This is a genomic window from Streptomyces sp. NPDC031100 (assembly GCF_055570785.1).
In genome coordinates this window covers 291775-520870 of record NZ_JBVIGN010000001.1, presented here as the reverse complement: position 1 = coordinate 520870, position 229096 = coordinate 291775, and the positions used below count along the sequence as shown (strand labels likewise).

206 protein-coding genes, 1 tRNA gene and 2 riboswitches (2 of these 209 running past the window's edge) are annotated in these 229096 nt (G+C 71.3%); of the genes, 122 read left to right on the top strand and 85 right to left on the bottom strand.

Annotated features, from left to right (window positions below):
• Together htpX and ACZ5DS_RS02380 are read right to left on the bottom strand one after the other, a co-directional pair.
• Nucleotides 1-371, bottom strand: the start of a protein-coding gene (gene htpX, locus ACZ5DS_RS02385; RefSeq protein WP_468233124.1) for a zinc metalloprotease HtpX. The gene continues 550 nt to the left of window position 1, outside the view; the window shows 371 of its 921 coding nt (coding positions 1-371); it begins with the start codon at nt 369-371; its stop codon lies off the left edge, out of view.
• Between the two features lie 256 nt (nt 372-627).
• The gene (locus ACZ5DS_RS02380) at nt 628-885 is read right to left on the bottom strand and encodes an SCO2583/SCO2584 N-terminal domain-containing protein (protein ID WP_468233123.1); all 258 of its coding nucleotides are present in this window, start codon (nt 883-885) and stop codon (nt 628-630) included.
• Nucleotides 886-1222: 337 nt separating this feature from the next.
• On the opposite strand from ACZ5DS_RS02380, the gene ACZ5DS_RS02375 reads away from it, so the two are divergent.
• On the top strand, nt 1223-1465 hold the full coding sequence (locus tag ACZ5DS_RS02375; protein WP_468233121.1) for a hypothetical protein: 243 nt from the start codon (nt 1223-1225) through the stop codon (nt 1463-1465).
• Nucleotides 1466-1574: 109 nt separating this feature from the next.
• Here ACZ5DS_RS02375 and glnA read toward each other — a convergent pair whose 3' ends face one another.
• A complete protein-coding gene (gene glnA / locus ACZ5DS_RS02370) occupies nt 1575-2984 on the bottom strand; it encodes a type I glutamate--ammonia ligase (protein WP_468233120.1) in 1410 nt (469 codons plus the stop codon).
• Between the two features lie 207 nt (nt 2985-3191).
• Here glnA and ACZ5DS_RS02365 point away from each other — a divergent pair, with 207 nt between their 5' ends.
• Entirely contained in the window at nt 3192-3659 is a 468-nt protein-coding gene (locus tag ACZ5DS_RS02365; RefSeq protein WP_468233119.1) for an RDD family protein, read from the top strand.
• A 113-nt stretch (nt 3660-3772) separates the two neighbouring features.
• Here ACZ5DS_RS02365 and ACZ5DS_RS02360 read toward each other — a convergent pair whose 3' ends face one another.
• The 4 genes from ACZ5DS_RS02360 to lipB all read right to left on the bottom strand — a co-directional run bounded on the left by ACZ5DS_RS02360 (nt 3773) and on the right by lipB (nt 6861).
• Nucleotides 3773-4474 carry a DUF4191 domain-containing protein gene (locus tag ACZ5DS_RS02360; RefSeq protein WP_468233117.1) on the bottom strand — a complete coding sequence of 234 codons (702 nt, stop codon included), beginning with the start codon at nt 4472-4474 and terminating at the stop codon, nt 3773-3775.
• Nucleotides 4475-4535: 61 nt separating this feature from the next.
• Nucleotides 4536-4733, bottom strand: coding sequence for an SCO2195 family GlnR-regulated protein (locus ACZ5DS_RS02355; protein ID WP_386574392.1), 198 nt, complete (start codon nt 4731-4733; stop codon nt 4536-4538).
• A 217-nt stretch (nt 4734-4950) separates the two neighbouring features.
• Nucleotides 4951-5940: a lipoyl synthase gene (gene lipA / locus ACZ5DS_RS02350; protein ID WP_468233116.1), complete on the bottom strand. Its 990-nt coding sequence runs from the start codon at nt 5938-5940 to the stop codon at nt 4951-4953.
• A gap of 123 nt (nt 5941-6063) precedes the next feature.
• The gene (gene lipB / locus ACZ5DS_RS02345; protein WP_468233115.1) at nt 6064-6861 is read right to left on the bottom strand and encodes a lipoyl(octanoyl) transferase LipB; all 798 of its coding nucleotides are present in this window, start codon (nt 6859-6861) and stop codon (nt 6064-6066) included.
• A 250-nt stretch (nt 6862-7111) separates the two neighbouring features.
• On the opposite strand from lipB, the gene ACZ5DS_RS02340 reads away from it, so the two are divergent.
• A complete protein-coding gene (locus ACZ5DS_RS02340; protein WP_468233113.1) occupies nt 7112-8578 on the top strand; it encodes a regulator in 1467 nt (488 codons plus the stop codon).
• Nucleotides 8579-8821: 243 nt separating this feature from the next.
• On the opposite strand, the gene ACZ5DS_RS02335 is transcribed toward ACZ5DS_RS02340, so the two are convergent.
• From ACZ5DS_RS02335 to ACZ5DS_RS02325, 3 genes are all read right to left on the bottom strand, one after another.
• Nucleotides 8822-10186, bottom strand: coding sequence for an NAD(P)/FAD-dependent oxidoreductase (locus ACZ5DS_RS02335; protein WP_468233111.1), 1365 nt, complete (start codon nt 10184-10186; stop codon nt 8822-8824).
• A gap of 214 nt (nt 10187-10400) precedes the next feature.
• On the bottom strand, nt 10401-11294 hold the full coding sequence (locus ACZ5DS_RS02330) for a TIGR01777 family oxidoreductase (RefSeq protein WP_468233110.1): 894 nt from the start codon (nt 11292-11294) through the stop codon (nt 10401-10403).
• A gap of 105 nt (nt 11295-11399) precedes the next feature.
• Nucleotides 11400-12593 (bottom strand): MarP family serine protease, encoded by a 1194-nt coding sequence (locus ACZ5DS_RS02325; protein ID WP_468233109.1) that lies wholly within the window; start codon nt 12591-12593, stop codon nt 11400-11402.
• Between the two features lie 199 nt (nt 12594-12792).
• Between ACZ5DS_RS02325 and ACZ5DS_RS02320 the strand changes: the two genes are divergently transcribed.
• Both ACZ5DS_RS02320 and ACZ5DS_RS02315 read left to right on the top strand, forming a co-directional pair.
• On the top strand, nt 12793-13671 hold the full coding sequence (locus tag ACZ5DS_RS02320; RefSeq protein ID WP_468233107.1) for a peptidoglycan recognition protein family protein: 879 nt from the start codon (nt 12793-12795) through the stop codon (nt 13669-13671).
• A 107-nt stretch (nt 13672-13778) separates the two neighbouring features.
• Nucleotides 13779-14174, top strand: coding sequence for a DUF397 domain-containing protein (locus ACZ5DS_RS02315; RefSeq protein ID WP_468233105.1), 396 nt, complete (start codon nt 13779-13781; stop codon nt 14172-14174).
• 365 nt (nt 14175-14539) lie between these two features.
• Here ACZ5DS_RS02315 and ACZ5DS_RS02310 read toward each other — a convergent pair whose 3' ends face one another.
• The 9 genes from ACZ5DS_RS02310 to ACZ5DS_RS02270 all read right to left on the bottom strand — a co-directional run bounded on the left by ACZ5DS_RS02310 (nt 14540) and on the right by ACZ5DS_RS02270 (nt 26821).
• On the bottom strand, nt 14540-15103 hold the full coding sequence (locus ACZ5DS_RS02310; protein WP_468233104.1) for a hypothetical protein: 564 nt from the start codon (nt 15101-15103) through the stop codon (nt 14540-14542).
• Between the two features lie 48 nt (nt 15104-15151).
• On the bottom strand, nt 15152-16003 hold the full coding sequence (locus ACZ5DS_RS02305) for a helix-turn-helix domain-containing protein (RefSeq protein WP_468233102.1): 852 nt from the start codon (nt 16001-16003) through the stop codon (nt 15152-15154).
• A 297-nt stretch (nt 16004-16300) separates the two neighbouring features.
• Nucleotides 16301-16819, bottom strand: a complete 519-nt coding sequence (locus tag ACZ5DS_RS02300; protein WP_468233863.1) for a DUF4240 domain-containing protein — start codon at nt 16817-16819, stop codon at nt 16301-16303.
• A gap of 59 nt (nt 16820-16878) precedes the next feature.
• On the bottom strand, nt 16879-17895 hold the full coding sequence (locus ACZ5DS_RS02295; protein WP_468233100.1) for a helix-turn-helix transcriptional regulator: 1017 nt from the start codon (nt 17893-17895) through the stop codon (nt 16879-16881).
• Between the two features lie 56 nt (nt 17896-17951).
• The gene (gene aceE, locus ACZ5DS_RS02290; RefSeq protein ID WP_468233098.1) at nt 17952-20663 is read right to left on the bottom strand and encodes a pyruvate dehydrogenase (acetyl-transferring), homodimeric type; all 2712 of its coding nucleotides are present in this window, start codon (nt 20661-20663) and stop codon (nt 17952-17954) included.
• A gap of 297 nt (nt 20664-20960) precedes the next feature.
• A complete protein-coding gene (locus tag ACZ5DS_RS02285; RefSeq protein ID WP_468233097.1) occupies nt 20961-21584 on the bottom strand; it encodes a GntR family transcriptional regulator in 624 nt (207 codons plus the stop codon).
• 182 nt (nt 21585-21766) lie between these two features.
• The gene (sucB, locus tag ACZ5DS_RS02280; RefSeq protein ID WP_468233096.1) at nt 21767-23542 is read right to left on the bottom strand and encodes a 2-oxoglutarate dehydrogenase, E2 component, dihydrolipoamide succinyltransferase; all 1776 of its coding nucleotides are present in this window, start codon (nt 23540-23542) and stop codon (nt 21767-21769) included.
• A gap of 60 nt (nt 23543-23602) precedes the next feature.
• Entirely contained in the window at nt 23603-24991 is a 1389-nt protein-coding gene (gene lpdA / locus ACZ5DS_RS02275) for a dihydrolipoyl dehydrogenase (RefSeq protein ID WP_468233094.1), read from the bottom strand.
• A gap of 303 nt (nt 24992-25294) precedes the next feature.
• Nucleotides 25295-26821 (bottom strand): leucyl aminopeptidase, encoded by a 1527-nt coding sequence (locus tag ACZ5DS_RS02270; RefSeq protein ID WP_468233093.1) that lies wholly within the window; start codon nt 26819-26821, stop codon nt 25295-25297.
• Nucleotides 26822-27165: 344 nt separating this feature from the next.
• Here ACZ5DS_RS02270 and ACZ5DS_RS02265 point away from each other — a divergent pair, with 344 nt between their 5' ends.
• The 3 genes from ACZ5DS_RS02265 (at nt 27166) to ACZ5DS_RS02255 (ending at nt 32188) form a co-directional block, all read left to right on the top strand.
• On the top strand, nt 27166-29202 hold the full coding sequence (locus ACZ5DS_RS02265; protein WP_468233091.1) for a hypothetical protein: 2037 nt from the start codon (nt 27166-27168) through the stop codon (nt 29200-29202).
• 62 nt (nt 29203-29264) lie between these two features.
• Nucleotides 29265-30761: a GT4 family glycosyltransferase PelF gene (gene pelF, locus ACZ5DS_RS02260; RefSeq protein ID WP_468233090.1), complete on the top strand. Its 1497-nt coding sequence runs from the start codon at nt 29265-29267 to the stop codon at nt 30759-30761.
• The gene (locus tag ACZ5DS_RS02255) at nt 30758-32188 is read left to right on the top strand and encodes a hypothetical protein (RefSeq protein ID WP_468233088.1); all 1431 of its coding nucleotides are present in this window, start codon (nt 30758-30760) and stop codon (nt 32186-32188) included. The genes pelF and ACZ5DS_RS02255 overlap by 4 nt, the downstream gene beginning before the upstream one ends.
• Before the next feature lie 59 nt (nt 32189-32247).
• On the opposite strand, the gene ACZ5DS_RS02250 is transcribed toward ACZ5DS_RS02255, so the two are convergent.
• On the bottom strand, nt 32248-33033 hold the full coding sequence (locus ACZ5DS_RS02250; RefSeq protein WP_468233087.1) for an adenosylcobinamide-GDP ribazoletransferase: 786 nt from the start codon (nt 33031-33033) through the stop codon (nt 32248-32250).
• 60 nt (nt 33034-33093) lie between these two features.
• Between ACZ5DS_RS02250 and ACZ5DS_RS02245 the strand changes: the two genes are divergently transcribed.
• The gene (locus tag ACZ5DS_RS02245) at nt 33094-33858 is read left to right on the top strand and encodes a hypothetical protein (RefSeq protein ID WP_468233086.1); all 765 of its coding nucleotides are present in this window, start codon (nt 33094-33096) and stop codon (nt 33856-33858) included.
• Here ACZ5DS_RS02245 and ACZ5DS_RS02240 read toward each other — a convergent pair.
• Genes ACZ5DS_RS02240 through cobT form a run of 3 tightly spaced genes read right to left on the bottom strand, consistent with a single transcriptional unit; the run spans nt 33798 to nt 37434 of the window.
• Nucleotides 33798-34526 carry a hypothetical protein gene (locus tag ACZ5DS_RS02240; protein ID WP_468233084.1) on the bottom strand — a complete coding sequence of 243 codons (729 nt, stop codon included), beginning with the start codon at nt 34524-34526 and terminating at the stop codon, nt 33798-33800. The genes ACZ5DS_RS02245 and ACZ5DS_RS02240 overlap by 61 nt on opposite strands.
• A 10-nt stretch (nt 34527-34536) precedes the next feature.
• On the bottom strand, nt 34537-36315 hold the full coding sequence (locus ACZ5DS_RS02235) for a phosphatidylglycerol lysyltransferase domain-containing protein (RefSeq protein ID WP_468233082.1): 1779 nt from the start codon (nt 36313-36315) through the stop codon (nt 34537-34539).
• A gap of 54 nt (nt 36316-36369) precedes the next feature.
• Nucleotides 36370-37434, bottom strand: a complete 1065-nt coding sequence (gene cobT, locus ACZ5DS_RS02230; RefSeq protein ID WP_468233080.1) for a nicotinate-nucleotide--dimethylbenzimidazole phosphoribosyltransferase — start codon at nt 37432-37434, stop codon at nt 36370-36372.
• Nucleotides 37435-37567: 133 nt separating this feature from the next.
• On the opposite strand from cobT, the gene ACZ5DS_RS02225 reads away from it, so the two are divergent.
• Nucleotides 37568-38572 (top strand): class I SAM-dependent methyltransferase, encoded by a 1005-nt coding sequence (locus ACZ5DS_RS02225; protein ID WP_468233079.1) that lies wholly within the window; start codon nt 37568-37570, stop codon nt 38570-38572.
• On the opposite strand, the gene ACZ5DS_RS02220 is transcribed toward ACZ5DS_RS02225, so the two are convergent.
• A complete protein-coding gene (locus tag ACZ5DS_RS02220) occupies nt 38569-39771 on the bottom strand; it encodes a bifunctional adenosylcobinamide kinase/adenosylcobinamide-phosphate guanylyltransferase (RefSeq protein WP_468233078.1) in 1203 nt (400 codons plus the stop codon). The genes ACZ5DS_RS02225 and ACZ5DS_RS02220 overlap by 4 nt on opposite strands.
• An 81-nt stretch (nt 39772-39852) precedes the next feature.
• Here ACZ5DS_RS02220 and ACZ5DS_RS02215 point away from each other — a divergent pair, with 81 nt between their 5' ends.
• The gene (locus ACZ5DS_RS02215) at nt 39853-40065 is read left to right on the top strand and encodes a hypothetical protein (RefSeq protein WP_468233077.1); all 213 of its coding nucleotides are present in this window, start codon (nt 39853-39855) and stop codon (nt 40063-40065) included.
• Between the two features lie 42 nt (nt 40066-40107).
• Here ACZ5DS_RS02215 and ACZ5DS_RS02210 read toward each other — a convergent pair whose 3' ends face one another.
• The 3 genes from ACZ5DS_RS02210 to ACZ5DS_RS02200 form a co-directional block, all read right to left on the bottom strand.
• Nucleotides 40108-41178 carry a S1C family serine protease gene (locus tag ACZ5DS_RS02210; RefSeq protein WP_468233075.1) on the bottom strand — a complete coding sequence of 357 codons (1071 nt, stop codon included), beginning with the start codon at nt 41176-41178 and terminating at the stop codon, nt 40108-40110.
• Nucleotides 41179-41235: 57 nt separating this feature from the next.
• Nucleotides 41236-41937, bottom strand: a complete 702-nt coding sequence (locus tag ACZ5DS_RS02205) for a class I SAM-dependent methyltransferase (protein WP_468233073.1) — start codon at nt 41935-41937, stop codon at nt 41236-41238.
• 83 nt (nt 41938-42020) lie between these two features.
• The gene (locus tag ACZ5DS_RS02200; protein ID WP_468233071.1) at nt 42021-42617 is read right to left on the bottom strand and encodes a DUF3043 domain-containing protein; all 597 of its coding nucleotides are present in this window, start codon (nt 42615-42617) and stop codon (nt 42021-42023) included.
• Nucleotides 42618-42926: 309 nt separating this feature from the next.
• Here ACZ5DS_RS02200 and ACZ5DS_RS02195 point away from each other — a divergent pair, with 309 nt between their 5' ends.
• The 6 genes from ACZ5DS_RS02195 to ACZ5DS_RS02170 all read left to right on the top strand — a co-directional run bounded on the left by ACZ5DS_RS02195 (nt 42927) and on the right by ACZ5DS_RS02170 (nt 52409).
• The gene (locus ACZ5DS_RS02195) at nt 42927-43718 is read left to right on the top strand and encodes a PspA/IM30 family protein (RefSeq protein WP_468233070.1); all 792 of its coding nucleotides are present in this window, start codon (nt 42927-42929) and stop codon (nt 43716-43718) included.
• Nucleotides 43719-43751: 33 nt separating this feature from the next.
• Entirely contained in the window at nt 43752-44030 is a 279-nt protein-coding gene (gene pspAA / locus ACZ5DS_RS02190; RefSeq protein WP_468233068.1) for a PspA-associated protein PspAA, read from the top strand.
• Between the two features lie 87 nt (nt 44031-44117).
• Complete coding sequence (locus tag ACZ5DS_RS02185) at nt 44118-45338, top strand: sensor histidine kinase (RefSeq protein ID WP_468233066.1); 1221 nt, start codon at nt 44118-44120, stop codon at nt 45336-45338.
• Nucleotides 45335-46015: a response regulator gene (locus ACZ5DS_RS02180; RefSeq protein WP_468233065.1), complete on the top strand. Its 681-nt coding sequence runs from the start codon at nt 45335-45337 to the stop codon at nt 46013-46015. Before ACZ5DS_RS02185 ends, ACZ5DS_RS02180 begins: the two co-directional genes overlap by 4 nt.
• Before the next feature lie 160 nt (nt 46016-46175).
• Nucleotides 46176-49283 carry an efflux RND transporter permease subunit gene (locus tag ACZ5DS_RS02175; protein WP_468233063.1) on the top strand — a complete coding sequence of 1036 codons (3108 nt, stop codon included), beginning with the start codon at nt 46176-46178 and terminating at the stop codon, nt 49281-49283.
• A 225-nt stretch (nt 49284-49508) separates the two neighbouring features.
• Nucleotides 49509-52409, top strand: coding sequence for a hypothetical protein (locus ACZ5DS_RS02170; protein ID WP_468233062.1), 2901 nt, complete (start codon nt 49509-49511; stop codon nt 52407-52409).
• Between the two features lie 60 nt (nt 52410-52469).
• Here the strand turns inward: ACZ5DS_RS02170 and nadA are convergent, their stop codons facing one another.
• The gene (gene nadA / locus ACZ5DS_RS02165; protein ID WP_468233060.1) at nt 52470-53666 is read right to left on the bottom strand and encodes a quinolinate synthase NadA; all 1197 of its coding nucleotides are present in this window, start codon (nt 53664-53666) and stop codon (nt 52470-52472) included.
• A gap of 264 nt (nt 53667-53930) precedes the next feature.
• On the opposite strand from nadA, the gene ACZ5DS_RS02160 reads away from it, so the two are divergent.
• The gene (locus ACZ5DS_RS02160; protein ID WP_023551351.1) at nt 53931-54287 is read left to right on the top strand and encodes an iron-sulfur cluster assembly accessory protein; all 357 of its coding nucleotides are present in this window, start codon (nt 53931-53933) and stop codon (nt 54285-54287) included.
• A gap of 81 nt (nt 54288-54368) precedes the next feature.
• Here ACZ5DS_RS02160 and ACZ5DS_RS02155 read toward each other — a convergent pair whose 3' ends face one another.
• Both ACZ5DS_RS02155 and ACZ5DS_RS02150 read right to left on the bottom strand, forming a co-directional pair.
• The gene (locus tag ACZ5DS_RS02155; RefSeq protein ID WP_468233058.1) at nt 54369-56024 is read right to left on the bottom strand and encodes a hypothetical protein; all 1656 of its coding nucleotides are present in this window, start codon (nt 56022-56024) and stop codon (nt 54369-54371) included.
• Nucleotides 56025-56125: 101 nt separating this feature from the next.
• Nucleotides 56126-56335: a hypothetical protein gene (locus ACZ5DS_RS02150; protein ID WP_468233056.1), complete on the bottom strand. Its 210-nt coding sequence runs from the start codon at nt 56333-56335 to the stop codon at nt 56126-56128.
• A gap of 130 nt (nt 56336-56465) precedes the next feature.
• Between ACZ5DS_RS02150 and ACZ5DS_RS02145 the strand changes: the two genes are divergently transcribed.
• Nucleotides 56466-57440, top strand: coding sequence for a carbohydrate kinase family protein (locus ACZ5DS_RS02145; RefSeq protein WP_468233055.1), 975 nt, complete (start codon nt 56466-56468; stop codon nt 57438-57440).
• Between the two features lie 44 nt (nt 57441-57484).
• On the opposite strand, the gene ACZ5DS_RS02140 is transcribed toward ACZ5DS_RS02145, so the two are convergent.
• Nucleotides 57485-58861: an aminotransferase class V-fold PLP-dependent enzyme gene (locus tag ACZ5DS_RS02140; protein WP_468233053.1), complete on the bottom strand. Its 1377-nt coding sequence runs from the start codon at nt 58859-58861 to the stop codon at nt 57485-57487.
• Between the two features lie 296 nt (nt 58862-59157).
• Here ACZ5DS_RS02140 and ctaC point away from each other — a divergent pair, with 296 nt between their 5' ends.
• The 4 genes from ctaC (at nt 59158) to ACZ5DS_RS02120 (ending at nt 63639) form a co-directional block, all read left to right on the top strand.
• On the top strand, nt 59158-60117 hold the full coding sequence (ctaC, locus tag ACZ5DS_RS02135; protein ID WP_468233051.1) for an aa3-type cytochrome oxidase subunit II: 960 nt from the start codon (nt 59158-59160) through the stop codon (nt 60115-60117).
• Nucleotides 60114-61850 (top strand): aa3-type cytochrome oxidase subunit I, encoded by a 1737-nt coding sequence (gene ctaD / locus ACZ5DS_RS02130; RefSeq protein WP_468233049.1) that lies wholly within the window; start codon nt 60114-60116, stop codon nt 61848-61850. The genes ctaC and ctaD overlap by 4 nt, the downstream gene beginning before the upstream one ends.
• Nucleotides 61847-62245 carry a cytochrome c oxidase subunit 4 gene (locus tag ACZ5DS_RS02125; RefSeq protein ID WP_468233047.1) on the top strand — a complete coding sequence of 133 codons (399 nt, stop codon included), beginning with the start codon at nt 61847-61849 and terminating at the stop codon, nt 62243-62245. The genes ctaD and ACZ5DS_RS02125 overlap by 4 nt, the downstream gene beginning before the upstream one ends.
• A 131-nt stretch (nt 62246-62376) precedes the next feature.
• Nucleotides 62377-63639 (top strand): L,D-transpeptidase, encoded by a 1263-nt coding sequence (locus tag ACZ5DS_RS02120; protein ID WP_468233045.1) that lies wholly within the window; start codon nt 62377-62379, stop codon nt 63637-63639.
• A gap of 25 nt (nt 63640-63664) precedes the next feature.
• Here ACZ5DS_RS02120 and ACZ5DS_RS02115 read toward each other — a convergent pair whose 3' ends face one another.
• Complete coding sequence (locus tag ACZ5DS_RS02115) at nt 63665-64066, bottom strand: response regulator (protein ID WP_468233044.1); 402 nt, start codon at nt 64064-64066, stop codon at nt 63665-63667.
• 146 nt (nt 64067-64212) lie between these two features.
• Between ACZ5DS_RS02115 and ctaE the strand changes: the two genes are divergently transcribed.
• The 6 genes from ctaE to ACZ5DS_RS02085 all read left to right on the top strand — a co-directional run bounded on the left by ctaE (nt 64213) and on the right by ACZ5DS_RS02085 (nt 71297).
• Nucleotides 64213-64833 (top strand): aa3-type cytochrome oxidase subunit III, encoded by a 621-nt coding sequence (gene ctaE, locus ACZ5DS_RS02110; protein ID WP_468233042.1) that lies wholly within the window; start codon nt 64213-64215, stop codon nt 64831-64833.
• 62 nt (nt 64834-64895) lie between these two features.
• Nucleotides 64896-65708, top strand: coding sequence for a cytochrome bc1 complex diheme cytochrome c subunit (gene qcrC, locus ACZ5DS_RS02105; protein WP_468233040.1), 813 nt, complete (start codon nt 64896-64898; stop codon nt 65706-65708).
• Nucleotides 65705-66763, top strand: a complete 1059-nt coding sequence (gene qcrA, locus ACZ5DS_RS02100; protein ID WP_468233038.1) for a cytochrome bc1 complex Rieske iron-sulfur subunit — start codon at nt 65705-65707, stop codon at nt 66761-66763. The genes qcrC and qcrA overlap by 4 nt, the downstream gene beginning before the upstream one ends.
• On the top strand, nt 66760-68394 hold the full coding sequence (gene qcrB, locus ACZ5DS_RS02095) for a cytochrome bc1 complex cytochrome b subunit (protein WP_468233037.1): 1635 nt from the start codon (nt 66760-66762) through the stop codon (nt 68392-68394). Before qcrA ends, qcrB begins: the two co-directional genes overlap by 4 nt.
• A 121-nt stretch (nt 68395-68515) precedes the next feature.
• Entirely contained in the window at nt 68516-69580 is a 1065-nt protein-coding gene (trpD, locus tag ACZ5DS_RS02090; protein WP_468233035.1) for an anthranilate phosphoribosyltransferase, read from the top strand.
• Between the two features lie 74 nt (nt 69581-69654).
• Nucleotides 69655-69771: riboswitch (SAM riboswitch) on the top strand.
• Nucleotides 69772-69935: 164 nt separating this feature from the next.
• Nucleotides 69936-71297 carry an aminotransferase class V-fold PLP-dependent enzyme gene (locus tag ACZ5DS_RS02085; RefSeq protein ID WP_468233033.1) on the top strand — a complete coding sequence of 454 codons (1362 nt, stop codon included), beginning with the start codon at nt 69936-69938 and terminating at the stop codon, nt 71295-71297.
• A 35-nt stretch (nt 71298-71332) separates the two neighbouring features.
• On the opposite strand, the gene ACZ5DS_RS02080 is transcribed toward ACZ5DS_RS02085, so the two are convergent.
• Nucleotides 71333-71614, bottom strand: coding sequence for an Lrp/AsnC family transcriptional regulator (locus ACZ5DS_RS02080; protein WP_468233031.1), 282 nt, complete (start codon nt 71612-71614; stop codon nt 71333-71335).
• Nucleotides 71611-72405, bottom strand: a complete 795-nt coding sequence (locus ACZ5DS_RS02075) for a rhomboid family intramembrane serine protease (RefSeq protein WP_468233029.1) — start codon at nt 72403-72405, stop codon at nt 71611-71613. The genes ACZ5DS_RS02080 and ACZ5DS_RS02075 overlap by 4 nt, the downstream gene beginning before the upstream one ends.
• A 152-nt stretch (nt 72406-72557) precedes the next feature.
• On the opposite strand from ACZ5DS_RS02075, the gene ACZ5DS_RS02070 reads away from it, so the two are divergent.
• From ACZ5DS_RS02070 to ACZ5DS_RS02050, 5 genes are all read left to right on the top strand, one after another.
• Nucleotides 72558-72797 carry a hypothetical protein gene (locus tag ACZ5DS_RS02070; protein ID WP_014672226.1) on the top strand — a complete coding sequence of 80 codons (240 nt, stop codon included), beginning with the start codon at nt 72558-72560 and terminating at the stop codon, nt 72795-72797.
• 37 nt (nt 72798-72834) lie between these two features.
• Nucleotides 72835-74178: an NYN domain-containing protein gene (locus ACZ5DS_RS02065; protein ID WP_468233027.1), complete on the top strand. Its 1344-nt coding sequence runs from the start codon at nt 72835-72837 to the stop codon at nt 74176-74178.
• Nucleotides 74179-74389: 211 nt separating this feature from the next.
• Complete coding sequence (locus ACZ5DS_RS02060; protein ID WP_468233026.1) at nt 74390-75421, top strand: C40 family peptidase; 1032 nt, start codon at nt 74390-74392, stop codon at nt 75419-75421.
• A 236-nt stretch (nt 75422-75657) separates the two neighbouring features.
• Nucleotides 75658-76677, top strand: a complete 1020-nt coding sequence (locus tag ACZ5DS_RS02055; protein WP_468233024.1) for a C40 family peptidase — start codon at nt 75658-75660, stop codon at nt 76675-76677.
• Between the two features lie 28 nt (nt 76678-76705).
• Entirely contained in the window at nt 76706-77899 is a 1194-nt protein-coding gene (locus tag ACZ5DS_RS02050) for a hypothetical protein (protein ID WP_468233023.1), read from the top strand.
• On the opposite strand, the gene ACZ5DS_RS02045 is transcribed toward ACZ5DS_RS02050, so the two are convergent.
• Nucleotides 77887-78417, bottom strand: coding sequence for a PadR family transcriptional regulator (locus ACZ5DS_RS02045; RefSeq protein WP_468233021.1), 531 nt, complete (start codon nt 78415-78417; stop codon nt 77887-77889). The two genes, ACZ5DS_RS02050 and ACZ5DS_RS02045, sit on opposite strands and share 13 nt — an antisense overlap.
• Nucleotides 78418-78506: 89 nt before the next feature.
• On the opposite strand from ACZ5DS_RS02045, the gene ACZ5DS_RS02040 reads away from it, so the two are divergent.
• Nucleotides 78507-79826, top strand: coding sequence for an MATE family efflux transporter (locus tag ACZ5DS_RS02040; protein WP_468233019.1), 1320 nt, complete (start codon nt 78507-78509; stop codon nt 79824-79826).
• On the opposite strand, the gene ACZ5DS_RS02035 is transcribed toward ACZ5DS_RS02040, so the two are convergent.
• Nucleotides 79790-81022: a glycosyltransferase 87 family protein gene (locus ACZ5DS_RS02035; RefSeq protein WP_468233017.1), complete on the bottom strand. Its 1233-nt coding sequence runs from the start codon at nt 81020-81022 to the stop codon at nt 79790-79792. The genes ACZ5DS_RS02040 and ACZ5DS_RS02035 overlap by 37 nt on opposite strands.
• A 119-nt stretch (nt 81023-81141) precedes the next feature.
• Between ACZ5DS_RS02035 and ACZ5DS_RS02030 the strand changes: the two genes are divergently transcribed.
• Both ACZ5DS_RS02030 and ACZ5DS_RS02025 read left to right on the top strand, forming a co-directional pair.
• Nucleotides 81142-82284 (top strand): glycosyltransferase family 4 protein, encoded by a 1143-nt coding sequence (locus ACZ5DS_RS02030; protein WP_468233015.1) that lies wholly within the window; start codon nt 81142-81144, stop codon nt 82282-82284.
• Between the two features lie 50 nt (nt 82285-82334).
• The gene (locus ACZ5DS_RS02025; RefSeq protein WP_468233014.1) at nt 82335-83972 is read left to right on the top strand and encodes a GMC oxidoreductase; all 1638 of its coding nucleotides are present in this window, start codon (nt 82335-82337) and stop codon (nt 83970-83972) included.
• 28 nt (nt 83973-84000) lie between these two features.
• Here the strand turns inward: ACZ5DS_RS02025 and ACZ5DS_RS02020 are convergent, their stop codons facing one another.
• The gene (locus ACZ5DS_RS02020; RefSeq protein WP_468233012.1) at nt 84001-85797 is read right to left on the bottom strand and encodes an AMP-dependent synthetase/ligase; all 1797 of its coding nucleotides are present in this window, start codon (nt 85795-85797) and stop codon (nt 84001-84003) included.
• A gap of 302 nt (nt 85798-86099) precedes the next feature.
• On the opposite strand from ACZ5DS_RS02020, the gene ACZ5DS_RS02015 reads away from it, so the two are divergent.
• The 6 genes from ACZ5DS_RS02015 to ACZ5DS_RS01990 all read left to right on the top strand — a co-directional run bounded on the left by ACZ5DS_RS02015 (nt 86100) and on the right by ACZ5DS_RS01990 (nt 92022).
• On the top strand, nt 86100-86897 hold the full coding sequence (locus tag ACZ5DS_RS02015) for a metallophosphoesterase family protein (protein WP_468233010.1): 798 nt from the start codon (nt 86100-86102) through the stop codon (nt 86895-86897).
• 113 nt (nt 86898-87010) lie between these two features.
• A complete protein-coding gene (locus tag ACZ5DS_RS02010) occupies nt 87011-87451 on the top strand; it encodes an SRPBCC family protein (protein ID WP_468233009.1) in 441 nt (146 codons plus the stop codon).
• A 903-nt stretch (nt 87452-88354) separates the two neighbouring features.
• On the top strand, nt 88355-89527 hold the full coding sequence (locus tag ACZ5DS_RS02005) for an ArsA family ATPase (RefSeq protein ID WP_468233007.1): 1173 nt from the start codon (nt 88355-88357) through the stop codon (nt 89525-89527).
• 57 nt (nt 89528-89584) lie between these two features.
• Nucleotides 89585-90121 carry a DUF5304 domain-containing protein gene (locus ACZ5DS_RS02000; RefSeq protein WP_468233005.1) on the top strand — a complete coding sequence of 179 codons (537 nt, stop codon included), beginning with the start codon at nt 89585-89587 and terminating at the stop codon, nt 90119-90121.
• Between the two features lie 67 nt (nt 90122-90188).
• Complete coding sequence (locus tag ACZ5DS_RS01995; RefSeq protein WP_468233004.1) at nt 90189-91142, top strand: ROK family glucokinase; 954 nt, start codon at nt 90189-90191, stop codon at nt 91140-91142.
• Between the two features lie 133 nt (nt 91143-91275).
• Nucleotides 91276-92022, top strand: coding sequence for an endonuclease/exonuclease/phosphatase family protein (locus ACZ5DS_RS01990; protein ID WP_468233002.1), 747 nt, complete (start codon nt 91276-91278; stop codon nt 92020-92022).
• A 2-nt stretch (nt 92023-92024) separates the two neighbouring features.
• On the opposite strand, the gene ACZ5DS_RS01985 is transcribed toward ACZ5DS_RS01990, so the two are convergent.
• The gene (locus tag ACZ5DS_RS01985) at nt 92025-92585 is read right to left on the bottom strand and encodes a hypothetical protein (protein WP_468233000.1); all 561 of its coding nucleotides are present in this window, start codon (nt 92583-92585) and stop codon (nt 92025-92027) included.
• Nucleotides 92578-93357 (bottom strand): alpha/beta hydrolase, encoded by a 780-nt coding sequence (locus tag ACZ5DS_RS01980; protein ID WP_468232998.1) that lies wholly within the window; start codon nt 93355-93357, stop codon nt 92578-92580. The genes ACZ5DS_RS01985 and ACZ5DS_RS01980 overlap by 8 nt, the downstream gene beginning before the upstream one ends.
• Before the next feature lie 162 nt (nt 93358-93519).
• Between ACZ5DS_RS01980 and ACZ5DS_RS01975 the strand changes: the two genes are divergently transcribed.
• The 4 genes from ACZ5DS_RS01975 to ACZ5DS_RS01960 all read left to right on the top strand — a co-directional run bounded on the left by ACZ5DS_RS01975 (nt 93520) and on the right by ACZ5DS_RS01960 (nt 97325).
• Nucleotides 93520-94251, top strand: a complete 732-nt coding sequence (locus tag ACZ5DS_RS01975; RefSeq protein WP_468233861.1) for a lysophospholipid acyltransferase family protein — start codon at nt 93520-93522, stop codon at nt 94249-94251.
• A 28-nt stretch (nt 94252-94279) separates the two neighbouring features.
• The gene (gene macS, locus ACZ5DS_RS01970) at nt 94280-95494 is read left to right on the top strand and encodes a MacS family sensor histidine kinase (protein WP_468232996.1); all 1215 of its coding nucleotides are present in this window, start codon (nt 94280-94282) and stop codon (nt 95492-95494) included.
• Nucleotides 95491-96186 carry a response regulator gene (locus tag ACZ5DS_RS01965; RefSeq protein WP_468232994.1) on the top strand — a complete coding sequence of 232 codons (696 nt, stop codon included), beginning with the start codon at nt 95491-95493 and terminating at the stop codon, nt 96184-96186. Before macS ends, ACZ5DS_RS01965 begins: the two co-directional genes overlap by 4 nt.
• 110 nt (nt 96187-96296) lie before the next feature.
• Nucleotides 96297-97325, top strand: coding sequence for a 6-phosphofructokinase (locus ACZ5DS_RS01960; RefSeq protein WP_468232992.1), 1029 nt, complete (start codon nt 96297-96299; stop codon nt 97323-97325).
• Nucleotides 97326-97342: 17 nt separating this feature from the next.
• On the opposite strand, the gene ACZ5DS_RS01955 is transcribed toward ACZ5DS_RS01960, so the two are convergent.
• Both ACZ5DS_RS01955 and ACZ5DS_RS01950 read right to left on the bottom strand, forming a co-directional pair.
• Nucleotides 97343-99235 (bottom strand): anthranilate synthase family protein, encoded by a 1893-nt coding sequence (locus ACZ5DS_RS01955; protein WP_468232990.1) that lies wholly within the window; start codon nt 99233-99235, stop codon nt 97343-97345.
• A gap of 119 nt (nt 99236-99354) precedes the next feature.
• Complete coding sequence (locus tag ACZ5DS_RS01950) at nt 99355-99411, bottom strand: trp operon leader peptide (RefSeq protein ID WP_468233860.1); 57 nt, start codon at nt 99409-99411, stop codon at nt 99355-99357.
• A gap of 77 nt (nt 99412-99488) precedes the next feature.
• Here ACZ5DS_RS01950 and ACZ5DS_RS01945 point away from each other — a divergent pair, with 77 nt between their 5' ends.
• The 3 genes from ACZ5DS_RS01945 (at nt 99489) to ACZ5DS_RS01935 (ending at nt 102868) form a co-directional block, all read left to right on the top strand.
• Entirely contained in the window at nt 99489-100985 is a 1497-nt protein-coding gene (locus ACZ5DS_RS01945) for a hypothetical protein (protein ID WP_468232988.1), read from the top strand.
• Between the two features lie 128 nt (nt 100986-101113).
• The gene (locus ACZ5DS_RS01940; RefSeq protein ID WP_468232986.1) at nt 101114-102466 is read left to right on the top strand and encodes a class II 3-deoxy-7-phosphoheptulonate synthase; all 1353 of its coding nucleotides are present in this window, start codon (nt 101114-101116) and stop codon (nt 102464-102466) included.
• Between the two features lie 150 nt (nt 102467-102616).
• Entirely contained in the window at nt 102617-102868 is a 252-nt protein-coding gene (locus tag ACZ5DS_RS01935; protein WP_468232984.1) for a (2Fe-2S)-binding protein, read from the top strand.
• Nucleotides 102869-102879: 11 nt separating this feature from the next.
• On the opposite strand, the gene bfr is transcribed toward ACZ5DS_RS01935, so the two are convergent.
• Nucleotides 102880-103359, bottom strand: coding sequence for a bacterioferritin (gene bfr / locus ACZ5DS_RS01930; protein WP_468232982.1), 480 nt, complete (start codon nt 103357-103359; stop codon nt 102880-102882).
• Nucleotides 103360-103535: 176 nt separating this feature from the next.
• Between bfr and ACZ5DS_RS01925 the strand changes: the two genes are divergently transcribed.
• A complete protein-coding gene (locus ACZ5DS_RS01925) occupies nt 103536-104168 on the top strand; it encodes a sulfite oxidase-like oxidoreductase (protein ID WP_468232980.1) in 633 nt (210 codons plus the stop codon).
• A gap of 18 nt (nt 104169-104186) precedes the next feature.
• Here the strand turns inward: ACZ5DS_RS01925 and ACZ5DS_RS01920 are convergent, their stop codons facing one another.
• From ACZ5DS_RS01920 to thiO, 6 genes are all read right to left on the bottom strand, one after another.
• Nucleotides 104187-104732 carry a DUF4396 domain-containing protein gene (locus ACZ5DS_RS01920; RefSeq protein ID WP_468232978.1) on the bottom strand — a complete coding sequence of 182 codons (546 nt, stop codon included), beginning with the start codon at nt 104730-104732 and terminating at the stop codon, nt 104187-104189.
• A gap of 75 nt (nt 104733-104807) precedes the next feature.
• Nucleotides 104808-105713: a deoxyribonuclease IV gene (locus ACZ5DS_RS01915; RefSeq protein ID WP_468232976.1), complete on the bottom strand. Its 906-nt coding sequence runs from the start codon at nt 105711-105713 to the stop codon at nt 104808-104810.
• A 34-nt stretch (nt 105714-105747) separates the two neighbouring features.
• Nucleotides 105748-107709: a Stk1 family PASTA domain-containing Ser/Thr kinase gene (gene pknB, locus ACZ5DS_RS01910; protein ID WP_468232975.1), complete on the bottom strand. Its 1962-nt coding sequence runs from the start codon at nt 107707-107709 to the stop codon at nt 105748-105750.
• Nucleotides 107710-107802: 93 nt separating this feature from the next.
• Nucleotides 107803-108597 carry a thiazole synthase gene (locus ACZ5DS_RS01905; RefSeq protein WP_468232973.1) on the bottom strand — a complete coding sequence of 265 codons (795 nt, stop codon included), beginning with the start codon at nt 108595-108597 and terminating at the stop codon, nt 107803-107805.
• A gap of 3 nt (nt 108598-108600) precedes the next feature.
• Nucleotides 108601-108801 carry a sulfur carrier protein ThiS gene (thiS, locus tag ACZ5DS_RS01900; protein WP_468232971.1) on the bottom strand — a complete coding sequence of 67 codons (201 nt, stop codon included), beginning with the start codon at nt 108799-108801 and terminating at the stop codon, nt 108601-108603.
• Entirely contained in the window at nt 108798-109958 is a 1161-nt protein-coding gene (thiO, locus tag ACZ5DS_RS01895) for a glycine oxidase ThiO (RefSeq protein ID WP_468232969.1), read from the bottom strand. Before thiO ends, thiS begins: the two co-directional genes overlap by 4 nt.
• A riboswitch (TPP riboswitch) is annotated at nt 109956-110067 on the bottom strand. It overlaps the preceding gene by 3 nt.
• A gap of 53 nt (nt 110068-110120) precedes the next feature.
• Here thiO and ACZ5DS_RS01890 point away from each other — a divergent pair.
• The 6 genes from ACZ5DS_RS01890 to ACZ5DS_RS01865 all read left to right on the top strand — a co-directional run bounded on the left by ACZ5DS_RS01890 (nt 110121) and on the right by ACZ5DS_RS01865 (nt 114924).
• Entirely contained in the window at nt 110121-110471 is a 351-nt protein-coding gene (locus ACZ5DS_RS01890; RefSeq protein ID WP_468232967.1) for an avidin-fold protein, read from the top strand.
• A 32-nt stretch (nt 110472-110503) separates the two neighbouring features.
• The gene (locus ACZ5DS_RS01885) at nt 110504-111736 is read left to right on the top strand and encodes an NAD(P)/FAD-dependent oxidoreductase (protein ID WP_468232966.1); all 1233 of its coding nucleotides are present in this window, start codon (nt 110504-110506) and stop codon (nt 111734-111736) included.
• A 65-nt stretch (nt 111737-111801) separates the two neighbouring features.
• Nucleotides 111802-112167: an Rv2175c family DNA-binding protein gene (locus ACZ5DS_RS01880; protein WP_468232964.1), complete on the top strand. Its 366-nt coding sequence runs from the start codon at nt 111802-111804 to the stop codon at nt 112165-112167.
• 87 nt (nt 112168-112254) lie between these two features.
• A complete protein-coding gene (thiE, locus tag ACZ5DS_RS01875; protein ID WP_468232962.1) occupies nt 112255-112902 on the top strand; it encodes a thiamine phosphate synthase in 648 nt (215 codons plus the stop codon).
• A 109-nt stretch (nt 112903-113011) separates the two neighbouring features.
• Complete coding sequence (metF, locus tag ACZ5DS_RS01870) at nt 113012-113935, top strand: methylenetetrahydrofolate reductase [NAD(P)H] (RefSeq protein WP_468232960.1); 924 nt, start codon at nt 113012-113014, stop codon at nt 113933-113935.
• Nucleotides 113936-113991: 56 nt separating this feature from the next.
• Nucleotides 113992-114924, top strand: coding sequence for an SCO2102 family sporulation regulator (locus ACZ5DS_RS01865; protein WP_468232958.1), 933 nt, complete (start codon nt 113992-113994; stop codon nt 114922-114924).
• Nucleotides 114925-114937: 13 nt separating this feature from the next.
• Here the strand turns inward: ACZ5DS_RS01865 and ACZ5DS_RS01860 are convergent, their stop codons facing one another.
• The 5 genes from ACZ5DS_RS01860 to ACZ5DS_RS01840 form a co-directional block, all read right to left on the bottom strand.
• A complete protein-coding gene (locus ACZ5DS_RS01860) occupies nt 114938-116446 on the bottom strand; it encodes a phytoene desaturase family protein (RefSeq protein ID WP_468232957.1) in 1509 nt (502 codons plus the stop codon).
• Nucleotides 116447-116506: 60 nt separating this feature from the next.
• A complete protein-coding gene (locus ACZ5DS_RS01855) occupies nt 116507-117121 on the bottom strand; it encodes a DUF4126 domain-containing protein (RefSeq protein ID WP_468232955.1) in 615 nt (204 codons plus the stop codon).
• Nucleotides 117122-117483: 362 nt separating this feature from the next.
• A complete protein-coding gene (locus ACZ5DS_RS01850; RefSeq protein ID WP_468232953.1) occupies nt 117484-118113 on the bottom strand; it encodes a TetR/AcrR family transcriptional regulator in 630 nt (209 codons plus the stop codon).
• Between the two features lie 47 nt (nt 118114-118160).
• Nucleotides 118161-120245 carry a YhgE/Pip family protein gene (locus ACZ5DS_RS01845; protein WP_468232951.1) on the bottom strand — a complete coding sequence of 695 codons (2085 nt, stop codon included), beginning with the start codon at nt 120243-120245 and terminating at the stop codon, nt 118161-118163.
• Entirely contained in the window at nt 120217-121038 is an 822-nt protein-coding gene (locus ACZ5DS_RS01840) for an ATP-binding cassette domain-containing protein (RefSeq protein WP_468232949.1), read from the bottom strand. The genes ACZ5DS_RS01845 and ACZ5DS_RS01840 overlap by 29 nt, the downstream gene beginning before the upstream one ends.
• Before the next feature lie 165 nt (nt 121039-121203).
• On the opposite strand from ACZ5DS_RS01840, the gene ACZ5DS_RS01835 reads away from it, so the two are divergent.
• From ACZ5DS_RS01835 to ACZ5DS_RS01825, 3 genes are all read left to right on the top strand, one after another.
• A complete protein-coding gene (locus ACZ5DS_RS01835) occupies nt 121204-121767 on the top strand; it encodes an SAV_6107 family HEPN domain-containing protein (protein WP_468232948.1) in 564 nt (187 codons plus the stop codon).
• A gap of 124 nt (nt 121768-121891) precedes the next feature.
• Entirely contained in the window at nt 121892-122662 is a 771-nt protein-coding gene (locus ACZ5DS_RS01830; protein ID WP_468232946.1) for a methyltransferase, read from the top strand.
• 277 nt (nt 122663-122939) lie between these two features.
• Entirely contained in the window at nt 122940-123329 is a 390-nt protein-coding gene (locus tag ACZ5DS_RS01825; protein ID WP_468232945.1) for a DUF3040 domain-containing protein, read from the top strand.
• 134 nt (nt 123330-123463) lie between these two features.
• On the opposite strand, the gene ACZ5DS_RS01820 is transcribed toward ACZ5DS_RS01825, so the two are convergent.
• From ACZ5DS_RS01820 to ACZ5DS_RS01805, 4 genes are all read right to left on the bottom strand, one after another.
• Entirely contained in the window at nt 123464-125854 is a 2391-nt protein-coding gene (locus ACZ5DS_RS01820) for a transglutaminase TgpA family protein (RefSeq protein ID WP_468232943.1), read from the bottom strand.
• The gene (locus ACZ5DS_RS01815; RefSeq protein ID WP_468232941.1) at nt 125851-127212 is read right to left on the bottom strand and encodes a DUF58 domain-containing protein; all 1362 of its coding nucleotides are present in this window, start codon (nt 127210-127212) and stop codon (nt 125851-125853) included. The genes ACZ5DS_RS01820 and ACZ5DS_RS01815 overlap by 4 nt, the downstream gene beginning before the upstream one ends.
• Nucleotides 127212-128252 carry an AAA family ATPase gene (locus tag ACZ5DS_RS01810; RefSeq protein WP_468232939.1) on the bottom strand — a complete coding sequence of 347 codons (1041 nt, stop codon included), beginning with the start codon at nt 128250-128252 and terminating at the stop codon, nt 127212-127214. Before ACZ5DS_RS01810 ends, ACZ5DS_RS01815 begins: the two co-directional genes overlap by 1 nt.
• A gap of 276 nt (nt 128253-128528) precedes the next feature.
• Nucleotides 128529-129077 (bottom strand): beta-class carbonic anhydrase, encoded by a 549-nt coding sequence (locus ACZ5DS_RS01805; protein ID WP_468232937.1) that lies wholly within the window; start codon nt 129075-129077, stop codon nt 128529-128531.
• A 419-nt stretch (nt 129078-129496) separates the two neighbouring features.
• Between ACZ5DS_RS01805 and rsmH the strand changes: the two genes are divergently transcribed.
• From rsmH to ACZ5DS_RS01725, 16 genes are all read left to right on the top strand, one after another.
• Nucleotides 129497-130453 (top strand): 16S rRNA (cytosine(1402)-N(4))-methyltransferase RsmH, encoded by a 957-nt coding sequence (gene rsmH / locus ACZ5DS_RS01800; protein WP_468232935.1) that lies wholly within the window; start codon nt 129497-129499, stop codon nt 130451-130453.
• A gap of 63 nt (nt 130454-130516) precedes the next feature.
• A complete protein-coding gene (ftsL, locus tag ACZ5DS_RS01795) occupies nt 130517-131110 on the top strand; it encodes a cell division protein FtsL (RefSeq protein WP_468232933.1) in 594 nt (197 codons plus the stop codon).
• 5 nt (nt 131111-131115) lie between these two features.
• Nucleotides 131116-133080: a peptidoglycan D,D-transpeptidase FtsI family protein gene (locus tag ACZ5DS_RS01790; RefSeq protein ID WP_468232931.1), complete on the top strand. Its 1965-nt coding sequence runs from the start codon at nt 131116-131118 to the stop codon at nt 133078-133080.
• A gap of 32 nt (nt 133081-133112) precedes the next feature.
• Nucleotides 133113-134768 carry a UDP-N-acetylmuramoyl-L-alanyl-D-glutamate--2,6-diaminopimelate ligase gene (locus ACZ5DS_RS01785; protein WP_468232929.1) on the top strand — a complete coding sequence of 552 codons (1656 nt, stop codon included), beginning with the start codon at nt 133113-133115 and terminating at the stop codon, nt 134766-134768.
• Between the two features lie 4 nt (nt 134769-134772).
• The gene (locus ACZ5DS_RS01780) at nt 134773-136188 is read left to right on the top strand and encodes a UDP-N-acetylmuramoyl-tripeptide--D-alanyl-D-alanine ligase (protein WP_468232927.1); all 1416 of its coding nucleotides are present in this window, start codon (nt 134773-134775) and stop codon (nt 136186-136188) included.
• Nucleotides 136188-137258 carry a phospho-N-acetylmuramoyl-pentapeptide-transferase gene (gene mraY, locus ACZ5DS_RS01775; protein WP_468233858.1) on the top strand — a complete coding sequence of 357 codons (1071 nt, stop codon included), beginning with the start codon at nt 136188-136190 and terminating at the stop codon, nt 137256-137258. The genes ACZ5DS_RS01780 and mraY overlap by 1 nt, the downstream gene beginning before the upstream one ends.
• Nucleotides 137240-138688 carry a UDP-N-acetylmuramoyl-L-alanine--D-glutamate ligase gene (gene murD, locus ACZ5DS_RS01770; protein ID WP_468232925.1) on the top strand — a complete coding sequence of 483 codons (1449 nt, stop codon included), beginning with the start codon at nt 137240-137242 and terminating at the stop codon, nt 138686-138688. The genes mraY and murD overlap by 19 nt, the downstream gene beginning before the upstream one ends.
• A gap of 104 nt (nt 138689-138792) precedes the next feature.
• Nucleotides 138793-140151 carry a putative lipid II flippase FtsW gene (gene ftsW / locus ACZ5DS_RS01765; RefSeq protein ID WP_468232923.1) on the top strand — a complete coding sequence of 453 codons (1359 nt, stop codon included), beginning with the start codon at nt 138793-138795 and terminating at the stop codon, nt 140149-140151.
• 6 nt (nt 140152-140157) lie between these two features.
• On the top strand, nt 140158-141246 hold the full coding sequence (gene murG, locus ACZ5DS_RS01760) for an undecaprenyldiphospho-muramoylpentapeptide beta-N-acetylglucosaminyltransferase (protein ID WP_468232921.1): 1089 nt from the start codon (nt 140158-140160) through the stop codon (nt 141244-141246).
• A gap of 26 nt (nt 141247-141272) precedes the next feature.
• Nucleotides 141273-142070, top strand: a complete 798-nt coding sequence (locus tag ACZ5DS_RS01755; protein WP_468232919.1) for a cell division protein FtsQ/DivIB — start codon at nt 141273-141275, stop codon at nt 142068-142070.
• A gap of 278 nt (nt 142071-142348) precedes the next feature.
• Nucleotides 142349-143551, top strand: coding sequence for a cell division protein FtsZ (gene ftsZ, locus ACZ5DS_RS01750; RefSeq protein ID WP_468232917.1), 1203 nt, complete (start codon nt 142349-142351; stop codon nt 143549-143551).
• Nucleotides 143548-144276: a peptidoglycan editing factor PgeF gene (gene pgeF / locus ACZ5DS_RS01745; protein WP_468232915.1), complete on the top strand. Its 729-nt coding sequence runs from the start codon at nt 143548-143550 to the stop codon at nt 144274-144276. The genes ftsZ and pgeF overlap by 4 nt, the downstream gene beginning before the upstream one ends.
• A 6-nt stretch (nt 144277-144282) precedes the next feature.
• A complete protein-coding gene (locus tag ACZ5DS_RS01740; RefSeq protein ID WP_468232913.1) occupies nt 144283-145002 on the top strand; it encodes a YggS family pyridoxal phosphate-dependent enzyme in 720 nt (239 codons plus the stop codon).
• Nucleotides 145003-145130: 128 nt separating this feature from the next.
• Nucleotides 145131-145772, top strand: a complete 642-nt coding sequence (locus ACZ5DS_RS01735) for a cell division protein SepF (RefSeq protein WP_468232911.1) — start codon at nt 145131-145133, stop codon at nt 145770-145772.
• A gap of 50 nt (nt 145773-145822) precedes the next feature.
• Entirely contained in the window at nt 145823-146110 is a 288-nt protein-coding gene (locus ACZ5DS_RS01730; protein WP_359066134.1) for a YggT family protein, read from the top strand.
• Between the two features lie 55 nt (nt 146111-146165).
• Nucleotides 146166-147284: a DivIVA domain-containing protein gene (locus tag ACZ5DS_RS01725; RefSeq protein WP_468232909.1), complete on the top strand. Its 1119-nt coding sequence runs from the start codon at nt 146166-146168 to the stop codon at nt 147282-147284.
• A 175-nt stretch (nt 147285-147459) separates the two neighbouring features.
• On the opposite strand, the gene ileS is transcribed toward ACZ5DS_RS01725, so the two are convergent.
• Complete coding sequence (gene ileS / locus ACZ5DS_RS01720; RefSeq protein ID WP_468232908.1) at nt 147460-150603, bottom strand: isoleucine--tRNA ligase; 3144 nt, start codon at nt 150601-150603, stop codon at nt 147460-147462.
• A gap of 1046 nt (nt 150604-151649) precedes the next feature.
• Between ileS and ACZ5DS_RS01715 the strand changes: the two genes are divergently transcribed.
• The 6 genes from ACZ5DS_RS01715 (at nt 151650) to ACZ5DS_RS01690 (ending at nt 157319) form a co-directional block, all read left to right on the top strand.
• The gene (locus tag ACZ5DS_RS01715; RefSeq protein WP_468233856.1) at nt 151650-152600 is read left to right on the top strand and encodes a TraR/DksA family transcriptional regulator; all 951 of its coding nucleotides are present in this window, start codon (nt 151650-151652) and stop codon (nt 152598-152600) included.
• A 67-nt stretch (nt 152601-152667) separates the two neighbouring features.
• Entirely contained in the window at nt 152668-153303 is a 636-nt protein-coding gene (gene lspA / locus ACZ5DS_RS01710; RefSeq protein WP_468232906.1) for a signal peptidase II, read from the top strand.
• 72 nt (nt 153304-153375) lie between these two features.
• On the top strand, nt 153376-154320 hold the full coding sequence (locus ACZ5DS_RS01705) for an RluA family pseudouridine synthase (protein ID WP_468232904.1): 945 nt from the start codon (nt 153376-153378) through the stop codon (nt 154318-154320).
• A complete protein-coding gene (locus ACZ5DS_RS01700; RefSeq protein ID WP_468232902.1) occupies nt 154317-154784 on the top strand; it encodes a GNAT family N-acetyltransferase in 468 nt (155 codons plus the stop codon). Before ACZ5DS_RS01705 ends, ACZ5DS_RS01700 begins: the two co-directional genes overlap by 4 nt.
• An 86-nt stretch (nt 154785-154870) precedes the next feature.
• Nucleotides 154871-156457, top strand: a complete 1587-nt coding sequence (locus ACZ5DS_RS01695; RefSeq protein WP_468232900.1) for a Na+/H+ antiporter — start codon at nt 154871-154873, stop codon at nt 156455-156457.
• Nucleotides 156458-156578: 121 nt separating this feature from the next.
• Nucleotides 156579-157319, top strand: coding sequence for an SDR family NAD(P)-dependent oxidoreductase (locus tag ACZ5DS_RS01690; protein WP_468232899.1), 741 nt, complete (start codon nt 156579-156581; stop codon nt 157317-157319).
• Here ACZ5DS_RS01690 and ACZ5DS_RS01685 read toward each other — a convergent pair.
• A complete protein-coding gene (locus tag ACZ5DS_RS01685; RefSeq protein WP_468232897.1) occupies nt 157251-158354 on the bottom strand; it encodes a mechanosensitive ion channel family protein in 1104 nt (367 codons plus the stop codon). The genes ACZ5DS_RS01690 and ACZ5DS_RS01685 overlap by 69 nt on opposite strands.
• 107 nt (nt 158355-158461) lie before the next feature.
• Between ACZ5DS_RS01685 and ACZ5DS_RS01680 the strand changes: the two genes are divergently transcribed.
• Entirely contained in the window at nt 158462-159031 is a 570-nt protein-coding gene (locus tag ACZ5DS_RS01680) for a dienelactone hydrolase family protein (protein WP_468232895.1), read from the top strand.
• Between the two features lie 7 nt (nt 159032-159038).
• On the opposite strand, the gene ACZ5DS_RS01675 is transcribed toward ACZ5DS_RS01680, so the two are convergent.
• The 4 genes from ACZ5DS_RS01675 to ACZ5DS_RS01660 all read right to left on the bottom strand — a co-directional run bounded on the left by ACZ5DS_RS01675 (nt 159039) and on the right by ACZ5DS_RS01660 (nt 163776).
• Nucleotides 159039-160709 (bottom strand): alkaline phosphatase D family protein, encoded by a 1671-nt coding sequence (locus tag ACZ5DS_RS01675; protein ID WP_468232893.1) that lies wholly within the window; start codon nt 160707-160709, stop codon nt 159039-159041.
• 105 nt (nt 160710-160814) lie between these two features.
• Entirely contained in the window at nt 160815-161636 is an 822-nt protein-coding gene (locus ACZ5DS_RS01670; protein WP_468232891.1) for a thioredoxin domain-containing protein, read from the bottom strand.
• 66 nt (nt 161637-161702) lie between these two features.
• Nucleotides 161703-162383, bottom strand: coding sequence for a hypothetical protein (locus ACZ5DS_RS01665; protein ID WP_468232889.1), 681 nt, complete (start codon nt 162381-162383; stop codon nt 161703-161705).
• A gap of 67 nt (nt 162384-162450) precedes the next feature.
• Nucleotides 162451-163776 (bottom strand): DUF2252 domain-containing protein, encoded by a 1326-nt coding sequence (locus ACZ5DS_RS01660; RefSeq protein ID WP_468232887.1) that lies wholly within the window; start codon nt 163774-163776, stop codon nt 162451-162453.
• A gap of 169 nt (nt 163777-163945) precedes the next feature.
• Between ACZ5DS_RS01660 and dnaE the strand changes: the two genes are divergently transcribed.
• Complete coding sequence (dnaE, locus tag ACZ5DS_RS01655) at nt 163946-167485, top strand: DNA polymerase III subunit alpha (protein ID WP_468232885.1); 3540 nt, start codon at nt 163946-163948, stop codon at nt 167483-167485.
• A gap of 82 nt (nt 167486-167567) precedes the next feature.
• Here dnaE and ACZ5DS_RS01650 read toward each other — a convergent pair whose 3' ends face one another.
• Nucleotides 167568-167741, bottom strand: a complete 174-nt coding sequence (locus ACZ5DS_RS01650) for a hypothetical protein (protein WP_468232883.1) — start codon at nt 167739-167741, stop codon at nt 167568-167570.
• Nucleotides 167742-167967: 226 nt separating this feature from the next.
• Here ACZ5DS_RS01650 and ACZ5DS_RS01645 point away from each other — a divergent pair, with 226 nt between their 5' ends.
• From ACZ5DS_RS01645 to ACZ5DS_RS01630, 4 genes are all read left to right on the top strand, one after another.
• Nucleotides 167968-169188, top strand: a complete 1221-nt coding sequence (locus ACZ5DS_RS01645; protein WP_468232881.1) for an NYN domain-containing protein — start codon at nt 167968-167970, stop codon at nt 169186-169188.
• A 93-nt stretch (nt 169189-169281) separates the two neighbouring features.
• Entirely contained in the window at nt 169282-170295 is a 1014-nt protein-coding gene (locus ACZ5DS_RS01640) for an ABC transporter ATP-binding protein (protein ID WP_468232879.1), read from the top strand.
• 109 nt (nt 170296-170404) lie between these two features.
• Complete coding sequence (locus ACZ5DS_RS01635; protein WP_468232877.1) at nt 170405-171229, top strand: ABC transporter permease; 825 nt, start codon at nt 170405-170407, stop codon at nt 171227-171229.
• Between the two features lie 34 nt (nt 171230-171263).
• The gene (locus ACZ5DS_RS01630; RefSeq protein WP_468232875.1) at nt 171264-171902 is read left to right on the top strand and encodes an AAA family ATPase; all 639 of its coding nucleotides are present in this window, start codon (nt 171264-171266) and stop codon (nt 171900-171902) included.
• 20 nt (nt 171903-171922) lie between these two features.
• Here ACZ5DS_RS01630 and ybaK read toward each other — a convergent pair whose 3' ends face one another.
• From ybaK to ACZ5DS_RS01610, 4 genes are all read right to left on the bottom strand, one after another.
• Entirely contained in the window at nt 171923-172477 is a 555-nt protein-coding gene (gene ybaK / locus ACZ5DS_RS01625; protein ID WP_468232873.1) for a Cys-tRNA(Pro) deacylase, read from the bottom strand.
• 23 nt (nt 172478-172500) lie between these two features.
• A complete protein-coding gene (locus ACZ5DS_RS01620; RefSeq protein WP_468232872.1) occupies nt 172501-173241 on the bottom strand; it encodes an LON peptidase substrate-binding domain-containing protein in 741 nt (246 codons plus the stop codon).
• An 11-nt stretch (nt 173242-173252) separates the two neighbouring features.
• Nucleotides 173253-174305, bottom strand: coding sequence for a hypothetical protein (locus ACZ5DS_RS01615; RefSeq protein WP_468232870.1), 1053 nt, complete (start codon nt 174303-174305; stop codon nt 173253-173255).
• Between the two features lie 196 nt (nt 174306-174501).
• Nucleotides 174502-176079 (bottom strand): oxidoreductase, encoded by a 1578-nt coding sequence (locus tag ACZ5DS_RS01610; RefSeq protein ID WP_468232868.1) that lies wholly within the window; start codon nt 176077-176079, stop codon nt 174502-174504.
• 178 nt (nt 176080-176257) lie between these two features.
• Here ACZ5DS_RS01610 and hisD point away from each other — a divergent pair, with 178 nt between their 5' ends.
• Genes hisD through hisF form a run of 8 tightly spaced genes read left to right on the top strand, consistent with a single transcriptional unit; the run spans nt 176258 to nt 181967 of the window.
• The gene (gene hisD / locus ACZ5DS_RS01605; protein WP_468232867.1) at nt 176258-177583 is read left to right on the top strand and encodes a histidinol dehydrogenase; all 1326 of its coding nucleotides are present in this window, start codon (nt 176258-176260) and stop codon (nt 177581-177583) included.
• Nucleotides 177580-178689, top strand: coding sequence for a histidinol-phosphate transaminase (locus tag ACZ5DS_RS01600; RefSeq protein WP_468232865.1), 1110 nt, complete (start codon nt 177580-177582; stop codon nt 178687-178689). Before hisD ends, ACZ5DS_RS01600 begins: the two co-directional genes overlap by 4 nt.
• On the top strand, nt 178686-179279 hold the full coding sequence (gene hisB, locus ACZ5DS_RS01595; RefSeq protein WP_030783530.1) for an imidazoleglycerol-phosphate dehydratase HisB: 594 nt from the start codon (nt 178686-178688) through the stop codon (nt 179277-179279). The genes ACZ5DS_RS01600 and hisB overlap by 4 nt, the downstream gene beginning before the upstream one ends.
• Before the next feature lie 3 nt (nt 179280-179282).
• Entirely contained in the window at nt 179283-179447 is a 165-nt protein-coding gene (locus ACZ5DS_RS01590) for a hypothetical protein (protein ID WP_316753704.1), read from the top strand.
• Nucleotides 179444-180085 (top strand): imidazole glycerol phosphate synthase subunit HisH, encoded by a 642-nt coding sequence (gene hisH, locus ACZ5DS_RS01585; RefSeq protein ID WP_468232863.1) that lies wholly within the window; start codon nt 179444-179446, stop codon nt 180083-180085. Before ACZ5DS_RS01590 ends, hisH begins: the two co-directional genes overlap by 4 nt.
• Nucleotides 180086-180088: 3 nt before the next feature.
• Nucleotides 180089-180814, top strand: a complete 726-nt coding sequence (priA, locus tag ACZ5DS_RS01580; protein WP_363213572.1) for a bifunctional 1-(5-phosphoribosyl)-5-((5-phosphoribosylamino)methylideneamino)imidazole-4-carboxamide isomerase/phosphoribosylanthranilate isomerase PriA — start codon at nt 180089-180091, stop codon at nt 180812-180814.
• Complete coding sequence (locus ACZ5DS_RS01575) at nt 180811-181215, top strand: RidA family protein (protein ID WP_468232862.1); 405 nt, start codon at nt 180811-180813, stop codon at nt 181213-181215. The genes priA and ACZ5DS_RS01575 overlap by 4 nt, the downstream gene beginning before the upstream one ends.
• Nucleotides 181212-181967, top strand: coding sequence for an imidazole glycerol phosphate synthase subunit HisF (gene hisF / locus ACZ5DS_RS01570; RefSeq protein WP_468232860.1), 756 nt, complete (start codon nt 181212-181214; stop codon nt 181965-181967). The genes ACZ5DS_RS01575 and hisF overlap by 4 nt, the downstream gene beginning before the upstream one ends.
• Nucleotides 181968-182028: 61 nt before the next feature.
• Here hisF and ACZ5DS_RS01565 read toward each other — a convergent pair whose 3' ends face one another.
• Together ACZ5DS_RS01565 and ACZ5DS_RS01560 are read right to left on the bottom strand one after the other, a co-directional pair.
• Entirely contained in the window at nt 182029-182436 is a 408-nt protein-coding gene (locus tag ACZ5DS_RS01565) for a VOC family protein (protein WP_468232858.1), read from the bottom strand.
• A gap of 10 nt (nt 182437-182446) precedes the next feature.
• Nucleotides 182447-183082 (bottom strand): TIGR03085 family metal-binding protein, encoded by a 636-nt coding sequence (locus ACZ5DS_RS01560; protein ID WP_468232857.1) that lies wholly within the window; start codon nt 183080-183082, stop codon nt 182447-182449.
• Nucleotides 183083-183195: 113 nt separating this feature from the next.
• On the opposite strand from ACZ5DS_RS01560, the gene hisI reads away from it, so the two are divergent.
• From hisI to lgt, 11 genes are all read left to right on the top strand, one after another.
• Nucleotides 183196-183588: a phosphoribosyl-AMP cyclohydrolase gene (gene hisI, locus ACZ5DS_RS01555; RefSeq protein ID WP_468232855.1), complete on the top strand. Its 393-nt coding sequence runs from the start codon at nt 183196-183198 to the stop codon at nt 183586-183588.
• Nucleotides 183589-183599: 11 nt separating this feature from the next.
• On the top strand, nt 183600-185081 hold the full coding sequence (locus tag ACZ5DS_RS01550; protein ID WP_468232853.1) for an anthranilate synthase component I: 1482 nt from the start codon (nt 183600-183602) through the stop codon (nt 185079-185081).
• A 59-nt stretch (nt 185082-185140) separates the two neighbouring features.
• Entirely contained in the window at nt 185141-185770 is a 630-nt protein-coding gene (locus ACZ5DS_RS01545) for a TIGR02234 family membrane protein (RefSeq protein ID WP_468232852.1), read from the top strand.
• Between the two features lie 366 nt (nt 185771-186136).
• Entirely contained in the window at nt 186137-186397 is a 261-nt protein-coding gene (locus tag ACZ5DS_RS01540; RefSeq protein ID WP_468232850.1) for an HGxxPAAW family protein, read from the top strand.
• A 95-nt stretch (nt 186398-186492) separates the two neighbouring features.
• Nucleotides 186493-186933, top strand: a complete 441-nt coding sequence (locus tag ACZ5DS_RS01535; protein ID WP_468232848.1) for a DUF2752 domain-containing protein — start codon at nt 186493-186495, stop codon at nt 186931-186933.
• Between the two features lie 143 nt (nt 186934-187076).
• The gene (gene trpC, locus ACZ5DS_RS01530; protein WP_468232846.1) at nt 187077-187886 is read left to right on the top strand and encodes an indole-3-glycerol phosphate synthase TrpC; all 810 of its coding nucleotides are present in this window, start codon (nt 187077-187079) and stop codon (nt 187884-187886) included.
• Nucleotides 187887-187907: 21 nt separating this feature from the next.
• On the top strand, nt 187908-188102 hold the full coding sequence (trpM, locus tag ACZ5DS_RS01525; RefSeq protein WP_468232844.1) for a tryptophan biosynthesis modulator TrpM: 195 nt from the start codon (nt 187908-187910) through the stop codon (nt 188100-188102).
• Nucleotides 188103-188216: 114 nt separating this feature from the next.
• A complete protein-coding gene (gene trpB, locus ACZ5DS_RS01520; protein WP_468232842.1) occupies nt 188217-189500 on the top strand; it encodes a tryptophan synthase subunit beta in 1284 nt (427 codons plus the stop codon).
• Complete coding sequence (gene trpA, locus ACZ5DS_RS01515; RefSeq protein ID WP_468232841.1) at nt 189497-190315, top strand: tryptophan synthase subunit alpha; 819 nt, start codon at nt 189497-189499, stop codon at nt 190313-190315. The genes trpB and trpA overlap by 4 nt, the downstream gene beginning before the upstream one ends.
• Before the next feature lie 62 nt (nt 190316-190377).
• Nucleotides 190378-191151, top strand: coding sequence for a DsbA family protein (locus ACZ5DS_RS01510; RefSeq protein ID WP_468232839.1), 774 nt, complete (start codon nt 190378-190380; stop codon nt 191149-191151).
• An 82-nt stretch (nt 191152-191233) separates the two neighbouring features.
• Complete coding sequence (gene lgt / locus ACZ5DS_RS01505; RefSeq protein ID WP_468232837.1) at nt 191234-192220, top strand: prolipoprotein diacylglyceryl transferase; 987 nt, start codon at nt 191234-191236, stop codon at nt 192218-192220.
• A gap of 66 nt (nt 192221-192286) precedes the next feature.
• Here lgt and ACZ5DS_RS01500 read toward each other — a convergent pair whose 3' ends face one another.
• From ACZ5DS_RS01500 to ACZ5DS_RS01470, 7 genes are read right to left on the bottom strand one after another with little or no spacing between them, the layout of a single operon-like run.
• Nucleotides 192287-193099, bottom strand: a complete 813-nt coding sequence (locus tag ACZ5DS_RS01500) for an HpcH/HpaI aldolase/citrate lyase family protein (protein ID WP_468232835.1) — start codon at nt 193097-193099, stop codon at nt 192287-192289.
• Nucleotides 193096-194301: a CaiB/BaiF CoA transferase family protein gene (locus ACZ5DS_RS01495; RefSeq protein ID WP_468232833.1), complete on the bottom strand. Its 1206-nt coding sequence runs from the start codon at nt 194299-194301 to the stop codon at nt 193096-193098. Before ACZ5DS_RS01495 ends, ACZ5DS_RS01500 begins: the two co-directional genes overlap by 4 nt.
• The gene (rbsK, locus tag ACZ5DS_RS01490; protein WP_468232831.1) at nt 194298-195191 is read right to left on the bottom strand and encodes a ribokinase; all 894 of its coding nucleotides are present in this window, start codon (nt 195189-195191) and stop codon (nt 194298-194300) included. Before rbsK ends, ACZ5DS_RS01495 begins: the two co-directional genes overlap by 4 nt.
• Nucleotides 195188-196546 carry an ADP-ribosylglycohydrolase family protein gene (locus ACZ5DS_RS01485; protein ID WP_468232829.1) on the bottom strand — a complete coding sequence of 453 codons (1359 nt, stop codon included), beginning with the start codon at nt 196544-196546 and terminating at the stop codon, nt 195188-195190. The genes rbsK and ACZ5DS_RS01485 overlap by 4 nt, the downstream gene beginning before the upstream one ends.
• Nucleotides 196534-197709, bottom strand: coding sequence for an ADP-ribosylglycohydrolase family protein (locus ACZ5DS_RS01480; protein ID WP_468232827.1), 1176 nt, complete (start codon nt 197707-197709; stop codon nt 196534-196536). The genes ACZ5DS_RS01485 and ACZ5DS_RS01480 overlap by 13 nt, the downstream gene beginning before the upstream one ends.
• 8 nt (nt 197710-197717) lie before the next feature.
• Nucleotides 197718-198845: an ADP-ribosylglycohydrolase family protein gene (locus tag ACZ5DS_RS01475; RefSeq protein WP_468232825.1), complete on the bottom strand. Its 1128-nt coding sequence runs from the start codon at nt 198843-198845 to the stop codon at nt 197718-197720.
• A complete protein-coding gene (locus tag ACZ5DS_RS01470; RefSeq protein WP_468232823.1) occupies nt 198842-199927 on the bottom strand; it encodes an ADP-ribosylglycohydrolase family protein in 1086 nt (361 codons plus the stop codon). The genes ACZ5DS_RS01475 and ACZ5DS_RS01470 overlap by 4 nt, the downstream gene beginning before the upstream one ends.
• 271 nt (nt 199928-200198) lie before the next feature.
• Between ACZ5DS_RS01470 and ACZ5DS_RS01465 the strand changes: the two genes are divergently transcribed.
• The 3 genes from ACZ5DS_RS01465 (at nt 200199) to ACZ5DS_RS01455 (ending at nt 207382) form a co-directional block, all read left to right on the top strand.
• Entirely contained in the window at nt 200199-200930 is a 732-nt protein-coding gene (locus tag ACZ5DS_RS01465) for a VIT1/CCC1 transporter family protein (RefSeq protein WP_468232821.1), read from the top strand.
• Between the two features lie 403 nt (nt 200931-201333).
• Nucleotides 201334-205926: a glutamate synthase large subunit gene (gene gltB, locus ACZ5DS_RS01460; RefSeq protein ID WP_468232819.1), complete on the top strand. Its 4593-nt coding sequence runs from the start codon at nt 201334-201336 to the stop codon at nt 205924-205926.
• Nucleotides 205919-207382 carry a glutamate synthase subunit beta gene (locus ACZ5DS_RS01455; RefSeq protein ID WP_468232817.1) on the top strand — a complete coding sequence of 488 codons (1464 nt, stop codon included), beginning with the start codon at nt 205919-205921 and terminating at the stop codon, nt 207380-207382. The genes gltB and ACZ5DS_RS01455 overlap by 8 nt, the downstream gene beginning before the upstream one ends.
• Before the next feature lie 140 nt (nt 207383-207522).
• Here the strand turns inward: ACZ5DS_RS01455 and ACZ5DS_RS01450 are convergent, their stop codons facing one another.
• Entirely contained in the window at nt 207523-208389 is an 867-nt protein-coding gene (locus ACZ5DS_RS01450) for a rhomboid family intramembrane serine protease (protein ID WP_468232815.1), read from the bottom strand.
• Between the two features lie 141 nt (nt 208390-208530).
• Here ACZ5DS_RS01450 and ACZ5DS_RS01445 point away from each other — a divergent pair, with 141 nt between their 5' ends.
• Together ACZ5DS_RS01445 and ACZ5DS_RS01440 are read left to right on the top strand one after the other, a co-directional pair.
• A complete protein-coding gene (locus ACZ5DS_RS01445; RefSeq protein WP_468232813.1) occupies nt 208531-209256 on the top strand; it encodes a VWA domain-containing protein in 726 nt (241 codons plus the stop codon).
• A gap of 41 nt (nt 209257-209297) precedes the next feature.
• On the top strand, nt 209298-209933 hold the full coding sequence (locus ACZ5DS_RS01440) for a TetR/AcrR family transcriptional regulator (RefSeq protein ID WP_468232811.1): 636 nt from the start codon (nt 209298-209300) through the stop codon (nt 209931-209933).
• A gap of 20 nt (nt 209934-209953) precedes the next feature.
• Here ACZ5DS_RS01440 and ACZ5DS_RS01435 read toward each other — a convergent pair whose 3' ends face one another.
• Nucleotides 209954-210424 (bottom strand): MarR family winged helix-turn-helix transcriptional regulator, encoded by a 471-nt coding sequence (locus ACZ5DS_RS01435; RefSeq protein ID WP_468232810.1) that lies wholly within the window; start codon nt 210422-210424, stop codon nt 209954-209956.
• 117 nt (nt 210425-210541) lie between these two features.
• On the opposite strand from ACZ5DS_RS01435, the gene ACZ5DS_RS01430 reads away from it, so the two are divergent.
• Nucleotides 210542-211978 carry an MFS transporter gene (locus ACZ5DS_RS01430; protein WP_468232808.1) on the top strand — a complete coding sequence of 479 codons (1437 nt, stop codon included), beginning with the start codon at nt 210542-210544 and terminating at the stop codon, nt 211976-211978.
• Nucleotides 211979-212000: 22 nt separating this feature from the next.
• On the opposite strand, the gene ACZ5DS_RS01425 is transcribed toward ACZ5DS_RS01430, so the two are convergent.
• Nucleotides 212001-212876, bottom strand: a complete 876-nt coding sequence (locus ACZ5DS_RS01425; RefSeq protein ID WP_468232806.1) for a hypothetical protein — start codon at nt 212874-212876, stop codon at nt 212001-212003.
• 37 nt (nt 212877-212913) lie between these two features.
• On the bottom strand, nt 212914-214755 hold the full coding sequence (locus ACZ5DS_RS01420) for a glycoside hydrolase family 35 protein (protein WP_468232804.1): 1842 nt from the start codon (nt 214753-214755) through the stop codon (nt 212914-212916).
• A gap of 98 nt (nt 214756-214853) precedes the next feature.
• Here ACZ5DS_RS01420 and ACZ5DS_RS01415 point away from each other — a divergent pair, with 98 nt between their 5' ends.
• The 3 genes from ACZ5DS_RS01415 to pepN all read left to right on the top strand — a co-directional run bounded on the left by ACZ5DS_RS01415 (nt 214854) and on the right by pepN (nt 218703).
• Complete coding sequence (locus ACZ5DS_RS01415) at nt 214854-215732, top strand: helix-turn-helix domain-containing protein (RefSeq protein WP_468232802.1); 879 nt, start codon at nt 214854-214856, stop codon at nt 215730-215732.
• Nucleotides 215733-215788: 56 nt separating this feature from the next.
• A complete protein-coding gene (locus ACZ5DS_RS01410; protein ID WP_468232800.1) occupies nt 215789-216139 on the top strand; it encodes a chorismate mutase in 351 nt (116 codons plus the stop codon).
• A gap of 83 nt (nt 216140-216222) precedes the next feature.
• Nucleotides 216223-218703: an aminopeptidase N gene (gene pepN / locus ACZ5DS_RS01405; protein ID WP_468232798.1), complete on the top strand. Its 2481-nt coding sequence runs from the start codon at nt 216223-216225 to the stop codon at nt 218701-218703.
• A 32-nt stretch (nt 218704-218735) separates the two neighbouring features.
• On the opposite strand, the gene ACZ5DS_RS01400 is transcribed toward pepN, so the two are convergent.
• Nucleotides 218736-219284, bottom strand: a complete 549-nt coding sequence (locus tag ACZ5DS_RS01400; protein WP_468232797.1) for a GNAT family N-acetyltransferase — start codon at nt 219282-219284, stop codon at nt 218736-218738.
• Between the two features lie 211 nt (nt 219285-219495).
• Here ACZ5DS_RS01400 and ACZ5DS_RS01395 point away from each other — a divergent pair, with 211 nt between their 5' ends.
• Together ACZ5DS_RS01395 and ACZ5DS_RS01390 are read left to right on the top strand one after the other, a co-directional pair.
• On the top strand, nt 219496-220854 hold the full coding sequence (locus ACZ5DS_RS01395) for a pyridoxal phosphate-dependent decarboxylase family protein (RefSeq protein ID WP_468232795.1): 1359 nt from the start codon (nt 219496-219498) through the stop codon (nt 220852-220854).
• Nucleotides 220851-222263, top strand: a complete 1413-nt coding sequence (locus ACZ5DS_RS01390; protein ID WP_468232794.1) for a lysine N(6)-hydroxylase/L-ornithine N(5)-oxygenase family protein — start codon at nt 220851-220853, stop codon at nt 222261-222263. Before ACZ5DS_RS01395 ends, ACZ5DS_RS01390 begins: the two co-directional genes overlap by 4 nt.
• Before the next feature lie 12 nt (nt 222264-222275).
• Here ACZ5DS_RS01390 and ACZ5DS_RS01385 read toward each other — a convergent pair whose 3' ends face one another.
• Entirely contained in the window at nt 222276-224081 is a 1806-nt protein-coding gene (locus tag ACZ5DS_RS01385) for a bifunctional metallophosphatase/5'-nucleotidase (RefSeq protein ID WP_468232792.1), read from the bottom strand.
• Nucleotides 224082-224230: 149 nt separating this feature from the next.
• Here ACZ5DS_RS01385 and ACZ5DS_RS01380 point away from each other — a divergent pair, with 149 nt between their 5' ends.
• Complete coding sequence (locus ACZ5DS_RS01380) at nt 224231-224914, top strand: SIMPL domain-containing protein (protein ID WP_468232791.1); 684 nt, start codon at nt 224231-224233, stop codon at nt 224912-224914.
• 153 nt (nt 224915-225067) lie between these two features.
• Entirely contained in the window at nt 225068-226504 is a 1437-nt protein-coding gene (gene pyk / locus ACZ5DS_RS01375; protein WP_468232789.1) for a pyruvate kinase, read from the top strand.
• Between the two features lie 76 nt (nt 226505-226580).
• On the opposite strand, the gene ACZ5DS_RS01370 is transcribed toward pyk, so the two are convergent.
• Nucleotides 226581-226655: transfer RNA gene (locus tag ACZ5DS_RS01370), tRNA-Leu, on the bottom strand.
• 100 nt (nt 226656-226755) lie between these two features.
• On the opposite strand from ACZ5DS_RS01370, the gene ACZ5DS_RS01365 reads away from it, so the two are divergent.
• The gene (locus tag ACZ5DS_RS01365; protein WP_468232787.1) at nt 226756-227412 is read left to right on the top strand and encodes an ANTAR domain-containing response regulator; all 657 of its coding nucleotides are present in this window, start codon (nt 226756-226758) and stop codon (nt 227410-227412) included.
• Nucleotides 227413-227491: 79 nt separating this feature from the next.
• On the opposite strand, the gene ACZ5DS_RS01360 is transcribed toward ACZ5DS_RS01365, so the two are convergent.
• Complete coding sequence (locus ACZ5DS_RS01360) at nt 227492-228088, bottom strand: hypothetical protein (protein ID WP_468232785.1); 597 nt, start codon at nt 228086-228088, stop codon at nt 227492-227494.
• Between the two features lie 299 nt (nt 228089-228387).
• Here ACZ5DS_RS01360 and ACZ5DS_RS01355 point away from each other — a divergent pair, with 299 nt between their 5' ends.
• On the top strand, nt 228388-229096 hold the 5' portion of the coding sequence (locus tag ACZ5DS_RS01355) for a branched-chain amino acid ABC transporter substrate-binding protein (protein WP_468232783.1). The gene runs 455 nt beyond the window's last position; the window shows 709 of its 1164 coding nt (coding positions 1-709); its start codon is at nt 228388-228390; its stop codon lies off the right edge, out of view.

The following is a 229096-nucleotide window of genomic DNA, read 5'->3' as shown; positions in this document are numbered from 1 at the left end:
CCCGTGGTCACGCAGACCACGGCGTGGTCGGGATTGCGCCCGGTCGCGAACGCGTTCGGCATGTCCATCTCGGACACGGCGACCACCGGCTTGGGCATGTCCGCGATCGCGCACAGCCGGTCCACCACCGCGTGCAGCTCGGGATACTCCTCCCGCTCCACGACCCGCCCGTGCATGGCGAACATCGCGATCCGGTCGGAGAACCAGAACTGGGCCACGAACATCGCCCCGACCAGGACGACGACCAGCAGCCAGGACTTCAGCAACGCGATCAACGCGGCGACGAAGGCCACGTACAGCAGCCCGAGGAGGAACATCGTGACCGTCATGCGCACGGTCAGCCGCCGATCGCTCCGGAAGCGGCTCTGCATCTTGCATCACCCCGCAGTCAGGCACTCGTCCCGCTGTCCAGTGTGCACCTGCGGAATCCCATGAGGAGGCCGCGAGCAGACCTAGGGGCAGCAAAGGCTTCCTGGGGGTCGGCAACCGGTCACCCCTGCGCTCGCGCAGGGGGACCCCCATCGCGTCGCCGCCCTCCTCCGCCTTGCTGCTGGACGCACCAGGCCCCGCTCACCTGCGCTGATCAGGCGCCGCTACTTTCCTCCGACCTGATCCGCCGGACAGGCCCTAGTACGGAGAACGCAGCTGCGCGTACCCCAGCAGGACTATCACCACGGCCACGCAGCCGAGTACCACGGCCGTCGACACCCATGACGACCGTCGCGGTGCCCCGTGCTCCGGGTCGGCGCGGAACGGTGCCGGGTCCGGCGGGTTCTCCTTCCAGCGGGCGGCGAGCATGCGGGCCCGGGCGGAGGGCTCCTTGTGCTCCGCGGAGTTCGCCCACCTGTGATCGAACTCGCGCTCCCAGTCGTCCTGTTCGGTCATCCCCGTTCAACCTCTCTCGTCGGACAGAACCAGGGTGATGATCCCCCGAAAGTAGGAATCCTGGGAAGCGCAGAAGGTTGCACGGACGGCCGCCGATTCCCGGCCGATCTCGTCAGGATGCTGGGCGGTCGCCGGGCGGCTAGCATCTACAGGTGAGAGCCGCGCCACAGGGTGCGCCAGACGTGCGCAATCCCCGTATCGCAGGGGACTGAGAGCCCTGTTTCCTCTACTCGGGCGGCAAACCTACGACCACGCCGGGCATCGCGCTCCGGGATCGTGGCCATCCGTCTCGTGCCTCGAAGGCGACCGCACGAGGGGGTGGAAGGAGGGCAGATCGATGAATGCACATCGCGCGAGGCGCCTCGCCGCCGCGTCCGCCATCGGCGTCCTGATGGCGAGCGGGCTGGCGATCGGCACCGCCGGTACCGCGTCGGCAGCCACCCCGACCCAGGTCACCACCCACCGTGGCTGCTGGTGGAACAACTGTGGCTTCGGCTTCAACAACGGCTTCGGCTTCAACAACGGTTTCGGCTTCAACAACGGCTTCGGCACGGGCGTCGTAGTGATCGTTGTGGGCTGAGAAGGCGGTGTGACAGAGCTCTGAGCACGGCGGAGGGCCGCCACCTGCGGCGTTCGCAGGTGGCGGCCCTCATGCTGTCGTCCGACGTCGTGACCGCCGGGCAGTCATGTCACACGTCGAAGTACAGCTCGAACTCGTGCGGGTGCGGGCGCAGCTGCAGCGGGGCGATCTCGTTGGTGCGCTTGAAGTCGATCCACGTCTCGATCAGGTCCGGCGTGAAGACGTCGCCCTGGAGGAGGAACTCGTGGTCGGCCTCGAGCGAGTCGAGGACGGCCGGCAGCGAGGTCGGGACCTGGGCCACGTTCGCGTGCTCCTCGGGAGCCAGCTCGTAGAGGTCCTTGTCGATCGGCTCGGCCGGCTCGATCTTGTTCTTGATGCCGTCCAGGCCCGCGAGGAGCAGGGCGGAGAAGGCCAGGTACGGGTTGCCGGAGGAGTCCGGGGCGCGGAACTCGACGCGCTTGGCCTTCGGGTTGGAGCCGGTGATCGGGATACGCATCGCGGCGGAGCGGTTGCGCTGCGAGTACACCAGGTTGATCGGCGCCTCGAAGCCCGGCACCAGACGGTGGTAGGAGTTCACCGTCGGGTTGGTGAAGGCCAGCAGCGACGGGGCGTGCTTGAGGATGCCGCCGATGTAGTAGCGGGCGGTGTCCGACAGGCCCGCGTAGCCGGCCTCGTCGTAGAACAGCGGGTCGCCGTTGCTCCACAGCGACTGGTGCACGTGCATGCCCGAGCCGTTGTCACCGAAGATCGGCTTCGGCATGAAGGTCGCCGTCTTGCCATTGCGCCAGGCGACGTTCTTCACGATGTACTTGAACAGCTGCAGGTCGTCCGCGGCGGCGAGCAGCGTGTTGAACTTGTAGTTGATCTCGGCCTGGCCGGCGGTGCCCACCTCGTGGTGCTGGCGCTCGACCTGCAGGCCGGCGTTGCCCAGCTCCAGGGAGATCTCGGCGCGCAGGTCGGCGAAGTGGTCGACCGGCGGGACCGGGAAGTAACCGCCCTTGTAGCGGACCTTGTAACCGCGGTTGTCCTCGAGCGCGCCTGTGTTCCAGGCGCCCGCCTCGGAGTCGATGTGGTAGAACGACTCGTTCTCGGACGTCTTGAAGCGCACGCTGTCGAAGACGTAGAACTCGGCCTCGGGACCGAAGTACGCGGTGTCCGCGATACCGGTCGACGCGAGGTAGGCCTCGGCCTTCTTGGCCACGTTGCGCGGGTCACGGGAGTACTGCTCGCCCGTGATCGGGTCGTGGATGAAGAAGTTGATGTTGAGGGTCTTGTCGCGGCGGAACGGGTCGACGCGGGCGGTGGACAGGTCGGCGCGCAGGGCCATGTCGGACTCGTGAATGGCCTGGAAGCCGCGGATCGAGGATCCGTCGAAGGCGAGCTCGTCGTCCGGATCGAACGCCTCGACCGGCACCGTGAAGTGCTGCATGATGCCGGGCAGGTCGCAGAAGCGGACGTCGATGAACTTGACGTCCTCGTCCGCGATGAACTTCTTGGCCTCGTCGGCGTTCTGGAACATCCAGCTCCTCCTACTCCCGACCGTCCCGCCGGGGTGGTAGATCGTTCGTGCGGCCAGTGCGGTGGCACACGCTGCCTCGACCCTAGGGACGGGTGATTTCTCGGGCGTGACCCGTTTGTTTCGCAGAAGTTAACCGGCCACGGTTCCACCGTAGCGCCGACACACCCCTGTGCGCCCTGCCGGAATCCGGGCGCGTACCGTGGACGGGTGGACAACAGGCAAGCAATCGGATCGTGGCTCTCCGGGCCGCGCGCGGCCATGGAAGAAGCCGGTGCCGACTTCGGGTACCGGGGCGAGAAGCTCGGCCTCCCCCAGGAGGGACCGAACTCGATTGCCCGGCCCGGCAGGCGCCTCGGGGCCCTGGCCGTCGACTGGGGTCTGTGCGTGTTGATCGCATACGGCCTGATCACGCATGGCAACAGCCCGGCCACCAGCAACTGGGCGCTGCTCGTCTTCTTCGTGATGAGCGCCCTCCTGGTCGGCACGCTCGGCTTCACCCCGGGCAAGCGCCTCTTCGGCCTGCGGGTCGTGGCCCTGGAGACGGGCACGGTCAACCCGCTGCGCTCCCTGCTGCGCACGGTCCTGCTCTGCCTCGCGGTCCCCGCCCTGATCTGGGACCGGGACGGCCGCGGCCTGCACGACCGGCTGGCGAAGACGGTGGAAGTGCGGAGCTGATCGGCGTACGACGAAGGATCTGATCCCGTACGGCGAAGGACCTGATCCACGTACGACGAAGGGGGCGCCCGGAGTGATCCGGGCGCCCCCTTTCTCGTTCTCGTCGAGGGTGCCTAGCGGGCCTTCGGGCCGCCCTTCGGCATCCGCATGCCCTTCGGCATCGGGCCCTTCGGCAGCGGCATGTTGCTCATCAGGTCGCCCATGGCGCGCAGCCGGTCGTTGGTGGCGGTCACCTGGGGACCGGTCAGCACCCGCGGGAACTTCAGCATGGTCGTGCGCAGCTTCTTCAGCTCGACCTGGCCCTCGCCCGTGCCCACGATCACGTCGTGCACCGGCACGTCCGCCACGATGCGGTTCATCTTCTTCTTCTCGGCGGCCAGCAGGCTCTTCACCCGGTTCGGGTTGCCCTCGGCGACCAGCACGATGCCGGCCTTGCCGACCGCGCGGTGCACCACGTCCTGGCTGCGGTTCATCGCCACCGCCGGGGTCGTCGTCCAGCCCCGGCCGATGTTGTCCAGGACGGCCGCGGCGGCGCCCGGCTGGCCCTCCATCTGGCCGAAGGCGGCTCGCTCGGCCCGGCGGCCGAACACGATCGCCGTCGCGAGGAAGGCGAGCAGCAGGCCCAGGATGCCGAGATAGACCGGGTGGCCGATCAGGAAGCCGATCGCGAGGAAGACACCGAGGGTGCCGATGCCGACGGCCGCGAGTACAAGACCGATCTTTTTGTCGGCCTTGCGGGTCATCTTGTACGTGAGAGCGATCTGCTTCAGTCGCCCTGCGTTCGCGGCGTCCGCCGCGGTTTCCTTCCTCGCCATGGCACGAAGTCTACGTGGCCCCGGGAGTGCCCACGACGGCAGTGCCCGGTGCGGGAGGGGTTCAGGAGCGGGTGGCGGCCTGTTCGAGTACGCGCTGCGCCTCGACCCGGTCCTTGGCGCGGCGGCGGTCCTCGAGCACGGAGGTCCAGGCGTTGCGGCGGGCCGTGCGCTGGCCGCCGCTCATGAGCAGGGACTCGACGGCGCGGAGCGCGTCGGTGAAGGACGGGATGGCGGTGGCGCGAACGGGCGCGGCCTGCATGATCGAGGTCCCCCCTCGGGACGGGTGCTGTACGAGGCGTGATACCAGAGTCACTGATTGGTGTTACCAGGGCGTGACCGACCGGTCAAACACCTATGAAGCCTTGATACAGAGCACCGAAACACCGACGCGGCCCTGACGGTCGCCCTCATCAGCGAGGACGGTCAGGACCGCGTCAAGTCGGCCATTACTGGCCAGTAATTGCTTGTGCGTGAATTCACACAGCCTGGGCCGCGATGGAGGAGCCGCCCTGCTGCGGAGCAGCTGACTGACGCTGTTCGACGGCCATCTGGTACAGGCGCCCGGCGCGGTACGAGGAGCGGACCAGCGGGCCGGACATCACGCCGGAGAAGCCGATCTGCTCGGCCTCCTCCTTCAGCTCCACGAACTCGTGCGGCTTGACCCAGCGCTCCACCGGGTGGTGGCGCACGGAGGGGCGCAGATACTGGGTGATGGTGACCAGCTCGCAGCCCGCGTCGTGCAGCTGCTTGAGCGCCTCGCTGACCTCCTCGCGGGTCTCGCCCATGCCGAGGATCAGGTTGGACTTGGTGACCAGGCCGTAGTCGCGGGCCTCGGTGATGACCTTCAGGGAGCGCTCGTAGCGGAAGCCGGGGCGGATGCGCTTGAAGATCCGCGGCACGGTCTCGACGTTGTGCGCGAAGACCTCGGGGCGGGAGGCGAAGACCTCGGCGAGCTGCTCGGGGACCGCGTTGAAGTCCGGAGCCAGCAGCTCCACCTTCGTCCGGCCGCCCGCGCGCTCCGCCGTCTGCTGGTGGATCTGGCGGACCGTCTCGGCGTACAGCCAGGCGCCGCCGTCCTCCAGGTCGTCGCGGGCGACGCCGGTGATGGTGGCGTAGTTCAGGTCCATCGTGACCACGGACTCGCCGACGCGGCGCGGCTCGTCGCGGTCCAGGGCCTCGGGCTTGCCGGTGTCGATCTGGCAGAAGTCGCAGCGCCGGGTGCACTGGTCGCCGCCGATGAGGAAGGTCGCCTCGCGGTCCTCCCAGCACTCGTAGATGTTCGGACAGCCCGCTTCCTGGCAGACCGTGTGCAGGCCCTCGCTCTTCACGAGGTTCTGCATCTTCGAGTACTCGGGACCCATTTTCGCCCGGGTCTTGATCCACTCGGGCTTGCGCTCGATGGGGGTCTGGCTGTTGCGGACCTCCAGGCGCAGCATCTTGCGTCCGTCGGGTGCGACTGCGGACACGACCGGCTCCCTGCTGTTTGCTTTGCGTAGTCTTCGATTCTTCGGCGCACCCCAGCGTACGCCCGTGTTAACTGAGCCCTACTGGTGAGGCCAACCTCGCGGCCGCAGGGCGCATTCCCTCGATCAGGCGGATGCCTTCTCGATCACCCGCGGCTTCAGCTCCGCGTTCTCCAGTACGTCCCTCAGGTGCCGCTCGGCCACCGGCAGGACCTCGCCGATGGTGATGTCCCGGCCCAGCTCGTTCGCGAGAGAGGCCACGCCTGCGTCGCGGATGCCGCACGGGATGATCCGGTCGAACCACTTGTTGTCCGGGTTCACGTTGAGCGCGAAGCCGTGCATCGTGACGCCCTTGGCGACGCGGATGCCGATCGCGGCGATCTTGCGGTCCTCGCGGCGCTGGCCGGCGTTGGAGGGGGCGTACTCCGGGCCGTTGAGCCGCGGGTCGAACTCCTCGTCGTTCAGCCGCGGGTCGAAGTCGAGGGAGAGCCCGCCGAGCGCCGGCCGCTGCTCGACCGGGTCGCCGAGCACCCACACGCCGCTGCGGCCCTCGACCCGGGTGGTCTCCAGGCCGAACTCGGCGCAGGTGCGGATGAGCGCCTCCTCGAGGCGGCGTACGTGGGCGACGACGTCCACCGGGCGGGGCAGCTTCTGGATCGGGTAGCCCACCAGCTGGCCGGGGCCGTGCCAGGTGATCTTGCCGCCGCGGTCCACGTCGATGACCGGGGTGCCGTCCAGCGGACGCTCGCTGTCCGCGGTACGGCGGCCCGCCGTGTACACCGGGGGGTGTTCCAGGAGGATCACGGTGTCGGGGACCTCGTCGGCGAACCGGGACGCGTGCACCCGGCGCTGCTCGTCCCACGCCTCCTGGTACTCGACGGCATCCGCACCGAACCCCATGCGGACGAACCGCAACTCACTCACGGCAAGCGCCTCCCTCAGCGAACCGGTGTGTCAGGCCTGTAACGCGCCCACGCCACTGTACGTCCGACCGGCACACGTCAGCCCTGGGGGCAATCCTCACACGATCGGATGAATGTGCCGTGAAGCCTGTGATCGGCTACTCACTCTCCGCTACATTCGCGCCGTCCACGAGGCCATAAGGGCTGCTCACAGGCAATCCGGGCACTTCAGGAGCACCGAAGGCACCGGAAGGCAGGAGATCGCACCGCAGATGACGGACCGACCCGCGCAGCGCACCCCCAACCGCCAGCTCGCCGCGCTCATCGCAGAAGCGGGGTTCTCCAACGCGGGTCTGGCCCGTCGCGTCGACCAGCTCGGTCTGGAGCACGGGCTGGACCTCAGATACGACAAGACATCGGTCACCCGCTGGCTGCGCGGCCAGCAGCCCCGGGGCACGACGCCCGCCCTGATCGCCGAGGTCTTCACGCGCCGGCTCGGGCGCCGGCTCACCGCCCAGGACCTCGGCCTGGACGCCTGCGCGCCGGTGTACGCCGGGCTGGAGTTCGCGGGCACCCCCGAGGAGGCCGTCGACATCGTCAGCGGGCTGTGGCGCAAGGACTCCGGCAGCCACATCGAGCTGCGCAAGATCGCCTTCACCCCGGCGGGGCTCGTCGTGCCCAGCCGGGACTGGCTGATCGGCAAGCCCGACGACAAGGTGGCCCGCGAGTCGCCGCCCCGGGTGCCCGCCCAGGGCCGCCCCGGCCCCGCCAAGGACCGGCCGGACGCCGCGGCGGCCCCGCCCCGGACGCGCGGACACGCCGCCCGCGCGCCCGGTCACCGGGTCACCGGCGGTGACATCGCCGCACTGCGCTCGGTCGGCGAGCTGTTCCGCACCCTCGACGACGCCTACGGCGGCGGCCACGCCCGGCAGGCCCTCGTGCGCTACCTGGAGCACGAGTGCGAGCCGATGCTGCGCGGCACCTACGACGAGCAGACCGGGCGCCGTCTGTTCGCCGCGGCCGCCGACCTCACCCGGCTCGCGGGCTGGACGTCGTACGACATCGCCGCGCACGGACTTGCCCAGCGCTACTTCGTGCAGGCCCTGCGCCTCGCCCAGGCGGCCGGCGACCGGGCCTACGGCTCCTACGTGCTGGTCACCATGAGCCGCCAGGCCGTCTACCTCGGGCACGGCAGGGAGGCGGTGCAGCTCGCGCGGGTGGCGCAGCAGGGGGTCGGAACCGGCGCACCGCCGGTCGTGCAGGCGCTGCTGCACGCCTCCGAGGCCCGCGCGCACGGGGTCCTCGGGGAGGTGCGGTCGTGCACCGGGGCGCTCGTGCGGGCCGAACGCGCCCTGGAGGCGGCCCGGCCCGGGGACGACGTGCCGTACTGGGCGCGGTTCTTCGACGAGGCGCAGCTCGCCGACGAGTTCGGGCACTGCCACCGCGATCTGCAGCAGTTCCGCGCCGCAGCCCAGCACGCGGAGCGCTCCCTCCAGCTGCGCGCCCCCTCCTTCGCCCGCAGTCGCCTGTTCTGCCGGGTCGTCCTCGCCACCGCCCGGCTCGGCCTCGGCGAACTCGACCAGGCCTGCACGCTGGCCGCGGAGGCAGCCGGCCAGGCGGCGGAGATGCGCTCCGCTCGCGCGCTCGAGTACGTCAAGGACTTCGAGCGGCGTCTGGAGCCGTACAAGGACGCGGCACCGGTGAGGGGGTACCGGGACAAGATCGCCGCCCTGAGCTGAGCGGGGTCCGGCACCGCCGGCCGGCGGTGCCGGACTGTCCGTCTAGGGCCTGTTGCGAAAGTCCCGTCGTCCGCCCGAAGGGCGGGCCCGGCGCCCGCCGCGGAAGCGGCTGATGTCGCCGTCGGTGCGTGCTCTCGGCGTGCCGGGTGCAGGCCCTCGTACTGGACGTACTCGGGTCTGTGCCCGGTGCGGCGAGAGTACGTGCCGGGCGTTGCCGGGCAGGCGGGACTTTCGCAACAGGCCCTACGCCGCTCGCGGCAGGGTCGGCGCCGGGTCGGCCGTGTGCATCGAGCCCGCCGCACCCAGGTCCGCCAGGATCGCCGCGGCGGCGCGGTGGGCCGAGTGCAGGGCGCCCTGGACGGTGCTGGTGTCGCGGTGGTCGCCGCAGACGTAGAGGCCGGCCAGGAGGCGTACCGGGCGGCGCAGGTCGTGCGGGGGGCGCATGGCCGGTACCGCCTCTGGGGTGTGGTGCACGGCGAGCGTCTCCCAGCGGCGCGTCGAGGTGCCGTAGAGCCGCGAGAGGTGGATGCGGACGGCGGTGTCGATCGCGTCGGGCGGGGTGCCCAGCACGGTCGAGGAGATCAGCACGCGGCCCGCCGGTGCACGGCTCGGGTCGATGGTGCTGAGCACCGCCGTGTGCGCGACCGGTCCGCCGCGGTCGGCGTCCAGCAGCAGTGACGTGCCCGTCGTGAAGGCCGCCGCCGGGTCGTCCGTGGTGTGGTGAACGACCGTCACCGGGTGGAAGTCCGGCACCCTGAGGCCCGGCAGCAGCTCCGCCGCGGCCCGCGCGTCGGTCGCCAGCAGCACCGCACGGCAGCGGATCTCACCGTGCTCGGCCGTGCTCACCGAGGTCGTGGACACGGAGGTGACCCGCACCCCGGTGCGCACGGTGCCGGGCGGCAGCGCCCCGGCCAGCAGCTCCGGCAGCACCTCCGCGCCGCCCTCCGGCACGCACAGCCGGCCGCTCGCGAAGGAGTGCAGCGCCAGGTCGGCGCACCGGCTGGACGTGGTCAGCTCCGGATCGCACAGCAGCGCGGCGAGCAGCGGACGCAGAAAGCCCTCGATCGTCCGCGCCGGCACCCCACGGGCCGCGAGAGCCTGCGCGGCGGGCAGTTCGGGCCGGGACAGCAGGCGTTCCACGGGAGTGGCCGCGATCCGGCCGAGGGCGGTGCCGAGGCGCGCCTGGTCGACCGCGCCGCCCACGGGCGCACCGGACCGGCCAGGCGCGGCCGACGGGCCCCTTGGGGCGCTCGCCAGGGCGCGCACCACATGGAGTGCGCCCCTTGCGCTCCCTCCGGCCGCCGGAGCGCCCGCGCGGTGCATGTGTCCGTCGCGGTGCAGCAGCACACCGGGTGCGAGGCGGCGCAGGGCGAGCGAGCCGAGCCCCGGGGTGCGGCGGAGTTCGGGATAGGACGTGGACAGCAGCTGTCCGATGCGGTCGAGCCGGAAGCCGTCGACCTTCTCGGTCGACATACGGCCGCCCACGTAAGGGGCGGCCTCCAGGACTGTGGTGGTTACTCCTGCGCTGGTGAGCCGATGGGCCGCCGAGAGTCCGGCGATTCCGGCTCCCACGATGACGACGTCCACCTGGTTCGCGGGCTCAAGCACGAGGCCCCTCCTGTGGTTGCGCGGCCGGTGGAGACGTCATGCCCCCAACAGGCTCCAGGGATACCCGAGTTCGGCTCGAGGTTAGGGCCGTGATCGGTCAGGAACAGTCGCGCATGGACAGAGCACGGTCGCACGACGGTCGCATACGGTCACAAGAGGTCGCAGGAGATCTCAGGAGCTTCCTGACGTCATGTCAGAGCTTCCTGATGTCAGGTCAGGCCGCGCGGATCGCGTCCTCGATGCCGGGGAACGCAAACGTGAACCCCGACTCCAGCAGCCGCTTCGGCACCACCCGCTGGCTGCCCAGCACCTCCCCGGCCATCTCGCCCAGCACCGCCCGCAGCACCGGCGCCGGCACGGAGAACAGCGTCGGCCGGTGCAGCACCCTCCCCATCGCCTCCGTGACCTCACGGTTCGTCAGCGGCTGGGGCGCGGTCAGGTTGAACGGCCCGGACAGCGACGCGTGGTCGATGAGATACCGGATCGCGGCGACCTCGTCGTGCAGCGCGATGTACGACCAGTACTGCCGTCCGTCGCCCATGCGCCCCCCGAGCCCCGCCTTGAACAGCGGGAACAGCCGCCCCCAGGCCCCGCCGCCGCGCGCGACCACCAGCCCCGTGCGCACGAACACCGTCCGCACGCCCGCCTCCTGCGCCGGCGCCGCCGCCTCCTCCCACTCCACGCACAGCGACGGCAGGAACCCGTCCCCGGGCGGCGTGTCCTCGTCCACCGCCCGGTCGCCCGTGTCGCCGTAGATGCCGATCGCGCTGCCGTTCACGAAGACCCGTGGCGGGGTGTCCAGCGCGGCCACCGCCTGAGCCAGCGCCGCCGTGCCGAGCACCCGGCTGTCCCGGATCAGCCGCTTGTACTCCGGCGTCCAGCGCCGGTCGCCGATCCCCGCCCCCGCGAGATTGACCACCGCGTCGCAGCCGACCAGCCCGGCCGCGTCCACCTGCTGCCGCTCGGGGTCCCAGCGGACCTCGCTCCCGTCCCGGGGCGCACGGCGCACCAGACGCACCACCTCGTGCCCGTCCGCGGTCAGGGACCGCACCAGGGCGCTGCCGATGAGACCGGACGCACCGGCCACTGCGATTCGCGAACGTTCCATGGCCCCATCCTTCACCGTCGCGTCCAAGGTGGCCGTCCACCGCCGCGTCCGTACGTCGACGACGTGCTCATGGGGCGCACCCTCTGAGCCCCTGGACCGCACGCCTCACGACTCGACCAGCTGCCCCGTGTCCACCGGCGTCGTCGCCGAGGCGGCCCGGCCGGCGTCGCCCGCCACCTCGTCCGCCGTCAGCACGTACCCCGTCTCGGTGTCCGAGGTGGAGCGGGCGAAGACCATGCCGAACACCCGGCCTTCGGTGGTCAGCAGCGGGCCGCCGGAGTTGCCCGGCCGGACCGTCGAGCGGATCGAGTAGATCTCCCGGGTGACCGTGTGGTTGTTGTAGATGTTCTGGCCGGTCGCCCGCACCCGCCCCGCCACCGTCGCCGCCTGCAGGTTCAGGTTCCCGTCCTGGGGATAGCCCGCGACCACCGCCGAGTCGCCGCGCGCGGCGGTCTTGTCGAACCGCAGCACCGGCGCGTGCAGCTGCGGCACGTACAGCACCGCCACGTCCCGGTCGGGGTCGAAGAGCACCACCCGGGCCCCGTACGACTGCCCGACCCCGCCCAGGCGCACGCTCGGCCGGTCGATGCCCGCCACCACGTGGGCGTTCGTCATCACATGCCGCGGCGCGTACACGAAACCGCTGCCCTCGCGGCCCTCGGTGCCGGCGGCGCCCTCGATCTTCACCGTGCTCCGCTTGGCCGCGTCGGTCGCGGCGGGCGTCACGCTGTCGCCCGTGGGCCTGGGCACCCGGGCCGTCGACTCGTTCTCGAACGGGTTGAAGACCTGGGGGAACCCCGCCTCGGTCAGCGCGGACGTGGCCCGCGAGAACCACACCGGGGTCGTGTCCGGCATCGTCTGCTGGACCGCGCCCAGCAGCGCCGAGTTCCGTATCGCCGTCGTCAGCGTCTGTGACGAGGACGCGCCCAGCACGCTCGCCGCGACCCAGGCCACGATCAGCACGGCGACCGCGTTGGCCGCCGCACCCCCTATGCCGTCCGCCACCCGCAGCGGACCCCGGCCCTCCCGGTCCAGCTCCCGCCGCAGCCGCAGCGCCAGCCGGCCCGCCAGCTCGTGCCCCACCATGCCCGGCACCAGCACCGTCAGCACCGCCAGCACGGTCGCCGCGGCAGACCCGCGCACCGCCAGACCCGTCACCCAGGGCAGCGCCCACACGCCGACGAGCGCGCCGCCCACGAAACCGGCCAGGGACACGCAACCGGCCACCAGCCCGCGCCGGTAACCGGCCGCCGCGTAGACGACGATCACCAGCACAAGCACCAGGTCGAGCAGGTCCACGGAGCCGCCTTTCTCTCGGACCCCCTAGTACGGGCGGGACGGGCCCGATGATCAGTCACGCGTGCGCGTGGACGGCCACCGGACGGCGAACCGGCCACGTGTGCGTATATCCCCAGAAACGTCAGCCACCAGGACGATGGTTCCACCGGGTGGCACAGCACACATCGCGAGCCGGATGCCGCGGTCCGAGAGTGGCCCTATGCCTGCCTTCAAGCGTGTCTTCCGAAGATCGCGGGGAGCGCGGCAGCGGTGGGCCGTACGCATCCCCGGCACCCTGCTGGTGCTGCTGGGGTGTCTGCCCGGCCTGGCCGCCGTCCTCGCGCTGGTCCTGTGCGCCCGCGGCGCCGAGCGCCCCGTGTCCGCGCGCCTCGCCCAGCCCGGCGCGGGCCTGCCCCGGTCGGCCCACCAGGCCGCCCGGCCGCGCATCGTGCCCCGCTCCGTCTGGCTGGATCGCGCCGTCGCCGCCCGGCACACCCAGCCGCCCCCGCGCTACGACGACAAGGTGGTCGCCGTCTTCGTCCACCACACCGACTCGACCAACCGCTACGCCTGCACCGACGCGCCCCGCATCATCCGCGACCTGTACGCGGGCCAGACGGGCCCCCGCGCCTGGGACGACATCGGCTACAACTTCCTCGTCGACCGCTGCGGCACCATCTACGAGGGCCGCGCCGGAGGCGCCGACCGGCCCGTCACCGGTGCCCACACCCAGGGCTTCAACCACCGCACCGCCGGCATCGCCGCCCTCGGCACCTTCACCGCCGGCGTCCCCGTCCCGCGGGCCATGACCGACGCGATCGCCGCCCTCACCGCCTGGAAACTCGGCCTCGCCGACATCGACCCGCGCTCCCGCTCCCGTCTGGTCTCCAGCAACGGCCTCAGCCGCTACAAGACGGGCAGCACCGCCACCCTGCCCGCCGTCGCCGGCCACAACGAGGGCTTCATGACCAGCTGCCCCGGCGCCGCTCTGACCGCCAGGCTCCCGGAGATCCGGCGGACCGCGGCCCGCCTGCAGGGCCGTACGACCTCTGCTCCCGCGCGCACGGAAACGCCCCAGCCGGCTCACCGCACCCCCTGAGATCCCCGTCAAGTCCCTTGTGTGACAAGGCAATCGGGGCTTGTTTGCAACTTGGCGCAGCGCTTTGGAGAGCCTAGCCTTTTAGGGCAAAAGTGAGGCAGGAGTGAGTGACCGGCGGTCGGGTTGTGCCGCGCACTGGCCACTCCCGCCGTCATCCTGCGGGGCTCCGCGCGCGTGCGGTACGGTGCGTGCGCACCGGCGAAAGCGGGAAATGCGGGAAATACGGGGGTTTCCAGGCGTGGAGCAGCCTCGGACCGTACGGTCGTCGACCGTGGGGTGAGAGGGAGTCAGGGGTGGGCGACGGTGACCTGCTCGCACTCGACTGGCGCAAAAGCAGTGCATGCGACCCGTACGAGTGCGTGGAAGTCGCCCGGAAGGACGACGGGGGAGTTCACGTGCGTGCATCGCATCGTCCGGACGGGCATGTCATCGCCTTCGAGGCTCCGGCCTGGGGGGAATTCCTGCGCGCGTTATGCGGTAGAACCCTGGAAGGGCCGGCATGAGGGGCGACGAGTTCCGGCCATGGGAACGGGGCGAGAACAGGCACGGGGGGTGGCTGTGGTTCGATTGGACCCAGCAGTGAGACGACATCCGCATCACCACCATGGTCCGATTCAGCTGCCTGGGGGCGAGATGGGGGAATCCGCCAAGACGTCGCTTCCCGTCGGAGACGCGGACCGGCCGCGGGGCAGATCACTCCTGCTGCTGGCCGTCCTCCTCGTCGTCGGCTTCGTCCTCTCCGGGGGTACGGCCACGCTGGTGGGCGTTCTGCTGTCGCTGGCGGTGACGCCAGAACTGCGGCCGTGGGTGTGGGGGGTGTCAGGTGCGGTGACGGCGGCCGTCACCGGGGTGCTCCTCGACCGGGGGGCTACGGCTGCAGCTCGTCGCTTCCCGCAGCTGGCCGCTCGGGCTCAGGGGGACGGACGGTTCCGGGCGCCGGAGTAGGCGGGTCCTGGGGGTGCCTCCTCCGCCGGGCGCGTATTCGGCGGACGCCGATGACGAGCGCGCCGACGCCACCGAGCAGCCATGCGCTCAGCCTCACGGCGTCCAGGGACGGATAGGAACCCGGGGCGATCTTGTGGCTCAGGGCGTGTATGCCAACGGGGATGTGCGGCCGGGCCCACAGCATGCCGACGACGACGAGCACCGCGAGAAACCGCAACAGGGCCCGGGTCGAGCCGAGGACCGAGTGCATGAAATAGAGCACCAGGTCGTTGACCGTGGTGTTCTTGTCCGGGAGGACGTCCCGCGGGGAGGCGATGTCGTTGCCGCCCCTGCCCGGTATCTCCCCACCGGCCGGCTCGGGCTCGGGATCCGGCTCCTCGGAAGCCGTCCCCGCTGCCGGCGGCGAGGCGGATTCCGGCGCGGCTGCGCCGGGGCCGGCACCCTTGCCCGCCTGCCATCGCCGTATCCAGGTGAAGACACCCGCCACGGGCCCTCTCCGATCTCTGCCCGACTGTCTCCAGTGCGGTGGAACCTGCTAGGGGTACTGGGCCAGCACCTCGTCGATGAAGTCGATCGCCTCGTCACCGGACACGGCCTTCCCGCGGGACTCCTCGAACCTCGCCAGGTACTCGACGACGGCCTCCTGGTCGTCGCGGGTCGTCAGCGCGCCGTTCGGGCCCTCCACGAACAGGGCGTCGTCGCCCTCGCGGAACGTCAGCGCGATCGAGCCGTTGCGCAGCACCGGGTGCGCGCCCTGCTTGAAGGGCATGACGCTCAGCTCGACGTGCGGGACACGAGCGACGGACCTCAGCCGCTCCAACTGCTCGCGCATGGTGGCCGGTCCGCCGATCCAGCGGCGCAGCGCCGCCTCGTCGACGAGGAACCGCAGCCGCGGACCGGTCGCCTCCTCCAGCAGCCTGCGCTGCCGTTCGGCGCGCAGCCGCACGATCGCGTCGGTCTTCTCGGCCGGCCGGCTGCCGTCCGCCAGCAGCGCGCGGGTGTAGCCCTCGGTCTGCAGCAGGCCGGGGACGAGCGTCGGGTCGTAGGCGGACAGTTCGCCCGCCGCGCTCTCCAGGCCGAGGTACACGGCGAACTGCGGGCTCACCACGTCCCGGAACCCGCTCCACCAGGGCGGCCGCCGGCTCTCCCGGGTGGCCTGCTCCAGGTCGCGGCGGATCGTCTCGTCGGTGACGCCGTACAGATCGAGGAGGGCGCGCAGATCGGTCACGGACACCCCGACCGAGCCGCCCTCGATGCGGATGACCTTCGACGGTGACCAGGACAGGCGCTCGGCCACCTCGGGCTGGCTGATCTGCGCGTCATTGCGGTAGGTGCGCAGGGCGAGACGCACCCTGCGCCGTTCCAGAGCCGGATCTTTCGATGTCATCTCCTCGCGGTCCCGATTCTTTGTCGAGGGTGACTTCGAGCTGCCACCTGGCAGTTGCCACCTGGCAGCCTGCCGGTGGCACTCTGCCAGGGGCGGCCTGCTACCTGGCTGCCCTGAGGGATGCCTCAGCCTACCTCGGGCGCAGGATTGACGGGGAACGCGCGCTGGCGCATGGTTTCTGACGGTGTGTCCAGTGGGACGGGAGATACCGGGGGAGCCGGTGAATCCGCAGCTCAGACAGGGAAAAGGTCGCTCGCGGGCCCGATGGATCGTTTTCGGTCGAGTTGCGCGCCGGAATCAGCCCTTGAAACGCGCCGAAAGTTTGGGATAAAGCTCGGTGAGGACCGCCTCGTTCTCGAAGTCGATCGGAGTGCCCTCGGGTTCGGCGGGCGCCGGCGCGATCCCGAGGTCCGGGGCGACGGTCCCCGTGAGCTGCTCGTACGCCTCGTCCGCCGCGTACCCCAGCTCCTCGCCGTCGCCGTCGATCTCCTCGTCGAAGTCCTCGAGCAGTTCGGCCAGGGAGTCCGGGGCGTGCAGGGCGCCCTCGAAGACCTCCCGGCCCTGGCCGATGAGCCAGCACCGGAAGTAGTCGAAGGCGTCGTCGCTCGCCCCGTCCAGCAGCACCCAGGCGGCGCCCCACAGGTCCCAGTGGTAGGCGCGGTTGTAGCGGGACTCGAAATGACGGGCGAAGTCCAGGACCGTCTCCGGGTCCAGCTGGAGCAGGCGCTCCACCAGCAGGTCGGCCTGCTCCTCGGGGTCGCCCTCGGCGGCCTCGCGGGTGGCGTCGATCAGCTCCCAGAACTCCGACTCTTCCATCACGGGTCCAGCATCGGGCCTGAGCCGGTGGGGCGCACGTGGAGTGCGGCGGATCGTTATCAGACGTTCCCGTGCCCGTACCGCGCGGCGAGCCGGGCCGCGTCCGCCGCGAACCGCTCGCGCAGACCCGCCGGCGCCAGCACCTCGGCCTCCGGCCCCAGCGCCGTCAGCTGCGTGTGCGCGACCTCCTCCGACTCCACCGGCACGGTCACCGTCACCCACCCCCCGGCATCCGGCTCGCCCGCGCCGGCCAGCGCCTCGCGCGCGGAGAGCGGGTCGACGGCGTACGGCAGCCTGCGCACGCCCTCCGGGGACAGCCGTACGACGACCTCGGCGCGCAGGATCGACCGGGCGAACCCCTCGGCCTGCTCGGCCCAGTGGCCCGGCAGGTCGAAGTCCGGGTCACGGCCGAAGCGCTCCTCACGGGCCTCGACGGCGTCGAACCGGTCGATCCGGTACGTCCGGAAGGCACCGCCGTCGGCCACCCGCGCGCACAGGTACCAGACGCCCGCCTTCAGCACGAGCCCGTACGGCTCCAGCTCCCGCTCGACCACGGTCGCAGCATCATCGGCGCGCCCCTCCGGCTCCGCGCCCGGGCGCCGGTAGACGGCCCCGATCCGCCGGTCGTCCCACACCGCCTCGGCGATCGCGGGCAGCAGCGCGGGTGTCTCCGGCTCCCGGAACCAGGCGGGTGCGTCCAGATGGAACCGCTGGGCGGCGCTGTCCGGGGCGTCCCGCAGGGAGGGCAGCAGCGCGGCGGAGACCTTCAGCCGGGCGGCGGAGGCGATGTCCTCCAGACCCATCTCCCTGAGCGCCCCCGGCACCCCGCTCAGGAACAGGGCCTCGGCCTCGCTCCGCGCCAGCCCCGTCAGCCGCGTGCGGTATCCGCCGATCAGCCGGTACCCGCCGGCCCGCCCCCGGTCGGCGTACACCGGCACTCCCGCCTCCGACAGCGCCTGCGCGTCCCGCGTGACCGTCCGCTCCGACACCTCCAGCTCGCGCGCGAGTTCGGCGGCCGTCATGGCGGAGCGGGACTGCAGGAGCAGCACCATCTTGATGAGCCGGGCAGCGCGCATACGGCCATCATGCAACGAGGCCCCCCGCCGCAGCGGGGGGCCTCATCGGTCGGCTCTTACAGCCCGTACTTCTCGCGCGCTTCCTTCACCGCCGTGGCCTTGACCTCGCCGCGCTTGGCGAGCTGGGCCAGGGCCGCGACGACGATCGACTGGGCGTCGACGCCGAAGTGGCGGCGGGCGGCCTCACGGGTGTCCGACAGACCGAAGCCGTCGGCGCCCAGCGAGGACCAGTCCTGCTCGACCCACTGCGCGATCTGGTCCGGGACCTGGCGCATGTAGTCGGAGACCGCGAGCACCGGGCCCTCGGCGCCCTGCAGGGCCTGGCGGACGTACGGCACGCGCTCCTCGCCGCGCAGCAGGGCCGCGTCGGCCTCCATCGCGTCACGGCGCAGCTCCGACCAGGAGGTCGCGGACCACACGTCGGCGGCCACGCCCCACTCCTCGGCGAGCAGCTGCTGCGCCTGAAGGGCCCAGTGGATCGCCGTACCGGAGCCGAGCAGCTGGATGCGCGGGGCGTTGGCCGGGGCGGTCACACCCGCGGACTCCGCCGTGTTGAAGCGGTACAGACCCTTGACGATGCCCTCGTCGATGCCGAGCCCGGCCGGCTTGGCCGGCTGCGGCAGCGGCTCGTTGTAGACCGTCAGGTAGTAGAAGACGTTCTGGTCCTCGCCCGGCTTGGCCTCGCCGTACATCCGGCGCAGACCCTCACGGACGATCACCGCGACCTCGTAGGCGAAGGCCGGGTCGTACGTCAGCGCCGCCGGGTTCGTCGCCGCGATCACCGGGGAGTGGCCGTCGGCGTGCTGCAGGCCCTCACCCGTCAGCGTCGTACGGCCCGCCGTCGCGCCGACGAGGAAGCCGCGGCCGAGCTGGTCGCCGAGCTGCCACATCTGGTCGGCCGTGCGCTGCCAGCCGAACATCGAGTAGAAGATGTAGAAGGGGATCATCGCCTCGCCGTGCGTGGCGTACGCGGTGGACGCGGCGATGAAGTCGGCCATCGAACCGGCCTCGGTGATCCCCTCGTTGAGGATCTGGCCGTTCTTGGCCTCCTTGTAGTACATCAGCTGGTCGCGGTCGACCGGCTCGTACGTCTGGCCCTTGGGGGAGTAGATCCCGAGGGACGGGAACAGCGACTCCATACCGAAGGTGCGCGCCTCGTCCGGGACGATCGGCACCCAGCGCTTGCCGGTCTCCTTGTCGCGGACCAGGTCCTTGACGAGGCGGACGAAGGCCATCGTCGTCGCCACGTTCTGCGAGCCGGAGCCCTTGTCGAAGGAGGCGAAGGCCTTCTCGGCGGGGGCGGGCAGCGGGGCCAGCGCGTGCGTACGGCGGGCCGGGGCCGGGCCGCCGAGGGCCGCGCGGCGCTCCTGGAGGTAGCGGACCTCGGGGGAGTCGGCGCCCGGGTGGCCGTAGGGCACCACGCCGTCGACGAAGTCGCTGTCCTTGATCGGCAGGTCGAGCAGGTCGCGCATCGCCTTGAACTCGTCCACCGAGAGCTTCTTCATCTGGTGGTTGGCGTTCTTCGACGCGAAGCCCTCGCCGAGGGTGAAGCCCTTGACCGTCTGGGCCAGGATCACGGTCGGCGCGCCCTTGTGCTCGACGGCGGCCTTGTACGCGGCGTAGACCTTGCGGGCCTCGTGGCCGCCGCGGGAGAGGTGGAAGACCTCGAGGATCTTGTCGTCGCTCAGCAGCTTCGCCATCTCGACGAGCGCCGGGTCCTTGCCGAAGAAGTCCTCGCGGATGTAGGCGGCGCCCCGGGTCTGGTACGTCTGCACCTGGGCGTCCGGTACCTCGCGCAGGCGGCGTACGAGCGCGCCGGTGGTGTCGAGCTGGAACAGCTCGTCCCAGGCCGAGCCCCACAGCGTCTTGACGACGTTCCAGCCGGCGCCGCGGAACTGGGCCTCCAGCTCCTGCACGATCTTGAAGTTGGCGCGGACCGGGCCGTCGAGGCGCTGCAGGTTGCAGTTGATGACGAAGGTGAGGTTGTCCAGCTCCTCACGGGCGGCGAGCGCGAGGGCCGCCGTGGACTCCGGCTCGTCCATCTCGCCGTCGCCGAGGAACGCCCACACGTGCGAGGCGGAGACGTCCTTGATGCCGCGGTTGGTGAGGTAGCGGTTGAAGCGCGCCTGGTAGATCGCGGAGAGCGGGCCGAGGCCCATGGAGACGGTGGGGAACTCCCACAGCCAGGGCAGGCGGCGCGGGTGCGGGTACGACGGCAGGCCGTTGCCGCCGGACTCCTGGCGGAAGTTGTCGAGGTGCGCCTCGTTCAGGCGGCCGTCGAGGAAGGCGCGGGCGTAGATACCCGGGGAGGCGTGGCCCTGGATGTACAGCTGGTCGCCGGAGCCGGCGGCCTCCTGGGATTCCTTGCCCTTGAAGAAGTGGTTGAAGCCGGTCTCGTAGAGCCAGGCCGCGGAGGCGAAGGTGGCGATGTGGCCGCCGACGCCGTACTTCGAGCCGCGGGTCACCATGGCGGCCGCGTTCCAGCGGTTCCACGCGGTGATCCGGGCCTCCATCGCCTCGTCACCGGGAACACCCGGCTCGGCGGCGGTGGGGATGGTGTTGACGTAGTCGGTCTCGAGGAGCTTCGGCAGCGCGATGCCGCCCGCCTCGGCGCGCTCCAGCGTGCGCCGCATCAGGTATGCGGCGCGGTGCGGCCCGGCCTCCCTCGCGACGGCGTCCAGGGAGGCCTGCCATTCGGCGGTCTCCTCGGGGTCGCGGTCAGGGAGCTGGTCGAGCGCGCTCGGCTGGATGGCGTTGGGGTCGGTCATGTCGCCGCCTTCCTCAGTCGAAGGGGGTTCCCTCATCGGTAAGGGTTCGGGGGTGCCCTTGGTCTTTGGCAGGACAGGGCAGACGGACTTCGGTGGCGGTGTCGATTTGCGACTCCGTCGCGTGTCCGTCGGCGACTGTAACTCCCTGATCGATGATCGATCAAAGCCTTGAGGGGTAAAACTTCTCGATTACGAGAAAGTAGGCACCGGGTGCCTTCGGTGATGGCACCGGGTGACGTCGAATCGCCTTGTTTTCGCAGGTGGGGCGGCGTATGAGCGGGGGCGCGCTCTACTGAATCAAGCCCGCGGTGCGCAGCCGAGCACGTGGGCCTTCACCAGCTCCGCGATCCTCGGATCCCGGCGCTTGAACGCCTGCACCAGCTCCTCGTGCTCCTCCGCGTACGACTGCTGGACCGTGCCCAGCCAGCGGATGGACAGGGCCGTGAAGACCTCGATGCCGAGCCCTTCCCAGGTGTGCAGCAGCACCGAGTTGTTCGCGGCGCGGACCAGCTCGCGGTGGAAGCCGACCGTGTGGCGGACCTGGGCCGTGCCGTCCGCCTTGCGGTCGGCCTCGTACAGGGCCAGGACGTGCGGCTCCAGGGCCGAGCAGTCCTCGGCGAGGCGGTCTGCCGCCAGCTCGGCCGCGATGGCCTCCAGGCCGGCTCGGACCGGGTAGCTCTCCTCCAGGTCGGCGGCCGTCAGGTTCCGTACGCGGACGCCCTTGTTCGGTGCGGACTCGATCAGGCGGAGGGACTCCAGCTCGCGCAGGGCCTCGCGGACCGGGGTCTGGCTGACCTCCAGCTCGGTGGCGATCCGGCGCTCCACGATGCGCTCACCCGGCTGCCAGCGCCCGCTGACGATTCCCTCCACGATGTGCTCGCGGATCTGTTCGCGCAGCGAGTGGACGACGGGCGCGGTCATGGGGGCTCCTTCGGGAGGGCTGACGTTTAGACAATACGGCGGGTTCGCTCTGCGGGTAGGGCGCGTGGGGGTGCTTTTGCGCAGGTGAGACGAGGCTTACACGCAACGTGTGCCGACAAACACGGACGCCCCGCCCGGAGAAGCTCCGGACGGGGCGCCGTACAGGCGAAAGCCCAAGTGGCTTACAGGCCCAGCTCGACCTCGAACTCGCCCGCCTCCAGGATGGCCTTGACCGCCTTCAGGTAACGGGCCGCGTCGGCACCGTCGACCAGGCGGTGGTCGTAGGAGAGGGTCAGGTAGGTCATGTCGCGGACGCCGATGACCGTGCCCTCCTCGGTCTCGATGACGGCCGGACGCTTGACCGTGGCACCGATGCCGAGGATCGCGACCTGGTTCGGCGGCACGATGATCGTGTCGAACAGTGCGCCGCGCGAGCCGGTGTTGCTGATGGTGAAGGTCGCGCCGGACAGCTCGTCCGGGGTGATCTTGTTGGCGCGGACCTTGCCCGCCAGGTCGGCCGTGGCCTTGGCGATACCGGCGATGTTGAGGTCGCCGGCGCCCTTGATGACCGGGGTCATCAGGCCCTTCTCCGAGTCCACCGCGATACCGATGTTCTCGGTGTCGAAGTAGGTGATCGTGCCCTCGGCCTCGTTGATCCGGGCGTTGATGACCGGGTGGGCCTTCAGCGCCTGGGCGGCGGCCTTGACGAAGAACGGCATCGGGGAGAGCTTGACGCCCTCGCGGGCCGCGAAGGAGTCCTTCGCCTTGGCGCGCAGCTTCATCAGGCGCGTGACGTCGACCTCGACGACCGACGACAGCTGGGCCTGCTCGTGCAGCGCCTTGACCATGTTGTCGCCGATGACCTTGCGGATGCGGGGCATCTTGACGGTCTGGCCGCGCAGCGGGGAGACCTCCAGCGCCGGGGCCTTCCTGGCGGCGGCCGGGGCGGCGGCGGCCGGGGCCGGAGCGGCGGCGGCGGCCTTCGCGGCCTCGGCGGCGGCGATGACGTCCTGCTTGCGGATACGGCCGCCGACGCCGGTGCCCTTGACGGTGGCCAGGTCGACGCCGTTCTCGGCGGCGAGCTTGCGCACCAGCGGGGTGACGTACGCGCCCTCGTCGGTCGCCTGGGCGGCGGCGGGGGCGGCAGGGGCCGGGGTGACCGGGGCCGGAGCGGCCGGCGCGGGGGCCGGAGCCGCGGGGGCGGCCGGGGCAGCGGCGGCGGGCGCCGGGGCCGGAGCGGCGGGAGCCGGGGCCGGGGCAGCCGGAGCCGCGGGGGCGGCCGGGGCAGCGGCGGCGGGCGCCGGAGCCGGGGCGGCCGGGGCCGGAGCGGCGGCCGGGGCGGCACCGGGGGCGCCGATGACGGCGAGCTTGGCGCCGACCTCGGCGGTCTCGTCCTCGCCGACCACGATCTCGAGCAGCACACCGGAGGTGGGCGCCGGGATCTCGGTGTCGACCTTGTCCGTGGAGACCTCGAGCAGCGGCTCGTCGGCCTCGACGGAGTCGCCGACCGACTTCAGCCAGCGGGTGACGGTGCCCTCGGTGACGGACTCACCGAGCGCGGGCAGGACCACGTCGGTGCCCTCGGCGCCACCGGCCGGGGCGGCGGCGGGGGCGGCCGGAGCGGCGGCCGGGGCCTCGGGGGCCGGGGCCTCAGCCACCGGAGCGGCCGGGGCCGGAGCCTCGGCAGCGGCGGGGGCCGGGGCGGCAGCGGGCGCGCCCGTGCCGTCGTCGATCACGGCCAGCTCGGCGCCGACCTCGACGGTCTCGTCCTCGGCGACCTTGATGGAGGCCAGCACGCCGGCGGCGGGGGAGGGGATCTCGGTGTCGACCTTGTCGGTCGACACCTCGAGCAGCGGCTCGTCGGCCTCGACGCGCTCGCCCTCGGCCTTCAGCCAGCGGGTGACAGTGCCCTCGGTGACGCTCTCACCGAGCGCCGGAAGGGTTACGGAAACCGCCATGGTTTCGGTTGCTCCTTACGAATTGCGGAAGTCTGTGTCGTCGCGCCCGTGACCGAAGGCTCAGTCGTGGGAGTGCAGCGGCTTGCCGGCCAGCGCCAGGTGTGCCTCGCCGAGCGCCTCGTTCTGCGTCGGGTGGGCGTGGATGAGCTGGGCGACCTCGGCCGGCAGCGCCTCCCAGTTGTAGATCAGCTGCGCCTCGCCGACCTGCTCGCCCATGCGGTCGCCGACCATGTGGACGCCGACCACGGCACCGTCCTTCACCTGGACGAGCTTGATCTCGCCCGCGGTGTTGAGGATCTTGCTCTTGCCGTTGCCCGCCAGGTTGTACTTCAGAGCGACGACCTTGTCCGCGCCGTAGATCTCCTTGGCCTTGGCCTCGGTGATACCCACGGAGGCGACCTCCGGGTGGCAGTACGTCACCCGCGGGACACCGTCGTAGTCGATCGGGACGGTCTTCAGACCGGCCAGACGCTCCGCCACCAGGATGCCCTCGGCAAAGCCGACGTGCGCGAGCTGGAGCGTCGGGACCAGGTCACCGACGGCGGAGATGGTCGGGACGTTCGTCCGCATGTACTCGTCGACGAGGACGTAGCCGCGGTCCATCGCGACGCCCTGCTCCTCGTAGCCCAGGCCCTGCGAGACCGGGCCGCGGCCGACGGCGACGAGGAGGACCTCCGCCTCGAACTCCTTGCCGTCGGCAAGGGTGACCTTGACACCGTCCTGGGTGTACTCGGCCTTCTGGAAGAAGGTGCCCAGGTTGAACTTGATGCCGCGCTTGCGGAACGCGCGCTCGAGAAGCTTGGAGGAGTTCTCGTCCTCGACCGGGACGAGGTGCTTCAGGCCCTCGATGACCGTGACGTCCGAGCCGAAGGACTTCCACACGGAGGCGAACTCGACGCCGATGACACCGCCGCCCAGGATGATCGCGGACTTCGGCACGCGGTCCAGGACGAGGGCGTGGTCGGAGGAGATGATCCGGTTGCCGTCGATCTCCAGGCCCGGCAGCGACTTCGGCACGGAGCCGGTCGCCAGCAGGACGTGGCGGCCCTGGACGCGCCGGCCGTTCACGTCGACGGAGGTCGGGGAGGACAGGCGGCCCTCACCCTCGATGTACGTCACCTTCCGGGAGGCGACGAGTCCCTGGAGGCCCTTGTACAGGCCGGAGATCACGCCGTCCTTGTACTTGTGGACCCCGGCGATGTCGATGCCCTCGAAGGTGGCCTTGACGCCGAACTGCTCGCTCTCGCGGGCCTGGTCGGCGATCTCGCCCGCGTGCAGCAGGGCCTTGGTGGGGATGCAACCCCGGTGCAGGCAGGTGCCGCCGACCTTGTCCTTCTCGATCAGGGCGACGTCCAGGCCCAGCTGCGCCCCGCGCAGGGCCGCGGCGTAACCACCGCTACCACCGCCGAGGATCACTAGGTCGAAAACGGTGCTGGCGTCGTTCGCCACGTCACGTCCTCCATGCATGTGCGCCGTAGACCGGTCTCCAGTGACCGGCGGGCGGCTGGTGTCCGGCCGCTTGATGCTTCGGCCCTTCGGTGGGGGCCCTGTCCTGCCGGGCTCCATCTTTGCACTTGTTCGAGGCGGACGAGACGCCGGGCTGGAGTGTGAGACACCCCACGTGCGGCTGAGAACGAGGGTGAGCTGATGCAGGGGCACGGGGCTGTACCGATATACGGCTCCGCCGCGCGGGGGCGACCAGCCCCCACGCGGCGGAGCCGTACTACGGAAAGGACCGGGCTCTCAGGCGAGTCAGCCCAAGTCGCCGGCGGCCGTCAGCTCGGCGATACGCACCAACGTCCGTACGGCCGAACCCGTACCACCCTTGGGCGTGTAACCGAACGGCCCGCCCTCGTTGAACGCCGGGCCGGCGATGTCGAGGTGCGCCCACGTGATCCCCTCGCCCACGAACTCGCGCAGGAACAGACCGGCGACCAGCCCGCCGCCCATCCGCTCGCCCATGTTCGCGATGTCGGCGACCGAGGACTCCATCCCCTTGCGCAGGTGCTCCGGCAGCGGCATCGGCCAGGCCGGCTCGCCCACCTCCTCGGCGGCCTCGTGCACCGCCGTACGGAAGGCGTCGTCGTTCGCCATGACCCCGAACGTCCGGCTGCCCAGCGCCAGCATCATCGCGCCGGTCAGCGTGGCGACGTCCACGATCGCGTCCGGCTTCTCCAGCGAGGCCGCCCACAGCGCGTCGGCCAGGACCAGCCGGCCCTCGGCGTCGGTGTTGAGCACCTCGACGGTCTTGCCGCTGAACATGCGCAGCACGTCACCCGGGCGCACGGCGGAGCCGGACGGCATGTTCTCGGCCAGCGCCAGCCAGCCGGTGACGTTGACCTCCAGGCCGAGGCGGGCGGCGGCGACGACCGCGGCGAACACGGCGGCGGCACCGCTCATGTCGCACTTCATCGTCTCGTTGTGGCCGGCCGGCTTCAGCGAGATGCCGCCCGAGTCGTAGGTGATGCCCTTGCCGACGAAGGCCAGGTGCTTCTCCGCCTTCGGGTGCGTGTACGTCAGCTTGACCAGGCGCGGGGTCGCGGCCGAGCCGCCGCCGACGCCGAGGATGCCGCCGTAGCCGCCCTTGGTCAGGGCCTTGTCGTCGAGCACCTGCACCTTGAGGCCGTGCTCCTTGGCCGCCTCCTGCGCCACCGCGGCGAACGCAGCCGGGTTGAGGTCGTTCGGCGGCATGTTGATCAGGTCGCGGGAGCGGTTCAGCTCCTCGGCGACCGCGACGGCCCGGGCCACGGCACCCTTGTGGGCGGCGTCCCGCGGCTTGCCGCCGAGCAGCGAGGCCTCCGCCAGCGGCGCCTTGCCGTTCTTGCCCTTGGCGTCCTGGCCGGACTCCTTGTACGTGTCGAAGGCGTAGGCGCCGAGCAGGACGCCCTCGCCGATCGCGCCGATGGCACCGGGGCCGTCGACGGGCAGCGCGAACGCGGCCTTCTTCGAACCGGCGAGCGCCCGCGCGGCCACACCGGCGGCCTTGCGCAGCGCCTCGGCGTCGAACCCGGCGTCCTTCTCGGGCTCCGCGCCCAGGCCCACCGCCACCACGAGCGGCGCCTTGAAGCCGGCCGGGGCGGGCAGCTTCGTCAGCTCGCCCTCGGCACCCGAGGCGCCGAGGGTCTCCAGAACGCCGGCGAGCTTGCCGTCGTAGGCGTGGTCCACGGCCTCGGCGCCGGGCGCGACGACGGGGCCCTTGGCGCCCTTGGCGACACCGACGACGATCGCGTCGGCCCGCAGGCCGGGCGCCGCGGCGGTGCTGAGAGTCAGAGCAGTCACGGTGGTGAAATCTCGCTTCCGATGTGAAGTTGCTGTGGCCGATGAGGGGTGGGTCGACCGGGCCCGAGAGCCGACCCTAGGTCCACGCCTGGGGGCATGTGGCAACCGGGGCCTTCACCCTGTCGGCGAACACCCGTGACGAGACTACGCGCGTGTGCCCGTTCGCTCATGCCTGCGGGCGTTCACCCCTGCGTGGCGTCGTGTCCACTTCTCGCCCCCGGGTGTGGGTGACCTGAGCCACACTCGTCGGGTTCCGGTGGGCCGGCTGCCTACCGATTCGCATCATTTCCACTGATTCTCCGTGGATTCACCACGGGGGATCTTCTGGGGGGAAGGAACCTGCCATGGCACACCGCGCGCACCGCTGGAGAGCCACCACCGTCACGGCGACGGCCGCAGGACTGATAGCACTGGGGCTCGCCGCCCCGCCCGCCTCGGCCGCCACCGACCCGCGCATCGACCTGCGCGTCCTGGTCGTCGACGACGGCGGCAGCCCGGTCGGAGCGATCACCGCGCAGCTCAAGAGCGAGGGCATCCCGTACACCACCGTCGACCTGGCCGATTCCGGTCGCCCCACCCTCACCGCCGCCTTCCTGAGCGACACGGTGGGCGGCCGGCCCCGCGCCAAGTTCCAGGGCGTCGTCCTGCCGAACGAAGCCCCGTTCGGCGCGGGCTCCGCCGAGCAGACGGCCCTGGAGGCGTACGAGAAGACGTACGGCATCCCGCAGGTCGACGCCTACACCTGGGCCCACCCCGAGGTCGGCCTCGACTACACCGACGCGGGCGGCTACGCCGGCCCCCTCGACGGGCGCACGGCCACCGTCACCGCGGCCGGCAAGGCCGGCCCCTTCGGCTACCTGGACGGCGCCTTCTCCTTCGAGGACAACTCGCCCTCGGTGGACGAGAGCTACGGCTTCGTCGCCCAGCCCCGCACCGGCTTCACCAGCTACGTCGACACCCCCGTGCCGGGCGGCACCGGCACCGGCAGCCTGCTCGGCGAGTACGCCCACGACGGGCGCCGCGAGCTGGTGGTGACCTTCGCCTACAACCAGTACCAGCAGCAGTTCCGGGTGCTCGCGCGCGGCATCGTGGAGTGGCTGACCCAGGGCGTGCACCTGGGGCAGGCCCGCAACTACTTCGCCCTCCACGTGGACGACGTCTTCGCACCGGACGCCCGCTGGGACACCGCGCGCAACTGCACGCCCGGTGACATCGACTGCGGCAGCGGCGGCACCGACACGACCACGCCCATCCGGATGACCGCGGACGACGCCCGGTACGCGGCCTCCTGGGAGCAGAGCCACGGCTTCACCCTCGACATGGTGTTCAACGCGGGCGCCGGCGAGGAGTGGAAGAGCGAGAACGGCGGCACCGACGCCCTGACCGACCGGCTGCTCGCGGACAAGACCCAGTACCGCTGGGTGAACCACACCTACACCCACCTGTTCCTCGGCTGCGTCCAGGACACCTCGACCGTGCCGTGGAGCTGTGCGAGGAACGCCGACGGCTCGACGCAGTGGGTCAGCCGCTCCGCCATCTCCGCCGAGATCTCCGACAACTACGACTGGGCGCTCAGGCACGGTCTTTCCCTTGACCGCAGCGAGCTGGTCACCGGCGAGCACTCGGGCCTGAAGACCCTGCCCCAGCAGCCCCAGGACAACCCCAACCTCGCTCCGGCGCTCGCCGCCAACGCAGTGAAGTGGACCGCCTCGGACAACTCCCGCGAGTCCGAGCAGCGGGCCGTGGGCAGCAGCACGCTCACCGTCCCGCGCTACCCGATGAGCGTGTACTACAACACGGGCACCAAGGCCGAGATGGCCGACGAGTACAACTGGATCTACACGTCCAAGGCGGACGGCGGCAGCGGGATCTGCGAGAACAACCCGGCCTCGACCTGTCTCGCACGGCCGCTGGACACGTCCACCGGCTACACCGACTACATCGTTCCCACCGAGGCCCGCACCGACCTCGGGCACGTACTGGCCAACGACCCGCGCCCGCACTACGCGCACCAGTCCAACCTGGCCGAGGACCGCATCCTCTACCCGGTCCTGGACCGCGTCCTGGCCGACTACCAGGCCCTGTTCGCCGCCAACACCCCGATCGTCAACCTGCGCCAGAGCGCCATCGGCGCCGAGCTGCAGAACCGGGCCACGTGGCAGACCGCCCTCGACAACGGCAGGGTCACCGCCTACCGCATCGGCGACACCGTCACGGTCACCGCCCCGTCCGGCACCCAGATCCCGGTGACGGCACCGGAGGGGACGAGGCAGCAACTCCTGCTGAGCAGCACCGCGTTCGGAGCGCCGTATGCGGGTGAGCGTTCGGCGTGGGCGACACCGGGGCTGCTCCAGGCCGCGATCACCTTGAAGCTGCCGTAACGGACCAGCCCGAGTTCCACGGCGCCCCAGGGGGAACCATCCGTACCGGCCGTCACGTCACCATGCTCACCGAAGGCACCTATCCCCATGTCCACGGCGGGGTCAGTACCTGGTGCGACCAGCTCGTCAAGGGCATGCCGGAGGTCTCCTTCCACCTCGTCTCGCTCACCGGCAGCGGCCGCGAACCCGTGACCTGGGACCTGCCGCCGAACGTCCATCGGCACATAACCGTGCCCACCTGGGGCCCACGCCCCGGCCGGGCCCGCGCCCCTCGGGGCAGGGCCCGGCGCCGCTTCACCGACGCCTATGAGCAGCTCCTGCTGTCCTTCCTCGACCCCGAGGCGCGCTGCGACTTCGGGGAGGCGCTGTACGAGCTGGCCGTCATCGCCCGTGACGGTCGGCTCTCGGCGGCCCTGCGCACCGAGTCCGCGCTCCGCTCGCTCCAGTGGATCTGGACGATGCCGCATCTGCCGACGGCGGCCGCCCGGCCCACCGTGCACGATGCGCTGACCGCCACCGACCTGCTGGAACACGCCCTGCGCCCGCTCGGGGTGCGCATCCCCGAGGACTCGGTCGCGCACGCCGTCAGCAGCGGCCTCGCGACCCTGCCGGCGCTCGCCGCGCACCACCTCGACGGGGTGCCGTTCCTGCTCACCGAGCACGGCATCTATCTGCGCGAGCGCTACCTGGGACAGCGGGGCGACGGACACCGCTGGCCCGTGAAGGCGTTCATGCTCGGCTTCTACCGTGAACTGAACTCACACGGCTATCGCGCGGCCGACCTGATCACACCGTGCAACCAGTACAACCGCCGCTGGGAGGAGCGCGGCGGCGCCGACGCCGACAAGATCCGCACGGTCTACAACGGCGTCGACCCGCACGCCTTCCCGCACGCCGGGCCCGAACCCGACGTGCCCACCCTCACCTGGTGCGGCCGCGTCGACCCCATCAAGGACCTGGAGACCCTGCTGCGCGCCTACGCCCTCGTCCGCGCCGAACTCCCCGAGACCAGGCTCCGGCTGTTCGGCCCGGTCCCGCCCGGCGGCGAGGCCTACCGCACCCGCCTGGAGAAACTCGCCGCAGAACTCGGCGTCACCGACGGCCTGACCTTCGAGGGCCGCATCACCGAGGTCTGGCGCGCCTACGCGGCCGGCCACCTCGTCATGCTGTCCTCCATCTCCGAGGGCTTCCCGTTCTCGATCATCGAGGCCATGTCCTGCGGCCGTACGACCGTCTCGACGGACGTCGGCGGGGTCCGCGAGGCGGTCGGCGACACCGGCCTCGTGGTCCCGCCGCGCGAGCCGGAGAAGATGGCGGCCGCCGCCCTCACCCTCCTGCGCGACGACGAACGGCGCCTGCGACTGGGCGAATCGTCCCGGCAGCGGGTGATCGACCGGTTCACCCTGCGCCGCTCGGTCGACAACTTCCGCACGATCTACCAGGAACTCGCCGGTCTCCCCGAGGTCTACGAGCCCACCGTCGAGACGGTCGCCGACTGGACCGAGGAGCTGCGCGACCCCTGGTACGCGGCGGTGGCGACGGAGGGGACCGACCGGTGAGCGAAGACCTGCGGACACCCGCCCGCACCCTGCCCGCGATCCCGCGCCGGCCCACCTGGGCGCAGCCCGACCCGGTGGACCAACTCGCCGGGAAACTGGACGAGTTCGTGGCGGCCGCCGTCCACCCCGACGAGATAGCGGCCCTGCTGGAGTCCGACGGCCTGTCCGACGGCCAGATACGCGAGCGCTACGGCGTACGCGACTCCTTCGCACTCGCCGAGGCACTGTACGACCGCATCCCGCGCCGCCACCCCGAGCCGGACGGCGAACTCCCCGACCCGTGGCGGACCGACCTGCTCGGCTGCCTCCTACGCGGCCTCGTCTTCGCCCTGCCGGGCTTCGCCTACGTCCTCGGCGCCCCCCTGCTCACCGCCCCGCACGCGTCCTCGGGCCTCCCGCCTGGCACCCGCACCCTGCTGGCCGGGGCCCTGTGCGGCTGGGCCTGGAACCAGGGACTCGCCCACCGCGCCTACTCCTGGCTGAGCCTCGGCGACCGCACGGCAGCCCGCCACTGCCTGCTGCTCGGCGCCCCGGCAGGCATGCTGCTGGGCACACTGGTCGCCGTCGCCGTCGCGGGCCCTGCCCACCCGACCGCCGCCGCCTTCGCCGCCGGCCAGTCGTGCTACCTGGGCGCGTCCGGGGTCCTGCTGGTGCTGGGCCGGGAGCGGATCCTGCTGGCGGCCCTGACACCCATGACAGCGGGCGCCCTCGTGGCCCTGGCCCACCCCCTCCCGGAACCCGCCCGCCTGACCCTCCTCCTGACCTCGCTCACCGCAGTGGCTGTCCTGGGCCTCCTGGAGGTAGCCCCGGCCGTAAAGGGGCGCGGGGCTGTGTCCGACCTGCGCGGCACTTCAACCGGCCCCCGCCTGCTGAACTCCCTGCCGTACGCGGTCTTCGGCCTCGCCACCGGCGCGCTGGTCGTCCACGCATCCCTCGCCGACACCCTGGCCGAAGCCGAGCGCAGCGCCCTCGCGCTGACGCTCGGCATGGGCCCCGCCGAATGGCTCCTGTACCGCTTCCGCAGCGGCAGCCTGGCGGCGCTGCGGGCCAGCGACACGGCGAGGGCGTTCCGCCGGGCCACGGCCCGTGTCCTGGTCCGCTGTCTCACCGGCCATCTGGCCGGCCTGCTCGCCCTGGCCCTCGCCACCGACGCGCTGTGGCCCCGCACGCCCACCCCGTCCGTCGAGCGCGTGGCGGCCCTGCTCGCGCTCGGCGTGGTGCTGTGGACGGGGCTGCTGCTCCAGTCCTTCGGTGCCGTCCTCGGCACGACGGCGGTCTGCTCGGCGGCCGCCCTCGCCCAGACGCTGGCCCTGCTCACCCACGCGGGCGCCCCGCACACCGTCGCGCTCGTCGTGTACGCGGCCGCGGCCGCAGCCCAGATCGCCCTCGTCCGTGGCCTGCTGGGAAGGGCGACCGCCCACCGATGAGCGCCCTGCCGGTCCCGTACTACGACCGCCGGGAAACCCCTAGCCTCCCTAGGCCCTGTCTAGCGCCCGAGGGACAGCACCACGAGCGCGGTCGTCGCCGCTGTCTCCGCGAGGGCGCCGAACACGTCCCCGGTGACCCCGCCGAAGCGGCGGGTGCAGCGGCGCAGCAGGAGGTCGGCGGCGGCGAGGGACAGCAGCACCGCGGCCGCCGCGCGCAGGGCGCCGTACGGGCCGAGGGTCGTACCCCAGGCGGCCGAGACGATCGTGAAGGCGGCCGTGACGGCCAGCGCGCCGGGCACCGGTACCACCCCGGCGACCGCCGCCCCGAGGCCCTCCGGACGGGCGGCCGGCACCCCGGCGCGCGCGGCCAGGGTGAGCGCGAGGCGGGCCACGACCGCCGAGGTCAGCGCCGCGGTGCCGCCCCGCACCCAGGAGTCGCCGTACAGCTGCGCCAGCGCGGCCACCTGGGCCAGCAGCACCAGGACGAGGGTGAGCACCCCGAACGGCCCGATGTCGGACTGCTTCATGATCCGCAGCGCGTCCTCGGCGGGCTTGCCGCTGCCGAGCCCGTCCGCCGTGTCGGCGAGCCCGTCCAGGTGCAGCCCACGGGTCAGCGCGGCCGGTACGGCGACGGCGGCGACGGCGGCGAGCAGCGGACCGGCGCCCAGGAAGAGGAGGAGCAGCCCGAGCCCCGCCGCGCAGCTGCCGACGACCAGTCCGACCACCGGGGCGCCCAGCATGCCCCCGCGGGCGGCCTCCCGGTCCCACCGGTGCACCCGGACGGGCAGCACGGAGAGCGTGCCGAAGGCGAAGCGGAGACCGTCGAGAGGGGAGGACTTGAGCACCGGCGCAGGGTACCGGGCCGTTGCCCGGCCCCTTGCAGGAGCTGGGGATAAAGTGCGCACATGGGGCACTGGTGGGAGCGGAACATCCTGGAGCCGGGGAAGCTTCCGCTGCTGCTGGCGCTGGCCGCCTTCGTCCTCACCTTCGTCGTCACCCGTGTGATCGTCCGGCTGATCCGGGCCGGCCGGGGCCCCTTCGGCAACGTCAGGGCGGGCGGACTGCACATCCATCACGTGGTCCCCGGGGTGGTGCTGACCGTCATCGGCGGCTTCGGCGCCGTCGCCAGCGACCGGCACGGCGCCGGCGGGGCCGTCGCCGCGGTCGTCTTCGGCATGGGGGCGGGGCTCGTCCTGGACGAGTTCGCGCTGATCCTGCACCTCGACGACGTCTACTGGACCGAGGAGGGCCGCAAGAGCGTCGAGGTCGTCGTGCTCACCGCCGCCCTCGTCGGCCTGCTGCTGGCCGGGTTCTCGCCGTTCGGCGTCAACGACCTGTCCGCGGAGGAACTCCAGGACCGGGGCACGGTCATCCTCAACATCACCGTGAACTTCTTCTTCTCCCTGATCGCCCTGAGCAAGGGCAAGGCCCGGGTCGCGATCTTCGGCGTGATCGTGCCGCTGATCGCCCTCGTCGGCGCGGTCCGCCTGGCCCGCCCCGGCTCCTTCTGGGCCCGCCGCTTCTACGGCCGCCGCCCCCGCGCCCGCGCCAGGGCCGCCCTGCGCGCCTACCGCCACGACCGCCGCTGGGCCGGACCCCGCCACGCCTTTCAGGACTGGATCGGCGGCAAGCCCGACCCGCGCCCGGCCCGGCTGCCCCGCCGCCGCTGACGGCGCCGCAGCCGGTACCCGTACCGGTGCCGGAGCGCCGCCACCAGGCACAGCGTGCCCACGCCCATCAGCGCGGCCAGATGCTCCTTGCCCGCCAGGTTCTCCTTGACCAGCACCTCGACCACCATCGCCAAGGTCACCGCACCCGCCGTCACATAGGCGCCGTAGCGCCAGCTGACGTACACGGCGAGTCCCACCACGGCCGCCGACGGGCCGGTGTCCACGACCTGCGCGTCCGTCCAGGGCAGGCCGAACGGCGAGTGCGGGCCGAGCTCGATGCCCAGGCGCGCGTACAGCGTCCCGGCGAGCGTGGCGACGTAGGCGATGGTCAGCGTCCGCCACCAGCCGAGGCACGCCTCGGCGATCCCGAACACGAACAGGATCTGCGCGAGCGCACCCCACACCGGCAGGTCCAGCGCCGGGACGAACAGCGACAGGGGAGTGCGCAGCAGCGCCAGCCCCAGCGGGTCCTCGGCCCGTACGGCGCCCACGTTCTGCACGAACTGAAAGCCCCACGGCCGGTTCTGCACGAACTGCAGCAGCGCGGTCAGACACACCGCCCCGAGGGTCATGGGGAGCGCCCGCCGGCGGCGCTTGAGCAGGGGCTCGCGCACGGTGACGTACAGCAGACCCCACTCGGCACGGGCCCAGCGGGCGAGCGTCCTCATCAAGCGTTCCTCATCGGTGTGTGTCCAGGTGCCTGCGGTGCAGCCACTTCGGCAGTCCCGGCGCCTCCAGAAAGCCTTCGGCCCGCGCGGAGGCGAGGCCGATGCGCGGCAGGTCCGCGCTCTTCTCGAAGAGCAGGAACCGCGGCTCCCAGATGGGCCGGTACTTGGCGTTGGCGCGGTACAGCGACTCGATCTGCCACCAGCGGGAGAAGAAGCTGAGCAGCGACCGCCACAGCCTCAGCACCGGTCCGGCACCGAGGCGCGCCCCACGTTCGAAGACCGATCGGAACATGGCGAAGTTGAGTGAGACCTGGGTGATCTCGATCTCGCGGGCCCGGCGCAGCAGCTCGATGACCATGAACTCCATCAGCCCGTTGTCGGAATCCCGGTCCCGTCGCATGAGGTCGAGGGACAGCCCGTGCGGTCCCCAGGGCACGAAGGAGAGCAGCGCGCGCAGCCGGCCCTCGGCGTCCGTGCACTCCAGCATCACGCACTGCCCGTCCTCGGGGTCCCCGAGCCGGCCGAGCGCCATGCTGAACCCGCGCTCGGTCGCCCCGTCCCGCCAGTCGTCCGCCCGCTCGACGAGATACGCCATCTCCTCCGCCCGGATGTCCGCGTGCCGCCGGATGCGCACCCGGTACCCGGCCCGCTTCACCCGGTTGTAGGCCTGCCGGACGGTGCGCATCGCCCGCCCCTCCAGGGTGAACTCGGCCACCTCCACGATCGCCTCGTCACCGAGTTCCAGCGCGTCCAGGCCGTGCCGCGCGTAGATCGTCCCCGCTTCCTCGCTCGCCCCCATCACCGCCGGGATCCAGCCGTGCGCCCGCGCCTCGACCAGCCACGGCACGATCGCCCCGGGCCACGCCTCCGGGTCGCCCAGCGGATCCCCGGAGGCCAGGCTCACCCCGCCGACGACGCGATAGGCGACGGCCGCCTTGCGGGTCGGCGACCACACCACGCTCTTCTCCCGGCGCAGCGCGAAGTAGCCGAGCGAGTCCCGCTCGCCGTGCCGCTCCAGCAGCACCCGCAGCCGCTTCTCGTCGCCCTCGGTGAGCGGGTCGACGGCGCGCCGGGAGCGGAAGGCGGCGTAGAGGACGGCGAGCACCAGCAGCGTGCTGAGCACGTTGACCGCCACGTTGGCCCAGTTGGGCGGGTCGATACCGGGGAAGCGGGACTCCTCGGCGGCCACCGACACCAGCCGCAGGGTGCCGTAGTGCCAGCGCTCCAGGAACGTCGAACGGGCCGCGTCCGGCGCCGTGTTGGTGACCGTGATCAGCAGCCCGGCGAGCAGCGAGGCGACCAGCCCGCCGCCGACCGCCACGGTCGCGGCGAGCCGCGGGTTGGACCGGTCACCCTTGGCGTAGAACTCCCGGCGCCCGACCAGCAGCGCCCCGACGAAGGCGGCCGTCAGCACCAGGGAGACCCAGTTCTGGGCGTACCGCCGGATCTCCGGGAACGCCATGGCGAACGCGAACAGGGCCAGGAACGAGCCGCTCAGTACCAGGTTCAGGATCCACGCGGCCCGCTTGCGCCGGCGCATGGTGATGGCCAGGAACGCGGTGAACACGCCCGAGGCGAAGCCGGCCGTCAGCAGGTAGGGGGTGAAGTAGTTCTCCTGGTTGTGCCGGCGCACGTCCTGGCCCAGCGAGACCCACACCGCACTCAGGAAGTTGATGAACGCGACGGCCCGCAGGTACCAGACGGCGAACGCGGCGGCCCGGCGGGAGCTCCCGCCGGCCCGCCGCTCCGGCTCGGCTTGCTGTTCCGCGGCAATTCGGGCATCTCCCATGGGGGAGGATCATATGGGGGCTGCTCCGGCGAACCATCCTTTTCCGGCTACCGGTTACTCCTCCTCGGGCTTCCCGTCCTGCTCGGGAAGCTCGGCAGCCAGCGCCGCCGCCGCCCGGACCAGCGGCAGCGCAAGCAGCGCGCCCAGCCCCTCGCCGACCTTGACGCCCTGCTCCAGCAGGGGCTCCAGCGCCATCCGGTCCAGCGCCTTGGCCTGCCCCGGCTCCCCGCTGTCGTGCCCGGCCAGCCACCAGTCCGGCGCCCGGAACGCGATCCGCTGCGCGACCAGCGCACACGCGGCGGCCACCACGCCGTCCAGGATCACCGGCAGCTTGCGCACCGCGCACTGGAGCAGGAACCCGGTCATCGCGGCGAGATCGGCCCCGCCCACGGTCGCGAGCAGCTGCACCTGGTCCCCGAGCACGGGCCGCGCCCGGCGCAGCGCGTCCCGGATCGCCGCGCACTTGCGCATCCACGCCAGGTCGTCGATGGGCAGCCCGCCCCGCCCGGTCACCACGGACGCGTCGGTCCCGCACAGCGCCGCGACCAGCACCGCGGCCGCCGTGGTCCCGCCCACGCTCACATCGCCGAGCACCACCAGATCCGTCCCCGAGTCGGCCTCCTCGTCGGCGACGGCCACGCCCGCCCGGAAGGCCGCCTCGGCCTCGTCCGCGGTGAGCGCGTCCTCGACGTCGATACGACCGCTGCCGCGCCGCACCCGGTGCCGTACGACCTCCTCCGGAAAGGCGTCCGGCGGGCAGTCCAGGGCCATGTCCACGACCCGCACGGGCACGTCGAGGCGGCGCGCGAGGACGGACACCGGGCTGCCGCCCTCCAGCACCGCCCGCACCAGCTGCTCGGCACTGCCGGCGGGACGTGCGGAGACGCCGAGTTCGGCGATGCCGTGGTCACCGGCGAAGAGAACCACCCGCGGCCGTTCGACCGGCCGTACCGGTACGGCGCCCTGCGCGGCGGCCAGCCACTCGCCCAGCTCGTCCAGGCGCCCGAGCGACCCGGGCGGCACGATCTGACGCTCCCGGCGGGCCTCGGCGTCACGGCGTACGCCCCCGTCCGGGCGCTCGATCAGATCGGTGAAGTCGTCCAGATTAAGGCTGCTCATTCGCCGAACAGTACCGCCAGCGAACGAACGCTTCCGCGCCACACCGCCACCACACGGTCACGACGTCGTTGCACCCCAGATCGGTATCCCATACGTTCCGGTTTGCAGCGGAATGTCGCCCAGGGAGCCGCCCATGCCGCCCTCGCCCCTCACCCCCAGGGTCACCCGAGCACGCGACCCCTTTCAGGAGCCGCGCCGCAAGGACTGCCCCTGGTGCGGCTCCCCTCGGCTGCGGACCCGGGTGCGCGCCGGCGACCCGCTGCGGCACCGGCCGGGCACCTTCGTCGTCGACGAGTGCCGCGACTGCGACCACGCCTTCCAGAACCCCCGTCTCACGGCGGAGGGACTCGCCTTCTACCACCGGGACTTCTACGAACGACACCTGGAGGAGTTCGCCGAGCGCATCCTCTCCACCCGTGCGGTGCGCCGCCGCCACCGCGCCACGGCCTACGCGCTGTCGGCGCTGCGCGAACCGGAGAGCTGGCTGGACGTGGGCACGGGGCACGCCCGCTTCCCCGAGGCGGCGAAGGAGTTCTTCCCCTACACCAGCTTCGACGGCCTGGACCCGACGGCCCGGGTGGAACAGGCCCTGCTGGAGGGCCGGGTCGAGGAGGCCCACCGCGGCTACCTCACCACCCCGGGGATGGCGCAGCGCCTCCGCTCCCGCTACGACGTCCTCAGCATGTTCCACCACCTGGAACACGCCCCCGACCCGCGCGCCGAACTCCGCGCCGCCCTCACCGCACTGCGCCCCGGCGGCCACCTCGTCGTCGAAGTCCCCGACCCGCGCTGTGTGTTCGCCACGCTGCTCGGCCGGTGGTGGCTGCCGTACGGGCAGCCCCGCCACCTCCACCTGATGCCGCTGGCCAACCTGCGCGCGGAACTGGAGGCGCTGGGCTGCACGATCCTCGTCACGGACCGCAAGTCCCCCCACGTCCCCTACGACCTGTCAGCGGCCCTCGCCCTGTTCCTGGCCCCCGTCCCCGCGCCCCTGAGAGCACTGGCCGCCCCCGTACTCGACGTGGCCGCAGTCCTGGACCACAGCCTGGCCCCCCTGTTCCGCCGCACGCGCTTCTCGAACGCGTACCGCATCGTGGCCCGCAAGGACTCCGCCTGGTCCCGCACGGACTCCGCCTAGCCCCGCAAGACCAACGCCTGCCCCGCCACCACCAACAGCACTTGTTCGCACTGCGCCGCGAACGCCGCGTTCAGGCGGCCGAGTTCATCCCGGTACCGCCGCCCGGAAGCGGTGGCGGGCACGATCCCCGAACCGACCTCGTTGGACACGGCCACCACCGTTCGCCGAGTCGACCGCACCGCGGACGTCAGCTCCCGCACCCGCTCACGCAGCGCCTTCTCCCCGCCCCCCGCCCACTCCGCGTCGTCCCACGCCCCGACGGAGTCCATGACATCCGTCAGCCACAGCGACAGACAGTCGATCAGCACCGGCGGCCCGTCCTCGGCGAGCAGCGGCACCAGATCCGTCGTCTCCGCCGTACGCCACGACCCCGGCCGCCGCTCCCGGTGCACGGCAACCCGCTCCGCCCACTCGGTGTCCCCGCCCCGCGTCCCGCCCGTCGCCACGTACAGCACGTCCGGGAAGGCCTCCAGACGCCGCTCGGCCTCCACCGACTTCCCCGAGCGCGCCCCGCCCAGCACCAGCGTCCGGCGCGGCACGTCCGGCACGTCCTCGTACACCCCGACCACCAGCGTCGTACCGTCCGGCACCGCCCGCGCCCCGGCCGCCGCGAGCCGCCGCCGTAGCTCCGCGGCCGGCGGCACGTCGTGGTCGAGGTGGACGGCGACGACGTCCGTGGTCGGCCCGACGGAACCGACCGCCCGCAGCCGGGCCAGCGCGTCCGGGCGTCCCACGACATCGGCGAGGACCATCTGGTACGCCGCCGCCGGCGCCCCCTCCAGACCGGCCGGCGCCCCGCCCGGCGGCAGGTACAGCAGCCGCTGCCCGTCCGGCCCGGTCACCGCGTACCCGGTGCCGCCCGCGTCCATCGCGACCGCCCGCACCCGATGCCCCGTCAGCAGCGCCAACTCCCGCCCGTCCGGCACCCGCCCGGGCTGCGGCAGCCCGGCCGGCACCTCCACCGCCGGACCGTCGTGCGGATGCGACAGCAGCACCTGCCGCACCCCGGCCAGCGAATGCCCGGACCGTGCGGCCGCGAACGCCGCGCCGGGCGTCAGGTCGAGCAGCAGTGTCCCGTCCACCAGCAGCGCGGTCGCCGCCCGCGCGTCCGGCCCGAGCGCCGTCGCACAGGCGGCACAGGGACAGTCGGGGCGGGGCAGTCCCGCGGGGGCACCGGTGCCGAGCAGAGTTACTTCCACGGGACCGATTTTCACCTGTCCCCGCAGGTCTTGCCCTTCCGGCTAGGCTTCCCGCAGGTGTTGGATCACAAGGAGGCCCACATGACGGCATGGACGTGGCGGTTCGAGAAGGCCGACGGGACGGAGGTCCAGCCCGCGGTGCAGCCGGAGGAGTTCACCACGCAGGGGGACGCCGAGTCCTGGATCGGCGAGCACTGGAAGGACCTGCTGGAGGGCGGCGCCGACCAGGTGCGGCTGTTCGAGGACAGCACCGAGATCTACGGTCCGATGAGCCTGGACGCCGACGCCGCGTAACCCGTCCGAGGGGTGAGGAGGTGCCGCGCCCGGCCGTCCTCCTCACTGCTCGCCCAGCGTCACCTCCACCGTCTTCTCGGCACCGCCCCGCTGGAAGGTGACCGTCGTCCGCTGCCCCGGCTTGTCGCCCGCCAGCACCTCGGACAGCTCCGTGCTCGTGGTGACGGGGGCGTCGCCCACCTTGGTGATCACGTCACCGGGCCGCAGCCCCGCCTTGTCGGCCGCGCCGCCGGTCTTGGCGGTGACCACGGCGACCCCGGTGGGCCGGTAGCTGTCGTCCACGACCGTCCGCGCGGTGATCTCCAGCGCGGCCCGCCCCGAGTCGACGACCTTGCCGCTCTTGATGATCTGGTCGGCGACCGTCTTCACCATCGACGCCGGGATGGCGAACCCGATGCCGGGCGCCGCGCTGCCGCCGAGCTGGGGGTCGGTGGCGGCGAGCGTCGGGATGCCGATGACCTGCCCGCCGAGGTCGACCAGGGCGCCCCCGCTGTTGCCGGGATTGATGTCCGCCGAGGTCTGCACCATGTTCGCGATGGTCGCGCCCGTACCGCCGCCCGTGCTTCCTTCGCTGACGGTCCGTCCGGTCGCCGAGACGATGCCCTGGGTCACGCTGGACGACAGCCCGAGCGGTGAGCCCATGGCCAGCACGATCTGACCGACCTGCACCTTCTCGGAGTCCCCGAACGTCGCCGCCTTCAGCCCGGCCGGCACCTTGTCGAGCCTGATCACCGCGAGATCCTGGTCCGGATACGAGTACACCAGCCTGGCGGTGAGCGGTTCCTCGCTGTTGGCCGTGGTCACCTGGAAGGTCTTCTCGTCGCCGACCACGTGCGCGTTGGTGACGATGTGCCCCTGGTCGTCGTACACCGCCCCGGAACCCAGGTCATGGCTCGCCTGGATCTGCACGACCGACGGCAGGACCTCCTTGATGACCTTCAGATAGCGGTTCTGGAGGTCTTCCGCGGCCAGCGGGAGGTCCGCCTGAGTGGTCGTGCCGTCCTCCTTCGCCGACGGGACCGGGGTCGTACAACCGGCGACCACGAGCGCCACGGACACGAGCACGGGGACGAAGGCGCCCCTCCGGAGGGCACGGGTACGGAAAGCGTCCATGCCCCGAGTGTCTCTTCGGGGTGAATATCCGAGCTTGCCGGACTCGACCGAACGGACTCAGCCGCGTACCCCGCACAGATGCAGCAGCGCCGCGACGCCCCGGTACGGATCCGTCCGCCCGGCCCGCTCCTCGACCGTCAGCAGCGTCTGAAGGTCGTCCGGGATCTCCGCGTCGTCCGCCGCCGTGTCGGTGAAGACCCGCACGCCGTACCAGGCGTGCAGCGGGGCGGCGATCCCGGCGAGCGTGGCGGTCAGCGCCGAAAGACGGTCGGCGCGTACGTCCAGGCCGAGGCGGTTGCAGTAGGCGGTGGTGTCGAACGCGGCCAGTGCGCCCGCCCAGTCACCGGACAGGCCCGGCCGCATCGCGAGCGCGTCGCCGTTGCGCACCAGGAGTGACAGCAGACCGCCCGGCGCGAGCATCCGGGCCAGGCCCGCCACCAGCGGGTCGGGTTCCTCGACGTACATCAGGACGCCATGGCACAGCACCACGTCGAAGCTGCCCGGCAGGAAGTGCACGCCGGTGTCGCGCCCGTCGCCCTGCACCAGCCGGACCCGCTCCCGGATGCCCTCCGGCTCACCGGCCAGGGCCTCGCGCGCGGCCGCGATCATCGTCGCGTCCTGCTCGACACCGGTCACCTGGTGCCCGAGCCGGGCCAGCCTGAGCGCCTGCGTGCCCTGGCCCATCCCCACGTCGAGCACCCGCAGCCGCTGCCCGACCGGGAACCGCCCGGCTATCTGCTCGTCGAGCTGCCGGGCCACCAGCTCCTGTCGTACGACATCACGCAGCCCGCCCAGCTTGTTCAGCCAGGACTCGGCCGCACCCCCGGTGAAGGCGTCAGCGCTCAGGGCCGCTCTCCGCGCTTGACCTGCGGCTTCGGCAGCCGGAGCCGGCGCATCTGGAGAGAGCGCATCAGGGCGTAGGGGACGGCGCCCCGGCGGTTCTGGTCAGGGAAGCGCTCGGCCAGCCGCTTCTTCAGCCGGAAGCCGCTGACGGCCGCGTCGAGCACGATCAGCACGATCACGATCAGCCACAGCAGCAGCGCGATGCTCTGGATCGCGGGCACCCGCACCACACTGAGCACCAGGATGACGACGGCCAGCGGCAGGAAGAACTCCGCCACGTTGAACCGCGAGTCGACCCAGTCGCGCGCGAATCTGCGCACCGGACCCTTGTCCCGGGCGGGCAGATAGCGCTCGTCGCCGCCGGCCAGCGCCTGGCGCTGCCGCTCCAGCGCCTGACGGCGCTCCTCGCGCTGACGTTTGGCGGCGTCCTTGCGGGTCGTCGGCGTGTTGGCGACACTGCGGCGCTGGGACTGGGCCTCACTGCGCTTGGGCGTGGGCCTGCCCTTCGGGGCCTGCGGGTCACGGGGCTGCTTGGAGTCGGTCACCTGCGCCTTGTCGGCGGGGGCCTTCTCGTCCTTGGCACGGCTACGGAACACAAAACCCAAGCGTAAGGGCTTCCCGGGCAAGGACCCCAGTCCACCCGGGAACGATCCGGCAACACCGGACGTCTGTAGGGGGACAGAGGGGACGTTGCAGACGCTTCACCCGGCGGTCACCGAAGGGTCCCGAGGAGCCCATCCGGAGGTCCACCTACTCCTCACGCCGGACCGGTACCGTCCGCAGTCGTCCTTGGGGATGAGCGCATCACTCCCCGAACGGTGCGGTAATGGAGTCAGGGCCCGTACTGTGGGTTCTGTCGCAGGATCTGTGAGCTGGAGTCCGTCAGAAGGGGGCGCGCGAAGCCCATGAGCGGTGTCATGAAGCGTATGGGGATGATCTTCCGCGCGAAGGCGAACAAGGCCCTTGACCGGGCCGAGGACCCGCGCGAGACCCTCGATTACTCGTACCAGAAGCAGCTGGAGCTGCTGCAGAAGGTGCGCCGGGGCGTCGCCGACGTGGCGACCTCCCGCAAGCGCCTCGAACTCCAGCTCAACCAGCTGCAGCAGCAGTCCACCAAGCTGGAGGACCAGGGCCGCAAGGCGCTCGCGCTCGGCCGCGAGGACCTGGCCCGCGAGGCGCTGTCCCGCCGCGCCGCCCTCCAGCAGCAGGTCACGGACCTCGAGACGCAGCACGCCACCCTCCAGGGCGAGGAGGAGAAGCTCACCCTCGCGGCCCAGCGCCTGCAGGCCAAGGTGGACGCCTTCCGCACGAAGAAGGAGACCATCAAGGCCACCTACACCGCCGCCCAGGCCCAGACCCGCATCGGCGAGGCCTTCTCCGGCATCTCCGAGGAGATGGGCGACGTCGGCCTGGCCATCCAGCGCGCCGAGGACAAGACCGCCCAGCTCCAGGCCCGGGCCGGCGCCATCGACGAGCTGCTCGCCTCCGGCGCCCTGGACGACCCGACCGGCATGGCCAAGGACGACATCGCGGCCGAGCTGGACCGCATCTCCGGTGGTACGGATGTAGAGCTGGAACTGCAGCGCATGAAGGCCGAGCTGGCCGGCGGCTCGCCGCAGCAGGCGATCGAGGGCGGCACCGGCCAGGCGCAGTCCCAGCAGCAGCCGCAGGACACCCCGCGCTTCGACAAGCAGTAGCCCGGCGCCGGGGCCCGGAGCCGAGGAGGCGACGTGATCGTACGGATCATGGGCGAGGGCCAGGTGAAGCTGGCCGACTCCCACTTCAGCGAGCTCAACAAGCTGGACGACGAGCTGCTGGAGGAGATGGAGAGCGGCGACGAGGACGGCTTCCGTCGCACCCTCGGCGCCCTCCTGGACGCCGTCCGGCAGCTCGGCACTCCTCTGCCGGACGACGCGCTGGAACCCTCGGAGCTGATCCTTCCGTCCCCGGACGCGACGCTCGCCGAGGTCCGGGCGATGCTCGGCGACGAAGGGCTGATCCCGGGCTGAGCCCGGCCCGGGTCAGTTCCTCGGGGGGTGCAGCACTGGGCGCCTCATCTGCTGACCTGTGCTGCAACGCCCCGTACTGTGCACACCGTGAGCACTCTCGAACGCGCCAGGTGCAGCCTCAAGGCCCATCCCCTCGCGCTGGACGCGGCCATCGCGGCGGGTGTGCTGGTGTGCATGGTCGCCGGCTCCTTCGTCGTGCCCCGCGGAGAGAACGGGGTCACCTGGGGCGTGCGCAGCCCGGACCCGATCAGCCTGGTCCTGATGACCCTCGGTGCCGCCGCGCTCGTCTTCCGCCGCCGCGCCCCCAAGACGGTCCTCGCCGTCACCGGCAGCGTCTCCCTGATCGAGTTCTTCGCCGGCGACCCGCGCGCCCCGGTCGCCATGTCCGCCGTGGTCGCCCTCTACACCGTCGCCTCGAGGACCGACCGCACCACCACCTGGCGGATCGGCCTGCTCACCATGACCGTGCTGACCGCCGCCGCCATGCTCGGCGGCACCCTGCCCTGGTACGCCCAGGAGAACCTGGGCGTGCTCGCCTGGACCGGCATCGGCGCCACCGCCGGGGACGCCGTACGCAGCCGCCGCGCGGTCGTCCAGGCCATCCGGGAGCGCGCCGAGCGGGCCGAGCGCACCCGCGAGGAGGAGGCCCGCCGCCGGGTCGCCGAGGAGCGGCTGCGCATCGCCCGCGATCTGCACGACGTCGTCGCCCACCACATCGCGCTGGTCAACGTGCAGGCCGGAGTCGCCGCGCACGTCATGGACAAGCGGCCCGACCAGGCCAAGGAAGCCCTCGCCCACGTCCGCGAGGCCAGCCGCAGCGCGCTGAACGAGCTGCGGGCCACCGTCGGCCTGCTCCGCCAGTCCGGCGACCCCGAGGCCCCCACCGAGCCCGCCCCCGGCCTCAGCCGTCTCGAGGATCTCGCCGGCACCTTCCGCAGCGCCGGACTCCCCGTCGAGACGGCCCGCGCCGACCACGGCACCGACCTGCCGGCCGCCGTCGACCTGGCCGCCTACCGGATCGTCCAGGAGGCCCTGACCAACGTGCAGAAGCACGCGGGCACCGACGCCAAGGCCGAGGTCAGCGTCGTACGCGTCGGACCGAACATCGAGGTCACCGTCCTGGACGACGGCGCCGGGGCGGGCGCCGAGCCCGGCGTGGGCGGCGGGCACGGGCTGCTCGGCATGCGGGAGCGGGTCACCGCCCTCGGCGGCACCCTGACCACCGGACCCCGCTACGGGGGCGGCTTCCGTGTCCATGCGATCCTGCCGATCAAGACCCGTACGACCGCCCCGGGGGAGCCCGCATGACGATCCGTGTCCTGCTCGCCGACGACCAGGCACTGCTGCGCAGCGCGTTCCGGGTGCTGGTCGACTCCGAGCCCGACATGGAGGTCGTCGGGGAGGCCTCCGACGGTGCCGAAGCCGTCCGGCTGGCCAAGGAGCAGAGCGCGGACGTCGTCCTCATGGACATCCGGATGCCCGGCACCGACGGCCTCGCCGCCACCCGCCTGATCAGCGCCGACCCGTCCCTCGCCCACGTCCGCGTGGTCATCCTGACCACCTTCGAGGTCGACGACTACGTGGTCCAGTCGCTGCGCGCCGGGGCGTCCGGCTTCCTCGGCAAGGGCAGCGAACCCGAGGAGCTGCTGAACGCCATCCGGGTCGCCGCGGGCGGCGAGGCCCTGCTGTCCCCGGCCGCCACCAAGGGCCTGATCGCCCGCTTCCTCGCCCAGGGCGACGGCGACGACGGCCGGGACCCCGCCCGCTCCGAGCGGCTCGACGCGCTCACCGGCCGGGAGCGGGAGGTGCTCGTCCAGGTCGCCGGCGGCCACTCCAACGACGAGATCGCCGAACGCCTCGAGGTCAGCCCGCTGACGGTGAAGACGCACGTCAACCGGGCCATGGCCAAGCTCGGCGCCCGGGACCGGGCCCAGCTCGTCGTCATCGCGTACGAGTCGGGGCTGGTCCGCCCGAGGATGGACTGATCTCCACCCGCGCGTACTGCGCGCGGAGTAGGGGCCGGATAAGGAACGGGACCTGGGGCCTACGGATTCGCCGTCGGGCATGGCTCAAGGTGTTGGGGTGGGCGCTCACCTGTGCGTCCCGCAGCAGCTTCTGCCGCTCACAGAAGAGAGACCCTGACCCATGTCCTGGCTGTCGAGATTCAGCCTCGCGCAACGGGCCCTGATAGGCCTCATGTCGCTCATCGCGCTCGTCTTCGGGCTGATCGCGATACCCCAGATCAAGCAGCAACTGCTGCCCACCATCGACCTGCCCATGGTGTCGGTCATCGCGCCGTACCAGGGCGCCGCACCCGACGTCGTCGAGAAGCAGGTCGTCGAACCCATCGAGGACAACCTCCAGGGTGTCGACGGGATCACCGGCGTCACCTCCACCGCCAGCGAGGGCAACGCCGTGATCATGGCGTCCTTCGACTACGGCAACGACACCAAGCGGCTCGTCACCGACGTCCAGCAGGCCGTCAACCGGGCCCGCGCCCAGCTGCCGGACGACGTCGACCCGCAGGTCATCTCCGGCTCCACCGACGACATGCCGACCGTCGTCCTCGCAGTCACCTCCGACAAGGACCAGCAGGCCCTGAACGACCAGCTCGACAAGACGGTCGTACCGGCCCTGAAGGACATCGACGGCGTCGGCCGCGTCCAGATCACCGGCGTCCGCGACGTCCAGGTCGCCGTCACCCCCAACGACGCGAAGCTCGCGCAGGCCGGCCTCACCTCCGCCGCGCTCGGCCAGGCCCTGCAGGCGGGCGGCGCGACCGTCCCGGCCGGTTCCTTCGACGAGGGCGGCGCGAGCCGCACCGTCCAGGTCGGCGGCGGCTTCACCTCCCTGCAGCAGATCCAGGACCTGAGGGTCACCGGCGAGGGCGGCAAGAAGCCCGTACGCCTCGGTGACGTGGCCACCGTCAAGGAGCAGCCGGCCCCGGCCGACTCCATCACCCGCACCGACGGCCGGCCCAGCCTCGCCGTCAACGTCACCATGGACCACGACGGCAGCGCGGTCTCCATCTCGAACGCGGTCAAGGACAAGCTGCCCGAGCTGCGGCGGGACCTCGGCTCCGGGGCGAAGCTCACGGTCGTCAGTGACCAGGGCCCGGCGGTGTCCAAGTCCATCAAGGGCCTGACCACGGAGGGCGGGCTCGGCCTGCTCTTCGCGGTCCTGATCATCCTGGTCTTCCTGGCCTCGATCCGCTCCACGCTGGTCACGGCGGTGTCCATCCCGCTGTCGGTCGTCCTGGCGCTGATCGTGCTGTGGACCCGCGGCCTGTCCCTGAACATGCTCACACTGGGCGCGCTGACCATCGCCATCGGCCGGGTCGTGGACGACTCGATCGTGGTCCTGGAGAACATCAAGCGGCACCTGGGCTACGGCGAGGAGCGCAAGGAGGCGATCCTGGGCGCCGTGCGCGAGGTGGCCGGTGCGGTCACCTCCTCCACCCTCACCACGGTCGCCGTGTTCCTGCCGATCGGCCTGGTCGGCGGCATGGTGGGCGCCCTGTTCGGCTCGTTCAGCATCACCGTGACGGCGGCCCTGCTGGCCTCCCTGCTGGTGTCGCTGACGGTCGTACCGGTCCTGTCGTACTGGTTCCTGCGCGCCCCCAAGGGCACCCCCGAGGACGCCGACGAGGCCCGTCGGCGGGCCGAGGAGAAGGAGGCGAAGAGCCGCCTCCAGCGCCTCTACGTCCCCGTCCTGCGCTTCGCCACCCGCCGCAGGCTCACCAGTGTGCTGATCGCGATCGTGGTCCTCGTGGTCACGTTCGGCATGTCCGGACTGCTGAAGACGAACTTCTTCGACCAGGGCGAGCAGGAAGTCCTCACGGTCAAGCAGGAGCTGAAGCCGGGCACCAGCCTCGCGGCCACCGACGCCCAGGCGAAGAAGGTGGAGCAGCTGCTCGCCTCCACCAAGGGCGTCAAGGACTACCAGGTCACCGTCGGCTCCTCCGGCTTCATGGCGGCCTTCGGCGGCGGCACCGACACCAACCAGGCGTCGTACCAGGTCATGCTGAAGGACTCGGCGTCCTACGAGGACGTGCAGAAGCACCTCGAGGACGGGCTGAAGAAGCTCGACGGCATCGGCACGACCACCGTGTCCGCCGGTGACGGCTTCGGCAACCAGGACCTCAAGGTCGTGGTGAAGGCGTCCGACGCGCAGGCGCTGCGCGAGGCCGCCGACCAGGTGCGCTCCACCGTGGCCGGCCTCGACCACGTCACCGACGTCACCAGCGACCTCGCCCAGAGCGTGCCGCGGATCTCGGTCAAGGCGAACGCCAAGGCGGCCGCGGCCGGGTTCGACGACCAGAAGCTGGGCGCCGCGGTCGCCCAGGCCGTGCGCGGTACGACGGCGGCGAAGGCGATCCTCGACGACACCGAGCGCGACGTCGTCGTGAAGTCGGCCAAGCCCGCCACCACCCTCGCCCAGCTGAAGGCGCTCCGCCTCGGCCCGGTGAAGCTCGGTGACATCGCGACCGTGAAGCTGGTGGACGGGCCGGTGTCGATGACCCGCATCGACGGGCAGCGCGCCGCGACCGTCACGGCCCGGCCGACCGGGGACAACACGGGCGCGGTCAGCACCAAGCTCCAGGCGAAGATCAAGGCCCTGAAGCTCCCGGCGGGCGCCGAGGCGGAGATCGGCGGTGTCTCCTCCGACCAGGACGACGCGTTCAAGAACCTGGGCCTGGCCATGCTGGCGGCGATCGCGATCGTCTTCATGCTGCTGGTGGCGACGTTCCGCTCGCTGGCCCAGCCGCTGATCCTGCTGGTCTCGATCCCGTTCGCGGCGACGGGCGCGATCGGTCTCCTCGTGGCCACCGGCACCCCGATGGGCGTCCCGGCGATGATCGGCATGCTGATGCTGATCGGCATCGTGGTGACCAACGCCATCGTGCTGATCGACCTGATCAACCAGTACCGCAGGCAGGGCTACGGCGTCGTCGAGGCCGTGGTGGAGGGTGGCCGCCACCGGCTCCGCCCGATCCTCATGACGGCCCTGGCGACGATCTTCGCCCTGCTCCCGATGGCCCTGGGCGTCACCGGCGAGGGCGGCTTCATCGCCCAGCCGCTGGCCGTGGTCGTGATCGGCGGTCTGATCTCGTCCACGCTGCTCACCCTGCTCCTCGTCCCGACGCTCTACGCGATGCTGGAGCTCCGCAAGGAGCGGCGGGCCAAGAAGCGGGCGGCGAAGCGCGCCGCACGCGAGGAGCGGACCGCCGAGCGGGCCCCCGCGGGCGTATGACGCGGGCCCGGACTCGCCCGCCCGACAGCCGAGTCCGGGTACGAAGCCCCCGCAGCCGGTGTGACACCGCTGCGGGGGCTTTTGCCTGCAGGGGCGGATGCGCCGTTCCGCTCCACGGAGCGGACCGATCCGGTACGGTCGGGCCGGAGCACGCCCGAAACAGCGTCAACACCGTTGCCATCGCGGTGAGTTCAGCGGCTCGCGGGGTGACGGACGGGACGGGGGATGGACGAGGCAAGGGTCGTCGAGATCTGGAACCCGGCCGGAGGGCATACCGGGAGCGGCTACCTGCTCGGTGACGACCTGGTGCTGACCTCCTGCCATGTCGTGGAGGGCACGCGGGCGGGGGGCGGGGTCGAGGTCCGGCAGCTCGACCCGCTGGGACGTACCACCTGGGTGCCCGCCGACGTGGTGTGGCTGCCGGAGCCGGCGGCCGGCCCGGCCCTGCCCGCACGGGCGGACGCCGCGCTGCTGCGGATCACGGGGCCTGAGTGGCGGCCGCCGCCGGGGCCGCCGGTGCGGTTCGGCCGCATCGTGGGCCGGGACCGGGTCCCGTGCCTCGGCCTGGGATTCCCCGACGCGGCCAGACGCTCGGAGCGCGAGCGGGACACCATGCCGGTGCGCGGCCATGTGGATCCGCTGCACGGCATGAAGTCCGGGATGATCACGGTGCACGTCGACACGGGCATCGTGCCCGGCCGGGCGGGCTGGCGCGGCGGCTCCGGTACCGCCGTCCTGTGCGGGCCGCATCTGGTCGCCGTGGTCAGGGCGGAGAAGTCCGTGGCCACCGGCGTGCTGGACGCCGTCCCCGTGACCGCCCTCGCCGAACTGCCCGGATTCCGGCAGACCCTGGAGACCTACGGGGTGCACCTCGTCATCGAGGACGTCGGCGGCCCGGCGCCGGACGCGCGGGCCGGTCTCGGCCGCACACCGATCAGCATGCCGCCGCCACGCTGGCAGCACCGGATACGGGAGGTGCCGCTGCCCGCCCTGGGCGGCGGGGCCCTGACGGTCCTGCTGCTCTTCCGGTTCGGCCCGCAACCCGCGGGCGTCGCCTGGGCGATCGGTTCGCTGTTCGCCGGTGTCCTGGCGGCCTGGTCCATCGTCCGGTTCCGCGCCCCGCACCCGGCGGGATCCGGCTGGGACGCCGCCCGCGCCCGGCTGTCCGAGGCCGTGCGCCAGGAGGTGGCGCGCCGCCGCAGGCAGCTGCTGGGCGGCGACAAGAAGGCCATCAACGTCACCTTCACCACGGTGCCGCAGGGCGGCCGGGACGCGGACCGGGCCTGGCCGCGGGGAGACTTCGCCGGCATCGCCGACTACGTGGAAGCCCTCGTACCGAAGCGGCTCGTCATCACCGGCGGACCGGGCGCCGGCAAGACGCTCCTCGCCCACGAACTGGTCCACCGGCTGCTCGGCGGCATCGACTACGGCGGCCCGGTGCCGCTGCCGCTGGGGCTGTCGGAGTGGGACACCAGCGTGCCGTTCACCGACTGGTTCACCGCCCGCATGGCCCGCGAGTACCTCGACGGTTCCGACACGACGGCACGGGAGCTGCTGGCCACCGGCCGGATCATGCCGGTCCTGGACGGCCTCGACGAACTGGACCTGCCGGGCGGCGGCCGGTCCAGGTCCGAAGCGGCGCTGGCCCAGCTCAACGCGTTCGAGGGCCCGCTGGTCCTGACCTGCCGCGCCACGGAGTACGAGCGGCTCAGCCGCGCCGGCCACCGCCTGCTGGACTGCGCCACCGTCCGGATCGAGCAGGTGGGCGCCGCCGACGGCGGGCGCTACCTGGTCGAGCGGGCCGTGAACCAGGCGCGTCTGCGCGCGATGGAGGCCGAGTTGTTCGCTCCGGGGACGGCCACGGCCGCCGCACTGTCCTCCCCGTGGATGCTGACGCTGGCCTCGCTGGTCTCCCGGTCGGAGTCGGGAGCCGCCCGGCTCAGGTCCCTCACCGGTGTCCCGGACTCCCCGCACGGGCGGCAGGAGGTGCGCGCCACGTTGATGGAGGCGCTCATCCCCACCGCGTGCGGCGCGGATCCGGCACAGCGGCGCCGCCCCTACGAGCCGCAGGAGGTGACCCGGTGGCTACGGCTGCTCGCCGCGAGCCTGCGCGGCGGCAGCGGGGCCCCGGCCGACGGCCAGGACGGCTCCCCGCGCTCCCGGGACCTCGAGATCCACACGCTGTGGCCGGTCGCGGGGCCCCGTGCCGCGCGCTACACGGCGGTGGCGATCACCGTGGCCTGCTGGCTGCCCGCCCTCGCCCTGCTGGCGCTCTGTTTCGACCGGAGGGGCGCGCTGCCGCTGCCCGGGCTCGTGCTGCTCCTGCTGCTGACTCCGGCGCCGCTCGCCTCGGCCTGGCAGGCGCGGGCCCGTTTCGTGCAGCCGCGCCGGATCCTGTTCCAGCGGCTGCGCGGCAGGCTCGGCCGGAGCCGGCTTGCGCTCGGCACGGTGCTCGGCGGGGTGCTCATGCTGCCGCTGGTCCCCCTGTTCGGCCAGGGGTTCGCCCTGGGTGCCGGCGGAGCCTTCGCCTGCGTTTTCGGCTCCGGTCTGGCCCTGGCGGTACGGGCGGACGTCGACCGGGGCCGGCTGGTCGCGGTGGGCGTGCCGACCGCTCTGGCCGTGATGACCGTCGCCGGGCTGGCGGCCGGCGGGCTCGGCGACTTCGTCGGCGTCGCCGCCGGCTGCGGCGCCGGTGCGATCGGGCTGATGGCAGGGGTGCGGGCAGGCCTGCGTGCCGCCCGGCGCCGGGGCGGCGGAGAACCGGACCCGGATCCGCCGGGGGTGCCCACCCCGCTGTCACCGCTGCGCAACGACGCGATGGCCGGGCTGGTCTCGGGCGCCGTCGTGTCGGGCCTGGCGCTCTACGCGCTGCTGTTCGTCGACTGGCTGCGGGTGCCCTGGCCGCTCGCCGCGGTCACGGCGGTCGCCTGTGGCCTGGCCGCCGGGCCGGGCTTCGTCGCCGTCACCACCCGCCAGTACCTCGGCGTGATCGCCGCGACCAGGGGACGGCTGCCGTGGCACCTGGCCGGGTTCCTGCGCTGGTGCCACGATCGCGGCCTGCTGAGGTCGGCTGGCACGGTGTACCAGATCCGCCACGAGGAGCTGCTCGAATGGCTGCAGCGCTGACTGCGCCGGCAGGGGCGCCCCCCGACCGGGAGGCGCCCCTGTGCCGGGCGGAAGGCGCCGCTACGGCAGCGCCAGCATCCGCTCAAGCGCCAGCTTGGCGAACGCCTCGGTCTCCTTGTCGACCTCGATCCGGTTGACCAGGTTGCCCTCGGCCAGGGACTCCAGGGCCCAGACCAGGTGGGGCAGGTCGATGCGGTTCATGGTCGAGCAGAAGCAGACCGTCTTGTCGAGGAAGACGATCTCCTTGCCCTCGGGCGCGAAACGGTTCGCCAGACGCCGGACCAGGTTCAGCTCCGTGCCGATGGCCCACTTCGAGCCGGCCGGTGCCTTCTCCAGGGCCTTGATGATGTACTCCGTCGAGCCGACGTAGTCCGCCGCGGCCACGACCTCGTGCTTGCACTCGGGGTGGACGAGGACGTTCACGCCGGGGATGCGCTCGCGCACGTCGTTCACGGAGTCGAGGCTGAAGCGGCCGTGGACCGAGCAGTGGCCGCGCCACAGGATCATCTTCGCGGCGCGCAGCTCGTCCGCCGTCAGGCCGCCGTTCGGCTTGTGCGGGTTGTAGACCACGCAGTCGTCCAGGGACATGCCCATGTCGCGGACGGCGGTGTTGCGGCCGAGGTGCTGGTCCGGCAGGAACAGCACCTTTGTTGCCGAGGGCTCCCCTTGCTCGAAGGCCCAGTCCAGGGCGCGCTTGGCGTTCGACGAGGTGCAGATCGTGCCGCCGTGCTTGCCGGTGAACGCCTTGATGTCCGCCGAGGAGTTCATGTACGAGACCGGGACCACTTGCTCGGCGATCCCCGCCTCGGTCAGCACGTCCCAGCACTCGGCGACCTGCTCGGCCGTGGCCATGTCGGCCATGGAGCAGCCGGCGGCCAGGTCCGGCAGGACGACCTTCTGGTCGTCGGACGTCAGGATGTCGGCCGACTCGGCCATGAAGTGCACACCGCAGAAGACGATGTACTCGGCCTCCGGGCGCGCGGCCGCGTCCCGGGCCAGCTTGAAGGAGTCGCCCGTGACGTCGGCGAACTGGATGACCTCGTCGCGCTGGTAGTGGTGGCCGAGCACGAAGACCTTGTCGCCGAGCTTCTCCTTGGCCGCGCGGGCGCGCTCGACCAGATCGGGGTCGGACGGCGAGGGCAGGTCGCCGGGACACTCGACACCCCGCTCGCTCTTCGGGTCGGCCTCGCGGCCGAGAAGCAGCAGGGCGAGCGGAGTCGGCTGTACGTCGAGTTCCGGGGTCTGGGCGGTGGTCACGACACGCACCCTTTCTACTTTTCGTCTAACTGACGCTATCTATCATAACTGGTTCATGTCACTTTGACGACGGCCATAACGTCGATGTGACGTGAATCCCGCTCGGGTCCCTCCACAGGCCGCTGTCGACGTCGTGGGGCATGTGCGAGCATGAGGAAGGAAACAAAAACGCGACCACGCGAATGCCCGGCCCGGAATGAATCCGCGGAAGTGCCGGTTGCACTGGTCGGCAAGCAGTCTCCGTACAACCCGGGAGAGATGTAGATGTCCGTATCGGACGAGACCACCACCGTCACCGACGGCATCATCCTGACCGACGCCGCCGCGGCCAAGGTCAAGGCCCTGCTCGACCAGGAAGGCCGCGACGACCTCGCGCTGCGCGTCGCCGTCCAGCCCGGTGGCTGCTCCGGCCTGCGCTACCAGCTCTTCTTCGACGAGCGCTCGCTCGACGGTGACGTGGAGAAGGACTTCGGCGGGGTCAAGGTCGTCACCGACCGCATGAGCGCCCCGTACCTGGGCGGCGCCACCGTCGACTTCGTGGACACGATCGAGAAGCAGGGCTTCACGATCGACAACCCGAACGCGACGGGCTCCTGCGCCTGCGGCGACTCCTTCAGCTGAGCCGTCCCGGCCTGACGGGCAAACGAAACAAGGCGGCGGCCCCCTCCGAGGGGCCGCCGCCTTCGTGTTTCCGCCGGGCGGCTAGCGGGTCTGCGGCCGCAGCGCCCCCGGCTTCTCCTTCGGGATGTCCCTGCCGCCGGTGCCGACCACCGTCCGGCCGTCGAGGGGCGCGTCCAGCCGTACGGTCTTCACGTAGTACTTCCCCAAGGCGATGCAGATCTGGTCCGGCTGGGATTTCTCGGTCACCGTCACCGTCACCCGGTCGGCGCTCTCCTTCGCCGACGCCGTGTACTGCGAGCACACCCCGCCGATGAAGTGCACGTTCAGCTCGCGGCCGTCGGCGCTGTAGCCGTCGACCTTCACGTCATCCGTCTCCGTCTTCGGCGCCGAGGTCGGTTCGTCGGCCGGCGCCGACGCCGACGGCGTCGCCAGGTACTTCGGTTCCACCGCCGGATACGTCACCGTGAACGTGCCCCGCGCGGCCGTACCCCGCACCGCGAACAGCCAGGACGGCACCAGCGTCTGCCGCCCGGACACGGAGTGCGTGGCCAGCCCGAAGACGGCCTTGTCCACGGTGAGCGCGGCCACCTGGGGAGCCGTCGAGGCATCGCCGCACGGCTGCTCCAGCCGGTCCTTCAGCGGAACGGGACTCGCGCAGCCGCCGATGCCCATCCGGTGGCCCTGCTGCTGCGCCTTGTTCATCAGTTCCAGCGTCTTCCGTGCGCCCAGCACGGGGTACGAGTCCCCCTTGGCCGGCGCCACCAGCATCCCGTGGCCGCCGACGACGTCCCCCTGCCTGTCGACGGTCAGGCCGGTCGTCCAGCCGTACGTGGGCAGCCCGCCCACCACCGGATCGGCGTTGACCACCCGCTGGGCGCCCATGACCTGGCTCGCGTCGATCTTCGCGTCGTCCTGCCCGAGCGCCTTCAGCACCGGTGCCGCCGCCTTCTCGGCGTCCGCCACGCTCACCGGCGTACCGGCCGGGGCGCCCGGGTCCTGGGTGCAGACGGTGACCTTCCGACAGTTGTCGGTGCCCGGCGCATACCGGCTGAAGGTCCAGCTGCCGGGGGCCGCCTTGCTCACCTGGAGCGTCGGCCCGGAACCGTCCCCGCCCCCGCCGACCCGCCAGTCCGGGCCCTCGGCGACGGGCGTGCCGGCGACCCCGAGGGCCTTGGCCAGCCGGGCCACGTCCTCCTTGCCGACCTCGCCCCTGGGTGCGAACACGGGCGCCGAGCGGGGGCCGTCGGGCAGCTTCCCCGCGGCCACGTACCTCGGGCCGTACGGGTCCGGTTCACCGGGCGCGATCTCGCCGGTGCCGGCCTGCGTCCAGGTGTCCAGGACGAGGGGCGGGGGAGTGCCGTCACCGCCGGGCGCCCCGGCGCTCGTACGGCCGTGTGAACCCGTGTGCGCGGCGAGGAACGCACCCCCGCCCCCGACCAGCAGAACGGCCGCCGCGACCGAGACGACGACCATGGGGGAGCGACGCCGCCCGGACCGCTCACCGGCGTGCGCGTCATCGGCCTCGCCGGCCTCACCGGCTCCGCCGTCCTCGGAGACCCGGGGGGACGCGGGCCCCTCCGCGCTCCCGGCGGCGCCAGAGACCTCGGAGTCGTCGGAGACGGAAACCTCGGAAACCTCGGAGACCTGGGAGTCCTTGGACACCTCAGAGACCTCAGAGACCTCGGCAACCTCGGAGACCTCGGGCTCTTCGGGATTCTCGGGTCGCTCGCTGTTCACCGCATCGCTCCTCGCTGGATCGTGTCCCACGCCCCCGGCACGGGGGACGGCGATGGGACGCGCGAGGGGAGCGCACGGTTCCCGGGTGTGCGCCCCTGAGGTCAGTCTCCGTAGTCCGACATGGCGTCCAGCAGCCGGGCCGACCGCACCGGCACGGTCACCCCGTGGATCAGCGACGGCGGCACCGGACGGGAGTCGGCGTGCCGGGGCGCCGCCCAGTGCGGGGCCATCCGGGCGCAGTCGCCGCGCAGCGACGCGAGGTCGCCTTCGAGGTCGGCCGGGGCGGAGGAGTTGACCTTGAGGTTCGTCATGACGGCACCGTAGGCATGTCGAGCCTCGCGAAGAAAGATCTACTATCGGGTAGTTTTGCCAGCTTCAGTGGCCCGCCCGGAGCGGGTAGCGTGAACTGTCAATCCAGCCTCCCGCAGGAGAATGCCTGTCGTGCGCATCGCAGTCACCGGCTCCATCGCCACCGACCACCTCATGACCTTCCCCGGCCGTTTCGCCGACCAGTTCGTCGCGGACCAGCTGCACACGGTCTCGCTCTCCTTCCTGGTCGACAATCTGGACGTTCGCCGGGGCGGCGTCGCCGCGAACATCGCCTTCGGCATGGGGCAGCTCGGCACCCAGCCCATCCTGGTCGGGGCCGCCGGCTTCGACTTCGACGAGTACCGCGCCTGGCTGGACCGCCACGGCGTGGACACCGACTCGGTCCGTATCTCCGAGACCCTGCACACCGCCCGCTTCGTGTGCACCACCGATGCCGACCACAACCAGATCGGCTCGTTCTACACCGGCGCGATGAGCGAGGCCCGCCTCATCGAGCTGAAGACGGTGGCCGACCGCGTCGGCAGCCTCGACCTGGTCCTGATCGGCGCCGACGACCCGGAGGCGATGCTCCGCCACACGGAGGAGTGCCGCTCCCGGAACATCCCCTTCGCCGCCGACTTCTCCCAGCAGATCGCCCGGATGGAGGGCGAGGAGATCCGGATACTGCTGGACGGGGCGACGTACCTCTTCTCCAACGAGTACGAGAAGGGACTCATCGAGTCCAAGACCGGCTGGACCGACGCCGAGATCCTGTCCAAGGTCGGCCACCGCGTCACCACCCTCGGCTCGCGGGGCGTCCGGATCGAGCGGTCCGGCGAGGACACGATCGAGGTCGGCTGCCCGGAGGAGGAGCGCAAGGCCGATCCCACGGGTGTCGGCGACGCCTTCCGGGCCGGTTTCCTCTCCGGCCTCGCCTGGGGCGTCTCCCTGGAGCGCGCGGCTCAGGTGGGCTGCATGCTGGCGACGCTCGTCATCGAGACCGTAGGTACTCAGGAGTACCAGCTGCGCCGGGCGCACTTCATGGATCGGTTCACCAAGGCGTACGGGGATGAGGCGACGGAGGAAGTTCGGTCCCACCTGCGCTGAGCGCCGTTGTTCGGAGGGGGGCGCCGCCCCCCTCACCCCCCCGATCAGCCAAGCCTGCGGACCACGTACGCCGTACCCCGCTCCGCCGGCTCCTCCCCGACGTACTCCTGCCCCCGCATCTCGCACCACGCCGGAATGTCCAGCCGGGCCGCCTCGTCGTCCGAGAGCACCCGGACCGTGCCCCCCACCGGCACCTCCCCGAAGACCTTGGCCAGCTCGATGACCGGAATCGGGCACCGCTTGCCGAGGGAGTCGACGACCAGTTCCGCCCTGCGCACCTCCGTCGCGGGAGCCGGCGCCCCCAGCTTCTCGCGAACCCCCGCAACGGCCCCCGGCAGCACCTCCAGGAACTGCTCCACGTCCCTCTCCGCCACCCCCACCGGCAGCGAAACCCGTACGTTCCCCTCGGTCAGCACCCCCATCGCCTTCAGCACATGGCTGGGCGTCAGTGTGCTGCTGGTGCAGGACGACCCGGACGAGACGGAGAAACCCTCCCGGTCCAACTCGTGCAGCAGAGCCTCTCCGTCGACATAGAGACAGGAGAAGGTGACGATGCCGGGCAGTCGCCGCTCGGGATCGCCCACCACCTCCACGTCCGGCACCAGCTGCGGCACCCGGGTCCGGATCCGCTCCGTCAGCTCCCGCAGGCGTACCGCCTCCTGGGCAGCCTCGGCCCGCACCGCGCGCAGGGAGGCCGCGGCCGCGACGATCGCCGGGAGGTTCGCGAAACCGGGCGCACGCCCCGACTCCCGCTCGTCCACAGGCCCTTGCGCCGCGAACCGCACGCCCTTCTTCACCACGAGCAGCCCCACCCCCGAGGGCCCGCCCCACTTGTGCGCACTGGCGGTCAGCAGCGACCACTCACCCTCGACCGGCCCCCACCCCAGCGACTGCGCGGCGTCCACCAGCAACGGCACCCCCGCCGCCCGGCACGCCTCGGCCACCGCGCCCACCGGCTGCACGGTCCCGACCTCGTGATTGGCCGACTGCAGACAGGCCAGCGCGGTGTCCTGCCGGAGCGCGGCCGCGTAGGCCGCCGGGTCCACCACCCCGGCCCGGTTCACGGCCACCTGGCTGACCGTCCCGCCCTCCGCCTCGAACGCCTCCGCCGAATGGAGTACCGAGGAGTGTTCGACCGCTGACACGATCAGGTGGCGCCCGACCCGCCGCCGCCCGGCCAACGCCCCCGCGATGCCGGTGTGTACGGCCCGGGTCCCGGAGGAGGTGAACACCACCTCGTCCGCCCGGCACCCCACCGCCTCGGCCACCGCCTCCCGAGCCGCGTCGAGCAACATCCGAGCCTTCCGCCCCTCCCGGTAGAGACGGGCAGGATCGGCCCACCCGTCATCCAGGGAGGCCAACAGCGCCTGACGAGCTACGGGATGGAGGGGGGCCGCGGAGGCAGCGTCGAAGTAGGACACACCTCAACGTTAAGACTTCCGGTGAGTTAAGTAAGGGGCGCGGCGAACTGCGCGACCAGCCACAACGCACCCGCACCCGCAACTCAAACCGCGACAACCCGAGCTATTAGGCGCCCAATCCCACCCCAACCGAGTGACAGGCGACGCGTATGCCCCCCTCCCCGCGAACCCCCGGAGGGCGTCGGCTAGGGTTTGGTCCGCATAAACATCCAAACCCCTGCCCGACGCAGGGCGGCGACCGACCAGCGAGAAGGCCGCAGCCGACCGCGCGGGCGAGACTCTCGGGAAGGCGCTACGTGAGTCCCAACGGCTCCGACCGCTCGCCGCGGCGCCCGATGCGGCGGAAGCTGCTGCAGGCAATGACCGCGGGCCTGGTCCTGGCGACCGCCACCGGTTGCACATACAAGGACTTCCCCCGCCTTGGTATGCCCACCCCGACCACGGAAGAGGCTCCGCGGATCCTCTCCCTGTGGCAGGGCTCCTGGGCTGCCGCGCTGGCCACCGGCGTGCTGGTGTGGGGCCTGATTCTGTGGAGTGCTTTCTTCCACCGGCGCAGCCGCACCAAGGTCGAGGTTCCTCCGCAGACCCGGTACAACATGCCGATCGAGGCCCTGTACACGGTGGTCCCGATCATCATCATCTCGGTGCTCTTCTACTTCACGGCCCGGGACGAGTCGAAGCTCCTGGACCTCTCCAAGAAGCCCGACGTCACGGTCAACGTGGTCGGCTTCCAGTGGAGCTGGGGCTTCAACTACGTCGAGAGCGTCCCCGGTGTCCCCGGCGACGCCAAGACCGACAAGAACCTGGACGCCATTCCGGACCGGTTCAAGAAGGACTTCCCGGCGAACGCCGGCGGCGTCTACGACGTCGGCACGCCCGGCACGCGGAACCCGCAGACCAACAACCCCGGTCCGACGCTCTGGCTCCCCAAGGGCAAGACCGTCCGCTTCGTCCTCACCTCGCGTGACGTCATCCACTCCTTCTGGGTGGTGCCGTTCCTGATGAAGCAGGACGTCATCCCGGGCCACACCAACGCCTTCCAGGTGACCCCCAACCAGGAGGGCACCTTCCTCGGCAAGTGCGCAGAGCTCTGCGGCGTCGACCACTCGCGCATGCTGTTCAACGTGAAGGTCGTCTCCCCCGAGCGGTACCAGCAGCACCTCAAGGACCTCGCCAAGAAGGGGCAGACCGGTTACATTCCCGCCGGCATCGCGCAGACGCCGCACGAGAAGAACCGGGAGACGAACAACCTGTGAGCATCCTCAACGAACCCCAGGGTGCCGCGGCAGCTGAAGGCTCGTACGCGAACGAGCTGCCGGTCAGGCGCAAGCAGCCCGGCAATGTCGTGGTGAAGTGGCTGACGACCACCGACCACAAGACGATCGGAACGCTGTACCTCGTCACGTCGTTCGCGTTCTTCCTGGTCGGTGGCGTGATGGCGCTGCTGATGCGCGCCGAGCTGGCCCGTCCGGGCCTGCAGATCATGTCGAACGAGCAGTTCAACCAGGCGTTCACGATGCACGGCACCGTGATGCTGCTGATGTTCGCGACGCCGCTGTTCGCCGGTTTCACGAACTGGATCATGCCGCTGCAGATCGGCGCGCCGGACGTGGCGTTCCCGCGGCTGAACATGTTCGCCTACTGGCTGTACCTGTTCGGCTCGCTCGTCGCGGTGGGCGGCTTCCTCACCCCGCAGGGTGCGGCCGACTTCGGCTGGTTCGCCTACTCCCCGCTGTCGGACGCGGTCCGCAGCCCGGGTATCGGCGCCGACATGTGGATCATGGGTCTGGCCTTCTCCGGCTTCGGCACCATCCTCGGCTCGGTCAACTTCATCACCACGATCATCTGCATGCGTGCCCCGGGCATGACCATGTTCCGCATGCCGATCTTCGTGTGGAACGTGCTGCTGACCGGTGTGCTGGTCCTGCTCGCCTTCCCGGTCCTGGCGGCCGCGCTGTTCGCCCTGGAGGCGGACCGGAAGTTCGGCGCCCATGTGTTTGATGCCGCCAACGGCGGAGCCTTGCTCTGGCAACACCTCTTCTGGTTCTTCGGCCATCCAGAGGTGTACATCATCGCGCTGCCGTTCTTCGGCATCGTCTCCGAGATCATTCCGGTGTTCTCCCGCAAGCCGATGTTCGGCTACATGGGTCTGATCGCGGCCACCATCGCGATCGCCGGTCTGTCCGTGACGGTGTGGGCGCACCACATGTACGTCACCGGTGGCGTGCTGCTGCCGTTCTTCTCCTTCATGACCTTCCTGATCGCGGTCCCGACCGGCGTGAAGTTCTTCAACTGGATCGGCACGATGTGGAAGGGCTCGCTGTCCTTCGAGACGCCGATGCTGTGGGCCACCGGCTTCCTGGTCACCTTCGTGTTCGGTGGTCTGACCGGTGTCATCCTGGCCTCGCCGCCGATGGACTTCCACGTCTCCGACTCGTACTTCGTGGTGGCCCACTTCCACTACGTGGTCTTCGGTACGGTCGTCTTCGCCATGTTCGCCGGCTTCCACTTCTGGTGGCCGAAGTTCACCGGCAAGATGCTGGACGAGCGCCTCGGCAAGATCACCTTCTGGACGCTGTTCATCGGCTTCCACGGCACCTTCCTGGTCCAGCACTGGCTGGGCGCCGAGGGCATGCCGCGTCGTTACGCCGACTACCTGGCGGCCGACGGCTTCACCGCCCTGAACACGGTCTCGACCGTCAGCTCGTTCCTGCTCGGTCTGTCGATCCTGCCGTTCCTCTACAACGTGTGGAAGACGGCCAAGTACGGCAAGCCGGTCGAGATGGACGACCCGTGGGGCTACGGCCGTTCGCTCGAGTGGGCGACCTCCTGCCCGCCGCCGCGGCACAACTTCCTCACCCTGCCGCGGATCCGCAGCGAATCCCCGGCGTTCGACCTGCACCACCCCGAGATCGCCGCGCTCGAGCAGCTCGAGTACGCCGGTCACGGCACCAGCGCCGTCGAGGGCAACAAGGAGGCCGGCAAGTGAAGATCCAGGGTCGGATGTTCATCTGGCTGAGCTTCTTCATCCTGATCATGGCCGCCGTGTACGGCGTCTGGTCGAAGGAGCCGGCCGGTACCACGGCGCTCTTCCTGTCCTTCGGCCTGCTCATCATGACCGGCTTCTACCTGGGCTACACCGCCCGGCGGGTCGACGCGGGTGCGCAGGACAACAAGACGGCCGACGTCGCGGACGACGCGGGCGAGCTGGGCTTCTTCAGCCCGCACAGCTGGCAGCCGCTCGCCCTCGGCTTCGGTGGCGCGCTGGCCTTCCTCGGTGTCGCGGTCGGCTGGTGGCTGCTGTACTTCGGTGCACCGTTCATCCTGGTCGGCCTGTTCGGCTGGGTGTTCGAGTACTACCACGGTGAGAACCGCACCCAGTAGCAAGCGCCGAGCGCCACGGGAGCCCGGACACTCCGTCAGGAGAGTCCGGGCTCCTGCGTTTGCCGCGGTGCCCGTCCCTCGTACGGGTTATGCAGCGCGCCGCTGGGGTCTGCCTCTCATAGCGTGATCGTATGAACCACTCTCCGCGGACCCGCACCGTCGTCAGCTGCGCGCTGCTGGTGACCGCCCTGGGCGCGGGCGTCGCCGCCTGCGGTTCGGACGGCAACCCCCTGTCGGACAAGCCCTACGACGCGGCGGACCAGATCTCCTTCAACGGCCCCACCGGTGCGGGGAAGCGGGCCGACCCGGACAAGCCCCTGGAGATCACCGCCGAGAGCGGTGAGGGCCGGATCACGGACGTCACCGCCCAGGACTCCACGGGGCGCTATGTGGCGGGCGAACTCGCGGTCGACGGCAGCCGTTGGCACAGCACCTCCCCGCTGGCCGCCAACGCCCACTACACGGTCGTGGTGAGCACCGAGGACGAGGACGGCGCGCCCGGCCGTAAGGTCCTCACCTTCGACACCAGCAAGCCCACGGCCACCAAGCGCCTGAACGTCACGTTCGGGCCGGAGTCGGGCCAGTACGGCGTCGGACAGCCCATCACCGCCCAACTCGACCAGGAGATCAAGGGCAAGGCGCAGCGGGCCGTCGTGGAGCGCGCCCTCAGGGTGGACGCCACACCGGCCGTCCAGGGCTCCTGGTACTGGGTGAGCGACAAGGAACTCCACTACCGCCCCAAGGAGTACTGGCCCACGCACGCCACCATCCAGGTGCACAGCAACTTGGACGGCGTCAAGATCAGCGACCGCCTGTGGGGCGGCAAGTCCAAGGCGCTGAAGATCACCACCGGTGACCGGATCGAGGCCGTGACGGACGCCTCGGCGCACCAGCTGACGTTCTTCCAGAACGGCCAGGCGATCAACACGGTCCCCGTCACCACCGGAAAGGCCGGCTACGAGACCCGCAACGGCGTCAAGGTCGTACTGGCCAAGCAGTACTTCGTACGCATGCGCGGCACCACGGTGGGCATCGCCGAGGGCAGCTCCGACTCCTACGACCTGCCGGTCTACTACGCCACCCGGGTCACCTGGTCCGGCGAGTACGTCCACGCCGCCCCCTGGTCGGTGGGCTCCCAGGGCTACGAGAACGTCAGCCACGGCTGCACCGGCATGAGCACCGGCAACGCCGAATGGTTCTTCGACCACATCCACGAGGGCGACATCGTCAGGGTCGTCAACTCCAACGGCGACCCGATGGAACCCTTCGGCAACGGCTTCGGCGACTGGAACGTCGACTGGAAGAAGTGGCGCACAGGCAGCGCCCTCATCAACGGCACCCCGGACGGCCCCTCACCACAGGATGCACTGCGCCTCCGGCCGACAGCGGTGTGAGCGCCCCAAGGGGCGCCCCGAGCTCCTAGGCGCTCAGCAACCGCTTCTCGCGGAGCAAACCGGCCAAGGCCGACGCAAACTCCACCGGATCCACCGGCAGAGTCACCGCCGCATCGGCCCGGCTCCACGTGGCCAGCCACGCATCCTGAGGCCGCCCCATCAGCAGCAGCACGGGCGGGCAGTTGAACACCTCGTCCTTGATCTGCCGGCACACACCCATGCCCCCCATGGGTACGGCCTCGCCGTCGAGCACGCACACATCGATGCCGCCCTTGCCCAGCTCGCGCAGCACCGCCTCAGGAGTCGCACACTCCACGAACTCGACGAGGGGGACATCAGGAGCCGGCCTGCGGCCGGAGGCCAACCGCACCTGTTCCCGCGTGTTGGAGTCGTCGCTGTACACCAGCACCGTAGCGGTCGGCTGCATGCTTCCTCCGAGACGTCAGCGTCGTACGGACAGGGCCGTTCGGTGCGGATGTTACTCCCATGAACACCACGTCAACACCGGTTCGGCGGGCAGCAACACTCCGAACGGCACCCCCCGGAGTGAGGGCGGGATAAGCGACCGACATAATGTCGGTCGTGGCGACAGCAACGACAGTAGAAACCGGGCACGCGCACCCGTCGGTCAACCGGCCGAACCTCACCAGCGTCGGAACCATCATCTGGCTGAGTTCCGAGCTGATGTTCTTCGCGGCCCTCTTCGGCATGTACTTCACCCTGCGATCGGTGACCGGTCCCGCGCACTGGAAGGAGATGGCCAGCCATCTCAACTTCCCGTTCTCGGCGACGAACACCACGATCCTGGTGCTCTCCTCGCTCACCTGCCAGCTCGGCGTGTTCGCCGCCGAGCGTGGTGACGTGAAGAAGCTCCGGGGCTGGTTCATCCTCACCTTCGTCATGGGTGCGATCTTCATCGGCGGTCAGGTCTACGAGTACACGGCCCTGGTGAAGGAGGACGGCCTCTCGCTCTCCTCCGACCCGTACGGCTCGGTGTTCTACCTGACCACCGGCTTCCACGGCCTGCACGTGACAGGCGGTCTCATCGCCTTCCTGCTGGTCCTCGGTCGCACCTACGCGGCCAAGAGGTTCACCCACGAGCAGGCGACCGCCGCCATCGTCGTGTCCTACTACTGGCACTTCGTCGATGTCGTCTGGATCGGCCTCTTCGCCACGATCTACATGATCAAGTAGCCGGGACCGCTCCCGCACATCCAGAAGCACCGACGCAGAAGATCCTGACACCGGGGTAATCCGTGAAAAAGCTCTCCGCACGACGACGCCATCCGCTGGCGGCGGTCGTCGTCCTACTCCTCGCGCTGGCGGCTACTGGGGGGCTCTACGCCGCGTTCGCGCCCGCGGGCAAGGCGCAGGCCGATGAAACCTCCCAGTCCCTGACCATCAAGGAGGGCAAGAAGCTCTACGAGGTCGGCTGCGCCAGCTGCCACGGCACCGGTGGCCAGGGCTCCTCCGACGGCCCGAGCCTGGTCGGCGTGGGCGCCGCGGCGGTCGACTTCCAGGTCGCAACCGGCCGTATGCCGGCCGCCACCTCGCAGGGCCCGCAGGTCGTCAAGAAGAAGAACATCTACACCCAGGCCCAGATCGACCAGCTCGCCGCGTACATCGCGTCGCTGGGCGCCGGTCCCGAGGTGCCGACGAAGGAGCAGTACGGCCCGGACGGGGCGGACATCGGCAAGGGTGGCGAGCTGTTCCGCACCAACTGCGCGCAGTGCCACAACTTCACCGGCAAGGGTGGTGCCCTCACCAAGGGCAAGTTCGCTCCGGACCTGTCCGGCGTGGACCCGAAGCACATCTACGAGGCCATGCAGACGGGCCCGCAGAACATGCCGTCCTTCCCCGACACCACGCTGTCGGAGAAGAACAAGAAGGACATCATCGCGTACCTGCACGCGATCAACAGCAGCGAGACGGAGCAGCCGGGCGGCATGGACCTGGGCGGCCTCGGGCCGGTCAGTGAGGGTCTGTTCGCGTGGGTCTTCGGCCTCGGCGCGCTGATCGTGGTAGCCGTCTGGGTCGCCGCTCGGACCGCAAAGGCCAAGAAGTCATGAGTAGCCAAGACATTCCAGAAGAGAACCTGCCTGCTGAGCAGGAGCACGCACACGTCGCCGTGAGCGTCGCGGACGAGGAGAACCCGTTCGCGGACCCGGGGCTGCCGCCCCACGAGCACCGGATCCAGGACATCGACGAGCGGGCCGCCAAGCGGTCCGAGCGCGTCGTCGCCCTGCTGTTCACGGTGTCGATGCTGGCCACCGTCGGCTTCATCGCCTCGTACGTGACGATCCCGCACGACAAGTCGATCTTCGTCTTCCCGATCGGGCACGTCAGCGCGCTGAACTTCGCGCTCGGTCTGACCCTCGGTACGGCGCTGTTCTGCATCGGCGCGGGCGCGGTCCACTGGGCCCGCACCCTGATGTCCGACGTCGAGGTCGCCGACGAACGTCACGCGATCGAGGCCTCGCCCGAGGTCCGGGCGAAGGTCCACGCGGACTTCAAGCAGGGCGCCAAGGAGTCGGCGATCGGCCGCCGCGGGCTGATCCGCACCACGATGTTCGGTGCGCTGGCCCTGGTGCCGCTCTCCGGCGTCATGCTGCTGCGCGACCTCGGTCCGCTGCCCGGCACCTCGCTGCGCCACACCCTGTGGGCCAAGGGCAAGCTCCTCGTGAACATGAACACGAACCAGCCGCTGCGTCCCGAGGACGTCGCCGTCGGTTCGCTGACCTTCGCCAAGCCCGAGGGCCTGGAGGAGCACGAGGAGAACTTCCAGAACGAGATCGCCAAGGCGGCCCTGATGATCATCCGGCTCCAGCCGGACAACATCAAGGACAAGCGCGAGCTCGACTGGTCGCACGAGGGCATCGTCGCCTTCTCGAAGATCTGCACCCACGTCGGCTGCCCGATCTCCCTGTACGAGCAGCAGACGCACCACGTGCTGTGCCCGTGCCACCAGTCCACCTTCGACCTCTCCGACGGTGCCCGAGTGATCTTCGGCCCCGCCGGTCACGCCCTGCCGCAGCTCCGCATCGGCGTGAACGACGAGGGTTACCTCCAGGCGCTCGGCGACTTCGAGGAGCCCGTCGGTCCTGCATTCTGGGAGCGCGGATGAGTACTGCATCGAACGAGGCCCGCTCTCGCGGGAAGGCACCGGCCGGCGAGCGGATCGCCGACTGGGCCGACGGCCGGCTCGGGATCTACTCCCTGGCCAAGGCCAACATGCGCAAGATCTTCCCCGACCACTGGTCGTTCATGTTGGGCGAGGTCGCGCTCTACAGCTTCCTCATCATCATCCTCACGGGTGTGTACCTGACGCTGTTCTTCCACCCGTCGATGAACGAGGTGGAGTACCACGGCTCGTACGTCCCGCTCCAGGGACAGCTGATGAGCGAGGCGTTCAGCTCGACCCTGCACATCTCCTTCGACGTGCGCGGTGGTCTGCTCATCCGGCAGATCCACCACTGGGCGGCGCTGATCTTCCTCGCGGCCATGTTCGTGCACATGATGCGCGTGTTCTTCACCGGCGCGTTCCGCAAGCCGCGTGAGATCAACTGGCTGTTCGGCTTCCTGCTGTTCGTCCTCGGCATGTTCACCGGCTTCACCGGTTACTCGCTCCCGGACGACCTGCTCTCCGGCACCGGTGTCCGCTTCACCGAGGGTGCGATCCTGTCCATGCCGATCGTCGGCACGTACATCTCGTACTTCCTCTTCGGCGGCGAGTTCCCGGGCCACGACTTCGTCGCCCGGTTCTACTCGATCCACATCCTGCTGCTGCCGGGCATCATGCTCGGCCTGGTGGTCGGTCACCTGATCCTGGTCTTCTACCACAAGCACACGCAGTTCGCGGGTCCCGGCAAGACCAACAAGAACGTCGTCGGCATGCCACTGCTGCCGGTGTACATGGCCAAGGCGGGCGGCTTCTTCTTCCTGGTCTTCGGTGTGATCGCGGCGATCGCCGCGGTGGCCCAGATCAACCCGATCTGGGCCATGGGCCCCTACCGGCCCGACCAGGTCTCCACCGGCGCCCAGCCCGACTGGTACATGGGCTTCGCCGAGGGTCTGGTCCGCTACATGCCGGGCTGGGAGATCAACTTCTGGGGTCACACGCTCGTCCTGGGCGTGTTCATCCCGCTGGTGCTCTTCGGCCTCGTGCTGGCGGCGATCGCGGTCTACCCGTTCATCGAGTCCTGGGTCACCGGCGACAAGAGCGAGCACCACATCCTGGACCGCCCGCGCAACGCCCCGACCCGTACGGCCTTCGGTGTCGCCTGGGTGACCGTGTACATGGTCGGCCTGGTCGGTGGTGGCAACGACCTCATCGCCACCCACTTCCACCTGTCGATCAACGACGTGACCTGGTTCGTCCGGATCTCCTTCTTCGCCGGACCGGTCCTCGCGTTCATCATCACCAAGCGGATCTGCCTCGGCCTGCAGCGCCGCGACCGCGACAAGGTGCTGCACGGTCGCGAGACCGGCATCATCAAGCGCCTGCCGCACGGTGAGTTCATCGAGGTCCACGAGCCGCTCAGCCAGGAGCAGCTGCACACCCTCACGGCTCACCACCAGTACGAGCCGGCCGAGATCGGCCCGACGGTCGACGAGAACGGGGTCGAGCGCAAGGTGAAGGCGTCCGAGAAGCTGCGCGTCAAGCTCAGCACCGCCTACTACGGCGAGGACAACCAGATCCCGAAGCCCACGGTCGACGAGTACAAGGAGATCACGAGCGGCCACGGCCACCACTGATCCCCGCGTCGCCACGCCACGGTAGAAGGGCCCCGTCCGGCTTACGGACGGGGCCCTTCGCCGTGTCCTGGCCTGGATAGGGTGGGACCACACGGTTCTACTACGACACCCAGGAGCGGCTATGAACGCTGTGACCCCCGCTGGAGGCGACACCGCGGCGGGCCGTTCCTGGCCCGCCCTGCTGAACGGACTGCTGGACGGCCGGGACCTGTCCGCCGACGACACGGCCTGGGCGATGGACCTGATCATGCGCGGGGAGGCGACCGACGCGCAGATCGCCGGATTCATGGTGGCGCTGCGGGCCAAGGGCGAGACGGTGGAGGAGATCACCGGCCTCGTGCGGACCATGTACGAGCACGCCAACGTGATCGAGGTGCCGGGCCCGGCCGTCGACATCGTCGGCACCGGCGGCGACGGCGCCAAGACGGTGAACATCTCCACGATGTCGTCGATCGTGGTCGCCGGTACGGGAGCGAAGGTCGTCAAGCACGGCAACCGCGCCGCGTCCTCCGCCTCCGGGTCCTCCGACGTCCTGGAGAAGCTCGGCATCAATCTGAACCTGACCCCGCAGCGGGTCGCCGAGGTCGCCGACGAGGCCGGCATCACCATCTGCTTCGCGGTGAGGTTCCACCCGTCGCTGCGGCATGTCGCCGCGGCGCGCGGCCAGCTGGGGATCCGTACGACCTTCAATGTCCTCGGTCCGCTGACCAACCCGGCCAAGGTGCGGGCCCAGGCCGTCGGGGTCGCCGACCCGCGCATGGCGCCGATCGTGGCCGGGGTCCTCGCCGAGCGCGGCAACTCCGCCCTGGTCTTCCGCGGCGACGACGGCCTGGACGAGCTGACGACCACCTCCACCTCCCGGGTGTGGGTGGTCCGGGACGGCAAGGTCACCGAGCAGTGCTTCGACCCGCGGGACGTCGGCATCGACCTCGTACCCGTGGACGCGCTGCGCGGCGCCGACGCGTCGTACAACGCGGAGGTGGCGCGGCGCGTGCTGGACGGCGAGAAGGGCCCCGTCCGGGACGCGGTGCTGCTGAACTCGGCGGCCGCCCTGGTGGCCCTCGAGCCGACCGAGGCCCCGCTGGCCGAGCAGCTCCGGGCCGGCATGGCCAAGGCGGCCGAGTCGATCGACTCGGGCGCGGCGAAGCGGACGCTGGAGCGCTGGGTGGCGGCCAGCAACAAGTAGCAGATCTGAGGTGCGGTCCCGCAATCCGGACAGGAGTTGCGGGACCGCGATCACTTCACGTACGTTCCTGTCCAGGTCATGAGTGACAGTCATGAGGCCCCGGCCGACTGTCCGGCAACCCTCCGTCCGTGGCGGGGTGCCCCGGGTGAAGACCAGGTCGTAGGCAGCGAGGTCTACGGCAAGCGCGGACCCCTCGAACACCACCAGGGGTCCTGGTCGTCGAGGGAGCCTTCTGTGAGCAAGCGAATGCGATAGGGCGTAGAGCCCCGCCTCCGCATACCCCTTTCACCTTTCTCCGTGCTTGAGCCGTATCTGCTCGCACGGTGATTCCTCTTGCTTCTCACAGGAGTTCGCCATGTCTGTCTCCACCGCTGCCTCCGCCCAGACCCTCTGTGCCCCGCTGCCCGTTCTGGGCCGGGATGTCACCGTCCCGCTCGTCACCGGCGGTGAAGTCACCTACGCCGCGCTCGACTACGCGGCCAGCGCCCCCGCCCTCCAGCGTGTCTGGGACGACGTGGCGGCCTACGCGCCGTACTACGGCAGCGTCCACCGCGGCGCCGGCTACCTCTCCCAGCTCTCCACCGACCTGTTCGAGAACGCCCGCCGCACGGTCGCCGAGTTCCTCGACTGCCGCGAGGCCGACCAGGTGATCTTCACCCGCTCGACCACGGACTCCCTGAACCTGCTCGCCCGCGCCCTCCCCGCCGACTGTCAGGTCTTCGTCTTCGAGACCGAGCACCACGCCTCCCTGCTGCCCTGGCAGGACGCCCGCGTCACCTACCTCAACGCCCCGCGCACCCCGCAGCAGGCCGTCGAGACCCTGGAGCGGGCCCTCGCCGACCGCGCCCCCCATGGTCCGGCCCTGGTCTGCGTCACCGGCGCCTCCAACGTCACCGGCGAGCTGTGGCCGGTGCGCGAGCTGGCCGCCGCGGCCCATGCGCACGGCGCCCGGATCGTCCTGGACGCCGCCCAGCTGGCCCCGCACCACCCGGTGTCGGTGAAGGACCTGGACGTCGACTGGGTCGCCTTCTCCGGCCACAAGCTGTACGCCCCCTTCGGCTCCGGCGTTCTGGCCGGCCGCGCCGACTGGCTGGTGGCGGCCGAGCCGTACCTCGCGGGCGGCGGCGCCAGCCGCAGGGTCACCCGGCGCGAGGACGGGGGAGTGGCCGTGGAGTGGCACGAGAGCGCCGCCCGCCACGAGGCCGGCTCCCCGAACGTCATCGGCGCCTACTCCATCGCCTCCGCCTGCAAGGCGCTGACGGAGGCCGGCTTCGACACCCTCGTGGCTCGCGAGCAGCACCTGATCTCCCAGGTCCGTGAGGGCCTCGCCGAGGTCCCCGAGGTCAGGATCCTCTCCCTCTTCGGCGACGACGCCCCGCGCGTCGGCGTCATCTCCTTCGTCGTCGACGGCTGGAACAGCTCCCACTTCGCCGCCGCCCTCTCCGCCGAGTACGGCATCGGCGTGCGCGACGGCCTCTTCTGCGCCCACCCCCTGGTCCGCACCCTCCTCGGCTCCGACCCCCAGACCCAGGGCGAATGCGGCGCCCCCGAGGCGGCCCCCGGCGAGAAGTCCCTGAACGCGATCCGCGTGAGCTTCGGCGCGGGCACACCCGACGAGCACGTGGAGCGCTTCGTCACGGCGGTGAAGGAACTGGTGACCGAGGGCGCGAAGTGGACGTACCGCACGGAGGAGGGCCGCTGCGTCCCCGCGGTGTGAGCTGCTGAATGCCTCGTGAGGCGGTCTTCAGTCGATCAGTTGTCCAACCCGATCGAGAAGGCCGCCTCGAGGTCGTGCTGCGAGTACGTCCGGAAGGCAACATGCGTGTCCGTGGCCTCGACGCCCGGAATCCTGCTGATCCGCCCCGGAATCACATCGGCCAGGTCATCGTGCCGCCGCACCCGAACCATAGCGATCAGGTCATACGTACCGGTGACGGAGAAAACCTCACTCACCGAATCCAGCGAAGCGATCTGCTCCGCGATCTCGGGGATCCGGTCCACGCTGGTCTTGATCAGGACGATCGCGGTGATCACGACTGGTTCTCTCCCTCGGGTGCCGGAGCCGGTGCGGACTTCACTCTAGTCGCCCGCCCGTCTCCCACCACCGCCCTTCCGAGGCCGCCCTTCGGGCCCTTCCTTTTTCCGTAACGCACCCATGCGTAGCCGAACCCGAGGCCGAAGCCGACCAGGTGGGCGAGGTAGGCCACCCCGGGGCCGTCGCCCGAACGGCCCGCCGCGAGCCACTGGAGGGCCGCCCAGAAGGGCAGCACGACCCAGGCCGGGAAGCGCATCGGCAGAAAGAACAGGAACGGGAGGAGACTGGTCACACGGGCGCGGGGAAACAGGAAGAGAAATGCCCCGAGCACCGCCGAGATCGCCCCGGAGGCGCCCACCAGCGACTGCTCGGAGGTGGCGTTGGCGGCCGCGTAGCCCAGCAGGGCCAGATAGCCGCAGCCGACGTAGAACAGGGTGAACTCCACCCTGCCCATCCGTTCCTCGGTCATCAGCCCGAAGACGAAGAGGAAGAGCATGTTGCCGAGCAGATGCACCCAGCTGCCGTGCACGAACAGGGCGGTGGCCGGGGTCAGGGCCTCCCGGGCGGGCTCGTCGAACAGGTCCGCCGGGACCACTCCCCAGTGCCGGAAGTACGCGCGCTGCGCGGCCGGCAGCGCGTCCACGGAGCCGTACGCCGGGGTGAGGCCGGAGGCCGGGCCCAGGACGAAGATCACGGAGCAGAGGGCGATGAGGGTGTACGTCATCGGCGCGGAGACACCCTTGACCGCCCTGAGTGTTCTGCCGGCCGCCGTGCTCCAGGTGGTGATCATGACTACAGAGCATGACGTAAGGGGACGCAACCTGACAGACCGCCTCGCCGCTGCGGGAGGGCGGGCGGCGAGTACCCGCCAGGCCGTAGGGTTACGAGCCACACGCGTCGAGGAGCGGCGCGGACCGAGCGAGAAGGAAGCGAACAGTCACGATGACGGTTCCCCTGCCGACCGCCACCACGCGGTGGCGCTGCACCCTCTGCGGCAACCTCACCCGCTTCGACGTGACCCGCTCGTCGAAGGTCGTGGAGTACGTCCACCTCGACCTTGCCGGTGAGCCGACGGTCGAGGAGCGCGAGGTGGTCAGTGAGACCATCGAGTCGGTCCGCTGCCGCTGGTGCAACGCGGTGGACCAGGTGGAACTCGTGGACAGGCCGGGCGCCGGCTCCTGAGCGGAGCGGGCCCCGTACAGGTATTGGGGTGTGACGGATGGTGGAGACCGCAGGCGGGGGGCCGGGCGACGGCACCGCTGAGGTGCTTGACCGTCCGCTGCCCGACGGTGTGCGCCGACGGGTCGTGCAGATCGTCTCGGACGGGTTCGGGAGCCTGACCGTCGCGGAACTGCCCGCCCAGTTGAGGCAGTACGCCCGCTTCGCCCCGAACCGCCGGGCCAAGTTCGCCGGGAACGCGATGGCGGCGGCCCTGGAGACCGATGCGCTCTTCCGGCAGCGGATCGGCGAGAAGTTCAGAGAGGCGCAGCCGGAGCTCTCCGGCGCCCTCGACTCCGGCTCGCCGCCCCCGGCCGCGGATCCGCTCGACGTGGCGGCCGCGGCCTATGTACTGCGCCCGGCGGGCTGGGTGAAGCTGGTCACCGCGGCCGGCGAGGAGGCCCAGCGCGCGGACGCCGAGCGGGCCGACGAGGAGAGCCGGGCCGAACTGGAGCGGCTGCACGAGGAGCTGGCCCGGGCCCGGGAGCAGACCCGGAGCGAGAGCGAACGGCTGCGCGCGGAGCTGGAGTCGGCGAAGAAGGAAGCGGAATCGCTTCATCGTAAGCTCCGTGCCGCGCTCAGCGACGTCAAGCGCGGGGAGGCCGCGCTGCGCAAGATCCAGGGCGAGATCGAGGCCGTGCGCGGAGAGGCGCAGGCGCAGGTGTCGGCCGCGGAGAGCGAGTCGCGGCGGCTCAAGGCCCGCCTGGGCGAGGCCGAGGCGGCGCTGGAGGCCACCCGCCGGGCGGCCCGCGAGGGGCGCAGCGTCGAGGACATGCGGGTACGGCTGCTGCTCGACACCCTGCTGGACGCCACCCAGGGGCTGCGGCGCGAACTCGCCCTGCCTCCGGTCTCCGTGCGCCCGGCCGAGACCGTGGACGCGGTCGAACCCGGACGAATGACCCCGAAGGACATCGCGGCCCGCGCCCTGTCCGAGAACGATCCGGCCATTCTCGACCAGTTGCTCGCGCTGCCGCAGGCCCACCTGGTGGTCGACGGCTACAACGTCACCAAGACCGGCTATCCGCAGATGCCGCTGGAGAAGCAGCGGCTCAGGCTGCTGGGCCAGCTCTCGGCGCTGGCCGCGCAGACCGGCGCCGAGGTGACGTGCGTGTTCGACGGCGCCGAACTGGCCGCGCCGGTCCTGCTCGCGCCGCCGCGCGGTGTGCGGGTGCTGTTCTCGAAGCCGGGGGTGACGGCGGACGAGCTGATCCGCCAGCTGGTGCGTGCGGAGCCGCCAGGCCGTCCGGTCATCGTGGTCTCGACCGACCGCGAGGTGGCCGACGGGGTCGCCCGGGCCGGTGCCCGACCGGTCGCCTCTGCGGTACTTCTGAAGCGACTGTCCTGAAGGTCCAACGCGCATACACAATGCCCGAATTGGCCTGACTCTCGCGCAACGTAGGGTCAATCGCGCCTCACTGCACGTGAGTTATTGCAAAGAATGCATTGCGTCACAGGGTTTTTTTCCGCGAGGATTTGAACTGATCACAACTGGGTCACTAGGGTCTGGGCTCGAACCTCCGAACGGGTGATCACTCACAAGAAGGAGTTCGTCCTCCGTGGCGTCCCATCGTCGACCCAAGCAGCCGAGCCGCACGCGTGTGACCGTGCTGACCACCGCAGCCGCCGCTGCCGTCGCGCTGAGCGCGAACGCCGCCAATGCCGCGCCGAGCGAGAAGCTCAGCAAGGACGAGGTCAAGGCGAAGGTCGACAACCTCTACGAGCAGGCGGAGCAGGCCACCGAGAAGTACAACGGGGCCAAGGAGAAGCAGCAGAAGCTGCAGAAGGAAATATCCACGATCCAGGACAATGTGGCCCGCGGTCAGCAGGAGCTCAACAAGCTCCGCGACGGCCTGGGGTCGCTGGCCACCGCCCAGTACCGCTCCGGTGGCATAGATTCCTCGGTCCAGCTCTTCCTGTCCTCCAACCCGGACGACTTCCTCGACAAGGCCTCCACGCTCGACCAGTTGAGCAGCCAGCAGGTCGAGGCCCTGAAGAAGATTCAGGACAAACAGCGCGAACTCGCCCAGGAGCGGGCAGAGGCCACCGAGAAGCTCAAGGACCTCGCCGCCACCCGCACCGAGCTGGGCAAGAAGAAGAAGGAAGTCCAGGGCAAGCTCGCCGAGGCGCAGAAGCTGCTCAACACGCTGACGGCCAAGGAGAAGGCGGCCCTCGCCGCCGAGCAGGCGCGCGCCAACCGCTCCTCCACCGACCGCGTGGACCTCGGCAACGACACCTCCGCCTCCGGCCGTGCCGCCGCCGCCTTCTCCGCCGCCCAGAGCAAGCTCGGCTCGCCCTACGTCTACGGCGCCTCCGGCCCCTCCTCCTTCGACTGCTCGGGCCTGACCTCCTGGGCCTACGCCCAGGCCGGTGTCACCATCCCGCGCACCTCCGAGGCCCAGGCAGGCATGGGCACCCGCCTCTCGATGAGCGAGCTCCAGGTCGGCGACCTGGTCTTCTTCTACGGCGACCTGCACCACGTCGGCCTCTACGCTGGCAACGGCCAGGTGCTGCACGCCCCGCACACCGGCGCCGTGGTCCGCTACGAGGCCATCGGCAACATGCCGTTCCAGTTCGGCGTCCGGGTCTGATCCACCCCGCGCCACCGGCTCGGGGGCGCCCGAACGGGCGAATCCGAAGAACCGGAACTGACTCCACGCCCCGCCCATGACCTGCGTCAGCGGCGGGGCGTCGCGTTTGTGCGGCCGTCGAGGCGTTCGGCGCGGTCCGTCCGCACGGCTACTGTCTGGCGCGTTTCCCCGGCGCAGGGGCCTCCCCGTCCCCGGCGCCGGGGAAGCCGTCTCTGTCCGCCAGCAGAAGGACTGCCGTGGGGTCTCATCGCCGCCTTGCACTGTCCGGGTTCAACCGGGGCGCCGGAGCCGCCCTGTGCGTGTTGTCGGCCGCGGCCACCGCACTCGGCGCCGTACCCGCACAAGCGGCGCCGCACGGGGACACCCGTGCCGAGGTGGACCGCCTCTACGCCGAGGCCGAGAAGGCGACGCAGGCCTACGACAAGGCCGACGAACGGTCCGACGTGCTGCGCCGGGAGGTCCGGGAGGCCCAGGACCGCATCGCCCGGCAGCAGCAGCGCATCAACACCATGCGCGAGCGGCTCGGTTCGCTGGCCGGCGCCCAGTACCGCTCCGGAGGCATCGACCCGACCGTCGCCCTGCTCTTCTCCGCGGACCCCGTCGACTACCTCGACAAGGCGACCACCCTCGACCGCATCGGCGCCCAGCAGGCCGGTCAGCTCAAGGAGTTGAGCTCGGCGATGCGCGAGCTCGGCCAGGAGCGCGCCGAGGCCGCGACGAAGCTCGCCGCACTGGAGCAGAGCCGCAAGGCGGTCGCCCACCACAAGCGGACCGTGGAGAAGAAGCTCGCCAGGGCCCGGCAGCTGCTCAACTCCCTGCCCCCCACCGAGCGCGCCGCCTACGACCGGGTCTCCCGCGCCGTCCGCACCGACCTGCCCGACCTCCCCGGCATCGGCGCCGTCGCCCCCGACGGCCGCTCCTCGGCCGCCGTCGCAGCCGCCCTCTCCGCCCTCGGCCGCCCCTACGTGTGGGGTGCCAACGGGCCCTCCGGCTTCGACTGCTCGGGCCTGATGCAATGGTCGTACGCGCAGGCCGGGGTCCATCTGCCGCGCACCTCGCAGGAGCAGCGGTACGCCGGCCGGCAGATCCCGCTCTCCGCGGCGCGCCCCGGCGACCTGGTCGTCTACCGCGACGACGCCAGCCATGTGGGGATGTACGTCGGCAACGGCCAGGTCGTCCACGCGCCCTACCCGGGGGCGCCGGTGCGCCACGACCCGGTCGGGATGATGCCCATCTCCTCGGTCACCCGACCTTGATCGTCCGCGCTCGCCGTACGATCGGGCAATGGCTGGTCGTAGGCGGGCGTGGCGCACCGCGGTGGTGGGGCTCTGTGTGCTGCTCGCGGCGCCCCTGGCCGGATGCGGCGGCCGGACGACGGCCGACCCGGCGAGGGCCGAGGTGCAGCGGGTGCTCGACCGGCGCTCGGCGGCCCTCCTCGGGCACGACGAGACGGCCTACGGCACGACGGGCGCCCGGACCGAGTACGTCCGGCTGCGCGCGCTCCCGCTGGCCTCCTGGACCTACCGGGTGACCGCAGTGCACCGGCGCGGCCCGCGCGTCACCGCCGACGCCGAACTGCGCTACCGGATCTCCGGCTACGACCGGGCCCCGGTCAGCGTCCGCCGCACCCTCACCCTCGGCCGCACCGCCGACGGCAGGTGGTACGTCACCGCCGACCGGCCCGCGCGGCAGGCCGGGCAGCAGCTGTGGGACCAGGGCACGGTGACCGCGGTCAAGGGCGCGCACAGCCTGGTCCTCGGGGCCGGGCAGAGCGCGGCCGGGCTGCGCGGCTACGCCCGGCTCGCCGACCGCGCGGTCCCGGCCGTCTCCCACGAGTGGGGCACGGACTGGACCCGCCGGGTCGTCGTCCTCGTCCCGCGCTCGCTGGAGGGCATGGCGGGCCTGCTCGGCTCGCCCGCCGCGAACTACCGGGGCATCGCCGCGGTCACCACAGGCGAGGTGGGCAGCTCCGGGAAGGCGCCCGCGGACCGGGTGGTCGTCAACCCGGAGGCCTACGCCCTGCTCGGCGACCTCGGCAAACAGGTCGTCCTGACCCATGAGACCACCCATGTGGCCACCCGCGCGCACACCGACGCCGCCACCCCGCTGTGGCTCTCCGAGGGCTACGCCGACCGGATCGGTTACCTCGGTACCGGCCGCACCCCCGCCGAGGCCGCACCGGAACTCGCGCGCGCGGTCCAGGACGGCCACGTGCCCGCGCACCTCCCCGCCGACCAGGACTTCCGCTTCACCAGCGACCCCGCCCGCCTCGCGCAGGCCTACGAGGGCGGCTGGCTGGCCTGCACGATGATCGCCGAACGCTGGGGCGAGGCCCGGCTCGGCGCCTTCTACCGGGCCGTCGGCACCCACCACAAGCGCCCGGGCGCGGTCGAGGAAGCACTGAAGAAGGTCCTCAGGACGACACCGAAGGCGTTCACCGCCGAGTGGCGGGAGTACGTCCGCGCTCAGCTCCGCTGACCGAGCACCTCGATGGCCTCGCGCAGCCAGGCCCGCTCGGCCGTGCCGGTGGCCCGGGCGACCCGCAGCATGCCCTGCCGGAACAGATCCCCCGCCTCCTCCGCGCGCACCGGCTCGCCGTCCCGGTAGAAGAAGCTCGCCGGGGTCTCGAGGAACTCCAGCCGGCGGCGCAGCACCGCGGCCTGTTCCGCCGGGTCGTCCAGGTGCCGCAGGAAGGCCAGGACCGTGTTGAAGCGGACGTGGTCGGTGATCTCGGCCTGCTTGGGGGTACGCAGCCGCTCCAGCAGCTCCGCGCGGCCCTTCTCGGTGAGCGACAACACCCGGCGGGGCGCTGCACTCGCGCCCTCCTCGGTGCGCTGGTCGAGCTTGCCCGCGGCGACGAGGCGGTTGATGGCGGGGTAGAGGGCGCCGTCGCTGACCGGCCGGACATGCCCGCTCAGCGCCTTGATGCGCTCCTTCAGCTCGTAGCCGTGCAGGGGTTCCTCGGCGAGGAAGCCCAGGATCGACAGCTCCAGCACGCGAACTCCTCCTTGCAGCGGGCGACGGATCCATGCTAGCTCTTATCGAGCTACCTCGAAACGAGATAGCTCGATAAGAGGGGGATCTCGTGAACGCCCATCGCAGACAACTCGTCTCGCTCGCCCACCCCGTCTACTTCTCGCTCCTCGCCTCGGTCGCCTCCGGGATCATCAACACCGTCTGGGTCTCCCGGCTCGGCGGTGCCGCCGTGGCCGCCGTCGCCGTCGCGACCAACACCGAGAACGTGCTGCTCGGCGTCGCGCTGGTCTTCGCCTCCGGTACGACCGTGCTGGTCGCGCATGCCAGGGGAGCCCACGATCCCGGAGCGCTGCGCGCTGCGGTGCGCGGCGGCTGGGCACTGTGCGGCGTGGTCACACCGGTGGTCGCGGCGGGCGGATTCCTGCTGCGCGAACCGCTGGCCCGGCTCGTCCTCGGCGGCGGTGAGCCGGCAGCCCTGCATCTCGCGACGGCGTACTTCGCCGTCTCCCTGCCGGGCACTGCCGTCTTCTTCGCCCAGCAGCTCGTCGACGGCATCCTCAAGGGCACGGGTGACACCCGTACGCCGATGCGGCTCGCCCTGCTGGCCAACGGGCTGATCCTGCTCTGCGACCCCGTCCTGATCCACCTCTACGGCATCCGGGGCGCCGCCGCCTCCACCGTGCTGTGCCGCTGCGTGGCCCTGGCCGTGGGCCTGCGCGCCCTCCGCCGCAACGCAACCCTGCGCACGGCGGCAAAGTCCCGCCCCGCCGAACCGGTCCCCGCCGCCCTGCGCCGCACCCTCACCACCGGCCTGCCCATGTCCGCAGACTTCACCGTGCGGCAGGGCGGGGCGCTGGCGCTGGTGGCGATCGTGGCGCGGCTCGGGGTGACGGCGGTGGCCGCCTACTCGATCGCGTACAAGGTCCTGTACGTCGCCACCATGGCCTTCTACTCCGTACGCCAGGCCGCGGCCATCCACACCGCGCACACCCAGGGCGCGGGGGAGGACGCGCGCGGGGCCATCGGCCGGCAGGCGATGCTGCTCTCCGGAGCGCTGGGCCTGACGGCCGCCGCCCTGTTCGCCGCCACCGGCCCCTGGATCATGGCCGCCTTCGGCGCCGGACCCGAAGTCGCCCACCAGGGCGCGTTGTTCCTGCGCTGCATCGGCCCCTACCTGCTGCTGATGGCCTGCTTCATCGCGCTCGGCGGGGTCTTCGAGGGCAGCGGCTCAGCCCCGGCGCTGCTCCGGGTCACCCTGCTCGGCACGGCCGTCCAGCTGCCCCTGGCGTACGCCCTCTCCGGCCTCGGCCTGCCCGGTCTCTGCCTGGCCCTGGCACTCGCGATGGCCGTGCAGTGCGGGGCCGGTGCAGTCCTGCTGCGACGGACCCGGCGTCAGAAGGCCGAGGTCTCCTTCGTACGGGTCGCCTGAGGGGGCAGCGGGGTCGCGGTGGCCGCGGGGGCCGTGGACCGCCACAGCCGGCGGGCCGCCGTGAGGGCGGCGGCGACGAGCAGGCCGTTGCGGAGCACGATCAGCGTGATGCCGTACGCGTCGCTCGCGACCACGTGCTCGAAGCCGACCGGGAACTCCAGGACCGTCAGGAAGGCCGCCGCGAGCAGCATCACGGCGGGTGCGCCCATACGACTCTCCCGGAAGCACAGGCACACGGCGGCCAGACCGATCAGCCACACCAGGTACTGCGGGCTGATCACCCGGCTGGTGACCGTGAACAGCAGCACCGCCGTGAGGGCCGCGTCCGCGAGCGTGTGCGGCGCGAACCGGGCCGCCCGCCGCCGCCACAGCACCAGCCAGCCGAACGCGGCCCCCGTCAGCGCCATCGCGGCGGTGCTGACCGGCCCGACGTACGGGCCGACGAACTCGATCGACCCGTAGTTCAGCAGCACCTGGCCCTCCCAGCCGTGGTGCCGCGCCACATGGAAGACCAGGCCGCCCAGCGACTCCACCTCCGTGCCACGGTCCCGCTGGAAGGTGAGGAAGGCGAAGGCGCCCGGCATGGTCACCGTGAACAGCGCCGCGAGGCCGACCGCGGTCACCGCGGCCGACACCCACGCCCGCAACCGGGTGGCGCCCACCAGGAGCAGCGCCGGCCACACCTTCAGCATCGCCCCGAAGCCCACCAGCGCGCCCATCACCCGCGGATGCCGGGTCCCCGCGAGCAGGGCCGCCACGGCCACCGCGGTCACCATCAGGTCGTAGCGGGCGTACACCGTCGGTCCGAGCAGCGGTACGCCCACCACCCAGACCCACACCCCGCGCAGCGACCGGTCGGGCCGCCGGCCCGTGCGCAGCAGCAGCGACAGCACGACCAGGTCGGCGAGGCACACCAGCACGAAGAACGCGTGCGTGTAGCCCAGGAACGGCAGGGCGGCGGGGGAGAGGATCGCGAGCGCGGCGGCGGGCGGGTACTGCCAGGTCACGTCGTCCAGCGGAAACGTTCCGTGGCGCAGTACCTCGTACCAGCCGCGGTAGATCACCGACACGTCCGAGGTGACGTCCGGGCCCGGGAAGACGTACACCCGGAACACGAAGAGCAACAGGACCACGCGGGTGACGCCCCAGGTCGCGAGCAGCCATGCCAGGGACCGCCCGGCGCCCTTCGTCTCCACGTGCTCCCCTGCCGTTCGATTTTCGGGTTGATGGGAACATGATGTCGTGCCGGGCTGTGCGCGTGCCACAGACCCGGCGGCTCCCGGCGGCGGACGGCCGCCCGGTAGGGTCGGCGGCGATGCACAAGACGCTGATCGTGACCAACGACTTTCCGCCCCGGCCGGGCGGCATCCAGGCCTTCCTGCACAACATGGCCCTCCGGCTGGACCCGGGGCGGCTCGTCGTCTACGCCTCGACCTGGAAGCGTGGCCGGGAGGGCGCCGAGGCCACGGCCGCCTTCGACGCCGAGCAGCCCTTCACCGTCGTACGCGACCGTACGACCATGCTGCTGCCCACCCCGGACGCGACCCGGCGCGCGGTCGGACTGCTGCGGGAGCACGGCTGCACCTCGGTGTGGTTCGGGGCGGCCGCGCCGCTCGGTCTGATGGCACCCGCGCTGCGCCGTGCGGGCGCCCAGCGGCTGGTGGCCACCACCCACGGTCACGAGGCCGGCTGGGCCCAGCTGCCCGCGGCCCGGCAGCTGCTGCGCCGGATCGGGGAGTCCACGGACACGATCACCTACCTGGGCGAGTACACCCGCTCCCGGATAGCGACCGCGCTGACCCCGGACGCGGCCGGGCGCATGGTCCAGCTGCCGCCCGGCGTCGACGAGAAGACCTTCCACCCCGGCTCGGGCGGCGACGAGGTCCGGGCGCGGCTCGGGCTCACCGACCGGCCGGTGGTCGTGTGCGTCTCCCGGCTGGTGCCGAGGAAGGGTCAGGACACGCTCATCCAGGCCATGCCCCGGATCCTCGCCGCCGAGCCGGACGCGGTCCTGCTCGTCGTCGGCGGCGGGCCCTACGAGCAGGATCTGCGCCGCCTGGCCCGCGAGACGGGCGTCGAGGCCTCGGTCCGCTTCACCGGCGCCGTGCCCTGGTCCGAGCTGCCCGCGCACTACGGCGCCGGGGACGTCTTCGCCATGCCGTGCCGCACCCGGCGCGGTGGACTGGACGTCGAGGGCCTCGGCATCGTCTACCTGGAGGCCTCCGCCACCGGCCTGCCGGTCGTCGCCGGCGACTCGGGCGGCGCCCCCGACGCCGTGCTGGACGGCGAGACCGGCTGGGTCGTGCGGGGCGGCGAGCCGGCGGAGGCCGCCGAACGCATCATCGCCCTCCTCGGGGACGCCGAACTGCGCCGCAGGATGGGCGAGCGGGGCCGCCAGTGGGTCGAGGAGAAGTGGCGCTGGGACCTGCTGGCGGAGAAGCTCGAAGCCCTGTTGTAAAACGTGCTGCCGCTCTAGGCGGAACCGGAAAATCCGCACATGCTGCGCGCATGACAGCAAAACTGATGCAGCGTCAGCTGAGCAGACGTCACATCCTGGGCATGATCGCCCTCCAGACCGCCGCCACGGCGGGTCTCACCCGCATCGGTCTCCAGTCCGCCCAGGCCGCCGAACCGGCCGCCGTCGACAACGCCCCGGCCATCGTGGTCGGTTCGGGCTACGGCGGCGCCGTCGCCGCCCTCCGCCTCGGCCAGGCCGGCATCCGCACCCTCGTCCTGGAAATGGGCCGGCTCTGGAACACCACCGGCAGCGACGGCAAGGTGTTCTGCTCCACCGGCGCCCCCGACCAGCGCTCCATGTGGTTCCGCACCCGCACCGAGGCCCCGCTGGCCACCTTCCTGTGGCTGGACCTCGTCAACAAGGACATCGGCGCCTACCCCGGAGTCCTCGACCGGGTGCACTACGACAACATGTCCGTGTACGTCGGCCGGGGCGTCGGCGGCGGCTCCCTGGTCAACGGCGGCATGGCGGTCACCCCGCTGAAGTCCTACTTCGCCGAGCAGTTCCCGACCGTGGACGCCGACGAGATGTACGGCACCTACTTCCCGCGCGCCCGCTCCATGCTCGGAGTCAACACCATCGACCCGGCCTGGTTCGAGTCCACGGAGTGGTACCGGTTCACCCGCACCTCCCGGAAGGCCGCCGCCAACGCGGGCCTGAAGACCACCTTCGTGCCGAACGTCTACGACTTCGGCTACATGCAGCGCGAAGCCGCCGGCACCGCCACCAGGTCCGCGCTCGCCGGCGAGGTCATCTACGGCAACAACTACGGCAAGCGCAGCCTCGACAAGACCTACTGGGCCGCCGCCCTCGGCACCGGCAACGTCACCCTCCACACCCTGGAGAAGGTCAAGGCGGTCACCAGGGCGAGCGACGGGTCGTACGTCCTGACCGCCGACCGCATCGACACCACCGGCAAGGTGGTGGAGACCAAGCAGTACAGCTGTACGTACCTCTTCCTCGGCGGCGGCAGCCTCGGCACCACCGAACTGCTCGTCCGGGCGCGGGAGACGGGCACCCTGCCCGCGCTGGACTCCGGTGTCGGCGCCGGCTGGGGCACCAACGGCAACACCATGCTCGGCCGCGCCAACCACATGTGGGACACGGTCGGCGCCAACCAGGCGACCATGCCCGTCATGGGCATCGACGACTGGGCCAACACCGCCAACCCGGTCTTCGCCGAGATCGCCCCGCTGCCCATGGGGTTCGAGCACTGGATCAGCCTGTACCTGGCGATCACCAAGAACCCCGAGCGGGCGTCGTTCTCGTACGACTCCTCGTCCGGGGCGGTGAAACTCGGCTGGACCCCGGCTCAGAGCGCGGTGTCGGTCGCCATGGCCAAGAAGCTCTTCGACCGGATCAACGCGGCCAACCTGACCATCTACCGGTACGACCTCTTCGGCTCGACCAGCAAGATCTTCGCGGACGACTTCACCTACCACCCGCTGGGCGGCTGCGTCCTGGGGAAGGCGACCGACGACTACGGCCGGGTGAAGGGGTACTCGAAGCTCTACATCACCGACGGCTCACTCGTGCCCGGCAACATCGGCGTGAACCCCTTCGTCACCATCACCGCGCTCGCCGAACGCACGATGGCGCGGGTCCTCGCCGAGGACACCGCGCCATGACGCGCTTTCAGCTCTTCCGGCAGGCGTACTACTTCGCGTAGATCGCCTCGATCTCGTCCGCGTAGTCCTTCGCCACCACGTTCCGCTTGAGCTTCAGCGACGGGGTGAGGTGGCCCGACTCCTCCGTGAACTGGGAGGACAGAATGCGGAACTTCCGCACCGATTCCGCCTTCGACACCGCGGCGTTGCCGTCGTCGACGGCCGCCTGGATCGCCGCGAGCAGATCCGGGTCGCCCTTCAGCGACGCCGCGGTGGAGCCCGCCGGCTTGCCGTGCTCGGCCGCCCAACGGCCCAGGAACTCGTCGTCGATGGTGACCAGCGCGCCCACGAACGGCCGCCCGTCGCCCACCACCATGCACTCCGCGACCAGCGCGTGGGCGCGGATACGGTCCTCGATCACGGCCGGGGCCACGTTCTTGCCGCCCGCGGTGACGATGATCTCCTTCTTGCGGCCGGTGATCCTGAGGTAGCCGTCCTCGTCGAGGGTGCCGATGTCACCGGTGTGGAACCAGCCGTCGGCGAGCGCCTCCGCGGTCGCGCCCGGGTTGTTCCAGTACTCCTTGAACAGGTGCTCGCCGTGCAGCAGCACCTCGCCGTCGTCCGCTATCCGGACCACCGAGCCGGGCAGCGGCTGGCCGACCGTGCCGATCTTCTGCCGGTCCCAGGGGTTGAACGCGGTCGCCGCGCAGGACTCGGTCAGGCCGTAGCCCTCCAGCACCGTGAAGCCGATGCCGCGGAAGAAGTGCCCGAGCCGCTCGCCCAGCGGGGCGCCGCCGGAGATCGCGTACTCGCCCCGGCCGCCGAGGACCGCGCGCAGCTTGCTGTAGACCAGCTTGTCGAAGACCTTGTGCTTGATCTTCAGGCCCAGGGACGGGCCCGACGGGGTGTCCAGCGCCTTGCTGTAGGCGATCGCGGTGTCCGCGGCCTTGTCGAAGATCGCGCCCTTGCCGTCGGCCTGCGCCTTGGCCCGCGCCGTGTTGTAGACCTTCTCGAAGACGCGCGGCACGCCGAGGATCAGCGTCGGCCGGAAGGCGGCCAGCTCGTCGGTGAGGTGCTTGATGTCGGGGACGCAGCCCAGCTTGATCGGCGCCATCATCGGCGCGATCTGCACGAGCCGTCCGAAGACGTGCGCGAGCGGGAGGAAGAGCAGGACCGAGCACTCACCGGTGCGGAACAGCGGGCGCAGCCGCTCCACGATGTTCCCGCACTCGGCGAAGAAGCTGCGGTGGGTGAGGACGCAGCCCTTGGGGCGCCCGGTCGTCCCGCTCGTGTAGACGATGGTCGCCGGGTCGTCGGCCTTGGCGCGCGAGGAGCGCTCCTCCACGGTCGCGTCCGAGACGTCCTGCCCGAGCCGGCCCAGCTCCTCCAGACCGCCGGCCTCGATCTGCCAGACGTGCTTGAGGGCGGGCAGGGTGTCGCGGACCGTGTCCACGGCGGCCGCGTGGCCGTCCAGCTCCACGATGCAGGCGGTCGCGCCCGAGTCGGACAGGATCCACTGCACCTGCTCCGGCGAGCTGGTCTCGTACACCGGCACGGTGACCGCGCCCGCGCTCCAGATCGCGAAGTCGAGGAGCGTCCACTCGTAGCGCGTCCTGGACATCAGGGCGACCCGGTCGCCCGGCTGCACACCGGAGGCGATGAGGCCCTTGGCGGCGGTGTGCACCTCGGCCAGGAACTCCGTGGCCGTCACGTCCTGCCAGGCGCCGCCCGCCTTGCGGGCGATGACGGCGACATCGGGATGCTGCGCGGCGTTTCTGCGGACGATGTCGGTCAGATTGCCGTCCGCAGGGACCTCGTACAAAGCCGGAAGGCTGAACTCGCGCAAGACTGCTGCTCCTCATAGGGCGCCGGCGCCACGACACTGTGTGATGCGACGGTGCGGTCCAAGGCTCGGGCAAGTGCTCCGGGTGTTCGACCGCTTGGTTGAAACCCAGAGCACGACTGGACTGCCCGGACGTTACCCGTCGGTATGGCTTCTACGACAGGGGGTCCCGACGAGATGTTCGCTGCGTCACACAGGATGGCGTTCCTGGGCGCACAGTAGTCCACGGCTTAACCGACCGGCGAGTAACCGCAGGCCCGGCCACCACTGTTCACGCCCACCCCACACGCCTACGCTTGATCGCCATGGCACCCACACGCTCCGGCAACCGAAGGACACGCGTCCATGTGGTCAGCGACGTGCACGGCAACGCCCGTGACCTGGCCCGGGCCGGTGACGGTGCGGACGCCCTGATCTGCCTCGGCGACCTCGTCCTCTTCCTCGACTACGCCGACCACTCCCGCGGGATCTTCCCCGACCTGTTCGGCAAGGAGAACGCCGACCGCATCGTCGAGCTGCGTACCGCCCGCCGCTTCGAGGAGGCGCGCGCCTTCGGGGCCCGGCTGTGGGCCGGGATCGGCTCCGACCGGGCCGCCGCCATCGAGAAGGCGGTGCGCAAGCAGTACGCCGAGATGTTCGCCACGTTCCCGACCCCGACGTACGCCACCTACGGCAATGTCGACATGCCGCCTCTGTGGAGTGAGTACGCCGGGCCCGGCACCACGGTGCTGGACGGCGAGCGGGTGGAGATCGGCGGCTGGACCTTCGGCTTCGTGGGCGGAGGGCTGCGCACCCCGATGCGGACGCCGTACGAGATCGACGACGAGGAGTACGCGGCGAAGATCGAGGCGGTCGGCGAGGTGGACGTGCTGTGCACGCACATCCCGCCGGAGGTGCCGGAACTGGTCTACGACACGGTCGCGCGCCGCTTCGAGCGCGGCAGCCGGGCGCTGCTTGCGGCCATCCAGCGCACCCGCCCCCGCTACTCCCTCTTCGGCCATGTCCATCAGCCGCTGGCGCGCCGGATGCGGATCGGCGCCACCGAGTGCGTGAACGTGGGGCACTTCGCGGGGACGGGCAGGCCCTGGGCGCTCGAATGGTGAGCGCGCCGGGACGGCGGAAGACAGTCGGGGAGATGGGGTGAAGGCGCCAGGTCGGCGGCGCGGTAGCCTTCACGCTGCACACTCTTAGGTCCGTATCTGGAGGAGCCACGGCGATGGCGGAACACACCAGTTCGAGCATCACGATCGAGGCGGCTCCGGCCGACGTCATGGCGGTGATCGCCGATTTCGCCCGCTACCCGGACTGGACCGGCGAGGTGAAGGAAGCGGAGGTCCTCAAGACCGACGAGCAGGGCCGCGCCGAGCAGGTCCGCCTCGTCATGGACGCGGGCGCCATCAAGGACGACCAGACCCTGGGCTACACCTGGACCGGGGCGAACGAGGTCTCCTGGACCCTGGTGAAGTCCCAGATGCTGCGCTCTCTCGACGGCTCCTACCTCCTCAAGCCGGCCGGCGGGGGCGCCACCGAGGTCACCTACCAGCTCACGGTCGACGTCAAGATCCCGATGCTCGGTATGATCAAGCGCAAGGCGGAGAAGGTCATCATCGACCGGGCTCTTGCGGGCCTGAAGAAGCGGGTCGAGTCGGGCAGCTGATTCCTTTCCCACCCACCCACCCGTCTCACCACGCTACGAGGCTGAGCAGCCGCCGCTGAGGGGTGTCGGTTGGCGGGCGCCTGCGGGCGTGAGGATTCCTCGGCGGCGGGCTGCGCGGGGTTGCGGCCGGTTTCCACGCTCGGTCACTGCGTCCGGCCGGATCTCGTAGGCCGCGGGCAGTCGAGCCTCGTAGCTGCGGACGGCCGTGCCGCTCCGTCCAGCCTCGGGCAGCCGTCCCGCAGGCCGCGCGCGATCGAGTCGCGTGAGCAGCGGGTGGTCGTGGTCCTCGGTTTGTCTGTCTGGCGGGGTAGCCGGTCTCGTTGGCCGTGGGTATCCGGTCGCGTTGGCTGCGGGCGGTCGTGCCGCTCCGTGCAGCCTCGGGCAGTCGTTTGCTCAGTTGCACTGACCGGCCGCGGGTAGCCGGTCTCGTGGGCTGTGGGCAGCGGGTCTCGTAGGCCGCGCGCGTGGTCGAGCCGAAGGCGGTCGTGGCGGTCAGTGGTCCGTCCAGCCGTGGGTGGCCGGTCTGGTGAGGTGTGGGCAGCGGGGCTCGTTGGGTGGGTGCGGTCGTTCTCCGTGCAGCCGCGGATCGCCGGCTCTTGTAAGCCGCGTGCGGTCGAGTGGCGTGAAGCCGTGGGCGGTCGTGGCGGTCAGTGGTCCGTCCAGCCGCGGGCAGTCGTGCCGCTGGGGCGGCACGGGTGGGCGCGGGCGGCAACCCGTCAGCGCCGGGCTGCGCGACCTACACCCGGCCGGCGGCAGCACCGGGTGCCCGCGAACCGCTGCTCGCAGCACCGGGCGCCCGCGAACCCCGCTGCCCGTAGCACCGGGTGTCCCCAGGAAGCCCGCTGCCGATAGCACCGGCACCGCGAAAACTCCGTGTCCTGCCCTCCGTTACCGTTCACCCTCATGCGCACCATCCTGATCACGGGCCCGGGCGGCAGCGGTCGTACCACGGTTGCCGCCGCCACTGCGGTCGACGCCGCCCGCGAGGGCACCCGCACCCTCCTCCTCAGCGCCGACCGCACCGACACCCTCGGTACGGCACTGGGCTCCGCGACAGGACCGGCCCCGACCCGGATCACCGAGCACCTCACCGCCTGGCGCCCCGACGCCACGGAACGCTTCCGGCAGGACCTCACCGCCTTCCAGACCCGCGCCGCGAACGTCCTCGACCTCCTCGGCGCCGCACGCCTGGACGCCGAGGAGGTCACCCCGCTGCCCGGCGCCGAGGAGCTGTCCTTCCTCCGCGCCCTCAGAGACGCCGCCCTCTCCGAGCGCTACGACCTCCTCGTCGCGGACCTCCCGCCCCTCCCGCAGGCCCTCCCCCTCCTCGCCCTCCCGGAGGAGCTGCGCCGCTACCTGCGCCGTCTGCTCCCGCCCGAGCGGCAGGCGGCCCGCGCCCTGCGCCCGGTCCTCGGCCGGCTGGCCGGCGTCCCCATGCCCGCCGAGTGGCTCTACGAGACGGCAGCCCGCTGGGACGTCGAGCTGGCCGCCGTGGAGGCCGTCCTCACCGACCGGCACACCGCCGTACGCCTGGTCGCCGAGCCCGGCCCCGCCGGCGCCGACGCCGTCACCACCGCGACCCTCGGTCTCGCCCTGCGCGGCCTGCCCACCGAGTCCCTGATCGCCAACCGCGTCCTGCCCGACACCGCCCCCGACACCTGGCTCGCCGGCCTTTTCGCCCAGCAGCGCAAGGCCCTGGCCGACTGGGCGGAGTCGTACGACGTCCACACCGTCCCCCACCTCGGCCGCGACCCGCGCGGTACCGACGACCTGGACGCCCTCGCCGTCCCCGGCGTCAACCCCGCGCCCACCCCGGTCGAGTGGCCCGTCGCCGACCGCCTTGCGGAGGACGGCGTGCTGGTCTGGCACCTCCCGCTGCCCGGTGCGATACGGGACGACCTGGACCTGATCCGGCGCGGCGACGAGCTCGTGATCAGCGCGGGCCCCTTCCGGCGGATCGTTCCGCTTCCGTCCGCCCTGCGCCGCTGCACCGTCGCCGGGGCCGCACTGCGCGAGGGCGAACTGCGCATCCGGTTCGCCCCCGACCCGGACCTGTGGCCCGCCGCGCGGCGGTGAACCGCGTACGCCCGTTCGGGTAACGTCGGAGGTGCGAACCGTATTCAGGAGTCCGCCATGACCGAAGACCGCCCCGCATCCGACGCCTTCGAGAAGCCCGAGAAGCCCGAGAAGCCCGAGAAGCGTGAGAAGGCAGAGGAGGCCGAGCAGAGCCGGGCGACCGACACCGACGCCTGGGCCACGGCCTGTGCCGAGGACCTCGCCGCCGAGAAGGCCCGCCGCCGTGCCGAGCAGGGCCCGCCCCCTGGCTCCGCGGCCGAGGAACTGCGCAAGTTCGTGGACGCGGTGGCCGACAAGCTGTCCGGTCTGCAGACCCCGCTCCTCGGCGGCGTCGCCGGACCCGCCGCCCAGCAGGTGGTGCGCCAGGTCGTCCAGCAGGCCAAGGCCGCCGTCGAACCCGTCATAGAGCGCAACCCGGAGGTCTTCGACCATCTCGCCGCGGCCGGTACCGAGCTGCTGGCCGCCTACCGCTCCGCCGTCCAGGCCCAGGAGCGCCGCTGGACCACCGGCGCGTCCGACCTGAAGGACGACTGGACCGACCGTCCCGACCGGGACGAGGGCACCGGCCCGGGGCAACGCATCGACCTGGACTGAAGCCTTCGCCGGGCAGGGCCTCGGGTACGGTTGGCCGTAGCGGGGCTCGACCGAAACTGAGGGATTCATGGGACTCACCATCGGCGTCGACATCGGCGGCACCAAGATCGCGGCCGGCGTGGTCGACGAGGAAGGCAACATCCTCTCGACCTTCAAGGTGCCGACCCCCACCACGCCCGAGGCCATCGTGGACGCCATCGCCTCGGCGGTGGAGGGTGCGCGTGCGGGACACGAGATCGTCGGCGTGGGCATCGGTGCGGCCGGATACGTGGACCGGCAGCGCTCCACGGTGTACTTCGCGCCCAACATCGACTGGCGCAACGAGCCGCTGAAGGAGAAGGTCGAGGCCCGCGTCGGCCTCCCGGTCGTGGTCGAGAACGACGCCAACGCCGCCGCGTGGGGCGAGTACAAGTTCGGCGCCGGCAAGGGCCACCGCAACGTCATCTGCATCACCCTCGGCACCGGCCTCGGCGGCGGCATCATCATCGGCAACAAGCTGCGCCGCGGCCACTTCGGCGTGGCCGCCGAGTTCGGCCACATCCGGATGGTCCCGGACGGCCTGCTGTGCGGCTGCGGCAGCCAGGGCTGCTGGGAGCAGTACGCCTCCGGCCGCGCCCTGGTCCGCTACGCCAAGCAGCGCGCCAACGCCACCCCCGAGCACGCCGAGCTGCTCCTGTCCCTGGGCGACGGCACCCCCGACGGCATCGAGGGCAAGCACATCTCCATGGCCGCCCGCCAGGGCGACCCGGTCGCCGTGGACTCCTACCGCGAGCTGGCCCGCTGGGCCGGCGCGGGCCTCGCCGACCTGGCCTCCCTCTTCGACCCCTCCGCCTTCATCGTCGGCGGCGGCCTCTCGGACGAGGGCGAGCTGGTCCTCGACCCGATCCGCAAGTCCTACAAGCGCTGGCTGGTCGGCGGCAACTGGCGCCCGGTCGCCGACGTGATCGCCGCGCAGCTGGGCAACAAGGCGGGCCTGGTGGGCGCGGCGGACCTGGCCCGGGAGCCCGACCCGATCATGTAAGAGACCTGTGGTGTACAGGGGCGCGGGACTGTGTAAAATATGCGGCTCCGCCGTGTGGGCGTGACAAGCCACGGACAACCGGCAGCCGCGCACACACCTCGCGCCCCGAGCTGTTCCGCGTACATTGATCCACATGCCGCTGCTCCCCAACTCCCGCACAGAGCCCGACGGTTCCGCGGTCGTCCGGGTCCTCAGCTACAACATCCGCTCGATGCGCGACGACACCGCCGCCCTCGCCAGAGTGATCACCGCCTGCACCCCCGACCTGGTCCTCATCCAGGAAGCCCCCCGCTTCTTCCGCTGGCGCAAGAAACTGGCCCGCCTCGCAGCAGCCTCCGGCCAGGTCATCCTCACCGGCGGAGCCACAGCCGCTGGCCCCGCGATCCTCTGCTCGCTCCGCGCCACGGTCGAACGGACCGAGGACGTCCTGCTCCCCCTCACCCCCGGCCTGCACCGCCGCGGCCTCGCCACGGCAGTGGTCCGCTTCGGCGGGGCCCGCCTCGGCGTCCTCAGTTGCCACCTCAGCCTGCAGAAAGACGAGCGCTACGAGCAGGCCGGCCTGCTCCTCGACCGGCTCGCCGGAATGGGCGTGAAGCACGCCGTCGTGGGCGGTGATCTCAACGAGCGCCCCGACGGCCCCGCCTTCCGCCACCTCGCTGCCGCCCTCCAGGACTGCCGGGCCACCGCCCCCTGGGGTGGCGACTTCACCTCGACCCCGGCCGACCCGCACCAGCGCATCGACGCCGTCTTCGCCACCCAGGGCATCGAGGTGCTCGGCTGCGGCGTGCCCCTGGACCAGCCGGGGATCACGGAGAGAGACCTGAGGGCGGCCACGGACCACCTCCCGGTCCTGGCCGCCCTCAAGATCCCGGCGTCGTAGCGTCAGACCACGGCACCGCTTCCCGGGTCGACGTCATCGTCGTCGTCCGTCCGCATCCGGGTCACCAGGGTCACGAACCCGCCGAGGAAGCCGCCGACGCCGAGCGTCGTCAGCCACCACGTCATCTCCCAGCCGAGCAGTACGGCCAGCAGGAGCAGGATCGGGCCGCCGACCACGCCGAGCCAGGCGAATTTGGCGGTCGTGTCGGCGGTCGGCAGCGGCGGCGGCTCGGGCGGCACGAAGTGGCCCTCGTCGTCCTCGTCGAAGTCGTCGGAGGGCTCCGGCGCCGTGTAGTCGCGCGGCCCCACGCCGGGCGCGAACGAGATCGAGCTGCCCAGCGGACGGGCGGGCCGCGGCTCCTCGGAGCTGTCGGCGCCCTCGCCCGGGGGTTCCTTCTCGAGCAGCGCGAGGTCCTCGACCGGCTTGAAGGGCCGAGCCCCCGGCGGATCCGGCGGCTCTTCGCCGTACCCCGCGACGATCGCCCGCCAAACGGCGTCCTCGTCGAAGGGCACGCCCTTCTCGTCCGGCTCGCGGTCCTCGCGGTCGGAGTCGTGCTCAGCCAACTGCGGCCGTCCCTTCCTTGCCGACACTGGGTGCGAGCCGGCCGATGAAGGCGAGGCTCTCCTCGAAGATCCGGTCCGCATCGTGGTCCAACGTCGCCACGTGGTAACTCTGTTCCAGCACGATCTCCGTTACGTCCACGGAGGACACCCGGCTCAGCACCCGCGCCGAGTCGGCCGCCGGGACCACATGGTCCTGGGCGCTGCGCAGCAGCAGCAACGGCTGGGTGACCTGGGGCAGCTCGCCGTCCAGCCGACGCAGGAACACCCGCAGGGAGTGCGCCGTGTGCAGCGGCACCCGGTCGTAACCCAGCTCGGCCGCGCCGCCCTTGGCGATGTCGCTGGCGATGCCCTTCGTCGTCCGCACGAGGTGCCGGGCCACCGGAAGGGCGTACGCCGACAGGCCGTGCACCCGGTTCGCCGGGTTGACGGCGACCACCCCGGCGACCTGCTCGCCGTGCCGGGCCGCCAGCCGCAGCGCCAGTGCGCCGCCCATCGACAGGCCCGCGACGAACACCCGGGAACAGCGCCCGGTGAGCAGCCGCAGCTCGCGGTCCACCTCCGCGTACCAGTCCTGCCAGCCCGTGACCTGCATGTCCTCCCAGTGCGTGCCGTGCCCGGGCAGCAGCGGCAGCGACACGGTCAGGCCGTGCGCCGCGTGGTGCTCCGCCCAGGGGCGCAGCGACTGGGGCGAGCCGGTGAAGCCGTGGCAGAGGAGGACACCCACCTCCCCGCCCTCGTGGCGGTACGGCTCGGCTCCGGGGAGAACCGGCACCTTTCGGGCTCCTGTTCCTGTCAGTGGCGTGAAGTACTGGCGGATGTGGTTCACCGTACGCGACCGCACTGACACCGACCAGGGTCGTCGGTCCCATTGACGGCACTCCGGGTTAAGGTCTGATCGACGGAAACAGGAGGCACACGGGTGTTGTACGGCACGATGAAGGTCGCCATCGGAGGGCCGCTGAAGGTCGCCTTCAGGCCCTGGGTGGAGGGGCTGGAGAACATTCCGGCCGAAGGCCCCGCCATTCTGGCGAGCAATCACCTGTCCTTCTCGGACTCGTTCTTCCTGCCTGCGGTCCTGGACCGCAAGGTCACCTTCATCGCGAAGGCCGAGTACTTCACCACCCCCGGCGTCAAGGGCCGGCTCACCGCGGCCTTCTTCAAGGGCGTCGGACAGCTCCCGGTGGACCGCTCCGGGACGCGCGGCGCGGGCGAGGCCGCGATCAAGAGCGGCATAGAGGTGCTGGAGCGCGGCGAGCTGTTCGGCATCTACCCGGAGGGCACCCGCTCGCCCGACGGCCGCCTGTACCGGGGCAAGCCCGGCGGCCTCGCGCGCGTGGCGCTCGCCACCGGCGCGCCGGTCATCCCCGTCGCGATGATCGACACCGAGAAGATCCAGCCGCCCGGCCAGGTGATGCCGAAGCTGATGCGCCCGGGCATCCGCATCGGCAAGCCCCTGGACTTCAGCCGCTACCAGGGCATGGAGCACGACCGGTTCGTGCTGCGCGCGCTGACCGACGAGGTCATGTACGAGATCATGAAGCTCTCCGGCCAGGAGTACGTCGACATGTACGCGACCGCCGCCAAGCGGCAGATCGCGGACGCGGCGAAGGCGGCCAAGGAAGCGGAGAAGGCCGCCAAGGAGGCGGAGAAGAAGGCCGAGGCCTAGAGCGGGGGAATCGGGGGATCGGGGGGCCATGCCCAGGCGCGAGCGGGTCATGAGGATGTCGGTCGAGCAGCCGCTGTGGCGTGCGCTCGCCGGGTACCGCGTGCTCACGATGGTGTACGCGATCGGCTTGTTCGTCTACCGGTACGGCAAGTTCGTACACCCCTGGGTCGCCGTCGGCTACTACGCGGTCCTCTTCGTGTGGACCCTGGCCACGCTGCCCAAGGTCGCGAGCGCCGCACAGTGCACCCGGCGCTTCCTCGCCGTCGACCTGACCATCGCGCTCACCGGCATCCTCCTCACGCCGGTCGCCGCCTCCCACGCGCGCATCGTGGCGGGCACTCCGACGCTGCCGTCGATATGGACGGCCGGCTCGGTCCTCGCCTTCGCGCTCAAGGGCGGCTGGCGCTGGGCGGCGCTGGCCTCGACGCCGGTCGCCATCGCCAACGTCGTCCAGCGGGGCACCCCGAGCCGGGCGACGGTGCACGCCGTCCTGCTGGTCTGGATCGCCTCCGTGGCCATCGGCTACGTCGTGGAGGTGGCCCGCGCCTCCGAGCGCACCCTCGCCCGCGCCCTGGAGATCGAGGCCGCGACCCGGGAGCGGGAGCGGCTGGCCCGGGACATCCACGACAGCGTGCTCCAGGTCCTGGCGATGGTGCAGCGGCGCGGCGCGGTCATCGGCGGCGAGGCGGCCGAACTGGGACGCCTCGCCGGGGAGCAGGAGGTGGCGCTGCGCACGCTGGTCTCCGGCGGGCTGCTGCCGGTCTCCCGGGTGTCGGAGGACGCGGCCGACGGAGCCGTCGTCCGCGCGGTCGAGGAGCCGGACGACGACGGCCCCGTCGATCTGCGCACCCTGCTCGCCCCCTACGCCGGCGCCCGGGTCAGCCTCGCCGAACCCGGCGCCCCGGTGCCGCTGCCGCGGCCGGCGGCGCGTGAGCTGGCCGCCGCGGTCGGGGCCGCCCTGGACAATGTGCGCCGGCACGCCGGTGCGGACGCGCGAGCCTGGATCCTCGTCGAGGACGAGCCCGACGAGATCGTCGTCACCGTCCGCGACGACGGCCCCGGCATCCCCGAGGGCCGGCTCGCCCAGGCCGAGGGCGAGGGCCGGCTCGGCGTGGCCCAGTCGATCCGGGGACGCCTGCGCGACCTCGGCGGCAGCGCCGAGCTGATCTCCGTCCCCGGACAGGGCACGGAGGTCGAACTGAAGGTACCGAAGGTCTCACGGGACAAGGCGGAGAAGCGATGAGCGAGCAGCAGGGCCCGATCAAGGTCATGGTGGTCGACGACCATCCCATGTGGCGCGACGCGGTCGCCCGGGACCTGAGCGAGTCCGGCTTCGAGGTGGTCGCCACCGCGGGCGACGGCGAACAGGCGGTCCGCCGCGCCAGGGCCGCCGCCCCGGACGTCCTCGTGCTGGACCTCAACCTGCCCGCCAAGCCCGGCGTCCAGGTGTGCAAGGAACTGGTCGGCCACAACCCGGCCCTGCGCGTCCTCGTCCTGTCCGCGAGCGGCGAGCACGCCGACGTCCTGGAGGCCGTCAAGTCCGGCGCGACCGGCTATCTGCTGAAGTCGGCCTCGACCGAGGAACTCCTGGACGCGGTGCGCCGTACGGCCGTCGGCGACCCGGTGTTCACGCCGGGCCTGGCCGGACTGGTCCTCGGCGAGTACCGCCGCCTGGCCTCCGAGCCCGCGCCCGCCCCGGACGCCGGCGAGCCGGGCGCGCCCCGGCTGACCGAGCGGGAGACGGAGGTGCTGCGGCTGGTCGCCAAGGGCCTGAGCTACAAGCAGATCGCCGAGCGCCTCGTCATCTCCCACCGCACGGTCCAGAACCACGTCCAGAACACCCTCGGCAAGCTCCAGCTGCACAACAGGGTCGAGCTGGTGCGGTACGCGATAGAGCGCGGGCTCGACGACGAGCAGACCCCCCGGCACGGGTAAACCAACCTCCTGACAATTCACCGGAATCACCCTTCCCGCCTCTCCCTGTGTGACGCGCATCACCATTACCGTGACTGAGCGTCAGGCAACCGCGGTGAAGGGACATTTCCATGCGGGTCGGAGTACTGACCGGGGGCGGCGACTGCCCCGGGCTCAACGCCGTCATCCGGGGCGTCGTCCGCAAGGGCGTACAGGAGTACGGCTATGACTTCGTCGGCTTCCGGGACGGCTGGCGCGGGCCGCTGGAGAACGACACCGTACGGCTCGACATCCCCGCGGTGCGCGGCATCCTGCCCCGCGGCGGCACCATCCTCGGCTCCTCGCGCACGAATCCGCTGAAGCAGGAGAACGGCATCCGCCGTATCAAGGAGAACCTGGCCAAGCTGGAGGTCGAGGCCCTCATCGCGATCGGCGGCGAGGACACCCTGGGCGTGGCCGCGCGTCTCACCGACGAGTACGGCGTCCCCGTCGTCGGCGTACCGAAGACCATCGACAACGACCTGTCCGCCACCGACTACACCTTCGGCTTCGACACCGCGGTCGGCATCGCCACCGAGGCCATCGACCGCCTGCACACCACCGCCGAGTCCCATATGCGGGTTCTCGTCTGCGAGGTGATGGGCCGCCACGCCGGCTGGATCGCCCTGCACTCCGGCCTGGCCGGCGGCGCCAACGTCATCCTCATCCCCGAACAGCGCTTCGACCTCGACCAGGTGTGCGCCTGGATCACCTCCCGCTTCAAGGCCTCGTACGCCCCGATCGTGGTCGTCGCCGAGGGCGCCATGCCGAAGGACGGCGAGATGGTCCTCAAGGACCAGTCGCTCGACTCCTTCGGGCATGTCCGGCTGTCCGGGGTCGGCGAGTGGCTGGCCAAGGAGATCGAGAAGCGCACCGGCAAGGAGGCCCGCACCACGGTCCTCGGGCACATCCAGCGCGGCGGCACCCCCAGCGCCTTCGACCGCTGGCTCGCCACCCGCTTCGGGCTGCACGCCATCGACTGCGTCCGCGACGGCGACTTCGGCAAGATGGTCGCCCTGCGCGGCACCGACATCGTCCGCGTCCCGATCGCCGAGGCCACCGCCAAGCTGAAGACGGTGGACCCGAAGCTGTACGAGGAGGTCGGGGTCTTCTTCGGCTGACGGCGGCCCCCCGACGGCTACACGGTCGTGCGGCGCAGCTGCCCCACCAGCTCCCGTACGACCGCGGCCCCGTTCAGCGTCAGGATCGACTCCGGGTGGAACTGCACCCCGCTGAACCTGGGGCCCCGGATCGCGTGCACCTCGCCGTTCGCGGCCCGGCTCACCTCGATCCCGTGCGCGGACAGTTCGTTCGCCGCGTCGTCGTCGCAGCGCGCCACGAAGCTGTTGTAGAAGCCGACGGTCTCGCTCCGCCCGAACAGGTCGATCTCCGTCTGCGCGCCCTGGTACGGCACTTCCTTCCGTACGATCTCCAGGCCCAGCTCCGCCGCGATCAGCTCGTGCCCGAGGCAGACGCCGAGCACACCGTGCCGGTGCTCCCGGAGCACCTCGGCGGCCAGCTCCCGCAGGAACCGCATCTTCGGGTCGGCGAGGTCCGAGGGGTCTCCCGGGCCGGGCCCGAGGACGACCGGCCCCTCGTGCGCCGGCACCGCCTCCCGCAGCCCCGGCTCGTCGTACCGCCGGACGGTGACGTCCAGCCCGCTCGACCGCAGGACGTGCGCCAGCATCGCCGTGAAGGTGTCCTCGCCGTCGACCACCAGGGCGTGCCCCGCCAGGGCCGCCGACCGCTCCTGCATCCGCAGCCAGAACGGCGCGAGCGAGGCGCGGCGCCCGTCCAGCGCGGCCCGCACCCGGGGGTCGTCGGCCAGCCGCGGCCGCGCCCGCTCCTCGCGCGGCCGGGAGGGCCGTACCCCGAGGGCGGCCAGCACGCCCGCCGCCTTCGCGTGCGTCTCCGCCACCTCGCCCGCCGGGTCCGAGCCGCGCACGAGTGTCGCGCCGACCGGGACGCGCAGCTGGCCTCCCCCACTCTCGGCTTCGCTCGAGCGGGAGGTGCCCCCACCCGAGATGTCGGCGGTGCGGATCAGGATGGGGGAGTCCAGCGTCTGGGCGCCCCCGGAGTCCTTCCCGAGCAGCGCCAGCGCGCCCGCGTAATAGCCGCGCCCGCCGACCTCGTGGCGCTCGATCACGCGGCACGCGTTCTGCACCGGCGACCCGGTGACCGTCGCCGCGAACATGGTCTCCCGCAGCACCTCCCGCGCATCCAGGGAGGACTTCCCGCGCAGCTCGTACTCGGTGTGCGCGAGGTGCGCCATCTCCTTCAGGCGCGGGCCGACGACCACGCCCCCGATGTCGCCGACGGTGCACATCATCTTCAGTTCCTCGTCGACGACCATGGACAGCTCCTCGATCTCCTTGCCGTCGGCGAGGAAGTCCAGCAGATGTTCCGGCGTCGGCCCCTCGGCCGGATAGCGGTACGTCCCGCTGATCGGGTTCATGACGACGGTCCCGCCGGACATCCGCACATGCACCTCGGGACTGGCACCCACCAGCGTCCGGTCCCCGGTGTGGACGACGAACGTCCAGTACGCGCCCCGCTCGCCCTCCAGCAGCCGCCGGAACAGCGCCAGCGCGTCGGCGCGGCCGAAGCCCGGGATCTCGCCCTCGTACGTCCGCCGGATCACGAAGTTGGCGCCCTCGCCCCGGCCGATCTCCTCGTGCAGCACCCGCCCGACGATCTCGCCGTACTCCTCGTCGCCGACGTCGAAGCCGCCGCCCTCGACCCGCACGTCGTGTCCGGGCAGTGACCGCAGGGCCTCGGCCAGCGGGATCTCGTACGACTCCTCGGGCGTCAGCACCAGCAGCGGGGTGCCGTCGTCGCGGACGTCGAAGCCGCGCTCGCGGATCTGCCGGAACGGGACCAGCGCGAGGCCCTCGTCGGGGAGGTCGGCCAGGCGTTCCCGGGAGGTGACGGGGCCGATCAGGACCTCCACCGTGTGCTCGTCGCGGCCCGGGGTGCGGCGGCGGAGCAGGGCGAACGGGCGGGGGTCGGACAGCAGGTCCTGCAGGTTCACGGGTCGGGCTCCTTCTCGATCGTCTGACGGAGAGGACGGAGAGGACGGAGAGGAACGACCCCGGACACACCGAAGGCCGCCCCTCGGGCGGCCTTCGCGATGTCTACGGATACGCGCAGTCAGTGGGCCGCCGGACGAGCGGTCCACCACCAGTTCTGGTTCGTGTGCGCGAGCATGTCCGCAGGGTACCCCATGCCGTCTATGATCATGGCTTTGGCATGTCCAATCCACTCCATGTTCATGGAAGGTTTGCGTGGTTTCCATACGCAGATTCAGACCGCTGGCCGTGATCGCCGCCGCGGCCGCCCTGTTCACCGGCCTGACGGGACAGCCCGCTACGGCCGTCGACGGGCCCACCGTGACGCAGCTGACGCTCGGTGCCGACCAGTTCAAGATGACCGACACCAGCTATGCCTCGGCGACCAACAACCTCTACACCAACTACCTGACGAGCCACGCGACTCTCCCCGACGTCGTCACCACCAACTACACGACGGACTCGTCCGGTGCGACCGACAGCTGGATGAACCTGCGCTCGATGCGCTCGTGCACCGGTGACGAGACCAAGGCGCTGCCGCCGGTGACCACCTCGACCGCCTGGTGCTGGTCCTCGGCGCACGCCGACGACACCACCGCGCACTGGTACCCGCAGGGTCTGAGCACCACCGGCACCGCCGACGGAGGCGACGGCGCCATCCAGGGCGCCCATGTCGCGGCTGTCTCCTGGCACTACAACACCCTCAGCGGTGAGACCTCCAGCGGCTGCAAGACGGACAACCTGCTCAAGCTCACCTTCATCGACCGGGACACCGGCAAGTACCGCCACGTCCTGCTCGCCGAGCCGACCAGCACCTCGTCCACGGCCTCGAACTTCAAGTACGTCACCGGTCACGGCGGCGGCATCGTCTGGTACGCGAACTACATCTACGTGACCGACACCGCCCACGGCATCCGGGTCTTCGACATCAACAAGCTCGCCAAGGTCGACGACTACGGCTCCGGCGTCAGCACCTACGGCATCAACGGCGGCCGCTCCAGCGCGTGCGGCTACCCGTACGTGCTGCCCGAGGTGCACTACTACCAGCAGTCGGGCACGCCCTCCGCGTGCGACTCCGACGCGAACAACGGGGCCCTCGACCCGGACCACCTCTGCTACTCCTGGCTGTCCCTGGACAAGACCGGCGGAAGCCCGTACAAGCTGGTCACGGGCGAGTGGTACGGCGGCGTCGACGGTGGTCGCGTGGTGCGCTACCAGCTCAACCCGACGAGCGCCACGTCGTACCCCGGGCTGCTGAACATGTCCGGCGGCAAGACGGTCATCGAGGACGCCTACGCCGCCTCCCGCTACCGGGGGCTGCAGGGCGGCATGACCTGGACCGACGGCTCGGGCGTGCTGAACTTCGCCTTCCACAAGGGCTGCGGCACGCAGCCCGGCGTGTACTCGCACACCTGGGTGGGCGACACCCGCGCCGGCACGACCTGCGCGGCCGGCGGCAACTGGGCGGCGGGTCCGCCGCAGGCCCTGAGCCACTGGCCCAAGCTGGGCACCACCCAGGTGGACGAGCTGTGGGGCCTGACGGAGGGCATCTGCCCGAGCACCTCGCTGAAGACGCAGTACCCGGCCGACTACAAGGACGCCACCGACACGCGTGACGTCTGCTACGCCCACAACAGCGACACCACCACCATGTCGCTGCGTGCGGTCTTCGCCGTCGGTTTCACCGACTCGGCGGTCCAGAACCTGCACTGACGTACGGCACGGCGGGGTTCGGATCCAGACGGACCGGACCCCGCTCCGGCTTCCCGGCTCGTCCACGAGCCGTCTCACTTGATGAGCGGATGAAGGGACCCGCGACACGACCCCGTAATGTTGATGGGGTGACCGTGAACGCTAAGACCAGCGCGAGCGCTGGCAACACCTGGCGAAACCTGCCCGCGGCGCAGCAGCCCGAGTACCCCGACCCCGAGGCTCTGCGCGCAGTGATCGCGGACCTCGAGTCGTATCCGCCGCTCGTCTTCGCGGGCGAGTGCGACCAGCTGCGCGCCCGGATGGCGGCCGTCGCCAAGGGAGAGGCGTTCCTTCTCCAGGGCGGCGACTGCGCCGAGGCCTTCGACGCGGTGTCCGCCGACCACATCCGCAACAAGCTCAAGACGCTGCTCCAGATGGGAGCCGTCCTGACCTACGCCGCCTCGGTGCCGGTGGTGAAGGTCGGCCGGATCGCCGGCCAGTACTCCAAGCCGCGCTCCAAGCCCACCGAGACCCGCGACGGCGTGACCCTGCCGACCTACCGCGGCGACTCCGTCAACGGCTTCGACTTCACCGAGGTCGCCCGCGTCCCGGACCCCGAGCGCCTGAAGCGGATGTACAACGCCTCCGCCTCGACGCTCAACCTGGTGCGCGCCTTCACCACCGGCGGCTACGCCGACCTGCGCCAGGTGCACGCCTGGAACCAGGACTTCGTGAAGTCGTCCCCGTCCGGGCAGCGCTACGAGCAGCTGGCGCGCGAGATCGACAACGCGCTGAACTTCATGCGGGCCTGCGGCGCGGAGCCGGAGGAGTTCAAGACGGTCGAGTTCTTCTCCTCGCACGAGGCGCTGCTGCTCGACTACGAGTCCGCCCTGACCAGGGTCGACTCGCGCACCGGCAAGCTGTACGACGTCTCCGCGCACATGGTGTGGATCGGTGAGCGCACCCGGCAGCTGGACGGCGCGCACATCGAGTTCGCCTCGCAGATCCGCAACCCGATCGGGATCAAGCTCGGCCCGACGACGACGGCCGAGGAGGCGCTGACCTACATCGACCGTCTCGACCCCGAGCGGGAGCCGGGCCGGCTGACCTTCATCGTGCGGATGGGCGCGGACAAGATCCGGGACCGGCTTCCGGAGCTGGTGGAGAAGGTCACGGCGTCCGGGGCGACGGTGGCCTGGGTGACCGACCCGATGCACGGCAACACCTTCGAGGCGGCCTCCGGGCACAAGACCCGCCGCTTCGACGACGTGCTCGACGAGGTCAAGGGCTTCTTCGAGGTGCACAAGGGCCTGGGCACCCACCCGGGCGGCATCCACGTGGAGCTCACCGGCGACGACGTCACCGAGTGCGTGGGCGGCGGCGACGAGATCTTCGTCGACGACCTGCACCAGCGCTACGAGACGGCCTGCGACCCGCGCCTGAACCGCAGCCAGTCCCTCGACCTGGCGTTCCTCGTCGCGGAGATGTACAGGGACCAGTGACGGGTTCGCCTGTTACGCAGAGATGAAGTGGGGCGCGGATCACATACGATCCGCGCCCCACCCCACTTTTGCGGTTCCGGCGCGCCGGGTAAGGTTAGGTTAGCCTCACCGATCAAGCGGGACGGCAATACCTATCAATCCCGTCGGGAGGTGAACGGCGTGTACGTGTGCAGCTGCTTCGGCATCACCGAGGCCCAGGTCAAGCAGCACGCGGAGGGCGGTGCCTGCACCCCCCGCCAGATCGCCTCCGCCTGCAAGGCGGGCACCGACTGCGGTTCGTGCGTACGGCGTATCCAGGCGATCCTCGGCCGTGGCGCGTGCCCGCGCCGTGAGCTGGCCGACCAGGGCCGGCCGGTACTGGCGGAGCTGTCCGCTCCCACGGGCCTGGACGAGGCTGCCTAGCCCTCCGGCTGCTAGCTCTCGGGCTGCTCGATGATCTGCGCGATGTAGAGGGCCTCGCCGAGCTTCTCCACCAGTTCGAGTTGGGTGTCGAGGTAGTCGATGTGGTGCTCCTCGTCGGCCAGGATGTCCTCGAAGATGTTCGCGGACGTGATGTCGCCCTTCTCGCGCATCACCTTGATGCCCCGCCTGAGCCGGTCGATCGCCTCCACCTCGATCTGCCGGTCCGCCTCGAACATCTCCTTGACGGTCTGTCCCACCCGCACATGGAACAGCCGCTGGTAGTTGGGCAGCCCTTCCAGGAACAGGATGCGGTCGGTGAGCACCTCGGCGTGCTTCATCTCGTCGAACGACTCGTGCCGCGTGTACTTGGCGAGCTTCGTCCAGCCGAAGTTCTCCTGCATCTTCGCGTGCAGGAAGTACTGGTTGATCGCGGTCAGCTCGCCGGTGAGCTGCTCGTTGAGGAACTCGATGACCTCGGGGTCGCCCTGCATGGCAGCGGCTCCTTCCGCACGAAAGGACAGGTGGGGTACGCGGCCGCATGATTGCACCGGCGAGGAAGATCGTCCAGTAAGTGAGTACTTAGTAAGTACACGCTGACTTGATAGCAGTTGTCCGATTTGCGGGACGGTGGTCAAGGGCACTGCCCGAGGTCTGTCAGGATGGAGACATGGGTCATCCGGTGGAGCGCGAATCTGGGGCAGGGGCAGGGTCCGAGCTTCCGCCGGGGCAGCGCCTCCAGCGTGGCTGGCCGGTCACGCACTACGGGCCGGTGCCGAAGTTCCGGCCCGAACGCTGGGAGTTCCGGGTCTTCGGTGCCACCGCCGACGGTGACAAGCACACCTGGAACCACGAGGAGTTCACGGCCCTGCCGTACACCACCGTAGTGGCCGATCTGCACTGCGTGACGAAGTTCAGCATGGTCGGCGCGGAGTGGGGCGGCATCCCGGCCCGCGCGATCCTGGACCTGGCCCCGCCGGCGCCGGACGTCACCCATGTGATGGTCTGGGCGGAGTACGGATTCAGCTCGAACCTGCGTCTGTCGGACTTCGCCTCCGACCGCACGATCTTCGCCACCCACAAGGACGGCGAACTCCTCACCGCCGAGCACGGCTTCCCCGTCCGCCTGATCGTCCCGCACCTGTACGCCTGGAAGGGTCCCAAGTGGGTGCGCGGCGTGGAGTACATGACCGCCGACCGCCGCGGCTTCTGGGAGGAGCGCGGCTACCACAACATCGGCGACCCCTGGAAGGAGCAGCGCTACTCCTACCAGGAGGAGCTCGGGGACGGCCCCGAGCTCTGACCTCTCCCGGCGTGCCGGTCAGTGGTGGTACTGGTGCACCACCGCGTGCCCCTTGCCCCGCCCGATCGTCCACTTGTTGACCGGCGTGGTCACCACGAAGGCGATCACGAGCGAGATCACCAGCGAGATCCAGAACAGCGCATCGCCGAGCGTCGCGTCCATCGCGGACGGCCAGACCAGGATCACGCCGTTGTCGATCAGCTCCATCACGGCGATCGACAGCGTGTCCGCCGCCAGCGCCACCCGGAAGGCCGTGCGGAAGTCGACGCCGGCGCGCAGGACACCGCGCAGGGTGAGCGAGTAGCCGAAGACGAAGGCCAGGACGATCGCCAGCACCATGGTCGGCAGGTTGCCCCAGCCGAACGCCGTACCGATGACCATGCCCAGCACCTCACCGATGGCGCAGCCGGTGAGGCAGTGCAGAGTCGCCTGGGCGGCCATGGGCCAGGTGGCGGCGGGTGCGTGGTGGTGGGCGTGCCCGTGCGCTTCGTGCCGGGCCGCGTGTGCCGCGTGTGCCCCGTGTTCCAAGTGATCCTTGTGCTCTGCGTGTGCCTCGTGCTGCATGACTGCCCCCATGTCAGGTAACGGTTCCTGCGCCCAGCAAGAACCGTATACCCCCCAGGGGTATTCCCCAAGGGGTTAGCCGTCGCGCAGTTTCTTCAGCCGCTCCACATCCGCCGCGTGCCCCTCCTTGCCGCCGGGCGTCTCGATGATCAGCGGTACGCCCTGGGTCGCGGGGTGGGTCATGAGCGCCCGGAACGGGTCCTCGCCGATGTGGCCGGCGCCGATGTTCTCGTGCCGGTCCTTGTGCGCGCCGACCACGTCTTTCGAGTCGTTGGCGTGGATCAGCTTCAGGCGGCCCTCGCCGACGGTGTCCACCAGCAGGTCGAGGGTCTGGTGCATGCCGCTCGGGCCGGTCAGGTCGTGCCCGGCGGCGAAGATGTGGCAGGTGTCCAGGCACACGCCCAGCTTCGGATGCGCGTCCAGCGCCTCGAAGTACGGTCCGAAGTCCCAGGTGCGCGAGCACAGCGAGGCACCCTGCCCGGCGGTCGACTCCAGCAGGAGGTACGGATCGTCGTCGTGGGTCAGCTCGTCCAGCAGCGGCAGCAGGTGCGCGCGGACCTGCCGCAGTGCCACGGCGCGCTCCCGCCCGCCCGTCGCGCTGCCCGTGTGGACGACGACACCCAGAGCGCCGATCTCCCGCCCGCGCCGCAGCGAGTGCCGCAGCGACTCCACCGACTTCTCCACGGTCGCCTCGGTGTGCGAACCGAAGTTGATCAGGTAGGGGGCGTGCACATACGCCGGGATCGACTCCTCGGCGCACGCCTGACGGAACGCCTCGTCCTGCCGGGGGTTCCCGGCAGGCGTGGCCCAGCCGCGCGGATTGGCGACGAAGACCTGGACGGTCTCGGCCTTCAGGTCACGGGCGTACGTCAGGCCTACGGAGTGCAGGCCGCCGGCCACCGGGACATGACCGCCGACGGGGTTGCGGGACGGACCGGCTCCGGGGCCGGCGGAGAGGGGGCGGGACTGCTCGATGCTCACCCGTTCAGGGTGTCACGCGGCGCGCCGCCTCCCGTCACCGGATGGTGATGGTGATCGTCGACCCCTTGGGCGCGGTCTCGCCGCCGTCCACCGACTGCTCCTTCACGGTGTCGCCGAAGAGCCCGAGCAGCCCCCGGTCCTCCTCGACCTTGAAGCCGGCGTCCTCCAGCGCCTTCTTCGCGTCGTCCACGCTGTCCCCGACCACGTCCGGCACCTCGACCATCTCCGGGCCCTTGGACAGCGTCAGCGTCACGGTGTCGCCCTCGCCGGCCTGGCTGTTGCCCGCCGGGGACTGCCGGGCCACCTTGCCCTTGTCGTACTCGGAGTTGACCTGCTCCGAGGAGATGGTCACCTTCAGACCGGCGTCCTCCAGCTCCTGCTTGGCGTCGTCCAGGTCGTCCCCGGTGACGTCCGGCACGTCGATCGGGCTGCCCTTGCTGACCACGAGCGCGATCGCCGAGCCCGCGTGCCGCCTGGTGCCGGACGCCGGGTCGGTGCTGATCACCGAGCCCTTGTCCACACTGTCACTGAACGCCCGGTTGACCATCCCCGGCTCCAGACCGGCCGCCTTCAGCCGGGCCTGCGCCTTGCCCAGCGGCACGCCCTCCAGATCGGGCACCTTCACGATCTCGGGGCCGCGGGAGATGACGAGCGTCACGGAGTCGTTGCTGCGGATCCGGGACCCGCCCGCCGGGTCGGTGCTGATGACCGTGCCCCGCCGCACCGTGTCGCTGTACTCCTCCCTGACCTGCTTGACGTCGAGCCCGGCCGCCTTCAGCCGCGCCTTCGCCTGCTCCTCGGTCTTGGCCAGCAGCTGCGGGACCTTGGTGAACTGCCCGGAGTTGATGTACCAGACGCCGGCGCCGACACCGAAGACCACCAGGACGGCCGCGACGAGGGTGATGAGCCCGCGCCGGGGCCGCGTCCGCCGCCGCCGGGGCGGCAGGTCCCGGCTCTCCAGCCGGCTGGTGTGCTGCACCGCCGGAGCCTCGTCGTCCTCGTTGACCGGCAGCGGCCGGGATGGGGGTCCCCCCGCGCGAGCGGAGCCGAGCGTGGGGGAGGTCAGCGAGCGCGGTATCACGCTCGTACGATCCCCTGCGTTGTCGTGCTCCGCGGACAGCGCCTGGGGCGGCAGGGCGTCCAGCTGCTCGGCGGTGAGCGCGGCACGCGCCCGCAGCACCTCGCCGAGCAGCGCCGCCGCGTCCTGCGGCCGGATGCCGGGGGTGCGCGCGGTGGCCGAGGCGACCAGCTCGTCCAGCTCGTACGGCAGCCCCGGCACCAGCGCCGAGGGCGGCGGCACGTCCTCGTGGATGTGCTTGTAGAGCACCTGCGCGGGGGAGTCCCCGGCGTGCGGCTTGCCGCCGGTCAGCATCTCGTAGAGGACGACACCGCACGCGTACACGTCGACGCGCGGGTCGGCGGTGCCCTGCTCGATCTGCTCGGGCGCGAGGTACGACACCGTCCCGAGCACGGCACCCGTCGTACTGGTCACGGTGTCCACGGACCGCACGAGCCCGAAGTCGGCGACCTTGACCCGCCCGTCGTCGCCTATCAGCACGTTCTCGGGCTTCATGTCCCGGTGCACGAAACCGGCCCGGTGCGCGGCGCCGAGCGCGGCCAGCACCGGCTCCAGGATGTCCAGCGCGGCCCGCGGCTGCAGCGCGCCCCGCTCGCGCAGCACGTCCCGCAGGGTGCACCCGGCGACGTACTCCATCGCCAGGTACACGTACGACCCGTCGGTGCCCTGGTCGAAGACCTGCACCACGTTGGGGTGGGCGAGCCGGGCGACCGACTTGGCCTCCCGGATGAACCGGTCCACGAACGAACCGTCGGCCGCCAGCGTCGGGTGCATCACCTTGAGCGCGAGAACGCGGTCCAGGCGGGTGTCCAGGGCCCGGTAGACCGTGGCCATCCCGCCGACCGCGATCCGTGCGTCGACGCGATACCGTCCGTCGAGCACCTGCCCGACCAGGGGGTCCTGAAGGGTCGTATCCACGCAGGCGAGTGTACGAGGGGTGACCGACAGTCCCGCCCGTCGGGCCGTCCCGGGGACGGAATGCAGCAGAGCTGTGACCCTGGTGGCACGCACCTAGAAGGCAGGGCGTTCCGGGTCCAGGTGGGCGCGGCCCTCCGTCGGGGAGGACGCCTCCGCGAAGTGCCTGCGCGGGATCCGCCCGGCCAGCCGGGCCAGCCGCCCCGCCTCCACCGCGTGCTTCATGGCGGCGGCCATCGTCTCGGGCTCCTGGGCCCGGGTGACGGCCGAGGCGAGCATCACGCCCGCGCACCCCAGCTCCATGGCCAGCGCCACGTCCGACGCCGTACCGGCTCCCGCGTCCATGATCACCGGCACGCGCGCGTGCTCCACGATCAGCTGGAAGTTGTGCGGGTTGCGGATCCCGAGCCCGGAGCCGATCGGCGAGCCCAGCGGCATCACCGCCGCGCAGCCCACGTCCTCCAGCTTCCGCGCGAGCACCGGATCGTCGTTGGTGTACGGCAGCACCGTGAACCCGTCGTCGACCAGCGTCTCCGCCGCCTCCAGCAGCTCCACCGGATCGGGCAGCAGCGTCCGCTCGTCGGCGATGACCTCCAGCTTGATCAGGTCGGTGCCCAGCGCCTCCCGGGCCAGCCGGGCGGTCAGCACCGCCTCGCCGGCGGTGAAACAGCCCGCCGTGTTCGGCAGCACCCGGATGCCCAGCTTCTCCAGCACCGACAGCACCGAGCCGTGCACCTCGGGATTGACCCGCCGCATGGCCACCGTGGTCAGCTCCGTACCGGAGGCGACCAGCGCCCGCTCCAGCACCTCCAGGCTCGGTGCGCCGCCCGTGCCCGTGATCAGCCGGGAGCCGAGGGGCACACCGCCGAGGACGAAGGGATCGTCGGCCATGGGTCATCCTCCTTGGACGGCGGTGAGGACTTCGACACGGTCGCCCTCGGCGAGGGCCGTGGTCGCCCACTGCGCGCGCGGGACGACGGTTTCGTTGAGGGCGGCGGCCACCCCGGAGGGCGCCACGGTGAGCGTCTTCACGAGGGCGTCCAGCGCGGTGCCCGGGGCGACCTGGTGGCGCTCCCCGTTGACGGAGATGTTCATGCGGGCTGCTCCATGGGTACGGCGCCGAAGCGCTTCGGCGTGAACGGACGGGCCTCCTCGGGCAGCTCACCGCCGACCAGCAGCTCCGCCATGACGTCCCCGGTGACGGGCGTGAGCAGCACCCCGTTGCGGTAGTGCCCGGTGGCCAGCAGCAGCCCGTCGAACCCGGAGGGGCCGAGCAGCGGAGCGTTGTCGGGGGAGCCGGGGCGCAGTCCCGCCCGGGTCTCGGTGAGGGGCAGCTCGGTGATCCCCGGCACCAGCTCGTGGGCGTCGCGCAGCAGCTCGTACACGCCGCCCGCGGTCACCGTGGTGTCCCAGCCCAGCTCCTCGCTGGTCGCGCCGACGACCAGCTCGCCGTTCTCCCGCGGCACCAGGTAGACATGGCTGCCGCGCACCACGGCCCGCACGGTCCGGCTCAGGAAGGGCGCGTACCGGCGCGGCACGGTCAGTCGCAGCACCTGCCCCTTCACCGGCCGCACGGGGGGCAGGACGTCGTCCGGGACGCCCGCCAGACGCCCGCTCAGGCTGCCGCCCGCGAGCACGACCTGCCCCGCGCCCAGCCGGGTGCCGTCCGGGGTGGCGACCCCTGTGGCCCTGTCGCCCGCGACCTCGAGCCGCTCGGCCCACGACCGGTGGAACACCACCCCGGCCCGCTCGCACGCGGCCACCAGGGCGGACGCCAGCCGCCTCGGATTGATCTGGTGGTCCCCGTCCACCCGCAGCCCGCCGCGCACCCCGGGCGCGAGCATCGGCTCCAGGCGCCGGCACTCCCGCCCGGACAGCCACTCCGACTCCAGGCCCGAGCGCTGCTGGAGCGCGTGCAGTTCGCGCAGGTGGGCGCGGTCGTCGGCGTCGAGCGCGACGGCGAGCGTGCCGCAGCGCCGGTAGCCGAGGTCGTGGCCGGTCAGCTCGGTCAGCTCGGCCGCGAAGTCCGGGTAGCGGCGGGCGGACTCCAGGTTCAGGGCGAGCAGCGTCTCCTCGCCGTAGTGCAGTTCCGTGACGGCGGCCAGCATCCCCGCCGCGACCTGTGCGGCCCCGCCGCCGGGATCGGGGTCCACCACGGCCGTGGCGAGCCCGCGCTGCGCGGCACGCCAGGCCGTGACCAGGCCGATGATTCCGCCCCCGATGACGAGGACGTCGGACGTACGTGACGACATGGGCGTCCAGCCCCTCCCTTCGCCGGCATGACCCGGATCAGGTTCGTACGGTCGGAGGCCGCCAGCCTCCCTCTCAGCCCGGTGCGTCCGGGCTCCCGCGAGTGCTTGTACGGTGGCCACCCTAGCCCGCGGCGCTCGTCACTCGTAAGGGAGGCCCTGCCCATGGCCCGCTCGCTCGACGGTCTGATCCTGGCCCCCGTGGCGGACCAAGCCCCAGGTCAGGTGGGTACGCGCACCCGGTTCGCGTACCACGAGAGGGGCGGCGAGATCTGGGCCGAGTACGTGGGCGGAGACGTCGTACGCGGTCATCTGGTCGGCACCCGGGACGGCGACCGGCTGGACTTCCGGTACGTGCAGCTGGGGCACGACGGGACCACCTCCGCGGGGCACTGCGTGTCGGCCGTCGTGGAGCTGCCGGACGGGCGGGTGCGGCTGGAGGAGACCTGGGAGTGGGAGTCCCGGCCGGGCGCCGGGACCAGCGTTGTGGAACAGGTCACCGAGCACACCTCCTGACTGACGAATTGTCAGTTGACTATGGTGATCGGGTGAGCGAGCAGACACCACAACAGGGCACGTCACAGGGGCGACGCGTGGTCGTCGCGGGCGCGGGCATGGCCGGGGTGCAGACCGCGGTCGCCCTGCGCGAAGGGGGCTTCACGGGCACCATCACGCTGATCGGCGCCGAGCCCCATCAGCCGTACGACCGGCCGCCGCTGTCCAAGGCCGTGCTGCTCGGCAAGGCCGAGGGCTCCGCCTTCGACGTCGACTTCGAGTCGCTCGGCATCGAACTGCGGCTCGGCTGCGAGGTGCTGGGCGTACGCCCCGGCGACCACGAGCTGGACACCGAGGCCGGGCCCGTCCCGTACGACGTGCTGGTTCTCGCCACCGGCGCCGAACCGATCACGCTGCCGGGCACCGAGGGCGTGCCCGGCGTGCACCTGCTGCGCACCCTGGACGACGCCGAACGGCTGCGGCCCGTGCTCGCCCGGCAGCACGACATCGTGGTCGTCGGCGCCGGCTGGATCGGCGCCGAGTTCGCCACGGCCGCCCGCGAGGCCGGCTGCGCCGTGACCGTCGTCGAGGCCGCCGAACGCCCGCTGGCGGGCGCGCTCCCGCCCGAGGTGGCCGCCCCGATGGCCGCCTGGTACGCCGAGAGCGGAGCCGAGCTGCGCACGCACGCGCGCGTGGAGCGCGTCGAGCCCGGCACGGTGGTGCTCGCCGACGGCACGCGGCTGCCCGCGGACGCCGTCGTCGTCGGCATCGGCGCGCGCCCCGCCACCGCCTGGCTGGCCGGCTCCGGCATCGAGCTGGGCGCGCACGGCGAGGTCGTGGCCGACGCCCACCTGCGCACCTCCGTCGCGGACGTGTACGCGGTCGGGGACTGCGCCTCCTTCCCCTCGGCCCGGTACGGCGCCCGGCTGCTGGTCCACCACTGGGACAACGCCCTGCAGGGCCCGCGCACGGTCGCCGCGAACGTCCTGGGCGAGACCCCCGTGGTCTACGACCCGGTGCCGTACTTCTGGTCCGAGCAGTTCGGCCGGTTCGTCCAGTACGCCGGCCACCACCCCGCGGCCGACCGCATGGTGTGGCGCGGCGACCCGGCGGGCCCGGCCTGGACGGTGTGCTGGCTCCGCGAGAACCGCCTCGTTGCCCTCCTGGCCGTCGGCCGACCGCGTGACCTGGCCCAGGGCCGCCGCCTGATCGAGGCGGGCCGGAGTATGGACCCGGAGGCCCTGGCCGACCCGGCACGGCCCCTGAAGGACGCCACCGTCGGCTAGACGCGTCCTCCCAGGTGGACCGGCCTGGCTTCCGACTGTCAGTGGGGGATGGCAGGCTTGTTCCCGTGACCGAGATTGACGCAAAGATTGAAGCTCTCGTCCCCGCCTGGCTCACCCTCCCCGACATCGCCGAACAGCTCGGCGTCGAGGTGACACGTGTGCGGCAGCTGGTCAAGGAGGGCCAGCTCATCGCCGTACGCCGAGGTGAGAACCGCGCGCTGCACGTCCCCGCCGCCTTCATCGACGGGGACAAGGTCGTCAAGGGCCTGTCCGGGACCCTGACGCTCCTGAGGGACGACGGCTTCACGGTCGAAGAGATGATCGAGTGGCTCTTCACCCCCGACCCGACCCTGCCCGGCACCCCCGCGCAGGCCCTGAGCGAGAATCGCGGCACGGAGGTGAAGCGCCGCGCCCAGGCGCTCGCCGTCTGAACCGACCCGCACCAGGGGTGGCGCAGTGGCCGCGGCCGCTGCGCCACCCCGCCCGCCCATGAACACCGACGACGGGGGGACCCACGCATGTCCGACACCGCCCGCGGCCATCTCGCCGACGCCCGCCTCTACCTCTGCACGGACGCCCGCCGCCGGCAGGGCGACCTCGCCGAGTTCCTGGACGCGGTCCTGGCCGGCGGTGTCGACATCGTCCAGCTGCGCGACAAGGGCATGGAGGCCGCCGAGGAGCTGGAGCACCTGAAGGTCTTCGCCGACGCCTGCGCCCGGCACGGCAAGCTGCTCGCGGTCAACGACCGGGCCGACGTCGCCCACGCCGCCTCCGCCCACGTGCTCCACCTCGGCCAGGGCGACCTCCCGGTCCCCGCGGCCCGCGCGATCCTCGGCGACGACGTGCTGATCGGCCGCTCCACGCACGCCGAGTCCGAGGCCCGAGCGGCCGCGGTCCAGGAGGGCGTGGACTACTTCTGCACCGGCCCCTGCTGGCCCACCCCCACCAAGCCGGGCCGCCACGCCCCCGGCCTCGACCTGGTCCGGTACACGGCCGGCCTGGGCACCGACCGCCCCTGGTTCGCCATCGGCGGCATCGACCTGGGCAACCTGGACCAGGTGCTGGACGCGGGCGCCCGCCGGGTGGTCGTGGTCCGCGCGATCACCGAGGCCGACGACCCCGGAGCGGCCGCGGCGGAGCTCGCCAAGCGGCTGAGGCAGCTGTAGAGGCCCCTCTGTCCGCGTTTTTGTCCAAGGGGTGGACAGGAGTCCGACAATTCGGGCAAATTTCCGGTGCCCGGTTGGGGGACCGTCCACCCCTGGCTAACCTGCGGGTATGGCCCTTGGAACCGCATCCACCAGGACTGATCGCGCACGCACCGTGCGCGAGATCCTCGCCACCGGCAAGACGACGTACTCGTTCGAGTTCTACGCGCCGAAGACCCCCCAGGGCGAGCGGAACCTGTGGAACGCGCTGCGCAGGGTCGAGGCCGTGGCCCCCGACTTCGTCTCCGTCACCTACGGGGCCGGCGGTTCCACGCGCGCGACCACGGTCAAGGAGACCCAGCAGATCGTCGTGGACACGACGCTCACACCGGTCGCCCATCTGACCGCGGTCGACCACTCCATCGCCGAACTGCGCAACATCATCGGCCAGTACGCGGACGCCGGCATCCGCAACATGCTCGCCGTGCGCGGCGACCCGCCCGGCGACCCGATGGGCGACTGGATCCCGCACCCCAAGGGCCTGACGTACGCGGCGGAACTCGTCCGGCTCATCAAGGAGTCGGGCGACTTCTGCGTGGGCGTCGCCGCGTTCCCCGAGATGCACCCGCGGTCCACGGAGTGGGACACGGACGTCCGCCACTTCGTCGACAAGTGCCGTGCGGGCGCCGACTACGCCATCACGCAGATGTTCTTCCAGTCGGAGTCGTATCTGCGTCTGCGCGACCGCGTGGCGGCCGCCGGCTGTGACACCCCGGTCATTCCGGAGGTGTTGCCTGTCACCAGCGTGAAGATGCTGGAACGATTGCCCAAACTCAGCAATGCGCAATTCCCGGACGCCCTGAAAGAGCGGATCCTCACAGCGAAGGACGATCCGGCGGCGGTACGCTCCATCGGTATCGAGTTCGCCACGGAGTTCTGCGCACGGCTGCTGGCCGAGGGAGTGCCCGGTCTGCACTTCATCACGCTCAACAACTCCACGGCGACGCTGGAAATCTACGAGAACCTGGGCCTGCACCACCCCCCGCAGGCCTAGACCGGCCGCACCGCGATACGACACACTGCGTAGCGGTCATTGGGAGAGGGGCGTACATGGGCTGGACGGTCCTCTACATCGCGTTCGGAATCGTCGCACTGTGGCTGCTCGGCGAGGTGCTGCTGCAGTACAAGGCGCGGCTGCGCTGGCGGCTGCTCGCCTTCGTCGGCTTCCTCGGTGTCGTGCTCGGCGTGCTGATGCCGTCCGTCATCGTGATCGGCGTGGGCGCGATCGCCTTCGCGATCGGCCAGACCTACGTCACGCTGTCCTTCCGCCGCGGTTTCGCGGCCGGCTGGGCGGTCAAGCGGCCCGAGGCCGCGACCGAGGGCGGCGGCAGCAAGCGCCGCCGCGGCAGGGCGGAGCGAAACGATCCGACACTCGAGGTCTCCGACCTGGAGGCCGCGGAGGCCGGTGACGACCGGGACGCCGACTACGGCCGCGAGCAGCTCGCCTACGGCGACGACGACTACGACCGCGACGACGTCTTCACTCCTGTCCGGCCGGCCGAGCCCACCGCCGCCGAGACCACCGCCGTCTACGAGCCCCAGCCCCTCCCCGACGACACCGGCTCCTACGGCGTCTACGGCGACACCGCCTACGCGGGCGCCGCCCAGCAGCAGCCGGCGGACCAGAACTACGCCTACGACTACTCGGGCTACGCCCAGCAGGGGTACGGCTACGACACCAGCGGCCAGCAGCAGGGCTACGCCAACTACTCCGACCCCTACATCGGCACCCAGTCCTACGGTGGCGGCACCTCGTACGACCCCGGCTACGGCCAGCAGCAGTACGGCCAGCAGGGCTACGGCCAGGACCCGTACGCCACCGGCGGCTACGGCGAGACCCCGGCCGCCGGGGTCTGGGTCCCGCAGCAGCGCAACGACGAGACCTACGGCGGCGAACTCCCGCAGGAGCAGCCGTACCCGTACCAGGGCCAGGGGCAGCAGCCGCAGCCGGGCGCCGGGTACGACGAGCAGTACCGCTTCTGAGGCCCGGCTCTGCTCACTGCGAGCCGCGGAACTCCGGTCCCTCCACGATCAGCCCGGCCACCAGCGCGCCGGACATGCCGGCGTGGGCGAGTCCGCCGCCCGGGTGCGACCAGCCTCCGGCCGTGAACAGGCCTGGTATCGCCGTGGTGTTGGACGGGTGCAGCACGCCCTCCGGCGCGGCCAGCGCGGGTGGCGGAACCGCACCGCCCGTGGCGCCCGTCTCCCGCTCGGTGTCCAGGGGTGTGCGGACCTCGCGCCACAGCACCCGCTCGCGCAGCCCCGGCACAGCGCGCTCCGCGGCGGCGACCATCCGGTCCGCGAAGGCGTCGGCGGCGCCCGGCGCGGCCCAGTCGTACTCCGTCGCCGACGGCACCGTCGCGGTCAGCACCACGGACTCGTGCTCCCCGTCGGGACGCAGAGCCGGGTCGTCCGGTCGGTCCACGACGACCGTCGGCAGGTCGGGCACCACCCCGTGCCGGAACAGCTCCAGGTCACCGTCGGCGTCGACCGCGTGCACCACCGTGCGGTGCACGGCGCCGGGCTCCCGTGCACCGCGCAGTGCCAGGCAGACGACCGCCCGGCCCGGGTAGTGGTCCTCGGGTTCCGCGGGCACGTCCCGCGCGCCGTACAGGTCCCGGCCCGCGATCAGGCCGGTCAGCCGCCAGGGCCCGGTGCCGACGACGAAGTCGGCCTCGGCCGCCGTACCCCCAGCCAGCTCCACCCCGGCCGCCCGGCCGTCCTTCTCCAGAACCCGGGTGACCTCGGCGCCGAAGACGAACTCGACCCGCCGCTGCAGGCACCGCTCGTACACCGCGCGCGCCAGTTCCCGGATTCCGCCGCGCACGTACCAGGTGCCGAAGGCATGCTCCATGTAAGGCAGCACGGCCGCGCTCGCCGGGGCGATCCCGGGATCGACGCCGTAGGCGAGCGCGTAGCCGTCCAGCAGCTGTGCCAGCCGTGGGTCGCGCAGCTCCCATCTGCCGATCTCGAACAGCTTGACCACGCGCCGGGTGCGCAGCAGTCGTTTGTACGTGAGGCCCGGATACGGCTCCTTGTCCAGCAGCACGTCCCAGTTGGGCCACAGCGGCTCCTCCAGCAGCGGACGGCGCGTGTGGTCCCAGGCCTCGCGGGCCCGCACCAGGAAGTCGCCCCAGCGCTGCCCGGCCCCCGCCCCCAGCGCCTTGTCCAGGGCCGCGACGACACCCGCGCGCGAGGCGTTCGGCAGCGAGACCTCGGTGCCGTCCGCGAAGACGTGCCGGGAGCTCGGGTCGACCTGGACCAGCTCGACGCAGTCCTCCAGCGGCTCCTTGCCGGTCTTGATGAACAGATCGCGGTAGACCGCGGGCAGCGTCAGCAGACCGGGGCCGGTGTCGAAGGCGAACCCGTCCCGCTCCAGGCGGCGCACCGCACCGCCGTACGTCTCGTCCCGCTCGTACACCGCCACCCGGTGGCCCGCGACGGCCAGCCGGGCAGCGGCCGCCATCGCGCCCATCCCGGCGCCGATCACCGCAATCCGTGCCATGCCTGCGACTTTATCGACTGCCACTGACAATCCGGCCCGCGGGCGGTCCGCCCCTGGCCGTCAGCCCGGCGGCCCGGGCATCCGCGAGGCGAGCCGCCGCTCCTCGCGCCGCTGGGCCCGGCGCCGCAGGAAGCGCCGGATCCGCGAGATCAGGAACACCAGCACCACGAGCCCGGAGACGAGCAGCACCGCCGCGATGATCGCCGCCGCCTCCGGATGGAACATCGCGAACGCGACGATACCGCCCACCCCGAGATCCTCGGCGAGGCTCAGGACGAAGTTGCTGAACGGCTCGGGCGAGGTGTTGACCGCCATCCGCGTCCCGGCCTTCACGGTGTGACTGGCCAGCGCGGTGGAACCACCGATCAGACCGGCGGCCACGTCCGGCAGCGAGCCGCTGTGCCCGGCGAGCAGTGCCCCGACCCAGGCGCCCGCGAGCGGCCGGACGACCGTGTGCACGGAGTCCCACACCGAGTCGACGTACGGGATCTTGTCGGCGACCGCCTCGCACAGGAACAGCACGCCCGCCACGATCAGCACCTCGGGGCGCTGCAGCGTCTGCGGGACGTCGTCGCTCACTCCCGTCGCGCCGAAGAGGCCGAGCAGCAGCACCACCGCGTAGGCGTTGATGCCGCTGGCCCAGCCGCTGGTGAAGACAAGGGGGAGCACGGACACGGACGCGATCGTAGCCAGACGGCGGACCGGCGTCGTGGGCACCCGCACGCACGCCTGAGTATCCGTACTCAGACGGCGAGATGAGTACGGGCGCGGATGGGCCGCGACCTGCGTCGACGGGAGAGTGGAGACACGGCAAGGGGCGCGGACCGGTACCGCCGACACGGGGCGGCGGAACGGCGCCCGCGCCCTGGCCGCTCCTTCCGCCGATCCGTCGGCGGAAGCGAGGCACGGGGGACCCGGGGCAGACCACCACGGGGGACCAACGGGGGAAACCGTACGGGGAGTACGGGAAGTACGGGGGAGTGGGAAGGCGCCGGTCCGGCAGCGGACCGGCGCCTTTCTCGTGCTCCGCGCTCTGATCAGCCCTTGCCGCTCACGCGTCCCTGGAGCAGCCGGGACAGGGCCGCGTGAACGTCGTCCAGGGAGCGCTCCGGCTGGAAGGCCTTCCAGTCCAGGGCGGCCACCAGCACCATGCCGACCAGCGCGGCCGCCGTCAGCTGGATGTCGATCTCCTCGCTGAACTCGCCGGCTGCCACGCCCTCGCGCAGCACTCCTTCGACGACGGCGACGGCCTCCTGCCGCACCACCATCAGCGTGGACTGCCAGGCGCGGTTGGTGCGCCACAGCTCGGCCACGTACAACTGGGTGAAGGCCGGGTAGCGGTCGATGAAGACCAGGCCCGCCCGGACCATCGCGTCCAGCGCGTCCACCTTGCTGCCGCCCTCGGCCGCGGTCCGCTCGGCCGCCTCCCGCAGGGAGGCGGTGAGGAGGCCCACCCCGTGCCGCAGCAGTTCCTCGAAGAGGACCGACTTGCTCGCGAAGTTGTAGTAGACCGTGCCCTTCGCGACCCCGGCCCGCTCGGCGATCTCGTCCACCGTGGTGGCGGAGAAGCCCTGTTCGGCGATGAGGGTGACGGCCGCCTCGTAGAGCTTCTGGCGGGTGGCCTCGCGGCGCGTGCTGCCGCCGGACGTGGCGCTGCTGCTTTCCATGGCCCTGATTGTCACAGGTACGCGCGCGTGCAGGGACGCGTTGGCGATCACAGGCTCAGCTCCGGGTGCAGCCGGTCCAGCGTCCACACCTGGCGGCGCCGGGCCGCGAGCGCGGTGAGCGCGACGGCGCCCGCGGTGTACGCGACCAGCACGCCGCACGCCTGCCACACCGGGCCGAGCCCGCCGCCCGTGATCAGCCGGCGCAGGGCCTCGACGATGTAGCTCATCGGCAGGAACGGGTGCAGTGCGGTGAAGAAGCCCGGGCTGGTCTGCACGGGATACGTGCCCCCCGCCGAGGTCAGCTGGAGCATCAGCAGGGCCAGCACGAGGATCCGGCCGGCCGCGCCGAAGCGGGCGTTCAGCCACTGCACGATCGATGCGAAGCACGCCGCCACGAGGAACAGGAAGCCGACCGTGCCGGCCGCCCGCGCCATCTGCAGACCGATCGCCCAGTGCAGCACGGACATCAGGGCGACCGTCTGCAGCACGCCCACCGCGGCCACCGGCAGCCAGCCGGCCAGCGCGATCCGCCAGGCCGGCGCACCGGCCGCCAGGGCACGCCGGTTGAGCGGCGGGATCAGCATGTACGCCACCATCGCGCCCACCCACAGGGACAGCGGGATGAAGTACGGGGCGAACCCGGTGCCGTAGTTGGGCGCCTTGTGCAGGTCGTGGGAGGCCAGCTGGACCGGGTCGGCCATCACGCCGGTGCGCCGGTCGCGGTCCTGCTTGTCGTAGTCCGGGATCTTCTTCGCGCCGTCGTGCAGACCTCCGGCGAGCTTTCCGGAGCCGTCGACCAGCTTGTACATGCCGCCGCTGAGCGTGTCGGCGCCCGCGTGGGCCGTGCCGATGCCCTTGTCGAGCGCGCTCGCGCCGGTCTCGGCGGTACCCATCCCGGTGTGCAGCTTCCTGGCGCCCGCGGCGACCTCGGCGGCACCGCCGTTCAACTTGTTGATCTTCCGGACGGCGTCGGCCACGTCCTCGTAGAGGTGCGGTGCGCGATCGGACAGGGCCTGGGCCTGCTTCTGGAGCGTGACGAGGTTGTCCCGCAGCGTCTTCAGGTCGCCGTCCTGGTCGGCGATCAGCGTGTTGAGGTCGTCGGCGACGGTGGCCACGTCGGCGGCCGCCTGCCGGGCCTTCTTCAGCTCGGGGCAGGCCGGGTCGGGGAGCACGCCGCTCTCGCAGCGCGCCTTGTAGACCTCGTCCAGGACGGCGGAGGAGGCGTGGGCGAGCCGGGCGGCGTCCGGCGCGTGCTCCACCAGGTCGTCGAGATTGTGGCGGACCGCCTTGGCCGAGTCCGCGACCAGCTGAGCGGTGTCGCCGATGGTCTTCTCGTTGTCCTTCAGGAACGGACCGGCCTGCCGGTAGACGCCGTTGACGTTGTCGGCGAGGGTCTGCGTGCCGTTCGCGACCTGCTGCGAGCCGTCCTCCAGGTCGCTCGCGCCCTGGGTGAGCTTCGTCAGCCCCGTGGAGAGCTTGCCGCTGCCGCTCTTGGCGTCCCTCAGGCCGTCCGCGAGGTCCTTGGAGCCCTTCTCCGCCTTGCCGAGGCCGCCCTTGAGCCGGTCGGCGCCCTCGGCGGCGGTCACGGTCTTGTCGTGGATGCCGGAGAAGGAGACGAAGATCCGGTCCAGGAAGGTCCGGGACGTCTTGGTGGAGGCGGCCGAGCGGACCTCGTTGAAGACCGTCCGGGAGATCTGCCCGACGATGTAGTTGTTCGCGTCGTTCGTGCGCACCCGGAGCGCGCCCGTTTCAGGGGAGTCGCCCGAGCTGGAGGCGATCCGCTCGCTGAAGTCGCCCGGCATCGTCAGCGACAGGTAGTAGCTGCCGTCCTCGACGCCCCGGCGGGCCTCGGCGTCGCTGACCTCGTGCCACTCGAAGGTCCGGCTGTCGCGCAGCCCGGCCACGATGTCGTCGCCGGCCGTGATCTTCTTCCCGCCCGCCGTGGCGCCCTCGTCGTCGTTCACGAGGGCCACCGGGATGCGGTCCAGACGGCCGTACGGGTCCCAGAACGACCACAGGTACAGCGCGCCGTAGAGCAGGGGCAGCACGAGCAGCGCGACCAGGGCGGCGCGCGGCAGCTTCCCCCGCCCGAAGCGCCTCAGCTCAAGCGCGGCCAGCCTCGGCGAGCGCATCGGCCTCCTCCTTCGGGTCGTTCGGCAGGTCGTTCTCCGGCTCGTTCTCCGGCTCGTTCCTCGGGTCGCTCTGGGGCCTGTTCTCCGGGTCGCTCTGGTGGGTGTCGTCCCGCCCGGTGGAGAGGGCAAGGGCGTCCGCGGGGGCGGTGCGGCACACGGCCACGACCGTCGTCCCCGCGCGCGTGAGGGAGCGCAACAGGTCCCAGACCTCGGTGCGTTCGGCGTCCGAGAGCTTCGTGTCGACGTCGTCCACGCCGAGCAGCCCGGGCCCGCCGAGGAGGGCCAGTGCGATGGACAGGCGCAGCTCCTGGAGCCGCTCCAGGTCGCGTACGGCCGTCCGGGAGCCCTTGGGGAGCGTCTCCGTGTCGAGTCCGGCGGCGGCCAGGGCCGCGTCCACGCGCAGCCGTGCCTCGTGGGTGCGGTCCGCCCGGGGCCGCAGCGCCTCGCGCAGCGAGTCGCCGAACCTGCGCTGGAGCAGGGCGCGTTCGCGCAGGTGCTCCCCGACGGTCAGGGCCGGTTCCAGGTCGGTGACGCCGGCCACGTTGGCCACGGCGGCGATGCGGCGCACGGCCGCCAGGTGCCGGGGGAGCCGGAACCCGCCCACCGTGGCCGCTCCCTCGGTGGTCTTCATCCGTCCCGTGAGCGCGAGCAGCAGACTCGTACGGCCGGAGCCGGACGGTCCCTCGACCGCGATCAGCGAGCCGGGTCGTGCGTCGACGGTGATGCCGCGGAAGGCCCACCCCCGCGGGCCCTTGAGCCCGAGGCCCTCGGCCGTGATGTCCACGCCGTCCACAAGCCCCCCTGCCTGCTTGCCGTTTTGAACTGACTGGTCAGTGCAAAAATACGCCCGAACCTACGATCGAGGCAAAAGCCCAGGTCAGAACGGATTGTCAGTGCCATACCTCACGATGGGCACATACGGCACCCGTGCCGTCACCCAGACGATGGGAGGTTCGTCATGGCCAACTCGTCCGCAGCCGCCGCCCACCGGCGCCGCGCCACCGGCCCTGCCCCCTCACTGACCGGCCCGGCGAGCGATGTGCACCCCGTGCTCCGCCGGGCCACGGCTCCGCCCGCCGCCCTCGACCTGCTCGCCCAGGCCCGCGCCGGACTCGACGAGGCCGACCGCCTGGAAACCCCCAACGAGCGCTATGCGACGGCTCACCTCGCCGCCCTGCGCACCGCCGCCGCCGTGCTCGCCGCACGGGGCCGCCCCGAGACCTCGTCGCGCCGCCGGGCCCGCATCCGCAGCGCCTGGGAGGTGCTCCCCGAGATCGCTCCCGAACTGACCGAGTGGAGCGCCCTGTTCGCCTCCGGCGCCGCCCGCCGCGCCCGCGCCGAGGCGGGCATCCAGGGCGCGGCCTGGCAGCGGGACGCCGACGACCTGATACGCGACGCGGCGATGTTCCTCCGCATCGTCGAGCGGATGCTGGTGCTCCAGCCCGTCCTGCCCCAGCCCCGCCAGGACACCGGCGAACAGGCCGGCCCGGGCACCCGCGGCGACCTCCCGGACGCGGGCTGACGGCCCATGGTCCGGCGTACGAGACGCAGCCGTCCGTACAGAGCCGCGATGACCAGGTAGGGCACCGGAGGCAATAGGGTGGAGGTCGCCGGAAGCCGTCCGCCCTGCCGAGGAGTCAACTGCCGTGTCGGACCCGATGCGCCCCCGCGCCTCTCTCCGTACCGCCGTGGTCTGGGAGGTCCTCCAGGACGCCCTCGACCGCCGGGTCAAGGCCACGGGGCGGGAGTCGCTGGACGTGCTCGACACCGGAGGCGGCAGCGGCAAGTTCGCCGTGCCCGTCGCGGGCCTCGGCCACCGCGTCACCGTCGTCGACCCCAGCCCGAACGCGCTGTTCGCGCTGGAGCGCCGCGCCGCCGAGGCCGGCGTCGCCGACCGGGTCAAGGGCGTCCAGGGCGACGCCCACGGCCTGTTCGACGTGGCCGAGCGCGGCGGCTACGACGCCGTGCTGTGCCACGGCGTCCTGGAGTACGTGGACGACCCCGCCGAGGGCGTCCGCAACGCGGTGGCCGCACTGCGCTCCGAGGGCTTCCTCAGCGTCCTCGCCGCCGGTCTCGGCGGTGCCGTCCTCGCGCGGGCCCTCGCCGGCCACTTCAAGGAGGCCAAGCAGGCGCTGGAGGACCCGGCGGGCCGCTGGGGCGCCGGCGACCCGATGCCGCGCCGCTTCACCGCCGAGCAGCTCACCGAGCTGGTCGAGGGAGCGGGCCTGCGGATCGGCGCCGTGCACGGCGTGCGGGTCTTCGCCGACCTGGTGCCCGGCGTCCTGGTGGACACCGAGCCCGGCGCCCTCGACGCCCTGCTGAAGCTGGAGGCCGCCGCGGCCGAGCTGCCCGCCTTCCACTCCGTCGCCACCCAGCTCCATGTGCTCGGTGAGGCACGCGGGTCCGCACAGGCTTGAGCGGCCTTCCTGGACCTGCCGCTGATCAGGGACTTGGCAGCAGATGGAGTACGACACAAGCCCCCCGATCGAGCGGTTTGCGCCGTATGATCGAGGTATATCGTCCGGCATGACGGATCGGCCGCCGGGGAATGGAAGCCTCAGCGAGCCGGGACGCCCATGGCGGATTCCGGTTGGCCTATTGGCGCAGAGGGGCGGGTTTCACGGGGGCGATTCCCTGCCTATCCTGAAGGGACCCCCCGGGTCGCCCCGGCGACTGCACGATGAGGAGGACTCCGTGCCGCTCTCGGAGCACGAGCAGCGCATGCTCGAGCAGATGGAGCGAGCGCTGTACGCCGAAGATCCCAAGTTCGCGTCGGCGCTTGAGGGAAGTGGGCTGCGGACGTACACCCGGCGGCGGGTCTACCAGGCGGTCGCGGGCTTCCTCGTGGGTATCGCGCTCCTCATGGCCGGAATGGTCGCACAGCAGATCTGGGTCAGCGTGGTGGGTTTCCTCGTCATGCTGGGCTGCGCCGTGCTCGCCGTCACGGGCTGGCGCAAGGCTCCCAAGCCGGGTGAGCAGCCCGCAGCGGGCGCCACTCGCCGCCAGGTACGGCAGAAGCGCTCCATGATGGACCGGATCGAGCAGCGCTGGCAGCGCCGCCGGGACGAGCAGCAGGGTCATTAGCCGCTCGGCGGTACGCGAGAACAGGATTCGCGCAGACAACAGCAGACATCAGTGAGCAGACATCAGTGAGGGGTGACCACCAGCCGGTGGTCACCCCTCACACGTGCGCGGTCTCCGCTCTGCCGTACTCGGTCTCAGCCCTGCTGCCCCGAGGGCCTGGGCAGCGTCGGCCGGGCCGCCACCGCACGCGCCCTGAGCGCCGCCCACCGGGCCGACACCGCCCACAGCACCCGCACGGCCGACCGCGGCGCGAACTGCGCCCGCAGCCGCGTCCCCCTGCCGATCCTGCCGTTCAGGGCGGTGATCACCCGGCGCACGTCCTCCGCCAGGCCCGCCACCGGGCGCGGCCGGGGCGCGTACAGCACCTGCTCCAGCGCGTCCGCCACCCGGTGCACGGCGGCTCCGGCGGCCGGGTCGAGTTGCCCGAGCCGGACGATCCGGGCGGCCGCCGTGCGCGGGGTCTGCGACTCGTCCGGCAGGATGCCGACGTCCCAGGCGCTGTCGGTCAGCTCCTGCCAGGCCGCCAGCGTGTGCGCCGCCGCACCCTCCTCGGTCCGCGGGTACCCGCCGAGCCGGACGGACCGCAGGCGGGTCCGCCACAGCATCGGCGCCAGCGGGATCGCCAGGACGGCCAGGGCGCCGAGCCCGATCAGCGGGAGCCACAGCAAGGGCCACAGGTCGACGCCACCGGCGTGGACCGCCACGGCCGCGGACGGGCTGTCGCACGCCTCGAGCTTGCGCTGCTGGGACGTGCAGCTCTCGCTCGGCGCGGCCGACGCCGAGGGCGCCGTGGACGCACCGCGCGACGGCAGGGCCTCGTTCGGCACGGAGCTGCTGGGCGTGTCCGACCGGGTGTACGAGGGCGTGGTGCCCCGGGACGGGGTCGGCTCGAAGCGGGTCCAGCCCACACCCTCGAAGTACAGCTCGGGCCAGGCGTGCGCGTCCTTCAGGCTCACCGAGACCGTGCCGTCCGCCTGCGGGGTGCCGGGCGCGAAGCCCACCGCGACCCGGGCCGGGATGCCGAGTGTGCGGGCCATCGCCGCCATCGCGAAGGAGAAGTGGACGCAGAAGCCCTGCTTCTTCTCCAGGAAGGTCGCGATCGCGTCCGGACCGTGGCCGACCTCCACCTGGGTGTCGTACTGGAAGCCGCCGGACACGGCGAAGTAGTCCTGGAGCTTGACCGCCTCCTCGTAGTGGCTCGACGCGCCCGCGGTGATCCCCTTGGCGGTCCGGGCCACCACCTTCGGCAGCCTGGCCGGCACTTTGGTGTACTCGCGCTTCACGGCGGCGGGCGGCTGGGGAGCCTCGGCCAGCTGCTTGGCGGTCGGCTGCACGTCCAGGCTGTTCACCTGGTAGGTCTCGCCGCGCGTGTTCTGCCCGTGGTCGCCGACGAGCGTCATGCCGACGGGCTCGTACCGCCAGTTGCCGCTGATGCGCACTGCGCTCGGCGGGTACGGCATCGGCAGCCAGTCCTGGGCGTACCAGTCCGCCGCCGTGATCGTCGTCTTCACGGTGGTCCGCTTGACGTCCGTGCCCAGGCCGACGGGTGTCGGGAGGACGTCCGGGACGCCGACGATGTGGCGCTGGGACGGCTTCCAGGTCGTGCCGTCGAAGTCGTCCAGGGACACGATCCGCAGGTACATGTCCGAGAGGTCGCCCGTGCTGGTCTTCAGGGAGAGCACCTGGCGGTCGTTCTCCACGTTGAGGCTGTCGCGCAGCGACACCAGGGGGTTGACCGCGGAGATCGTGCCGCCGGTCCCGTGGCCCGCGCCGATGCCCCTGCCGGTGGCGTCCAGCAGCCCGCCCTGGATCGTGAACAAGGGGAGGGCCGGTACCAGCACGGCGACCCCGAGCGCCACCGCGCCGATCCGGCGCCCGGTGCGCACCGGGGCCACCGCTCCGCCCTCCGGCTCGCCCGGGTTGCGGGGCGCACCGCCGAAGACACGGCCCCACTGGGCCAGCCGGATCCGGCCCTCGGCGAGCAGCAGCATCAGATAGCCGACCGCCGCGAACAGGAACCACAGCCAGTCGAGGCCGTCGTCGGACAGCCCGGCGGCCACCGAGTACAGCGCGAGCAGCGGCAGTCCGGCCGGGGCCGCGCTGCGGAAGGTCACCGCGAGGGTGTCCACCAGCAGGCCGATCACCACGACACCGCCGATCAGCATCAGCTTGATGCCGTCCGTGAGCGGTGCCGGTATCGCGTACCGGCTGACGTCGTCCGAACCCTGCTGGAGCAGGTCGGCGAAGTGCCGGAAGGCGTCCGGGCCGGGGACGATCCCGATGATCGCCTGCTGCCGGGCGAAGACCAGGGTCAGCAGCATCAGCGAGACCAGGGCCTGCGCCGCCACGGTCAGCGGCCGCGCCAGCGGCACCCGCCGCGCCGCCGCGCCCACCCCGGTCTGCACGCCGATCAGCAGGATCGCCTGGAACAGCCAGATGGACTGGTCGACCAGGGGCAACAGCGCGCACGCGGTCATCAGCGTGGCCGCGGCGGCGCACAGGGCCAGTCGTGCCCGCCCGCTCATCCCAGTGCCTCCCCGCTCACGGCGGTCAGGCCCGAGCGTTCCCGGTCCGCCTGCCGCCACAGATCGTTCAGCGAGGCGCCGCGCGGCACGCTCAGCGCCGTCCAGCCCGCCTCGCGCAGCATGCGCAGCCGCTCCGCGTGCCGGTCGCCCGGGCCCGGCACATCGGTCGCCTCGCGCACCCAGGTGTCCGGGTCGAGCACGAAGGCGACCGCTGCGCCGCTGCGCTGCCGCATCCTGGCCACCACCGCTGCCTGCTCCTCGTCGAGATCGCCGAGGAAGGCGACCAGCAGCCCCTCGTTCCCGCCGCGCAGCACGTCGTACGCCCGGGCCAGGCCCGTGCCGTCGGAGTGGTCGATCACCGCGAGGGTGTCCATCATCAGCCCGGCCGCGTCCGCGCCCTCCTGGCCGGCGCCCGCGAACCCGTCGGCGCCCTCACCCGGCGCCGAGCTGCCGCCGTCCGTCAGCAGGCGCACGGTGAAGCCCCGTTCGAGTATGTGGACCAGGACCGACGCGGCGCCGGAGACGGCCCACTCGAAGGCCGAGTCGGGGCCCGCGCCCTCATAGCCGATCGCCCGGGTGTCCAGCAGGACCGTGCAGCGCGAGCGCCGCGGCTGCTCCTCGCGGCGCACCATCAGCTCGCCGTAGCGCGCGGTGGAGCGCCAGTGCACGCGGCGCAGGTCGTCGCCGTAGCGGTACCCGCGCGGGATCACGTCGTCCTCGCCCGCCAGGGCCAGCGAGCGCTGCCGTCCGTCGCCGTACCCCCGGGCCTCGCCGCTGAGCCGGACCGGCGCCAGCGGCTCCACGCGCGGGATGACGGTCAGGGTGTCGGACGTCGAGAAGGAGCGGGTCAGTTCGCACATCCCGAACGGGTCGGTCAGGCGCAGCTGGAGCGGGCCGAGCGGATAGCGGCCGCGCAGGTCGGAGCGGACCCGGTAGGACACCTCGCGGTGGCCGCCCGGCTCCACCCGGTCCAGCACGAAGCGCGGCCGGGGACCGAGGACGTAGGGCACCCGGTCCTGGAGCATCAGCAGGCCCGTGGGCAGCCGGGAGACGTTGTCCATCCGCAGATGCACCCGGGCCTCGCTGCCGGCGGGCACGCGCGCGGGGGAGAGCCGGCGGCTGCCGGCCACCCGGTAGCGCGTGCGGTAGAGCACGGCCGCGCAGAGCAGGGGCAGCACGGCCAGCAGCAGGCCGACCCGCAGCAGATCGCTCTGGCCCAGCACATACGCGCAGACCGCGGCCGCGATCCCGGCGGCCAGGAAGGACCGCCCGCGGGTGGTGAGCCCCGCCAGGGCCGTGCGGACCCCGCCCGCCTCCCCGCGGTCGGCCTCCGCCTGCCCCGTCCCCCCGGTGTTCATCACAGGCTCCGCGGGGGCTGCTGCGGATAGGCCGGAACGGCCCGGCCCAGACCGCCGAAGCCGCTCTGCTGCTGCGGCGTCGCGGGCACCGGGGTGTGCTGCAGGATCTCCCGCACCACCTGCTCGGCCGTACGACGGTTGAGCTGGGCCTGGGTGGTGGGCAGCAGCCGGTGGGCGAGGACGGCGACGGCGAGCGCCTGGACGTCGTCCGGCAGCGCGTACTCCCGGCCGGCGAGGGCGGCGGTCGCCTTGGCCGCGCGCAGCAGGTGCAGTGTCGCGCGCGGGGAGGCGCCGAGTCTGAGGTCGGGGTGGGTGCGCGTGGCCGCGACCAGCTCGACTGCGTACCGCCGCACCGCCTCCGAGACGTGCACCCCGCGCACCGCCTCGATCAGCTTCACGATCTCGTGCGCGTGCGCCACCGGCTGGAGGTCCTCCAGCGGGGAGGCCCCGCCGTGCACGTCCAGCATCTGCAGCTCGGCCTCGATGCTCGGGTAGCCGACGGAGACCCGGGCCATGAAGCGGTCGCGCTGGGCCTCGGGCAGCGGGTACGTGCCCTCCATCTCGACCGGGTTCTGGGTGGCCACCACCATGAACGGGCTGGGCAGTTCGTAGGTCTGCCCGTCGATGGTGACCTGCCGCTCCTCCATGGACTCCAGCAGCGCCGACTGGGTCTTGGGCGAGGCGCGGTTGATCTCGTCGCCGATCACGATCTGCGCGAAGATGGCGCCCGGCTTGAACTCGAAGTCACGGCGCTGCTGGTCCCAGATGGACACACCGGTGATGTCCGACGGCAGCAGGTCGGGAGTGAACTGGATGCGCCGCACCGAGCAGTCGATGGACCGCGCCAGCGCCTTGGCGAGCATCGTTTTGCCCACCCCGGGGACATCCTCGATCAACAGGTGTCCCTCGGCGAGCAGTACGGTCAGCGAAAGCCGTACGACCTCGGGCTTGCCCTCGATCACACCCTCCACCGAACTGCGGACGCGCTCCACAGTGGCGGTCAGATCAGTGAGGCTCGCTCGATCGTCATAGGTCGTCACCCGGCCCTCCTCGGCCCGTTCTTACTCGGGCCGACGCTCTGCGATGCGAAACCGGCCCACCCCGAAAACACGGACACCGCGCGGAAAAGGTTCCACGCGACGCCCACCCCCCGCATTCTTGCTGCCGTTACCGATTCGTGTCACTCGCCTGTGGACAACTGCCCGCACGATGTCGGTCTTACGGCCATTTCGACCACCGTTTTCGCTGCCGGGCGGCGGAATGCGTGCGTACGGCGGGGTGTTCGGGGCGGGCCGGTGCGCCTGGCCGGACCGGGCTCAGGCCGGGTCGACCTCGCGCAGCAGGCCCGTGTGCACGTCGAAGACGAAGCCGCGCACATCGTCGGTGTGCAGCAGGAACGGCGAGGTGCGCACCCGCTGCATGGACTGGCGCACATCCTGGTCGACGTCCCGGAAGGACTCCACCGCCCATGCGGGGCGCTGGCCGACCTCCATCTCCAGCTCGTGCCGGAAGTCCTCGGTGAGGGACTCCAGACCGCATCCGGTGTGGTGGATCAGGACGACGCTGCGGGTACCGAGCGCCCGCTGGCTGATGGTGAGGGAGCGGATGACGTCGTCGGTGACGACTCCGCCCGCGTTGCGGATGGTGTGGCAGTCGCCGAGCTCCAGGCCGAGCGCGGCGTGCAGGTCGAGCCGGGCGTCCATACAGGCCACCACGGCCACGTGCAGCACGGGACGGGCGTCCATGCCGGGGTCGGTGAACGCGGAGGCGTACTGCCCGTTGGCCTCCACCAGGCGGTCCGTCACGGTGCCCTTGCTCGGTATGGCGCCTTCGGATCCAGTGGGAACTGCTGCGGAAGTCGTCATACTCATGACGTTACTGGTCACCTCCGGGCCCGGCCTGCTGTGAGAGCGGGACAAAAAACGTCATCGTGGCTTGTTGTGAGCTACCCCATACGGAGGGCAAACTCGGACCGCACGGGTGAATCCGTTCGAATTGCGGCTCCCACCGGGATGCGGTACGCGACGCGCAGGCCGGTTGATTGACCGCGAGACACGGTGGACTAAAGTGACGCGAAGCGGGAGACGAGGCTCTCCCTGCTGGTGAAACTCCCGGAGACCCCGGCCCACACCCGGACCGTCTCCCCACGTGCGCGGCGCGTACGTACGGCTCGGCCTCCTCCCGCTCCCGGTCGGCTGACGCTTTCGGCGCCGGCAGGCCTCCCCTTCACAGAGCGGGCGGGGACCCGGCGGTACGTACGGCCGGCCGGAACTGAGAGGCCCCCTTGAGCCAGAGTCGACACGTCCCGGTGATGCTCCAGCGGTGCCTGGATCTGCTGGCGCCCGCCCTGGAGCGGCCGGGAGCGGTGGTCGTCGACTGCACCCTCGGCCTCGGCGGCCACAGCGAGGCGCTGCTCGCGCGGTTCCCCGAGGCGCGGCTCGTCGCCCTCGACCGGGACAAGGAGGCGCTGCGCCTGTCCGGCGAGCGGCTCGCGCCCTTCGGCGAGCGGGCCACCCTGGTGCACGCCGTCTACGACGAGCTGCCCGACGTACTGCACCGGCTCGGCATCCCGCGCGTGCAGGGCGTCCTGTTCGACCTCGGCGTCTCCTCCATGCAGCTGGACGAGGCCGACCGCGGCTTCGCCTACGCCCAGGACGCCCCCCTCGACATGCGCATGGACCAGACGACCGGCATGAGCGCCGCCGAGGTCCTCAACACCTATCCGGCGGGCGAGCTGGTGCGGATCCTGCGCGCGTACGGCGAGGAGAAGCAGGCCAAGCGGATCGTCTCGGCGATCGTCCGCGAGCGCGAGAAGGAGCCGTTCAGTACCAGCGCACGACTGGTCGAGCTGATCCGGGACGCGCTGCCGCAGGCCGCCAAGCGCACCGGAGGCAACCCGGCCAAGCGCACCTTCCAGGCGCTGCGCATCGAGGTCAACGGTGAGCTGTCCGTCCTGGAGCGGGCGATTCCGGCCGCGGTGAAGGCCCTCGACGTCGGCGGACGCATCGCCGTGCTGTCGTACCACTCGCTCGAGGACCGGCTGGTGAAGCAGGTGTTCGCGGCCGGCGCCGCGTCCACAGCGCCGCCCGGGCTGCCGGTCGTGCCCGAGCGCTACCAGCCGCGACTCAAGCTGCTCACGCGCGGTGCCGAACTTCCCACCGAGGAAGAGGTCGCCGAGAACCGCAGGGCCGCACCGGCCCGGCTGCGGGGTGCCGAGCGCATCAGGGAGGACGCCGAGTGAGCGAATCGGGTCGGTTGGGTTTCCGGACTCACCCGTCGGTGCTCCGCAGCCACCGGAGGCCCAGTGAGTAGGAAACCCCAACTGAGGGGGAGGGCCGCCCGGCTCGCCCGGCTCTTCCCGGCCGGCCGCGCCCGCGCGGCCCGCACGCCGTTCGTCCTCCTCGTCGTCCTGCTGCTCGGCGGCGGCCTCATCGGGCTGCTGGTGCTGAACTCCGCGCTCAGCGAGGGCTCGTTCAAACTCGACGCCCTGCAGAAGCGGACCAAGACGCTCACCGACGAGGAGCAGGCGCTCCAGCGGGACATCGACGCCTACTCGTCCCCCGACGCCCTCCAGCGGCGCGCCCGCGAACTCGGCATGGTCCCCGGCGGCGACCCGGCCTTCCTCGACCCCGGCGGCACCGTCAAGGGCGTACCGAACCCCGTCGGCCCCGAGCCCGCCTCGCTCTCCGGGCCGGTCCCCCCGGAGGCCATCGCTCCGGCCTCCGGCTCCTCCGTGCCCCTAGAGCCGTCCCCCGCGTCCCCGTCGGTCGCGCCGACGCAGCCCCCCGCCGATTCCGTCCCCGCCCCCTCGGCTCCGGCCCCGGTGACCGCCCCGGACGCGGCGGTGGCGCCGCTCTCCACCCTCCAGCCCGCCCCCACCCCGACCCCCGGCAGGTGACGGAAGTGTCCGACAGGGAAGCGCCGCGCCGCCGTGTGCCCGGCCCCGCGAAGCCTCCCCGGCCGCGGGGTGCCGTCCGGCGGCAGCCCGGGCCCGGTGCCCGTCCGGCCCGCCGGCCGAGCGGTGCCCGGCCCATGCCCCCGCCGCCCCTGCGGCTGGGCAGCCCCCGCCCCCGGCTGCGCATGGTCGGCCTCGCGCTCACCCTGGTGCTGCTCGCCTTCGTCGTACGGCTGCTCCAGGTCCAGGCCGTCGACGCGAGCGCCTACGCCGCCAAGGCCGAGCAGAACAGGTACGTCGCGCACACCGTGGCAGCCGAGCGCGGCGGGATCACCGACCGCAACGGCGTGTCCCTCGCCATCAGCGAGAACGCGTACGACGTCACGGCCGACCCGACGATGTTCACGGCCAAGCAGCTGAAGATCGCCGACGGACCCGAGCAGGCCGCCGCGCTGCTCGCGCCGATCCTCGGCCAGAGCCAGGCCACGATCGTCCAGAAGCTCAGGCCCGCCAACAAGCTGTCGCGCTACACGCGGCTCGCCAACCGCCAGACCCCGCAGGTCTGGAAGCAGATCAAGGACCTGAAGGCCGCGCTCTCCACGAAGGCCGAGAAGGACCACAGCGCGGTCAACGTGCTCGCCGGCGTCTTCGCCGACCCCAGCAGCCAGCGCGTGTACCCCAACGGCGACCTCGCCGCCGGGCTACTGGGCTGGGTCAACGCCGACGGCAAGGGCGGCGGCGGCATCGAGCAGGAGCTGAACAAGCAGCTGTCCGGGAAGGACGGCAAGATCCGCTACGCCCAGTCCGGCGGCCGCGAGGTGCCGACGGCGGGGTCGACGCAGACGCGCGCCGTGCCCGGCAGCGACGTCGAGCTCACCATCGACCGCGACATCCAGTGGGCCGCCCAGAACGCCATCACCGAGCAGGTGAGGAAGTCCAGGGCGGACCGCGGGTACGTCATCGTCCAGGACACCCGCACCGGCGAGATCCTGGCCATGGCCAACTCGCCCGGCTTCGACCCGAACGACCTGTCGAAGGCCGACGGGGCGGCCATGGGCAACGCGGCCGTCCAGGACGCCTACGAGCCCGGCTCCACCGCCAAGGTGATGTCCATGGCCGCGGTGCTGGAGGAGAACGCGGCGACCCCGCTCACCCACGTCGTCGTACCGAACCGGTTGCACCGCGGCGACCGGCTCTTCCAGGACGACATCGACCACGACACCTGGTACCTCACCCTCAACGGCGTGCTCGCCAAGTCCAGCAACATCGGCACCATCCTCGCCACCGGCCAGCTCGGCAGGACCCAGCCGCAGGTCAACAAGGTCCTCTACTCGTACCTGCGCAAGTTCGGCATCGGCAGCTCCACCGGACTCGGCTTCCCCGGCGAGACCAGGGGCATCCTCGCGCCCGCCGACAAGTGGTCGACGTCGCAGCAGTACACGATTCCTTTCGGCCAGGGCTTCTCCCTCAGCGCCATGCAGGCCGCCTCCGTGTACTCGACCATCGCCAACGGCGGTGTCCGCGTCGAGCCGACCATGGTGCGCGGCATCCAGGGCGCCGACGGCCGCTTCATCCCCGCCCCGCAGCCCAAGAAGACCCGCGTGGTCAGTGCGAAGACGGCCGCGACCCTGTCGCAGATGCTGGAGTCCGTCGTGGACGACGAGCAGGGCACCGGCATCAGGGCCCGCATCCCCGGCTACCGGGTCGCGGGCAAGACCGGCACGGCCAACCGCGTGGATCCGGCCACCGGCCGCTACCACGGCTACACCTCGTCGTTCGCCGGATTCGCACCCGCGGACAACCCGCGGATCACGGTCTACTGCGCGATCCAGAACGCCACGTCCGGCAGCTACTACGGCGGCCAGATCTGCGGACCCATCTACAAGCAGGTGATGGAGTTCGCCCTGAAGACCCTCCAGGTCCCGCCGACCGGGGCGAAGCCCGCGAACCTGCCCGTCGACTACAAGCCCTGATCAGCACCCCCGAAAGACCCAGGAACGAACTCGTGACAACGATCACCCCGAACCCCGGGAACCCTGGGGCTCCGAGCCCCTCACTTCGCTCCGAAGCGGGTGCGCCCGGTACGCTCACCGCCGTGCCACACGCTGATCAGTCCCAAACCACCCAGAAGGGCGCTTCCGTGACATACCCGGGACCGCCGCGACCGGTTCAGGTCTCCGCCACACCCCTCGCGGAACTCGCCGATCAGCTGGGTGCCGCCGTCCCGGAGAGCGCCGCCGAGATCACGGGGATCACCCATGACTCGCGCGCCGTCCGCCCCGGCGACCTGTACGCCGCCCTCCCGGGCGCCCGCCTGCACGGAGCCGACTTCGTCACGCAGGCCGCCGGCCTCGGCGCGGTCGCCGTGCTGACCGACCCGACGGGCGCCGAGCGCGCCGCCGCGACCGGACTGCCCGTCCTCGTCGTGGCCGACCCGCGCGCGCGGATGGGCGAGCTGGCGGCGACGATCTACGGCCGCCCCGGCCGCGACCTGCTCCAGATCGGCATCACGGGCACCTCGGGCAAGACCACCACGGCCTACCTGATCGAGGGCGGTCTGAAGAGCACCCGTAACACCGGCCTCATCGGCACCGTCGAGATGCGCATCGGCGAGGAACGCATCAAGTCCGAGCGCACCACCCCCGAGGCCACCGACCTGCAGGCCCTGTTCGCCGTCATGCGCGAGCGCGGTGTCGAGGCGGTCGCCATGGAGGTCTCCAGCCACGCCCTGGTCCTCGGCCGGGTCGACGGCTGTGTCTTCGACATCGCCGTGTTCAGCAACCTCAGCCCGGAACACATGGAGTTCCACTCCGACATGGAGGACTACTACCGGGCCAAGGCGCAGCTGTTCACCCCGGAACGCAGCAGACTCGGCGTGATCAACATCGACGACGAGTACGGCCGCCGGCTCGCCCGGGAGGCCACCGTTCCGGTCGTCACCTTCTCCGCCGAGGGCCACCCCGACGCCGACTGGCGCGCCCAGGACGTGCAGGTCGGCCCCATGGACTCCACGTTCACCGTCGTCGGCCCCCAGGGCGAGCGCATCCACGCCAGGTCGCCGCTGCCGGGCCCCTTCAACGTGGCGAACACCCTCGCCGCCGTCGTCGCCCTCGCCGCGGCCGGCCTCGACCCGCAGACCGCCGCCGACGGCATCGCCGCCGTACCGGGGGTCCCCGGCCGCCTGGAGCGCGTGGACGCCGGGCAGGCCTATCTCGCGGTCGTCGACTACGCGCACAAGACCGACGCCGTCGAGTCGGTGCTCAAGGCGCTGCGCAAGGTCACCAAGGGCCGGCTGCACGTGGTCCTCGGCTGCGGCGGCGACCGCGACCAGACCAAGCGCGTCCCGATGGGCGCCGCCGCGGCCCGGCTCGCCGACACGGCCGTACTGACATCGGACAACCCCCGCTCCGAGGACCCGCTCGCGATCCTCGCGACCATGCTCCAGGGCGCGGCCTCCGTGCCCGCGCACGAGCGCGGCGAGGTGCTCCTCTTCGAGGACCGGGCCGCCGCGATCGCCGCCGCCGTGGGCCGCGCCGCGCCCGGCGACACCGTGCTGGTCGCGGGCAAGGGCCACGAGCAGGGACAGGACATCGCCGGCGTGGTCCGTCCCTTCGACGACCGCCAGGTGCTTCGCGAAGCTATCCAGAAGACCCAGGGATGAACTTGTGATCGCCCTCTCCCTCGCCGAGATCGCAGCAGTCGTCGGCGGGCAGACGCACGACATACCGGATCCGTCCGTCCAGGTCACGGGACCGGTCGTCCGGGACTCCCGAGAGGTGGTGCCGGGCAGCCTCTTCGCCGCCTTCGTCGGCGAACGCGTCGACGGCCACGACTACGCCGAGGCCGTCGTGGCGGCCGGTGCCGTCGCCGTGCTGGCCTCCCGGCCCGTCGGCGTGCCCGCGATCGTCGTGGCGGACGTGCAGACCGCCCTCGGCGCCCTCGCCCGTCATGTCGTACGACGGCTCGGCGCGACCCTCGTCGCCCTGACCGGCTCCGCCGGCAAGACCAGCACCAAGGACCTCATCGCCCAGGTGCTCCGGAGCAAGGCGCCGACCGTGTTCACGCCCGGCTCGCTCAACAACGAGATCGGACTGCCGCTGACCGCCCTGTCCGCCACCGAGGAGACGAAGTTCCTCGTGCTGGAGATGGGCGCCCGCGGCACCGGCCACATCCGCTACCTCACCGACCTCACCCCGCCGAGGATCGGCCTGGTGCTCAACGTCGGCACCGCCCACATCGGCGAGTTCGGCGGCCGCGAGCAGATCGCCGAGGCCAAGGGCGAACTCGTGGAGGCGCTCCCTCCGGCGGACCAGGGCGGCGCGGCCATCCTCAACGCCGACGACCCGCTGGTCCGGTCCATGGCCTCCCGTACCAAGGCGAAGGTGGTCCTTTTCGGAGAGTCGGCCGAAGCGGACGTACGCGCCGAGAACGTGCGACTCACGGACACCGGACAGCCCTCCTTCAGGCTTCACACACCCTCCGGTGCAAGCGATGTGACCATGCGCCTGTACGGTGAGCACCACGTGTCGAACGCGCTCGCCGCGGCCGCCGTCGCCCATGAGCTGGGCATGTCCGCGGAAGAGATCGCCACCGCGCTCTCCGAGGCTGGCACCCTCTCCCGCTGGCGCATGGAGGTCACCGAGCGGCCGGACGGCGTGACCATCGTCAACGACGCCTACAACGCCAACCCCGAGTCCATGCGGGCCGCCCTCAAGGCGCTCGCGGCCATGGGCAAGGGGCGCCGCACGTGGGCGGTGCTCGGCAAGATGGCCGAGCTGGGGGACGAGGCGCTCGCCGAGCACGACGCCGTCGGACGGCTCGCCGTCCGGCTCAACGTCAGCAAGCTCGTCGCGGTCGGGGGGATCGAAGCCTCCTGGCTGCAACTGGGCGCATATAACGAGGGTTCGTGGGGTGAGGAGTCGGTGCACGTGTCCGACGCACAGGCGGCGGTCGACCTGTTGCGCAGCGAGTTGCGCCCAGGGGACGTCGTACTCGTGAAGGCGTCCCGTTCGGTGGGGCTCGAAAGCGTCGCCCAGGCGCTCATCGAGACCGGTGCCGAGGGTGAGGTTGCCGCCCGATGATGAAGCAGATCCTGTTCTCGGGAGTCATCGGCCTCTTCCTGACCCTGATCGGGACCCCGCTGCTGATCAAGCTGCTGGCCCGCAAGGGCTACGGCCAGTACATCCGTGACGACGGCCCGCGCGAGCACGCCAGCAAGCGCGGTACGCCCACCATGGGCGGTATCGCCTTCATCCTGGCGACGATCGCCGCGTACTTCCTGAGCAAGCTCATCACCGGCTACGCCCCGACCTACTCCGGACTCCTCGTCCTGGGCCTGATGTTCGGCATGGGTCTGGTCGGCTTCCTCGACGACTACATCAAGATCGTCAAGCGGCGCTCGCTGGGCCTGCGGGCCAAGGCGAAGATGGCCGGCCAGCTGATCGTCGGCATCGGCTTCGCGGTGCTCTCGCTGCAGTTCGCCGACGCCCGGGGCAACACCCCGGCCTCCACCAAGCTGTCGTTCATCACGGACTTCGGCTGGACGATCGGCCCGGTGCTGTTCGTCGTCTGGGCGCTGTTCATGATCCTCGCCATGTCGAACGGCGTGAACCTCACCGACGGTCTGGACGGCCTCGCCACCGGCGCCTCCGTCCTCGTCTTCGGCGCCTACACCTTCATCGGCGTCTGGCAGTTCCAGGAGTCCTGCGCCAACGCGCAGACGCTGACCAACCCGGCCGCCTGCTACGAGGTGCGCGACCCGCTCGACCTCGCCGTGGTCGCCTCCGCCCTGATGGGCGCCTGCCTGGGCTTCCTGTGGTGGAACACCTCGCCGGCGAAGATCTTCATGGGCGACACCGGCTCGCTCGCCCTCGGCGGTGTCCTCACGGGCCTGGCCATCCTCTCCCGCACGGAGCTGCTGGTGGCCATCATGGGCGGCCTGTTCGTCCTCATCACGATGTCGGTCGTCATCCAGGTCGGCTCCTTCCGGCTCACCGGAAAGCGCGTCTTCCGGATGGCACCACTCCAGCACCACTTCGAACTCAAGGGCTGGTCCGAAGTCCTGGTGGTGGTCCGCTTCTGGATCATCCAGGGAATCTGTGTGATTGTCGGACTTGGCCTCTTCTATGCGGGATGGGCAGCGGACAAGTGACCTCCTCGGTGCCTTCCGGATCCCCGGATTTCCAGGGCAAGCACATCACCGTCGCCGGGCTCGGCGTCTCCGGCGTCCCGGCGGCGAAGGTGCTCCACGCACGCGGGGCGATCGTCACGGTCGTCAACGACGGCGACGACGCCCGCGCGCGTGAGCAGGCCGCGGAGCTCCAGGCGCTCGGCATCACCGTGCGCCTCGGCGATGGAGCGACCCTGCCGGAGGGCACCGAGCTGATCGTCACCGCGCCCGGCTGGAAGCCGGACAAGCCGCTCTTCCTGGCGGCTGAGAAGGCCGGCGTGCCCGTCTGGGGGGACGTGGAGCTGGCCTGGCGCCTGCGGGGTCCCGACGCGGCCCCCTGGCTGGCCGTGACCGGCACCAACGGCAAGACCACCACCGTCCAGATGCTGGCCTCGATCCTGAAGGCCGCGGGCCTGCGCACCGCCGCCGTCGGCAACATCGGCGTCTCTCTGCTGGACGCGGTCCTCGGCGAGGAGCAGTACGACGTCCTCGCGGTCGAGCTGTCCAGCTACCAGCTCCACTGGGCGCCCTCCCTGCGCGCCCACTCCGCGGCCGTGCTGAACCTCGCCCCGGACCACCTCGACTGGCACGGCTCGATGGGGGCCTACGCCGCCGACAAGGGCCGTATCTACGAGGGCAATCGGGTCGCCTGCGTCTACAACGTGGCCGAGAAGCCCACCGAGGACCTGGTGCGCGAGGCGGACGTGGAGGAGGGCTGCCGGGCCATCGGCTTCACCCTCGGCACCCCGGGTCCCTCCCAACTCGGTGTAGTGGACGGCATCCTGGTCGACCGCGCCTTCGTGGAGAACCGGCACAAGAACGCCCAGGAACTCGCCGAGATCTCGGACGTCAACCCGCCGGCCCCGCACAACATCGCCAACGCCCTGGCCGCAGCGGCCCTCGCGCGCGCCTTCGGGGTGCCCGCCACGGCCGTACGCGACGGCCTCAGGGCCTTCACGCCGGACGCCCACCGCATCGCGCTCGTGGACGACCTCGACGGGGTGGCGTACGTGGACGACTCCAAGGCGACCAACACCCACGCCGCGGAAGCCTCGTTGGCGGCATATGAGTCGATCGTATGGATTGCGGGTGGTCTGGCGAAGGGTGCGACCTTCGGCGAACTGGTCGCCAAGTCGGCAAAGCGACTTCGCGGTGCCGTCCTGATCGGCGCCGATCGTGCCCTCATCCGCGACGCCCTCGCGCGACACGCCCCCGAAGTACCCGTTGTCGACCTCGAACGGACCGACACTGGGGCGATGCTCCAGGCGGTGACCGAGGCGAAGCGGCTCGCGCAGCCCGGCGACACGGTGCTGCTGGCCCCGGCCTGTGCCTCCATGGACATGTTCACCAACTACAACCAGCGCGGTGACGCGTTCGCGGCAGCGGTCCGCGAACTCGGCGCGGGCGCCTGACGGCGGGTCTCGGCCACCTGGGGTGCTTCGGGACCCTTGGAGGGTGGAGGGACGCGTGAGGCGGATGTGGCTCGGGTTGGGTCGGCGGGTGCGAGGAGCTGGTGATGTCCAGTAGCCGTACGGGCCGTCCTCCGGTTCAGCGCGCCGCCAGGCCTGCGGGATCACGGCCGGCGCGCGAGAGTTCCGTACTTCGGCTCTACCTGCGCGCGCGGAAGGCCTGGGACCGCCCGCTGACCGCCTACTACCTGATCCTCGGCGGCAGCCTGCTGATCACCGTGCTGGGCCTGGTGATGGTCTACTCGGCCTCCCAGATCACCGCCTTGCAGCTGTCGCTGCCGGGGTCGTACTTCTTCCGCAAGCAGTTCCTCGCCGCGGTCATCGGCAGCGCACTGCTGTTCGTCGCCTCCCGCATGCCGGTGAAGCTGCACCGGGCGCTGGCCTACCCGATCCTCGCCGGTGCCGTCTTCCTGATGGCCCTGGTGCAGGTGCCGGGGATAGGGCGGGAGGTCAACGGCAACCAGAACTGGATCTCCCTCGGCGGCTCCTTCCAGATCCAGCCCAGCGAGTTCGGCAAGCTCGCCCTGGTGCTGTGGGGCGCGGACCTGATGGCCCGCAAGCAGGAGAAGAAGCTGCTGACGCAGTGGAAGCACATGCTGGTGCCGCTGGTGCCCGTCTCCTTCCTGCTGCTGGGCCTGATCATGCTCGGCGGCGACATGGGCACCGCGATCATTCTCACGGCGATCCTGTTCGGCGTGCTGTGGCTCGCGGGGGCACCGACCCGGCTGTTCGGCGGGGTGCTGTCGATCGCCGGTCTGATCGGCCTGGTCCTGATCAAGTCCAGCCCCAACCGGATGGCCCGGCTCGCCTGCATCGGCGCCACCGAGCCCAGGTCCGGGGTGGCCGACTGCTGGCAGGCCGTGCACGGCATCTATGCCCTCGCCTCCGGCGGAATCTTCGGCTCCGGCCTTGGTGCGAGTGTGGAAAAATGGGGCCAACTGCCAGAAGCGCACACCGACTTCATCTTCGCCGTCACCGGTGAGGAACTGGGCCTGGCGGGGACGCTGTCGGTGCTCGCCCTGTTCGCGGCTCTAGGCTATGCGGGTATCCGCGTGGCCGGACGCACGGAGGACCCCTTCGTGAGGTACGCCGCGGGAGGCGTGACCACCTGGATCACCGCCCAGGCGGTGATCAACATCGGTGCGGTGCTCGGCCTGCTGCCGATCGCCGGCGTCCCCCTCCCGCTGTTCTCCTACGGAGGGTCGGCCCTGCTGCCGACCATGTTCGCCATCGGGCTGCTGATCGCCTTCGCGCGCGACGACCCCGCTGCGCGGACGGCGCTTGCCATGCGGCAACCTCGCTTTGGTAGAAAGCGGGCTGGAGGCTCCGGTGTCGAGCGGGGGCCTCGGAGATGGAACACGATGCGACGGCGTGCCTCGGTGGCGCGCTCGTCCGGAGAGCGGTGAATTTCGGTGCATGTCGTACTCGCTGGTGGGGGGACCGCCGGCCACATCGAGCCCGCGCTCGCCCTCGCGGACGCCCTGCGCAGGCAGGACCCCACCGTGGGGATCACGGCCCTGGGCACGGAGCGGGGCCTTGAGACCCGGCTCGTTCCGGAGCGCGGCTACGAGCTGGCGCTGATCCCCGCGGTGCCGCTGCCTCGCAAGCCCACGCCCGAGCTGATCACCGTCCCGGGCCGGCTGCGCGGCACGATCAAGGCCGCCGAGCAGATCCTGGAGCGCACCAAGGCGGACTGTGTGGTCGGCTTCGGCGGCTATGTCGCCCTGCCCGGCTACCTGGCCGCCAAGCGCCTCGGCGTGCCCATCGTGATCCACGAGGCCAACGCACGGCCCGGTCTGGCCAACAAGATCGGCTCGCGGTACGCGGCCCGGGTCGCCGTCTCCACCCCGGACAGCAAGCTGCGCGACGCCCGCTACATCGGCATCCCACTGCGCCGCTCCATCGCCACCCTGGACCGCGCCGCCGTCCGGCCCGAGGCTCGCGCCCGCTTCGGCCTCGACCCGAACCTGCCCACGCTGCTCGTCTCCGGCGGCTCCCAGGGCGCCCGGCGCCTCAACGAGGTGACCCAGCAGGTCGCTCCGTGGCTCCAGCAGGCCGGCATCCAGATCCTGCACGCGGTCGGCCCGAAGAACGAACTGCCGCAGGTGCAGCAGATGCCGGGAATGCCCCCCTACATCCCGGTAAGTTACCTGGACCGGATGGACCTCGCGTACGCCGCGGCCGACATGATGCTCTGCCGCGCGGGCGCGATGACCGTCGCCGAACTCTCCGCCGTCGGGCTCCCGGCCGCCTACGTTCCGCTGCCCATCGGCAACGGCGAACAGCGGCTGAACGCCCAGCCGGTGGTCAAGGCCGGCGGCGGACTCCTCGTCGACGACGCGGAACTCACGCCCGAGTGGGTGCAGCAGAACGTCCTGCCCGTACTCGCCGACCCGCACCGGCTGTACGAGATGTCCCGCGCCGCCGGGGAGTTCGGCCGCCGGGACGCCGACGACCTGCTCGTCGGCATGGTGTACGAGGCGATCGCCTCGCGCCGTTAGGACCGTATGACGAAAGGGCAGTGAGCGTGGCCGGACCGACGACCGCCGAGCGCGGTGACCGCCAGCAGGAGTCGTCCGGCCCGCCGCCCGCGCGGCGGTTGAGGAAACCCCGCCTTCGTACGATCGTCATTCTGGCCGTCGTCGTCCTGGCGCTCCTCGGGGGCGGTTCCGCTTGGGTGTTGTACGGCTCCGCGTGGACCCGTGTGGAGCGCGTCTCGGTCTCCGGCACCCAGCTGCTGACGCCGGCCGACGTACGCGAGGCCGCCTCGGTGCCGATCGGGGCGCCGCTGATTTCCATCGACACGACTGCCGTCGAAGCCCGACTTCGCCGGAAATTGCCCCGAATTGACACTGTTGATGTGGTCCGTTCCTGGCCCCATGGAATCGGCCTGAAAGTGACCGAGCGCACCCCGGTGCTGCTCATCCGAAAAGCCGGGAACTTCGTCGAAGTCGACGACGAAGGTGTCCGTTTCGCTACGGTTTCGCAGGCGCCGAAAGGCGTTCCGACACTGGAATTGACCGCATCCCGGTCGGGTTCCGGTGCCGCGAGCTTCCGGCGTTTCGGCACCGACCGGCTGGTGCGGGAGGGCGTCCGGATCGTCGGCGACCTGCCGGCCGCGGTCGCCCGCGACACCCGGAACGTCCAAGTCCGTTCCTATGACGCCATCTCGCTGGAGTTGGGCGACGGCCGAACAGTGGCATGGGGCAGCAGCGAGAACGGCCGCGCCAAGGCACGAGCCCTCACAGCACTCATGAAAGCAGCTCCGGGCGCCCGGTACTTCGACGTCAGCGTTCCCACCGCCCCTGCGTCGTCCGGGAGTTGACGCACATCAGCGCAGGCCAGCACCCTGGTTGGGCACTGCTACGGCTGATCACATAGGGTGAAAAGAAAAACGGGAGGTTCGGCGTGTTCGTTGAACGGGCGCCACTTGTCGACTTAGTGTCCTGTTCAGAAGACTCCAGGGAACAGACACACTGGTAACCCTAAACTTCAGGGTTAGGGTTCGGGTCGGCGTTCGGACCGTCCCATTCGGCATCCGTCGTCCCGGTGCGGGGAACCGCCCGGTGGCGACAACGTAATTCGAGGCGAGAGGCCTTCGACGTGGCAGCACCGCAGAACTACCTCGCAGTCATCAAGGTCATCGGTGTCGGCGGCGGTGGTGTCAATGCCATCAACCGGATGATCGAGGTCGGTCTCAAGGGCGTCGAGTTCATCGCCATCAACACCGACGCACAGGCGCTGTTGATGAGCGACGCCGACGTCAAGCTCGACGTCGGCCGCGAACTCACCCGCGGACTCGGCGCCGGCGCCAACCCGGCTGTCGGCCGCAAGGCCGCCGAGGACCACCGCGAGGAGATCGAGGAGGTCCTCAAGGGGGCCGACATGGTCTTCGTGACGGCCGGTGAAGGCGGCGGCACCGGCACCGGCGGCGCGCCCGTCGTGGCCAACATCGCGCGCTCGCTGGGCGCCCTCACCATCGGCGTGGTCACGCGCCCGTTCACCTTCGAGGGGCGGCGCCGCGCGAACCAGGCCGAGGACGGCATCGCCGAGCTGCGCGAAGAGGTCGACACCCTCATCGTCATCCCGAACGACCGGCTGCTGTCCATCTCGGACCGCCAGGTCTCGGTCCTCGACGCCTTCAAGTCGGCCGACCAGGTCCTGCTCTCCGGTGTCCAGGGCATCACCGACCTCATCACCACCCCCGGCCTGATCAACCTCGACTTCGCCGACGTCAAGTCGGTCATGTCCGAGGCCGGTTCGGCCCTCATGGGCATCGGCTCGGCCCGCGGCGACGACCGCGCGGTGGCAGCGGCCGAGATGGCCATCTCCTCGCCGCTGCTGGAGGCGTCCATCGACGGCGCCCGCGGCGTCCTGCTCTCCATCTCCGGTGGCTCCGACCTCGGTCTGTTCGAGATCAACGAGGCCGCCCAGCTGGTCAGCGAGGCCGCGCACCCCGAGGCCAACATCATCTTCGGCGCGGTCATCGACGACGCCCTCGGCGACGAGGTCCGGGTCACCGTGATCGCCGCCGGCTTCGACGGCGGCCAGCCGCCGGCCCGCCGGGACAACGTCCTCGGCTCGGCCTCCGCCTCGGCCGCGCCCCGCCGTGAGGAGCCCGCTCCGGCACGGCAGCCGGAGAGCCGCCCGTCCTTCGGCTCCCTCGGCAGCGTGACCCCGAAGGAGGAGCCGGAGCCGGCGCCCGAGCCGGTGGCCGACGTCCAGGCCGCCCCGCCGCTCCCGTCGTCGCGGACCTACGCGGACAGCGCGGCCGAGGAACTGGACGTACCGGACTTCCTGAAGTGATAGGACAGCGCGAGAGCGTGAGCGGCGCGCACTTCGCCTTCACCGACCGGTGGGGCGGGGTGAGCGCCGCTCCGTATGAGGAGCTCAACCTCGGCGGCGCCGTGGGCGACGATCCCGGTGCGGTACGGGCCAACCGGGAGCTGGCGGCGAAGTCGCTGGGGCTGGACGCCGACCGGGTCGTCTGGATGAACCAGGTGCACGGCGCCGACGTGGCCGTCGTGGACGAGCCGTGGGGCGAGCAACCCGTGCCGGAGGTCGACGCCGTCGTCACCGCCCGCCGCGGACTCGCCCTCGCCGTCCTCACCGCCGACTGCGTGCCGGTCCTGCTGGCCGACCCCGTCGCCGGGGTCGTGGCCGCGGCGCACGCGGGCCGGCCCGGGATGGTCAAGGGGGTCGTCCCCGCCGCCGTACGGGCCATGACCGAACTCGGCGCCGAGCCGGGCCGGATCGTCGCCTGCACCGGACCGGCGGTCTGCGGCCGGTGCTACGAGGTGCCGGAGCAGATGCGCGCCGACGTGACCGCCGTCGAGTCGGCGGCGCACGCCGAGACGAGCTGGGGCACGCCCGCGGTCGACGTGAGCGCCGGAGTGCACGCACAGCTCGACCGGCTCGGGGTGCGCGACCGGGTGCACTCGCCGGTGTGCACGCTGGAGTCGGGCGACCACTTCTCGTACCGCCGCGACCGCACCACCGGGCGGCTCGCGAGCTATGTCTGGCTGGATTGATAGGGCATGACGGACCGTAAGACCGAACTCGCCGGAAATCTGGCGAAAGTGGAACAGCGCATCGCCGCCGCGTGTGCTGCAGCCGGACGGGGGCGGGAGGAGGTGACCCTGATCGTGGTCACCAAGACCTACCCGGCGAGCGATGTGCGGATTCTGTCGGAACTCGGTGTGCGTGACGTCGCCGAGAACCGCGACCAGGACGCGGCCCCGAAGGCCGCTGCCTGTGCAGATCTGCCCCTGAAATGGCATTTTGTCGGTCAATTGCAGACCAACAAAGTGCGTTCCGTGGTCGGTTACGCGGATGTCGTGCAGTCCGTGGACCGTGCGCGGCTCGTCACGGCGCTGTCCACGGAGGCCGTGCGGGCGGAGCGCGAGGTCGGGTGTCTCATCCAGGTCGCGCTCGACGCCGGCGAGAGGGAGCGGGGCGAGCGCGGTGGCGTAGCGCCCGGCGGAATCGAAGAGTTGGCCGACCTCGTGGCCGGGTCTCCCGGACTGCGGCTCGACGGACTGATGACCGTCGCCCCGCTCACCGGAGAGTACGCGGGACGCGAACAGGCGGCATTCGAGCGGCTCATGGATTTGTCGACTGACCTGCGCCGAGCTCATCCGGCTGCAACCATGGTGTCGGCAGGGATGAGTGCGGACCTCGAACAGGCCGTGGCCGCCGGGGCGACACATGTGCGCGTCGGCACCGCGGTACTCGGAGTCCGCCCCAGGCTCGGGTAACGTCGCCAAGAAGTCGGACCACAGCAGAAAATATGGTCAGTGCCTGTGAAGGCGGGCGCAACGACCTCGTGGATCGCGGGCACTTGGCAGTCGTCAGTCGATCCACCACAGAGCGGAGGACTCAGAGCATGGCCGGCGCGATGCGCAAGATGGCGGTCTACCTCGGCCTCGTGGAGGACGATGGGTACGACGGCCGTGGATTCGACCCCGACGACGACTTCGAGCCGGAGCTGGATCCGGAGCCCGAGCGGGACCACCGGCGACACGAATCGTCACATCAGTCGCACAGCGCACATCAGTCCCAAAGGGACGAAGAGGTGCGTATCGTGCAACCCTCCGCGCCGCGCGAATCGGTGGCTCGTTCGACTTCGCTCGCCGCGGAATCCGGACGTCCGGCGCGCATCGCGCCCGTGGCATCCATCACACAAGAACGTCAGTCCCTGGAGAAGAACGCACCGGTGATCATGCCCAAGGTCGTGTCGGAACGAGAGCCGTACCGGATCACCACGCTTCACCCCCGGACCTACAACGAGGCCCGTACCATCGGGGAACACTTCCGTGAGGGCACCCCGGTGATCATGAATCTGACTGAGATGGACGACACAGATGCGAAGCGACTTGTCGACTTTGCGGCTGGTTTGGTGTTTGGTCTTCACGGCAGTATCGAGCGGGTGACGCAGAAGGTGTTCCTGTTGTCTCCTGCTAACGTCGATGTCACGGCGGAGGACAAGGCCCGCATCGCAGAGGGCGGGTTCTTCAACCAGAGCTGAGACGTACCACCGGAAAGAAGCACAGGACTGGGGAGAGGGAAAGTCAGGCCATGAGCGTGTTCGCGCAGGTGATCTACATCGCGCTGATGGTGTTCCTCGTCGTGCTCATTTTCCGGCTGGTCATGGACTACGTCTTCCAGTTCGCCCGCTCGTGGCAACCCGGCAAGGCGATGGTGGTCGTCCTGGAGGCCACCTACACTGTCACCGATCCACCGCTGAAGCTTCTGCGGCGGTTCATCCCGCCGCTGCGTCTCGGGGGCGTGGCGCTCGACCTGTCCTTCTTCGTACTGATGATCATCGTTTACATCCTCATCGCCGTTGCGCGGAGCTTCCTGTGATGAGGGTGGACGATACGGTCTTGCCGACTGCCGATGACTACGTTGAGGTGAAGAGATGCCGTTGACCCCCGAGGACGTGCGGAACAAGCAGTTCACGACCGTCCGCCTCCGAGAAGGCTATGACGAGGACGAGGTCGATGCCTTCCTCGACGAGGTCGAAGCCGAACTGACCCGTCTGCTCCGCGAGAACGAGGACCTGCGCGCCAAGCTGGCCGCGGCCACGCGCGCTGCTGCCCAGAACCAGCAGAACATGCGCAAGCCTCCGGAGCAGGACCAGCAGCAGGGCATTCCCCAGCAGGGGATGCGAGGTCCCGGCGCACCGGTGCCCGCCGGAATATCGGGCCCGCCGCAGCAGCAGATGGGTGGCCCCATGGGTGGCCCGCCCCAGCTGCCGAGCGGTGCCCCGCAGCTGCCCGCCGGTCCCGGCGGTCAGGGCGGTCCGCAGGGTCCCGGCCCCATGGGTCAGGGTCCGATGGGCCAGGGCCCGATGGGTGGTCAGCCCCCCATGCAGCAGATGGGTGGTCCGATGGGCGGCCCCATGGGCGGTCCGATGGGCGGCCCCGGTCAGGGCCCCGGTGGCGACAGCGCCGCCCGAGTCCTCTCGCTGGCCCAGCAGACCGCCGACCAGGCGATCGCCGAGGCCCGCTCCGAGGCCAACAAGATCGTCGGCGAGGCCCGCAGCCGCGCCGAGGGTCTGGAGCGTGACGCCCGTGCCAAGGCCGACGCCCTGGAGCGGGACGCGCAGGAGAAGCACCGTGTGGCCATGGGCTCCCTGGAGTCCGCGCGCGCCACGCTGGAGCGCAAGGTCGAGGACCTGCGTGGCTTCGAGCGCGAGTACCGCACGCGCCTGAAGTCGTACCTGGAGTCCCAGCTGCGCCAGCTGGAGACGCAGGCCGACGACTCGCTGGCCCCGCCGCGCACCCCGGCCACCGCGTCCCTCCCGCCGTCCCCGGCGCCCTCCATGGCTCCGGCCGGCGCGAGCGCCCCGTCCTACGGCGGCAACCAGACGATGGGTGGCGCGCCTGCGCCGTCCGCCCCGTCGTACGGCGGCCAGCAGCAGATGACCCCCGCGATGACCCAGCCCATGGCTCCGGTCCGTCCGCAGGGTCCGTCCCCGATGGGCCAGGCGCCCTCGCCGATGCGCGGGTTCCTGATCGACGAGGACGACAACTGACGGGCCGCGGACACTAGTACGACAACGGCGTCGGCAGCGTTCAGGGCGGGGCCCCGGATCTTGATCCGGGGCCCCGCCCTTTTTACGCGCGTTGCGGGGGTGTCGGCTCCCCGCACAGAGGAGAAGGGCCCGGCCTCCGCATCGGAGGCCGGGCCCTTCTCGTAACCGTCGGCGCTTACGCCTTGCGCAGGCGGAACGTCAGGCTCAGGCCCTCGTCCGTGAACGGCTCGCCGTAGGTCCCGTCCGCCTCACCCTGGCCGAAGTCGGTCGACAGGACCTCCTCGGCGATCAGCCCGGCGTGCTCGGTGAGTGCCGCGAGGACCGCCGGGTCGGTCGAGGTCCAGCGCAGCGCGATCCGGTCGGCGACGTCCAGGCCGCTGTTCTTGCGGGCCTCCTGGATCAGCCGGATCGCGTCACGGGCCAGGCCCGCCTGGCGCAGCTCCTCCGTGATCTCCAGGTCCAGCGCCACCGTGGCACCGGAGTCGGAGGCCACCGACCAGCCCTCGCGCGGGGTCTCGGTGATGATCACTTCGTCCGGGGCGAGGGTGATCGCCTCCCCGTCGACCTCCACCGAGGCCGTGCCCTCGCGCAGGCCCAGCGACAGCGCGGCGGCGTCGGCCGCGGCGATCGCCTTGGCCACGTCCTGCACCCGCTTGCCGAACCGCTTGCCCAGCGCCCGGAAGTTGGCCTTGGCGGTCGTGTCCACCAGGGAGCCGCCGACCTCCGAGAGGGAGGCCAGCGAGGAGACGTTCAGCTCCTCGGTGATCTGGACGTGCAGCTCCGGGTCCAGGGTCTCGAAGCCCGTGGCGGCGATGAGCGCACGGGACAGCGGCTGACGCGTCTTGACGCCCGACTCCGCGCGCGTGGCGCGGCCCAGCTCCACCAGCCGGCGGACCAGGACCATCTGCCGGGACAGCTGCGGGTCGATCGCCGACAGGTCCGCCTCGGGCCAGGAGGCCAGGTGGACCGACTCCGGGGCGCCCGGGGACACCGGCACGACCAGGTCCTGCCACACCCGCTCGGTGAGGAACGGGGTGATCGGGGCCATCAGCTTCGTGACCGTCTCCAGCACCTCGTGCAGCGTGCGCAGCGCGGCCTTGTCGCCCTGCCAGAAGCGGCGGCGCGAGCGGCGGACGTACCAGTTGGACAGGTCGTCGACGAACGCGGACAGCAGCTTGCCGGCGCGCTGGGTGTCGTACGCCTCCAGCGCCTGCGTCACCTGGTCGGTGAGCGCGTGCAGCTCGGAAAGGAGCCAGCGGTCCAGCAGCGGGCGGTCGGCCGGGGCCGGGTCCGCCGCGGTGGGCGCCCAGTTGGACGTACGGGCGTACAGCGCCTGGAAGGCCACCGTGTTCCAGTACGTGAGGAGCGTCTTGCGGACGACCTCCTGGATGGTGCCGTGGCCGACCCGGCGGGCCGCCCACGGGGAGCCGCCGGCCGCCATGAACCAGCGCACCGCGTCCGCGCCGTGCTGGTCCATGAGCGGGATCGGGTCCAGGGTGTTGCCCAGGTGCTTGGACATCTTGCGGCCGTCCTCGGCGAGGATGTGGCCGAGGCACACGACGTTCTCGTACGACGACTCGTCGAAGACGAGGGTGCCGACCGCCATGAGGGTGTAGAACCACCCGCGCGTCTGGTCGATCGCCTCGGAGATGAACTGCGCCGGGTACCGGCTTTCGAACAGCTCCTTGTTCTTGTGCGGGTAGCCCCACTGCGCGAACGGCATCGAGCCCGAGTCGTACCAGGCGTCGATGACCTCCGGTACACGCGTGGCCGTCTTCCCGCAGCCCTCGTGACGGCAGGCGAAGGTGACCTCGTCGATGTACGGGCGGTGCGGGTCCAGGCCCGACTGGTCGGTGCCGGTCAGCTCGGTCAGCTCCGCGCGGGAGCCGACGACGGTGAGGTGGTCGTCCTCGCAGCGCCAGATCGGCAGCGGGGTGCCCCAGTAGCGGTTGCGGGACAGCGCCCAGTCGATGTTGTTGTTCAGCCAGTCACCGAAGCGGCCGTGCTTGACCGTCTCCGGGAACCAGTTGGTCTTCTCGTTCTCCTGGATCAGGCGGTCCTTGATCGCCGTGGTGCGGATGTACCAGGAGGGCTGCGCGTAGTAGAGCAGCGCGGTGTGGCAGCGCCAGCAGTGCGGGTAGCTGTGCTCGTACGGGATGTGCCTGAAGAGCAGACCGCGCTGCTGGAGGTCCTCGGTGAGCTTTTCGTCCGCCTTCTTGAAGAAGACGCCGCCGACCAGCGGGACGTCCTCCTCGAAGGTGCCGTCGGGCCGGACCGGGTTCACGACCGGCAGACCGTAGGAGCGGCAGACCCTGAGGTCGTCCTCGCCGAAGGCGGGGGACTGGTGCACCAGACCGGTGCCGTCCTCGGTGGTGACGTAGTCGGCGTTGACGACGTAGTGCGCCTCGGCCGGGAACTCCACCAGCTCGAACGGACGTTGATACGTCCAGTGCTCCATCTCGGCGCCCGTGAAGGTCTGGCCGGTGACTTCCCAGCCCTCGCCGAGGGCCTTGGCGACGAGCGGCTCGGCGACGACGAGCTTCTCCTCGCCGTTGGAGGCGACGACGTAGGTGACCTCCGGGTGCGCGGCGACCGCCGTGTTGGACACCAGGGTCCAGGGGGTCGTCGTCCACACCAGGAGCGCGGCCTCGCCCGCGAGCGGACCGGAGGTGAGCGGGAAGCGGACGTACACGGACGGGTCCACGACCGTCTCGTAGCCCTGCGCCAGCTCGTGGTCGGACAGGCCGGTGCCGCAGCGCGGGCACCAGGGGGCGACGCGGTGGTCCTGGACCAGCAGGCCCTTGGTGAAGATCTCCTTCAGCGACCACCAGACCGACTCCACGTACTCGGGGTCCATGGTCCGGTAGGCGTCGTCCAGGTCGACCCAGTAGCCCATGCGGGTCGTCAGCGCGGCGAAGGCGTCGGTGTGCCGGGTCACCGACTCACGGCACTTGGCGTTGAACTCGGCGATGCCGTACGCCTCGATGTCCTGCTTGCCGGAGAAGCCCAGCTCCTTCTCGACCGCCAGCTCCACGGGCAGGCCGTGACAGTCCCAGCCGGCCTTGCGGGCCACGTGGTAGCCGCGCATCGTGCGGAAGCGGGGGAAGACGTCCTTGAAGACGCGCGCCTCGATGTGGTGGGCGCCGGGCATGCCGTTCGCGGTGGGCGGGCCCTCGTAGAACACCCATTCGGGGCGGCCCTCGGACTGCTCCAGGCTCTTGGCGAAGATCTTCTGGTCGCGCCAGAAGTCGAGCACGGCGTGCTCAAGCGCGGGCAGGTCGACCTGTGCGGGCACCTGGCGGTACGTCGGCGCTGTCATCTGCGAGCATCCTCCAACGGACTTGCTGCCTTCCGTCGGAGGGACGAGAGCCTTCTTTCCTGCTACGCCGTGTGCGGCGCGCTCCCGCGGTACCACCCTCCTTGGCTCTCCGTCGCGCGGTACGCGCCGTGAGCCCCCTCATTGAGGTCGCGAAGCCGGTTCTACTCGCCTGTGCCTCGCGGCTGCGGCTTTCTTCCGGCGGCTCCGGGGTGATCTTCACGTCGCGCCGGCCCCCGGGCTCACACCGTCCCCGGGTCGCTCTGGGCTGCGTACGCCGCTACTCGTCCCCATCCATGCTTTTCGCTCCGCCCAGTGTACGGCGCCCCGCGGACAGCGGCCGACCGGTTTTCCCACCCGTGCCGGTGCGCTCGGCCGGGCCTCGGGCGCGATGACCCGAATGGCCAGGGGGAGGGCGGCCGGGTCCGCGCCCGCCCGGCTCGGCGGATTACCTGGCGAGGAGCTGGGCACAACGGATGCAGGTCCGCTGCATGGGGGGTGCGGGCGGGCGAATCGGGCGGTGTGCCCCGTTGCCGCGGGACTCAAGTCGATTTATCGTCCCAGCACGATTCGCGAACAAGATCACAATATGTGAAGGGGTCGCGGCCATGGTGGCGAACAAGACCGCCGTACAGCAGCCGGCGACCGGTCGCTCCAGGGGCGCGGCCGCCGCCGGGCGTACGGCTGCCTCCGGCGGCGCGGCCAAGGGAGCCGGCGGCAGGAAGACCACGCAGGCGGTCAAGGAGGCCGAGAAGAAGACGGCGGCGCAGGCCAGGGAGACCGAGAAGAAAGCGGTGGCCAAGGCCAAGGGGGCCGAGAAGAAGACGGTGACCGAGGCCAGGGGGGCTGCGAAGAAGACGGTGGCCTTGGAGGGCGGCACGAAGCGTGGCACCAAGAAGGCGGCGGTTGTGAAGGCGGCGGCCAAGGGGGCCGTGGCGGAGAAGGCCGCGGTCAAGAAGACGGTGGTCGAGAGGGCTGCGGCTACGAAGTCTGCGGCTGCGAAGGACGCGGTCACCAAGGACGCGGCTGTCAAGGACGTGGCTGCGAAGGTGGAGGTCAGGAAGGCAGCGGGCAAGAAGGCCGCGGTCAAGGCGGAGGTCGCCAAGGAGACGGCCGGCACGAAGAAGGCGGCCGGCACGAAGAAGGCGGCCGGTGCCGAGAAGACAGCCGGTACCGCCAAGAAGGCGGCCGGTACGAAAAAGGCGGCTGTCAAGAAGACGGCCACTGTGAGGACAGGCGCCAAGAAGGCCGCTGTAGCGGAAGCAGCCGCCGAGAAGGCGGTGGCGGGGAAGACGGCCTCCGAGGGGGCGGCTGCGAAGAAGGCGGCCGCCAAGAAGACGGCCGCGCAGCGGAAGGCCTCCGAGAAGACCGTCGCGGAGGGGGCGGCTGCCGTGAAGGCGGGCAGGAAGAAAGCCGCCGAGGGGAAGGCGGCCGCCGGGCACGTCTCCACGGGAGCGGCCGCGAAGAGCACGGCCAAGAAAGCGGGCGCGGCGCGGGCCGCGAAGCAGACGGGAGCCACCACAGTGGTTGCGAAGAAGACTCCTGGCACGGCCACGGCGCAGCAGACCGGCGTTCCCAAGGCACGGGTCGCCGCGGTGGAGCCCGGCGAGCTGGCGGTGCGCCCCGGTGAGGATCCCTGGACCCCGGCGGAGGTCGCGGAGGCCCGCGCCGAGCTGCTGTCCGAGGCCGAGCGGCTGCGCACCGAGATCAGCAGCTCCGAGGCCTCCCTCGCGGGCCTGATGCGGGACTCCGGCGACGGCGCGGGCGACGACCAGGCCGACACCGGCACCAAGAACATCACACGCGAGCACGAGCTGGCGCTGGCCGCCAACGCGCGCGAGATGCTGATCCAGACCGAGCGCGCCCTGGAACGGCTCGACGCGGGCACCTACGGCCTGTGCGAGAACTGCGGAAACCCCATCGGAAAGGCCCGCATGCAGGCGTTCCCGAGGGCCACCCTCTGCGTGGAGTGCAAGCAGAAGCAGGAACGTCGCTCCTGAGCACGAGGGCCTGCCGGAGCGTGCCGTAGTCTCGTCCCGAGGCAGGCAACTAGGTTGAGGGACTCACGTGGCAGAGGCGGAGCGCATCATCGGTACGCCGGACACTCCGGACGACGGCGGCGAGCGGGCGGCGGCCGCCGGAGCGCCTGTCGGCTCCGGCGCGGCCGACGTGCCCGGCGCGGGTGAGCAGGAGGCTGCGGCGCGGCAGCGGACCGGGCGCGGGCGCCGTATCGCCGTGCTCTTCGTGGTGGCCGCGTTCGCGTACGCCGTCGACCTGATCAGCAAGCTGCTGGTGGTCGCGAAGCTGGAGCACCACGCTCCGATCGAGCTGATCGGGGACCTGCTGGAGCTGCACGCCATCCGCAACCCGGGCGCGGCCTTCGGCTTCGGCGCGGCCTTCACGATCATCTTCACACTGATCGCGGCCGCCGTGATCGTGGTGATCATCCGCCTGGCCCGCAAGCTCTACAGCTTCCCCTGGGCGATCGCGCTCGGCCTGCTGCTCGGCGGCGCACTCGGCAACCTCACCGACCGGATCTTCCGGGCGCCCGGGATCTTCGAGGGCGAGGTCGTGGACTTCATCGCGCCCAAGGGCTTCGCGGTGTTCAACCTCGCCGACTCGGCGATCGTGTGCGGTGGCATCCTGATCGTGCTGCTGTCCTTCCGCGGCCTGGACCCGGACGGCACCGTCCACAAGGACTGAGACCGGCCCCGTGGCGGGCCGTTGTCCACAGGCTCGTTCGGGGCGGTGTGCCCCGTCCGGCATACTCGTCGGGTGAGCACGATTCCCGAGATCCGTACCCTGCCCGTGCCCGACGGCCTGGAGGGCGAGCGCGTCGACGCCGTCATCTCCCGCATGTTCGGCTTCTCCCGCACCAAGGCGGCGGAGCTGGCCGCGGCCGGCAAGGTCCAGGTCGACGGCTCCGTGGTGGGCAAGTCGGAGCGGGTGCACGGCGGCGCCTGGCTCGAGGTGGAGATGCCCCAGGCGCCCGCGCCCGTGCAGGTGGTCGCCGAGCCGGTCGAGGGCATGGAGATCGTGCACGACGACGATGACGTGGTCGTGATCGTCAAGCCGGTCGGCGTGGCCGCGCACCCCTCGCCGGGCTGGAGCGGCCCGACCGTCATCGGCGGTCTCGCCGCCGCCGGGTACCGGATCTCCACCTCCGGCGCCGCCGAGCGCCAGGGCATCGTGCACCGCCTGGACGTCGGCACCTCCGGTCTGATGGTGGTCGCGAAGTCCGAGTACGCGTACACGTCGCTCAAGCGCCAGTTCAAGGAGCGCACGGTCGACAAGCGCTACCACACGCTGGTCCAGGGCCACCCGGACCCGACGAGCGGCACGATCGACGCCCCCATCGGCCGGCACCCGAACCACGACTACAAGTGGGCGGTCACGGCCGACGGCAAGCCCTCCGTGACCCACTACGACCTCATCGAGGCCTTCCGCGCCGCCTCCCTGCTCGACGTGAAGCTGGAGACCGGCCGCACCCACCAGATCCGCGTCCACATGGCCGCCCACCGCCACCCCTGCGTCGGCGACCTGACCTACGGTGCCGACCCGACCCTCGCCAAGCGGCTGCGTCTGACCCGCCAGTGGCTGCACGCCGTACGGCTCGGCTTCGAGCACCCCGGGGACGGGCAGTGGGTCGAGTTCGCGTGCGACTACCCGGAGGATCTGCAGAGCGCCCTCGACCAGGTCCGCGAGGAGACCTACGGATGAGAGCGCCGTACACCGTCCGGATCGCCGAGGCCCCTGCCGACCGCGAGGCCTGCTTCGCGGTGCGCAAGGAGGTCTTCGTCGTCGAGCAGGGCGTTCCGCAGGACATCGAGTACGACGCGTACGACGCCGTCGCCGTGCATGTGCTGGCCGTCCGCGAGGACGGCGTGCCGCTCGGCACCGGGCGCCTGCTGTACGGCGAGGAGGCCGCGGCGAAGACCGGCGGGGACGCCTCGGTGGGCTCCCTGGGGCGGCTCGCCGTGGCCCGCGCGGCGCGTGGGCTGGGCGTCGGCGTGGCCCTGGTGCGGGCCATCGAGGACGCGGCACGCGCGCGTGGCCTGGCCGCGGTGGACCTGCACGCACAGACCCAGGCACTGGGCTTCTACGAGCGGCTCGGATACGAGTCGTACGGCCCGGAGTTCCCCGACGCCGGCATCCTGCACCGGGCGATGCGGCGCGTGCTGTAGCCGAGGGCGACGTACCGGCCGGCGCGCCGGGGGCCGTGGCAGGCTGGACGTCTGCCGTGTGATCGTCGACTCCCGGAGCGCCGGCCGTGGATCAGTTGACTCTGTTGTTCGTGGTGCTGCTCGGGGCCCTGGTGAGCGTCCCGGTCGGGGACCGGTTCGGGCTGCCGGCACCGGTGCTGATGACGGTGTTCGGCGGGTTCCTGGCGGTGGCCGACTTCGTGCCCAACGTGGAGATCCCGCCGGAGCTGATCCTGCCCGGACTGCTGCCGCCGCTTCTGTACGCCGCCGTACGACGGACCTCGTGGCGGCAGTTCGCCGCGAACAAGCGGCCGATCTTCCTGCTGGCCGTGGCCCTGGTGTTCGTGACGACGGTGTGCGTGGCCGCCGTCGCGCATGCGATCGTGCCCGGCCTGCCGATCGCCGCCGCCGTGGCGCTGGGCGCGCTGATCGCGCCGCCCGACCCGGTCGCCGCCACCGCCGTCGCCGGACAGCTCGGACTGCCGCGCCGGCTGGTGTCGATCCTGGAGGGCGAGGGGCTCTTCAACGACGTCACGGCCATCGTGCTGTACCACGTGGCGATCGCCGCCGCCGTGAGCGGGGAGTTCTCGGCCTGGCGGGCCGGTCTCGACCTGGTGCTGTCCGCCGTGGTCGCGGTCGTGGTCGGGCTGGCCCTCGGCTGGGGCGCGAACAAGCTGATGGACCTGCTCGGCGACGCGACCCTGCAGATCGGGCTGACCCTGCTGGTGCCGTACGCCTCCTACGTGCTCGCGGAGGAGCTGCAGGGGTCCGGGGTGCTCGCCGTGCTCACCACGGCCCTCTTCCTCGCCGAGTACGCCACCGACGCCGACGACGTGATGACCCGGCTGGCCGGGCACACCTTCTGGGACATCATCGACACGCTCGTCACGGGTGTCGCCTTCGGGTTGATCGGCCTCGAACTGCACAACGCGATCAGGACGGCGTCCGGGCGCTGGGGCGAGCTGCTCGGCTGGTCCGCCACGATCGTCGGCGTCGTCGTCGTGGTACGGCTGCTCTGGCTGATGCCCGCGACCTGGCTGACCAAGCGGCTGCACGCCCGGCGGGACTACGACGAGGACATCCCGGTGAGCTGGCGGGAGACCGTCGTGATGTGGTGGTCCGGGATGCGCGGGGTGGCCTCGGTGGCGCTGGCGCTCGCGATCCCGCTCAGGACCGACGACGGATCGCCGTTCCCCGACCGGGACGAGATCGTGTTCATCGCCTTCGGGGTGATCATCGCCACACTGGTGCTGCAAGGGCTGACGCTGCCCTGGCTGGTGAAGCGGCTGGGCGTGCGGGCCGACTCCGAGCGGGAGACGGAGTTCGAGGAGGAGCTGGCGCGACGGGCCACGAAGGCCGCCAGGCGGAGGCTGCGGGAGATCGAGCAGGTGGAGGAGTTGCCGGAGGAGCTGGCGGAGCAGATGTTGCGGCGGGCCTTCGACATCGGGATCCGGATCAGCCCGGACATGGGGGAGGCGGAGCGGCGGGAGGCGCATCAGCAGCGGGAGCGGCGGGTGAAGCGGGTGCGGCGGATCCAGTCGGAGATGCTGAGTGCTGCGCGGCATGAGGTGCTGGCCGCTCGGAGCGAGCCTGGGGCCGATCCGGAGATCGTGGACCGGGTGCTGAGGCATCTCGATGTGCGGAGCTTGCGCTGAGATTTCTCTCCGGCGGCCTTCCGTGATCCCGCTGCCGCGCGTTCGGCTGATAGTCGTACAAGCGGGCCGGGGCTGTGGACAAACGGAGGCCTCCGCGGGCGGGTGTTCGTACTCTCGGATCATGACTCGCAACATCGTGATCAGTGGTGGCGGTACGGGAATTGGGCTCGCGACGGCGCAGGGCTTCGCGGCGGACGGGGATCGGGTGCTGCTGCTCGGGCGGCGCGCCGAGGTGCTGGAGAAGGCCGGGGTGCCCGGGGCGCTCACCTGTGCGGCGGATCTGGCCGAACCCGGTGACGTGCGCGGCGTCGCCCGGTTCGTCGCCGAGGAGTTCGGCACCGTAGACGTGCTCGTGCACGCCGCGGGCGGCGCCGGGAACCTGGAGCCCCCGCCCGACAGCGAGGACCCCCTCGACCGGGTGTACCACGACTGGACGGTCAACTTCAGGCTGAACGTCCTCACCGCGGCGCTCCTCACCGAAGCCCTGAAGGACCGGCTCGCCGAGCCCGGCGGCCGGGTGCTCTTCCTCAGTTCCATCGCCGCCTACCGGGGCTCGGGCAGCGGCGCGTACGCGGCGGCCAAGGCGGGGCTGCATCCGTACGCCCATGACCTGGCCCGTGAGCTCGGCCCGCGCGGCATCACCGTGAACGTGGTGGCACCGGGATACATCGAGGACACCGAGTTCTTCGGCGACGCCATGGACGAGGCACGGCGGGAGCGGCTTATCGCCGACACCTCGACCGGCCGCGCCGGCACACCGGGGGACGTGGCCGCCACGCTGCACTGGCTGGCCTCACGCGGCGCCGGACACATCACCTCGCAGATCATCCAGGTCAACGGAGGCGCCGAGCGCGGGCACTGACGGCGCTGCGGCCGCTTCCGCCGTGTTGACGCGGGGCAGGGCGTGGGGGTGTTCCGCGGACAGCCAGGTGATCATCTGCTCGCGGACGGTGACCCGGACCGTCCATATGTCGTCCGCGTCCTTCGCGGTCACCAGGGCGCGCACCTGGATGGTGTTCGGGGTCGTGTCCGTCACGTGCAGGCCGTAGGTGCGGCCGTCCCAGGCCGGGCACCGGCGCAGGATGTCGCGGAGCCTCTCGCGCATCGCCTCGATCGGTGCGCTGTGGTCGAGATGCCACAGGACGGTGCCCGTCATCTGCGGGGTGCTCCGCGACCAGTTCTCGAAGGGTTTGGACGTGAAGTACGACACCGGCATCGTGATCCGTCGCTCGTCCCAGGTCCGTACCGTCAGGAAGGTCAGGGTGATCTCCTCGACCGTGCCCCACTCGCCGTCCACCACGACCGTGTCGCCGATGCGCACCATGTCGCCGAAGGCGATCTGCAGCCCCGCGAACAGGTTCGACAGGGTCGACTGGGCGGCGACGCCGGCGACGATGCCGAGGATGCCAGCGGAGGCCAGCAGCGAGGCGCCGGCCGCACGCATCGCCGGGAACGTCAGCAGCATCGAGGCGCTCGCCACCACGATGACGATCGCGGACACCACCCGCATGATCAGTTCCACCTGGGTGCGGACCCGGCGCACCCGGGCGGCGTCCCGGTGGGCGCGCGCGTACCGGCTGTAGGAGGTCTCGACGATCGCCGCGGCGATCCGGATCACCAACCAGGCGGCGGACCCGATCAGCACCAGCGTCAGCGTCCGGTCCACGCCGACCCGATGCCGCGCCAGCAGGTTCGCCTGGTCGTGGGAGCCTCTGAGCAGGGCGGTGCACAGGACGAGCTGATAGGGGACACGGCCGCGCCGCAGCAGGTCCCACAGCGGGGTCTCGGGATTGCTCTCGTCGGCTTTGCGCAGCAGCCGGTCGGTCACCCAGCCGATGGCCAGGGTGAGCAGGACCGAGCCGCCGAGCACGATCAAGGGGCGGACTGCGATCTCCATGCCTTCGCGTCTTACCGGGTTCGCGGGGTCGTGAACCTGTGGGTGAGCGGCGCATCCGAGGACCAACGCGGTACGGCGTTGTCGGGCCCGGCTGGCACCATGGGGGCATGAACATCGTGCTCTTTCACTCGACCTATGGGCTCAGGCCTGCGGTGCGCGAGGCTGCGGATCGGCTGCGTGCGGCGGGACACGAGGTGTGGACCCCGGACCTCTTCGAGGGGCGCACCTTCGACACGGTCGAGAAGGGCATGGAGTTCAAGGAGAAGATCGGCAAGGACGAGCTGCTGAAGCGGGCCGTGCTGGCGGCGGCGCCGTACTCGGAGCGCGGGCTCGTGTACGCGGGGTTCTCGCTCGGTGCCTCCATCGCGCAGACCCTGGCGCTCGGCGACGAGAAGGCGCGCGGCCTGCTCCTCGTGCACGGCACGTCGGACATCGCGCCGAACGTGCACGTGGACGAGCTGCCGGTGCAGCTGCACGTGGCCGAGCCCGACCCGTTCGAGACGGACGACTGGCTGAGCGCCTGGTATCTGCAGATGGGCCGGGCGGGGGCGGACGTGGAGATCTACCGGTACGCCGGGGCGGGACACCTCTACACCGACCCCGAGCTGCCGGACTACGACGAGGAGGCCGCCGAGGCCACCTGGCGGGTGGCGCTCGGCTTCCTCGACAGTCTGTAGCGCGCGGCTACACCGGGTCGTAGGTGCGCTCGACCTTCTGCGTGCCGCTGCGGGTGCGGTACGAACGCGCCCAGCTGGAGGTCGCGTTCGCGTCCGTGCGGTCGGACAGGACGTAGTAGTCCATCTGCGCACGGTCGGCGGTGATGTCCAGGACGCCGTAGCCGTGGCGGTCGGTGTCCACCCAGTGGACGTGCCGGTTGGCGGCCCTGATGACCGGCGAGGCGATCGCGGACACGGTGCCCTCGGGGACCTTCACGATGTCGTCCAGGTTGTCGGAGGTCACCGACGTCACCACGAACTCGGTGGCCGCCGACGCCGACAGCGGGTAGGTGCCCGCGTCCACGGGCACGTCGTTGGCCCACGCCATGTGGATGTCACCGGTCAGGAAGACGGTGTTGCCGATGGCGTTGGAGCGCAGGTGGTCCAGCAGCTCGCGGCGGTCGTCGGTGTAGCCGTCCCACTGGTCGGTGTTGAGGCCGATGCCGTCCTGGGGCAGCCCCATCAGCTTGGCGAGCGGCTTGAACAGATCGGCGGAGAGGGAGCCGATGACGAACGGCGAGATCATCACCGAGTTGCCGACCAGCCGCCACTTGGTGTCGGAGGCCTTCAGCCCGGCCTTCAGCCAGTCGAGCTGGGCGCGCCCGGTGATCGTACGGTTCGGGTCGTCCACCGAACCGCTGGCCGTGGAGGCCTGCTGGGAGCGGAACGAGCGCAGGTCCAGCAGGGACAGATCGGCGAGCTTGCCGAAGCGCAGCCGGCGGTAGGTGGTGCCGGCGATCGCGGGGCGGACCGGCATCCACTCGAAGTAGGCCTGCTTGGCCGCGGCCTGACGGTTCGCCCAGGTGCCCTCCGCGCCCTCGGTGTGGTTGACCGCGCCGCCCGACCAGGCGTTGTCGGCGAACTCGTGGTCGTCCCAGATCGCGATGACCGGCGCCTTCAGGTGCAGGGCCTGCAGGTCGGGATCGGTCTTGTGCTTGGCGTGCCGGATGCGGTAGTCGGCGAGGGTGATGATCTCGTTCGCCGGCGCGTGCGGGCGGACGACCTTGCCCCGGGTGCCGTACTCGCCCGACTTGTACTCGTAGATGTAGTCGCCGAGGTGCAGCCAGGCGTCGAGGTCGTTGCGGGCCGCGAGGTGGCGGTAGGCGGAGAAGTAGCCGGCCTCCCAGTTGGCGCAGGAGACCACGCCGAAGCGCAGGCCGGAGATGGCGGCGTCCGCCGCCGGCGCGGTGCGGGTGCGCGCCGCCGGGGAGTCGGTGCCGCCGGCGGAGAAGCGGAACCAGTAGTCGGTGGCCGGTTCCAGGCCGCGGATGTCGGCCTTGACGGTGTGGTCGGAGGCGGCCGTCGCGGTGGTGGAACCTTTGGAGACGATGCTGGTGAACGCCTTGTCCCTGGCGACGATCCAGCTCACCTCGGTGTCCGGGCCGAGCCCGGAGCCGGGTATCGCCTCCGGAGTGGGGGTCACCCGGGTCCACAGCAGGATGCCGTCGGGCAGCGGGTCGCCGGAGGCGACGCCGTGGAGGAAGGCGGGGGCGTCCGTGGCGGCGCGGGCCGGGAGCGCCGCGGCGATCGGGCCGGCCAGGACAGCAGTCGCCGCCGCGGCCTTGACGACCGTACGGCGGCGGGGCGAGAGGGAGTTGAGGCCCTCGGAGGCCGAAAATGATCTGTATCGACTGGTCACGGCCGATCAGGTTACTGAGCAGTTGTACTGATTGGTATGCGTCAGAGCGGGCGAACTCCGAAAGTTCGCCCGCTCTTCACGCGGTGATCGGTTTCTGACGGTGGGTCAGCCCTTGAGGGCCTCGTCCACCACCTTGTTGAAGTCGGCCACCGACATGGGCGCGTTGCCCTGGCTGCCGACGGTGAGCTTCTTGCCGTCCATGACGAGGCTCGGCGTGCCCCTCACGCCCAGCTTGGCGGCGTCGTCGAAGGTCTTCGACATGGCCATCGCCCAGGCGTCGTAGGTGCCCTTCTTGACCGCGTCCTGGAACTTCGTGTTGTTCTTCAGCGCGGGCACGGTGTCGGCGACCTTGATGAGGTAGCTGTCGTCCTTGAACTTGTCGGTGTTCTCGTCCGGGTGCCACGTCGCCGAGTAGAGCGCGCTCTTGTACGCGAGGAACGCCTCGGGGCTGACGTTGAGCGCGGCACCGAGGGCGCTCAGGGCGTTCTTGGAGCCCTCGCCGTTGTCGTGGTTGTCGAGGAACGTGGCGCCGATGAACTGGACCTTGAACTTGCCTTCGTCCATGTCCTTCTTCACGGTCGGGCCGACGGTCTGCTCGAACTGGGAGCAGACCGGGCAGCGCGGGTCCTCGTAGACCTGCAGGGTCTTCTTGGCGCTGTCCTTGCCTATGACGACCGTGGTGCCCTTGGCACCCGTGGTGTTGGCCGGGGCGACGACCTTGGCGTCCTTCAGGCCCTCCCAGTAGCTGGGCTTGTTGGCCTGTACGACGGCGTAGCCGATGCCGCCCGCCGCGGCCAGCACGGCCACGACCGAGGCGGCCACGATGACCTGCCGCCTGGCCTTGTCGCGCTTGGCCTGCCGCTCGCGCTCCTGGCGCAGCCGCTCCCGGGCCGCCGTCTTCGCCGCCTGACTGTTTCGCTTGCTCATTGTGGTGATCTCCATGTGGGACGCGCACACGTCGTACGCGGGATACGTGTGGGGGACTGCTTGTGCTCAGGCGAACGCCGATGAGCACGGCGGTCCCCGCCGTCCCAGGGAGTGCACGAGCAACCGGTCGCGGGCGACGGCCGGCCGCGCGGTCGGGCGCGGCAGCCGGCGCGCCGGGCACAGCCGTACGGCGCCGGCGGCGACCGCCAGCAGCAGCGGCCGGAAGGTGGTCGCGGCGACCGCGCGCAGCAGCTGGGTCAGGGCCCGCTCGCCGCGGCGCAGCCAGACGGCGGCCAGCAGCCCCACGCAGACGTGCGCGGCGAGCAGCAGCCAGGCGGCCGCCGGGCTGGCGTGCGCCAGCAGGGCCCCGGTGCCGCGGCTCGAGCCGGTCACCTGGGCCAGCGGGGTGCCCACGGCGCCCTGGCACAGCACGTCCAGGCCGAGGGCGCGCAGCGGACCTGCGACCGGGCCGCCCGCCCTGCCGTAACAGGCGTGCTGGCCGGTGGTGAGGACGGTGTCCGCGGCCAGCTCCAGCGGGATCAGCAGGGCCGCGATCCGGCCGAAGCCGCGCTCGCGGCCCGCCAGCGCGTACGCGCTGAGGAACACGCCGGCGGCGACCGCGGCCACGGTCGCGACCGGCAGCGGGGCCCTGGACAGCAGGACGTGCGACGCGGTGCTGAGCGTCACGACCACGGCCGTGAACAGCGCCGCGCGCACGGCTCTGAGCTGGGTCCCGGATATGTCCATAGCGAAAGGAGAGTCTGTCACGCGCGTGAGTAAGAGACCCCTAAAGGGTGCCTGTGAGTGCGTGACGTTACAGCCCTGGAATCCGGCCGTTGCGGAACAGGTCGACGAAGATCTGGTGGTCGGCACGCGCGCGTGCGCCGTAGCCGTGCGCGAAGTCCACCAGCAGGGGCGCGAAGCCCTCCTCGTCGGCCGCGAGCGCCGCGTCGATGGCCCGCTCGGTGGAGAACGGCACCAGGGACTCACCGGAGGTGTCGTCCGCCGCCGCGTGCATCGTGGCCGTGGCCCGGCCCAGGTCGGCGACGACGGCCGCGATCTCCTCCGGGTCGTCGATGTCGCCCCAGTCCAGGTCGACGGCGTACGGCGAGACCTCGGCGACCAGCTGGCCCGCGCCGTCCAGCTCGGTCCAGCCCAGCCACGGGTCGGCGTGCGCCTGCAGGGCGCGCTGGGAGATCACCGTGCGGTGGCCCTCGTGCTGGAAGTACTCCGCGATCGCCGGGTCCGTGATGTGCCGGGAGACGGCCGGGGTCTGGGCCTGCTTGATGTAGATCACGACGTCGTTCTCCAGGGCGTCGCTGTGACCCTCCAGGAGGATGTTGTACGACGGCAGGCCGGCCGAGCCGATGCCGATGCCGCGACGGCCCACGACGTCCTTCACCCGGTAGGAGTCCGGGCGGGCCAGGGAGGAGTCCGGAAGGGTCTCCAGGTAGCCGTCGAAGGCGGCCAGCACCTTGTAGCGGGTGGCCGCGTCCAGCTCGATGGAGCCGCCGCCCGGGGCGAAGCGGCGCTCGAAGTCGCGGATCTCGGTCATCGAGTCCAGCAGCGCGAAGCGGGTCAGCGAGCGGGCGTCACGCAGCGCGTCCAGCAGCGGACCCTGTGCGGTGTCCAGCGTGAACGGCGGCACCTCGTCGCGCTTGGCGCCCGTGGCCAGGGCGTGGATGCGCTCGCGGTAGGCGGTCGCGTAGACCGTCACCAGCTCGGTGATCTGCTCGTCACTGAGCGCCTTCGCGTAACCGATGAGCGCGACGGAGGCGGCGAACCGCTTCAGGTCCCAGGTGAACGGGCCGACGTAGGCCTCGTCGAAGTCGTTGACGTTGAAGACCAGGCGGCCGTTGGAGTCCATGTAGGTGCCGAAGTTCTCGGCGTGCAGGTCGCCGTGGATCCACACGCGCGAGGTGCGCTCGTCCAGGAACGGACCACCGCGCTTCTCTGCGTCCAGGTCGTGGTAGAAGAGGGCCGCCGTCCCCCGGTAGAACGCGAACGCCGAGGCCGCCATCTTCCGGAACTTCACGCGGAACGCGGCCGGGTCGGCGGCCAGGAGCCGGCCGAAGGCGGTGTCGAAGACGGCGACGATCTCCTCGCCGCGCTGCTCGTCGCTGAGCTGGGGAACCGACATCGCGGAGTGCCTCCTGGTGCATTGCCTGTACGACAGCGTTTCTGCCGTCTCCAACGCACGAAGGTACGTGGGAGTGCCCGTGGAGTGTCAGTCCCGAGGCATAGACTTCGACGCTGACCCCAGAACTGTCCGCCAGCCCGTCGCCGAGTGTTTCCCCCGGAGGCCTCACGTGTCAAAGCCGCCCTTCACGCACCTGCACGTCCACACCCAGTACTCGCTGCTGGACGGTGCCGCGCGGCTCAAGGACATGTTCAACGCCTGCAACGAGATGGGCATGACGCACATCGCCATGTCCGACCACGGCAACCTCCACGGGGCGTACGACTTCTTCCACTCCGCGCAGAAGGCCGGAATCACCCCGATCATCGGGATCGAGGCCTATGTCGCCCCCGAGTCCCGGCGCAACAAGCGCAAGATCCAGTGGGGCCAGCCGCACCAGAAGCGGGACGACGTCTCCGGTTCCGGTGGTTACACCCACAAGACGATGTGGGCCACCAACAAGACGGGCCTGCACAACCTCTTCCGCCTCTCCTCCGACGCCTACGCCGAGGGCTGGCTGCAGAAGTGGCCCCGGATGGACAAGGAGACCATCGCCCAGTGGTCCGAGGGGATCGTCGCCTCCACCGGCTGCCCCTCCGGCGAGGTCCAGACCCGGCTGCGCCTGGGACAGTTCGACGAGGCCCTCAAGGCGGCCGCCGACTACCAGGACATCTTCGGCAAGGACCGCTACTTCATGGAGTTGATGGACCACGGCATCGAGATCGAGCACCGGGTCCGCGACGGCCTCCTGGAGATCGGCAAGAAGCTCGGCATCCCGCCGCTGGTCACGAACGACTCGCACTACACGTACGCGCACGAGGCCGGCGCCCACGACGCCCTGCTGTGCATCCAGACCGGCAAGAACCTCTCCGACCCGGACCGCTTCAAGTTCGACGGCACCGGCTACTACCTGAAGTCCACGGACGAGATGTACGCCATCGACTCCTCGGACGCCTGGCAGGAGGGCTGCGCCAACACGCTCCTCGTCGCCGAGATGGTCGACACCACCGGCATGTTCGAGAAGCGCGACCTCATGCCCAAGTTCGACATCCCCGAGGGCTACACCGAGGTCACCTGGTTCAAGGAGGAAGTGCGCCGCGGCATGGAGCGCCGCTTCCCCGGCGGCATCCCCGAGGACCGCCAGAAGCAGGCCGACTACGAGATGGACGTCATCATCTCGATGGGCTTCCCCGGCTACTTCCTCGTGGTCGCCGACTTCATCATGTGGGCCAAGAACAACGGCATCGCGGTCGGCCCCGGCCGAGGCTCCGCGGCCGGTTCGATCGTCGCCTACGCCATGGGCATCACCGACCTCGACCCGATCCCGCACGGCCTGATCTTCGAGCGGTTCCTCAACCCCGAGCGCATCTCGATGCCCGATGTCGACATCGACTTCGACGAGCGCCGGCGCGTCGAGGTGATCCGGTACGTGACCGAGAAGTACGGCGCCGACAAGGTCGCCATGATCGGCACCTACGGCACCATCAAGGCCAAGAACGCGATCAAGGACTCCGCGCGCGTGCTGGGCTACCCGTACGCGATGGGCGACCGCATCACCAAGGCCATGCCCGCCGACGTCCTCGGCAAGGGCATCCCCCTCTCCGGCATCACCGACCCCAGCCACCCCCGCTACAGCGAGGCCGGCGAGGTCCGCGGGATGTACGAGAACGAGCCGGACGTGAAGAAGGTCATCGACACCGCGCGCGGTGTGGAGGGCCTGGTCCGGCAGATGGGCGTGCACGCCGCCGGCGTGATCATGTCCAGCGAGACCATCACCGAGCACGTCCCGGTCTGGGTGCGGCACACCGACGGCGTGACCATCACCCAGTGGGACTACCCGAGCTGTGAGTCGCTCGGCCTGCTGAAGATGGACTTCCTGGGCCTGCGCAACCTCACGATCATGGACGACGCCGTCAAGATGGTGAAGGTCAACAAGGGGATCGACATCGACCTCCTGGGCCTCCCGCTGGACGACCCGACGACCTTCGAACTGCTCCAGCGCGGCGACACCCTCGGCGTCTTCCAGTTCGACGGCGGCCCCATGCGCTCGCTGCTGCGCCTGATGAAGCCCGACAACTTCGAAGACATCTCCGCCGTGTCGGCCCTGTACCGCCCGGGCCCGATGGGCATGAACTCCCACACGAACTACGCGCTGCGCAAGAACAAGCAGCAGGAGATCACGCCGATCCACAAGGAGCTGGAGGAGCCCCTCGAAGAGGTCCTCGCGGTCACCTACGGCCTGATCGTCTACCAGGAGCAGGTGCAGAAAGCCGCCCAGATCATCGCCGGGTACTCGCTCGGCGAGGCTGACATCCTCCGCCGCGTGATGGGCAAGAAGAAGCCCGACGAGCTGGCGAAGAACTTCACCATCTTCCAGGCCGGTGCCCGCAAGAACGGCTACAGCGACGAGGCCATCCAGGCCCTGTGGGACGTGCTGGTCCCGTTCGCCGGCTACGCGTTCAACAAGGCGCACTCGGCCGCGTACGGCCTGGTCTCGTACTGGACCGCGTACCTGAAGGCGAACCACCCCGCCGAGTACATGGCCGCGCTGCTGACCTCGGTCAAGGACGACAAGGACAAGTCGGCGATCTACCTCAACGAGTGCCGCCGCATGGGCATCAAGGTGCTCCCGCCGAACGTCAACGAGTCGGTGCACAACTTCGCCGCCCAGGGCGACGACGTGATCCTCTTCGGCCTGGAGGCCGTGCGCAACGTCGGCACCAACGTGGTGGAGTCGATCATCAAGAGCCGCAAGGCGAAGGGCAAGTACGCCTCCTTCCCCGACTACCTCGACAAGGTCGAGGCGGTCGCGTGCAACAAGCGCACCACGGAGTCGCTGATCAAGGCGGGCGCGTTCGACACCCTGGGGCACACCCGCAAGGGCCTCACCGCGCAGTACGAGCCGATGATCGACAACGTGGTCGCGGTCAAGCGCAAGGAGGCCGAGGGACAGTTCGACCTCTTCGGCGGCATGGGCGAGGAGGAGAGCAGCGAGCCCGGCTTCGGACTCGACGTGCAGTTCACCGAGGACGAGTGGGACAAGACCTACCTGCTCGCCCAGGAGCGGGAGATGCTCGGTCTCTACGTCTCCGACCATCCGCTCTTCGGCCTGGAGCACGTGCTGTCCGACAAGGCGGACGCGGGCATCGCCCAGCTCACCGGCGGTGAGCACGCCGACGGCGCGGTGGTCACCATCGGCGGCATCATCTCGGGCCTGCAGCGCAAGATGACCAAGCAGGGCAACGCCTGGGCGATCGCCACGGTCGAGGACCTCGCCGGCTCCATCGAATGCATGTTCTTCCCGGCCACCTACCAACTGGTGTCGACCCAGCTGGTCGAGGATGCGGTCGTGTTCGTCAAGGGCCGCCTCGACAAGCGCGAGGACGTGCCCCGGCTCGTCGCCATGGAGCTGATGGTCCCGGACCTGTCCAACGCGGGCACCAACGCGCCGGTGATCCTCACCATCCCGGCCACCAGGGTCACCCCGCCCATGGTCAGCCGCCTCGGCGAGATCCTCAGCCACCACAAGGGCGACAGCGAGGTCCGCATCAAGCTCCAGGGCCCGCGCAAGACCACCGTGCTGCGCCTGGACCGGCACCGGGTCAAGCCGGACCCGGCACTCTTCGGCGACCTGAAGGTGCTCCTCGGGCCGTCCTGCCTGGCCGGCTGAGTCGTACGAGCACGCAAGGGGCGCATCCGCCACGGATGCGCCCCTCGGTGTGCCTGGGCTTCAACGGCCCGATTTACAGATCTCAGTTGTGGCCGAAACGCTTCTGCCGACCCTTGCGCGCCACGTCGGCGGGGGACATCGCGGAGAGGTGCTGCTCGTCCCGCGACTCCGCCGGGGGGCGCTGCCCCTGCTGGGCGCCGCGCTCGGACTGCGGGGCCTGCTTCTGGCTTCGGTCCTGCTTCTTGTTCTTGGCCATGGTGATCTGCCTCCTGTGGGGGATCTAGGGGCCAGGGCCGGGACCAGATTCACATAAGCTGACATGAGGTGCATGTCGGATAATTACGGTGTGTAGCGGGGCGCGCGGGCGTGCGAGATGCACAAACGCCACGCCGAAGATCGAGTTCGGGCCGTTAACCCCCGCGAGGTCGGGCAGACTCGAAGGAAGTCCGAAGCAAAAGCCTCCCGGGAAGAGGGTGAGTCGCGTGGACCGCTGCATCGTCCTGGTGGACGCCGGGTACCTGCTGGGAGCCGCCGCCAGCCTCCTCGCCGGTGAGCCTTCGCGGTCCCGGATCACCGTCGACCACGCCGCGCTCATCCAGGCCCTGCGCGAACGCGCGGAGTCGGAGACCGAGCGGCCGCTGCTGCGCATCTACTGGTTCGACGGCGCCCCCGACCGGGTCCCCCAGCCGGAGCACCGGCGACTGCGTGTGATGCCCCGCGTCACCGTCCGGCTCGGCGCCCTCACCCGCAGCGACGGACGTTGGGCGCAGAAGGGCGTGGACGCCGCCATGCACGCCGAGCTGACCGAGCTGGCCCGCAACCGCGCCTGCTCCGACGTCGTCCTGGTCACCGGCGACGGCGACCTGCTGCCCGGCATGATGGCCGCCAAGGAACACGGCGTCGCCGTCCACCTGTGGGCCGTGCAGGCCGCCGACGGGGACTACAACCAGTCCGAGGACCTGGTCGCCGAGGCCGACGAGCGGCGCGTACTGGACCGGGCCTGGATCACCCAGGCGGTCCGCGCCAAGGAACTGACCGGCGTCTGCGCGCCGCCGCCCGCGCCCCGCCCCGAGATCGCCGCGATCCTCTCCGCGCCGCTGCCCGAGTCCTCGCTCGCCGCGGCCGCCGACGGCCCCGTCCAGGAGGGCACCCGCGCGCCGGCCCCCGCCGCCTCGGAGAACGGAACCCAGGAGCGGGTGCCCGCCCCGAAGGGCGTACCCACCCCCAAGGACCTCGCCGCGCTGCGCGCGCCCGGCGTCCAGGCCGTGCAGCATCCGGCCACCGCGACCCTCAGGTGGTCCTCCGACAAGGGGTGGGTGGACCGGCCGGGGGCGGTCTCCGAGCCGCCCGAGGTCGCCTCCATGCCGACCCTGGCCCAGCTGACCACCGCCGAGCAGCGGTGGGCCGACCGGGAGGAGGACATCACCGCGGTCGGCGGCGACCCGTACGAGGTGGGGCAGGTCTTCGCCCGCCGGTGGATGTCCCGGCTCGGCGACCAGAGCCATCTGCAGCGGCTGTCCACGATGTACCCGCGCATCCCGCACCGCATCGACGGCGAGCTGCTGCGGTACGCCGCCCGCTTCGGACTGCTCGCCCACAAGGACGACCAGATCGACGAGCACGACCGCTACGCCATCCGGGCCGGCTTCTGGCGGGAGGTCGACGTGCCGGCGGCGGCCGAGCATGCGCCTGCCGGCGAGTGAGCAGGCAGATGCCCGGCGCCGGGACGAGAAGCCGAGGGTGAGAAGAGGCCCCAAAGGCGAGTAAAGGGGCGGGACCCCGTAGTCTCGTCCCTTGTGAGTACGCGCGCGGGACAGGCCCTTCGGCATGACGAGGTCGTACGCGTGCGCGGGCTCAGCAAGACCTACCCGCCCGTGAAGGGGCGGCGTGGAGCGCCCGGTACGCCCGAGGTGCGGGCCACCGACGGCGTCGAGCTGGACGTGCGGCGCGGCGAGATCTTCGGGCTGCTCGGGCCGAACGGCGCCGGCAAGTCCACCCTCGTACGGCAGCTCACCGGGCTGCTGCGGCCGGACACCGGCAGCGTCGAGATCCTCGGGCACGACATCGTGAGGCATCCCGAGCGGGCCGCCCGGATCCTCGCCTATCTCGGCCAGGAGTCCTCCGCCCTGGACGAGCTGACCGTCTCCCTCGCCGCCGAGACCACCGGACGGCTGCGCGGCCTCGACGTACGGCAGGCGCGGGCCGAGCGGGACGCCGTACTCGACGAGCTGGGGCTCACGCCGATCGCCGGGCGGGCGCTGAAGAAGCTGTCCGGCGGGCAGCGACGGCTCGCCTGCCTCGCCGCCGCCCTCGTCGGGCAGCGGCAGCTGCTGGTACTGGACGAGCCGACCACCGGCATGGACCCGGTGGCCCGGCGTGCCGTCTGGGCGGCCGTGGACCGGCGGCGGGCCGAGCGCGGTACGACCGTGCTGCTGGTCACCCACAACGTCATCGAGGCCGAGACCGTCCTCGACCGGGTCGCCGTCCTGGACCAGGGCCGGGTCATCGCCTGCGACACCCCCGCCGGCCTGAAGGAACAGGTCTCCGGCGAGGTGCGGGTGGAGCTGGTGTGGCGGGAGCGGGCGCCGCTGGACGTCCCCGAGGTCGCCGTGCTGGGCGAACGGGCCGTGGAGTCCGGCCGGCGCTGGACGCTCCGGCTCGCGCCCGAGGAGGCCCGGGCCGTCGTCGCCACGGTGACCGGCGGCGCCGCCTTCGCCGCCCTGGACGACTTCACGCTCGCCACGCCCAGCCTGGAGGACGTGTACCTGGCGCTGGGCGGCGCGGCACGGCAGGGGCTGGTGAAGGCGTGAGCGGGTGGGACGCCGGATGCGTATGGTCCCTGTGGGGAGCCCACGGGTCCCCTGGGATTTTCCTGGAGGACGGCGGGGCGAACGCCGTCGGGAAGAGGAGCAGCTCGTCGTGAGTGTCGTACCCGCGGAGGTTCTGCAGGGCGGTCCCCGGGCCGCCGTGCCTCAGGCGGCCCCGCGCGCGGCCGAGCTGGGGCCGCCCGCGCGGCTGTGGCCGTCGCTGGTGGCGGTCTACCGGGCGCAGCTGTCCCGGGCCCGGGTGGCGCGCATCCCGCTGCTGTTCGTGGCGACCTTCCAGTCCGTCGGCATCACCGTGATGATGCGGGGTGTCGTCGACAGCGGCAGTGAGGCCCGGTCCGTGGTGGCGGGGTCCTCGGTGCTCGTCGTCGCCTACGTCGCACTGAATCTGCTGTCGCAGTACTTCGGGCAGCTGCGCGCCAGCGGCGGACTCGACCACTACGCCACGCTGCCGGTGCCGCCGGCCGCGGTGGTGCTGGGCGCCGCGGGGGCGTACGCCTCCTTCACCGTGCCGGGGACGTTGGTGACCGCCGTCTTCGGGTGCGCGCTGTTCGGACTGCCGTTGGCCAACCTGTGGATCCTGGTGGCCGTGATCCCGCTCGCCGGGGCCGCGCTCGCCGGGCTCGGCGCCGCCTGCGGACTGCTCGCGCCGCGGCCCGAGCTGGCCACGCTGCTGGGGCAGCTGGGCATGTCGGCGGCGCTGCTGCTCGGTGTGCTGCCGGCCGACCGGATGCCCGAGATCGTGACGCTGGCCCGGGATCTGCTGCCGTCGACCTACGGCGTGGAGGCGTACGCCCGGACCTTCGCGGCGCACCCCGACTGGGCCGTCGTCCTCGCTGACCTGGGCGTCTGCGCGGGTGTCGGGGTGGTTTCGCTGGCCGTGGCGACCTGGGCGTACCGCAGGGCCGCCGTCCGGTGACGCGGCGCACAGCGCGACCTGGCACGATGTCAGGGTGACCGCACCGCTGACTCCGCCTCCGCCGCCGCACGACAACTCCGCGCACCAGCTCTGGCAGGCGCCGCCGCCTGCCGGGGCGCCGGTCGCGGGATGGCACGAACAGGACGGCCCCGGGATGAAGACCGAAGTGCGGGACGCCGCTGTGATCACGCTGGCGGTGGCCCTGGGCGGAGTGCTGTTCGGGCTGCTGTGGTGGTGGCTGGCGCCGCATGTGCCGCTGGTGGGGAACGAGGTCGACAAGAGCTGGGTCGTCTACTTCAAGGACACCGAGGGCGAGCAGGCGGCCGGGGTGGACGGGACGTTCACGCTGACAGGCCTCGGGTTCGGGGTGGTCAGCGCGGTCGTCGTGTTCCTGCTGCGGCGGCGTGGGGGTGTGCCGCTCGTGGTGGCACTCGGCCTCGGCGGGCTGCTGGGGTCGTTGCTGGCGTGGCGGCTCGGCATATGGCTGGGCCCTGAGTCGGACGTCATCGCTCACGCCAAGGCCGTGGGCAAGGGTGTGACCTTCTCGGCGCCGTTGAAGCTGGGGGCGAAGAGCGCACTGCTGGCGTGGCCGGTCGCCGCGTTGCTGGTGCATCTCGGGCTGACCGCGCTGTTCGGGCCCCGGGACCCCGAGCCGCCCTATCCGCAGGGGTGACCCGGGCTCTGCCCGCCCTCTCAGCCCCGGCCGATCGGGGCCAGCACCGCATCCGTGAGCTTCGCCAGGTCCCCCGGAGCCAGTTCGACCTCCAACCCCCTGCGCCCCGCCGAGATGCAGATCGTGTCGTGGGACTCGGCCGAGTCGTCCAGGACCGTGGGGAGCTTCTTGCGCTGGCCCAGCGGGGAGATGCCGCCGCGGACATAGCCGGTGGTGCGCTCCGCGAGGGCCGGGTCGGCCATGGCCGCCCGCTTGCCGCCCACCGCCGCGGCCAGGGCCTTCAGGTCCAGCGTGCCGGAGACCGGGACCACCGCCACCGTCAGACTGCCGTCCACGTCGGCCACCAGGGTCTTGAAGACCCGGTCGGGGGAGACGCCCATCGCCTCCGCCGCCTCCTCGCCGTACGAGGGATGGGCGGGATCGTGGTCGTAGGAGTGGACCGTGAAGTCCACACCCGCAGCCGTCAGGGACACCGTCGCGGGCGTCCCGCCCACCCGTCGCCCACCACCAGCCCTGTTCGAATGCGCTTCGCGCGCCTTTGATTCGGGCTGCTGCTTCTTCGACTTCTTCGCCATCGGGTGTCTCGGCCTCGGTTCGTTCAGTTCAGGCTGGTCGGCGTCCGCGTCAGCTCGAACGCGGGCAACGACGGCAGGTTACGGATGATGGCCGTCTCCGCGCGCAGCAGTTTCAGCTCGTCCCGGAGCCGGGAGGCGGTGTCCGGTGCCTGGAGCAGCCGCTGCTTGGTCGGGGTGTCCAGGACCATCGCCGCGGCCACCAGGTAGGAGACCACCGAGGGGTCGTCCGGGAGGTCCGCCCCGGTCGACAGCGAGCGTTCGCGGGCGCCCGCCAGACGCTTCTGGTACTGGCGGAAGGCGCGCAGGACGCCCTCCGCGAGCGCGCCCGCCTCGTCGCCGGGGTCCTCCGGCAGCTCCTCCAGCTCCGCCGTCAGGAACGGGCCGGACGTGTCCACGGACAGCAGCCGTACCCGGGTCGTCCCGGTCGCCAGGACCTCGAACGTGCCGTCGGCGCGCTCCCGGATGGTCGCCGCGTCCGCCACGCAGCCCACGCCGTGGAAGGACTTCAGCGGGTCCGGGCCGAAGCCGGCGGCCGGGCCCCGTTCGGGCTGTGCGGTCGGATCCGGCATGCCCGGCGCGCTCGGTGCCACCTCGTGGCCGTCGCGGATCGCCACGACGACGAACCGGCGCGGCTCGTCCTCGGGGGTCTTCAGCAGCTCGCGCATCATGGCGCGATAGCGCTCCTCGAAGATGTTCAGCGGCAGCACGAGCCCGGGGAACAGCGCCGAGTTCAGCGGAAAGAGGGGGAGACGGACGGTGGTCACGGCGCCCCAGCCTAATGGTCGGGGGCGGGAGCTTGGCCGCGGTGTCCGTTCCGCGGTCGCGTGGGTGCCGTCGTCAGCTCGGCCACGGCGGCGCGCGGAGCGGCCGTCAGAAGCGCCTCGCGCACCCGCAGGAAGTGGCCGAGCGGGTCGTCGGACAGCCGCTCCCAGGGGAAGGAGGTGGCGTACGGGCCGATCAGGTGCAGCTGGGTGCGGGCCTCCGTCCAGCGTTCCAGCCGGGCCAGGACGTAGAGCAGCTTGTTGCGGAGCTCGGCGGGCCAGGGGGCGGCCGCCGGGAAGCGGCCGGAGAGCGCGACCGCACGGTCGGCCGCCGCGTCCAGCCGTCCGCGTGGCACCTCGGGGCCGCAGCCGTCGGTCAGATAGGCGAGGGCCGCCCGGGCCGGCAGCGCCTGGACGAGCGAGTCGGCCGGGGCGTCCTGCGCGGCCAGGTCGGCGAAGTCGAAGCACTCGGGGTGCGAGCCGTGCCAGGCGGCGCCGAGGTAGCGCAGGGCGGCGACATGGCAGCCGTAGTGGTGCGGGGCCCGGCGGACCGCGGCCTCCCACAGCTCCCCGAAGTAGCGGTGCCCGGCCAGGGAGCCGCGCGCGTGGTCGAGCGCGATCCGCCACGGCACCGGGTCCCGGTCGTCGGCCCGGGCGGCGGCCGTGATCAGCGGGCTCACCTCGCGCAGCAGCTCGGCGCGGGCCGGCGAGGGCCAGGCGCGGTCCACGGCCAGCTGGGCTCCGACGAGTGTCACGTCGGGGTCGCCCGGGGCGGCCGTACGCCATTCCTCGAACCACTCGGGGCGCGAGCGCGCGAAGGCCGCGAGCCGCTTGGTGTACCGGTCGTGGTCCTCCCACTCGGCCGCCGTGCGCGTCGTGGCGAGCAGCGCGGCTGCGGGGCCGTACTCGCCCCGGCCGGCCGCGACCAGCACGGGGGAGAGGCGTTCGTCGGGCGCGTCGAGGACGGCCTCGTCGCCGGCCGGCTGGTGGTCGGCGGGGCGCGAGGCACGTCGTGTCATCCGTGTGGGGCGGAGGAACGCCGGCAGCAGAGCCATGGTGTCGACCATTGAAAGACCGCAGGTCGGGCACGCGCCAGAGGGTCGGGACAAGTCATGGAAGGTTGTACGCCCGCGGGTCAAGGGAGGGCAAAAGCTGACTGTTCACGCGCTGTGGCGTATCTGTCGGCAAGCCGGTCCGACGGTGACCTGTGCGGCCGGAGGTACGTCAGTGACCTGAGTGCCGGCCGGGTCGGCGCACCGAGCCTCAGTTCCGGCGGAGCAGCCGTGTCGCTCCCGCCGCCACCGTCGTCGCGAGGATCCAGCCCAGGATGATCATCATCGCCGCCAGCCACTGCCAGCCGCCGCGCAGCTGCCACTGGCCGGCCTGGCCCAGATCGATCACCGGGAGCAGGAGGTCCAGGGTGAACAGCGCGGCACTCCAGGACGGATGGCCGCCGGAGCTCATCGGCGGATGGTCGGCGTGCGAGAAGGCCAGCGTGCCCGCCGCCCACAGCACCGCCATCCACACCGCGGCCCGGCCCGGCCGGTAGCCGTAGGCCACCGTCCAGTCCTGGACGTACCCCCAGAACTTGCCGGCCAGCGGCAGCGTCTCGCGGCGCCGGCGCTGCTTGGCGAGCTGCACCTCGCGGGCGTCCTCGTCCTCCCCGGCCGCGCGCAGCACGGCGGCCAGCCGCTCGTACGGCTCCGGGTTGTACTCGGCGGTGGCCGCCGCCACCCAGTCCAGGCGCCGGGTCAACGGGAAAGGCCCCCGCGGGACCAGGTTCTCGTACGTGAAGCCGCCCATGTGCAGACTGCCCGGGCCGGGCCAGCTGTCCGCGCGGTCCACCAGGTTGACGACCCGCGCACCGGACAGCAGCACCTGGCCGCGCTGCGGACCGTCCCCGAGGAAACGCAGCTCCGGCGTCTGCACCCGGCGCAGCGACAGCACCTGGTCGTCGGTGAGGACGAACCGGGCCCGCTCCAGGTCGATGGCGTCCCCGAACCGGCCGTCGTCCAGCCGCACCCCGCCCTGGGCCTCGAAGCGCTGGATCCGCGTCCCGCGCGCGGGAGTCGTCCCGCTCAGCAGCGGGCTGCCGACGCCGGCCGGGGTCAGGTACAGGGTGCGCCCGACGGTCAGCTGGGGCGCGTTCAGGGCGAGTCGCGCGTACGGATTGGCCAGTTTCGCTCCGCGCAGGCTCAGCGAGACCCCGATCTTGGCGCTGCGCAGGCTGAACTCGCCGTGCGACTCCAGCAGCTCAGCCTGGAGGTCCTGGCCGACGGTCATGCCGTCCGCGGCGATCGAGCGGCCGCTGCGGTCCCGGTACACGACCGCCTGGTTGAGCAGCAGATCCGTGCCGATGTGCGCGTCGGTCAGCCGTACCCCGTTCTGGAAGCGGCAGCGCGGCAGATGCAGATCGCCCTCGGTGTGCACCCGGGCCGCCTCCAGACGGGGCACCGCGCAGTCCACCAGGCGGAGGGTCGTGAACCGGGCCTCGGGGAGGAGGATCTCGTTGTCGAAGCGGCAGCCGCGCATCTCCACGTACGGCGTGACCGTGCCGCCCGCCAGGTCCAGCGAGCCGGTGACCCGCACACCGGCCAGCTTCAGCGAGGACACCCGGCCCGCGAGTGCGGGCGGCCCGTCCAGCAGCAGCCAGCAGACGATGCGCGCCCGCACGCTCCGCTCGGGCCCCCAGGGATGCCCGCCGTGCGGGTCGTCCGCGACGGCGTCCCCGCTGCTCAGGTCGTACACGCTGCCGTTGCGGAAGGCCTGCCACATGCCGGCCTCGGCCGCGGTCAGGTCGTCCGGCAGGTCCCCGGCGTTGATGCCGGCCCCCTCGGTCACCGCTCTTCCTTCTTCCCTGCCTACTTGTGAGCCACCTGTGTCGTACACCCGTTCATGCCCGCTGAGTGACGCCCGGAACACTAGACGTGAAGGTGATCTTCCGGCTTCCGGCCACGTTCTGTATCAGCCATTGATACGCGCCAACAGCCCCCGACCCCGGTCTGAGAGAATTGGAACCGTGATCTCCCGAATCGATCTGCGCGGCGACGCCCTTCCCGAGGGCCCCGCCCTGCGCGACCTGCTGCCCCGAGCCGACTTCGACGTATCGGCCGCCCTGGAGAAGGTGCGTCCGATCTGCGAGGCCGTGCATCATCGGGGCGACGCGGCGCTGATCGACTTCGCCGAGAAGTTCGACGGAGTACGGCTGGAATCCGTCCGTGTCCCGGCCCAGGCGCTCACCGACGCGCTCGAGGCGCTCGACCCGGCCGTGCGCGCGGCCCTGGAGGAGTCCATCCGCCGCGCCCGTCTGGTCCACCGTGAGCAGCGCCGTACGACGCACACCACCCAGGTCGTGCCCGGCGGGTCCGTGACCGAGAAGTGGGTGCCGGTGGAGCGTGTCGGGCTCTACGCGCCCGGCGGCCGCTCGGTCTACCCGTCCTCCGTGATCATGAACGTGGTGCCCGCGCAGGAGGCCGGCGTCGAGTCGATCGCGCTCGCCTCGCCCGCGCAGGCCGAGTTCGGTGGACTGCCGCACCCGACGATCCTCGCCGCGTGCGCCCTGCTCGGCGTGGACGAGGTCTACGCGGCCGGCGGCGCCACCGCCGTCGCGATGTTCGCCTACGGCACCGAGTCCTGCCCGCCCGCGAACATGGTCACGGGCCCCGGCAACATCTGGGTCGCCGCCGCCAAGCGCTTCTTCACCGGCAAGATCGGCATCGACGCCGAGGCCGGTCCCACCGAGATCGCGGTCCTCGCGGACGACACCGCCGACCCGGTGCACGTGGCCTCGGACCTGATCAGCCAGGCCGAGCACGACCCGCTCGCGGCGGCCGTCCTGGTCACCGACTCGGCCGAGCTGGCCGACGCGGTGGAGAAGGAGCTGGAGCCGCAGGTCGCGGCCACCAAGCACGTCGACGACCGGATCCGTCCGGCCCTCGCCGGCCGGCAGTCCGCGATCGTGCTGGTCGACGGCATCGAGGAGGGCCTCAGGGTGGTCGACGCGTACGGCGCCGAGCACCTGGAGATCCAGACCGCCCAGGCTGCCGACGTGGCCGACCGCGTGAAGAACGCCGGCGCGATCTTCATCGGTCCCTGGGCGCCGGTCTCGCTCGGCGACTACGCGGCCGGGTCCAACCATGTCCTGCCCACCGGCGGCTGCGCCTGCCACTCCTCCGGGCTGTCCGTCCAGTCCTTCCTGCGCGGCATCCACATCGTGGACTACACGAAGGACGCGCTGGCCGAGGTAGCCCACCACGTGGTGACGCTGGCGGAGGCGGAGGACCTGCCCGCGCACGGCGCGGCGATCAAGGCAAGGTTCGGGTGGAAGGTACCGACGAGCAAGTGAGCTTCGGAATCGACGATCTCCCCGTACGGGACGAGCTGCGCGGCAAGTCCCCCTACGGCGCGCCCCAACTGGACGTCCCCGTACGGCTGAACACGAACGAGAACCCGTACCCGCTGCCCGAGCCGCTGGTCGAGCGGATCGCGGAGCGGGTGCGCGAGGCCGCCCGGAACCTGAACCGCTACCCCGACCGGGACGCGGTCCAGCTGCGCACCGAGCTGGCCGAGTACCTGACGAGGACGGGCAAGTACCCGCTCGGCACCGAGAACGTGTGGGCCGCCAACGGCTCCAACGAGGTCATCCAGCAGCTGCTGCAGACCTTCGGCGGCCCTGGCCGTACGGCCATCGGCTTCGAGCCGTCGTACTCGATGCACGCGCTCATCGCGCGCGGCACCGGCACGGGCTGGATCTCCGGCCCGCGTGCCGAGGACTTCACGATCGACCTGGCCGCGGCCGAACAGGCGATCGCCGAGCACAAGCCGGACGTCGTCTTCATCACCACCCCCAACAACCCCACCGGCAACGCGGTCCCGCCCGAGACGGTCCTCGCGCTGTACGACGCGGCCCAGGCGGCGGGGCCGTCGATGGTGGTCGTGGACGAGGCCTACATCGAGTTCAGCCACGGCGACTCGCTGCTGCCGCTGCTGGAGGGCCGGCCGAACCTGGTCGTCTCCCGCACCATGTCGAAGGCGTTCGGCGCCGCCGGACTGCGCCTCGGCTACCTCGCCGCGCACCCCGCGGTCGTGGACGCCGTCCAGCTCGTCCGGCTGCCGTACCACCTTTCGGCGATCACCCAGGCGACCGCCCTGGCCGCCCTGGAGCACACCGACACGCTGCTGAAGTACGTCGAGCAGCTGAAGTCGGAGCGGGACCGGCTGCTCGCCGAGCTGCGCGCGATCGGCTACGACGTCGTCGCGTCCGACGCCAACTTCGTGCAGTTCGGCCGGTTCGAGAGCGCCCACGAGGCCTGGCAGAAGATCCTCGACCGAGGCGTCCTGGTCCGGGACAACGGCGTACCGGGATGGCTGCGGGTGTCCGCCGGAACCCCCGAGGAGAACGACGCGTTCCTGGACGCGGTACGTGAGCTGAAGAAGGAGCTTGAGGCATGAGCCGCGTTGGACGCGTGGAGCGCACCACCAAGGAGACCTCGGTGCTCGTCGAGATAGACCTCGACGGCACCGGGCGGACCGACATCGCCACCGGCGTCGGCTTCTACGACCACATGCTCGACCAGCTCGGCCGGCACGGTCTGTTCGACCTGACCGTGAAGACCGACGGCGACCTGCACATCGACTCCCACCACACCATCGAGGACACCGCCCTCGCGCTCGGCGCCGCCTTCAAGCAGGCCCTCGGCGACAAGGTGGGGATCTACCGCTTCGGCAACTGCACGGTCCCGCTGGACGAGTCCCTCGCCCAGGTCACCGTCGACCTGTCCGGCCGCCCCTACCTCGTGCACACCGAGCCCGAGAACATGGCGCCGATGATCGGTGAGTACGACACGACGATGACCCGGCACATCCTGGAGTCCTTCGTCGCCCAGGCGCAGATCGCGCTGCACGTGCACGTGCCCTACGGGCGCAACGCGCACCACATCGTGGAGTGCCAGTTCAAGGCGCTCGCCCGGGCCCTGCGCTACGCCAGCGAGCGCGACCCGCGCGCGGCCGGCATCCTCCCCTCCACGAAGGGCGCGCTGTAACCCATGAACGGTCTGTCCACGGTCCTGATCGTCGTCGGCCTCTTCCTCGTCGGCGGCATCATTTCCTTCGTCAAGCAGAAGATGCCCACGAGCCTGATCGTGCTGCTCTCCATCGGCGCGGCCATGTGCCTCGTCGCGGGCGTCCTGCGGCTGGAGGTGTGGAATTGAGCGCTTCCAAGCGAGTAGTCGTCTTTGACTACGGCTTCGGCAACGTCCGCTCCGCCGAACGCGCCCTCGCGCGCGTGGGAGCCGACGTCGAGATCACGCGCGACTTCGACCAGGCGATGAACGCCGACGGCCTGCTGGTCCCGGGCGTCGGCGCCTTCGCCGCCTGTATGCAGGGGCTGCGCGGGGCCCGCGGTGACTGGATCATCGACCGCCGGCTGTCCGGCGGGCGCCCGGTGATGGGCATCTGCGTCGGCATGCAGATCCTTTTCGCGCGCGGCATCGAGCACGGCGTGGAGGCCGAGGGCCTGGACGAGTGGCCCGGCACGGTGGAGCCGCTCCAGGCCGACATCGTGCCCCACATGGGCTGGAACACCGTCGACGCCCCGGCCGACTCGGAGCTGTTCGCCGGCCTGGACGCGGACGCCCGCTTCTACTTCGTGCACTCCTACGCGGTCCACGACTGGGCCCTGGAGGTCCACAACCCGCTGATCGCGGCCCCCAAGGTCACCTGGTCGACCCACGGCAAGCCGTTCGTGGCGGCCGTGGAGAACGGCGCCCTGTGGGCCACCCAGTTCCACCCCGAGAAGTCCGGCGACGCCGGCGCCCAGCTCCTCACCAACTGGATCGGAACCCTGTAGACCATGGCCAAGCTCGAACTCCTCCCCGCCGTCGACGTCCGCGACGGCCAGGCCGTCCGCCTCGTGCACGGCGAGTCCGGGACCGAGACCTCCTACGGCTCCCCGCTGGAGGCCGCCCTCGCCTGGCAGCGCTCCGGCGCCGAGTGGCTGCACCTGGTCGACCTGGACGCGGCCTTCGGCACCGGCGACAACCGCGAGCTGATCGCCGAGGTCGCCAGGGCGATGGACATCAAGGTGGAGCTGTCCGGCGGCATCCGCGACGACGCTTCTCTGGCGGCCGCCCTGGCCACCGGCTGCACCCGGGTGAACCTCGGCACCGCCGCCCTGGAGACCCCCGAGTGGGTCGCCAAGGTCATCGCCGAGCACGGCGACAAGATCGCGGTCGGCCTGGACGTGCGCGGCACGACCCTGCGCGGCCGCGGCTGGACCCGCGACGGCGGCGACCTCTACGAGACGCTGGAGCGCCTCGACAAGGAGGGCTGCGCGCGCTACGTCGTCACCGACATCGCCAAGGACGGCACCCTCCAGGGCCCGAACCTGGAGCTGCTGAAGAACGTCTGCGCCGCGACCGACCGCCCGGTCGTGGCCTCCGGCGGCGTGTCGTCGCTGGACGACCTCCGCGCGATCGCCGAGCTGGTACCCCTCGGTGTCGAGGGGTCCATCGTCGGGAAGGCCCTGTACGCCAAGGCGTTCACCTTGGAAGAAGCACTGGAGGCAGTGTCGTCATGACGTCCGATGCCGTGCGGCGCGTGCAGAGCGGAAGTCCCTGGGAGGAGAGCTTCGGGTTCGCGCGCGCCGTGGCGGCGGGTGACCGGGTGCTGGTGGCGGGTACGACGTCCTTCCGCGGCCGTGTGCTGTACGGGGAGGGCGACCCGTACGAGCAGGCCAAGGTGGCGTTCACCAGCGCACTGGAGGCGATCGCGGAGTTCGGGCTCGGTATCGAGTCCGTGATCCGCACGCGGATGTACCTGACCCATGCGCGGGACGTCGACGAGGCGGGCCGGGCCCACAAGGACCTCTTCGACGCGGTGCGGCCCGCTTCCACCCTGCTGGTCGTGGAGGGCTTCGTCGACCCGCGCATCCTGGTCGAAGTGGAACTAGAGGCATTCAGAGGAGCCGTGAACTCATGACCCTGGCGGTCCGAGTCATCCCCTGCCTGGACGTGGACAACGGCCGGGTCGTCAAGGGCGTCAACTTCCAGAACCTGCGCGACGCGGGCGACCCCGTCGAGATGGCCAAGGTGTACGACGCCGAGGGCGCCGACGAGCTGACGTTCCTGGACATCACCGCGTCCTCCGGCAACCGGGAGACGACGTACGACGTGGTGCGCCGCACCGCGGAGCAGGTGTTCATCCCGCTGACGGTCGGCGGCGGCGTCCGCACGGCCGAGGACGTGGACAAGCTGCTGCGGGCCGGCGCGGACAAGGTGGGCGTGAACACGGCCGCGATCGCCCGCCCCGACCTGATCCGCGAGATCGCCGAGCGCTTCGGCCGCCAGGTACTGGTGCTGTCGGTGGACGCGCGCCGCACCGAGTCGGGTTCGTTCGAGGTGACCACGCACGGCGGCCGCCGCGGCACCGGCATCGACGCCGTCGAGTGGGCGCACCGGGCCGCGGACCTGGGCGCGGGCGAGATCCTGCTCAACTCCATGGACGCGGACGGCACCAAGGACGGCTACGACCTGGAGATGATCGCGGCCGTCCGCAAGCACGTCACGGTCCCGGTGATCGCCTCGGGCGGCGCGGGCAAGCTGGCGGACTTCCCGCCGGCCATCGAGGCGGGCGCGGACGCGGTCCTCGCGGCGTCGGTGTTCCACTTCGGGGATCTGCGCATCGGCGAGGTGAAGCAGACGCTGCGGGAGGCGGGGCATCCCGTTCGCTAGTGCCCCGTCGCGACGGGGCGAACGTTGCCTGTTGGGGCACTGGTTCGAGGCGTCATGCAGGTCAGCCGTGGTGCGGCTTGGGCTGTGTCAGCTGGATCAGGTTGCCGACCGTGTCGTCCAGCACGGCCGCGATCACCGGACCCTGCTCCTGCGGCTCGTGCGTGAAGCGCACACCGCGGTTCACCAGCCGCTTGTACTCCGCCTGGATGTCGTCCACCGAGAAGACGATGCACGGGATCCCCGCCTCGTACAGGGCCCGGCGGTACGGCTCCGCGATGGGCCCGCTGCCGGGCTCCAGCAGCAACTGGAGGTCGCGCTGGGCCCCGCCCGGCGCGCCGACCGTGACGAACAGCGTGCCGTCGCCCAGGTCCAGATGAGTGCGCGTCTCGAAGCCGAGGACGTCCGTGTAGAAGGCGTGCGCCTTCGCCACGTCGTCCACGAACACACCGGTCATCGCGACCTTGATCATGAGGCGCCTCTCAGATGCCCAACTGCTTCGACTCGTGCAGCTTGGCGATCGCGTTCTCGTCGCCCTCCAGCTCGACCTTCGCCGCGCTCTGCCGGCCGAACGCGAACATCAGCAGCTCCGACGGCTCGCCCGTCACCGTCACCACGGGCGTGCCCCGGTGGGCGACGGCCGTCTGGCCGTCCGGACGCCTGAGGACCACACCCGTCGGCGCCCCCCGGCCCACCAGGCGGGCGGTGCGCTCCAGACGGGACCACAGCGACTCCTGGAAGACGGGGTCGAGCTCGCGCGGCGTCCAGTCCGGCTGGGCACGGCGGACGTCCTCCGTGTGGACGTAGAACTCCACGATGTTGGCTGCCTCGTCGATCTGCTTGAGCTGGAAGGGCGAGAAACGCGGCGGGCCGGTACGGATCAGCTGGATCAGCTCCTCGTACGGCTTCGCGGCGTACTCGGCCATCACCTTCTCCAGCCGCGGCGCGAGCTGCTTGATCAGCGTGCCCCCGGCCGCGTCCGGCCGCCGCTCCCGCACCACCACGTGCGCGGCGAGATCGCGGGTCCGCCATCCCTCGCAGAGGGTCGGGGCGTCCGGCCCGGTGGTCTCCAAGAGGTCGGCGAGCAGAAGCCGTTCACGCTGGGCGAAGGTCGACATACGGTCAGCCTACGACCACACAGTGGGTCCGCCCACCCGTCGCCCGACCGCCACCGCGTTCAATCACTGGACACGGACCGTCACTGTCAGTGCCGCGCGGCACAATGGCACCCATGACCAGTACGCCTCCGCCCAGCAGCCTGGACCCCGAGATCGCCGCGCGCCTGAAGCGCAGCCCCGACGGACTCCTCCCGGCCATCGCCCAGCAGTACGACACCGGTGAGGTGCTGATGCTCGGCTGGATGGACGACGAGGCGCTGCACCGCACGCTCACCACGGGCCGCTGCACCTACTGGTCGCGCAGCCGCCAGGAGTACTGGGTCAAGGGCGACACCTCGGGCCACGTCCAGTGGGTGAAGTCGGTCGCCCTGGACTGCGACGCCGACACCGTGCTGGTGAAGGTCGACCAGGTGGGTGCCGCCTGCCACACCGGCGACCGCACCTGCTTCGACGCGGACGTGCTGTTCAAGGACGCCGATTCCGGCGTACCGGCCACGGATCAGTAAGGTCAGCCGCCATGGACCTCGAGACCTTCCGCAAGCTCGCCACCGACCGGCGCGTCATCCCGGTCACGCGCAAGCTCCTCGCCGACGGCGACACCCCGGTCGCGCTCTACCGCAAGCTCGCCGCCGAGCGCACCGGCACCTTCCTGCTGGAGTCCGCGGAGAACGGCCGCTCCTGGTCCCGCTACTCCTTCGTGGGCGTGCGCTCGGACGCGACCCTCACCGCCCGGGACGGCGAGGCCCACTGGCTCGGCAGCCCGCCCGTGGGCGTGCCCACCTCCGGCGATCCGCTCGCCGCCCTGCGCGCCACCCTCCAGGCCCTGCACACCCCGCACCAGGAGGGCCTGCCGCCCTTCACCGGCGGCATGGTCGGCTACCTCGGCTACGACATCGTCCGCCGCCTGGAGAAGATCGGCCCCGGCGAACGCGACGACCTGCAGCTGCCCGAGCTGACCATGCTCCTCACCAGCGACCTCGCCGTCATGGACCACTGGGAGGGCTCGGTCCTGCTGATCGCCAACGCGATCAACCACAACGACCTCGACACGGGCGTCGACGAGGCCTACGCGGACGCCGTGGCCCGCCTGGACGCCATGGAGGCGGACCTCTCCCGCCCGGTCGCCCAGCCCCCGGCCCACCTCCCGCCCTCCGAACTGCCCGAGTACACCGCCCTGTGGGGCGGCCCCGACTTCCAGGCGGCCGTGGAGGACGTCAAGGAGCGCATCCGCGCGGGCGAGGCCTTCCAGGTCGTGCCCTCCCAGCGCTTCGAGACCCCGCTCACGGCGAGCGCCCTGGACGTGTACCGGGTCCTGCGGGCGACCAACCCGTCGCCGTACATGTACCTCTTCCGCTTCGACGGCTTCGACGTCGTCGGCTCGTCCCCCGAGGCGCTGGTCAAGGTGGAGGACGGGCGCGCGATGGTCCACCCCATCGCCGGCACCCGGCACCGCGGCGCCACCCCGCAGGAGGACCAGGCCCTCGCCGAGGAGCTGCTCGCCGACCCCAAGGAGCGCGCCGAGCACCTGATGCTGGTCGACCTCGGGCGCAACGACCTCGGCCGGGTCTGCGAACCCGGCTCGGTGGAGGTCGTGGACTTCATGTCCATCGAGCGCTACTCGCACGTCATGCACATCGTGTCCACGGTCACCGGCAGGGTCGCGCAGGGCCGTACGGCCTTCGACGTGCTGACGGCCTGCTTCCCGGCGGGCACCCTCTCCGGCGCCCCCAAGCCCCGCGCCATGCAGATCATCGACGAACTCGAACCCTCCCGGCGCGGCCTGTACGGCGGCTGCGTCGGCTACCTCGACTTCGCCGGCGACTCCGACACGGCCATCGCCATCCGTACGGCCCTGCTCCGGGACGGCACGGCCTATGTGCAGGCCGGCGCGGGCATCGTCGCCGACTCCGACCCGGTCGCCGAGGACCAGGAGTGCCGCAACAAGGCGGCGGCGGTCCTGCGGGCGGTGCACACGGCCAACCGCCTCGAAAGGGCCTGACCGGCCTGAGATGAACCCCGGGTGAGGGTTCGCCCGGGGTTAAGGCGATAGTGGAGTACATGACTGCCGTCCCTCACCCTCCCTCCGAAGCGGCCGGACCCGCCCGGTCCGGCCGGCGGAGCCTTGCCCTCGCCCTGCTGTGCGGTGCGCTCGGCGCGGCCGTGACGCTGCTCGCGACCCGGCAGCGCTGGTCGGAGGGCACCGCCACGGTGGCCGGCGGAGCGTTCCCGCTGACCGCCAAGGGCAGCGACGTCACGGGCGTCCCGGCGGCCCTCGCCATAGTGGGCCTCGCCGCGCTCGTCGCCGTCTTCGCCGTCCGCAAGGCCGGCCGCCACATCGTCGCCGCCCTGCTGGCGCTCTCCGGCGCGGGCATCGTCGCCGCCGCCCTCGTGGAGGGCTCCGACAGCTCCGCGCTGGACGAGAAGGCCGCGCAGGCCACCGGCGACGCCTCGGCCACGGTCCACTCCCTCAGCCACACCGGCTGGCCGTACGTGGCGGCCGTCGGCGGTGTGCTGATCCTGCTCGCCGGGCTGCTCGCCCTGCGCTACGGCCGCCTGTGGCCCGCCATGTCCGGCCGCTACGAGCGCGGGGCCGACCGCCCGCGGCGCAGGGCCCGCCCGGCGGACCCCGAGCGTCCCGAGGAGATCTGGAAGGCCCTGGACCGCGGCGAGGACCCGACCGGCGCCTGAGAGCCTGTGTCATATCCCCGGCCGGGCGCGCGGCGTCTGGCACGCACTCCCCCACTGCCTTAAGGGCGTGGGGGGGACCCCCAGCCGCGTTGCCGAACCACCCACGTGGCTCCTCGCCCACGCTCGGCTTCGCTCGCGCGGGGGCACCCCCATCGAGGGCGCTCCGGCGCCTTGCGATCGCACGCACCAGACGCCGCGCGCTGATCCGACCGGGGATATGACACAGGCTCTGAGCCGTACCCCGTTGATCTTCGCCGGATGTGGCGAACCAGACGCCACCCCCACGTCCGCCGCGCGTGCGCGTACGGGACAATGGACGACGAGCGTCCGGCTCGGACTAGGACATACAGCAACGAGGAGCAAGTCATGGCGGGCAGCAGCCACGGTCACACCCCGGCCGCCTGGACCGGCGTCACCATCGCCTTCATCGGTTTCTGCGTAGCGGGCGCCTTCATGGTGATGGCCCAGCCGGTCGGCTTCTGGGCCGGCATGGCGATCGTGGTCCTCGGTGGCGTCGTGGGCGCCGCCATGCGCGCCATGGGCCTCGGCCAGCCGAAGCAGCAGGCACTCGCGGTCACGCACGTGGCCCCCGCCGCGACCCGCGAGCCGGCCGGCGCCGACGCCTGAGCATCACCGCGTCCCACGAGGGGCGGCCCGACCCCGCAGAGGGGACGGGCCGCCCCTCGCGCGCATGAGCGGGGCGTGCCGGGCAGAATGCCAGCGTGAACGCCGACAGCCGCAGCGCCCCGCGCACCGCCCCGACCCCGGCCCTGTGGGGCCGGCTCGCCGTCCCGGCCGGCCTGCTCGCGGCCGTTGCCGGTGCCTTCGCCTACGTCGGCACGGTCGACCCCAACGAGCCCGGCCACTACCCGGTGTGCCCCCTGTACCGCATCACCGGCCTGTACTGCCCCGGCTGCGGCGGACTGCGCAGCGCGCACGCCTTCGTCCACGGCGACTTCCTCACCGCCCTGCAGGACAACGCGGCGGGCGTGGCCGCCTACCTGGGTTTCGCCGTGCTGTGGACCGTCTGGGTGGTCCGCGCGGTGCGCGGCCGGCCGGTACGGATCGAACTAGGGCGGGTGCAGATGTGGGGCATCGGCGCGGTGCTGCTGGTGTTCACCGTCGTCCGGAACCTGCCGGGCGGCGGCCTGCTGCATCCTTGACCGTCTCGCGAATGTCCAGGTTGTGGGACCGGAAGGGCTCGGATGCGGGGCGTTCGTGGAGCTGCGGATACCATCGTTGTGACCAAGGGTTTTCACCACCCGAAGGAACAACTGGAACAACCGTCTGAAAGGGGGCCGCTCGCGTGAGTGTGCTCGACGAGATCATCGACGGAGTCCGTGCCGACCTCGCGGAGCGGCAGGCACGCGTCAGCCTCGACGAGCTCAAGGAGCGTGCGGCGAAGGCCCCGGCCGCCAAGGACGGGGTGGCCGCGCTCAAGGGCGACGGCGTCAAGGTGATCTGCGAGGTCAAGCGCTCCAGCCCCTCCAAGGGCGCGCTGGCCGCGATCGCCGACCCGGCCGGGCTCGCGGCGGACTACGAGGCAGGCGGCGCCGCCGTCATCTCGGTCCTCACCGAACAGCGCCGCTTCGGCGGCTCGCTGGCGGACCTGGAGGCCGTCCGCGCCCGCGTGGACATCCCGGTCCTGCGCAAGGACTTCATCGTCACGTCCTACCAGCTGTGGGAGGCCCGGGCGTACGGCGCCGACCTCGCGCTGCTCATCGTCGCCGCCCTGGACCAGCCGGCCCTCGAGTCGCTGATCGAGCGCGCCGTCTCCATCGGACTCACCCCGCTCGTCGAGGTGCACGACGAGGACGAGGTCGAGCGGGCCGTGGCCGCGGGCGCCAAGATCATCGGCGTCAACGCGCGCAACCTGAAGACGCTGGAGGTCGACCGCGGCACGTTCGAGCGGGTCGCCCCGGAGATCCCCGAGGGCATCGTCAAGGTCGCCGAGTCCGGCGTCCGCGGCCCGCACGACCTCATCGCCTACGCCAACGCCGGCGCCGACGCGGTCCTGGTCGGCGAGTCCCTGGTCACCGGCAAGGACCCGAAGACGGCGGTCTCCGACCTGGTCGCAGCGGGCGAGCACCCCGCACTGCGACACGGCCGGGGCTGATCACCCGCTAGGCTTGCCCCGATGACTCCGACGACCCCCGCCACGACCACGGACCGGTACGCCCGCCTGGCGCGCGGCTGCCGCCCGCGTGGCTGCCGCGCGCCCGCACGCCGGGTGCACGGCCGACGGGTGCGGTACGTCATCGGCGACGAACCGGGGCAGGTGAACGGCATGCGATGGCAGCAGCCGGCCTGTAGGGGCGCGGGGCAGAGTTGAGTATGCGGCTCCGCCGCGTGGGCGCGACCAGCCACAGTGGTCCGGCAGCCGACTGAAAATCCCCGCCCCCACGGCGATTCGTGTCTTTTCACAATCTCACCGTGAGGTTTTCGCATGCCCAGCAACTTCTTCATCCCCGACCCGGAGGGTCAAGTCCCCACCGCCGAGGGCTACTTCGGCGCGTTCGGCGGAAAGTTCATCCCGGAGGCCCTCGTCGCCGCCGTGGACGAGGTCGCCGTCGAGTACGACAAGGCCAAGGCCGACCCGGAGTTCGCCCGCGAACTCGACGACCTGATGGTCCACTACACCGGCCGCCCCAGCGCACTGACCGAGGTGCCGAGGTTCGCCGAACACGCCGGTGGTGCCCGGGTGTTCCTCAAGCGCGAGGACCTGAACCACACCGGGTCCCACAAGATCAACAACGTTCTCGGCCAGGCCCTGCTCACCAGGCGCATGGGCAAGACCCGCGTCATCGCGGAGACCGGCGCGGGCCAGCACGGCGTCGCGACGGCCACCGCCTGCGCCCTCTTCGGCCTCGACTGCACCATCTACATGGGCGAGGTCGACACCCAGCGCCAGGCCCTCAACGTGGCCCGGATGCGCATGCTCGGCGCCGAGGTCGTCGCCGTGAAGTCCGGCAGCCGCACGCTGAAGGACGCCATCAACGAGGCGTTCCGGGACTGGGTCGCCAACGTCGACCACACCCACTACCTGTTCGGGACGGTCGCCGGGCCCCACCCCTTCCCGGCGATGGTCCGCGACTTCCACCGCGTCATCGGCGTGGAGGCCCGTCGGCAGATCCTGGAGCGCGCGGGCCGGCTGCCCGACGCCGCCATCGCCTGCGTCGGCGGCGGCTCCAACGCCATCGGCCTCTTCCACGCCTTCATCCCGGACGCGTCCGTCCGCCTGATCGGCTGCGAGCCGGCCGGGCACGGCGTGGAGACCGGCGAGCACGCGGCCACCCTGACCGCGGGCGAGCCCGGCATCCTGCACGGCTCCCGGTCGTACGTCCTGCAGGACGACGAGGGCCAGATCACCGAGCCGTACTCCATCTCGGCCGGTCTGGACTACCCGGGCATCGGGCCCGAGCACTCCTACCTCAAGGACACCGGCCGCGGCGAGTACCGCGCGGTCACCGACGACGCCGCCATGCAGGCCCTGCGCCTGCTGTCGCGCACCGAGGGCATCATCCCGGCCATCGAGAGCGCCCACGCCCTCGCCGGCGCCCTGGAGGTCGGCAAGGAGCTGGGCAGGGACGGGCTGATCGTGGTCAACCTGTCCGGCCGCGGCGACAAGGACATGGACACCGCGGCACGGTACTTCGGCCTCTACGACACCGACGCCGAGGTGGCCGCCAACGAAGCCGACACCGCCGAGATCGAGGGGGACGCCAAGTGAGCGGCAACATCCAGCTGTTGACGGACACCCTCGCCGCCGCCAAGGCGGAGGGCCGGTCCGCGCTCATCGCCTACCTCCCGGCCGGCTTCCCGACCGTGGACGGCGGCATCGAGGCGATCAAGGCCGTGTTCGACGGCGGCGCCGACGTCGTCGAGGTCGGCCTGCCGCACAGCGACCCGGTCCTCGACGGCCCGGTCATCCAGACCGCCGACGACATCGCCCTGCGCGGCGGGGTCCGGATCGCGGACGTCATGCGGACGGTCCGTGAGGCCCACGAGGCCACCGGGAAGCCGGTGCTCGTGATGACGTACTGGAACCCCATCGACCGCTACGGCGTCGAGCGCTTCACCGCCGAGCTGGCCGAAGCCGGCGGCGCGGGCTGCATCCTGCCCGACCTGCCGGTCCAGGAGTCGGCCCTGTGGCGGGAGCACGCGGAGAAGCACGGTCTCGCCACCGTCTTCGTCGTCGCCCCCAGCAGCAAGGACGAGCGGCTCGCCCGGATCACCGCCGCGGGCAGCGGTTTCGTCTACGCGGCCTCGCTGATGGGCGTCACCGGCACCCGCGAGTCCGTCGGCGCGCAGGCCGAGGACCTGGTCGGGCGGACCCGGGCCACCGGCTCCCCGCTGCCGGTCTGCGTCGGCCTCGGCGTCTCCAACGCGGCCCAGGCCGCCGAGGTCGCCGGTTTCGCCGACGGTGTCATCGTCGGCTCGGCGTTCGTGAAGCGGATGCTGGACGCCCCGGACCACGCCTCGGGCATCGCAGCGGCGCGCGAGCTGGCCGGTGAGCTGGCGAAGGGCGTACGCGGACAGGCGTAGTCCGAACGGGTGGACCTCAGGCCGGGGAGGCGCGCTGCGCCTCCCCGGTTCGTTCTGGGGGTGTGAGCGAGAAGAACCGTGACGGAAAGCGCACCGCCCGCGAGCGGCTGGCGGTCGAGCGCGAGAAGCAGAAGTCCGCGGAGAAGCGACGGCGCACGCTGATCGTGAGCGCGAGCGTCGTCTGCGTCCTGGGGCTTGCGGCGGTGATCGGCGTGCTCGCCGCGAACGCGGGCAAGGAGAAGAAAAGCAGCTCGGGTCCGGTGGTGGCGCCCTCGGGCGCACAGGGCAAGGACAGCCTCGCCATCCCGGTCGGCAAGGACGGCGCCAAGGCGACGCTCACGGTCTGGGAGGACTTCCGCTGCCCGGCCTGCCAGGCCTTCGAGACGGTGTACCGGCCCACGCTCCACGAGCTGGAGGACGCGGGCAAGCTCAGAATCGAGTACCACCTGGTCCGGCTGATCGACGGCAACCTCGGCGGCACCGGCTCCCTGCGCGCGGCCAACGCCGCCGCCTGCGCCCAGGACGCCGGAAAGTTCCGCGACTACCACGACGCGCTGTACGCGAACCAGCCCAAGGAGACCGACGACGCCTTCGCGGACAACGGCAAGCTGATCCAGCTGGCCGGCAAGGTGAACGGCCTCGACACCCCGGCCTTCCAGAAGTGCGCCAAGGCAGGCACCCATGACAGCTGGGTGAACAAGTCCCACAAGGCCTTCCAGTCCGGCGGCTTCTCCGGCACGCCCACCGTGCTGTTCAACGGCAAGAACATCTACCAGGACCAGACGATGACCCCGGCGAAGCTGAAGCAGATGGTGGAGCAGGCGAACCAGGGGTAAGCATTTCTCACGTCCCCGTTATGGACCCGTTGCCGGGCCGCTTGCCGCCCCACCGGCCCGGCACGGTAGCGTCGACCTTGCCATGAACCTTGCCTACATTCCCAGCCCGTCGCACGGGGTGCTCTACCTCGGGCCCATTCCGCTGCGCGGTTACGCCTTCTGCATCATCATCGGCGTGTTCGTCGCCGTCTGGCTCGGCAACAAGCGCTGGATCGCCCGGGGCGGGCGGTCCGGCACGGTTGCCGACATCGCGGTCTGGGCTGTGCCCTTCGGCCTCGTCGGCGGCCGGCTCTACCACGTGATCACGGACTACGAGCTGTACTTCAGCGACGGCCGTGACTGGGTGGACGCCTTCAAGGTGTGGGAGGGCGGCCTGGGCATCTGGGGCGCGATCGCGCTGGGTGCGCTCGGTGCGTGGATCGGTGCGCGGCGCCGGGGCATCCCGCTGCCCGCGTACGCCGACGCCGTCGCGCCCGGCATCGCCTTCGCGCAGGCCATCGGCCGCTGGGGCAACTGGTTCAACCAGGAGCTGTACGGGCGCGAGACGCATGTCCCGTGGGCCCTGCACATCACCTCCTCCGAGGGCGGCCGGGTGCCGGGCTACTACCACCCGACCTTCCTGTACGAGTCGCTGTGGTGCATCGGTGTCGCCCTGCTGGTCATCTGGGCCGACCGCCGCTTCAAGCTGGGCCACGGCCGGGCGTTCGCCCTGTACGTCGCCGCCTACTGCGTGGGCCGCGGCTGGATCGAGTACATGCGCGTCGACGACGCCCACCACATCCTGGGCCTGCGCCTCAACGACTGGACCGCGCTGATCGTGTTCCTGCTCGCGGTGGCGTACATCGTGGTGTCGTCGAAGAAGCGGCCGGGCCGGGAGGCAGTGGTCGAGCCGGCCGCTGCCGGTGAGGTGCCTGCCGAGGGCGGCGAGCGCGAGCCGCAGGACTCCGCGGACTCGGAGCAGCCGCAGGAGGCGCCGGACTCCTCCGACTCCGCGCAGACGGAGCCCGAGCAGAGCGAGACGCAGGACCCTGCGCAGGACGAGGCCGAGTCGGCGACCAAGAAGAGCTGACGACCTGCTGCACGCCTCAGGGGCCCGCCCGGAGTTCTTCCGGGCGGGCCCCTCTGCGTACGGGACTCAGCATCTGCGCGCCAGGGACAAGGTGCGCTGCGCCGCCGCCACGACCGCCGCGTCGATGAAGCGGCCGTCGGGGAGGGCCTGGGCGCCCTCGTTCACCGCTGCCGCCTTGATGATCGTTTCCGACTCCTCGATCTCCGCCGGTGTGGGGAGGTAGGCCCGCTCGATCACCGGCAGCTGCCGCGGATGGATCGCCGCGCGGCCCAGGAAGCCGAGGGTGCGGCCACGGGCGCAGGACGCGGCCAGACCGTCCAGGTCGCGGATGTCGGGGTGGACGGACTGGGCCGGCGGTGCGAGACCTGCCGCGCGGGCGGCGACGACCACGCGGGAGCGCGGCCAGTCGAGGCCCGCGTCGGCCCGTACGCCCAGGTCGGCGCGGAGATCGGCCTCGCCCAGGGAGACGCCCCGCAGGGACGGGTGGGCGGTGGCGATGCCGTAGGCGTGCTCGATGCCCAAGGCCGATTCCAGGAGGGCGTACAGGGGGACGGGAGCGGCCTCGGCGACCTGCCTGATCTGGTCCGGGGACGTCACCTTCGGGAGCCGTAGCCCGGACAGGCCCGGCAGCGTGGCCAGGGCGGTGAGGTCGGCGGCCGCCCAGGGGCCGTCGGGTGCGTTGACGCGGACGTGGACCGCGACCGGCTGCGGTTCACGCAGGCGCTCGGCGGTGGCCGCGCGGGCGTACTCCTTGCGGTCGGGGGCGACGGCGTCCTCCAGGTCGATCACCACCACGTCGGCCCCGGCGGCCAGCGCCTTGGTCACGACCTGCGGGCGGTCGCCGGGGACGTAGAGCCAGGTGAGCGGGAACGGCGTCACAGGGCGCCCTCCTCGCGCAGGGCGCGCAGGTCGGCCGGGGTGAGACCCAGCTCGGTGAGGACCTCGTCCGTGTCGGCGCCGTGCCGGCGGCCGGCCCAGCGGATCGCGCCGGGCGTGGCCGACAGCCGGAACAGGACGTTCTGCATGCGCAGCGGCCCCAGCTCCGGGTCGGCGACGGTGGTGACCGTGTCGAGGGCCTGGTACTGGGGGTCCGCCAGGACATCCCGTACGTCCTGGACCGGCGCGATGGCCGCGTCCGCCTTCTCGAAGGCCGCCAGGACCTCGGCGCGGCCGCGGGCCGCGATCCAGGAGCCCACCGCCTCGTCCAGCACGTCGGCGTGCGCGGCCCGGCTCGCGCCCGTGGCGAACCACGGCTCCTCGATCAGCTCAGGGCGGCCCACCAGCCGCAGCACCCGCTCCGCCACCGACTGCGCGGAGGTGGAGACGGCGACCCAGAGGCCGTCGGCGGTCCGGTAGGTGTTGCGCGGGGCGTTGTTCGCGGACCGGTTGCCAGTGCGTTCCTGCACATGGCCGAGCTGGTCGTACCAGGTGGTCTGGGGGCCGAGGACGGCGAGGATCGGTTCGATGATCGCCATGTCCACGACCTGCCCCTCGCCGGTCCGGTCACGGGCGGCCAGGGCGGTCAGCACGCCGTACGCCGTGGCCAGGCCCGCGACCGAGTCCGCGAGGCCGAACGGTGGGAGCGTGGGCGGCGCGTCCGGCTCGCCGGTGAGGGCCGCGAAGCCGCTCATCGCCTCGGCGAGGGTGCCGAAGCCGGGCCGGTGCGCATACGGGCCGAACTGGCCGAAGGCCGTGACCCGGGTGAGGACCAGCCGCCGGTTCGCGGCGGACAGCTCCGTCCAGCCCAGGCCCCACTTCTCCAGGGTGCCCGGGCGGAAGTTCTCGATCACCACGTCGGCGGTGGCGGCGAGCCGGAGCAGGGTCGCGCGGCCGCCGGGTGTGGACAGGTCGAGGGTGATGGCGCGCTTGTTGCGGCCCAGCACCTTCCACCACAGGCCGATGCCGTGCTTCGCCGGCCCGTGCCCCCGGACCGGGTCGGGCCGGTGCGGATGCTCGACCTTGATCACCTCGGCGCCGAAGTCGCCGAGCAGGGTGGCGGCCATCGGGCCGGCGAACAGGGTGGCCAGGTCGAGGACCCGCAGGCCGTCGAGGGGCTGCGGGGTGTTCACGGGAGTACTCATGCCGTGTACTGCGCCTCGATCTCCGGGCGGTACGGCATCGACGCCGATGCCCCCTCCCGCTGCACCGACAGGGCGGCCGCGGCGGCCGCCCAGGACAGGGCCTCGCGCACCGGTTTCTCCTCGGCGAGGGCCACCGCGAGCGCGCCGACGAAGGTGTCGCCCGCCCCGGTGGAGTCGACGGCCTTCACCTGGGGCGCGGGCACCACCAGCGGTTCGGCGCCCCGGGCCAGGTACAGGCTGCCGGTCGCGCCCAGCGTGACGACGACCTCCGGGACCAGGTCGAGCAGGGCGGCGGCCGCCTCCCGCGGGTCGGTGCGGCCGGTGAGGGTGACCGCCTCGTACTCGTTGGGGACCAGCAGGTCGGTCGCGGCGAGGAGTTCGCGCGGGAGCGGCTGGGCCGGGGCGGGGGTGAGCACCGTACGGACGCCGTGCCGGCGGGCGGCCTGCGCACCGGCGACGACCGCGGCCAGCGGGATCTCCAGCTGGAGCAGCAGCGCGTCGGCGGAGGCGAGGACGCCCTCGTCACCGGGCACGAGGTGGTCGACGGTGCCGTTCGCGCCGGGGATGACGACGATGGAATTGCCGCCCTCGTCGTCCACGACGATGTGCGCGGTGCCGGACGGGCCCTCGACCGTGCGCAGGAAGTCGGTGTCCACGCCGGAGTGTTCGAGGGTGTCGCGCAGGCGCACGCCGAAGGCGTCGTTGCCGACGGCGCCGATCATCGAGACCGTGGCGCCGGCGCGGGCCGCGGCGATCGCCTGGTTGGCGCCCTTGCCGCCGGGGATCGTACGGAACTCCCGCCCGGTCACGGTCTCGCCGCGCTGGGGGGCCTTGGTGACGTAGGTGACGAGGTCCATGTTCGTGCTGCCGAGGACGGCGATGTGGGTCATGGTCGGGTCGCCTCCAGGTGCGTGAGGTGGGCGAGGGTGTCGAAGCCGGTGCCGTCGAAGTCGGCGACGGTGGTGGCGAGCCGGTTCTTCAGCGGGGCCCGCCAGCGGTCGGGGAGCGCGCCCGGGGAGCCGGCGAGGAGCCCGGCGATGCTGCCGGCGGTCGCTCCGGCCGAGTCGGTGTCCCAGCCGCCGGACACGGCACGGCAGACGGAGCCGGTGAAGTCGCCGTCGGCGTGGGTGAGGGCGGCGACGATCAGGGCGGTGTTGGGAATCGCGTGGACCCAGTGGTGGGTGGCGGAGTAGGTGGCGTGGAGTTCGTCCACGACGTCGTCGAAGTCCTTGTGCGTCCTGGCCGACCGGAGGGCGTGGTCGATCGCCCGTGCCAGGCGGGAGCGGGGCGGGACCACCGTGCGGCCGGTGTCCAGGCAGGCGTGGACGTCCTGGCTGCCGGTGGCCGCGGCGGCGAGGGTGGCGGCGGTGAACATCGCCGCGTAGACGCCGTTGGCGGTGTGGGTGAGGAGCGCGTCGCGGTGGGCCTGCTCGGCGGCGGCCCCGGGGTCGCCGGGGTGGGTCCAGCCGTGCACGTCGGCGCGGATCAGGGCGCCGATCCATTCGCGGAACGGGTTGCGGTGGCGGGCGGTGTGCGGGGGTTCGATGCCGGTGAGGAGGTTGCGGAAGGCGATGCGTTCGGCGGTGAAGGCGCGGCCGGGCGGGAGTTCGTCCAGCCAGAGCTGTGCCACGTCGGTGGTGGTGAAGGCCTTTCCGTGGCGCTGGAGCAGGAGGAGGTTGAGGAGGGGGTAGTTGAGGTCGTCGTCCTCGGGCATGCCGTCGATGTTCTCGGCGAGGGAGGTCGTGGCGGAGCGGCGGTTCCAGGGGTACTGGGCGAGGAGGTCCTCGGGGACGCCTTGGGCCGTGAACCAGGTGGAGAGGGGCCGGTTGCCGGTTGCCTCGGCGAGGGCGCGGATGCCGTCCAGGGGGAGCTTTTCGACGGGTTTGCCGAGGAGGCAGCCGATGGCTCGGCCCAGCCAGGAGGCTTCGAGGGCGAGGGGCGAGCCGGAGGCGTCGTGCCGGGCCGGCCAGTCCGGGCAGGCCGCCTTGATCTTCCCGAGTTCTGTCGGCTCGTCCTCTGCCAACGTGCCCGGGAGGTCGGCCAGTTCGTCCAGCAGGTCCTCGGCCAGGAGACGCAGGTAGCGGGACGCCCGGCCCGGTGAGGCACCCGCCCGCTCCGGGGCCTCCATGCCTCCGGCCGCCCGCCACCTCGCCTCGATCCGCGACGGCTCGCGGCCGTCCAGGCGGGCCTGGCGCAGTTCGTGGCCCAGCAGGTCCTCCGGCTGGACCCAGGTCAGTCGGAGCATGCCGTGCCTCCGAGCGCCGCGAAGGCCCGCTCGTGGGCGCGTCGGCGGCGTACGTCCCGTGCGAAGATCTCGCGGGTGACCTCGGTGAGGACGCGGGCGGGCTCCCACAGGTCCAGGCGGCTCGCCTCCGCCACCGTCTTCGCCCAGTCCTCGGGCACCGGGGACCCCAGGGCACCCGCGAGCGCGCCGGCCATCGTGGCGATCGAGTCGCAGTCCCGGCCGTAGTTGACCGCGCCCAGGACCGCCTGGCGGAAGTCGCCGCCGGAGACCAGCAACATGCCGAGCGCTACGGGGAGTTCCTCGATGGAGTGCAGCCGGGAGGGGCGGCGGGCGCCGAGGGAGGGGGACCGGTAGTCGGGGCCGACGGTGTCGTACGGGGCCACCGCTTCCCGGAGCGGGACCAGGGCCGACTCGAAGTCGCCGTGGCGGCGCGCCACTTCGCAGACCTTCTCGATCGCCGTGCGCGTGCCGTCCTTCGCCAGGGACAGACAGGCGGCCACCACCGAGTCCGGGGTCGCGCCGGGTGTGGTGGCGGCGGCGACCGCCGCGGCGAAGACTCCGGCGGCCTCACGGCCGTACGACGACTGGTGCGCGCCCGCGATGTCCAGCGCCTCGGCGTACGCCCCGGCCGGGTCGGCCGCGTTGACCAGGCCGACGGGGGCCATGTACATCGCCGCGCCGCAGTTGACGATGTTGCCGACGCCCGCTTCCCGGGGGTCCACATGGCCGTACGCCAGCCGTGCCACGAGCCACTTCTCGGCGAGGAAGACGCGGTGCAGCGGCAGCGCCTCGGCCTCCAGTTCCGGGATCCAGCGCGGGTTCGTCATCAGGTCCGGGACCAGGTGGTCGGCGACGGCGTACGCGTCGAGGTGGTCGCGGACGCGGGCGTAGACCCGGACCAGCGCGTGGGTCATGAGGGTGTCGTCGGTGACGTGGCCGTCACCCTTGTGGTACGGGGCGATGGGGCGGGCGGTGCGCCAGTCGTCGCCGTGCCAGGGGCCGACGATGCCGTGGACGCGGCCGCCGTGGCGCTCGGTGATCTGGTCGGGGGAGTAGCCCTCGACGGGGCCGCCGAGCGCGTCGCCGACGGCGGCTCCGACCAGGGCTCCGGTGATCCGTTCGTCCAGACCGGCGTCGCGGGTTTCTTCTCCTATGGGCGTCATGCCCCGAATCATCCTCCTGGTCGGGCCCGTTGTGCGGCTTCCAGGAGTCCGGCGAGTTCCACCAGGTCGGTGCCGGTGAGGCGGGGGAGGGCGCAGCCGGACAGGGTGCGGCAGGCGTCCCGCCAGCTGCCGGGTACGGCCGCGCCGCCGCCCAGGGCGCCGGTGAGCGCGCCCACCAGGGCGGGGGCGGAGTCGGCGACCCGGGACAGGCATGCGGCGGCGGGGACGGCCTCGGCGATACGGCCCCGCGCGGCCGTGGCCAGGGCGAGCGCGACGGGGACGGTCTCGGCGGCGGCGATGCCGTAGCTGTAGACGTGGTCGACGATCTGGTGTTCCAGGAGCGGGACGAGGGCGAAGGCCGACTCGTTGTCCTCGGTGCTCGCCTCGGCCAGGACGAGGGCGTGGCGGGTGTTGCGGCCGATCTCCGTCTCCGCGGGGAGTTCGGCGAGCGCGGCCGCCACGCAGGTATCCGTGTCCGCACCGGTGAGGGCGAGGGCGAGGGCCGCCGCCATCGCCCGGGCGCCGTGCACGCCGTCGCCGTCCTGGGTGTAGCGGGCGTCGAACTCAGCGAGGTCGGCGGCGCGTCGGGGGTCGCCGGGGTGGGCCACCGCGAGGACGCAGGCGCGGACGCAGGCGGCGTCGTCGAAGTAGTGCGGGTTGTCGTGACCGGTGGCGGGCGGGCGCAGGCCGGCGGCGAGGTTGCCGAGGCCGGCGCGGACGGAGATGCGGGCGCGCAGGGGGAGGACGGCGGACTCGATCTCGGGGGCGCGTTCCGCCGCCGCGGCGACCTCGGAGGCCACGGCGGTCCAGGTGAGGTCGATGGCGGCGCGCATACGGCGTTCCCGGCTGAGGTCGCCCAGTACGTCGTCGTCGCCGGCCCGCAGGACCGCTTCCGCGGCGAACGCCGCCCACTCGGCGTCGTCGGAGGGGCCGAGGCGGAGGGGCTCGGGGGGCTGGTTGAGCGCGATCGGTACGGGGAGGGTGGTGGTGGCGTTCTGCTCGGCGAAGGTGTCCAGCTCGCGGGTGAGGCGGCGGGTCCACTCGGGCATCCTCGCGGCGCGGTGCCGTGCGGCGGGCCAGCCGGCGGCGTCCCCTGCGGCCAGGCCCAGCAGAAGCCCCTCGATACGGCGCGTCACGACACGGGCTCGCTGTCCTGGAGGGGGGCGGTGAGGGCGAGCTCCGTGAGCCCCTGCACCACCACCCCCTCCCCCCACTTCCCGCCCTCCTCAGGTACCAGCAGCTCCGCCACGTCCAGGACGTGATGGCCGGCCATGGACGGCAGGCAGCGGCCCCTCGCCGGGCCGATGGCCGAGGCCCACTCGGGCGGGATGGCCGAGATGCCCTGGGTCGCGCCGGAGAGGGCGCCTGCCACCGCCGCCGTCGTATCCGCGTCGCGGCCCATGTTGACCGCCGTGAGGACCGCTTCGCGGAAGTCGCCGTCGGCCGCCGCGTACGCGCCGAAGGCGAGGGCGACCGCTTCGGGGGCCAGGTCGGTCCAGGGGTAGCCGCCGATGACCACCGCGGAGCGGACCGCGCGTTCGCCGTGGTGGGCCACGGCCGCCGCGCGCCGCAGCGAGCGGGCGGTCCAGGAGTCCTCGGGGACGACGGCGAGTGCCGAGGCGATCACCACCGCGGGCGATGCGCCCGCCATCGCCGCCGCCACGCCCGCCGCGACCGCCTGGCCGCCGTAGATGCCCTCGCCCTCGTGGCTGACCAGGCCGTCGATCGCCACCAGACGGGCCGCTTCGGCGGGGCGGCCCGCCGCGAAGACGCCGAAGGGCGCCGCCCGCATGGCCAGGCCGTCGCTCCAGGCGTGGCGGTGCTGGGCGGAGATGGGGGCCGCGAGACCGCGGCGGAGGTTCTCCAGCGTGCCGCGCTCGCTGAAGCCCGCGCCCCGGAAGGGGCCCTCGGCCCGGTCGGCGATCCACTCGTGCCAGGCGGCCTCGACATGGGCGGGGGTGAGCGCGGAGCCGTGCCGGGCCAGCAGCAACCCCGAGAAGATCGCGTATTCGGTGTCGTCCGTGCCGCACGGCTTCTCGGTCACGTACCCGGTGATCCGGCCCCAGCGGGTACGGATCTCGGACGGCTTCAGGTTCTCCGCGGGCGCCCCGAGCGCATCGCCGACGGCCAGGCCGAGCAGCGCGCCGCGGGCCCGTTCGCGCAGTCCGGCGGCGTCCCCGGGCGCCGGGCCCGGGGGAGTGCAGGCGATCGATGCCATGGGCGGCCTCTCCTTCACGGGACCACGAGGGTCACGGGGACCTTTGCGGATGTGTCCCACGGGAGGGGCGCGCGTGAGCCTCGGGGGACGTCGTGTCACCCGGTCGGCATCTGAGCGCAGATCAGCACGTATGAGCAGTGACAGGCAAAAGCGCAGGTTAGCCCAGCCTTTCCTTGCTGGCGGCCGCGAAATTATCGGCGTATGTTCTGTGTTGTCGAAAAGTAGAACTCGTCCAAAGTTAGCTTTGGCTAAGCTTCCTGGGGGACCCCGCATGGCCATCATCGAAACCGAGGCGGCGCTGCACGAGGCGCACCGCGACAACCACACGCACCGGGATGTCAACGGCGGCTGGCTGCGTCCCGCCGTCTTCGGTGCCATGGACGGCCTGGTCTCCAACCTCGCCCTGATGACCGGCGTCGCGGGCGGATCCGTCAGCCACCAGACGATCGTCATCACCGGGCTCGCGGGCCTCGCCGCCGGTGCCTTCTCCATGGCGGCCGGTGAGTACACCTCCGTCGCCTCGCAGCGCGAACTCGTCGAGGCGGAACTCGACGTGGAGCGGCGCGAACTGCGCAAGCACCCCCAGGACGAGGAGGCCGAGCTGGCCGCGCTGTACGTGGCCCGCGGGGTCGAGCCCCGGCTGGCCCGCGAAGTCGCCCGGCAGCTGTCCGAGGATCCTGAGCAGGCCCTGGAGATACACGCCCGCGAGGAACTGGGCATCGACCCCGGCGATCTGCCGTCGCCGCTGGTCGCTGCGGTGTCGTCCTTCGGCTCGTTCGCGCTCGGCGCCCTGCTGCCCGTCCTGCCGTACCTGCTGGGTGCGACCGCCCTGTGGCCGGCCGTGCTGCTCGCGCTCGCGGGGCTGTTCGGCTGCGGTGCCGTGGTGGCCAAGGTGACCGCACGGACCTGGTGGTTCAGCGGTCTCAGGCAGCTCGCGCTGGGTGGTGCGGCGGCCGGTGTGACGTACGCCCTGGGCGCTCTGTTCGGGACGGCCGTAGGATAGCGCCGCCGGTACCTATGCGTTGGGCCGCATAAGTAGCCGTTACTCGCTGGTTTCGAATGCTTAACCACCGGGCATGAGCCGTAAGCGCTGTGGGCAATGACGCCTGCGGCGCGCTCGCGGGATGGGCGAAGGAGCTCCCCCCGCCCCCCGAAGGCCGATGGACGCCGATCTGACCGATCTTGTCCGGCTCGGTCCCCCAGACTTTCGCCGCCCGTGCGCGGCACCCCGCCGTGACCCCGCGGCACCCGGCCGTCACCCAAGCGGCGTCCGCATGTTGGAACGCAGTATCCGGTTCCCGGGAACGCCTCCATCATGTAACCTGCACGAAATTTCGCCACTCCGCAGAGGGCCAACGTCGTCCCTCGGCACTTGCACATGCCACATGACGACGACGGGAGAGCCGATGCGTTCGCCGCGCCAGCCGTCCCAGCATTCCGCGAACGGCCAGAACTGGTCCTTCATGGATGCTCGCCCTGCCGCGCAGGGTATGTACGACCCCCGCAATGAGCACGACGCCTGTGGCGTCGGCTTCGTGGCCACCCTCACCGGTGAGGCGAGCCATGCGCTGGTCGAGCAGGCGCTGACTGTTCTGCGCAACCTCGAGCACCGCGGCGCCACCGGCTCCGAGCCGGACTCCGGCGACGGCGCGGGCATCCTCTCCCAGGTGCCGGACGCGTTCTTCCGTGAGGTGGCCGGATTCGACCTTCCGGCGGCGGGCTCGTATGCCGTAGGTACCGCCTTCCTGCCGGAGGAGGGGACCCAGGACGCCGTCTCGCGGATCGAGACGATCGCGGCCGAGGAGGGTCTCACCGTCCTCGGCTGGCGCGAGGTCCCGGTCGCCCCCGAGCTGCTGGGCGCCACCGCCCGTTCGACCATGCCGGTCTTCCGTCAGGTCTTCGTCACCGACGGATCCAGCGAGGGCATCGCGCTCGACCGCAAGGCCTTCGTGCTGCGCAAGCGCGCCGAGCGGGAGGCCGGTGTCTACTTCCCGTCGCTCTCCGCCCGCACGATCGTGTACAAGGGCATGCTGACCACCGGCCAGCTGGAGCCCTTCTTCCCGGACCTGTCCGACCGCCGCTTCGCCTCTGCCGTCGCCCTGGTCCACTCGCGCTTCTCCACGAACACCTTCCCGTCGTGGCCGCTCGCGCACCCCTACCGCTTCGTCGCGCACAACGGTGAGATCAACACCGTCAAGGGCAACCGCAACTGGATGCGCGCCCGCGAGTCGCAGCTGGTCTCGGACCTGTTCGGCGACAAGGGCCTGGAGCGGATCTTCCCGGTGTGTACGCCGGACGCCTCCGACTCCGCCTCCTTCGACGAGGTGCTCGAACTCCTGCACCTGGGCGGCCGTTCGCTGCCGCACTCCGTGCTGATGATGATCCCGGAGGCGTGGGAGAACCACGACTCCATGGACCCGGCCCGGCGCGCCTTCTACGGCTTCCACTCCACGATGATGGAGCCCTGGGACGGCCCCGCCTGCGTCACCTTCACCGACGGCACCCAGGTCGGCGCCGTGCTCGACCGCAACGGCCTGCGCCCCGGCCGCTACTGGGTCACCGACGACGGCCTCGTCGTCCTCGGCTCCGAGGTCGGCGTCCTCGACATCGACCCCGCCAAGGTCGTCCGCAAGGGCCGCCTGCAGCCCGGCAAGATGTTCCTCGTCGACACCGCCGAGCACCGCATCATCGAGGACGACGAGATCAAGGCGGCCCTCGCCGCCGAGCAGCCGTACGCCGAATGGCTGGAGGCCGGCGAGATCGAGCTGGGCGACCTGCCCGAGCGCGAGCACATCGTCCACACCCACGCCTCGGTCACCCGCCGCCAGCAGACCTTCGGCTACACCGAGGAGGAGCTGCGCGTCCTCCTCGCGCCGATGGCCAAGTCCGCGGCCGAGCCGATCGGTTCGATGGGCACCGACTCGCCGATCGCCGCGCTCTCCTCGCGCCCGCGCCTGCTCTTCGACTACTTCACCCAGCTGTTCGCGCAGGTCACCAACCCGCCGCTGGACGCCATCCGCGAGGAGCTCGTGACCTCGCTGCGCTCGTCGCTGGGCCCGCAGGGCAACCTGCTCGACCCGACCGCCGCCTCCTGCCGGTCCGTCGTGCTGCCCTTCCCGGTCATCGACAACGACGAGCTGGCCAAGCTCATCCACATCAACGCCGACGGCGACCTGCCCGGCTTCATGGCCGCGACCCTGTCGGGCCTGTACCGGGTCTCCGGCGGCGGTGACGCGCTCGCCGCGCGCATCGAGGAGATCTGCGCCGAGGCCGACGCGGCCATCGAGAACGGCGCCCGGCTGATCGTCCTCTCCGACCGCCACTCGGACGCCGAGCACGCGCCGATCCCGTCGCTGCTGCTCACCGCGGCCGTCCACCACCACCTCATCCGCACCAAGCAGCGCACCCACGTGGGTCTGCTGGTCGAGGCCGGCGATGTCCGCGAGGTCCACCACGTCGCCCTGCTGATCGGCTTCGGCGCCGCGGCCGTCAACCCGTACCTGGCGATGGAGTCCGTCGAGGACCTGGTCCGCGCGGGCACCTTCCTGTCGGACATCGAGCCCGAGCAGGCCATCCGCAACCTGATCTACGCCCTCGGCAAGGGCGTCCTGAAGGTCATGTCCAAGATGGGCATCTCGACCGTCGCCTCCTACCGCGGCGCCCAGGTCTTCGAGGCCGTCGGTCTCGACGACGCCTTCGTCGAGAAGTACTTCAACGGCACGGCCACCAAGATCGGCGGCGTCGGCATCGACGTCGTCGCCAAGGAGGTCGCCGCCCGCCACGCCAAGGCCTACCCGGCCTCCGGCATCGCTCCCGCGCACCGCGCGCTGGAGATCGGCGGCGAGTACCAGTGGCGCCGCGAGGGCGAGCCGCACCTGTTCGACCCGGAGACGGTCTTCCGCCTCCAGCACTCCACGCGCTCCGGCCGCTTCGACATCTTCAAGAAGTACACCGAGCGGGTGAACGAGCAGTCCGAGCGCCTGATGACGCTGCGCGGCCTGTTCGGCTTCACGTCGGACCGGGCCCCGATCTCCGTCGACGAGGTCGAGCCGGCCTCCGAGATCGTCAAGCGGTTCTCGACCGGCGCCATGTCGTACGGCTCCATCTCCAAGGAGGCGCACGAGACCCTCGCCATCGCCATGAACCAGCTGGGCGGCAAGTCCAACACCGGTGAGGGCGGCGAGGACCCGGAGCGCCTGTACGACCCGGCGCGCCGGTCCAGCATCAAGCAGGTCGCCTCCGGCCGCTTCGGTGTCACCTCCGAGTACCTGGTCAACGCGGACGACATCCAGATCAAGATGGCCCAGGGCGCCAAGCCCGGCGAGGGCGGCCAGCTGCCCGGCCACAAGGTGTACCCGTGGGTCGCGAAGACGCGTCACTCGACGCCGGGCGTGGGCCTCATCTCCCCGCCGCCGCACCACGACATCTACTCCATCGAGGACCTGGCCCAGCTGATCCACGACCTCAAGAACGCCAACCCGGCGGCCCGCATCCACGTGAAGCTGGTCTCCGAGGTCGGCGTCGGCACGGTCGCGGCGGGCGTCTCCAAGGCGCACGCGGACGTGGTCCTGATCTCCGGTCACGACGGTGGCACGGGTGCCTCCCCGCTGACCTCGCTCAAGCACGCGGGCGGTCCCTGGGAGCTGGGCCTGGCCGAGACGCAGCAGACCCTGCTGCTCAACGGCCTGCGCGACCGGATCGTCGTCCAGACCGACGGCCAGCTCAAGACCGGTCGTGACGTGGTCATCGCCGCGCTGCTCGGCGCCGAGGAGTTCGGTTTCGCGACCGCTCCGCTGGTCGTCTCCGGCTGCGTGATGATGCGCGTCTGCCACCTGGACACCTGCCCGGTCGGCATCGCCACCCAGAACCCGACCCTGCGCGACCGCTTCGCCGGCAAGGCCGAGTACGTGGTGAACTTCTTCCGGTTCATCGCCGAGGAGGTTCGCGAGATCCTCGCCCAGCTGGGCTTCCGCTCCATCGAGGAGGCCGTCGGCCACGCCGAGGTCCTCGACGTCCAGCGGGCCGTCGACCACTGGAAGGCGCAGGGCCTGGACCTGGAGCCGCTCTTCCACGTGCCCGAGCTGCCCGAGGGCGCGGTCCGCCACCAGCTGATCGAGCAGGACCACGGCCTGGAGAAGGCCCTGGACAACGAGCTGATCAAGCTCGCCGCGGACGCCCTCGCCGCCTCGGACGCCACCGAGGCACAGCCGGTGCGCGCCCAGGTCGCCATCCGTAACATCAACCGCACGGTCGGCACCATGCTCGGCCACGAGGTGACGAAGAAGTTCGGCGGCGCGGGCCTGCCCGACGACACCATCGACATCACCTTCACCGGCTCGGCCGGCCAGTCCTTCGGCGCGTTCCTGCCGCGCGGCATCACGCTGCGCCTGGAGGGCGACGCCAACGACTACGTCGGCAAGGGACTCTCCGGCGGCCGTGTGATCGTCCGCCCGGACCGCGCGGCCGACCACCTCGCCGAGTACTCGACCATCGCGGGCAACACCATCGCCTACGGCGCCACCGGCGGCGAGCTGTTCCTGCGCGGCCGTACCGGTGAGCGGTTCTGCGTCCGCAACTCCGGCGCGCTGGTGGTCTCGGAGGGCGTGGGCGACCACGGCTGCGAGTACATGACCGGCGGTCGCGCGGTGGTCCTCGGCGAGACGGGCCGCAACTTCGCGGCCGGCATGTCCGGCGGTATCGCCTACGTCATCGACCTCGGCCGCGACAACGTCAACGTCGGCAACGCGGGCTCGGTCGAGGCGCTGGACGACACGGACAAGCAGTGGCTGCACGACGTGGTGCGCCGCCACGCCGAGGAGACCGGCTCGACGGTCGCCGAGAAGCTGCTGGCCGACTGGGACGCGGCCGTGGCGCGGTTCAGCAAGATCATCCCCAGCACGTACAAGGCAGTGCTCGCCGCCAAGGACGCCGCCGAGCGAGCCGGTCTCTCCGAGACCGAGATCACCGAGAAGATGATGGAGGCGGCGATCAATGGCTGACCCGAAGGGCTTCCTGAACCACGGCCGTGAGGTCGCCACGTCCCGCCCCGTCGCCGAGCGCGTCAAGGACTGGAACGAGGTCTACGTCCCCGGCTCCCTGCTGCCGATCATCAGCAAGCAGGCCAGCCGGTGCATGGACTGCGGCATCCCGTTCTGCCACAACGGCTGTCCGCTGGGGAACCTGATCCCGGAGTGGAACGACTACGCCTACCGCGAGGACTGGGCTGCCGCCCAGGAGCGCCTGCACGCGACCAACAACTTCCCGGAGTTCACCGGTCGCCTCTGCCCGGCCCCCTGCGAGTCGGCGTGCGTGCTCGGCATCAACCAGGCGCCGGTCACCATCAAGAACGTCGAGGTCTCGATCATCGACAAGGCGTGGGAGACCGGTGACGTCGCCCCGCAGATCCCCGAGCGCCTGTCCGGCAAGACGGTCGCGGTCATCGGCTCGGGTCCGGCGGGCCTCGCCGCCGCCCAGCAGCTGACCCGGGCCGGCCACACCGTCGCCGTCTACGAGCGCGCGGACCGCATCGGAGGCCTCCTCCGGTACGGCATCCCCGAGTTCAAGATGGAGAAGCGGCACATCAACCGCCGTATCGAGCAGATGCGCGCGGAGGGCACCCGCTTCCGTACGGGCATCGAGATCGGCCGCGACCTCAAGGCGACCGACCTGAAGAAGCGCTACGACGCGGTCGTGATCGCCGCCGGCGCCACGACCGCGCGTGACCTGCCGGTGCCGGGCCGCGAGCTCAAGGGCATCTACCAGGCCATGGAGTACCTGCCCCTGGCCAACAAGGTGCAGGAGGGCGACTACGTGACGGCGCCCATCTCGGCCGAGGGCAAGCACGTCGTGGTCATCGGCGGCGGCGACACCGGCGCGGACTGCGTGGGCACCGCCCACCGGCAGGGCGCGGCCTCCGTCACCCAGCTGGAGATCATGCCCCGCCCGAACGACGAGCGGCACCCGACCAACCAGCCCTGGCCGACCTTCCCGATGCTCTACAAGGTCACCTCGGCGCACGAGGAGGGCGGCGAGCGGGTCTACTCCGTCTCCACCACCCACTTCGAGGGCGACGAGGACGGCAACGTCCAGTGGCTGCACCTCGCCGAGGTCGAGTTCGTCGACGGCAAGCTGACCCAGAAGCCGGGTACCGAGCGCAAGATCCCGGCCCAGCTGGTCACCCTCGCCATGGGCTTCACCGGCACCGACCGGGAGAACGGCCTGGTCGAGCAGTTCGGCCTGGACCTCGACGAACGCGGTAACATCGCCCGCGACGCCGACTTCCAGACCAACGTGCCGGGAGTGTTCGTCGCCGGCGACGCCGGCCGCGGCCAGTCCCTCATCGTGTGGGCGATCGCGGAGGGCCGCTCGGCCGCCCGCGGCGTCGACCGCCGCCTGACCGGAGCCAGCGACCTGCCGGCCCCGATCCGCCCGACGGACCGCGCCCTGATGGTCTGACGGTCCATCAAGAACGTCCCGTACAAAGGCGTACGGGCGGGTCGTCTGGGGGGACACCCCCCAGACCCCCCGCAGTCGGCGCCTGCCCACCATGTCCCCGACCGGACGGATGGGCAGGCGCCGTCGCATGTTCGGGCCCGCTACGCGGTCAGACCCGACACCTTGACCCAGGCGAGGACCAGCAGCAGCGCCAGCACGGCCACGCACGCGCCCGCCTGGACCAGGGCGCGGCGCTCGTTCCGCGGAGCGTACGCATACGCCAGGGTCACGGCGCCGCCCGCCAGCAGCCCGCCGAGATGACCCTGCCAGGAGGTCACCCAAGCGGAGATCACCAGCCACAGCAGCAGACCGCCCATGTACTGGTTGACCGCACGCATGTCGTAGCCGAGGCGGCGGCTCATGACCCAGTACGCGGCGCCCAGCCCGAAGACGGCGCCGGACGCGCCGACCGTGCGGGTCTCGGGCGCGATCAGCAGCACCAGGACCGAGCCGCCGAGTGCCGACAGCAGGTACAGGGCGAGATAGCGCACCCGGCCCAGCTGTGCCTCGACCACCCGGCCGATGTTCCACAGCGCCAGCATGTTGAACAGGATGTGCGTGATGCCGAACGTGCCCTCGGCGGGCGTCAGGTGCAGGAAGGTGCCGGTCAGCAGCCGGTACCACTCGCCGTGGGCGACACCCTCCGGGTAGTAGCCCGCCGGCACGGTGCCCAGCATGTCGAACCGGTCCTCGACCGAGGGGCGCGCCAGCTCGGCGAGGTAGGCGAGCACGTTGAGCCCGATCAGGACGTACGTCACCAGCGGCACCGCGCTGATGCGGCCGCCGAACGCGGTGCGTGCCTGCCGGACCGACTGCGCACCCTCCTTCACGCACTCGACGCACTGATGACCGACGGCGGCCTCGCGCATGCAGGACGGGCAGATGTAGCGGTCGCAGCGCGTACAGCGGACGTGCGACTCCACCTTGGGATGACGAAAGCAGGTGGTGACGGCGGACTCGGCGGCCACGGCCGGCTCCTCGGGGGAAGTTCGGGACAGGGTGAGCCGGTGGGGACGGCGGCGAACAAAATAGCGAACCACGGTGACAGGAGTGCCCCCAGGGGCCCGTGATCACATAGGCTCGCCGTGCCGGCAAGCCAAGGGGGGACCATGGCCGCGATCAGTCTGCGCAAGGTGGAGGAGACCGCACCCGCGCTCGTCGGGCCGTACCGGACGGCCGGGGTCTGCCTGCGCAAGCACGGCCTGGACGAGCTGCGGGCCGCGGTGTACCTGGTGGTCGACTACTCCGGTTCGATGAAGCCGTACTACAAGGACGGCAGCGTGCAGGCGCTCGCCGACCGGGTGCTCGGCCTGTCCGCGCATCTGGACGACGACGGCCGGGTGCCGGTGGTGTTCTTCTCCACGGACATCGACGCGGTCACCGACATCGCCCTCGACGGCCACGAGGGCCGGATCGAGCGGATCGCGGCCGGGCTCGGGCACATGGGCAAGACCAGCTACCACCTGGCGATGGACGCCGTCATCGACCACTACCTGGACAGCGGAGCCACCGAGCCCGCGCTGGTCGTCTTCCAGACCGACGGCGGCCCGATCAACAAGCTCGCCGCGGAGCGCTACCTGTGCAAGGCGGCCAAGCTGCCGCTGTTCTGGCAGTTCGTCGGCTTCGGCGACCCGGGCAGCCGGCAGTTCGAGTTCCTGCGCAGACTGGACGAGCTGGCGGTTCCCGGCAAACGGCCCGTGGACAACGCCGGCTTCTTCCACGCGGGCCAGGATCCCCGGCGCGTCTCCGACGCCGAGTTGTACGACCGTCTCGTCGGCGAGTTCCCCCACTGGCTGGCGGCCGCACGCGCCGCGGGCATCGCAGGGCCGGCCTGAGTGAACTCCTTCGCACGCATCCCCAGGACCACAATGGGCTCGTGCCGACCAAGAAGAAGCCTCAGGTGACCGCCCCGAAGAAGCCGATGGCCGCCGCCGCCCAGGCGCGCCGCAGCGAACTCCTCGACACCGCAGCCGAGGTCTTCGCCGAACAGGGCTACAACGCCACCACCGTCCGCACCATCGCCGACCACGCCGGCATGCTCGCGGGCAGCCTCTACTACCACTTCGACTCCAAGGAGTCGATGCTGGAGGAGATCCTGCGGACCTTCCTCGACGAGCTGTGGGACGGCTACGACACCGTCCTGGCCGCCGGACTCGGGCCGCGCGAGACCCTTCAGGCCCTGGTCACCGAGTCCTTCCGGGAGATCGACCGGCACCGCGCCGCCGTCGCCATCTACCAGAAGGAGAGCAAGCAGCTCGTGGCGCAGGACCGCTTCGCCTTCCTCGCCGACTCCCAGCGCCGGTTCGAGAAGGCGTGGCTGTCCACGCTGGAACGCGGGGTCGCCGAGCATGTCTTCCGCGCCGACCTGGACGTCCGGCTCACCTACCGGTTCGTCCGGGACACGGTGTGGGTCGCCGCGTCCTGGTACCGGCCCGGCGGACAGCACAGCCCGGAGGAGATCGCCCGCCAGTACCTGTCGATGGTGCTGGACGGGATCGCCGTACGCGCGTGACAGTCCAGCGGCAAGGGCGTTCAGTCCGTCGTCAGGCGGGCGGCGGCCTCGCGCTGGCGCTCGCTCATGACGGACAGGAAGCGGATCACGGTCCGCAGCTCGTCCGTGCTGAACTCCTCGCAGGCCTCGACTATGTCGCGTGCCCAGTCCTCGAAGAACACGGCCAGCTCGGCGATCTTCTCCTCGTTCAGCTCGACCAGCACCCGGCGCTTGTCCGTCGGATGCTTGACCCTGCGGACGAAGCCCTTGCCCTCAAGGCGGTCGAGCAGGCCGGTGACCGAGGCGGGGGCCAGTCCGGTCAGCCCGGCCAGCTCCTTGGCGGTGAGCGGACCCTGCCGCTGGAGATAGTCGAGGGTCTTCTCCTCCGTGGCGTTCAGCCCCTGCTTCGCGGCGATCGCCGAGTGGAACATGACCGTCACGGCGCTGTGGTTCCGCCCCACCGCCATGAGCTGCTGCAACGTCTCGGCCCGCTTCGCGTCTCCCTCGGTCATGGCCTCAGACTAGCAAATATTTCGTTAGGTCGAACTAAGGACTTGCGATCACGCCTGCGCCGGTGCAAGTCTTTCGTTAGTCCGAACGAAATAAATCTGGAGCCAGGGGAGACGTCCGTGTCCACGACCCTCACCGAGAACCCGCCCACCACCGCGGAGCCGTACCGGCGCCGCTGGGCCGCCGCCGTCGTGATGATGATCGCGGCACTGATGGACCTGCTGGACGGCACGATCGTCAACGTGGCGGTCCCGTCCATCAGCCGCGACCTGCACGCCTCGGCGAGCGACCTGCAGTGGACGGTCTCCGCCTATCTGCTCGGCTTCGCCGCCGCGCTGATCGTCTCCGGTCACCTCGGTGACCGCATCGGCCGCCGCCCCCTCTTCCTCGCCGGTACGGCCGGTTTCGGAGTGGCCAGTCTGGCCTGCGGGATCGCCCAGTCGCCGGGGCAGCTGATCGCTGCGCGGGCGGTGCAGGGTGTGCTGGCGGCGGTGCTGGTGCCGCAGGTGCTCGGCTCGTTCCGCACCCTGTTCCAGGGCAAGGAGCGTGGGGCCGCCTTCGGGATGTACGGCGCCGTCGCCGGGTTCGCCTCGGCGGTCGGGCTGCTGCTCGGCGGGGTGCTCACCGACGCGGACCTGTTCGGCTGGGGCTGGCGCTCGGTGTTCCTGGTGAACGTGCCCGTCGCCGTGGCGACGTTCGTGGGCGGACTGCTGCTGCTGCCGGCCACGCGCGAGCGGTCGGCGGGGCGGCCGGACGGGCTGGGCAGTCTGCTGCTGGCCTGCGGACTGGTCGCGATCGTGCTGCCGCTCGTGCAGGGGCGGGAGAACGGCTGGCCGCTGTGGGGCTGGCTCTGCCTCGCGACCGGGGTCGTCACGGTCGTCGGGCTCGGCCTGTACGAGGCCCGGCGGCACCGGCCCGGGACGGTACCGCTGCTGCCGGCGCGCGCCTTCGGGCTTCCGGCGTTCTCGGTGGGTGTGGTGGTCCAGCTGCTGTTCTCCCTCGGCATGCAGGGGTTCTTCCTGGTCTTCGCCGTCTGGCTGCAGGGCGGCGAGCGGTACACGCCGATGCAGGCCGGGCTGGTCACCGTGGCCTTCTCGGCCGGTGGCTTCCTGACCGCGCCCGCTGCGGACGGGCTTGCCGTGAAGTACGGGCGGACGGTACTCGGTGCCGGGGCGCTGATGATGGCGGGCGGCTTCGGCTGGGTGTGGGCGGCGGTCGACGGCGCGGCCGCGGTGCACGCGGGTGCCTGGCCGATGGTGCCGGGGCTGCTGATGGCCGGGGCGGGGCTCGGGTTCCTGGTGGTGCCGCTGGTGAATGTCGTGCTGTCGGCCGTGCCGGGTGAGTTGGCCGGCGGGGCGTCGGGGATCTTCTCGACGGCTCAGCAGTTCGGGGGAGCGTTGGGAGCGGCGGTGGTCGGGACGGTGTTCTTCGGGCATGCGGGGAAGGGGCCGACGGGGGCGCTTGCGGCTGCCATGCCGTGGGTCGTCGGGGCGTTCGTGGTGTGCGGGGTGCTGTGTGCCGCGCTGCCTCGGGGGGTGTCCGAGCACTCGGCCTGAGCCCCGGCAAGCTCTCGTCGACCTAGGTGTCACATTCCAGCACCGTCCTGCACAACCCGCACCGCGCCCGCACCCTCCCCCGTACCGGCACCCTGATCCGCTGGTGGCAGGTGGGGCAGGGGAAGGAGACGCGGAGGTGGCCGGCCGGGTCGGGACTGAAGTCGTACAGCGCTCCGGGCGGGACGCCATGGCGGCGGTCGTGGGCGTAACGGCGGCGACCCGCCCAGCCGGCCCCGGTCAGCGGCGGCTGCTGCCCGTCCCGCCGGGCCCGTTCCATGCCCTTGCCGTAGGCGATGTAGGCCTGCGGACTGGTGAACCACACGGAGGGATCCTCGTGGAAGAGCAGGGAGCGCTTGGCGAGGACGTAGCCGAACTCCTCCGGGGTGAGGTAGCCGAGCTTCTGGGAGGAGACACCGTCCTCGCGGAAGGCGTCCAGCAGCAGCCAGCCCGCGCCCAGGTAGGTCGCCGCGGTGTCCGTCAGGATCTCGTTCTCCGCCGTGGTGGGGAAGGCGAGGTCGAGGCGGTGCAGATAGACGTGGGTCACCTCGTGGGCGAGCGCCGCGCCGATGTCCCTGCGGTGTGTGCGGAAGCGGTCGTTCAGCTCGACGAAGTACTCCGGGCCCGCCGCCAGTTCGACGTTGGCCGCATGGGTCATCTCCCGGAAGCCGACGATCAGCCGGGCGTCCGGCAGCCGGAAGTGCCGCACGATCTCGCGGGCCACGCGCTGCGCGCCCAGATACAGGTCGTCCGTGTCGCTGAAGGCCACGTCGGCCGGGGCCACGCTGGTCGAGAAGGTCTGGACGGTGTCGTACGACAGCCGCTTGTACAGCGCGGTGACGGCGGCCCGCACCGTCTCCAGATGCGGGTAGCCGTGCTCGACTGGTCCGCCGTTCGCCACGTCCGACCCCCAAAGACGCCGGGAATTCCTTTCCACTCTATGCGCGTGTGAGCGGATTTTCGGCGGTCGGGTTCCGCGGCGGGGACGTGAACTCCGCGCTTGTCATGCACTCCATGTGAGCTCGGACCGGCAGCAGACGCGGCGCGCACGGTCCCGGCCCCGCCTCCTGCAGCTCCAGCACCCACACCTCGTTCGCACCCTCCCGCAGGACCGGCCCGGGGACGTACAGGGACCGCTGCGGTCCCACGGACCAGTAACGGCCGAGGCCGAAGCCGTTGATCCAGACGAAGCCCCGCGTCCAGCCGGGCAGTTCGAGCCGGGCGTCCCCGGCCCCGCGGACCGTGACGGTGCCCCGGTACACCCCCGGGTCGCCCGCACCGGACAGCGCGCCGAAGGGCACCGCCTCCACGCCCTCGGCGAAGGCGTCCAGATCGAGCCCACGCGCGCGTACCCCGTGCAGATACTGCCGCTCGTGCAGCACACCCCCGGTGATGCCCTTCGCCTCGCCGGAGCGCGGCCCATAGGTGACCCTCCCCAGGGACTCCACCCACAGCTCCACGCGCGCGGGGCCCGCGACGGGCTCCTTGAGCCGGGGCTCCTCCTCGCTGAGCACCCCGGCCCGCTCACCGTCGACGTACACCACCGCGAGATCCCTGAGCCCGCGCACCGTCAGCGGGTACGGCTGCCGCGGCCCGGGCACGCTCAGCTCGTAGCGCACCAGGCCCCGGGCGACGCCCAGTTCCTCGAAGGACGGCGGTACGGGCGTGACGGTCTCCGCGCCGCCGAGCGCCTCCAGGACGTCGCCCATGGAGGCCCATTCGGTCAGCGCCACCTCAGTAGGAGAACCCAACCGAGCCGGTGGAGGCGGTAGTTCGGGCAGGGGGCCGGGGCGGTACTCGGCCAGCACCTCGCGGAAGCGCCAGAACTTCTCCGTGGGGCGCCCGTACTCGTCGACCGGCGCGTCGTAGTCGTACGAGGTCACGTCCGGCTCCAGCGGGCCCTCGTGCAGGTCACCGCCGCCCCGGTTCGCGCCCGCCCAGCCCGCGAAGCTCGTGCCGCCGTGTGCCATGTACAGGTTCACCGAGGCACCGCACTCCAGGATCTCCCGCAGCGCCTCGGCCGCCTCCCCGGGATCCCGTACGACGTGTTCCCCGCCCCAGTGGTCGAACCAGCCGCACCAGAACTCCATGCACATCAGCGGGCCCTCGGGGCGATGGCGGCGCAGCGTCTCGAAGGCCACGCGCGCGTGGGAGCCGAAGTTCACCGTGGCGAGCACCCCGGGCAGCGAGCCGCCGGTGAGCATGTGGTCCTCGGGACCGTCCGAGGTGAACAGCGGGACCGTGACCCCCTTGACCCGCAGCAGGCCGGCGAGCTGTTCGAGGTAGTCCGCGTCCGAGCCGTAGCTGCCGTACTCGTTCTCGACCTGCACCATGATCACCGGGCCGCCGCGGTCGATCTGCCGGGGCACGATCTCGTGCAGCAGAGGGCGGAACCAGTTCCGTACGTGGAACAGGAAGCGCTCGTCACGGGTACGCGCGCGCGTGCCCGGCTCGCCCGTCACCCAGTGCGGCAGCCCGCCGTTCTCCCACTCGGCGCAGATGTACGGCCCCGGCCGCACGATCGCCCACAGGCCGGCCTCGCGGACCGCGTCCAGGAACCGGCCGACCGCCCGCACGTCCCGGAAGGTCCCGGGGCCCGGCTGGTGCAGGTTCCAGGGGACGTACGTCTCCACGCAGTTGAGCCCCATCGCCCGCAGCATCTCCAGCCGGTGCCGCCACTGCCCCTCGTGCACCCGGAAGTAGTGCAGGGCGCCGGACAGCAGCCGCACGGGCCGCCCGTCCAGCAGGAAGTCGGATTCCCCCACCGCGAACTCGCTCATGCGCCCAAGCCTCGGCTCTGGCGGCGATCGACGCCATGGACGAAGATCGGCGCTGCTTGGACAAAAGTCCGCCGCCGCCGACGCCGGGAGGAGCGCCGATGTACCACACCTGGATGCGGTTCTTCAGCCCCGGCCCCGCCCACCACCGCCTCGGCCTGGTCTGCCTCGGTGTCGGCCTCCAGTACGGCGCGCTGCCCACGGTCGGCCCGCGCACCCTCGACCACCACGTGGCCGTCGTGATCAGCACGGGCGGCGGCTGGTACCGGGGCGCCGACGGCCGCCGTACGACCGTCACCGCGCCCGCGCTGCTGTGGCTCACCCCCGGAGTGGCGCACCACTACGCGCCCGACCCGGACACCGGCTGGGACGAGGGCTTCGTCGACTTCGCCGGGCCCGCCACCGCGACCTACACCGACCTCGGCTACATCGAGCCCGAGCGGCCCGTCGTCCCGCTCTCGGAGGCGGCCGGACCCCGGGCGGTCGTCGCCCGCATCGCCCGCGCCGCCCGCCGCGGCAACCCCCTGCTGGAGGTGGAGACCGGCGCCGCCGTCCACGAGCTGCTCGTCGCCCTGCGCCGGGCCCGCGCCGACCTAGCCCCCGACGGCGACGAGGTGCTCCAGGCCCTGGCCAGGGACGCCTGCAGGCCGATGAGCGTCGCCGACCACGCCGCCCGGCACGGGATGACCCCCGCCGAGCTGCGCGGCGCCGTCCGCCGTGCCGCGGGATGCAGCCCCAAGGACTACCTTCTCGGCATCCGCCTGGGCCGCGCCAAGGAACTCCTCGCCGCCACCGAACTGCCCGTCGCGGCCGTCGCCCGGCGCGTCGGCTACGACGACCCCGCCTACTTCTCCCGCCTGTTCACCCGCCGGGTCGGCCTCGCCCCCGTCCGCTTCCGCGCCCAGCAGGGCCGCAGCGTCCCGGGAGGCTGGAGCGACCGGATTCCGGACCCGGACGATCCTCCGATGATCGACGGCTGATCACATGCTGATCGGCCGATGATCGGAAGGCCCCGCGCCCCTTAGGGTTGACGCCCATGACCATCAGCAACACCGGTACCGGTGACGTCGACCCCGTGGTCCGCCAGGAGCTGGATCGGCTGCGCGAGAGCATCGACAACATCGACGCGGCCGTCGTCCACATGCTCGCGGAGCGCTTCAAGTGCACCCAGCAGGTCGGCCGGCTCAAGGCGGTGCACCAGCTGCCGCCCGCCGACCCGGCCCGCGAGGCGCGGCAGATCGAGCGGCTGCGCAGCCTCGCCGAGAACGCCAAGCTCGACCCGGCGTTCGCCGAGAAGTTCCTGAACTTCATCATCGCCGAGGTGATCCGGCACCACGAGTCCATCGCCGAGGACACCGCCAACGGGGAGCCGGGCTCCGGCGACTGACCGGCCCGTACGGGGGATTCGGACAAAAGGTGTGTACCGATCCACCCCTGTGCGCTGTCAGTGCGATCAGGCAGCATGGCTGCATGTCCGTCATCACGCGCGACGAAGCGCAGCTCCGAGCACAGCTCCTCGACGTCCACCGCTACACGATCGAGCTCGACCTCACCACGGGGGACGAGACCTTCGACTCCCGCACCGTGATCAGGTTCAGCGCGCGGTCCGACGGAGACACGTTCGTCGAGCTGAAGCCCGCCGAGCTGCGCGCCGTCACGCTGGACGGACAGCCCCTCGACCCGGAGTCCTTCCGTGACGAGCGGCTGCCGCTGAAGAACCTCACCGCAGGCGAGCACGAACTGCGCATAGAGGCGGCCATGCGCTACTCCCGCACCGGCGAGGGCATGCACCGCTTCACCGACCCCACCGACGGCGAGACCTACGTCTACACCCAGCTGTTCCTGGACGACGTCCAGCGCGTCTTCGCCGCCTTCGACCAGCCCGACCTGAAGGCCGTCTTCGAGCTCACCGTCACCGCGCCCGACGGCTGGACCGTCCTCGCCAACGGCATCACCGAGCACCTCGGCGAGGGCCGCTGGCGGGCCGCCCCGACCCCGCTGATCTCCACCTACCTCGTCGCGGTCGCCGCCGGCCCCTTCCACTCCGTGCGCACCGAGCACCGCGGCCTGCCCTTCGGCATCCACTGCCGCCGCTCCCTCGCCCCCCACCTCGACACCGACGCCGAGGAGATCCTCGAGATCACGCGCGCGTGCTTCGACCGCTACCACGAGAAGTTCGAGGAGCCCTACCCCTTCGACTCCTACGACCAGGCGTTCGTCCCCGAATTCAACGCCGGCGCCATGGAGAACCCCGGCCTGGTCACCTTCCGTGACGAGTTCGTCTTCCGCTCCGCCGTCACCGACACCGAGCGGCAGACCCGCGCCATGGTCATCGCCCACGAGATGGCCCACATGTGGTTCGGCGACCTCGTCACCCTCAAGTGGTGGGACGACATCTGGCTGAACGAGTCCTTCGCCGAGTACATGGGCTACCAGACCACCCTCGAGGCGACCCGCTTCACCGAACCGTGGGTCGAGTTCGGCGTCACCCGCAAGGCCTGGGGCTACGACGCCGACCAGCGCCCCTCCACGCACCCGGTGGCCCCCGAGGCGGTCGAGGATACCGCCGCCGCGCTGCTCAACTTCGACGGCATCTCCTACGCCAAGGGCGCCTCCGCGCTGCGCCAGCTGGTGGCCTGGCTCGGCGAGAAGGACTTCCTCGCCGGCATCAACATCCACTTCAAGCGGCACCGGTTCGCCAACGCCACCCTCGCCGACTTCATCGACTCCCTCGCCGCGGCCACCGAGCGCGACGTGCACGCCTGGGCCGACGCCTGGCTGCGCACCACCGGAGTCGACACGCTCGCCCCGTCGATCCGGTCCGCCGACGGCACCTGCGCCCTGACCGTCGACCGCGCGGGCAGCCGCCCGCACCGCGTCAGCGTCGGCCTGTACGACCGCGACCTCACCGACGCGGGCCGCCTCGTCCTGCGCGAGCGCATCGGCCTCGACCTCCCCCAGACCGCTCCGGAGCCCGTCGGCAAGCGTCCCGCGCTGCTCCTGCTCAACGACGGCGACCTGACCTACGCCAAGATCCGTTTCGACGCCGAGTCCTTCGAGGCGGTCCGCACGGGCCTGTCCGGGCTGCCCGACCCGCTCACCCGCGCGGTGGTGTGGAACGCCCTCAGGGACGCCGTCCGCGACGGCGAGCTCCCGCCCCGGGCCTACCTGGACACGGCCCGCGCCCACCTCCCGCGCGAGACCGACCTGGCCCTCGTGCAGGGCGTCCTCGCCTTCGCCTCCGCCCATGTCGCCGACCGCTATCTGAGCCCCGAGGAGCGCCCGGCCGCCCTCGCCACCCTCGGCTCCCTCTGCCGCGACCTGCTGCGCCGCACCGAGGACGGCGACCACCCCGGTCTGCGCCTGATCGCCGTACGGCACTTCATCCACGTCGCCGCCCACCCCGACACCATCGCCGCCTGGCTCGCCGACGGCACGGTGCCCGGCGGTCCGGAGCTCGACCCCGAGCTGCGCTGGCGCATCCTCGGCCGGCTCGCCGTGCTCGGCGCCACCGACGAGGCCGCCATCGCCGCCGAGCTGGAGCGCGACCCGTCCGCCACCGGCCAGGAGGGCGCCGCCACCTGCCGTGCCGCCCTGCCCGACGCCGAGGCCAAGTGCGCGGCCTGGGAGGCGATGTTCGCCACGGACGACCTCTCCAACTACCTGTTCACGGCCACCGCCCGAGGCTTCTGGCAGCCCGAACAGGCCGACCTGGTACGGGAGTACGTGCCGCGCTACTACGAGGACGTGGTCGCCCTCGCCGCCCGCCGCGGCCCGGCCATCGCCGCCGCGGCCGGCCGCTGGGCCTTCCCGCACCACGCCGTCGACGCCGAACACCTCGCCCTCGGCGAGGCCTGCCTGCGCGAGGCCGACCCGGTCGTCGCCCTGCGCCGCAAGCTGGTGGACGAACTGGACGACCTGGCCCGGGCGTTGCGGGTGCGGGGCGAATAGACCCGAGGAGCCGCCCCTGCGGCGGACCGGATTCAGCGCGTGCCGGTCCGCCGCAACTCGGCCCACCGTACGGCCCGTTCGCGCGATCCCGTCCGCCGGTCGCCCGACTCGGCGGCGGCAGCGGCGACGTCGAGCGCGAAACCGAGCCGCTCCAGGAAGCGCGCACCGGAATGCCAGGCGGCCGGGACCGTCGCCGTGACCAGGGACACGTCCCCGGCCCGGGCCAGCAGGGCCTCGGCCGGCGCCCGGCCGAGGCCCCGGCCCCGCGCCCACGGCGCCAGCAGGAACAGGCCCACCGCCACCGCGCCCGGCTCCGGATGGTCCCGCACCGCGTCCACCAGGCCCGCGACCACGCCGTCCCGCTCCAGCACCAGAAGCACCTTGTCGTCGGGGCTCGCACCCTCCGGCAGCGCGTAGAACAGGCTCTGCACGTCACCCGGCCCGGACGGCAGCCCCGTCGCCGCCAGGAACCAGTCCTCGCACTCCTCGAACAGCGTCAGCAGCGGCACCTCGTCCGCGGGACCGGGCTCACGCACCACCACCCGCTCTCCGGGCACGTCGATCATCCACGCGTCCACCATCCGACCGACGTCAGCCGCGCGACCGGCCTCTTTCCAACGTCCCAACGCGCTTTCCCCGTACGGCAATACCCACTTTCGGGTACCGATCGTCGGTCTTTCCGGACGCGCAGGACCCTTCCTGCACAAACTGGAAGACGTCGTACAGGGGCCCCTGCACAGGCCGGGCACCCCATGGTCGCCCCCTTGCCCCACGCGCCCCGGAGGAGAGCCCATGAGCACGCCGCCCCTCGCCTCAGGACCGGACGGCCCCAAAGCCCTGCGGCCGCTCCTGGACACCGTGCTCGACGCGCTCGCGAGCGGCGCCCGGGCCCGCGGCGGACCGCTGCCGGCCGGCGGACCCGAGGCCGTCGCCGCACGGATCGCCGACGCCCTCGGAGACGTCCTGCCGGACACCGGCGACCCCGACGCGCTGCGCGCCCTCGTGCACGCCCTGGCCGAGGGCGCGGCCGACCCCGCCGACCCGCTGTGCGCGGCCCATCTGCACTGTCCGCCGCTCGCCGTCGCCACCGCCGCCGACCTCGCCGTGAGCGTCCTCAACCCGTCCCTCGACTCCTGGGACCAGGCCCCCGCCGCCTCCGCCCTGGAGACCGAGGTCAGCCGCGCCCTCGCCCACGAGATCGGCCTGGCCGACGCCCTGGTCACCACCGGCGGCACCGAGTCCAACCAGCTCGCCCTGCTGCTCGCCCGCGAGGCCCACGGCGGCAGCGTCCGGCTGGTCTGCGGGGCGGGCGCCCACCACTCCCTGCCCCGCGCCGCCTGGCTCCTCGGCCTTCCGGAGCCGGTCGTCCTCCCCGCCCCCGGCGGCACCCTCGACCCGGCCGCCCTCGACGCCGCGCTCTCCGCGCTCTCCGGCCCCCTGCTGGTCGCCGCCACCGCCGGCACCACCGACGCGGGGCTCATCGACCCGCTGCCCGAGATCGCCGGCCTGTGCAGCGCCCACGGCGTCCGCCTGCACATCGACGCCTCCTACGGCGGAGGCCTCGCCTTCAGCGACCGGCACCGGGAGAAGCTCGCCGGGCTCGAGGCCGCCCACACCGTCACCCTCGACCTGCACAAAATCGGCTGGCAGCCGGTCGCCGCCGGACTGCTCGCCGTGGCCCGGCCCAGCGAACTCGCCGTCCTGCACCAGCGTGCCGACTACCTGAACGCCGAGGACGACACCGAGGCCGGACTCCCCGATCTGCTCGGCCGCTCCCTGCGCACCACCCGCCGCCCGGACATCCTCAAGATCGCCGTCACCCTGAAGACGCTGGGCCGCAGCGGACTCGGCGCCCTCGTCGACCAAGTCTGCGCCCGTGCAATCGAGTTCGCCGCGCTCGTCCAGGGCCGCCCCGGCCTCGAACTGTACGACCGGCCCGTCATCAGCACGGTCCTGTTCCGGCCCGCAGACGCGGACGACGACGCCGTGGCCGCCTTACGCCGCAGGCTGCTGCACGAGGGCCGGGCCGTCCTCGGCCGCGCCCGTCTCGACGGCCGCCTCTGGCTCAAGGCCGTCCTCCTCAACCCCCACACCCGGTCCGACGAACTGGCCCAGCTCCTCACACTCGTAGAAGGAACGACCCCCAGATGACCATCCCCCCATGCCACGAGCCCGAGTACCCGCGCGACCTGGTCGGCATCGGCATCGGCCCCTGCAACCTATCCCTCGCCGCCCTCGCCGACCCGCTCGCCGCGCTCGACGCCGTCTTCTACGAGCAGCGCCCCGCCTTCGACTGGCACCCCGGCCTCCTCATCGAGGGCGCCACCATCCAAGTGCCCTTCCTGGCCGACCTGGTGAGCCTCACCGACCCCACCAGCCCCTGGAGCTTCCTCAATTACCTCAAGACCCGCGAGCGGCTCTTCCCCTTCTACTTCGGCGAGCGCTTCCACATCCAGCGCGCCGAGTACGACGCCTACTGCCGCTGGGTCTCCGAGAACCTCTCCGGGCTGCACTTCAGCCACCAGGTCGACGCCGTCCGCTGGAACCCCGAACGCGACGTGTTCGAGGTCGACTTCACCCAGCTCGACGCCGAGGGCGAGGCCGAGGCGCTCGGCCGTACCTACACCCGCAACGTCGTCCTCGGTGTCGGTACCGCCCCCTATGTACCCGACCCCCTCAGGCCCCTGGTCGAGGCGCCCGGCGTCCCGGTCCTCCACGCCGCCGACTACCTGGACCACCGTGCCGCCCTCCTGGCCGCCGACCACGTCACCGTCGTCGGCTCCGGACAGTCCGGCGCCGAGGTCTTCCTCGACCTGCTGCGCCACCGCCCCGTCGGCCGCGAGAAGCTGCACTGGATCGGGCGTACGGAGGCGTTCGCGCCCATGGAGTACTCCAAGCTGGGTCTGGAGCACTTCACCCCCGACTACACCCGCTACTTCCAGGCGCTCGCCGAGCCCGTACGCGACCGGCTGATCCCCGCCCAGTGGCAGCTGCACAAGGGCGTCGACGCCGGCACGCTCGCCGCCATCCACGACGAGCTGTACCGGCGCACCCTGGACGGCGGCTGGCCCGACGCCGTCCTCACCCCCGGCGTCCTCGTGCGCACCGCCGGCCGCATCGCCACCACCAAGGTCGAACTCCACCTGGAACACGTCCAGCAGGGCAGCCGCTCCCGGCTCACCACCGGAGCCGTCGTTCTCGCCACCGGCTACCGCGAGCGCCCGCTCGGCCGCATCCTCGCCGGACTCGACCCCTACATGCGCCTCGACAGCAGCGAACGCCCGCGCATCGACGAGGAGTTCCGGCTCGTCCTCGACCCCTCGGTCACCGGATCGGTGTACGTCCAGAACGCCGAACTGCACACCCACGGCGTCGGCGCGCCCGACCTCGGCCTCGCCGCCTGGCGCAGCGCGACCATCCTCAACTCCCTCACCGGCAAAGAGCCGTACCCGCTGCCCACGAGAACGGCCTTCACCACGTTCGGACTTGAGGAGCCGCAACCCAGAGACCCGCAGGATCGGCAGGCCAAGCAGCTGACTCCGCTGGTGGAGGGAAGGTGAGGAGTCGAGGGCCTAGAACACCGGCGTGCCGTTCCGCGTCAGCTTCCAGTCCACGGACGCGAAGTCCTTCGGGTCCAGGACGCCCTTCGCGGTGACCCACTCCGCGATCCGCGTGCGGATCTCGGTCGACTCCGACCACAGCTCCTTGGCCGAGGCGACGTGCGGGAAGGCGCCGCCGCCGTTGGCGCGGTAGTTGTTCACCGCGAACACGAACTGCCGGGCGTCGTCCAGCGCGGCACCGTTGAAGGTGAGGTTCCTGATCCGCGACCCGGCCGGCTGCGCGATGTCGATGTCGTACGACAGGCCCGAGACGTAGTCGTAGTTGTAGTCGGGACGGCCGCCCGCGTTCGTCAGCTTCTCCACGTCGACGGCCGCGTCGGCAGCCGTCTGGACGTAGTACCCCGCCGAGTACTCCAGGTAGGCCCGCACCTGCGCGCCCGTCAGCAGCTTGGCGACCAGCGTGTTGTCGTACACGTACAGGCTCGACAGGTCCCGGATGGTCACCTTGCCGGCCGGGATCTCGGAGGTGCGGGAGAACGGCGAGGCCTGCGCGATCACCGGCAGCGAGGCGTACTCGGTGCCCGCGAGCGCGGCCTTGACCACGTCCTCCTGGACCCTGGTGATCAGGTCGATGATCGGGGCGTCCTTGTAGCGGGCCTCGACCGTGGTCAGGGCAGCGGTCGCGGTGCCGACGACCTGGTTCACGTACGTGACGACCTTCGCGTGCTCGTCGCTGAGCAACTTGGTGATCTCCGGGTCGTCGGCGACCGAGTTGGAGTTGAGCACCTTCGAGGAGACGGACTCGACGGTCCACCGGCCCCTGGCGAAGACCAGCTCGATGTCGAAGACGGACAGCCGCTCCGCGTACGCCAGCGGCTCCGACAGCACGACCGTCTTCCCGGTCGTGTCGTTGGTGACCTTCAGCTCCGGGATCTCCACGTGCGCGTGCCCGACGAGGATCGCGTCGATGTCCGGGACCTGCTTGGCGACGTTGGCGGCCGCGTTCTCGACGTACGGCAGCTGGTCACCGTAGGACGAGGTACCCGAGGACCCGGAGTGCGCCGACACCACGACGACGTCCGCGCCCATCGCCTTCAGCTTCGGCACCCACTTCGCGGCCTGCTCCTCCAGGCCCGGGAACGCCAGCTTGCCCTGGACGTAGGCCTTGTCCCAGATCGCGATGCCGGGGTTGGTCAGACCGAGCACGGCGACCTTCACCGGCCGGGCGCCCGGCACGTGGAACGTCTTGATGAAGTAGGGCGGGAAGGCGGGCTTCAGCGTCTTCGCGTCGACCGCGTTGGCGCCGAGCAGCGGGAAGTCCAGCTGGTCCTCGAACGCGCGCAGGGTCTCGATGCCGTAGTTGAACTCGTGGTTGCCGAGCGCCGCGGCGTCGTACCCGATCGCGTTCATGGCCTGCGCCATCGGGTGCACCGGGCCGCCCTTGGCGGTGATCGGGTCGACCTTGGCGTAGTAGTACGTCAGCGGGGTGCCCTGGATCGTGTCGCCGGCGTCCAGCAGCAGCGTGTTGCAGTGGCCCTTCTCCGCGCGGATCTGGTTGACGAGCGTCGAGATCCGGGCCAGGCCCTGGGCGTTGCCCGCCTTGTCGGTGTACTCCGCGTTCTTGAAGTAGTCCCAGTTGAAGACGTGGCCGTGCAGGTCGGTGGTGCCCATGACGGTGAGCGAGTAGCGCTTCACGTGCTTGCCGGGCGCCTGCTGCTCGGCCGCCTCGGCCGCCGGAGCCGCCGCCGCACCGGCGATGGCCACTCCCGCTCCCGTCGCGGCGGACTTCTTCAGGAACTTCCGGCGGTTCAAGGGCATCTCTGGGTCTCCTCGGCGAATGGTCAACAACGCGCGTAGATTCTGTCCTGAACATGACTTACGGCAACAGGTCCAAGAGGTTGCGATCTGGTGACCTGTCGTGTGAACTCCGGCCGTCGAAACGGGAAGTGCGTGACAGAGTGGGACGCATGACCCAGGCGACCGTCCCGTACGGGACCCCTGAAGCCCCCCTCCTCGTGGTCCGCGGCGAGGCCGAACTCGAGGTCGAGCCCGAGGTCGCCCGCATCGGTGTGACCGTGAGCGCCCGCGGCCGCGACCGGCGCTCCACGCTGGACGACCTGACCCGGCGCAACGCGGCCGCCCTCGACCTCGTGAAGTCCTACGGGGACGCGGTGGAGGAGGTGTCCACCGGCGCCTTCTCGATCACCCCGGAACTCACCGAGCGCGGCCGGGGCGAGCGGGTGCGCAGCTACCAGGGCCGGGTCCTGCTCAGCGCCCAGCTCTCCGACTTCACCGTTCTCGGTGAACTGACCACCCGGCTGGCCGAGTTGGAGTTGACCCGGGTCGACGGCCCCTGGTGGTCCCTGCGCCCCGGCTCACCGGTGCATGCCGAGGCCCGTCGGCGGGCGGTCGGCGAGGCCGTCCAGCGGGCCCGGGAGTACGCCGAGGCCCTGGGTACCACGATCGCCGCGCTGGTCGAGCTGGCCGACACCGGCACCGAGCACCCGCGGGCCACCTTCGGCCGGGCTGCCCGGCGCATGAGCATGGTCGATACGGCCGAGGCGGCCGAGCCTCTCGATCTGGAACCCTCGCGCCTGCGCGTAACCGCTCAGGTCAGCGCCCAATTCACCCTGGTGCCGCCGCGACTGTGAATTGCGCGGCCGAGAATCGACGCCCGAAAAGAATCGCTCATAGGAGCGGGCTGCCGCACAATTCAACACTTGTCAATAGCCCTTTACCCAAAGGTTGTTGAGTGGTCATGCTGGCCGGATTCTCTACCGGCGGGTAAGGCCTAGGCTCGAATCATGCGCCGAGCAAAGATCGTCTGTACTCTGGGGCCCGCCACCGACTCGTACGACCAGATCAAGGCACTGGTCGACGCCGGAATGGACGTCGCCCGCTTCAACCTCAGCCACGGCACTCACGCCGAGCACGAGGAGCGTTACCAGCACGTACGAAAGGCCGCCGACGAAACCGGTCGCAGCGTCGGAATCCTCGCCGACCTTCAAGGCCCGAAGATCCGGCTCGGCCGTTTCACCGAAGGCCCCGTACTCCTTGAACGCGGAGACTCCTTCACCATCACCGTGGAGGAGGGCGTCGAGGGCGACCGCCACGCCTGCGGCACCACCTACGCCGGCCTCGCCGCCGACGTCACTCCCGGTGAGCGCGTCCTGGTGGACGACGGCAAGGTCTGCCTGGAGGTCACCGCCGTCGACGGCCCCCGGGTCCACACCCGGGTGGTCGAGGGCGGCATGATCTCCGACCACAAGGGCCTGAACCTCCCGGGTGTCGCCGTCTCCGTGCCGGCCCTCTCCGAGAAGGACGAGGACGACCTGCGCTGGGCGCTGCGCACCGGCTTCGACGTCATCGCCCTCTCCTTCGTCCGCACCGGCAAGGACGTCGAGGACGTCCACCGCATCATGGACGAGGAGGGCCGCCGCCTCCCGGTGATCGCCAAGGTCGAGAAGCCGCAGGCCGTCGACGCGATCGACGACATCGTCGCCTCCTTCGACGGCATCATGGTCGCGCGCGGCGACCTGGGCGTGGAGATGCCGCTGGAGCAGGTCCCGATCGTGCAGAAGCGCGCGATCAAGCTCGCCAAGCGCAACGCCAAGCCGGTCATCGTGGCCACCCAGATGCTGGACTCGATGATCGACAACTCCCGCCCGACCCGCGCCGAGGCCTCGGACGTGGCCAACGCGGTCATCGACGGCACGGACGCGGTGATGCTCTCCGGCGAGACCAGCGTCGGCAAGTACCCGATCGAGACCGTGCGGACCATGGCGAAGATCGTCGAGGCGGCCGAGGAGGACATCCTCGCCAAGGGCCTGCCGCCGCTGACCGAGCGCAACAAGCCCCGCACCCAGGGCGGCGCGGTCGCCCGGGCCGCCGCCGAGATGGGCGACTTCCTCGGGGCGAAGTTCCTGGTGGCGTTCACCCAGTCGGGAGACACGGCCCGCCGGCTGTCCCGCTACCGCTCGCCCATTGCGCTGCTGGCCTTCACCCCGGTGCAGGCCACGCGCTCCCAGCTCAGCCTGACCTGGGGTGTGGAGACCTTCCTCGGTCCGCACGTCGACTCCACGGACGCGATGGTCGACCAGGTGGACGAGCTGCTCCTGAAGTACGGCCGCTGCCACAAGGGCGACGTCGTGATCATCACGGCGGGTTCCCCGCCCGGCGTCTCCGGCTCGACCAACATGGTCCGCGTGCACCACATCGGTGAGGACGACCGTCCCCGATAGTGGGCCGGCGCACGGAAAAGGGCCCCTCGACGCGAGGGGCCCTGCCGATTCGCTGACCTTGGAATCCAATGAAAAGTGCCCCGGGTCGGACTCGAACCGACACTGTACGGGTTTTGAATCCGTTGCCTGCTGCCAATTGGGCTACCGGGGCTCGCAGAATCCAAGGTTTCCCCTGACCCTCCGCGCGTCCACCATACCGTAGCTAGGTAGGCTCTTGTCAGCAGTACCTCTGCCCTGAACGAGGAGCCCCTGTGACCCCCGAGTCGCCCCAGCCCGTAGACGCGCCCGACGACGACAAGTCGCACGTGCCTCCGCTGACGACCCGAGTCGTCATCGCTGAGGACGAGGCGCTGATCCGGCTCGATCTGAAAGAGATGCTGGAGGAGGAGGGGTACACCGTCGTCGGCGAGGCCGGGGACGGGGAGCAGGCCGTGGAGCTGGCCCGTGAGCACCGGCCGGACCTGGTGATCCTCGATGTGAAGATGCCCAAGCTGGACGGCATCTCCGCGGCCGAGAAGATCGCCGAGGAGTCCATCGCCCCGGTCCTCATGCTCACCGCCTTCTCGCAGCGCGACCTGGTCGAGCGTGCCCGGGACGCCGGCGCCATGGCCTACCTGGTGAAGCCCTTCAGCAAGAGCGACGTCGTACCGGCCATCGAGATGGCCGTCTCCCGCTTCACCGAGCTGAAGCAGCTGGAGCAGGAGGTCGCCGACCTCACCCAGCGGCTGGAGACCCGCAAGCTGGTCGACCGCGCGAAGTCCGTCCTGCAGACGGAGTACGGGCTGACCGAACCCGCCGCCTTCCGCTGGATCCAGAAGACCTCCATGGACCGCCGGATGTCCATGCAGCAGGTCGCCGAGGCGGTCATCGCGGACAACGAGGAGAAGAAGGCCGCGAAGAAGGGCTGAACAGCACCTTGCGTCGACGCGGCCCGCGCCCCTGGAGAAGAGGGCGCGGCAGTAGCGCCGGTGCGTTTCGGCTGTGTGGTCAGGCGGAGCCTTCGGTCCAGTCCCGTCGGGGGAGCGGGATGGTGGCCGGGGGCTCCCTGTCGTCGGCGCGGACGCGCAGTGCGATGGGGTGTCGGCTGCGGGGGAGGTCGTACCAGAGGTCGTAGGTGATGGTGCCGTGTGCGGCGACTTCGGTGTGCAGTGGCTGGCGTTTGATCTGGGTGGCTTCGCGGTCGATGGTGAGTTCGCTGCCGTTGTCGAGGACGAGCCGGTGGAGGTCGTTGTCGATCTGGCCGAAGACGGAGTCCTGTGAGGCGACGGTGAGGCGGATGCGGCAGAGGCGGCCCTTGGCCCAGTGTTCGCCGTGGGTGCCGATGACGGTGGTGATTCCGCAACGCAGGCCGATGGCGTCGAACTGAAGGTTTCCGCTGCGGACGGGGTCGGTTCCGGGCGCTGTTTCCAGAGGGCGCAGGGTGGGGGCGGGCTGGTGCGGCCAGAGCGCGGTTGCGGTTGCGGTGGTGATTCCCGCTCCGAGTAACAGGCCTGTGAGTGCGGCAAGTGCGGTTTGTTTCCGGCTGTTTCCCGCTCTGCTCTCCGGTGGTTTCAGGGTGCTCGGGGGTTGTCTGCGCTGAGGCATGTCTGAGTTGCCTCCGTTTGGTGGCTGCACGTCTTGTCTGTGCAGGTCGGCGGCTGGTTGTGAAGTTCGTACGATGATCTTCCGAGTGCTGTGTGATGGCCGAAACGTCCATGGGTCGGTTGGCGGGGTTCTGTATCCGGTAGATATCCGAGGTCACAGGGCGATCACACATCTGTGGACCACCTATCCGACCGGCTGGCAACCCGATTAGATTCCCCGCACACCGTAGGGATAAGCGGTGTCGGCGCGGGGGATCACGAGTTCTTCTGCGCATCATCGTTCGGGCCAGGGAGTGCTGAGTGCTGAACAAGACCGTCGTCAAGCTGGCCATTCCGATGGCCGTTGGAGCGCTGGCGCTGACCGGTTGTGGCGGTGGCGGCTCCGGTAGTGGTGGCACCACTGTGAAGATTGCCTTCGAGGGTCCGCTCTCCGGCGACAACGTCGCCCTGGGTGAGAACATGCAGAACGGCGTGCAGCTGGCGATCAAGCAGGCGAACGCGAGTGGTGACCTCAAGTTCAAACTGGAGTACGTGGCAGCCGACGACCAGGGTCTGCCGGACAAGGCACCGACCGCCGCACAGAAGGTGATTGACGACCCGGATGTCAAGGCCGTGGTCGGTCCCGCCTTCTCGGGTGCGACCAACTCGGCCTCGCCGCTGTACGCGGAGGCCGGTCTGGTGACGGTGTCGCCGTCGGCCACCAACCCGTCGCTGACGGACAAGGCCAATGGCTTCACGAGCCTCCTGCGGGCCGTTCCCAACGACAACATGCAGGGCAAGGCCATGGGCGACTTCTTCGCGAAGAAGATCGGCGCCAAGAAGGTCTACCTGATCGACGACAAGACCGACTACGGCGTGGGTCTGGCCAAGGTTGCCGAGGAGACCCTGAAGTCGGCCGGCGTCACGGTGGTGAAGAAGAGCGTCCCGCAGAAGACGCCCGACTACAGCGCCACCGCGAAGGATGTCGTCAACTCCAAGGCGGACGCGCTGATCTACGCCGGTTACTACC

Bases quoted from the DNA above. Each gene is read 5' to 3' on its own strand.
- ACZ5DS_RS02380 (WP_468233123.1), bottom strand. From the start codon at position 885: ATGACCGAACAGGACGACTGGGAGCGCGAGTTCGATCACAGGTGGGCG.
- ACZ5DS_RS02375 (WP_468233121.1), top strand. From the start codon at position 1,223: ATGAATGCACATCGCGCGAGGCGCCTCGCCGCCGCGTCCGCCATCGGC.
- glnA (WP_468233120.1), bottom strand. From the start codon at position 2,984: ATGTTCCAGAACGCCGACGAGGCCAAGAAGTTCATCGCGGACGAGGAC.
- ACZ5DS_RS02360 (WP_468233117.1), bottom strand. From the start codon at position 4,474: ATGGCGAGGAAGGAAACCGCGGCGGACGCCGCGAACGCAGGGCGACTG.
- ACZ5DS_RS02355 (WP_386574392.1), bottom strand. From the start codon at position 4,733: ATGCAGGCCGCGCCCGTTCGCGCCACCGCCATCCCGTCCTTCACCGAC.
- ACZ5DS_RS02340 (WP_468233113.1), top strand. From the start codon at position 7,112: ATGACGGACCGACCCGCGCAGCGCACCCCCAACCGCCAGCTCGCCGCG.
- ACZ5DS_RS02330 (WP_468233110.1), bottom strand. From the start codon at position 11,294: ATGGAACGTTCGCGAATCGCAGTGGCCGGTGCGTCCGGTCTCATCGGC.
- ACZ5DS_RS02320 (WP_468233107.1), top strand. From the start codon at position 12,793: ATGCCTGCCTTCAAGCGTGTCTTCCGAAGATCGCGGGGAGCGCGGCAG.
- ACZ5DS_RS02305 (WP_468233102.1), bottom strand. From the start codon at position 16,003: ATGACATCGAAAGATCCGGCTCTGGAACGGCGCAGGGTGCGTCTCGCC.
- ACZ5DS_RS02300 (WP_468233863.1), bottom strand. From the start codon at position 16,819: ATGGAAGAGTCGGAGTTCTGGGAGCTGATCGACGCCACCCGCGAGGCC.
- ACZ5DS_RS02295 (WP_468233100.1), bottom strand. From the start codon at position 17,895: ATGCGCGCTGCCCGGCTCATCAAGATGGTGCTGCTCCTGCAGTCCCGC.
- aceE (WP_468233098.1), bottom strand. From the start codon at position 20,663: ATGACCGACCCCAACGCCATCCAGCCGAGCGCGCTCGACCAGCTCCCT.
- ACZ5DS_RS02285 (WP_468233097.1), bottom strand. From the start codon at position 21,584: ATGACCGCGCCCGTCGTCCACTCGCTGCGCGAACAGATCCGCGAGCAC.
- sucB (WP_468233096.1), bottom strand. From the start codon at position 23,542: ATGGCGGTTTCCGTAACCCTTCCGGCGCTCGGTGAGAGCGTCACCGAG.
- ACZ5DS_RS02265 (WP_468233091.1), top strand. From the start codon at position 27,166: ATGGCACACCGCGCGCACCGCTGGAGAGCCACCACCGTCACGGCGACG.
- pelF (WP_468233090.1), top strand. From the start codon at position 29,265: ATGCTCACCGAAGGCACCTATCCCCATGTCCACGGCGGGGTCAGTACC.
- ACZ5DS_RS02245 (WP_468233086.1), top strand. From the start codon at position 33,094: ATGGGGCACTGGTGGGAGCGGAACATCCTGGAGCCGGGGAAGCTTCCG.
- ACZ5DS_RS02240 (WP_468233084.1), bottom strand. From the start codon at position 34,526: ATGAGGACGCTCGCCCGCTGGGCCCGTGCCGAGTGGGGTCTGCTGTAC.
- ACZ5DS_RS02235 (WP_468233082.1), bottom strand. From the start codon at position 36,315: ATGGGAGATGCCCGAATTGCCGCGGAACAGCAAGCCGAGCCGGAGCGG.
- cobT (WP_468233080.1), bottom strand. From the start codon at position 37,434: ATGAGCAGCCTTAATCTGGACGACTTCACCGATCTGATCGAGCGCCCG.
- ACZ5DS_RS02225 (WP_468233079.1), top strand. From the start codon at position 37,568: ATGCCGCCCTCGCCCCTCACCCCCAGGGTCACCCGAGCACGCGACCCC.
- ACZ5DS_RS02215 (WP_468233077.1), top strand. From the start codon at position 39,853: ATGACGGCATGGACGTGGCGGTTCGAGAAGGCCGACGGGACGGAGGTC.
- ACZ5DS_RS02210 (WP_468233075.1), bottom strand. From the start codon at position 41,178: ATGGACGCTTTCCGTACCCGTGCCCTCCGGAGGGGCGCCTTCGTCCCC.
- ACZ5DS_RS02195 (WP_468233070.1), top strand. From the start codon at position 42,927: ATGAGCGGTGTCATGAAGCGTATGGGGATGATCTTCCGCGCGAAGGCG.
- ACZ5DS_RS02180 (WP_468233065.1), top strand. From the start codon at position 45,335: ATGACGATCCGTGTCCTGCTCGCCGACGACCAGGCACTGCTGCGCAGC.
- ACZ5DS_RS02175 (WP_468233063.1), top strand. From the start codon at position 46,176: ATGTCCTGGCTGTCGAGATTCAGCCTCGCGCAACGGGCCCTGATAGGC.
- ACZ5DS_RS02170 (WP_468233062.1), top strand. From the start codon at position 49,509: ATGGACGAGGCAAGGGTCGTCGAGATCTGGAACCCGGCCGGAGGGCAT.
- ACZ5DS_RS02160 (WP_023551351.1), top strand. From the start codon at position 53,931: ATGTCCGTATCGGACGAGACCACCACCGTCACCGACGGCATCATCCTG.
- ACZ5DS_RS02150 (WP_468233056.1), bottom strand. From the start codon at position 56,335: ATGACGAACCTCAAGGTCAACTCCTCCGCCCCGGCCGACCTCGAAGGC.
- ACZ5DS_RS02120 (WP_468233045.1), top strand. From the start codon at position 62,377: ATGAACCACTCTCCGCGGACCCGCACCGTCGTCAGCTGCGCGCTGCTG.
- ACZ5DS_RS02115 (WP_468233044.1), bottom strand. From the start codon at position 64,066: ATGCAGCCGACCGCTACGGTGCTGGTGTACAGCGACGACTCCAACACG.
- ctaE (WP_468233042.1), top strand. From the start codon at position 64,213: ATGTCGGTCGTGGCGACAGCAACGACAGTAGAAACCGGGCACGCGCAC.
- qcrA (WP_468233038.1), top strand. From the start codon at position 65,705: ATGAGTAGCCAAGACATTCCAGAAGAGAACCTGCCTGCTGAGCAGGAG.
- qcrB (WP_468233037.1), top strand. From the start codon at position 66,760: ATGAGTACTGCATCGAACGAGGCCCGCTCTCGCGGGAAGGCACCGGCC.
- trpD (WP_468233035.1), top strand. From the start codon at position 68,516: ATGAACGCTGTGACCCCCGCTGGAGGCGACACCGCGGCGGGCCGTTCC.
- ACZ5DS_RS02085 (WP_468233033.1), top strand. From the start codon at position 69,936: ATGTCTGTCTCCACCGCTGCCTCCGCCCAGACCCTCTGTGCCCCGCTG.
- ACZ5DS_RS02075 (WP_468233029.1), bottom strand. From the start codon at position 72,405: ATGATCACCACCTGGAGCACGGCGGCCGGCAGAACACTCAGGGCGGTC.
- ACZ5DS_RS02070 (WP_014672226.1), top strand. From the start codon at position 72,558: ATGACGGTTCCCCTGCCGACCGCCACCACGCGGTGGCGCTGCACCCTC.
- ACZ5DS_RS02065 (WP_468233027.1), top strand. From the start codon at position 72,835: ATGGTGGAGACCGCAGGCGGGGGGCCGGGCGACGGCACCGCTGAGGTG.
- ACZ5DS_RS02050 (WP_468233023.1), top strand. From the start codon at position 76,706: ATGGCTGGTCGTAGGCGGGCGTGGCGCACCGCGGTGGTGGGGCTCTGT.
- ACZ5DS_RS02030 (WP_468233015.1), top strand. From the start codon at position 81,142: ATGCACAAGACGCTGATCGTGACCAACGACTTTCCGCCCCGGCCGGGC.
- ACZ5DS_RS02025 (WP_468233014.1), top strand. From the start codon at position 82,335: ATGACAGCAAAACTGATGCAGCGTCAGCTGAGCAGACGTCACATCCTG.
- ACZ5DS_RS02015 (WP_468233010.1), top strand. From the start codon at position 86,100: ATGGCACCCACACGCTCCGGCAACCGAAGGACACGCGTCCATGTGGTC.
- ACZ5DS_RS02010 (WP_468233009.1), top strand. From the start codon at position 87,011: ATGGCGGAACACACCAGTTCGAGCATCACGATCGAGGCGGCTCCGGCC.
- ACZ5DS_RS02005 (WP_468233007.1), top strand. From the start codon at position 88,355: ATGCGCACCATCCTGATCACGGGCCCGGGCGGCAGCGGTCGTACCACG.
- ACZ5DS_RS02000 (WP_468233005.1), top strand. From the start codon at position 89,585: ATGACCGAAGACCGCCCCGCATCCGACGCCTTCGAGAAGCCCGAGAAG.
- ACZ5DS_RS01995 (WP_468233004.1), top strand. From the start codon at position 90,189: ATGGGACTCACCATCGGCGTCGACATCGGCGGCACCAAGATCGCGGCC.
- ACZ5DS_RS01990 (WP_468233002.1), top strand. From the start codon at position 91,276: ATGCCGCTGCTCCCCAACTCCCGCACAGAGCCCGACGGTTCCGCGGTC.
- ACZ5DS_RS01975 (WP_468233861.1), top strand. From the start codon at position 93,520: ATGAAGGTCGCCATCGGAGGGCCGCTGAAGGTCGCCTTCAGGCCCTGG.
- macS (WP_468232996.1), top strand. From the start codon at position 94,280: ATGCCCAGGCGCGAGCGGGTCATGAGGATGTCGGTCGAGCAGCCGCTG.
- ACZ5DS_RS01965 (WP_468232994.1), top strand. From the start codon at position 95,491: ATGAGCGAGCAGCAGGGCCCGATCAAGGTCATGGTGGTCGACGACCAT.
- ACZ5DS_RS01960 (WP_468232992.1), top strand. From the start codon at position 96,297: ATGCGGGTCGGAGTACTGACCGGGGGCGGCGACTGCCCCGGGCTCAAC.
- bfr (WP_468232982.1), bottom strand. From the start codon at position 103,359: ATGCAGGGCGACCCCGAGGTCATCGAGTTCCTCAACGAGCAGCTCACC.
- ACZ5DS_RS01925 (WP_468232980.1), top strand. From the start codon at position 103,536: ATGGGTCATCCGGTGGAGCGCGAATCTGGGGCAGGGGCAGGGTCCGAG.
- ACZ5DS_RS01920 (WP_468232978.1), bottom strand. From the start codon at position 104,732: ATGCAGCACGAGGCACACGCAGAGCACAAGGATCACTTGGAACACGGG.
- ACZ5DS_RS01905 (WP_468232973.1), bottom strand. From the start codon at position 108,597: ATGGCCGACGATCCCTTCGTCCTCGGCGGTGTGCCCCTCGGCTCCCGG.
- thiS (WP_468232971.1), bottom strand. From the start codon at position 108,801: ATGAACATCTCCGTCAACGGGGAGCGCCACCAGGTCGCCCCGGGCACC.
- thiO (WP_468232969.1), bottom strand. From the start codon at position 109,958: ATGTCGTCACGTACGTCCGACGTCCTCGTCATCGGGGGCGGAATCATC.
- ACZ5DS_RS01890 (WP_468232967.1), top strand. From the start codon at position 110,121: ATGGCCCGCTCGCTCGACGGTCTGATCCTGGCCCCCGTGGCGGACCAA.
- thiE (WP_468232962.1), top strand. From the start codon at position 112,255: ATGTCCGACACCGCCCGCGGCCATCTCGCCGACGCCCGCCTCTACCTC.
- metF (WP_468232960.1), top strand. From the start codon at position 113,012: ATGGCCCTTGGAACCGCATCCACCAGGACTGATCGCGCACGCACCGTG.
- ACZ5DS_RS01865 (WP_468232958.1), top strand. From the start codon at position 113,992: ATGGGCTGGACGGTCCTCTACATCGCGTTCGGAATCGTCGCACTGTGG.
- ACZ5DS_RS01860 (WP_468232957.1), bottom strand. From the start codon at position 116,446: ATGGCACGGATTGCGGTGATCGGCGCCGGGATGGGCGCGATGGCGGCC.
- ACZ5DS_RS01850 (WP_468232953.1), bottom strand. From the start codon at position 118,113: ATGGAAAGCAGCAGCGCCACGTCCGGCGGCAGCACGCGCCGCGAGGCC.
- ACZ5DS_RS01845 (WP_468232951.1), bottom strand. From the start codon at position 120,245: ATGCGCTCGCCGAGGCTGGCCGCGCTTGAGCTGAGGCGCTTCGGGCGG.
- ACZ5DS_RS01835 (WP_468232948.1), top strand. From the start codon at position 121,204: ATGGCCAACTCGTCCGCAGCCGCCGCCCACCGGCGCCGCGCCACCGGC.
- ACZ5DS_RS01820 (WP_468232943.1), bottom strand. From the start codon at position 125,854: ATGAGCGGGCGGGCACGACTGGCCCTGTGCGCCGCCGCGGCCACGCTG.
- ACZ5DS_RS01815 (WP_468232941.1), bottom strand. From the start codon at position 127,212: ATGAACACCGGGGGGACGGGGCAGGCGGAGGCCGACCGCGGGGAGGCG.
- ACZ5DS_RS01805 (WP_468232937.1), bottom strand. From the start codon at position 129,077: ATGACGACTTCCGCAGCAGTTCCCACTGGATCCGAAGGCGCCATACCG.
- mraY (WP_468233858.1), top strand. From the start codon at position 136,188: ATGAAGCAGATCCTGTTCTCGGGAGTCATCGGCCTCTTCCTGACCCTG.
- murD (WP_468232925.1), top strand. From the start codon at position 137,240: ATGGGCAGCGGACAAGTGACCTCCTCGGTGCCTTCCGGATCCCCGGAT.
- ftsW (WP_468232923.1), top strand. From the start codon at position 138,793: ATGTCCAGTAGCCGTACGGGCCGTCCTCCGGTTCAGCGCGCCGCCAGG.
- ACZ5DS_RS01740 (WP_468232913.1), top strand. From the start codon at position 144,283: ATGACGGACCGTAAGACCGAACTCGCCGGAAATCTGGCGAAAGTGGAA.
- ACZ5DS_RS01735 (WP_468232911.1), top strand. From the start codon at position 145,131: ATGGCCGGCGCGATGCGCAAGATGGCGGTCTACCTCGGCCTCGTGGAG.
- ACZ5DS_RS01730 (WP_359066134.1), top strand. From the start codon at position 145,823: ATGAGCGTGTTCGCGCAGGTGATCTACATCGCGCTGATGGTGTTCCTC.
- ACZ5DS_RS01725 (WP_468232909.1), top strand. From the start codon at position 146,166: ATGCCGTTGACCCCCGAGGACGTGCGGAACAAGCAGTTCACGACCGTC.
- ileS (WP_468232908.1), bottom strand. From the start codon at position 150,603: ATGACAGCGCCGACGTACCGCCAGGTGCCCGCACAGGTCGACCTGCCC.
- ACZ5DS_RS01700 (WP_468232902.1), top strand. From the start codon at position 154,317: ATGAGAGCGCCGTACACCGTCCGGATCGCCGAGGCCCCTGCCGACCGC.
- ACZ5DS_RS01690 (WP_468232899.1), top strand. From the start codon at position 156,579: ATGACTCGCAACATCGTGATCAGTGGTGGCGGTACGGGAATTGGGCTC.
- ACZ5DS_RS01685 (WP_468232897.1), bottom strand. From the start codon at position 158,354: ATGGAGATCGCAGTCCGCCCCTTGATCGTGCTCGGCGGCTCGGTCCTG.
- ACZ5DS_RS01680 (WP_468232895.1), top strand. From the start codon at position 158,462: ATGAACATCGTGCTCTTTCACTCGACCTATGGGCTCAGGCCTGCGGTG.
- ACZ5DS_RS01670 (WP_468232891.1), bottom strand. From the start codon at position 161,636: ATGAGCAAGCGAAACAGTCAGGCGGCGAAGACGGCGGCCCGGGAGCGG.
- ACZ5DS_RS01665 (WP_468232889.1), bottom strand. From the start codon at position 162,383: ATGGACATATCCGGGACCCAGCTCAGAGCCGTGCGCGCGGCGCTGTTC.
- ACZ5DS_RS01660 (WP_468232887.1), bottom strand. From the start codon at position 163,776: ATGTCGGTTCCCCAGCTCAGCGACGAGCAGCGCGGCGAGGAGATCGTC.
- ACZ5DS_RS01650 (WP_468232883.1), bottom strand. From the start codon at position 167,741: ATGGCCAAGAACAAGAAGCAGGACCGAAGCCAGAAGCAGGCCCCGCAG.
- ybaK (WP_468232873.1), bottom strand. From the start codon at position 172,477: ATGGCGAAGAAGTCGAAGAAGCAGCAGCCCGAATCAAAGGCGCGCGAA.
- ACZ5DS_RS01615 (WP_468232870.1), bottom strand. From the start codon at position 174,305: ATGGTCGACACCATGGCTCTGCTGCCGGCGTTCCTCCGCCCCACACGG.
- hisB (WP_030783530.1), top strand. From the start codon at position 178,686: ATGAGCCGCGTTGGACGCGTGGAGCGCACCACCAAGGAGACCTCGGTG.
- ACZ5DS_RS01590 (WP_316753704.1), top strand. From the start codon at position 179,283: ATGAACGGTCTGTCCACGGTCCTGATCGTCGTCGGCCTCTTCCTCGTC.
- priA (WP_363213572.1), top strand. From the start codon at position 180,089: ATGGCCAAGCTCGAACTCCTCCCCGCCGTCGACGTCCGCGACGGCCAG.
- ACZ5DS_RS01575 (WP_468232862.1), top strand. From the start codon at position 180,811: ATGACGTCCGATGCCGTGCGGCGCGTGCAGAGCGGAAGTCCCTGGGAG.
- hisF (WP_468232860.1), top strand. From the start codon at position 181,212: ATGACCCTGGCGGTCCGAGTCATCCCCTGCCTGGACGTGGACAACGGC.
- ACZ5DS_RS01565 (WP_468232858.1), bottom strand. From the start codon at position 182,436: ATGATCAAGGTCGCGATGACCGGTGTGTTCGTGGACGACGTGGCGAAG.
- ACZ5DS_RS01560 (WP_468232857.1), bottom strand. From the start codon at position 183,082: ATGTCGACCTTCGCCCAGCGTGAACGGCTTCTGCTCGCCGACCTCTTG.
- hisI (WP_468232855.1), top strand. From the start codon at position 183,196: ATGACCAGTACGCCTCCGCCCAGCAGCCTGGACCCCGAGATCGCCGCG.
- ACZ5DS_RS01550 (WP_468232853.1), top strand. From the start codon at position 183,600: ATGGACCTCGAGACCTTCCGCAAGCTCGCCACCGACCGGCGCGTCATC.
- ACZ5DS_RS01545 (WP_468232852.1), top strand. From the start codon at position 185,141: ATGACTGCCGTCCCTCACCCTCCCTCCGAAGCGGCCGGACCCGCCCGG.
- ACZ5DS_RS01540 (WP_468232850.1), top strand. From the start codon at position 186,137: ATGGCGGGCAGCAGCCACGGTCACACCCCGGCCGCCTGGACCGGCGTC.
- trpM (WP_468232844.1), top strand. From the start codon at position 187,908: ATGACTCCGACGACCCCCGCCACGACCACGGACCGGTACGCCCGCCTG.
- trpB (WP_468232842.1), top strand. From the start codon at position 188,217: ATGCCCAGCAACTTCTTCATCCCCGACCCGGAGGGTCAAGTCCCCACC.
- lgt (WP_468232837.1), top strand. From the start codon at position 191,234: ATGAACCTTGCCTACATTCCCAGCCCGTCGCACGGGGTGCTCTACCTC.
- ACZ5DS_RS01495 (WP_468232833.1), bottom strand. From the start codon at position 194,301: ATGAGTACTCCCGTGAACACCCCGCAGCCCCTCGACGGCCTGCGGGTC.
- rbsK (WP_468232831.1), bottom strand. From the start codon at position 195,191: ATGACCCACATCGCCGTCCTCGGCAGCACGAACATGGACCTCGTCACC.
- ACZ5DS_RS01485 (WP_468232829.1), bottom strand. From the start codon at position 196,546: ATGCTCCGACTGACCTGGGTCCAGCCGGAGGACCTGCTGGGCCACGAA.
- ACZ5DS_RS01480 (WP_468232827.1), bottom strand. From the start codon at position 197,709: ATGACGCCCATAGGAGAAGAAACCCGCGACGCCGGTCTGGACGAACGG.
- ACZ5DS_RS01470 (WP_468232823.1), bottom strand. From the start codon at position 199,927: ATGGCATCGATCGCCTGCACTCCCCCGGGCCCGGCGCCCGGGGACGCC.
- ACZ5DS_RS01465 (WP_468232821.1), top strand. From the start codon at position 200,199: ATGGCCATCATCGAAACCGAGGCGGCGCTGCACGAGGCGCACCGCGAC.
- gltB (WP_468232819.1), top strand. From the start codon at position 201,334: ATGCGTTCGCCGCGCCAGCCGTCCCAGCATTCCGCGAACGGCCAGAAC.
- ACZ5DS_RS01455 (WP_468232817.1), top strand. From the start codon at position 205,919: ATGGCTGACCCGAAGGGCTTCCTGAACCACGGCCGTGAGGTCGCCACG.
- ACZ5DS_RS01445 (WP_468232813.1), top strand. From the start codon at position 208,531: ATGGCCGCGATCAGTCTGCGCAAGGTGGAGGAGACCGCACCCGCGCTC.
- ACZ5DS_RS01435 (WP_468232810.1), bottom strand. From the start codon at position 210,424: ATGACCGAGGGAGACGCGAAGCGGGCCGAGACGTTGCAGCAGCTCATG.
- ACZ5DS_RS01420 (WP_468232804.1), bottom strand. From the start codon at position 214,755: ATGAGCGAGTTCGCGGTGGGGGAATCCGACTTCCTGCTGGACGGGCGG.
- ACZ5DS_RS01415 (WP_468232802.1), top strand. From the start codon at position 214,854: ATGTACCACACCTGGATGCGGTTCTTCAGCCCCGGCCCCGCCCACCAC.
- ACZ5DS_RS01410 (WP_468232800.1), top strand. From the start codon at position 215,789: ATGACCATCAGCAACACCGGTACCGGTGACGTCGACCCCGTGGTCCGC.
- pepN (WP_468232798.1), top strand. From the start codon at position 216,223: ATGTCCGTCATCACGCGCGACGAAGCGCAGCTCCGAGCACAGCTCCTC.
- ACZ5DS_RS01400 (WP_468232797.1), bottom strand. From the start codon at position 219,284: ATGGTGGACGCGTGGATGATCGACGTGCCCGGAGAGCGGGTGGTGGTG.
- ACZ5DS_RS01395 (WP_468232795.1), top strand. From the start codon at position 219,496: ATGAGCACGCCGCCCCTCGCCTCAGGACCGGACGGCCCCAAAGCCCTG.
- ACZ5DS_RS01390 (WP_468232794.1), top strand. From the start codon at position 220,851: ATGACCATCCCCCCATGCCACGAGCCCGAGTACCCGCGCGACCTGGTC.
- ACZ5DS_RS01385 (WP_468232792.1), bottom strand. From the start codon at position 224,081: ATGCCCTTGAACCGCCGGAAGTTCCTGAAGAAGTCCGCCGCGACGGGA.
- ACZ5DS_RS01380 (WP_468232791.1), top strand. From the start codon at position 224,231: ATGACCCAGGCGACCGTCCCGTACGGGACCCCTGAAGCCCCCCTCCTC.
- pyk (WP_468232789.1), top strand. From the start codon at position 225,068: ATGCGCCGAGCAAAGATCGTCTGTACTCTGGGGCCCGCCACCGACTCG.
- ACZ5DS_RS01360 (WP_468232785.1), bottom strand. From the start codon at position 228,088: ATGCCTCAGCGCAGACAACCCCCGAGCACCCTGAAACCACCGGAGAGC.